Below are 184,400 nucleotides of genomic sequence, written 5' to 3'. Positions count from 1 at the left end.
GGTCGTCGCGGCGGAAGCTGCCGCCACCACGGTTCTCGTCACGGTTGAAGCCACCACCGGACGGACGGTCGTCGCGACGGAAGCCGCCACCACCACGGTTGTCGTCACGACGGTCACCACCGGCGCCACCGGAACGGAAGCCACCGGAGCCACCGGACGGGCGGTCGTCGCGGCGGAAGCTGCCGCCACCACGGTTCTCGTCACGGTTGAAGCCACCACCGGACGGACGGTCGTCGCGACGGAAGCCGCCACCACCACCGGCGCCACCGGAACGGAAGCCACCGGAACCACCGGACGGACGGTCGTCGCGGCGGAAGCCACCACGGTCGCCACCACGGTCGTCGCGGTTGAAGCCACCGGACGGACGGTCGTCGCGGCGGAAGCTGCCGCCACCACGGTTCTCGTCACGACGGTCACCACCGGAGCGGAAGCCACCCGACGGACGGTCGTCGCGGCGGAAGCCACCACGGTCGCCACCGCGGTTGTCGCGACGCTCGAAGTTGCCGCGGTCGTCGCGACGCTCGAAGGTGCGCTCCTGGGCGACCGGCTCGGCGACGGCGGCGACGGAAGCCGCAACCTCGGCCTCGGCGGCCTCCACGACCTCGGCGACGGCGGCCTCCGGGTCCTCACCGCGCTCGCGGGCGGAGCGGGCGACGAGGCGGTCGGCCTCTTCGCGCAGCTCGCCGGCACGGCGGGTCAGGCGCTCCAGCTGCTTGGTGAGGTCGGCGACCTCGCGCTCGGCCTGCTTGGCGGCGTTGTTCGCCGAGTCGGCCTGGACCTGGGTGAGCGAACGCGCACCGGTGATCTCGGCGACCTCGGGGTCGAACGCGCCGACGCCCTGGACGATGTGGCGCGAGGCGTCGACGCCCGCGTCCTCCATCAGGCGGAAGATCTGGCGACGCTGGTGCGGGAGCGCCAGCGACACGACGACACCGGACTTGCCGGCGCGGGCGGTACGGCCCGAGCGGTGCAGGTAGTCCTTGTGGTCGCCGGCCGGGTCCACGTTGAGGACCAGGTCGATGCCGTCGACGTGGATGCCGCGGGCGGCGACGTCGGTGGCGACGAGCGCGTTGACGTAGCCGTCCTTGAAGTCCGCGAGGACGCGGGTACGGGCACCCTGCGTCATGCCGCCGTGCAGCGCGTCGGCCTTCACGCCGGACTCGATGAGCTGCTCGGCGATGCGGTCGGCGCCCAGCTGGGTGCGGACGAAGATGATGGTGCGGCCCTTGCGGGCGGCGATGGCGGCCGTGACCGGCGCCTTGTCCTTCGGCTTCACGACGAGGACGTGGTGCGTCATGGTCGTGACGTTGCCCTGCGCGCTGTCGACCTCGTGCGTGACGGGGTTCGTCAGGTAGCGCTTGACCAGGGTGCCGATCTCGTTCTCCATGGTGGCGGAGAAGAGCATGCGCTGGCCGCCGCCGGGGATCTGGTCGAGCAGCTCGGTGACCTCGGGCAGGAAGCCCAGGTCGGCCATCTGGTCGGCCTCGTCGAGAACGGCGACCTCGACGTTCTCCAGGGAGCAGGCGCCGCGGTTGATGATGTCGCGCAGACGGCCCGGGGTGGCGACGAGGACGTCGACGCCGCGCTCCAAGGCGTAGATCTGGTTGCTCATCGAGGTACCGCCGCAGACGACCTTCATCTTGAGGCCGAGCACGTCGCCGTAGGGCTGGAGGGCGTCCGCGACCTGCATCGCGAGCTCACGGGTCGGCGTGAGGATGATCGCGCGGGGCTTCTTCTTGTCGGTGAAGCCGCCGGCCAGTCGGGCCAGGGCGGGCAGACCGAAGGAGAGGGTCTTGCCGGAGCCGGTGCGGCCGCGGCCGAGGATGTCCTTGCCGGCCAGGGCGTCCGGGATGGTCGCGGCCTGGATCGGGAAGGGGCTGGTGACACCGTTCTGCGCGAGCTTGCGCACGACGCCTTCGGGCAGACCGAGGTCCGAGAAGGAGAGCGTGGGCTCGGCGGGCTCGGCGTCTTCGTCGTTCTCGTCGGCCTCGATGGCCGAGTCGGAGATCTCTTCGGAGGTCACGTCGGCCTCAAGGGCCTCGATGATCTCCTCCGCCTCGATGGCCTCCATGGCCTCGGTGACCGCAAGGGTCTCGGCAGTGACGATCTCGTCGTTGGAGTCGTTCTCGGGCATGACGGAACGGTCAGAACTGGAAATGGACATGCGAAATGCGAAACCTTCCGGAGTCTCGGCACGCGCCCAAACTCCGTGAATCGCAAATCGACCGCCTCAATGCGGTCAGCCACGGCTTGGGAGAGTACGCGCCACACGGCGCTCTTCGGATTCGGCGCCGGGCAATGGGATCAAACGATCTATAACCATACGCACCCTACCCGGGGTCTGGCAAGTCGTTCCCGCAAAATCGGTTCTGACCTGCAAGAACGCCCGAGCCTGGTCGAGCCGGGTGCGCTGCGCAGCCCTCATCGGACCCGCGCATTCATCCAGCTTTACACCGGACTTGCCTCCCCGCCACTCGAACCGGCATCTCCGGGCGTGGGTTGCGTCACAGGCGGGCTCGGTTCCACCACCGGCGGGACGCTGGGCCCCCCGGATCCGCCCGTACCGGAACCGGAATTTGCCCCGCCGGCGCCCGACCCGGACCCGCCCGACCCCGAACCAGAGCCGGACCCTCCCGATCCGGATCCCCCGGAGCCCGATCCACCGGATCCCGAGGCCGCACCGGCTCCGCCCGAGCCCGACCCCCCGGACCCCGACCCGGAACCGGAGCCCCCGCCGGACGGCACCTGGCCGCCCTGCCCGCCGGCCCCGCCCCCGGGGCCGGCCGACGGCGAGGGCTGCCCCGGCTTCCCGGGCGCGCCCGGGCTCGGGGAGGCCCCGGTGGCCCCGGAGGCCTTGCCCGGCTCACCGGCCTTGCCGTCGGGGTTTCCCGTACCGTCCTTGCCGCCGTGCGCGTTGCCGTGGAGCCCGGAGCCGTGCCCGGCGGAGGCCGCACCGGCCCCGGAGACGTCCTTGCCGCCGGCGGAGGCGGCCGGTCCGGGTTTCGCCGCCTTCTCGCCGACGCTCATGCAACCGGCCGACGCAGCGACCGCGAGGGCGCAGACGGCCAATCTGAGGGAAGCGGGCAATTGGCGCACGGGGCACCTCCGGAACACTGCGGCGGGGGTCCGCGTTGGGCGGGTCAATGAGCCCAACTCCCTTTACCCCGTAAGAGACACGCCCCTTACGCGAACAGCTGCCCGGCCAGTTCCGAGCCGAGGTGGACGGCGCCCAACCCCACCAGGACGGACGTCAGGACGTTCGCGGCGGCGAGCAGGCCCTGGCCGTCCTCGGCCAGCCGCAGGGTCTCGTAGGAGAAGGTCGAGTACGTACTGAGGGCCCCGCACAGCCCCGTCCCGAGCAGCAGCGACAGCTCCGAGGAGCCCGCCCCGGCCAGCGTCGCCCCGGCGATCGCGCCCAGCAGCAGGCAGGCGGCGGCGTTCGCGGCGAGGGTGCCCCAGGGGAAGGGGGTGTCGTGACGGGACTTCAGCGCCCGGTCGGTCAGGTAGCGCAACGGCGCCCCCACGGCCGCCCCGAGCGCCACCAACAGCCAGTTCACGTACGCCCCCGCACGGCGTGCCGGGTCAGGACGGCGGCCGCCCACACCGCGCCCATCGCCCCGACCACGGTCAGGGCGGCGTACGCCAGTGCCCGTCCGGCCTCGTCCTCGTCCAGCAGTCGGGAGACGTCCAGGGCGTAGGTGGAGAAGGTGGTGAACCCGCCGAGCACTCCCACCCCTACGAAGGGCCGCACCAACGGATGCGCGCGTCGGCCCCCCTCGGCGACGAGCACCATCAGCACGCCGAGCAGCGCGCAGCCCCAGACGTTGATCCAGAAGGTGGCCCACGGAAAGGCGGTCGGGCCGTCCGCCGGCCACAGCAGGCCCACCGCGTACCGCGCCGAGCCCCCGACGACGCCGCCCGCCGCGACCGCCGCGAGCACCCGACCCTCGCCCGCCGGGGCGCCGCTCACCCGTAGCCCAGGGCGTGGAGCCGCTCGTCGTCGATGCCGAAGTGGTGGGCGATCTCGTGAACCACGGTCACCTCCGTCTCGGCGACCACGCTCTCCCGGTCCTCGCACATCCGCAACGTGGGGTTGCGGTAGATGGTGATCCGGTCGGGCAGCACCCCGGCGTACCACTCGCCGCGCTCGGTGAGCGGGGTGCCCTCGTACAGGCCGAGCAGCTCGGGATCGTCGGACGGGGGTTCGTCCTCGACGAACACCGCGACGTTGTCCATCAGCCGCGTCAGCTCCGGCGGAATGCGGTCCAGGGCCTCTGCGACGAGCTCTTCGAACTCCTCGCGCGTCATCTCCAGCACCCGGTCATTGTCCCCCGGGAGGAAACCGTTTTGGCGATAGCTCCCCCGATCCCATATGCTTCTGACGTCCCCGACGCGCTGGAAAGTGCCCGGCGGGCCTTTAGCCCTCATCGTCTAGTGGCCCAGGACGCCGCCCTTTCAAGGCGGTAGCACGGGTTCGAATCCCGTTGGGGGTACGCAACACCTTGTGCGAGACTTGTTCTCGCACAATGCAAGGACCTGTGGAGCAGTTGGTTAGCTCGCCACCCTGTCAAGGTGGAGGTCGCGGGTTCAAGTCCCGTCAGGTTCGCTGAGATCGGAAACGGTCTCGTGGCTGGGTAGCTCAGTTGGTACGAGCGATCGCCTGAAAAGCGATAGGTCGCCGGTTCGACCCCGGCCCCAGCCACATAAGGAAGGCCCCGTCCATCGGACGGGGCCTTCCGCGTTCTCACCCCTCGGGCCCTGCCGCCGCCTCCGCGCGGACCGCGCGCCGCCACCGGGACAGCCCGAAGACCACGGCGCCGGCGCCGATCAGCCCGAGCAGCGCCCAGTCCGGGACGGCGTTCGCGAAGGAGCCCACCCACCGCTCGACGGCGTACGAGTCGTCCACGTCCAGCAGCCCGGGTAGGGCGCTCGCCCCGTCGTAGGCCAGGAACAGGACGCCCAGGGTGATGAAGAACAGCCCCGACAGCAGGGAGGTCGTGTGCAGTTCGAGGCGGCCCAGCCGCAGCGGGCGACCGCGCAGCCAGCGCTTGCGGCCGAGGTCGAAGCGCTCCCAGAGCAGGGCCAGCAGGAAGAGCGGTACGGCCATCCCCAGGGCGTAGACCGCCAGCAGCAGGCCCCCGTAGACGGGGCTGCCGCTGACCGCCGCCACGGTCAGGACGCTGCCGAGGATCGGTCCGGCGCAGAAGCCGGCCAGGCCGTAGACCGCGCCGAGGGCGTAGACCGACAGGGCGGTGGTGGGGCGGATCCGGCCGGACAGCTCGGTGAGCCGCTTCGGGACGAAGCCGAGGCCGAGGATCTGGGCGAGGCCGAGCGCGATGACGAGCGCTCCGCCGAAGAGCACCAGGCCGTCGCGGTTCTCGTGGAAGAAGCGGCCCGCGTACGAGCCGGCCGCGCCCAGCGGCACGAGGGTGGAGGCCAGGCCCGCGTAGAAGATCCCGGTGCGGGCGAGGAGGCGGGAGCGGGAATCGATCGAGTAGGCGAAGAAGGCGGGCAGCAGGAGGGCGCTGCACGGGCTGAGCAGGGCGAGGAGGCCGCCCAGCAGGGCGGCCAGGTATCCGATGCCGGTCACTTCTTCGCCGCCGCCTCGGCCCGAGCGATGGCCGCGGCGAAGGCCTCCAGGGGTTGGGCGCCCGCGAGGGGCTGCCCGTTGACGAGGAAGGACGGGGTCGACCGGACCCCGATCCGGTAGCCCTCCTCCCGGTCCTCGCGCAGGGCGGCGGAGGCCGCGTCCCCGGCCAGGTCGGTCTTGAACCGCTCCAGGTCCGGGACGCCGGCCTCGCGGGCCAGCTCGGTGAGCCGCTCCTCGCCGAAGCCCTTCTCCTTGGCGTCAGCGGCGTACGCGGCCGAGTGGAAGGCGGCGAACCGGTCCTGCTGCCCGGCCGCCCAGGCGGCCTTGGCGGCGGCCTCGGACTCGGCGCCGAAGATCGGGAAGTTGCGCCACTCGATGCGCAGGGTGCCCGCGTCGACGTACTTCTTCACCAGGGCGGGTTCGGTGTCGCGGGCGAACTTGGCGCAGTAGCCGCACTTGAAGTCGGAGTACTCGATGAGGACGACGGGGGCGTCGGGGCGGCCGACGGCGAGCTTGTCGCCCGCCTCGCGGCGGGCCAGGGCGAGCAGCTCCGGCGCGACGGGCCCGGAGTCGAGGGCGGAGTCGGGCGCGGCGCTCGCGGAGGAGCCGGCGGCGTTCTCGCGGGGCTCGCCGGCGGGGGCGGTGGCCTGCCAGGACACCAGGCCGAGGGTGATCGCGGCGACGGCGACCCCGGCGGAGATCAGCAGGGGCTTGCGGCCGGCCTTGGGGGTGGTCTTCGGGGTGGCGGAAGGGGACATGCGGGTGCGCTCCAGGTGCGGGGGCAAGGTGGGCACCGGGCGGCGGCGAAGGCCACCGCCCGGCGCGGGACGTCGCGTCCGGGATCCCGCCGGGATCCGGGAGGGACGGCCTAGACCCGCAGGATCGAGAGTTCGACGGGGCCCGGTGTCGGGCGGTCGGGGCCGCGTACGGGGGCCCGTGCGGGCTCGCCCCCGCGCGGCCGTTCCCCTCCGGGCGCGGGGCGGGCCGCCGTGAGCTGCGCGTGGTCGGCGCCGGGGCGCGTCGGCAGGGCGGGCGCGCCGGGTTCCTGCCCGCTCCCGCCGGGCCGGCAGGCGGGCCCCTCCGCCGGGGCGGGGGCGAGGGCGACGGAAGCGGGGGCGGGCGCGGGCGCGGAAACGGAGGCAGCGGCAGAGACGGAGGCCACCGGGATCACGGGCTTCGCAAACGGCCCGGACGGGAAGGAGGCGGCCGACAGGGCGGGTCCCAGCAGCACCGCCAGTACCGCCAGCAGCGCCGCGGCGACCACCGACGGGCGGCTCGGGCGGCATCGGCGGGACAAGGTGGGCCGCCTCTCACTCACGGAACTGGGGGACTCGTCCCGAAATGGTACGGGGAGGGGCACAAATGCGTTCGCCACCCGGCGGCCCCAGGTGAGATCCTCGACCAGGTATGTCTACTTCCTTCGCCGCCCTGCAGACGCTTCTCGGTGAGATCAACCTCCGTGACGCGCACCGCCTCGGCCGCCGCCTCGAAGGCGCCCGCCGCATCCGTAAGCCCGAGGCCCAGCAGGCCGTACTCGACGAGATCGCCGCGGAGGCCGAAAAGGCCGCCGCGCGACTGGCCGCGCGCGCCTCGCGGATGCCGGAGGTCACATATCCCGAGAACCTGCCCGTCAGCCAGAAGAAGGACGAGATCGCCGAGGCGATACGCGACCACCAGGTCGTGATCGTCGCCGGCGAGACCGGCTCCGGCAAGACCACGCAGATCCCCAAGATCTGCATGGAGCTGGGGCGCGGCGTCCGGGGCATGATCGGGCACACCCAACCCCGCCGGATCGCGGCCCGCACGGTCGCGGAGCGGATCGCCGAGGAGCTGAAGTCCGAGATCGGGCAGACCGTCGGCTGGAAGGTCCGGTTCACCGACCAGGTGAACCAGGACGCCACCTTCGTGAAGCTGATGACGGACGGCATCCTGCTGGCCGAGATCCAGACGGACCGCGAGCTGCGCGCCTACGACACGATCATCATCGACGAGGCGCACGAGCGGTCGCTGAACATCGACTTCCTGCTCGGCTACCTGGCGACGCTGCTGCCCAAGCGCCCCGACCTCAAGGTGATCATCACCTCCGCGACCATCGACCCGCAGCGGTTCTCCCGGCACTTCGGCGAGGCCCCGGTCGTCGAGGTCAGCGGCCGTACGTATCCGGTGGAGGTGCGCTACCGCCCCCTCCTGGAAGAGGATTCCGAGGACTCCGACCGGGACCAGATCACGGCGATCTGCGAGGCCGTCGACGAGCTCCAGTCGGAGGGCCCCGGCGACGTCCTGGTCTTCCTCTCCGGCGAGCGGGAGATCCGCGACACCGCGGACGCCCTGGAGAAGCGCAAGCTGCGCCTGACCGAGGTCCTCCCCCTCTACGCGCGCCTCTCGCACGCCGAGCAGCACCGGGTGTTCCAGCAGCACACGGGTCGGCGGATCGTGCTCGCCACGAACGTCGCCGAGACCTCCCTGACCGTCCCGGGCATCAAGTACGTGATCGACCCGGGCAACGCCCGCATCTCGCGCTACAGCCACCGCACCAAGGTGCAGCGGCTGCCCATCGAGCGGGTCTCGCAGGCCAGCGCCAACCAGCGCAAGGGCCGCTGCGGACGTACGAGCGACGGCATCTGCATCCGGCTGTACTCCGAGGACGACTTCCTGTCCCGTCCGGAGTTCACGGACGCGGAGATCCTGCGCACCAACCTGGCCTCGGTCATCCTCCAGATGACGGCCGCAGGCCTCGGCGAGATCGAGAAGTTCCCCTTCATCGACCCGCCGGACCACCGCAACATCCGCGACGGCGTGCAGTTGCTCCAGGAGCTGGGCGCGCTGGACCCGTCGGAGAAGGACCACAAGAAGCGGCTGACGCCCCTGGGCCGCCAGTTGTCCCAGCTGCCGGTCGACCCGCGGCTGGCGCGCATGGTGGTGGAGGCGGACAAGAACAACTGCGTCCGCGAGGTGATGGTCATCGCGGCGGCCCTGTCGATCCAGGACCCGCGCGAGCGGCCCTCGGACAAGCAGACGCAGGCGGACCAGAACCACGCCCGGTTCAAGGACGAGACCAGCGACTTCCTCTCCTTCCTGAACATGTGGCGCTACGTCCGCGAGCAGCAGAAGGAGCGCGGCTCCTCGTCGTTCCGCCGGATGTGCAAGCAGGAGTACCTGAACTTCCTGCGGATCCGCGAGTGGCAGGACATCTACTCGCAGCTGCGCACGGTGGCGAAGTCGATGGGGATCCACGTCAACGAGGCGGACGCCCCGGAGACGAGCGTCCACATCTCCCTGCTGGCCGGTCTGCTGTCGCACATCGGTCTGAAGGACACCGACAAGAACGAGTACCTGGGCGCCCGGTCGGCCAAGTTCGCGATCTTCCCGGGCTCCTCGCTGTTCAAGAAGCAGCCGAAGTTCCTGATGTCGGCGGAGCTGGTGGAGACCTCGCGGCTGTGGGCGCGGGTCAACGCCAAGGTGGAGCCGGAGTGGGTGGAGCCGCTCGCCCAGCACCTGATCAAGCGCACGTACAGCGAGCCGCACTGGGAGAAGGACCAGGCCGCCGTGATGGCGTACGAGAAGGTGACCCTGTACGGGGTCCCGATCGTCGCCCAGCGGAAGATCAACTACGGCCGGATCGACCCCGAAGTCTCGCGCGAGCTGTTCATCCGCAACGCGCTGGTCGAGGGCGACTGGCGCACGCACCACAAGTTCTACGCCGACAACCGCAAGCTCCTGACCGAGGTCGAGGAGCTGGAGAACCGGGCCCGTCGCCGGGACATCGTGGTCGACGACGAGACCCTCTTCGACTTCTACGAGCAGCGCATCCCGGAGCACGTGGTCTCGGGGGCGCACTTCGACTCCTGGTGGAAGCAGAAGAAGCACGAGGAGCCCGAACTCCTCGACTTCGAGCGCGAGATGCTCCTGACCGAGAAGGCGGCCGGGGTCACCAAGGCCGACTACCCGGACTCCTGGCACCAGGGCGGGCTGAAGTTCCGGGTGACCTACCAGTTCGAGCCGGGCGCGGACGCCGACGGCGTGACGGTGCACATCCCGCTCCACGTGCTCAACCAGGTCACCGACGAGGGCTTCGACTGGCAGATCCCCGGTCTGCGCGAGGAGGTGGTCACGGAGCTGATCCGTTCCCTCCCGAAGCCGATCCGCCGGCACTACGTGCCCGCGCCGAACTTCGCGACCCGCTTCCTGGCCACGGCGCAGCCGTTGCAGGAGCCGGTGCACGTCACCCTCGCGCGCGAGCTGCACCGGATGGTCGGGGTGCCGGTCGCGGCCGACGACTTCGACCTGACCCGGATCCCGGACCACCTGAAGATCACCTTCCGGATCGTCGACGAGCGCCGCAAGAACCTCGCCGAGGCCAAGGACCTGGAGGCCCTGCGGCTCCAGCTCAAGCCCAAGGCCCGCCAGGCGCTCTCCCAGGCCGCGGCGGCCACCGCCGAACGCGCGGGCGGGGAGTCGTTGGAGCGCGCCGGGCTGACGGACTGGACGATCGGGACCCTGACCAAGGTCTTCGAGACCCGGCGGGCCGGCCAGCCGGTCAAGGCCTACCCGGCGTTGGTGGACGACGGAGCGAGCGTCTCCGTACGCCTCTTCGACACCGAGGTCGAGCAGCAGCGGGCGATGTGGCTCGGCACCCGGCGGCTGATCCTCCTCAACATCCCGGTGAACCCGTCCAAGTTCGCCTCGGACCACCTCGGCAACCAACAGAAGCTGGCCCTGTCCAGGAACCCGCACGGCTCCGTCCAGGCGCTGTTCGACGACTGCGCGACCGCCGCGACGGACAAGCTGATCGCCGACCACGGCGGCCCGGCCTGGGACGAGGCCGGCTTCCGCAAGCTCTACGAAGCCGTGCGGGCCGATCTGGTGGACACGACCGTACGGACCGTCACGCAGGTGCAGCAGGTGCTGGCGGCGTGGCAGGCCTGCGAACGGCGGCTCAAGGCCACCAACAGCCTGACCCTGATGGCGAACGTGGCCGACGTGAAGGCACAGCTGGCGGCCCTGGTGCCGGCCGGCTTCGTGACCCTCGCCGGACTGCGCCGCCTGCCGGACCTGATGCGCTACCTGGTGGCGGCCGACCGGCGGCTCCAGCAGATGCCCACGGGCGCCCAACGCGACACCGCGCGCATGGAGAAGGTCCACGCGATGCGGGACGAGTACCTGTGGCTCCTGGAGCAGCTTCCGAAGGGCCGGCCGGTGCCCAAGGCGGTCACCGAGATCCGCTGGATGATCGAGGAACTGCGGGTCAGCTACTTCGCGCACGCGCTGGGCACGGCCTATCCGATCTCCGACAAGCGCATCGTGAAGGCCGTCGACGCCCTCGCTCCGTGATCGGGTTCGACTGCACCCCCTGACCTGCTGTACAGTCGGTTTCGCAGCCGGGCAATCGGCCGCAAATCGAGGACCTGTGGAGCAGTTGGTTAGCTCGCCACCCTGTCAAGGTGGAGGTCGCGGGTTCAAGTCCCGTCAGGTTCGCAGTGACATCAGGGCCCGTATCCCCCAGGGGATACGGGCCCTGATGCGTTGTCCGGTGACGCGAGGTGCGTACGCCCGCACGCGCCCGCGAGGACGTACGCGGCCGGGAGCGGGCCGCCGGAACGTCGACTCGGCGGCCAACCGGGAGCGGTGGCCCGGCGGTCGGGAGCGGCGACTCGACGCTCCGGTGGGCCGGAGCGCCCCGATCATGATCATCCGCAGCGCGCGAAACGCCCTGGACGGCTCCAGGAGCGCCGAACGGGCCATCCGCGCCCTTCACCCCCCGACCCGCCCCCACCGGGGCCTCCAGGGCCCTCAGGGCGAGCCGGACGCGCCCGTCGCCCACGGCGGGGGAATCCCTCGTTCGGCCGAGTCCGCTCTGTGCCGGAGATCCCCTTACGGGGTGCATTGACGGTTGCACAAGAGTGATCAACTGTGACGGGAGTCACCACACGAGTTTTTGAGACTCGTACGTTTATCGGACTCCTACGCCAGGTCGATTTTATATGTGCAATGGCACCCACCCGTCGGGCGGTCCGCGCCTCTCGTGAAACCGGCTCTCTCCGGGCATAAAAAAAGATCGCGCTGGACCCGGCGGAGTCCAGCGCGACCGAACGACTGTGAGCCTGTTGGGGCAGGCTCGCCGTTTTGAAGCAAGGTGGGTTTCATCGGATTGGGGGACCCGATATGAACCCGTTAAAGCGGGGTGTTGCGGGGCCTAGGCCTCGCTGCGCTGCTGCGGAATTCCCGCAAGCAGTGCGCGAACCTCAGCCTCGCGGTAGCGGCGGTGTCCACCCAGGGTGCGGATGGACGTGAGCTTGCCAGCCTTGGCCCAGCGGGTGACCGTCTTCGGGTCCACGCGGAACATCGTGGCAACCTCAGCCGGGGTCAGCAGCGGCTCGGCATCAGGGGTGCGAGCGGTCATGAGCGGCCTCCTCGGGAGAACCGAACCATCTCGGTTCTTTCCTCTAAATTCTGCACCTTGGCCCACGGTGCCCGAAATGGACATACGCAGGCCGAGTCGGTTATAGGACGAACGGCTTGTCCTCGGCACTACAACTACACCATCCGTCCAGCCCCAAGGGCCAAACCGATGGAATTGCCCTCCGAGGTGTTCATCAGCGGCGGAAGCCGATGGACCGTCCCATAGCGGACAGTCACCCCACTGTGACGATCAGTCACAGAGCGATCAGGAGTCACGAGACCCCCCATAGAGTGCAATGCCGAGCATTCCGCCCATAGTTGGACGAATGGAACCCTCCCCGGACTCCTTGTCCTATTTTGGCACGAGGGTAGGGGAAGGGTGCAAGGGTGTAGATAGTGCGGTCCGTCACGCTTGAGCCAATGGCCCGTATCGGGACGTAGGTCCCGGAACTAAGACCCCAATGCGACGATCAAGGCCCTGATCTGCTGTTTATGGCCGATCAGCCGATACAGGCGATACGCACGGTACGCGTGGGGTCCCCGATCCGGGCCGTTTCATGATCCACGTCACGTTCGGATCGAAAGAGACGGCCTAGTTGGCGAACAGTCTTTCCCGCACCGCCCTCCAGCGCAGCGCCAGCTCCCCGTAGACCTCCGACGCCCCCTCGTAGTCCTCCGCCCGCAGCGCCGCGATCCCCGCCGCGAGATCGCGGGCCGAGCGGTCGCCGGCCAGCCCGTCAGCCGGCAGCGCGTGCAGCAGCCCCCCGTAGTCCAGTTCGACCATCGACCCGGGGTGGAACTCCTCCAGCCAGCTGCCGACCTCGACCAGCCCCTCCGCGAGCTGCCCGTACCCCTCCGCCTCCCGCAGGGTCCTCAGCCCGCGCGCCAGGCGTCGGCGGGCCTGGACCATCGGCGTCCGGTAGCGCAGCCGTTCGCCCGGGAGGTAGTCCCGCTCCTCGTCCGCCACCAGGACGAACCAGCGCAGCGGCACCTGCCACACCCCCGTCCGGATCCACGGCCGCGCGTCCGGGTTCCGCTCGCGCCAGACCTCGTACTCCTCCGACGCCCGCAGGCGCGCCGGCGCCGGCAGCGCCGCGTCCAGCACCGGCAGGGGGAGGTTCTCCACCAGCTCGCGCAGCGCCAGCCAGCCGCGCAGCCGCGTCCGCCACGGGCAGACCAGCAGCAGCCCGTCCAGCTCCGCTGTGAAGGCGTCCCCGCTCTCCCGCTCCGGGACCCCGACCACCGGCACCCGCACCAAATCGGTCAGGGAGCGGCGCAGTTCGTCCTGGGCGGTGGGGGTGGACCCGCGCCGGGCGTACGCCGCCCAATGGGTGCGCTCCGGCTCCGGGAAGGCCACCAGGGGCTCGTAGACGCGCAGGTAGGAGGCGTAGGGAACCACGGGCAGGGGGCGCACGGAGGGCGGCCTCGGGTCGGGGGATTCGCTCACGCTGTCGTACTGCCCCCTTTGGGGCGCTCCTTCACCTCCGGCGCGCCCGGGAACCGCTCCCGCGAGGGCCGCGTTCCGATCCCCGGACAGGGGCTTCCCGTACGCCCCGCAGGTCTTACGCTGCTCCCAGCGCGCCCTCCCCCACCCGCAGGGCGGGCGTCTTTCCGCCGCATCTCTTCCATGGGAGTCACCACCGTGACCGAAATGACCGACGGCGTCCTGCACACCCTGTTCCGCAGCGAACAGGGCGGCCACGAGCAAGTCGTGCTGTGCCAGGACCGAGCGTCAGGCCTCAAGGCCGTCATCGCCATCCACTCCACCGCCTTGGGCCCGGCCCTCGGCGGTACGCGCTTCCACGCGTACGCCTCCGACGAGGAGGCCGTCCGTGACGCGCTGAACCTCGCGCGCGGCATGTCGTACAAGAACGCCCTCGCCGGTCTCGACCTCGGCGGCGGCAAGGCCGTGATCATCGGCGACCCGGACGTGCTGAAGTCCGAGGAACTGCTGCTGGCCTACGGCCGGTTCGTGGAGTCCCTCGGCGGCCGCTACGTCACCGCCTGCGACGTCGGCACCTACGTCGCCGACATGGACGTCGTGGCCCGCGAGACCCGCTGGGCCACCGGCCGCTCCCCCGAGAACGGCGGCGCCGGCGACTCCTCGGTCCTCACCGCCTTCGGTGTCTTCCAGGGCATGCGCGCCAGCGCCCAGCACCTGTGGGGCGACCCGACCCTGCGCGGCCGCAAGGTCGGCGTCGCGGGCGTCGGCAAGGTCGGCCGGCACCTCGTGGAGCACCTCCTGGAGGACGGCGCCGAGGTCGTGATCACCGATGTGCGCACGGAGTCCGTGGACGAGATCCTCGGCCGGCACCCGGGCGGCCGGGTCTCCGCCGTCGCCGACACCGAGGCGCTGATCCGCACGGCGGGCCTGGACATCTACGCCCCCTGCGCCCTCGGCGGCGCGCTGAACGACGACTCCGTCCCGGTGCTCACCGCGACCGTCGTCTGCGGCGCGGCCAACAACCAGCTCGCCCACCCCGGTGTGGAGAAGGACCTCGCGGACCGAGGGATCCTCTACGCCCCGGACTACGTGGTCAACGCGGGCGGGGTCATCCAGGTCGCGGACGAGCTGCACGGCTTCGACTTCGACCGGTGCAAGGTCAAGGCGGCGAAGATCTTCGACACCACCCTGGCAATATTCGCACGTGCGAAGTCTGACGGCATCCCGCCGGCCGCCGCGGCCGACCGGATCGCCGAACAGCGGATGGCGGAGGCCCTCGCCACCCGCGCTGCGGCCCGTAAGGCCTAGCCGTGCGGGGCCCGCCGGGGCATGGCGAGACGGAACTCACTGTGCCTCGGCGGGTCGGCGGCCCGGAAAGCGTTAAAATCGCAGCTGACCAGCGAGTACGGGGTGTCCCGCTGGTCCTGCGGCAAGGCGTGTCATGCGGGCGGCGTACCGTATGGCCGCGGAAGCAGGTACCGTTAAACCCCTACGGACGGTCTCTCCACGGAGAGCCCGCTCCGAACCATGAACGCGTGTCAGACTCTGGGGCCGTCGAGCCCCGTCACCGAGGGGGTCGAGCCATGGGGCGCGGCCGGGCCAAGGCCAAGCAGACAAAGGTCGCCCGCCAGCTGAAGTACAACAGCGGCGGGACTGATCTCTCGCGTCTGGCCAACGAGCTGGGCGCATCGCCGACGGAGCCGCTGCCTATTAGCGTGCCGGTCGAGGTCGATGACGATCAGGATGATGACGAAGACGACCCGTACGCCAAGTACGCGGCTCTGTACAACAGCGATGACGACGACGACGAGGACGAACAGTCCGGTCCGTCGGCGCATCGTCGCGGGGCTTGACGCGCAGATCCTCCTGCACGGCGGTTCCCGGGCGAGCTGACGCCTCATCCAAACAGAAACCCGGTCCAGGGATACACCCCGGACCGGGTTTCAGTGCTGCTCAGACCGCGTAGGACCCGGTGAGGGTCGCACCCTCGGCGTGGTCGCCACGGTCCAGGATCTCGCCGGCGACCCAGGCGTCCACGCCCCGGTCGGCCAGCGCGGTGAGGGCCACGTCCACCGACTCCTGCGGGACCACGGCCATCATGCCGACGCCCATGTTCAGGGTCTTCTCCAGCTCCAGCCGCTCCACCGCGCCGGCCTTGCCGACCAGGTCGAAGATCGCGCCCGGGGTCCAGGTCGAGCGGTCGACCGTGGCGTGGAGGTGGTCCGGGATCACCCGGGCCAGATTGGCCGCGAGGCCACCGCCGGTGATGTGCGAGTACGCGTGCACCTCGGCCGTCCGGGTGAGGGCGAGGCAGTCCAGCGAGTAGATCTTGGTCGGCTCCAGCAGTTCCTCGCCGAGGGTCCGGCCCAGCTCCTCGACGTGGGCGTCCAGGGACATCCCGGCCCGGTCGAAGAGCACGTGGCGGACGAGCGAGTACCCGTTCGAGTGAAGGCCGGAGGATGCCATCGCGATGACGGCGTCCCCCGTACGGATGCGATCCGCTCCCAGGAGCCGGTCGTACTCGACGACACCCGTGCCCGCACCCGCCACATCGAAGTCGTCCGGGCCCAGCAGGCCCGGGTGCTCGGCCGTCTCGCCGCCGACCAGGGCGCAGCCGGCGAGGACACAGCCCTCGGCGATGCCCTTGACGATGGCCGCGACACGCTCGGGATGCACCTTGCCGACGCAGATGTAGTCCGTCATGAAGAGCGGCTCGGCGCCGCACACGACGATGTCGTCCATGACCATCGCGACCAGGTCGTGGCCGATCGTGTCGTAGACGCCCATCTGACGGGCGATGTCGACCTTGGTGCCCACCCCGTCGGTGGCGGAGGCCAGGAGCGGGCGCTCGTAGCGCTTGAGGGCGGAGGCGTCGAAGAGGCCGGCGAAACCGCCGAGGCCGCCGAGGACCTCGGGGCGCTGCGTCTTCTTCACCCACTCCTTCATCAGCTCGACGGCGCGGTCGCCCGCTTCGATGTCCACGCCCGCGGCTGCGTAGCTGGCACCGGTGGTCTTCTCTGTCATGACAGGGAGAGCTTTCGTGTCGTTACTGCGGGTGGTGCGGGGCCCTGGGAAAAGCCTGAAAGACAGGGCCCGGCGCAGGTGGGGCAGGGGAGCGGGGATTCAGGGGCGGCGGAGCGCGTCGGCGGCGTCGGTGCCGCCCGCGAGCTCGGTCTCCAGGAGCTGCTTGCCGAGGAGCTGCGGGTCGGGCAGCGCCATCGGGTACTCGCCGTCGAAGCAGGCACGGCAGAGGTTGGGCTTCTGGATGGTCGTCGCCTCGATCATCGCGTCGAGCGAGATGTACGAGAGCGAGTCCGCGCCCATCGACGTGGCGATCTCGTCGACCGTCATGCCGTTGGCGATCAGCTCGGCCCGGGTGGCGAAGTCGATGCCGAAGAAGCACGGCCACTTCACCGGCGGGGAGGAGATCCGGATGTGGACCTCGGCCGCACCGGCCTCGCGGAGCATCTTCACGAGCGCGCGCTGGGTGTTGCCGCGGACGATCGAGTCGTCGACGACCACCATGCGCTTGCCGCGGATGACTTCCTTGAGGGGGTTGAGCTTGAGACGGATGCCGAGCTGGCGGATCGTCTGCGAGGGCTGGATGAAGGTCCGGCCCACGTAGGCGTTCTTGACCAGGCCGACCCCGAACGGAATTCCGCTGGCCTCGGCGTACCCGACGGCGGCGGGCGTGCCCGACTCCGGAGTCGCTATGACCAGGTCGGCTTCGACCGGGGCTTCCTTGGCGAGGCGCCGACCCATCTCGACACGCGAGAGGTACACGTTCCGGCCGGCGATGTCGGTGTCCGGGCGCGCCAGGTAGACGTACTCGAAGACACAACCCTTGGGCTTCGCTTCTGCGAAGCGCGAGGTGCGCAGGCCGTTCTCGTCGATCGCGATGAGCTCGCCCGGTTCGACCTCGCGGACGAAGCTGGCGCCGCAGATGTCGAGGGCGGCGGTCTCGCTCGCGACCACCCAGCCGCGCTCAAGGCGGCCGAGGACCAGCGGGCGGATGCCCTGCGGGTCACGGGCGGTGTAGAGGGTCCCCTCGTCCATGAAGACGAGGGAGAAGGCGCCCTTGACCTTCGGGAGGACCTTGGTGGCCGACTCCTCGATGGTCAGGGGCTTGCCGTCTTCGTCGGTCTGTCCGGCGAGGAGGGCGGTGACCAGGTCGGTGTCGTTGGTGGCCGCCACCTGGGTGGCACGGCCGTCCTGACGGGGGAGGTCCGCGACCATCTCGGCGAGCTCGGCGGTGTTCACCAGGTTGCCGTTGTGACCCAGGGCGATCGAGCCGTGGGCGGTCGCGCGGAAAGTGGGCTGCGCGTTCTCCCAGACGGAGGCTCCGGTGGTCGAGTAGCGGGCGTGACCGACCGCGATATGACCTTGGAGCGAGCCGAGAGAGGTTTCGTCGAAGACCTGGGACACGAGGCCCATGTCCTTGAAGACGAGGATCTGGGAACCGTTGCTCACAGCGATTCCCGCGGACTCTTGTCCGCGGTGCTGTAGCGCATACAGTCCGAAGTAGGTGAGCTTGGCGACCTCTTCACCCGGAGCCCAGACACCGAAGACGCCGCAAGCGTCCTGGGGGCCCTTCTCACCGGGGAGCAGGTCGTGGTTGAGTCGTCCATCACCACGAGGCACGGCTCCGAGTGTAGGCGAGATCGACCACCGGTCCGAATTGGGGACCGCCGGGAAAGGTCACAGTGCGGACGGTCCGGTAGCCCGTGCGGAGGGTGACCGCAGGGTGTTGCCGGCGGGTGCGCGGCGGGTCACGGGGGGTGGCCGTCTCGATATCCGGAATGGCCTGGTTGACAGGTACCTGTGCGTTCGTACAGGCTTCCGCCCCATGCAGCCCCTCGGTGACCGCTCCGTCACCCTCGTAGAGCGCCGGCACGTGGACCTGGTCCGTGTCGCGAGCGCCATCTGTCGCTGCCCCGCGTAGTCCTCCGCCGCGCCGTGGCGCACCCCTTCCGGCCCGAGCCGGCCTCCGGGTCGGCCGTCGCGCCGTCCCCCGTCTGACTTCCTGCCCCGTCCAGCCCGCTCCGCCGTGCCGTGCGCCGTCCCGCGCCGCCCGGAGCGGGCCGGCGGGCCGTGCCTTGGAGTACCTGTGAGTACGAACGAATCCCCCCTGTCCCGGCGTGCCTTCGGCGGCGCCGTGGGTGTGACCGCGGCCGCCGCGGCGGTGGGGCTGGGTGCCGCGGCGGCGCCCGCCTCGGCCGCCGGGTCCGGGCCCTTCGAGGCCCAGTACGCCGGGCCCGACGAGCGGGAGTTCAAGGCCGCCCGGGGGCGGGGCTCCCGGCGTCCGAACATCCTGTTCATCCTGGGCGACGACCTCGGCTGGTCGGACCTCTCCTCGTACGGCGCCCCGCACATCAAGACCCCGAACCTGGACCGACTGGCCCGCCAGGGCGTGCGGTTCACCGACGCGTACTCCGGCTCGGCGACCTGCTCCCCGACCCGGTTCAGCCTGTACACGGGCCGCTACCCGGCCCGGACCAAGGGCGGTCTCGCGGAGCCGATCGCCGACAAGTCGGCGGGTCTGGAGCCCACCCACCCGACGCTGGCCTCGCTGCTGAAGGAGTCCGGCTACGCCACGGCCCTCATCGGCAAGTGGCACGCGGGGTCCCTGCCGGACTACAGCCCGACCAAGTCGGGTTGGGAGGAGTTCTTCGGGAACTTCGGCGGTGCGCTGGAGTACTACTCGAAGCTGGGCCTGGGCGGCGAGTACGACCTCTTCGAGGGCGACGCCGAGTACAAGGACCTGCGCTACTACACGAAGATCATCACCGAGCGGGCGAGCGAGTACGTCTCCCGCGACCACCACGGCAAGCCGTGGCTGCTGAACCTCAACTTCACCACCCCGCACTGGCCGTGGATAGCCGAGGGGGACACGAAGGAGAGCGCCGAGATCGTCCGCCGGATCAAGGCGGGCGACGCGCGGGCGCTGTGGCACCAGGACGGCGGCTCCGTCGAGAAGTACAAGCAGTTGGTCGAGGACCTGGACCGGTCGATCGGCGAGGTGCTGAAGGCCCTCAAGCGCTCCGGCCAGGAGGACGACACCCTCGTGGTGTTCTCCAGCGACAACGGCGGCGAGCGGTTCTCCTACAACTGGCCGCTGTCGGGCAACAAGGCCTCCCTCCAGGAGGGCGGGATCCGGGTGCCGAACATCGTGCGCTGGCCCGCGCGGCTGGACGGCGGCCAGGTCAGCCACGTGCCGGTCTTCAGCCCGGACTGGACGGCGACCCTGCTGGAGCTGGCGGGCACCCGCCCGCACCGCGCCTACCCCCTCGACGGGGTGAGCCTCGCCGGGTACCTGCTGCGGGGCGAGAAGGTCGCCGAGCGGAACCTGTTCTGGCGGGTGCGCGGGGAGCGTGCGCTGCGCCGGGGCGACTGGAAGTACTACCAGGGCAAGTCGGGCCGGGACCAGCTGTTCAACCTGGCCGGGGACGTCCGCGAGCAGGCCGACAAGGCGGCCGTGGAGCCGGCCCGGCTGGCGGAACTCCGCGCGGCCTGGGAGAAGACGAACGCCACCCTCCTGCCCTACCCGGCCTGACCCGGGGCTCGGGCCGGCGCCCCGGGCGGCTTGGGCGGCTTGGGCGGCTTGGGCGGCTTGGGCGGCTTGGGCGTACCCGGCGGCTCGGGCGGCTTGGGCGGCCTCACTCGGCGGCCGAGGCGGCCTCCGCGCGGAGGGTTCCGCCGTCGGGCGCGGTGAGGGTGAGGGTGTGGGCCTGGATCTTCCAGGTGAGCGGGCCGCTGCCGAACAGGCCGGTCAGGGCCTGTTCCACCGCGCCGGCCGAGCCCTCGCAGGCCATCCGGGTGGTGGTCAGCGGGCCGACGGTGAGGGTGGCGCCCTCCACGGTGGCCGGGGCGCTGAAGCGGTTGCAGCCGAGGTTCCCCGAGGCCTGCCCCTCGGGGGTCAGCGCGAAGCGGGCCCGGCCTTCGGGTGCTCCGGCCCCGGCGGCGGAGTCGACCACCCAGGTGGTGGCGACGAGCGGGGCGTCCGGGGTGGCCTGCGGGGAGCCGGGGCCGTCGGGGGTGAGGGCCGCCTGCGGGGTCGCGCCCTGGCAGGCGGTGAGGGCGAGCCCGGCGAGGAGGGCCAGGCCGGGGGCGAGGCGCCGGGGGGTCCTGGAGGTCCTGGGAGTACGCATGCTCCTGGGACGGGACCCGGCGCCCGCCGGTTCCGCCGTTCGCCCGTTCAGCTCATCAGGGGCAGCAGCGCGGCGAGGTCGGCCCGCTCGCCACTGGCCCGGACCCGGGCGGCGTCGAGCGCCTCCGACCAGGCGGTACGACCCGTCGCGAGGCGGAGCCAGGTCAGCGGGTCGGTCTCCACCACGTTGGGCGGCGTACCCCGGGTGTGACGGGGCCCCTCGACGCACTGGACCACCGCGAAGGGCGGGATCCGCACCTCGACCGCGCCGCCGGGGGCCTTGAGGGCGAGGCAGTCGGCGAGGAGGCGGGTACAGGCGGCGAGGGCCTGCCGGTCGACGGGGACGTCCAGACCGGGCAGGGCCCGGTTCAGGTCGTCGGTGTGCACGACCAGCTCCACGGTCCGGGTGACCAGGAAGTCGGCGAGGGTCATGTCGCCGATCCACAGGTCGAGGACCCGGCTGCCGGGGTGCGCGGCCAGCGCCCCGTCCATCCGGGCGGCGGCCCGGTCGTACAGCTCGGGCAGCGGGGCCCCGGTCAGGGTCTCGCGGGCGGCCTCGGAGATCTGCCCGGCGAGGGAGCCGGTGGCGAAGGGCCACTCGACGGCGCTCAGCTCCGCGACGGCGCCGGGCGGTCGGGCCAGGCTGCCGGCCAGGGAGTCGGCGATCCACGCGAGGTGCGCGGCGAGTTCGGCCACCGACCACTCCCCGACCCCGCTGGGCCGCTCCAGCTGCTGCGGGGTCAACGCCCGTACGGCCTCGGCGACATGCCCGAACTGGGTGGTGACGGCCGCGCGGATCTTGGCGGCGTCGTAGGTGCGCGGCTTCTTCTTGGCGGGCGGCATGGCCCGACCCTACTCGCGCGACCGACGCTCCTCGCGCGGCCGAGGCCCCTCGCGCGGCCGACCGCCCGGGTCGCGGACGTCGGACCCGTGAACGCGCGGGCCCCCGGCCGGAGGGATCCGGCCGGGGGCTCGCGAACGGGCGGGGATCAGGCCAGCAGGGCCGGGATCGTCGCCTCGTGGGCCTCGCGGAGTTCGGCCAGCGGGAGCGTGAACTCGCCCTGGACCTCGATCTCCTCGCCGTCCACCACGCCGATGCGGGCGGCCGGCAGGCCCCGCGCACCGCACATGTCGGTGAACCGCAGCTCCTCGCTGCGCGGGACGGCCACGATGGCCCGGCCCGCGGACTCGGAGAACAGGAACGTGAAGGCGTCCAGACCCTCCGGGACCACCACGCGCGCACCGTTGCCGCCGCGCAGGCAGGACTCGGTGAGCGCCTGGATCACGCCGCCGTCGGACAGGTCGTGCGCCGCGTCGACCATGCCGTCGCGGGAGGCGGAGATCAGGATCTCGCCCAGCAGCTTCTCCCGGCCGAGGTCCACCTTGGGCGGCATGCCGCCGAGGTGGTCGTGGACCACCTGGGACCAGGCCGAGCCGCCGAACTCCTCGGCCGTGTCGCCGAGCAGGTACAGCAGCTGACCGGCCTCCTTGAAGGCCATCGGCGTACGGCGGTTGACGTCGTCGATGACGCCGAGGACCGCCACGACCGGGGTCGGGTGGATCGCGACCTCGCCCGTCTGGTTGTAGAGCGAGACGTTGCCGCCGGTGACCGGGGTGCCCAGCTCCAGGCAGCCGTCGGCGAGACCGCGGGTGGCCTCGACGAACTGCCACATGACGTCCGGGTCCTCCGGCGAGCCGAAGTTCAGGCAGTCGGAGATGGCGAGGGGCTTGGCACCGGTCGCGGCGACGTTGCGGTACGCCTCGGCCAGAGCCAGCTGCGCGCCCGTGTACGGGTCGAGCTTGGCGAAGCGGCCGTTGCCGTCGGTGGCCATGGCCACGCCGAGGTTGGTCTCCTCGTCGATGCGGATCATGCCCGCGTCCTCGGGCTGCGAGAGCACCGTGTTGCCCTGGACGAAGCGGTCGTACTGGTCGGTGACCCACGCCTTCGACGCCTGGTTCGGCGACGAGACCAGCGCGAGGACCTGCGCGCGCAGCTCCTCGGAGGTCTGCGGGCGCGGCAGCAGGCCCGCGTCGTCCGCCTGGAGCGCGTCCTGCCAGGAGGGGCGCGCGTAGGGGCGGTGGTAGGTGGGGCCCTCGTGGGCGACGGTGCCCGGGGGCACGTCCACGATGAGCTCGCCGTGCCAGTAGATCTCCAGCTGCTCGCCTTCGGTCACCTCACCGATGACGGTGGCGATGACGTCCCACTTCTCGCAGATCTCCATGAAGCGCTCGACGTGCTGCGGCTCGACGATCGCGCACATGCGCTCCTGCGACTCGCTCATGAGGATCTCCTCGGGCGAGAGCGTCGCGTCGCGCAGCGGGACGGTGTCCAGCTCGACGCGCATGCCGCCGGAACCGGCCGAGGCCAGCTCGCTGGTGGCGCAGGAGAGCCCGGCGCCGCCGAGGTCCTGGATGCCGGCGACCAGCTTCTCCTTGAAGATCTCCAGGGTGCACTCGATGAGGAGCTTCTCCTGGAAGGGGTCGCCGACCTGGACCGCCGGGCGCTTGGTCGGCTTCGTGTCGTCGAAGGTCTCGGACGCGAGGACCGAGACGCCGCCGATGCCGTCGCCGCCGGTGCGGGCGCCGTAGAGGATGACCTTGTTGCCGGGGCCGGAGGCCTGGGCGAGGTGGATGTCCTCGTGCTTCATGACGCCGATGCAGCCGGCGTTGACGAGCGGGTTGCCCTGGTAGCAGGCGTCGAAGACGACCTCGCCGCCGATGTTGGGCAGGCCCAGGCAGTTGCCGTAGCCGCCGATGCCCGCGACCACGCCCGGCAGGACGCGCTTGGTGTCGGGGTGGTCGGCCGCGCCGAAGCGCAGCGGGTCCACGACGGCGACCGGGCGGGCGCCCATGGCGAGGATGTCGCGGACGATGCCGCCGATGCCGGTGGCCGCGCCCTGGTAGGGCTCGATGTACGACGGGTGGTTGTGCGACTCGACCTTGAAGGTGACCGCGTAGCCCTGGCCGACGTCGACGACGCCGGCGTTCTCGCCGATGCCGACGAGCATGGCGTCGCTCGCGGGCTTCTTCTCGCTGAACTGCTTCAGGTGGATCTTGCTGCTCTTGTACGAGCAGTGCTCGGACCACATGACGGAGTACATGGCCAGCTCGGCGCCGGTGGGACGGCGATCGAGGATCTCCCGGATCCGGGCGTACTCGTCCTCCTTGAGGCCGAGTTCCTTCCAGGGCTGCGCCGCGTCCGGGGTCTCGGTGGCGTTCTTGACGGTGTCGAGGCTCATGCGGAGACCAGCTTCTTCAGGACCGACGTGAAGAACGGGAGGCCGTCGGTGCGGCCCGTCCCGATCAGCGGCTCGACCGCGTGCTCGGGGTGCGGCATCAGGCCGACGACGTTGCCCGCGGCGTTGGTGATGCCGGCGATGTCGCGCAGCGAGCCGTTCGGGTTCCCGTCGAGGTACCGGAAGGCCACTCGGCCTTCGGCCTCCAGTTCGTCGAGCGTGTGCTCGTCGGCGGTGTAGCGGCCGTCCATGTTCTTGAGCGGGACGGAGATCTCCTCGCCGGTGGTGTAGTCACCGGTCCAGGCGGTCTCCGTGTTCTCCACCCGCAGCTTCTGGTCGCGGCAGATGAAGTGGAGGTGGTTGTTGCGGAGCATCGCCCCCGGCAGCAGGTGGGCCTCGGTGAGGACCTGGAAGCCGTTGCAGATGCCGAGGACGGGCATGCCGGCCTTGGCCTGCTCGATGATGGTCTCCATCACCGGCGAGAAGCGGGAGATGGCCCCGGCGCGCAGGTAGTCCCCGTAGGAGAAGCCGCCCGCGAGGACGACCGCGTCGACCTGGTGAAGGTCCTTGTCGCGGTGCCAGAGCGAGACCGGCTCGGCCCCCGCGAGGCGGATGGCGCGCAGCGAGTCACGGTCGTCGAGCGTTCCGGGGAACGTGACGACTCCGATGCGAGTGGTCACCGTCAGGCCTCGACCTTCACGGTGAAGTCTTCGATGACGGTGTTGGCGAGGAACGTTTCGGCCATCTTGTGGATGCGGTCGAGGGCGGCCTGGTCGACCGGTCCCTCCACCTCCAGTTCGAAACGCTTCCCCTGGCGGACGTCGGCGATCCCGTCGAAGCCCAGGCGCGGCAGTGCACGCTGCACCGCCTGGCCCTGGGGGTCGAGGATCTCCGGCTTGAGCATGACGTCGACTACGACGCGTGCCACTGGCACTCCCGATGAGGTGGTTGGTGCGAAGGCGGTTCCGCCAGCGTACCCGGCCGAAATTTCTACGCGGGTAGATATGGCCCGGGCGCGACCGGCACGCGGTTTCGGCTTCACCAACGCTTCGCAAAATCCATCGGAAAACCACGCCCCCGCCATTGCGGCGGGACACGCGGGGAGAATTAACTGGGCTTCGCAATTCAATGAGAATCACGGTACAAAGGAATCAGCCGTGATTCCTACGGTTTGATGCATTCCACCGAAACATCCACACAGGCGACATCACCGCACGTCAGCAGGCGGCGAGGGCGCACGAAGGGACCGATATCCGTGGCGCAGCGCGTAGTAGTCACGCTCTCCGACGACATCGATGGCGGAGAAGCGGCGGAAACGGTCGTGTTCGCTCTGGACGGTAAGACCTACGAGATCGACCTCAATGTGGCCAACGCAAAGAAACTGCGGAAGGGCCTGGCCCCCTTCGTGGCCGCGGGGCGCCGGCAGTCCCGCTCGGGGAAGGCGTTCAAGCTCACCTCGGTCGCACCCGATCCGGCGGTCGTCCGCGCCTGGGCGCGGGCCAACCAGCACGACGTGCCGCCGCGCGGCCGGATCCCCAAGCGGGTCTACGAGGCCTACAACGAAGCCCACTGAGAGCTGATTTGCCATGCACCCCCTCGGATCGACTAGTGTGTGGATCACGCCGAGGGGCCAGGCCGAAAAGCCACGGACCCGAAGTCGTGCGGGTGTAGTTCAGTAGCAGAACACCCCCCTTCCAGGGGGGAGGCGCAGTGTGCAATCCCTGTCACCCGCTCTGCACGCTTTACCGACCACGGTTGTGGATCAGGTAGAGTGATGCTCGCAGCTCACGACACCTGTGTCGTGGAAGCATGCGGACGTAGCTCAGTTGGTAGAGCACCACCTTGCCAAGGTGGATGTCGCGCGTTCGAGTCGCGTCGTCCGCTCAGAGAGAAAAGCCCCGATCGGTGATCCGATCGGGGCTTTCTTCGTTCCCACTCATTACCGTCCCGTCCGCCGGGCACTCGACCGCATGTGGTGCGCCTCACCTCCCGATGACAAATGTCATCGCGCGCCGTGACGGGGCGCACTGTCGACCCGGTCGGACCGCCGCGAGGCTGGAGCCGTGGCCGACGCCGTGGCCGACACCATCGACGACCGACACGGCGACGGCCCGGTCCGGCCCGGATGATGGTCCTGGTGTGTGCCGGCCGGCGGGGGTTCCGTCGGGAACCGCCATGTGGGGACGAGGAAGTCGGGGGATCGCAAGGGTGTCGAAACTGACCGGGTGGTGGAAGCACCGCGGCAGCGCGGCGAAGGTCGAGCTGTACACGCGCTGGTCCTTCCACTCCTTCGTGCTGCTGGAGATCCTCGGCTTCGGGCTGCCCGCGCTGGCCTCCTCGGGCGATCGCGGCCCCACCGGGGCCTCGGGCGGGCTCTTCCTGCTGGTGTGCGCGCACGCCGTGCTGATCGGCTTCCTGACCTCCCGGGCCCTCGACTGGATCACCGGCGGCCGGGAGCGGCCCGTACGGCTCGTGGTGGCGGTGGTGGTCACGACGGTCGCCTTCTGGCTGGTGGCCCTCTCCCTGGTGAGGGCCGGACGGATCGAGAGCCCGACCGCCCTGGTGCTCGTGTCCGGGGTGTCCTGCTTCGGCAGCGGCTCGGTGGTGCTGTCCCTGCGGAAGGTCCGGCACATGCGGTACGTCCCGCCGGCCACGGCGGTGAGCCTGGGCGCGGCGGTGTTCGCTTTCGGGCTGCCCGCCTCCGAGGTCCTCGGGTACGCCGTCGGGGTGCTGCTGTCGAGCGGGTTCATGGGGATCGCCTACGGCTTCTCCGGCTGGCTGCTCAATACCGTCCACGAACTCGACCGCGCCCGCGAGCTCCAGGCCCGGCTGGCCGTCGCCGAGGAGCGGCTGCGCTTCGGGCGGGACCTGCACGACGTGATGGGGCGCAACCTCGCAGTGATCGCCCTCAAGAGCGAGCTGGCCGTGCAGTTGGCCCGCCGGGGGCGCCCCGAGGCGGTGGACCAGATGATCGAGGTGCAGCGGATCGCGCGGGAGTCCCAGCGCGAGGTACGCGACGTGGTGCGCGGCTACCGGGAGGCCGACCTCGCGGTGGAGCTGGAGGGTGCCCGCGGGGTGCTGGCCGCCGCCGGGATGGAGTGCCGGGTCGAGGTCGCGGCGGGCGCGGGCGGTCCGTTGCCGTCCGAGGTGCAGTCGGCGCTGGGTTGGGTGGTCCGGGAGGCCACCACGAACGTCCTGCGGCACGGGGACGCGCGCAGCTGCCTGATCCGGTTGAGCCTGGACGGGGTCTCGGGCGCGGTGACCCTGCTGGTGGAGAACGACGGGGCCCCGGAGGCCCCGACCGGGCCGCCCGGCTCCGGGCTCGCCGGGCTGCGCGAGCGGCTCGCCGCGGTGGAGGGGACCCTGCTGGCCGGTCCGGCCGAGGGCGGCCGGTTCCGGCTGCGGGCCGAGGTGCCGGGACAGCGAACGCGACAGGTGGAGGTGGGGGCGTGACTCCCGTACGAGTACTGCTGGCCGACGACGAGCACCTGATCCGGGGCGCGCTGGCGGCGCTGCTGGGGCTGGAGGACGACCTGGTGGTGGTCGCCGAGGCCGCCTCGGGGCCGGAGGCCCTGGCGATGGCACGGGCGCACCGGCCGGACGTGGCGGTGCTGGACCTGCAGATGCCGGGGGCGGACGGTGTGAGCGTGGCCACATCGCTGCGGGCCGAACTTCCCGAGTGCAGAACCATGATCGTGACCAGTCACGGCCGCCCGGGACACCTCAAGCGGGCCCTGGCCGCCGGCGTACGGGCCTTCGCGCCCAAGACGGTGTCGGCGCAGCGGCTGGCCGAGCTGATCCGGACCGTGCACGCCGGAGGGCGGTACGTGGACCCGGAGTTGGCGGCCGACGCGATCAGCGCCGGGGACTCGCCGCTGACGGCCCGGGAGGCGGAGGTGTTGGAACTCGCGGCGGACGGGGCGCCGATCGCGGAGATCGCGGAGCGGGCCTCGCTGTCCCAGGGGACCGTGCGCAACTACCTGTCCTCGGCGGCGACGAAACTGGGCGCCGAGAACCGTCACACCGCGGTGCGTCTCGCGCGGTCCCGAGGTTGGGTATAGTTGGTCCCGCGCTACGGCGCACAGGCGGACATAGCTCAGTTGGTAGAGCACCACCTTGCCAAGGTGGATGTCGCGCGTTCGAGTCGCGTTGTCCGCTCAGTTGGAGAAGGCCCCGATCGGTGATCCGATCGGGGCCTTCTTCGTGTTCGCGGCCCGGTCCCCTTCGGGACGGGCGCCGCCCGGGGCCGTGGGCCCCGGGCGGGGGTGCCTCAGTTCCAGGGCAGGCCGGTGAGGCGCTCGTAGGCCTCGACGTACTTGGCGCGGGTCTGGTCGACCACGTCCTGGGGCAGCGCGGGCGGCGGGAGTTCGCCCTTGGGGTCCCAACCGGACGCCGGGGAGGACAGCCAGTCGCGGACGTACTGCTTGTCGTAGGACGGCTGGGCGTGGCCGGGCTCCCAGAGGTCGGCGGGCCAGAAGCGCGAGGAGTCCGGGGTGAGGACCTCGTCGGCGGCGACCAGCTTGCCGGCCTCGTCGAAGCCGAACTCGAACTTGGTGTCCGCGAGGATGATCCCGCGCTCGCGGGCGATGTCCCGGGCGCGCGCGTACACGTCGAGGGTGGTCCGGCGCAGCACCGCCGCCGTCTCGGCGTCGGTGGTGCGCACGACCTCCTCGTAGGAGACGTTCTCGTCGTGCTCGCCGACCGCGGCCTTGGCGGCCGGGGTGAAGATCGGGGCGGGCAGCTCGGAGCCGTCGACCAGGCCCTCGGGGAGGGCGAGTCCGCAGACGGTACGGGTCTGGCGGTACTCCGCGAGGCCGGAGCCGGTGAGGTAGCCGCGGGCCACGCACTCGACGGGGACCATGTCGAGGTTCTGGCAGATCAGGGTGCGCCCGGCCCAGTCGGCGGGGGCCCCGGCGGGCAGGTCGGTGGAGACGACGTGGTTCGGGACCAGGTCGGCGAGCTGGTCGAACCACCACAGGGAGAGCTGGGTCAGCACCCGCCCCTTGTCCGGGATCTCGGTGGGCAGGACCCAGTCGAAGGCGGACATGCGGTCACTGGCGACCATGACCAGCCGGCCGTCCTCATCCCGGTACAGGTCGCGGACCTTGCCGGTGTGGACGTGGACGAGGCCGGGCACCTGCACCGGCTCGGGCTTTTCGACGAATCCGGACACGGGGTCTCCCTGTGGTTCTGTACGAGCGCCCGCCCATTCTCCCGTACGGGGCCCCCTGCCCGCTTCACGGGGTCTCAGTCGTGTTTGCAGATCCGGTCGAGGAGATTGGCCGTGGCCCGCTGGACCCGCTCGTCCACGTGGCCGGGGCGGTCGAGCGCCGGGGACCAGGCGAAGGTGCCGGAGGCGAAGACCAGCGCCCCGCTCGGCGCCCGGTACAGGCTGGTCTCCTGGTGGCGCTTGGCGCCCTCGCTGTCCAGGTACGGGGAGTGCGCGAGGAGGATCCGGTCCTGGTGCTCGGGGAGCTGGGTGCGCGGGAAGTAGCGGTCGGCCTCGCCCGCGACGAGACCGTCGAGCTCGTCGTTCTCGGAGGCGCCGGTGGAGTCCCAGAGCCAGTGCGTGGAGTTGCGCACGATCAGGGGCGCGGGTTCGGGGACCCGCCCGGCGTACTGGATGCCGAGGAGCTGCTGTTCGGGGCGGTCGACCTCGCGCCACAGGGCCGAGCGGCCGGGGCCCCGGCGCTTGCGGCAGGTGAGGAGCCGGTCGGGGACCCCGGAGGCGGAGGGGCCCAGCTCGACCTGCCAGTACATGGTGTTGGCGGACAGGAACACCAGCGAGGTGCCGTGGGCGCGGGCGGCCTCGGCGGTGCGGCGCATGGGGGCCGACCAGTACTCGTCGTGGCCGGGGAAGACCAGGCCCCGGTAGCGGGTCGGGTCGATCCGCCCGGCGTGCAGGTCGCGGGTGTCGGCGTAGGCGAGGTCGTAGCCGTAGCGCTCGGCCCAGCGGATGAAGTCGTAGGCGTGGCCCACGTGCAGGGGGAGGCCCGCGCCCGCGTAGGGGCGGTCGAAGGAGACGGTGGTGGCGGCGTCGGCCTCGCCGAGGAGGCGGCCGTCCTCGTCCCACGCGTGGTAGAGGCTGGCGCCGGTGTGGCCGTCCTCGGGGTAGAGGTTGTAGGCCTGCCAGGTGATGTCCGGGAGCAGGAGCAGCAGGTCGGCGGGGTGGTCGTCGCGCACCGTGAAGGGGATGTGGGAGCGGTAGCCGTCGAGGGTGGTGAGGACGGCCACGTACGCGCCGACGCTCCAGTAGCTCGGCACCTGGAGCCGCCAGGACATCCACCAGTGGTGGCAGGAGACCGTGCGGTCGGCGGTGAGCGGGGCGGGCTGGACGATGCCGGACAGCCGGGGGCTGGTGGTGATCTTGGAGGCGCCGTCGCCGCCGTAGTGGCCGATCCGGTAGACGTCCACCGAGAACTGTTGGGGCGGGTCGACGGTGACGTGGAAGTCGATCGCCTCGCCGGGGGTGACGGATCCCGTGGAGGCGAACCCCTTGATCTGGCGGTGGACGTCGTCGGCGGTGAGCGGGCCCCCGCCGGAGCTGCGGGTGCGGGGGAGCTGGCCGGGGGCGAGGGAGGGGTCCACGTACCAGGGGACGACCTGGCCCGTGTCGCCGAAGTACAGCTCGCTGCCCCGGAACCACGGCAGTGGTCCCTGGCCGAAGGGGTCGGTCACCGCGTGCGCGAGCGCACCTGACTCCCACCGCCGGATCTGGTCCGCACCCATACCGCTCCCCTCCCTCGCTCCCCCGAACGCTTCTCTGTCCACTCTTCTGCTCTTCCGCGGTCTTTCCACCGGGTCGCACGGCGGGTTTCGGACACCTCCGCGCCACCGGTCCCCAGCACATCACATAACGCACGCGGTCCGTCACCGTTCGTCGCGAATTGACGAGACCGGAACCTGGAAGCGGAAGTACCGCTTCGGTGCGGTGGGTGGACCGTCGGCGCCGGGGCGCCGGTCAGACCAGGCGGACGGGCTTCTCCGGGCGGACGCCGATCTCCGCGAGCCAGTCCCGCAGGGGCTCCGGGTCCCCGTCCTCGACGAGGCAGAGCACGCGCGGTGCGAGGTCGGCCCGGCGCTCGCCGCCGACGAGCAGGACCGGGCCGTCGAGCCAGTCCAGGCCGGGGCCCGCCCCGGCCGAGTCCAGGGCCGCGCAGCAGACCAGCGCCGTTACGTGGTCGGCCAGCAGGTCCCGGCCGCTGCGCGGGGGCTGGAGGGGGAACAACGGCAGGGTGTCCGCGCCCCGGGCCTTCGCGGCGCCGGTGCCGGCTCCGGCGGTGGCCGCGCCGGTGGCGCCGGAGCGCTCCTCGCGGGCCAGGTCCCCGCTGAGCCGCCCGGCGAGGGTGTCCGCGGCCGCGCCTTCGCCGGCCGGGTCGGCGAGGTAGCCGAGGACCCGCTCCAGGGTGGGCCCGCCGAAGGCGTCGGCGGGCGCGGGGGCGGTGGGGGCGGTGGCCGTGGGGGGAGCGGTGGCCGTGGGCGGCCTGGTGGCCTTGGGCGGAGCGGTGGCCTTGGGCGGGGTGGTGGCGGCCTGGGCGGTCGGCTCGGTCGCGTTCGTCGCGGCGTCGGTCAGGGCGTCCAGGGCGGCGTGAAGCCGGGCGGCCTCGGTCCGCCACTTGCGGTCCACGACCTCCTCCGGGTACGCCGCCCAGTCCACCGGCGACCAGTCGGGGCCGGCCTCGGCCGGGCCGCCGTGGAACAGCCGGGCGGCCAACAGGGAGGCGGCCTCGTCCATCAGCCCGGGCTGCTCCAGGAGGTCGCAGGCGGGGCGCTCGCCGAGCCGGGAGGTGAACCCGTCGGCGAGGCGGTCCCGGCGGGACAGCTCGGTCAGGGCGGAGACCACCCCGGCGTCGAGGTGCGCGGGCCAGCGGCCCATCCGCCAGGCGGGCAGCGCGACCCGGGTCAGCAGCCGGTCCCAGCCCGCGTACGCCAGGCCGACCTGCTCCTGGGCGAGGATGCGCAGCGCGTAGTCCACGCCGTGGGCGCGGTCCGAGGCGGCGGCGGCGACCCCGCGCTCCATCTCGGCGGCGTCGGTCTGACACAGGCGCAGCAGCAGCCGGGCGGGGGCGCCGATCCAGCCGAGGCCGGGTCGGTCGCCGATGTCCACGGCCGCGTCGAGGCCCCGTACGAAGCCGCGCGCGTCCGCTATGTCGGGGTGGGCGGAGGGGCCCGTGCCGGCGACGACGGGCGCGAGGACGGCCCGTAGCTCGGCGACCCGCATCCACCACATGAAGGGCGAGCCGATGACCAGCACCGGCGCCGCTCCCGGGAGGGACTCCGGCCCCGGCGCCATCCCGGAACGTGCCCGACGGTGGGCGGGGTGGGTGCGGTCCTCCAGCCAGCTGTCGCAGTCCGGGGTCAGGGCTATCGCGGAGGGCGCGGGCACGTCCATCCGGTCCGCCAGGTCACGCACGAGGCGGTAGAGGTCGGGGGCGGCGGCCTCGGGCAGCGCCACCGTGGGCGTCACGGCCGGGCTCGCCCGGAGCACGACGGCGCCGAAGATCCCGCCCACGAGCAGGACGAGCGCGGCGACGGCGCAGACGACCAGGGTCACGGCGGGCCAGGGATCCCCGACCAGCCGACCCGTCATCCGGGCGGCCACGAGCACCACCGCCACGGCGGTGGGCAGCAGCACGACGGCCAGCGCCCTGCTGCGGACCCGCAGCACGGCCAAGGCCCGTGAACGCGCGGAGGGCGCACTCACTTCAGCGATCGAACCGGTTCCGGACACGGCCGGACCTCACCCCCTCTGCCCTGCGGCGGCGTAGCTCACTCCCCCACTGTGACACCCGCCACCGACATCGCAATGCCGGTGGGCCATGTGCCGGAATGCTTGCGCCGCACCCTAGTTGGGGTGGAGGCGGACGTCAGGCAGTCCGGGCGACCATCACCCGATGGAATGGCTTTGGGCAAAGGTGGGTGCGTTCGAACGCGGCCGGATGCAGTCGTACGCGGACACGCGCGCGGGCCCGGTGCGCGTGTTTCGCGCTCCGGGCCCGCCGCTTCACCGCCCTGCTGGTCAGCGGCCTTCGGCCGCCTTCTCGGCGATGTCGGTGCGGTGCTGGGAACCGTCGAGCCTGATCCGCGCGACGGCCTTATACGCCCTCTCGCGGGCCTGCGCCAGATCGGAACCGGTCGCCGTCACCGACAGCACCCGCCCGCCCGCGCTGACCACCGCGTCGCCCTCGCGCCGGGTACCGGCGTGCAGCACGTACGCGTCGGGCTCGTCCTCGGCGGCCACCTCGGCGAGGCCCTCGATGGGGTCCCCGGTGCGCGGGGTGTCGGGGTAGTTGTGGGAGGCGATGACGACGGTGACGGCCGCGTCGTCGTGCCAGGTGAGCGGCGGCCGGGTGTGCAGGGTGCCGTTGGCGGCGCCCAACAGGACGCCCGCGAGCGGGGTGCGCAGCCGGGCCAGGACGACCTGGGTCTCGGGGTCGCCGAAGCGGGCGTTGAACTCGATCACCCGGGTGCCGCGGCCGGTGATCGCCAGGCCCGCGTAGAGCAGCCCGGAGAAGGGGGTGCCGCGGTGGCGGAGCTCGTCGACGGTGGGCTGGAGGACCAGGTCCATGACCTCGTCGACCAGCTTGGGGTCGGCCCAGGGCAGCGGGGAGTAGGCGCCCATGCCGCCCGTGTTGGGGCCCGCGTCGCCGTCGAGGGCCCGCTTGAAGTCCTGGGCGGGCTGGAGCGGGAGCACGGTGACGCCGTCGGTGATGGCGAAGAGGGAGACCTCGGGGCCGTCGAGGTACTCCTCGATGACGACCCTCTGGCAGGCCAGGGCGTGGGCGCGGGCCGCGGCACGGTCCTCGGTGACCACGACGCCCTTGCCGGCGGCGAGGCCGTCGTCCTTGACCACGTAGGGGGCGCCGAAGGCGTCGAGGGCCGCGTCGACCTCGTCGGCGTCGACGCAGACGTAGCTGCGCGCGGTCGGGACCCCGGCCGCGGCCATCACGTCCTTGGCGAAGGCCTTGGAGCCCTCCAGTCGGGCGGCCTCGGCGGACGGGCCGAAGACGGGGATCCCGACGGCGCGCACGGCGTCGGCCACTCCGGCGACCAGGGGCGCCTCGGGGCCGACGACGACCAGGCCGGCGCCGAGTTCCGTGGCGAGCGCGGCGACCGCGTCACCGTCGAGGGGGTCGACCGGACGCAGCTCCGCCACCTCGGCGATACCGGCGTTGCCGGGAGCGCAGTAGAGCGCGGAGACGTCGGGGTCGAGGGACAGAGAGCGGCACAGGGCGTGTTCGCGGGCGCCGCCGCCGATGACGAGGACCTTCACGCCGCCCAGGGTAGCCCGGACCCGGTGGCGCGTTTCGTGCGGCCACCCAAGTACGGGCCCCTACTCGTTCGTGTATTCCTCCACAACGGTGGCTCCGAGCTCGCGCACGATCAGGTCGTGTCCGGTCAGGGCGCTGTCGACGAGGTCGGGGTCGTCGTCCTCCGCGAAGTCGTCCTCGGGGGCGACCGGCGGGGGCGCCTGCCGCTCCGGGGCCTGCGAGGCGGACGGCTGCTGCTGCGGCGGCTGGTACTGCTGCTGCGGAGCGGACCCCTGCGCCTGCTGGGGCTGCTGCGCCTGCTGGGCCGGCGGGTTGTAGGCCTGCGCGGGCGGGGCGGCGTACGAGGACGACTGGACGGGGGCCGGGCCGCCTCCGCCCACCACCGCCTCGATCCTCCAGTTGACCTGGAACTGCTCGGACAGCACCGCCTTGAGGACGTCCTCGCTGCCGCTGCTCGCGAAGTTGTCGCGGGCTCCGGGGTTGGGGAAGCCGAGCTGCAGGATCGTCCCGTCGAAGCCGACGACCTGGGCGTTCTGACTGAGCAGGATCCAGGTGAAGCGGCGGCGGTTCTTGACGGCCTCCAGAACGGACGGCCACATCGCCTGGACCTGCCCGGCTCCGGCGGCCATCCCGGCGGAGGGGCCGACGGCGGCCGGGGCGGCGGAGGCTCCCGGCGCCGCGGCGGGCTGTACGGGGGCCTGGGCCGGAGCCTGGGCCCCGCTGCCGGGCGCGGCGGCGCTGGGCCAGGCCCCGGCGGCGGGCTGCGCCGGGGCGGCGGCTGCGGGTGCGGCGGGTGCGGCGGCTCCCGGCCAGGCGCCGGGGGCGCCGCTGCCGGGCTGCGCGGCTCCGGGCCACGCCCCGGGCGCGGCGGCCGGCGGCGCGGACGGCGGCGCCACGGGGGCGGCGGCCGGTGCCGGGGCGGCCACCGGAGCGGGAGCCTGGGCGACGGGGGCCGCGGACGGCTGCGGGGCGGGGGTCGCCGGCGGCTGCGGGGCGGCGGCGGCCCGGGCGGCGGCGACTCCGCCCCCGGGACCGGCCGGAGCCATCCCGTGCGCCTCGGGCGCGGGCACGTACCCCAGGGCGGGAGGCGCGGCGGGCGCGGCGACGTAGGCCCCCGGGGGCGGACCGCTGCGCTCCAGCCGGTCGAGCCGGGCCTGGAAGGAGCGTTCGTCGTCGAAGGCGGCCGGGAGCAGCACCCGGGCGCAGATCAGCTCCAGCTGGAGCCGGGGCGAGGTCGCCCCGCGCATCTCGGTGAGTCCGGTGTTGACCAGGTCGGCGGCGCGCGACAGCTCGGCGGCGCCGAAGACGGCGGCCTGGGCCTGCATGCGCTCGACGACATCGGAGGGGGCGTCGATGAGCCCCTTCTCGCCGGCGTCGGGCACGGCGGCCAGGATCACCAGGTCGCGCAGCCGCTCCAGCAGGTCGGCGACGAAGCGGCGCGGGTCGTTGCCGCCCTCCACCACCCGGTCGACGACCTCGAAGGCGGCGGCCCCGTCCCCGGAGGCGAAGGCGTCGATGACGGAGTCGAGCAGGGAGGCCTCGGTGTAGCCGAGCAGGGAGGTCGCCATGGCGTACGTCACACCGTCGGCGGCGGCGCCGGCGAGCAGCTGGTCCATGACGGACATGGAGTCGCGGACGGACCCGGCGCCGGCCCGCACGACGAGCGGCAGCACGCCGTCCTCGACCGTGGCGTCCTCGCGACCGCAGACCTCGCCGAGGTAGTCGCGCAGGGTGCCGGGGGGCACGAGGCGGAAGGGGTAGTGGTGCGTACGGGAGCGGATGGTCCCGATGACCTTCTCGGGCTCCGTCGTCGCGAAGATGAACTTGAGGTGCTCCGGCGGCTCCTCGACCACCTTCAGCAGGGCGTTGAAGCCCGCCGAGGTGACCATGTGGGCCTCGTCGATGATGTAGATCTTGTACCGGCTGGAGGCGGGCCCGAAGAAGGCCTTCTCGCGCAGGTCACGAGCGTCGTCCACGCCACCGTGGGAGGCGGCGTCGATCTCGATGACGTCGATCGAGCCCGGGCCGTTCCTGGCGAGGTCCTGGCAGGACTGGCACACGCCGCAGGGCTCGGGCGTGGGGCCCTGCTCACAGTTCAGACAGCGCGCCAGGATGCGGGCGCTGGTCGTCTTTCCACATCCCCGCGGCCCGCTGAACAGGTACGCGTGATTGACCCGGTTGTTGCGCAGGGCCTGCATCAGCGGGGCAGTGACATGCTCCTGCCCGATGACCTCGGCGAACGACTCGGGGCGGTAGCGGCGGTACAGCGCAAGGGACGACACGTCTACGAGGTTATCCGGGCCCGCCGACAACAGCGGCCCGGCGACGCCCCCGGACCCGCCCCGGAACGCAAAGCGCCCCCCACGCACCCACCAGAGCCCACTTACCCTTGCTGCCTTCCGGCCCTGGGGGAATTGGGTGAGATAGCGCCACGTGAGGGGCTGGCCCCACCCTAGCGGATCCGCGGCCCCGGAATCGACCCGGTGGGACCACGGACTGCTCGCCGACTCGCACCGCGTCCCCCCGCCGACTGCTCGTCGGCCCTCCGATCGGAACCAAGATCGGATCGTGTTCGCGAGCACCCCCCGGCGTCTTGTATTGTTTGCCCCGGAGGATTCGCCTAGTGGCCTAGGGCGCACGCTTGGAAAGCGTGTTGGGGGCAACCCCTCACGAGTTCGAATCTCGTATCCTCCGCCATTGCTCTCACCGGGCAATACGTCGAAGAGCCCCGCAGCTTGCTGCGGGGCTCTTCTTCGTTCATCAGGCCGGCCCCGACCGGGACACCGGCCGGGGCCTTCCGGGTTCCGTGGTTGCCTCCGGACATCAGGGCGTGGTCGACGGCCCTTGGTCCGCTGTGATGCCGGTGGCGACGGCGAGGACGGCGAGGCGGATGCGGTTGTCCCGGCCCGTCTTCGCCATCAGGTTCGCCACATGCGTCTTGACCGTGGTGACCCCCAGGTGCAGGCGGTCGGCGATCTCCTTGTTGGACAGACCGCTGCCGACCAGGCCGAGTACCTCCCGCTCGCGCGGGGTGATGGCGGGCGCCACCGGGACATCGGCGCGGGCGCCGGGAGACGCCCCCTCGCGGGCGTCGACGGCGCGGCCGACGAGCCGGTCGAGAGCGTCCCGGCTGAACGGGGCCTCGCCGTCCGCGGCCCGGCGTACGGCGGCGATCAACTCGGCCGGTGGGGTGTCCTTGACCAGGAAGCCGCAGGCTCCGGCTGCGAGCGCCGGGTAGAGGTGATCGTCGTCGTCGAAGGTGGTGAGCGCGACGACGCGGGTGGCGGGGCGGGCGGCCAGGACGCGGCGCGTGGCGGTGATGCCGTCCATGACGGGCATCCGCAAGTCCATGAGGACGACATCCGGATGGAGTCGCTCGGCCAGCCGAACCGCCTCTGCGCCGTTCTCCGCCTCGCCCACGATGTCGATGTCCGGGGCCTGTTCGAAGAGCATGCGCAGGCCCATGCGGACAAGCTGCTGGTCGTCGGCCACGAGGATGTGGATCACGGTGTGCGCTCCGGGACTCGTGCGGAGGCGGGCGGGGCGGGGAGCGCGGCCGTGAGCCGCCAGCCCCGGGGCGTCGGGCCCGCGTCCAGGCGGCCGCCGAACAGGTCCACGCGTTCGCGCATGCCGATCAGCCCGTGCCCCAACGGGCCGGGGGCCGACGGTCCGGGACGACCCGCACCGTCGTCCTGGAGCGTCAGGTGCACGGCGTCGTCGTCGGCCACCCGTACGGTCAACTCGGCCCGTGTGCCGGGGCCGGCGTGCTTGGCCGCGTTCGCCAGGCCCTCCTGGGCCAGGCGGAGCACGGCGAGGCCGCGTACCGCGTCGAGGCGCGCGAGGGCCGGATCCACGGTCGCGGTGACGGCCAGACCCGTGCGGCGGCTGCCCTCCAGCACCGACTCCAGCGCGGCCGGCAGCGCCCCGGGCGTGACCAGGGCGGAGGCCGTCCCGGCTCCGGCGACGCTGTCCGGGTCACGCAGTACGGCCACCAGGCGGCGCAGATCGGCCAGGGCCTCGCTGCCGCTGGAGTGCAGGTCGTCGAAGACCTCGGTGACCCGCGCGTCGACGGTGGCGGGGATGACGTGCCGGGCGATACCGACGCGCAGCACCATCGACGAGACGTGGTGGGCCACCAGATCGTGCAACTCGCGCGCTATGGCGGTGCGTTCCACGGCCCGGGCCGCCAGCAGCCGCTGACCGGCTCGGGCCTCCTCCTGATCCGCGTGCGCGCGTGCGGTGCGGGCGGCGTCGCGGGTGACCCGTACGTACGCGCCCATGAGCAGCGGCAGGCCGGCCACGATGCCCATCTTGTACGACACCGAGAGGAGTTCGCCGGGCAGATCGGCGAGGCGGTTCACGGCGACCGCGAGCGCCAGTACGGTCGCCCCGGCCACCGGGCGGCGGCCGTACTCCCGTACGGCCAGCTCGAAGAGGGTGACGGCGGCCAGCACCTTCAACGCGGGGACGATGTCCGAGCCGAGCGCGTGCGCGGCGACGAGAAGGCCGGACAGCGTGAGCAGCGCGCCGAACGCCCACCGGACCGCGACCGCACACAGAGCAAGCCCGGCCGCGGCGAGGCCCCAGTCCCGGGCCCCCGAGGGCCGGTGCACCAGCAGGAGATCGCCGACGAGAACGCCGACGAGGACCAACACCCTTAAGGCGGCGAACCTTTGATCGAACACGAGCTCAATCCTTGATCGATTCACGCGCTTCACGATAGGCGGGTACCGGTGTGCTCCGGGTCCTGCCGTGGGAGGAGGACGCCTCCTCCCACCGGCCGCGATGACCGGCCCGCGGGCGGAGCCGGACACCCGTGCCGGACCGCGAGTGTGATCGTCATGGATACGAACACGAACGGGAACGTGAACGGGAAGGCCGGTTCGATGGGGCGGCGGTCCCTGCTCGGGGGCGTGGCCGCCCTCGGGGTGGCGGGCTCGGCGCTCGGCGCGGGCGCACCCACGGCGAGCGCGGCTCAGGCCGGGTCGCACGCCAAGGACGGGCGGTTCCAGGGGAAGTCGGTGCTCATCACGGGCGGTACCTCGGGTATCGGCAGGGCCACCGCCCATGCCTTCGCGGCGGCCGGTGCCCACGTCGGATTCTGTGGCAGGCGGACCGAGCTGGGGCGTCAGGTGGAACGCGAGATCCGGAACGCGGGCGGCGAAGCCACGTACATCGAGGCCGATGTGCGGGTGGCCGACCAGATGCGGAACTTCGCGGACCGGGTCGCGAGCCGGTACGGCGGCATCGACGTGGCCTTCAACAACGCGGGGATCGGCAGCGGCAGGCTGCCGCACGAGCTGAGCGTCGAGGAGTGGGACGACGTCCAGGCCACCAACGCCCGGGGCGTCTTCCTCGCCGTCAAGTACGAGATCCCCCACATGCTCAAGGCCGGGCACGGTGTCATCGTCTGCACCTCCTCCTCGGCTGCCGAACAGGCCCGGCCGACCGGCGCGGCGTACACCGCGAGCAAGCGGGCGGTGCAGGGCATCGTGAAGGCCGCCGCGCTCGCCTACGGACCACGGGGCATCAGGGTCAACGCCCTGCTGCCCGGCACCACCGACACCCCCTTCGTCCGCCCGCCCGGCATCCCGGACGAGGCCTGGGTGGCGTACAAGAAGGCGTTCGGCCCGCTCAACATCGACGGCCTGGAGCGGATGGCCGAGGCCGAGGAGATCGCGCGCGCCGTGCTGGGGCTCGCGTCCGACGACTTCCCCTACATGACGGGCGCTTCGGTCTCGGTGGACGGCGGAAGCACCGCCGGCCGGAAGATGATCCAGCCGAGCCGCGACTGAGGACGTGATGGAGCACCTGGCCCAGGTGCGGGAGTGCGGTCGGCGCACTGAGCGCCACGATCTCCGGCCGCGCCGCGGAGGAGGTGGTCGGCGCGGCGGCCGATGCCGGAACATGCGTGGACGCCGTCGATGCCGTGGATGGCGTCGATGCCGTCGGGATCGGTTTCGCCCGAGCCGTGCCCCGACCGGAGGAGCCCGATCATGGTCGTCCACACCGCCGTCCCCCTCGCGCGGTCCGTCACCGCCCCGGAGCGGGTCTGGTACGCCTCCTACGGGTCCAACATGCACCTGGACCGCCTGGCCGCCTACATCGCCGGCGGGACCCCGCCCGGTGCGGCGCGGAGCTACCCGGGGTGCCGGGACGCGCGGGCACCCGAGCGGTCGATCCCGGTCGAGCTGGAGGGCTGCCTGTACTTCGCCACGGAGTCTTCGGTGTGGGCGGGCGGCCGGGGCTTCTACGACCCCACGGCCGCGGGCCGGACGCGGGGGCGGGCGCACCTGCTGACGGCGGCCCAGGTCTCCGACATCGCCGCGCAGGAGATGTACCGGGAGCCGGGGGCGGACCTGGACCTGACGACGGCCCTGCGCGAGGGCCGGGACGAGTCGGGTCCGGGCCGGTACGAGACGCTGATCTGCCCCGGCGCGATCGAGGGCATCCCGGTGCTGACGTTCACCGCGCCGTGGACCCTGGAGGACATCGAGGTCCGGCCCCCGTCCGCCGCGTACCTGCGCCACCTGGCCGGCGGCCTCCTGGAGTCCGGGCCGTGGGAGGAAGGGGACATCGCCGAGTACCTCGCGGCGTGCCCGGGCGCGGCCGGGGTGTGGACGGCGACCCGGGTCCGGGAGCTGCTGCGGGCCGACCCCGGCGCCCCCGGCGGTCTCAGTGGATCTGGGCCGCCGCCCACTGGGCCCAGTCGCGGCGCATCGCGTTGAAGCGGAGGCCGTATTCGAGGGCGATCCTGCCGTGGGTCGAAAGGGGGTCGTCGTCCCAGGCGATCGAGGCGTCCAGCGCGCGCAGGGCCTCGTACTCCCGCGTCGAGAGGTCCGTCAGCTCGGCGAGGTAGCCCCGTGCCTGCTCCGGGGTGAGGACGCCGAGGAAGAAGACCCGGAGCAGGATGTCGCTGCGCGTGTTGCGCTGCGGCTTGGTCTCGGTGAGCCAGTGGCGCAGTTCGGCCAGGCCCTCTTCGGTGAGGGTGTACTCCTTGCGGCCGCGCGGGCCCTGCGCCGAGACGTCGATCAGTCCGGCCTCGGAGAGCTTGGACAGCTCCGAGTACATCTGGCTCTGGGTGGCGGGCCAGACGTTGGCGAGCGAGGTCTCGAAGCGCTTCAGCAGGTCGTACCCGCTGGCGGGGCGCTCTGACAGGAGTCCGAGGAGGGCGTGTCGAAGGCTCATGGCCAGCACTTTACCTTCCAGCATTGACATGTCACTAGTGGACGTTCTACTTTCGACATGTCAGAACAGGAATATTGAGCAGGCCCGGGGGTCTTCGATGTCGTACGTGCGCACCTTCCTTCCGTGGATCGTCTTCGCGGTGTTCCCCTCGGCCCAGTGGCAGTGGGCCGCGCTCGTCGCCCTCGTCGTGGCGGTGGGGGTCACCGTCCAGCAGCGCCGGGCCGGGGTCGGCGCGGACGCGCTGATCATGGAGATCGGTTCGGCCGTCTTCTTCGCGGGCTTGGCCGTCATCGCCTTCGCCGATCCGCACTCGGCCGTGCACGACTACTCGGCGGCCCTCTCCTCGGCCACCCTGGCCCTGATCGCCGGGGTCTCGCTGCTGGTGCGCAAGCCGTTCACCCTCGGCATCGCCAAGCGCACCACGCCCCGCGAGGTGTGGGGCCTCAAGCCGTTCGTGCGGGCCAACGTCGTCATCACCTCCGTGTGGACCGCCGCCTTCGCCGTCACCGCCGGCGCGCTCGCGGCCCTCGCCCACGCCGGCGAGGGCCATTCGACGGTCGCCACGCTCGTCCAGGTCGCCGGGTTCGTCGTGCCGATGGTCTTCACCGTCCGCTACGTCGCCGCCGCGCAGGCCAAGGCCGCCGACCGCTGACCACCGGCCGAGCGGGTCGGGCTCACAGGCCGCCGGTGAACAGGAGCCTGTTCGGCGTGCCGCGGCCGACGCGGGACAGGACGTCACGGGTGGCTTCCTGCCGCAGCCAGGTGTCGATCTCGGCAGGGCGGGCGCCCGGGTGGGCCTCCTTGTAGAGGGCGGCCACGCCCGTGACGTGCGGGGCGGCCATCGAAGTGCCGTCCAGGGTGACGATCCCGCCGCCGAGCCTGGCCGAGGGGATCTCCTGGCCGGGGGCGTACAGGCTCACGCACGGGCCCCAGTTGGAGAACGCGGCCTGCTCGTCCCAGCGGTCCGACGCCGCCACCGTGACGACGCGGGCGGCGGAGGCCGGGGAGACCCGGCAGGCGTCCTGCGCCTCGTTGCCCGCCGCGACCACGGGCAGGACCCCGGCGTCGGCGAGGGCGTTCGCCGCCTCGTTCAGCGCGGCGGAACGGTCCCCGCCCAGGGAGCCGTTCAGGACGGCGGGCTGACGGGCGTTGCTCGCCACCCAGTCGAAGCCGGCGATCAGGGCCGAGTACGTACCCCGGCCCTCGCAGTCGAGGACGCGCACGCTGACCAGGGCCGCCTCGTTCGCGACCCCGTACGTCCGGCCCCCCACGGTGCCGGCGACGTGCGTGCCGTGCCCGTTGCAGTCCCCGCCCTCACGGCCGTCGCCCACCGCGTCGAAGCCGAAGACGGCCCGGCCCCCGAACTCCTCGTGGGCGTACTCGATGCCGGTGTCCAGGATGTAGGCGGTCACCCCGGCGCCGTGGCCCGCGGTGGTGAACTGCCCGTCGCCGACCCCGTTGCCCGCGTCCCAGGCCCGCTGGTCGATCCGGTCCAGCCCCCAGGAGGCGGCGGGCGCGCGGCTGCCAGGCGGGGTGGCCGGCTGCGGCGGGGCCGCGACCCTGGCGTCCTCCTCGACGGACTTCACACCCGGGCTCGCCCGTACGGTGGCCAACTGGCCCGGGGTGAGCGGGACGGCGAACCCGTTGACGGCGGAGGTGTAGAGGAACGCCGGCTCCAGCCCCAGGCTCGCGGCCAGCTTCGCCGGATCCGTTCCCGCGTCCAGGATCACGATGTAGGTCCCCGGAACCGCGTCGGTCGCGGTGAACAGCGGGGCCGGGGTCGGTTCCGGCGCCGCCCAGGAGGCCGTGGCCCCCGCCGACAGCGGGGCGAGGGCGAGCAGGGCGGCGATCGTGACGCGCGTCAGCAGGCGCATGGAGGAGCACTCCGATCAGGGGGGACGGGCACGACCGGAGGGCGGGCGCGCCGAGGGGACGCCCGTACCGAAGCAGCCGGGAGCGGCCCTGGGAAGCGTCGGCCGCATGTCGCGGCCGCCTCTCACCCGCCCGTACGCAGCGGAGCGGTATGACCGCTCCGCAGTGGCGCGGCCGGCCACCGCGGAGGCGGAACCGGCGGCGCCCACCGGGCTCGATGCCGTGCGGCGCGTCGCGCGGTTAAGCTGCGCCCGTGCCGACGTACTCCATCGGGCAGGCCGCGAACCTGCTCTGCGTGAGCCCCGAGACCGTCCGTCGCTGGACCGACGCGGGGCGGCTTCCCGCGCTGCGCGGCAAGGACGGCAACCGCGCCGTGGACGGGGCCGTCTTGGCGGCCTTCGCCAAGGAACGGGCCCAGGGCCTCCATCCCGTACCGGAGACGGCCGCCGCCACCTCCGTGCGCAACGCCTTCGCCGGGATCGTCACGGCGGTACGGGTCGACGAGGTGGCGGCCCAGGTGGAGATCCAGTCGGGCCCCCACCGCATCGTGTCGGTCGTGACCCGGGAGTCGGTGGAGGAGTTGGGGATCGCGGTCGGGGTGAGCGTCACCGCCCGCGTGAAGTCGACGGAGGTCTACGTCGACGTCCCGTAGCCGCAGGGGCGGGCGGTGTTTCACGTGAAACACGGGCCGCGGCTCGGCAGGGAACCACGGCGGTGTTTCACGTGAAACACCGCCCGGCCCGCCCCTCCCGCCGCCCTAACCGCAGCGCAGCGCCGCGTACAGGTCCAGCTTGTGATCCAGGCGCGAGAGGTCTCGGCCCGTCAGGACCTCCACCCGCTCGATGCGGTAGTGCACGGTGTTCACATGCAGGTGGAGGGCCTCCGCCGTGCGGGCCCACGAGCAGTTGTTGGCCAGGAAGACCTCCAGGGTCTCCCGGAGCATCCCGTCCCCCAGCGCCCCGAGCGTCTGCGTCCCGAACACCGACCGCACCTCCGGCGGCACCCCGGACAAGAGCCCCGCGAGGGTGTCCAGTTGCTCGACCCCCTGTACGGGGCTCTCCCCGCCGGCGGCCGTGAGCGCGAACCGGGCCTGGCTGAGGGAGGCCCGCAGCCCCTCCGGGCCCACCGCCCGCGCCCCCGCGCCGAGCCGCAGGTCCACCTCGGGCCCGCCGACCGCCTGGAGCAGCGGCCACACCGCGCGCAGCCCGGCGGCGGGGTCGCCGCCCCCGCACGGGTCCTCGTAGAGGACGGCGGCCGACTGCCCGACCACCCACGGGACCCCCTCCAGGTGACCCAGCGCCTCGGCGAGGGCCTCGCCCGAGGTGGCGGCGAGGACCCGGTAGGGGCCCTCCGCCGGGAGCCCGGCCGCCGCCAGGGCCTCCTCCAGGGCGGTCGGGTCGGCTTCGCCGGAGCCGGAGCCGCCCCCGCTGAGCAGCCCGATCAGCGCCTGCCCGGCGGCCCGTTCGGCGGCGGTCCGGCGGACCTGCCCGTCGCGGTACTGGGCGAGCACCTCCGCGATCTCGTGGAGCACGCGCGGCGGGGCCGCGTCCGCGTCCGGGAGGTGCAACTGCCAGGCGTCGTACGGGGAGGAGTCGGCCTCGACCCGCAGCGAGAGCCCGCCCCGCGCGGCCACCGCCCGCCGGGCGGGCAGCGGGGGCGCGGAGGGGGTGCGGGCGACCGTGCGCCCGCTCGCGGTGAGCAGGTAACAGGCGATCCTGCCCAGGTGCGCGCACGCCCGGTCGAGCAGTTCGCCGGGGCCGGCCCCGCCCTCCAGGAGCCCGCTCAGCTCGTTGCGCACGTTCTCGGGGAGGGCGAAGCTGCGGGTCGGGCGGCGGCTGAGGTCCCCCCACTGGCGCAGGTAGACCGCCTCGGTCACGGCACGGAAGCTGGTCCTCGCCGGGACGGCGACGATCGGCACCCGGTACGCCCGGCAGGCGGCGACCAGTTCGTCGGGGACCCGGCCGTGGGTCTCCTCGCCGGCCAGCAGGGCGGTGGCTCCGGCGCCGGCGAGCGCGGAGACGAAGCGGTCCGCCTTGGCCAGGTCGCCGTCCGCCCACCACACCAGCCCGCTGAGGACGAGTTCGCCCGGACCCAGGAAGCGGCCCGGGTCCTCCAGGTCGGTGGCGGTGACCCCGCTGACCTCCTGGCCGAGAAGAGCCTCTTCACCCCAGAGCAGGGTGAGGCCGAGGTTGTCGGACTGGAGCAGGTCGAGGACGTGCATGGCAGGGACTCCTTGCGGTGGGTGGTGACCCACATTCGCCAGGCGAATACGAGAAACCACATCGTAAATGCAAGGGCATCCCAGGTATACGGGTCTTGGTTGATCCTCCAGGCAGGGATGGTGCGGACCTGTCGGTTTCCGTGTCCGGCACCAGTCGTTTCGTCCGTTCTCCGTTGCTTCACTGAGTGGAATGCCCGGGATTCGGAAAGGCTGGTGGCGCGAATTGGACCTCAACACGGTGCTCGATGTGCGCGATGCGCGCCGCCGTGAGCCCTGGCGCCCCGGTGACGCCTGGCTCGGCGGCGGCACGTACCTCTTCTCCGAGCCGCAGCCGCACATCCGTCGCCTCTTCGACCTCTCCCGGATGGGCTGGCCGCCGCTGTCCTGGCAGCCCGACGGCTCCCTGGACATCGCCGCCACCTGCACCATCACCGAGCTGTCCCGCTTCGGTCGCTCCCTGCCGGCCACCGCGGCCCCCCTGATCGAGCAGTGCTGCCGGGCGTTCCTGGCCAGCTTCAAGATCTGGAACATGGCCACCGTCGGCGGGAACCTCTGCAACGGTCTCCCGGCCGGGCCGATGGTCTCGCTGACCGCCGGTCTCGACGCCACCGTGGAGCTGCTGGGCCAGGACGGCGCCACCCGGCGCATGCCCGTCACCTCCTTCATCCGCGGGGCCGGCGTCAAGGACCTGCGCGACGGGGAGCTGCTGCGCTCCGTCCGGATCCCGGCCCGCGCGCTGGAGACCCGTACGGCCTTCCGGCAGGCCTCGCTCTACGGGCTCGGACGGTCCGGCGCCCTCGTGATCGGCGCCTACGACCCCCGGGACGGCTCCCTCGCCGTCACGGTCTCCGCCGCCACCACCCGCCCGTTCCGCTTCTGGTTCGCGCTGCCGCCCACCGCCGCCGAGCTGCGGGCGGTGATCGACGACGCCGTCCTGCCCGAGGAGTGGTTCGACGACATCCACGGGCTGCCCGAATGGCGGCGGCACATGGCGCTGCTCCTGGCGGAGGAGATCCGCCGGGAACTCACGGCCGAGGAGGTTTCCCGATGAGCTACGAGATCGAGATCAACAAGCAGCGCTTCGAAGAGGAGCCCCGCGCCGGCCAGTGCCTGCGCACCTACCTGCGCGAGCGCGGCTGGTTCGGCGTGAAGAAGGGCTGCGACCAGGGCGACTGCGGGGCCTGCACCGTCCACGTCGACGGGCAGCCGGTGCACAGTTGCCTCTACCCGGCGGTCCGGGCCGAGGGCCGCGCGGTCACCACCGTCGAGGGCCTCGCCAAGCCGGGCGGCGAACTCCACCCCGTCCAGCAGCAGTTCCTCGACGCCCAGGGCTTCCAGTGCGGCTTCTGCACGGCTGGCTTCCTGATGACCACCGCCGCCCTCCAGGCCGAGGAGGACACCGCTCACGACGACGGCAAGCTCCAGGACCTCCCGCGCGCCTTCAAGGGAAACATCTGCCGCTGTACGGGCTACCGCGCCATCGAGGACGCCGTGCGCGGGGTCAAGCACACCGAGCGCCCCGAGGCCGGTCAGGCCGTCGGCAAGTCCCTGGGCGCGCCCGCCGGCCCGCTCGTCGTCACCGGGACGGCCCGCTACACCTTCGACGTCGAGGTGCCGGGGCTGCTCCACATGAAGCTGCTGCGCTCCCCGCACCCGCACGCCCGGATCGTCGACATCGACACCCGGGACGCCCTCCAGGTCCCGGGCGTGCACGCGGTCCTCACCCACCACGACGCCCCCGACCGGCTGTACTCGTCGGCCCGGCACGAGCACCCGACCGAGGACCCGATGGACACCCGTGTCCTGGACGACGTGGTCCGCTTCGTCGGCCAGCGCGTGGCGGCCGTGGTCGCGGACAGCGAGCAGGCCGCCGAGGAGGGCTGCCGCCGGGTGGTCGTCACGTACGAGCAGCTCCCGTACGTCATCGACCCGGAGGAGGCCATGCTGCCGGGCGCCCCCGTCCTGCACCCCAAGGGCCCCGAGTCGGGGATCTTCCGCGCCGAGAACAACGTGTGCGGGGAGGTCCACAACACCATCGGCGACATGGAGCGGGGGTACGCGGAGGCGGACGTCGTCCACGAGGAGACCTTCCAGACGCAGCGCGTCCAGCACGCCAGCCTGGAGACGCACGGCAGCGTCGCGTACTTCGAACCCAAGGAGGAGGGCGACGGCGAGCGCATCACCGTCCGCTCCTCCACCCAGGCGCCGTTCCTGACCCGGCGGGCGCTGTGCGCCCTCTACGACCTCGGTGAGGACGAGGTCCGCGTCGTCGCGGGCCGCGTGGGGGGCGGGTTCGGTGGCAAGCAGGAGATGCTGACCGAGGACATCGTGGTCCTCGCGGCCCTGAAGCTGCGGCGGCCGGTGAAACTCGAATTCACCCGGGCCGAGCAGTTCTACGGTGCCACCACCCGCCACCCCTTCAAGATCACTGTCAAGATCGGCGCCAAGGCCGACGGCACCCTCACCGCGCTGCGCATCCGCGTGCTCTCCAACACCGGCGCCTACGGCAACCACGGCCCGGCGGTGATGTTCCACAGCGTCGGCGAGTCCTTCGCCGTCTACAAGGCGCCGAACAAGGAGGTCGAGGCGTACTCGGTCTACACCAACGGCGTGCCCGCGGGCGCCTTCCGCGGCTACGGCCTGGGCCAGACCCTCTTCGCCGTCGAATCGGTGATGGACGAGCTGGCCATCCGCCTCGGCATGGACCCGCTCGTGCTGCGCGAGAAGAACGTCATCGGCCCCGGCGACCACATGGTGACCCCGATCGGGCACGAGGAGGACCTGTTCATCGCCTCGTACGGGATGAAGCAGTGCATGGACGTCGTGCGCAAGGCCATCGCCGAAGACCGCAGCCACGAGGACGTCCCGGAGGGCTGGCTCACCGGGACGGGCGCGGCGGTCGCGATGATCGCGACCGGGCCGCCCGGCGGCCACTTCGCCGACGCCCGGGTCAGCCTGCTGCGCGACGGCACGTACGACATCGCGGTCGGCACGGCCGAGTTCGGCAACGGCACCACCACCGTCCACAGGCAGATCACCGCGGGCGCGCTGAACACCACGGTCGACCGGATCACGGTCCGCCAGTCGGACACGGACGTCGTCCGCCACGACACCGGCGCGTTCGGTTCGGCCGGCACGGTGGTGGCGGGCAAGGCCGTGATGCTGGCGGCCGACTCGCTCGCGGAACGGCTCAAGACCTTCGCCGCCCGGCACACGGGCGTCGCCCGGCACCTGTGCACGCTGGAGGCCGAGGCCTTCGACTGCGCGGGCCGGACCGTCACGCTGAAGGAGCTGTACGAGGCCGCGTACGTCAAGAACAAGCTCGACGAGATCGCCGCGGACGGCCACTGGGGCGGCTCCCCGCGCTCGGTGGCCTTCAACGCCCAGTGGTTCCGCCTGGCGGTGGATCCGGACACCGGCGAGATGAAGATCCTGCGCAGCGTGCACGCGGCGGACGCGGGCAAGGTCATGAACCCGATGCAGTGCCGGGGCCAGGTGGAGGGCGGCGTGGCCCAGGCGCTGGGCGCGACCCTGTTCGAGACGGTACGGGTGGACGAGCGCGGGGAGGTCACCACGGCGGCGTTCCGCCGCTACCGGCTCCCGCAGTACGCGGACGTCCCGCGCACCGAGGTCCACTTCATGGAGACCTCGGACGCGATCGGGCCGCTCGGCGCCAAGTCCATGTCCGAGAGCCCCTTCAACCCGGTGGCCCCGGCCTTCGCCAACGCCCTGCGGGACGCGACGGGGGTCCGCTTCACGGAGATGCCGGTGACCCGTGATGTGGTCTGGCGGGAAATCGACCGGAGGCTGCGAGGCGAAACCCACAAATGATCACACAGCTGCGGCTCATAGTTACCGCTCAACCTTGCAGATGAGGCCCGGGGAGGTTCTTTCGCCGGCCGAGGGGGGCATGACATACGCATGGCCACACTCCTGCTGCACGGCGACCTCGACCGCCCCGCGACCCTGACCGTCGCCGACCTGCGGGAATGGCCGCAGCACCGGGCCGAGGTCACCTTCGACTGCGCCACGAACGGCCCGCAGCACCACGTCTTCGAGGGCGTGCTGCTGCGGGACGTGATCTGCGGGGCGGGCCCGGTCTTCGACGCCCGCCGGCGCAAGGACCGCAGCCGGTACCTCCTCGCGGTCAGCGGCGGCGACGGGCACCACACCGTCCTGTCCTGGGCGGAACTGGACGCGGACTTCGCCGGCAGCCCGGTGCTGCTGGCCACCCGCCTCGACGGGGAGGACCTCGACGGGGCGGGCAGCCAACTGGTCGTCCCGTCCGACCGCTGCGGAGCCCGCTACGTCAGCGCGGTCACCCACGTCTGGTTCGGCACCCTGCCCGCCGCCGTCCCGGCCCTGACCGGCGCCACCCTGGTCGGCGCGTAGACCCTGCCGGCGAGCGGCCCGGGGTGTCGGCCGAGGACGGGGCGGGCCGTGGACGGAGCGGGGACTGAACGGGGCGAGGATTGAGCGGGGCGTGGATTGAGCGGGCCGTGGACGGAGCGGCCGAACGGCCCTGACACGCATGCCGGTTGACCCTGATTCCGTCTCGGGGGGCGGGCAGGGTCCGGCCGGGGGTTTCCCCGTGGTCGGGCCGGGGGGTCCGGCGGCAGGGTGAGGGGCATGAAGACCACCTCGCTCCGTCTGGGCGCCGCCGCCCTCGCCGTCGCCGCCGCTCTCGCCACCGTCGCCGCCGCTCCGGCGCTCGCCGCCGGAGCGACCACCGCCCGAGCACCCGCCGCCGGAGCGGCCATCGCCGAGGCGCCCGTCGCCCCGTACGACTTCTCCGGCTGCCCGGACATCCCGGCCGGGGTCGACGCGGCGCGCTGGAAGTGCGAGGTGCAGACCGCCTCCGGGTCGCTGCGCCTGGGCAGTCGCGACGTCCCCGCGCTGGCCCCGATGACCATCACCTTCGCCGAGGGCCCGATGCCGGACGGCGGCAAGGGCCAGGTGTGGGGCTCCCTGCGCGGCGGCGCCTCCACCGTCCCCGGCGGTCTCCTCGGCAACGCCTCCGCCGACCGCTCCCCGCTGCTCGGGCTCTCGCTCCAGCCGGAGTACGGCGGCCGGTCGGACTTCTACTCGGTCGGCGACAGCATGGGCCTCTTCACCCTGCGCTACCGCGCCGTGAGCCCGCTCCTGCCCCGGGGCTGCGTGATCGGCGGCGGCGACACCCCCGTCGAGATCCGCTTGAAGCGGGTGGGCGACTCCGAGTGGGTCTCCAAGAACCCGCCGGTGATCAAGTGGGCGGCGGTCGACACCGCGTTCACCGTCCCGGCCGCCACCGGTTGCGGCCCGATGACCCGGCTCGTGAACGACCGTCTCGGCCTCCCGGCGACCACCGGGAACAAGATCACCCTGTCCGGGGAGTACACCTTCAGGACGTACGACCAACTCCCCGCGCGTTGACGGTTCCGTCGCAGGTCGCACCGGCACCCGGTCCACCACGTGCCGGTGCGCTTGTACGTTTCTTTTGCTCCGCAGTACCGGGAGAAAGCACCGCTCCCAACCCCACCAGCCTCCCCCGGGGCCGCCATCACTCACACGGGTGAACAACCCCAACTCGGCTGGATTCCCGCCCGGTTGCGGGGCATATGCTCGCCCCGACAAACTCCACAAACCAAGACGGCCCCCGCCGGGACGGCAATCCCGAACGAGGGCCTGACCAAGGCAGGAAGTACCGCTTCCCCATGGCTGTTGAGCAGGTTAGCGCGCCCCCGCGCGCGCCGTACGGCGTTCACCACGCGAACGTCCGGCACACGACCCGGTACACCGTCATCGGCAACCACCTCATCCAGAACGCCAAGATGACGCTGACCGCCCGGGGCCTCGGCGCGTACATCCAGTCCCTCCCGCCCGGAACCCCCGTCGGCATCAAAGAGCTGGCCAGGCGGGTGCCGGAGGGCGAGATCCGGATCGCGGCGGCCCTGCGCGAGCTGGAGGCGCACGGATACCTGAAGCGGGTACGGGAACAGCTCCCGAACGGCCGCTTCGTCACCCGGACGGTGTCCTACAACCGCCCCCGGAAGATGACGCATTCGGCGCCCCCGCCACCGCCACCCCGGGACCTCCCGAACCCCCCGGACCTCCCGCCGGCCCCGGAGCCCGAGCCCGAGCCCGAGCCCGAACCCTTGGCCCCCGCCTGGGAACCCGCCCCGCCCGTGGAGCCCGAACCCACGTCGGCGCCGTCCCCCGAACCCCCCGAACCCCCCACGCCCCGCCGCCGGGCGGCCATGGACATCCTGGCTCGGCTGCGCCGCACCGACCCCCGGCTGCTCCTGGGTCAGCGGGACATCGACCGCCTCGCGGACGGCGTCGAGACCTGGCTCGAACGCGGCGGGACGACGGACTCGATCATCAGCGTGCTGACCGCCCGGGTCCCCGACCCGGTCACCAACCCGGCCGGCCTGATCGCACACCGCCTCAAGGCGCAGCTCCCATCGGTCATGGAGGCCGAGTTCCGACGGTCCGCCTACGTGCCCCCGGACCCCTTCCAGACGTGCCCCACCTGCGACCGCGCCTTCCGCAGCCCGTCCCCGGGCTGGTGCGACGACTGCGGCGCCCCCCCCCATAGAATTCGGCCACACATTCGATCCCGGGGGAGCCGCATGGCGAAAAACCGACGACCCGGCCGCAGACGTGGCATCACGGCCCTGATCCTGGTCGGCCTCGGCCTGCTGCTCACCGTCGCCGCGGTCGGCTGGGCCGCCCACAAAGCCCCGCGCGCATTCACCATGCGCACCGTGACGAGCGCGCACATGCTGCCGACCTACCCTGTCGGCGAACAGGTCTTCTTCGAGAGGACCCCGTCGACCGGCCCCGCCCGCGGGGACGTCGTCCTCGTCACCGTCCCCTGGATCCACGACAACGCCGCGATGTACCGAGTGGTGGCCGTCGGCGGTGACCACCTCTCCTTCACCCCGGGGTCGACCCGGCTCGTCCTCAACGGCCGGCCGCTCGAAGAGCCCTACCTCCTCGCCCCCTCCGTACCCGCCGTCGTCCCCTTCGACCTGACCGTCCCGCAAGGCCGGGTCTTCCTGATGGGGGACAACCGGGTCAACTCCCTGGACTCCTCCTTCAACCTCGCCGGCGAAGGGCGGGGGACCGTGGTGGTCAAGGCGGTGCACGTCAGGGCCGTCGAGAACCCCGTCGGCTACATGATCGCCGGCAGCCTGGGCGGCTCCGGCATGATCGTCCTCCTGCCCGCCGGAATCCTGATCGGGATCTCCTCGCTCTGGGCACGTCGCCGGGCGAGGAAGGCGACCGCGGAGACGGGCCCGCCGCCCCGAGTGGTCGGCGCGAACACCGTCGGGTGAGGGCTTCTGCGCCGGACCGGCGCCCCGCGCCCTTCCCCCGAGGGGCGCGGGGAGGCCGCTGCGCTACGCGAACTTCGGCATCTCGCCCGTCGTGTTCGACACGTCGATCACCGCGAACGCCGCGCCCTGCGGGTCCGCCACCGCCGCGAACCGGCCGAACGGGCTGTCCATGGGCCCGAAGTGCAGCTTCCCGCCCTTCGCCTGGGTCTTGCGCACCGCCTCGTCGCAGTCCGACACCGCGAAGTAGACCTGGACGTAGGACGGGACCTGCGGCGGGAACTCGTCGCCCATGCTCATCCGGCCCAGCACCGGGTTCTGCGGGCCGCCGACGCTGAAGACCTTGTAGTCCATCGCGGCCGTCTCCGGGTCGTCACCCATGTCCATCTGCTGCGCGCCGTAGGGGAACACCCCCGTCAGGAACGCGTCCGCCTTCGCCGTGTCCCGGGAGAACAGCTCCGCCCAGGCGTACGCACCGGGCTCGCCGAGCTTCTCGAAGCCCTTGTGGTCGCCCGGCTGCCAGATGCCGAAGACGGCGCCGCTCGGTTCCTTGACGATGGCCATCGTGCCGAAGGTGCCGACCCGCATCGGCTCCATCATCAGCTCGCCGCCGGCCGCCTTGGCCTTCTCCGCCGTCGCGGCGGCGTCCGACGACGCGAAGTACAGACACCACTGCGAGGGCGCGTCGGCCCCGGGCATCGGCGGGACGACGGCCGCGACGGCCTTGCCGTCGGAGTAGGCCTGCGTGTAGTTGCCGTGCTCGCTGCTGGACTCGCCGAAGGTCCAACCCAGCACGTCGGCGTAGAAGTCCTTGGCGCCTTCCACGTCGGTGAACATCGCGTCCGCCCAGCAGGGGGCACCTTCCGGAAACTCAGCCATGATCGATCGACTCCTGTGTCGTCCGCGTCCCTGTCCGGGCTCCCACCCACGCTAGGCGGGGGGTCTGACAACCGCGCGGCGACCGCGCGCGGTGCGCCCCCGCGCGGCAGGCTGGAGGCATGGACGACATCACCATCCACCTGGCCCAGCAGCCCGAGGCCGACGCCCTGCTCGGCCGCAGCCCGCTCGCCGCGCTCACCGGGATGCTGCTCGACCAGCAGGTGCCGATGGAGTGGGCCTTCTCGGGCCCGTACACGATCGCCCGACGCCTGGGCACCGACGACCTCGACGCGCACGCCATCGCCGCCCACGACCCCGAGGCCTTCGCGGCGCTGCTCTCCGAGAAGCCCGCCGTGCACCGCTACCCGGGCTCGATGGCGAAGCGCATCCAGCAGCTGTGCGCCTACCTCGTGGAGCACTACGACGGGGACGCCGCGGCCGTCTGGGCCGACGTCGACACCGGCGCCGAGCTGCTCGCGCGGCTCAAGGCACTGCCGGGCTTCGGCGAGCAGAAGGCCCAGATCTTCCTGGCCCTCCTCGGCAAGCGCTTCGGGGTCCGCCCCGAGGGCTGGCGGGAGGCGGCCGGCGGCTACGGCCCGGCCGGCGTCCACCGCTCGGCGGCCGACATCACCGGCCCGGAATCCCTGGCCAAGGTCCGAGCGTACAAGCAGGAGGTGAAGGCGGCGGCCAAGAAAAAGCCCTGACGGTGCGTCGGCGGCGCTCATAGGATCGCGACCATGATCGAAAACATCACGCGCGCCGCCACCGCCGAAGCCATCTCCGACGGACCGGGCAGCGTCATCACCCTGCTCACGGACACCCCCGAGCTGACCTGCAACACCGCGAGCTTCGAGGTCGGCGCGGCCGGAGCCCCCGTCCACTTCCACACCAAGGCGACCGAGTTCTTCCACGTCACCGACGGGGCCCTCGACGTCCTGGTCGGCGAGGAGATCCACACCCTGACCAAGGGCGACTTCATCAGCGTCCCGCCCGGTGTGAAGCACGCCTTCGCCCCGGCGGCGGGCCACACCGCCGAGGTGTTCGTCGGCTTCACCCCCGGCATGGCCCGCTTCGACTACTACCGGCTGCTCGGCCGGGTCCGCGCCGGCGAGGCCACCGTCCAGGACATCAAGGACAGCTCACCGGTCTACGACAACCACTACGCGGAGAGCGGGTCCTGGGCGGGCCGACTGCTGCGCAGCGCCGAGGCGTAGACCTCGTCGGCGTCCAGGCGCCGCAGTTCCTCCGCGAGCAGCTCGGCCGAGCTGCGGATCTTCAGGGCGACCTTGCGGTCCGGGGCCCCGGGGAGCACCAGCTCGGCCAGCACCCCGGCGGGCCGGTCCACCCGTATCTCCCCGCCGGTCGTCTCCAGGCGGACCCGGGTGATCACCGGCCCGTCGGTCGGTACCCGCCGCACCGGCACCCCGAGGCGGTCCTCCAGCCAGCGCGCCAGCAGCTCGGCGCTCGCGTTGTCGGGCTCGCTCTCCACCGCCGCGCCCGTCACCGGCAGCGGCTTCTGCTCCAGGGCGGCGGTCAGCAGCGAGCGCCACGGCGTCAGCCGGGTCCAGGCCAGGTCGGTGTCCCCGGGGGCGTACGCCCGCGCGCGGTCGACCAGTACGCCCACCGGGTCGGCGGCGGCCTGGGCGTCGGTGATCCGGCGCTGGGCCAGCACGCCCAGCTCGTCGCGGGCCGTGTCGGCGGGGGCCTCGGCGGGCCACCAGGCCACGACGGGCGCGTCCGGCACCAGCAGCGGCAGCACGACGGAACCGGTGTGCTCGGTCAGCTCCCCGTGCAGGCGCAGCAGCACGATCTCCCCGGACCCGGCGTCGGATCCGACGCGCAGCTCGGCGTCCAGGCGGGTCCGGCGGCGGCGTTCGGGGCCGCGCGCGGTCCGCTTGATCACCGCGATGATGCGGCACGGGTGCTCGCGCGAGGCTTCGGAGGCCGCGCGCACGGCGTCGTAGGCGTTCTCCTCGTCGGTGACCACGACGAGGGTCAGCACGAGCCCCATGGTGGGGCTGCCGACGGCTCGGCGGGCCGCGAGGAGGGCCCGGTCGACCTTGTTGGAGGTGGTGTCGGTGAGTTCGGTCCGCATCCCCCGAGTCTGTCAGCGCCGGCCGTGGTCCCGACAACCGGTTCGAGGGAATCCGTCCGGGATCCGCCCGCGATCCGCCCGGCATCCGTCCGGAATGCTGGACTCCACTACTTCCTGCGCCGGGCCGTGCCGAAGACGGAGCGGGAGATCTCCCGGCCGAGCTGGGTGCCGATCGAGCGGGCCAGGGAGCGGAACAGTCCGCTTCCGACCACCTGCTCGGCCAGGGACGGATCCGGCTTCGGGGCGCTCCGCGCGGCCCGTACCGCTTCCTTCTCCGCCTCCTTGGCCTGCCTCTCGGCCTCAGCCGCCGCGGCGGCGCCCTCGGCCGCGGCTTCGGCCGCGGCCTGCTCGGCGCTGATCTTCTCGTACGCCGACTCGCGGTCCACCGGCTCGGCGTAGCGCGAGTAGAGGAGGGATCCCTTCACGGCCCGGTCCAGGGCCGCCGCGTCGATCGGCCCCATCAGGGACTGCGGGGCGCGCAGCCGGGTGGCCGCCACCGGGGTGGGGGCGCCGTTCTCGCTGAGCACCGTGATGACCGCCTCGCCGGTGCCGAGCTGCGTGAGCAGCTCCTCCAGGTCGTAGACGGACTTGGGGAAGGTCCTGACGGTGGCCTTGAGCGCCCGCGCGTCGTCCGGGGTGAAGGCGCGCAGGGCGTGCTGGACCCGGTTGCCGAGCTGGGCGAGGACGTCGGCCGGCACGTCCTTGGGGGTCTGCGTCACGAAGAAGACGCCGATGCCCTTGGAACGGATGAGGCGGACGGTCTGGGTGATCGAGTCGAGGAAGGCCTTCGAGGCCCCGTTGAAGAGCAGGTGCGCCTCGTCGAAGAAGAAGACGAGCTTGGGCCGCTCCAGGTCCCCGACCTCCGGCAGGTCGGTGTAGAGGTCGGCGAGCAGCCACATCAGGAAGGTGGAGAAGAGCTGCGGCTTGTCCTGCACGGCGGGGAGTTCCAGGACGGAGACCAGCCCGCGCCCGTCGGCGGCCGTCCGCAGGAACTCGCTCGTGTCGAACTCGGGCTCGCCGAAGAACTCCGAGGCGCCCTGCTGCTCGAAGGCGGTCAGCGCGCGCAGGATCACCCCGGCGGTCACCGTGGACAGTCCGCCGATGCCCTTCAGCTCGGGTCTGCCCTGGTCGGAGACGAGGAAGGCGACGACCGCCCGCAGGTCCTTGAGGTCGATCAGCTCCAGGCCCTTGGAGTCGGCGTAGTGGAAGATCAGGCCGAGCGACTGCTCCTGCGTCTGGTTGAGCTGGAGCACTTTCGACATCAGCACCGGGCCGAAGGCCGTCACCGTGGCCCGGACCGGGATGCCGGGGCCGATGCCGCCGAGCGAGTAGAACTCGCTGGGGTAGCCCGTCGGCTCCCATTCCTGGGCGACCTCCGAGGCGCGCCCCAGGACCTTCTCGCCCGACGCGCCCGGGGCGGAGATCCCGGAGACGTCGCCCTTGATGTCGGCGAGGAAGACGGGGACGCCGTTCGCGGAGAGTTGCTCGGCGATCAGCTGGAGGGTCTTGGTCTTGCCGGTGCCGGTCGCGCCGGCGACGAGGCCGTGCCGGTTGAGCATGGACAGCGGGATGCGGATCTGCAGCTCCGGCAGCGCCTTCCCGTCCCAGAGCAGGGCGCCCAGGTCGAGGGCGGGGCCGGTGAAGGCGTACCCGGCGGCGATCTCCGCGGCGGCGGGGTCGGGACCGGCGGGAAGGGAAGGGCCCGTGCTCTGACTCATGCATCACTCCCTCATGCATCACTCCCGGAATACCACCGTCTGTCACTTTTGCACCGACGGCCCGAGGCTGCGCCCGGAGCCGCCGGCCCGGTAGGCTTTCCGTGTGATCTTCAAGCGCATCGGAAGCGGGCGGCCGTACCCCGACCACGGCAGGGAAACCACCCGGCAGTGGGCGGACGTCGCCCCGCGCCCGGTCCGACTCGATCAGTTGGTGACGACCAAGGGGCAGCTCGACCTCGAAACGCTCCTCGCCGAGGACTCGACCTTCTACGGCGACCTCTTCGCCCACGTCGTGAAGTGGCGGGGCGACCTCTACCTGGAGGACGGGCTGCACCGCGCCGTGCGCGCGGCCCTCCAACAGCGTCAGGTCCTGCACGCGCGCGTCCTTGAAATGGACTGATTGCGCCTTTCGGGTCAGTCTTGCCCGGTCAATAGATCATTTAGTAGGCATCGTCCCGACCCGGGGCTACGCTGCGCCCATGAGCATGCTCACTCCCCCCGGCATGGGCGGAAAGTACCGCGTCACGGGAGCTGCCTACCCCCGTATGAGCCGGCCCCGGCGACGCCGGAAGATCGTCTTCGCCGTCTTCGGATCGGTCCTCGCGCTGGCCCTCCTCGGTTACGGAGCGCTGCAGCTCATCGACGTGTTCCAGGGCGACGGCGGCAAGCGGAACCAGGCGGCGGCCGGCAAGGACTGTCCGACCGCACCCGCCTCCGTGAAACCGGCCAAGGCCGTCACCCACGCCGCCCCGAACGCCGATCCCGAAGCCGAAGTCGAACCGAACGCGGGCCCCGCGGCCTCCGCCTCACCGGCGGGTCTCCCCCAACCCGGCCAGATCACCGTCAACGTCTACAACGCGACCCCGCGCGCGGGCCTCGCCAAGGCCGTCGGCGACGAACTGCGCGCCCGGGGCTTCCACGTCGACAAGGTCGGCAACGCCCCGGCCGACTTCGACAAGAAGGTCACCGGGCCCGGGATACTGCTCGGTTCCCCGAAGACCGACAAGGCGGCCTACTCCGTCCTCGGCACCCAGCTCGACGGCGTCACCCTGCAGACCGACACCCGCGAGGGCGGAGACATCGACCTGATCCTGGGCGACACCTTCAAGGAGCTCAAGCCGAAGGCGGACGCCGACAAGGCCCTGGCCGTCCTGGCCAACCCCCTGCCCGCGCCCGCCAAGAAGTGCTGAACCGCTAGCGTCCGAGCCGGTCCGGATCCGCCATGGCGGGCCCGGACCGCCCGAGCGGATCCGGACCGCCCGAGCGGATCGGAACGGCCCGGTGCGTCGCCGCTATTCGGCCGAGCCGTACATGCGGTCGCCCGCGTCGCCCAGGCCCGGAACGATGTAGCCGTGCTCGTTGAGCCGCTCGTCGACCGCGGCCGTCACCACCGTCACCGGCGTGCCCGCCAGCTCGCGCTCCATGACCTCCACGCCCTCGGGCGCGGCCAGCAGCACCACGGCGGTCACGTCGTCGGCGCCGCGCTTGATCAGCTCCTGGATCGCGGCGACCAGCGTGCCGCCGGTGGCCAGCATCGGGTCCACCACGTAGACCTGGCGACCGGAGAGGTCCTCGGGCATGCGCGTCGCGTACGTGGAGGCCTCCAGGGTCTCCTCGTTGCGGACCATGCCCAGGAAGCCCACCTCGGCCGTCGGCAGCAGCCGCACCATGCCGTCGAGCATCCCGAGACCGGCGCGCAGGATCGGCACGACCAGCGGGCGCGGGTACGACAGCTTGACGCCGGTGGTCGGGCCGACCGGGGTCTCGATGTCGGACTGCTCGGTGCGCACGTCGCGCGTGGCCTCGTACGCCAGGAGGGTCACCAGCTCGTCGGCGAGCCGACGGAAGGTGGCGGAGTCGGTGCGCTTGTCGCGCAGGGCGGTCAGCTTGTGCGCCACCAAGGGGTGATCGACGACCTGCAAACGCACAACATCCTCCAAGACTCAGCCGGGTTTCGAGCTGCGATCTGCGACCGGTGACCCTGCTAGCTGCAAAACGGCCACCTGTTCGTGGCCCGCTCCCGAAAGGCTACGCGCTGCGCGGACCCCCGCGCGTCCCAAGGGCCGCACGGGCGGGGCGGGGGGTGTGCGGAGATGCGGGCCGCGGCCCCGAGCAGCACGCTGGACGGATGAGCACACCCCTCGTGATCGTGGCCGTCGACGGATCCGACCACAGCCTGCGGGCGCTGGAGTGGGCCCGTCTCGCGGCGCTGCGCCACGACGCGTCCCTCATGGTGGCGCACGTGCTCTCGGACGAGTCCCAGCTGTACGCGGGCCGCCGCGCGGCCCTGCACGACCCGAACCAGCCCGAGGCCTACTCCGACCCGGTGGGCGACCGCGTGCGCGCGCTCCTCCAGGCGGCCCCCGAGCTGCCCCAGGAGGTCCGCTACGAAGCCCTGGAGGGCTCCGTCCCCGAGGCCCTGCGGGTGGTCGGCGCCGAGGGCGAGCCGCTGATGCTGGTGATGGGCTCCCGGGGGCGCGGCGGGTTCGCCACCCTGCTCCTGGGCTCCAGCAGCCGCGCCGTCGCCACCACCGCGACCTGCCCGGTGGTGGTGGTCCCGCACGCGGAGCGCGACGCGCACGCCGCCGCCACGGAGCCGTCCGCCGGGCGGGTGGTGGTGGGGCTGCACGCCGCCGAGACCCCGGAGTCGGTGCTCGACTTCGCCTTCACGGAAGCCGCCGCACGGGGGACCACCGTCCAGGTGGTCTCGGCGTACGCGATCCCGCCCGCCCCCACCCTGGTGATCGACAGCCCCTTCGCGGTGATCCCGCCCGAGTCGCTCCTCGACGACGGGAACGCGGTGCCCGCCGAACGGGAGATGCTGCGGTCCCAGAGCGCGCGGCTGGCCCCGCTGCGGGCCCGCTACCCGGGCGTGCCCGTGGAACAGGCCGCCACGCCCGGGGACGCCGCCGGACGGCTGGTCGACGCCTCCCGCTCGGCGGCGCTGGTCGTGGTCGGCCGCCACCATCCGCGCCGGCGCTCGCTGCTGATGGGTTCCGTGGCGCACGCGGTCCTCCAGCACGCGCACGGCCCGGTGGCCGTCGTACCGGCCCTGCCCGAAGACGTTCCGGTCGGCGGGAGCTGACCTGGGTCTATCCGAGCGGGGGTGGCATCAAACGCGCCGACCGGGGGAAGGTGGTGGCGGGGGGTCTGCTTCGCGCCGGCGGAGGAGGACGACCGGACCAGCCGGGGTGGTGGCCGATGGCCGACACACAGCCGACCAGCGACAGGACCGACGGGGCGGAGAGGGTCGGGAAGGCCGAGGGGAGCGGGACCGACGACGCGTCGGAGACGACGGCCCAGCGCCGCGCCCGCCGCGCACAGTTCCTGCGCGACCTGAGCGAGGCGCGCGAACTGCGCGACCGCGTGCAACCCCGGCGCGCCCGCGCCGCCCGGATGCGCCAACAGATGCGGATGCGCACGTTCCGTTGGTGAACGCCCGGGTGAGGGCATGTGGAGACGGGCGGGAGCCGTCGGCGAAGTCGCCTCGAAGCCGCCGTGAAGTCGCCGTGAAGCGGTCGGTGAAGGCCGGGTGACGGACGCCTGTGGGGGGCGCGCCGCCCCGGGGCCCGACCGGCGACCCGCCGGGGGCGTACCGGCGCCGCGACACGGCCGCCGCGCGGAAGACCTCTCGCAAAGCCGCTGTTTCTGCCACGATGCCGATTGGGCGGGGTGGGAACAGCGAGCGTCACGGCCGTTCCCACGCCATCCTCCGGCCGGGGGGACCTCCAACCGGCACACCTATGACCAGTGGGAGAGTCACGGTGTATTTCGCCGCACTGCTCGCGCGCACCGAAGACGGGTGGGAAGCGAGCGACATGGAACTCGACGGAGTCGAGTCCCTCAGTGATCTGATCGATCTCGCCCGCGCCGCCGCTGTCGACGACGACACGGTGGTCGCCCTCATCGAGCAGGAGGACGCCTGGTTCGGCGTCGTCCGCGTGGACGGCGAGGAGGACCCCCGGTACTACGTATCGAACGCCTCCGCCGCCGACCGCAGCTCCTACGGATCGATGCTGACCAAAGAGCTGCTCGGCAGCGACGAGGAGGACGACGAACTCGACGACCTGGACCTGGACGGCACCGAGGACGGCGAGGACGAACCGGCCGCCGCGTTCACGGAGGAGGAGGACGACTCCGACGAGGAGGACGACCTGCTGAAGGAGGCCCCGCTCGGCGACCCCCGACTGCTGGACGACCTCGGGGTCGGCCACAAGGACCTGCTGAACCTGGACGGGGACGCCCTCTCGGAGATCGCCGAGGCACTCGGCGCCACCGAGGTCCTGGAGGCAGTCCGCTAGTGGCCCCCGCGCACGACACCCCGTACGCCGAGCCGTCCGGACCCCCGCACGGCTCGGCGCCCGACCCCGTACGGGACCCCTGGCGGGATTCCATGCGCCTGGCGCTCCGGGAGGCCGCCGAGGCGGTACCGGCCGGCGACGTGCCGGTCGGTGCCGTCGTGCTCGGCCCGGACGGGGAAGTCCTCGCCACCGGGCACAACGAGCGGGAGGCGAGCGGCGACCCCACGGCGCACGCCGAACTGCTGGCGCTGCGCCGGGCGGCCGTCCGACTCGGGCAGTGGCGGCTCACGGGGTGCACGCTGGTGGTGACCCTGGAGCCGTGCGTGATGTGCGCGGGCGCGCTCGTGCAGTCGCGGGTGGCCCGTGTCGTCTACGGCGCGGGGGACGAGAAGGCGGGGGCGGCGGGGTCGATGTGGGACCTCGTGCGCGACCGCAGGCTCAACCACCGTCCCGAGGTGATCCGCGGGGTGCTCGGGGACGAGTGCGCGCGGCAGCTGACGGAGTTCTTCCGCACGTTGTGAAGCCCCCGAACCCGTGGGGCGACCCGTCCGACGACCCGTGCGGGGGCGGTCCGGATACGGATTTCAGCCCAGCGTGCTCTTTGGGCTAAGCTCTCTCTCGGTAGCGTGTCCGAGCGGCCGAAGGAGCACGCCTCGAAAGCGTGTGATGGTGCAAGCTATCCGTGGGTTCAAATCCCACCGCTACCGCTCTGATCGAGAGCCCCGCCCCGCAAGGGTCGGGGCTCTCGTCGTTTCCCCGTGTTCCGCGTTCGGAGCCGTCGTGGGCGGGGTGTCGCGCGCGCGTCCGGGGGACACCGGCGTGACCGGCCGACCGCTCGGCCGTTGTCACGGCATGAACAAGACCCAGCGCATCCTCGCCGCCATCGCCCTCGCGGGGGCCGCCGCGGGCTTCGCCGCACCTGCCGCCTCCGCCTCCGGGATCGCCCCGCTGACCCTCCCCGACCTGCCGTCGCCGGCCGCGGACATGCCCGCCGGAGCCTCGCCCCGTTCCGTCCAGGAGATCGGCGGGAAGCTCAGCGAGGGCGCCAACCAGCTCAACCAGGTGATGGAGCTGCCCAACCAGCTCGCCCCCGTGATCGCGCCCATCCAGCCCATCACCGACCTCGCGGGTGGCCTCGAATAGCGCGCACGCGAAGAAGGCCCCGACCGGAGTCGGGACCTTCGTCGTTCGGGACGGGGGAAGTGGCATCGGGGGGACAAGCCACTTCCCCCGTTGAGGACGGAACCTGCCAGCCCGAGCCGCAGTCAGGGGGGAAGCTTGCGGCTCGGACCCCGCAGTGAGGTCCTGTCCCTCACCCACCGATTTCCTGCCAGAACCGGTGGGCTCGTGTTCAATCCTGCGCCTCCCGCAACCCGACACCGAGCGGCAAAGGACCTGTACTCCCGGGTCATTGGTCCTTAAAGGGCAGGTGAGTGACCAAACTTGACCGGTTAGACTCACCCGACTTTGCACGACCGGTTGGGGAGGCCGACAGCGCACATGGACACCAAGAAGCTCATCACGGGCGTCCTGACCGTGTTCGTCCTCTTTGTGATCATCACCCAGCCCAAACGGGCGGCCGAGATGGTCGGAATTGGCTTCCAAGGCATATCGGATGCCGCCTCCGGCATCGGCGAGTTCATCACCGAACTGGTGAACTGAACCCGTACGCTGAAGCGGATTCCAGACTTCCCGGCCCCCCACTCCGACGGGTGGGGGGTCTTTCGTGTTCCCCGGATTTCAGTGAATTGTCCTAGTATGCCCAACTTGCCTTCAACACGGCGTTATACGGTGCTTGCACACAGTGCACATGTCTTGTGATGCTATGACCGCTTTTGACGGATAGTTGACTGAAGGGGTGGCGTGACCGTGCCGGCCAGTACTGCGCCTCAGGTGCCACCCCAGCAGGAGTCCCAGGTGCCATCCCAGCAGGAACCCGCGGCGGAGCCCCCGGCCGGCGAGGCGCCGACCCCTTCCGCCACCTCTGCCGCCACCGCTGCCTCGGCCGTCCCGGCGGCCGGTGATGCGAGCGCCCCGTCGGCCGGTGATGCGAGCGCCCCGTCGACTCCTCCGCAGGCACCCAGGCCCCCCGTGACGCTGATGGCCACCGTCGCGCCCCGGCCCCAGAGCACCCGGGGCGCGGACACCCGGGCGCTGACCCAGGTGCTCTTCGGGCAGCTGAAGGCCCTGGAGCCGGGCACCAGCGAGCACCACCGGGTGCGCGGGGCCCTGATCGAGGCGAACCTCCCGCTCGTGCGGTATGCGGCCGCTCGCTTCCGCAGCCGCAACGAGCCGATGGAGGACGTGGTCCAGGTCGGCACCATCGGCCTGATCAACGCGATCGACCGCTTCGACCCGGAGCGCGGGGTGCAGTTCCCGACCTTCGCGATGCCGACGGTCGTGGGGGAGATCAAACGATACTTCCGCGACAACGTCCGCACCGTTCACGTCCCGCGCCGCCTCCACGAGCTGTGGGTACAGGTCAATGCCGCCACCGAGGACCTCACCACGCTCCACGGCCGCACCCCCACCACCGCCGAGATCGCCGAGCGGCTGCGCATCGGCGAGGACGAGGTGCTGTCCTGCATCGAGGCCGGCCGGAGCTACCACGCGACCTCGCTCGAAGCCGCCCAGGAGGGCGACGGCATGCCCGGGCTGCTCGACCGGCTCGGCTACGAGGACCCGGAGCTGGTCGGCGTCGAGCACCGGGACCTCGTACGGCACCTGCTCGTCCAGCTCCCCGAGCGCGAGCAGCGGATCCTCCTGCTGCGGTACTACAACAACCTGACGCAGTCGCAGATCAGCGTGGAGCTCGGCGTCTCCCAGATGCACGTGTCGCGGCTGCTCGCCCGGAGCTTCGCCCGTCTGAGATCCGCAAACAGGATCGAGGCTTAACCGGATCGGGTGGCGCTTTTCCAGCATTTCCTTGGAGAACCTGCGCATTCCACTCACGGGCAGGTCTGTCGCTGGAGATACTTGTCGACATGACGCTACAGCGTGTTGCCGACATGTGACATTCTGCTGGAACCGCGTTTGCCGCAGCCCCGCCTCCGGTATTCAGGTGGAGGCTGCGTTCCTCCGACGGGCGCGCAGAGAACGCGACCGTCCGCGACCTCAAGGGGGTGGCATGTCCGTAGACCAGGGCAGCTCCAAGGTGCTCACGCTTGTCAAGCGCGCAGCGCCGGCAGTGTCCGACCGCTCGGAAGCCATCGACACCCGCACCCTCTCCCGCTCCCTCTTCCAGCGACTCGCAACCCTGGACGCGGACAGCCCCGACCGAACGTACGTACGCGACACCCTGATCGAGCTGAACCTGCCGCTGGTGCGTTACGCGGCGGCCAGGTTCCGCAGCCGCAACGAGCCGATGGAAGACATCGTCCAGGTCGGCACCATCGGCCTGATCAAGGCGATCGACCGCTTCGACTGCGAGCGCGGCGTCGAGTTCCCGACCTTCGCGATGCCGACGGTCGTGGGCGAGATCAAACGATTCTTTCGGGACACGTCCTGGTCCGTCCGCGTCCCGCGGCGGCTCCAGGAACTGCGCCTGGCGCTGACCAAGGCCAGCGACGAGCTCGCCCAGAAGCTGGACCGGTCCCCGACCGTGCCCGAGCTGGCGGCCGTGCTCGGGGTGACCGAGGAGGAGGTCGTCGACGGCCTCGCCGTGGGCAACGCCTACACCGCCTCCTCGCTCGACTCGCCCTCCGCGGAGGACGAGGGCGGCGAGGGCTCGCTCGCCGACCGGCTCGGGTACGAGGACACCGCGCTGGAGGGTGTCGAGTACCGGGAGTCGCTCAAGCCGCTGCTGGCCAAACTCCCGCCCAGGGAACGGCAGATCATCATGCTGCGGTTCTTCGCGAACATGACCCAGTCGCAGATCGGCGAGGAGGTCGGCATCTCCCAGATGCACGTCTCCCGGCTGCTGACGCGCACGCTGGCCCAACTCCGCGTGGGCCTCATCGGGGAGTGAACGGGCGCTACAGGGTTCCTATTTGACGTAGCGTCAGGAAAACTGGCGCGATGCGAACGGGATCCCGCGCGGCGCTCGCCCTCGCCCTGTGCTGCACGGCCGCCGCAGCCCTCACCGGATGCGGCGGCACGGGCCGCGACGGCTTCGTCGCGGTGGGCGCGGCAGCCCCCGGGCCCGAACGGGGCGCGGGGGAGAAGGTCGCGCCACAGGACCCGGTGGAGTTCCAGAGCCTGCCGTCGGACGCTCCCGCGTCCTCCTCGGCCTCCGCCTCCGCGTCCTCCTCTACGTCGCCCGGCGCGACCGGGTCCCCCGTGCCCGGGGGCTCCGCCCAGGGCGGAGCGACGACCACCGGCACCGGCGGCTCCGCTGCCGACCCCGGCACCCCGCCGGACCCGGCAGCGCCACCACCACAGGGCGGCGCCGGGGGCGCGAGCGGATCGGGCGGCTCCACGGGCGGATCGGGCGGCTCCGGAGGCTCCGGCGGTACGTCCGCGACGCCCGGACCGACGGGCCCAACGGGACCGGCCGGACCGGCCGGCCCGAAACCCGGCACCACGCCCCCGGCGCCACCGCCCCCCGCGGCCACCCCGGCGGCGCTCGCCCTCGGCACCCCGGCCCGCGCGGCGGCGTCCGAGCGCTGGTGCGAGCGGGTCACGGTGACGTTCACCAACACCGGGAGCACCGCGGCCCGTTCGGGCACGGTGAGCTTCGCGACGCACATCATCGGCGCCCTCGGCGTCGACTGGGCCACGATCACGACGACCCAACCGCTGCCGACACCAATCCCGGGCAACGCGTCCCGGGCGCAGACCTACACGGTGTGCGTGGAGTCCTGGCGGGTCCCGCTCGGGATGCGCGTCGAAACCCGCAAGGTCACGGCCGCCTGGAGCTGACCCGAGCCCGCCGGTGACCTGCCCGCCGGTGGTGCCCGCCTGCCCGCCCGCCTGCCGGTGATCCCTGCCTTACGGGCGAACCCGCCCCCACCGGTGGGACGGTCAGTGGACGGCGACCCAGACCGCCGCGCCGATCGCCACCACGAGCGCGATCACGAGCGCCACCTTGACGGCGCCCCCGGAGCCCGAGGACTCCTTCGTGCGGCGTCGCGCGCCCGGCACGGTGGGCGCGCGGGTCGGCTCGACGGCCTCCTCCACGTACGCCCGGAACATCTGGGTGCTGCCCGCGGGGTCGTAGGTGCCCTCGGGTTCAGGTGAGTTGTGGTTCGCAGCCATGGGTCAGGACCCTAGCCGTTTTCCGATTCCTTTACCGCCGCACCCCCCGGATTCATTTGCCTGTAGCAACCATGCGCTTATATGGTTGCCCGAAGCAACGAGATAGAGGGGGGCGGTCCGGTGACCACCCAGGCGGCGCGGAGCACCCGGTACGAGGAGCTGGCCCGCCAGCTCACGGGCATCGGCGCCGTCAAGCGCGACCTGGCCCGGATCCTGCCCCCGGCCTGCCCTCCCGGCTCGGCCGCCGTCCTCAGCGTGCTCGACCGACACGGAGAGATGCGGCTCAGCCGCCTCTCCGAGTTCATGGCCGTCGACATCTCGGTCACCAGCCGGCACGTCGCCCACGTGGCACAGCGCGGCTGGATCGACCGGGAGACCGACCCCGGCGACGGCCGCTGCCGGATCCTGCGCCTCACCCCCGCGGGACGCGCGCTCCTGGCCGAGCTGGGCGCCCGGTACACGGACGCGCTGGAAAAGGCCCTGGCCGACTGGTCGGCCGAAGACGTCGACGTACTCAACACCCTGCTGGCCCGACTCCGATCGAGCTTCTAGACCGAAGGAAACACATGGCTACGACCACACCCCACGGTGTGCGGGGAGGCGGCCGGTCGGAGACCACGTCCGACGCACCCATGACCCACCCGCAGATCATGAAGGCCCTCTCCGGGCTGATGCTCGGCATGTTCGTCGCGATCCTGTCCTCCACGATCGTCTCCAACGCCCTGCCGGAGATCATCAGCGACCTCGGCGGCACCCAGTCCTCCTACACCTGGGTGGTGACCGCCGCCCTGCTGTCGATGACGGCCGCGACCCCCCTGTGGGGCAAGCTGTCCGACCTGTTCAGCAAGAAGCTGCTCGTCCAGATATCCCTGGTGATCTACGTCCTGGGCTCCGTGATCGCGGGCCTGTCCCAGAACACCGGCATGCTGATCGCCTGCCGCGTGGTGCAGGGCATCGGCGTCGGCGGCCTCTCCGCCCTCGCGCAGATCGTGATGGCCGCGATGATCTCCCCGCGCGAGCGCGGCCGTTACAGCGGCTACCTCGGCGCCGTCTTCGCCGTCGCCACCGTCGGCGGCCCGCTGCTCGGCGGCGTCATCACCGACACCTCCTGGCTCGGCTGGCGCTGGTGCTTCTACGTCGGCGTGCCCTTCGCGATCATCGCGCTGATCGTCCTCCAGCGGACCCTGCACCTCCCGGTGGTCCGGCGCGACGTCAAGGTCGACTGGCTGGGCGCGACGCTCATCAGCGGCGCGGTGTCGCTGCTACTGATCTGGGTGACCCAGGCCGGCAGCTCGTACGATTGGATGTCCTGGCAGACCGGGGCCATGGTCGGCGGCTCCGTGGCGCTCGGCCTGCTCTTCGTCCTCGTCGAGTCCCGCGCGAGCGACCCGATCATTCCCCTGCGGCTCTTCCGCAACAAGACCATCACCCTGGCCTCGGCGGCCTCGCTGTTCGTCGGCATCGCGATGTTCTCCGGAACGGTCTTCTTCAGCCAGTACTTCCAGCTCGCCCGGGGCGAGTCCCCGACCATGTCGGGCGTACTCACCATCCCGATGATCGCCGGGCTCTTCGTCTCCTCGACCGTCTCCGGCCAGATCATCACCAAGACCGGCCGCTGGAAGATCTGGCTGGTCGCCGGTGGCGTCCTGCTCACCGCGGGCCTGGGCCTGCTCGGCACCCTGCGCTACGACACCGCGTACTGGCACATCGCGATCTTCATGGCGCTCACCGGCCTCGGCCTCGGCATGATGATGCAGAACCTGGTCCTCGCGACCCAGAACCAGGTGGCCCCCCAGGACCTGGGCGCGGCCAGCTCGGTCGTCACCTTCTTCCGCTCGCTGGGTGGCGCCGTGGGCGTCTCCGCGCTCGGCGCGGTCATGGCCAACCGGGTCACCCACTACGTGCAGGACGGCCTGGCCGCCCTCGGCCCGAAGGCCGCGGCCATGGGCCACGGCGGCACCGGGGGCGGCGGGATCCCCGACCTCGACAAGCTGCCCGCGCCCTTCCGTACGGTGATCGAGTCCGCGTACGGACACGGCGTCGGTGACGTCTTCCTCTACGCGGCCCCGTTCGCGCTGCTCGGCCTGCTGCTGGTGCTGTTCATCAAGGAGGTCGCGCTGAAGTCGAAGCCGGCCGCGCACTCCCCGGTCGCGGAGGACGCGATCGCCGAGGCCGCGGCGGGCATCCCCTCGCCGGCCGAGGCCGACGAGCCGGCCGACGCCACTGCGGGCTCGGTCGCGGGCACGGGCACGGTCTCGGGAGTCCGGCCGGCGAAGGGCCGGCCGCACTGATCACGGCCGCCGTACCGGCCGAACGCACCTGAGGGGGCCCGCTTTCGAGCGGGCCCCCTTTGTCCTGGTCGGTGGGTGCGGGTCGCCGTGGGTCGCGATCGGAGCCGGTGGCGGCCGGAGCCGGTGGCGGCCGGGTCACCGAGGGGTGATGCCCGGGGCCCGGCCGTCGGCCTGGGCCTGGATCCCCGCGATCAGGACGTCGAGCGCCAGCCCGAAGTCCGCCTCGGGGACCTGACGGGCGGTGCCCCCGCAGCCGTTGAGGAACCGGGAGACCGCCAGGTGCGCCCCGGTGCGGCCGGCGTCACCGAGGCCGGTGCGGTCCAGCAGCCCCTGGAGGGCCGCGTCGAAGGCCCGCGCGTGCGGGCCGATGTTCGGGTAGGCCAGGCTGAGGGGCGCCACCCACGGGTGCTCCCCCACCAGCCGGCGGTAGCCGCAGGCGAGGGCCTTCAGCAGGACCGGCCAGGGTGCGTCGGCGGCCGGCTCGGCGGGCAGCCGTTGCCGGCCCAGGGCACTGTCCAGGGCGAGTTCGAGGAGATCGTGCTTGGTGTCGACGTACCAGTACAGGGACATCGCGGTGACCCCGAGCGCGGACGCCAGCCGGCGCATCGAGAACCGGGTCAGCCCCTCCGCGTCGAGCAGCCGTACGGCGGCGGCGATGATCCGGTCCCGGTCGAGCCCCGAGGGCGCCTCGGTGCGACGGCGTGCGGGTGACGCGGGCCTGACGGCCAGCCAGACGCTGGTCCTCGCCGCTCCCGGATCGGCCTCGGTCACCATGGAGGAACCCTCCTCAGCACAGGGAGATCAGTCCGGAATGCCCGGTCCGCCCTCTTGATGCTAGGCCTTGCCGCCGCCGCTTGGGCGACAGGGCCGGGGAGATCTCGCGCCGATCGGGCCGTACGAGTGGCGTCGGCCGAGAGTCCCCCCGGAATCGTCCGGGGGGACCCGTCGGGTCGGGGGGTGGATCCGGAGATGGATCAGGGGGCGGGTCAGGGGGTGGCGGACGTCGGGGTCGTCAGGTCGTAGAAGGTGCTTCCGCCGACGGTGGTGGCCTTGAAGCCGGCCTTCACCCAGCTCTCGATCGCACTGCCCGCCGCTCCGCCCGGGCCCGCGCCCGCCCCACCGGTCCGACCCGCGCCCTCGGCCGTGCCCCGGCTGTCGCTCTGCGCGATGAACCAGTGGACCTTCCCGGCCTTCACGTACTCCTGGAAGCGCTCCAGCGTCGGGGAGGGGTCGCTGCCGTTGAACCCGCCGATGGCCATCACGGGCTCACCCGAGGCCAGTTGGTAGCTCGCCGCGTTCTGGGAGCCGATGGCGGCCGCCGCCCAGGTGTAGCGGGAGGCATCGGTGCGCAGGGCCGCCTCGGCCGCGGCGGTGACCCGGGTACCGCCGAGCAGCCCACCGGGGCCTCCTCCCGCGCCACCGGCGCCGGCGGCGCCGCCCGGGCCGCCTTGGCCGCCCGGGGGTTGGAAGCCGCGTCCCGGACCGGCGCCCGTACCCGCCCCCGGACCGCCCGCCTGCCCGCCGGGCGGCGTGCCGCCCGTCGGGGCGCCCTGCGGCGGGGCCTCGCCACCGGCGGCGAAGCGGCCCGGCATCCCCCCGGGACCGCCCCGGGAGCCCGCCACCGCCGGACCGGCGGTGACGATGGAGCCGGTGTGCCCGGTGCTCACGGTGGTCAGGCAGTACGCGAACGGTCCCGCCAGCGCGGCGCCGAGTCCCGCGGCGGCCACACCGAGCAGCACCCGCCGACCCAGCCGCGCGGCGAAGGGCAGGGCGAGCGCCGCGCCGAGCCCGACCGCGAGCACCGTCCAGCGCAGCCACGGCAGGTAGCCGGTGGCGCGGCCCAGCAGGACGAACGCCCAGTACGCGGTCAGCGCGAGCGTCCCGGACAGGGTGAGCACGGCCGCCCGGCCGCCCCGCTCCTCCCACAGCACCGCGACGCCCATCCCGACGAGCGCCGCCACGAAGGGGGCCAGCGCGACGGTGTAGTACTCGTGGAAGATGCCCTGCATCCAGCTGAAGACCACGGCCGTGATCAGCAGGGACCCGCCCCAGGCGAGGAAGCCCGCACGGGCCATGCCCTCCAGCGAGTCGGTGGTCCGCCGGGCCCGCCAGGTGATCACGAGCCCGGCGACGAGCAGCACCAGCGCGGCCGGCAGCAGCCAGGAGATCTGGCCTCCGATGTTGCCGGAGAACAGCCGGTCGACGCCGGTCTCTCCCCAGCCACCCCCGCCACCGCCGCCACCGGGGCCGCCCGTACGGGCTCCACCGCCGACGCTGCCCGTCTCGTTTCCGCTGATCCGGCCCAGGCCGTTGTAGCCGAGGGTCAGCTCCAGGAAGGAGTTGTTCTGAGAGCCGCCGATATAGGGGCGGGATCCGGCGGGCCAGAGCTCCACGATCGCCACCCACCAGCCCGCGGCCACCACCATCGCCACTCCGGCGAGCAGCAGTTGACCCAGCCGTCGACGCAGCCGCGTAGGGGCGCAGACGGCGTACAGGAGGGTGAGCGGCGGCAGGATGACGAAGGCCTGGAGGGTCTTGGTCAGGAAGGCGAACCCGACCGCGACCCCTGCCCAGACCAGCCATCGGGTGCGGGCCCCTTCGAGGGCCCGCAGGACGCAGTACACGGTGACGGTCAGCAGCAGGGTGAGCAGCGCGTCCGGGTTGTTGAAGCGGAACATCAGCGCGGCGACCGGGGTCAGGGCGAAGGCGGTTCCGCTCAGCAGGGCGGCGGCCGGCCCGAACTGGCGGCGTACGGACGCGTACAGGACGGCGGTGGTGGCGACGCCCATCAGGGCCTGGGGGACGAGGATCTGCCAGGCGCCGAGCCCGAAGAGCCGCACCGACAGGGCCATGGGCCACAGGGCGGCCGGGGGTTTGTCGACGGTGATCGAGTTCCCGGCGTCGGAGGAGCCGAAGAAGAAGGCCTTCCAGCTCTCGGAGCCGGCCTGGACGGCGGCGGAGTAGAAGGAGTTGGCGTAGCCGGAGGAGCCCAGGTCCCACAGCAGGAGCACGGCGGCGCCGAGCAGCAGGACGGCGTAGGCGGGCCGTTCCCAGCGCGGGCGGGCCAGGGCCGCCCGGGTGGTGGCGGGCGTGGAGGCGGGTCCGGCGGGTGGGAAGAGCGGCAGCGCGGCCGTGGTCACGGGCCCTCCTTCGGGGTCGGTGCGGAAGTCGGGACGGTGAGGCCGGGGACGGAGGGTCCGAGAACCGGGACGGTCGGTCCGAGAACCGTGGGGCCGGGGACGGTGGGGTCGGGAGGGGTGGGGTCGGGAGCCGGGCGGGCCGCCTGTCGGTCGGGGAACACCCAGGCCCGGAAGAGCAGGAAGCGCAGGACGGTCGCGGCGAGGTTGGCGGTGACCAGTACGGCCAGCTCGGTGCCGTGGCCGGGCATGGCGCTGGCCGCTCCCAAGGCGGCGAGGGATCCGCTGGTCAGGGCCAGTCCGATGCCGAACACCACGAGCCCCTGGGCCTGGTGGCGCACCGCCCGTGCCCGCCCGCGCACCCCGAAGGTGAGCCGACGGTTCGCGGCGGTGTTGGCCACGGCGCACAGCAGGAGCGCGGCGGCGTTCGCCCCCTGGGGCCCGGCCCCGGACCGCAGGGCGGAGTAGAGGAGCAGGTAGAGCAGGGTGCTGAGCACCCCCACCACGCAGAAGCCGAGCAGTTGCCGGGCCAGCCCGCGCGGTACACCGGGCAGGGCGCCCCGGTCGCGCGGGTCGTCCCCGAAGGGCCTGGCCAGCCGGTCGAGCGGCAGCGCGCCGACGGCCAGCGCCCGCCCCACCCGCCAGACCCCCCGGAGGTCGTCGGCGGCGGTCCGGGCCAGGTGCACGGTGGAGTTCGGGTCGTCGACCCAGTCCACCGGCACCTCGTGGATCCGCAGCCCGGCCCGCTCGGCGAGGACGAGCAGCTCGGTGTCGAAGAACCATCCCGAGTCCTCCACCAGCGGCAGCAGCCGCTCGGCCACCTCGCGCCGGATGGCTTTGAACCCGCACTGGGCGTCGCTGAACCGGGCGGAGAGGGAGGAGCGCAGCAGCAGGTTGTAGGCGCGGGAGATGAACTCCCGCTTCGGGCCGCGCACCACCCGCGAGGAACGGGCGAGGCGGGTGCCGATGGCGAGGTCGGAGTGCCCGGAGATCAGCGGGGCGACCAGCGGCAGGAGCGCGTTCAGGTCGGTGGAGAGGTCCACGTCCATGTACGCGAGGACGGGCGCCTCCGACCGGGACCACACGGTGCGCAGGGCCCGGCCCCGGCCCTTCTCCTCCAGCCTGACACTGCGCACCCCGTCGACTTCGGCGGCGAGGCCGGCCGCGACCTCGGGGGTGCGGTCGGTGCTCGCGTTGTCGGCGACGGTGATGCGGAAGGGGTACGGGAAGGTGCGGGTCAGGTGGGCGTGTAGGCGGCGCACGCAGGGGGCGAGGTCCTTCTCCTCGTTGTAGACCGGGATCACCACGTCGAGTACGGGCACGCCGGGCAGGGGCGCGAGGGGTGCCCGGGCCGGAAGGGCCCCTGAGGAGGCGTCGGTTGACATGCTCCGAGCCTCACCGGGCGCCCTGTCACGGCTGTGTGGTGAGCCTGTGCCCCGTCTGTGAGTCCGCGTCCGGGCCGCCCGTGCTGTCGGGGGTGCCGGGCGCGAGCGGGAGCCGGACCTCGAAGACGGTCCGGCCGGGCCCGCTGCGTACGTCGACCCGGCCCCCGTGTGCGGAGACGACGGCCTCCACGATGGCCAGGCCGAGTCCGGTGGAGCCGGCCGCGCGGGAGCGGGAGGCGTCTCCTCGGGCGAAGCGCTCGAAGACGTGCGGCAGCAGCTCGGGCGGGATGCCCGGTCCGTCGTCCTCGATCCGGAGCAGGACGGTGGATGTTTCACGTGAAACGTCGGAGGCGGTGGACCGTGCGGGTCGTGCTGGCCCCACCGGTCGGAGGACCCCGGTCGACGCGGTGGATGTTTCACGTGAAACATGGGCGGTGACCGTGGTGCCGGGCGGGGTGTGGGTGCGGGCGTTGGCCAGGAGGTTCACCAGCACCTGCTGGATGCGGGCCGGGTCGCCCCGTACGAGCGCCGGCTCGTCGGGCAGGTCCAGCCGCCAGTGGTGGCCGGGGCCGGCCGCCCGGGCGTCGCTCACGGCGTCGACCACGAGCGGGGCCAGGTCGGTGTCGGTGTCGCCGGTGCCCAAGGGGCGGCCCGCGTCGAGCCGGGCCAGCAACAGCAGGTCTTCCACGAGGCCGGTCATCCGGGTGGCCTCGGACTCGATGCGGCCCAGCGCGTGCCGGGTGTCGGGGCCTGTCTCCTCGCGCCCCCGGCGGGTCAGCTCGGCGTAGCCCCGGATGGAGGCCAGCGGGGTGCGCAGCTCGTGGCTGGCGTCGGCGACGAACTGCCGGACCCGCATCTCGTTCTGTTGGCGGGCCGTGAGGGCGGAGGACACGTGGCCCAGCATCCGGTTGAGCGCCGCCCCGACCTGGCCGACCTCGGTACGCGGGTCCGCCTCGGCTTCGGGGACCCGCTCGTCGAGGGCGGGTTCGCCGCTGTGGAGGGGGAGTTCGGAGACCCGGGTGGCGGTGGCGGCCACCCGGCGCAGGGGCCGCAGGGCGACCCCGACCAGGGCCTGGCCGGCGAGGGAGGCCGCGATCAGCCCGGCCAGGGTGACGGAGACCTCGACCCCGACGAGGGTGTGCACCGTACGGTCCACGTCTTGGAGCGGGATGCCGAGGGCCAGGCCGCCATCGGGCGAGGTGCGCACCCGGTAGCCGCCGAGTCCGGGCAGGTCCAGCTCCACGGGCTGGGCCCGCCCCTGCGCGACCTTGCGGGCGGCTTCGGCGAGGGCGGCGGCCTGGGGCTCGGTGAGGGGGCGGACGTGGTCGAGGGCGGGGCCTTCGGCGGGCGAGCTGCGGGCCGTGCCGAGGACCTTGCCGTCGGAGTCGAGGCGGATCCCGACGGTGCCCTGGGGGTTTCCGGGTGACAGCACGAAGCCGAGGCTGTTCTCGCGGGCGGCCTTGCCCGCGCCGGGGCCCCGGGAGGCCATGTCGGTGGCGACCCGGAGTTGCTCGTCGAGCCGGTCCACGAGGTAGGAGCGCAGCGCGAGGGTGGTGACGGTACCGATGGCCGCGCCCACCACGGCGATCAGCGCCACCGCCGAGACCACGAGCCGGGTCCGCAGGGACCACGTCCGCCGCCGGAGCAGTCGGGTCGGACCGGACGCCCGACGCGGGACTGCGGAACGGGGGTGCGCAGAACGCGGGCGGGAGGGGCGCGGGCGGGAGGGGCGCGGAGCCACTACTCGGCCGGCTTGATGAGGTATCCGGCCCCGCGTCGGGTGTGGATCATCGAGGGCAGGCCGGTGCCGGCCTCCAGCTTGCGGCGCAGGTAGGAGATGTAGAGCTCCACCACGTTGGCCTGGCCACCGAAGTCGTAGGACCAGACCCGGTCCAGGATCTGCGCCTTGCTGAGCACTCGGCGAGGGTTGCGCATGAGGTAGCGCAGCAGCTCGAACTCGGTGGCGGTCAGGTGGACCTCCTGGCCGCCGCGCACCACCTCGTGGCTGTCCTCGTCGAGGCGGAGGTCGCCCACGACCAGGACGGAGCCCGCGCGGGCGGCCTGCGCCGTGCCCGAGCGGCGGACGAGTCCGCGCAGCCGGGCGACGACCTCCTCCAGGCTGAACGGCTTGGTGACGTAGTCGTCGCCGCCGGCCGTGAGCCCGGCGATCCGGTCCTCCACGGAGTCCTTCGCCGTCAGGAACAACACCGGGAGCTGCGGGATCTCGCGGCGCAGCCGGCCGAGCACCGCCAGGCCGTCCATGTCTGGGAGCATGATGTCGAGGACGACCACGTCGGGGCGGAACTCCCGCGCCGCCCGTACGGCGCCCGCCCCGTCGCCGGCGCTGCGGACCTCGCAACCCTCGTAGCGCAGGGCCATGGACAGCAGCTCGGACAGCGGGGCTTCGTCGTCGACGACGAGGACCCGGCAGGGCCCGCCGTCGGGCCGTACCAGGGCCGTCGGAGCACCGGTGGACGTGGACGCGTGGGAGGTGGTCGTCGCAGTCATGTCTTCACGTTGTCCACTGCCTCTGAGAGCGTTCTTGCCCCTACCTGTGAATCTCCTGAGAAACGCGGGAGGCGACGGATGGGGAGGAAACGGGTCAGAACGAGAGGCCGAAGAGCCGGGCTCCGTTGTCGTGGCAGACGGCGCGCAGCCAGTCGTCACCGAGTCCGAGGCGTTCGAGGGCCTCCAGTTGATGCTCGTAGGGGTAGGGGATGTTCGGGAAGTCGGTGCCGAGGAGGATCCGGTCCCCCAGGTCCGCGAGCCGTCCGAGTTCCCCGGACGGGAAGCCGCGGAACTGCTCGGAGAAGTCGGTGAAGGCCATGGTGGTGTCGAGGCGCACCTCGGCGTGGCGGTCGGCGAGGTCGAGGAAGTCGGCGTACTCGGGCATGCCCATGTGCGCGACGACCAGGGGCAGCCGGGGATGACGGGCCAGCAGCCGGGCGATGGGCTCCGGGCCGGTGTGCTTGCCGGGGACGGGACCCGAGCCGCAGTGGATCACGGTGGGGATCCCGGCCTCGGCGAGCAGTCCCCACACCGCGTCCAGCCGCTCGTGGTTGGGGTCGTAGCCGCCGACCTGGAGGTGCGCCTTGAAGACCCGGGCCCCCGCCTCCACGGCCCGCAGGACGTACGCGGGCGCGTCCTCCTCCGGGAAGAAGGTCGCGGTGTGCAGGCAGTCGGGGGTGCGGGCGGCGAACTCGGCGGCCCAGGCGTTGAGCCAGGCGGCCATCTCGGGCTTGTGCGGGTAGAGCATCGCGGTGAAGGCCCGCACCCCGAACTCGCGCAGCAGCGCCACCCGGCGCTCCTCCTCGTGCCGGTAGGTGATGGGCCACGGGACACCGGTGAGCGGGCCGACCGCGTCGAAGTAGTCCCAGACCTTGCTGAGGACCCGCTCGGGCATGAAGTGGGTGTGGACGTCGACCAAGCCGGGCAGCCCGAGCCGCTCCCGGAAGGCGTGGACCGCCTCAGGCGTCGTGGCCAAAGCCGTGACTCCGCTCCACGGTCGCGACGTGCAGGGTGTAGCTCTCGTACCAGTGCTCGCGACCCCGCTCCATGGCCGCCTGGTGCTCCAGGTCCTCCCGCCAGAGGGCCAGGGAACCGTGGTCGCGGAAGTAGGCGACCGTGATGCCGAGGCCACCGGGAGTGCGCGCCGACTCGTAGCCGAGGAAGCCGGGCTTCTCTCGGACGATCTCGGCCATCCGCGCGAGGGTCTCCGGATAATCGGCGTCCTCAAGGGTGCGGACACTGGTGAACACGGCCATCACATAAGGAGGTTCGAAGGCCCGAACGGGCTGGGTTCTCATGTGCACCACCCTCGCCGGCACGGCCTGGCGTGTCCACCACTATCCGGCCCCGCCGGCCAAAGGGATCCAAATTTTGACCTCTCGGTCAGAAGAGCCCGTCCTGCCCCGCGCCCGGATCGGATTCCCGGGGGATCTCCGCGGTCGGGGCGTCGGTCACCGCCCTCTCGTCGGCGGCGCCCAGTTCCCAGCCGGCCAGCAGTCGGGTGTCCACGACGAGCCCGTCGGCGAAGTGCAGGTCCGGTCCGGCCGCCGCGACGAGTCGGCCCGCCACGACGGCTCCGGGAGTCAGCTCCCGCAGCACGCGGGTCGGCGCCGCCGGCCCGGTGAGCGCGGCCAGTCCGTACGGTCCGGCGTGGTCGGTGATCTCGCAGCGGACCCGCTCCAGGGACTCCGGCCACCCCGCCTGTTCCCCGGCCCGCGCGTGCAGGGCGGCGACCTCCGCCGCCCGCTCGGGCTCCGGCACCAGCCGGTCCCGCACCGCGCGCTTACGGGCGTACGCGACCCGGTCGGGCACCCCGAGGGTGGCCCGCAGCAGTTCCTCGGTCCGGCGCGCGGACATCAGCGGGCCCCGCCCCAGCCAGGACCAGGTCACCGCCCCCTGCTCCAAGAGCCGGACCGGGCCGCGCTCCTCGGCGGTGATCCCCACCTTGACCAGTCCGGGCCCGAACCAGGCCAGGTAGACCCGATAGGTGCGCGGATCGTCGGCACGCGTGTCGGCGGCCACCGAGAAGGAGCGGTCCAGGCGGGCGCAGTCGGGGCACTGGGCGTTCCCGGCACGACCCGGCACGACCGCCCCGGTCGGACACGGGGTCCGCTTCCCGGCCCGTCGCACACCGGCACAGCGGCGCTCGCCCCGTGCAGTGAAGGCCAACCGCTGCCCGTAGGAGAGCGGGCTGCCGCGCTCGCCGCGCCCGTACCACCCGATGGCGGGGCCGCCCCCGCTCCACCGGATCCCGGTGCACGTCCAGCCGCCGCCGGAACTCACAGCGGCAGCGGCCGTTCGAAGAGCGTGTCCAACACCACGGTGGCCTGCGTGCCGCTGACTCCGTCGATGTTGTAGAGCCGGCGCAGGACGTCCTGGAGCTGCGCGGTGGAAGCCGTGCGCACCTTGACCATCACGGAGGCGCTGCCGGCGATGACGTGCGCCTCCTGGATCTCCGGGATCGCGGCGAAGTCGGCGCCGGAGTCACCCATCCAGGCGTTGGAGTCGACCATTACGTAGGCCAGCACCCCGCTGCCGACGGCAGCGGGGTCCACGTCGACGGTGGTCCGCAGGATGACCCCGCGCTCGCGCAGCTTGCGCACCCGCTCGTGGGTGGCCCCGGCCGACAGGCCGACGGCCGCGCCGAGGGCGGCGTAGGACTGGCCCGCGTCCTGCTGCAGGCGCAGGACGAGCGCCCGGTCGATGTCGTCCACGCCGTGTTCCTCCCGAGAGCGTCGGACCACCTCTCGGTCCTGCGGAGACAGTATCGGCTCCTGCTATCACGCCCTCGGGCCGAACGGGAATCGGTCAGCGGGCGACGAACTGGGTCAGGATCGCCTGCACCTCGTAGATGTCGACCCCCTTGGTGAAGGTCTTCTCGATCGGAGCGGCGGTGCCCGATATCCAGATCTTCAACTCGGCGTCGAGATCGAAGTGCCCGGCCGTCTCCACGGAGAAGTGCGTGATGCTCCGGTACGGGACCGAGTGGTACTCGACCTTCTTCCCGGTGATCCCCTGCTTGTCGATCAGCACCAGACGGCGGTCGGTGAACAGGATGGTGTCCCTGATCAGCAGGTACGCCGCGTGCACCTGCTCCCCGTTCCCCAGCAGCCGGGCGTAGTCGCGCTGCGCCGAGACGGGATCGACGGTGTGGGCGTTTCCGAACAGACCCATGGAGCTCCCCCTTCAAAGGTTCAAGGGCCGGTAGGGCCGGCCCCGCCTCCGCAGGCTATCCACGCCCGTGTCAAGGGAACGCAAGAGGCCCCCCGGCGAACCGGGGGGCCTCTTCGGCTGTGCACTCGGCAGGATTCGAACCTGCAACCTTCTGATCCGTAGTCAGATGCTCTATCCGTTAAGCTACGAGTGCTTGGGCTTCCCGGGGTTTTGCGCCCCGTTGGCCTTGCGAGAACAACAATACATGGACCTCGGCGGGACGCGAAATCCATTAGCCACACAGTGTCTGACCTGCGGAAACGGCCTGGAAGAAGATCGTCCGCATGGATCCGGCAGCGTCCTGGAGCCCGCCTGGCTACCCACGGCCAGGCGTTCGAAACCCTGGCGGGTGACCCCGGCCCCCCGAGCGGACGCGTCGAACCCTTGAACGCGTACCGAGGTGTGGCGAGACGCCTGGCGAAACGCGTGGAGTTAAGTCGGTGGCCCGCCCACCGCGCACCGTTCCCGCCCTGGGCGGCCCCTGGCCCCGGCCCCGGCCCCGGAACGCACAGAAGCCCCGGTCCTGGAGGACCGGGGCTTCGTCATGTGCGGAGGCGGAGGGATTTGAACCCTCGATGGGGCGTAAACCCCAAACCGCATTAGCAGTGCGGCGCCATAGACCGGACTAGGCGACGCCTCCAGCACACCCCCGCGTACGAAGGTGCGTGCAGATGATGACACAGCCTCGGGGCCGGTCACCAATCCGCCTCCACGGTACAAGGAGGCAGGGGCGCAGGGCAAAGCCTTAAGGACACGCAACGTCGGGGCGGGGCACGTCGTTGATGGGGGGTACGACGTACGGACGACCTGGAGGGCCCCATGCTGCGTCTCGCCGCCTTCGCCGTCACCTCGGCCCTGGCCGCCGTGGCGGTCGGACCGCTGCCACCCCTGCCCCTGGGCCGGCTGCTGTCCTCTCCCGACCGGCTCACCATCGCCATCTCCAGCAGCGGCAACCCGCTCCTGGACGGCGAGTACCGACTGGAGTGCCGGCCCACCGGGGGCGACCACCCGGAGGCCGCGAAGGCGTGTGCACGCCTGGACACGTTCGCCCGCGAGGGCAGGGACCCCTTCGCCCCCGAGGCCGAACGGGGCGTGTGCACCTTCCAGGACGGCGGTCCCGCCACGGCGCGGGTCACGGGAACCTGGCACGGACACAAGGTGGACGCCACGTTCCGACGCAAGGACGGCTGCGCGATCGACCGGTGGAGCAAGCTGGAACCTGTGCTTCCGAGTGCGCGTTCCTGACCAGGGCAGATGCGGCGGATGCATGGATTTCCCCCGGCATCCGCCACCTCGCCGAGGAACGGTGCCCTTAGACTCCTCCCGTGTCTTGCCGGTAGTCGTGGTCAGGGAGGAAGCTCGTCGTGAGCAGCAGGCCATCCCGAGGCGCTGCTCGCCTCGCAGCAATACTCGACGCACTTCCGGACGCGCTGTTGCTCGTCAACGCCAACGGCACGGTGGTGAACGCGAATTCGATCGCCCTTGAGGTGATGGAGAGTCCCGGAACCGGCCTCGTCGGCCGCGGGGTGCTCGACCTCCTTCCGGAGTTCGACTCCAAGTTGATCCCCGGTTCCATGCGTCGCCCCGGCGACGACGAAGAGGGGCGCGCCCGGCCCAAGCGGATGACGGCGCGCCGGACCGACGGCAGCGAGTTCCCGGTCGAGGTCACCGCCGCCCATCTCGACGGCCGTGACGCATACCGCGAGCCCCAGCCCTCCTACACCGGCGACGAACTGCTGATGCTCGTCGTACGGGACCTCTCCGAGACCGTGGACACCGAGGCCGAGCTGGCCCGTTCCCAGCGGCAGACCGAGATGATCCTGCGCGCCGCCGCCGAAGGCGTCATCGGCACCGACACCGACGGACGCGTGGTCCTGGTCAATCCGGCCGCCGCGCAGATCCTCGGCTACCGCGCCACCGACCTGGGAAACCGCGAACTGCACGGGCTGATCCAGCACTCGCGGGCCGACGGCTCCCCCTTCCCCTTCGACGAGTCCCCCCTCGCCGACACCCTGCGCAGCGGACGCAAGCACCGCGTCCGCGGCCAGGTGTTGTGGAACAAGGGCGGCCGGCCCGTCGCGGTGGACCTGACGACCTCGCCCGTACGGGACGGCGAGCTGCTCGTCGGCGCCGTCATGACCTTCACCGACCGGCGGTCCTACGACGCCCTCGCGGCGCGCCACGCCCAGTTGCTCGCCGTCCTCGGGGAATCCCTGCGCGGGCCCCTGGAGGAGTTGCGCGGGGAGCTGGCGACGCTCGCCGCCGACGACGCCGGTCAGCTGTGGCCCGAGGCCAACCAGCTGCTCCACCACCTGGCCGCCGGCTACTCCCGGATGACCACCCTGGTGGACAACGTGCTCGGCTTCCAGCGCCTGGACGCGGGCACCGACAAGCTCAAGAAGAAGAAAGTCCTGATCAACACGGTCGTCGCGGCCGGCATCGACGGCGCCGTCGAGCTGATCGGCCCCGGTCGGGCCCAGTTCGCCGTCCACGCCCCGACCATCGAGGCCGAGGTGGACGCGGCGCGGATCGCCTCGGCCCTCGCGCACCTGGTCGCGGACGTGGCCGGAGTGGACGCGACGGGCAAGACCGCGCAGGGCAGCGGCTACGGCGACTCCACGATCGTGGTCGCCGCCGCCCAGCGCGGTGACGTCGTACGGATCGAGGTGCGCGGACCCTACGAGGGCGGCGACCCGGTGCACGAGCCGATCGTGCGGGGCATCGTCGCCGCGCACGGCGGGGTCCTCCAGACGGTCGAGGTGCCGGGCGCGCCCGGTGGCGCGTACGTGCTGGAGCTGCCGCTCGGTTCGGGAGCCGGGGCGGTCACCGTGCCGGAGCCTGCCAAGGAGCCCGAGGTGGCCGACGGCGACCGGGGGGCTTCCGGCAAGGAGGCTCCGGGCGCGGGCGGTTCCGGCGGGCCGACCGGTCCCGGCGGACGACGGGCCCGACGCGGGGTCGATGCCTTCCTGGACGACGAGGCCGGGTCGGCGGGAGCCGCCGGGTCTGCTGCCGGGTCTGCCGGGTCTGCCGGGTCGACGGTCCGCGAGGGCGGGGGCGCGTTGGCGCTGCCGTCCGGGCGGCGCCGCGCGGACGGCACCCCGATCGGCCCCGAGGGTCTTTCCGGGCCGGGCGTCCGTCCCTCCGCGAGCCCCGCCGTCAGGACTTCGGGGAGTTCCGGTCCGGAGCTCGCGCAATCCCCGGTGAACCCTGCCGGGCTCGGTACCGGGCGCCGGCGCGGCCGTGACGGCGACGACGGCGGGGACTCCGGTCGACCGGGAGCCGGCCGGCCCGTGCCCCCGCAGGGCACCGCCATGCCGGCGCTGCCGCCCGTGCCGACGGTGCCCCCGGTCCCGGTGACCGAGCATCCGGCCGGACGCCGCCGGGCGCTGGGGCAGGCCGGTCCGCCCGCGCAACCCGGCGGGCCCGTGCCCCCGGCCGGCCGCGTGGCCCCCGCCGCGCCCCGACCCATCGCGCCCGAGGGTGGCTTCGCGCTCCCCGCCGGGCCGACCCCGGCCCCACCGCAGGCCCCCGCCATGGCCGGTTCGGCCCCCGCCCCCGGTGAGGGCGACGCCGACTCCGACACCCCGGGCGGGCGCCGTGGACGCCGCGTGCTCGGCGCGCCGCCGGCCCCGGCCAGTGGCCCGGCTCCCGACGCCGCGGAGGCCGACGAGGACCCCGCACAGGCGACCGGGCGGCGGCGCGCGCTGCCCGCTGCCCCCGCCTGGCCCGTTCCGGCGGCCCGGACCGCCGCCGAGGACACCGACGGCGCCGGACAGCCCGCCGTTCCCGGAGCCCGCCGGCCCGGGGACTCCCCGAGCGGCACGGCCCAGCCCATCAGCGTCCGCGCCCTCGGCACCCTGGGGCAGGGCATCTCCGTGGACCCCTCCGCGACCGACCCCGGCGGCTCCGGCCGTCGCCGTCGGCTCTCCGAACCGCTGCCCCAGGGCCGTGCCTTCGCCATAGGGGCACCCGAGGCGGGCGCCGCCGAGGGGCCGGAACCGCTGGACGGCCCCGGTGGCGCCGTCGAGGTGGTCAACCGCCCCGCGCCCCGACCCGTCGACGACGAGCTGCCCCCCGAGCCGCTGGACAACCCGCGCCGGCTGCTGGTGTGGCCCGCGCCCGACGCGCAGACACAGCAGGCCCTCAGCGACCGCGGCTACCGGCCGGTGATCGTCCACTCCCGCGAGGAGGTCGACGCCCAGATCGCGGCCTTCCCCGCCGCCCTGTTCGTGGACCCGCTGACCGGGCCCATCACCCGTACCGCCCTGCAGTCGCTGCGCCAGGCCGCGGTGGCGGCCGAGGTCCCCGTCCTGGTCACGGCCGGGCTGGGCCACGCCACGCGCGAGGCGGCGTACGGGGCCGATCCGGCCGTCCTGCTCAAGGCGCTCGCGCCGCGCGACAGCGAGCAACACCCCTCCCGGGTGCTGTTGATCGAGGAGCACGAGGAGATCGCCACCGCGCTGACCGCCGCGCTGGAGCGGCGCGGCCTCCAGGTCGCGCGGGCCGGCGCCGACACGGACGCGGTGGAGCTGGCGTCCCGGGTGCGACCGAACCTGGTGGTCATGGACCTGATGCAGGTACGCCGCCGACGGGCCGGGATCGTGGACTGGCTGGGTGCCAACGGGCTCCTCAACCGGACCCCGTTGGTCGTCTACACGACGTCCGGGATCGCCCCCGGCGACCTGCCGCGACTCGCCTCGGGGGAGAGCGTGCTCTTCCTCGCCGAGCGGGCCACGACGGCCGACGTCCAGGGCCGCATCGTGGACTTGCTGGCCAAGATCGGCACCAACTAGCCATTCTGGCCCGATGGCCATCACCCGTACGTCCGAGCAGACCGTCCCCGCCGACAACGGCGAGGTGAACCTGCTGATAGCCCGGCAGGTGGAACCCGGGCACGAGGAGACCTTCGACGCCTGGGCCCACGGGATCCTGGAGACGGCCTCGCGCTTCCCGGACCACCTGGGCTACGGCCTGTTCCGCCCAGCGGTCGAGGGCGGCCCGTGGTTCCTGGTCCACCGCTTCCGCAACCAAGAGGCGTTCCAGCGGTGGCAGGACTCCCCGGAGCGGGCCGAGTGGTTCTCGAACTGCCTGGGGCACCACCACACCGAGATAGCCCGGCGCGAACTGCAGGGGATGGAGACCTGGTTCGCCAAGCCGGGCACGACCCGGCCCGCGCCCCCCCGCTGGAAGATGGCGATCAGCTCGGGGCTGGCGATCTTCCCGATCTCGCTCGTGGGCAACGCGGTGCTCGGGCCGTTCCTGGTGGATCTGGACTTCTTCCTGCGCACGGCCGTCTTCACGGTCGTGTTCAGCACCCTGATGACCTACGTGGCCATGCCCGCGGTCAGCAGGCTGCTGCGGACATGGCTCACGCGCGGCTGACCGGACGGGCCGGGCGGGCGAGGGGGCGACCTCGACGGTCAGGCGAGGTGGGTGACGTCCAGCTCGCCGTTCGCGTACTGCTTGCGGACCACCTTCTTGTCGAACTTGCCGACGCTCGTCTTCGGAACCGCCGCGACGATCGCCCAGCGCTCCGGCAGCTGCCACTTGGCGACCGACTCGGCGAGGAAGGCCCGCAGGGCGACGTAGTCGACCGTGGCGCCCTCCTTGAGGACGACGGTGGCCAGCGGGCGCTCGCCCCACTTCTCGTCCGGCACGGCCACGACGGCGGCCTCGGCCACCTCCGGGTGGGCCATCAGCGCGTTCTCCAGCTCCACGCTGGAGATCCACTCGCCGCCCGACTTGATGACGTCCTTGGCCCGGTCGGTGAGGGTCAGGAAGCCATCGGCGCTGATCACGCCCACGTCTCCGGTCTTGAGCCAGCCGTCTGCGCTGAACTTGTCCTCGGGGCGGACCGCTACGGCGCCCACCCCTCCGTAGTAGGCGCCCGCGATCCAGTTGCCGCGCACCTCCAGCTCACCGGCGGACTCCCCGTCCCAGGGCAGGACCCCACCACCGGGACCGACCAGACGGGCCTCCACGCCCGCGGGGAAACGACCCTGGGTGATCCGGTACGGCCACTCCTCCTCGGCGCTCAGCCCGGCCGGCGGGTGCGCCATCGTGCCGAGCGGGGAGGTCTCCGTCATGCCCCAGGCGTGGCACAGCCGGACGCCGATCTTGTCGTACGCCTCCATCAGCGAGGGCGGACAGGCCGAGCCGCCGATGGTGACCTGCTTCATCGAGCTGAGGTCGCGGGGGTTCGCCGTGACCTCGGCGAGCAGCCCCTGCCAGATGGTGGGGACGGCCGCCGCGTGCGAGGGCTTCTCGCGCTCGATCATCTCGGCGAGCGGTGCGGGCTGGAGGAAGCGGTCCGGCATCAGCATGTTGATGCCGGTCATGAAGGTGGCGTGCGGCAGGCCCCAGGCGTTCACGTGGAACTGGGGAACGACCACGAGGGTGGTGTCCTTGTCCGTCAGGCCCATCGACTCGGTCATGTTGACCTGCATGGAGTGCAGGTAGATGGACCGGTGGGAGTAGACGACGCCCTTGGGGTCGCCGGTGGTGCCCGACGTGTAACACATGGCCGCGGCCTGGCGCTCGTCCAACTCGGGCCAGTCGTAGTGGTCGGAGCGGCCCTCCAGCAGCTCCTCGTACTCGTGGACCCGCACACCGAGGGCGGCGAGCGGGGCCCGGTCGCCGGGGCCCGAGACCACGACGTGCTCGATGGTGCCCATGTGCGGCAGCAGCGGTACCAGCAGGGGCAACAGGGAGCCGTTGACCAGCACCACCTTGTCGGCGGCGTGGTTGACGATGAAGGCCAGCTGCTCGGGAGGCAGTCGCAGGTTGAGCGTGTGCAGGACGGCGCCCATGGAGGGGATCGCGAAGTACGCCTCGACGTGCTCGGCGTTGTTCCACATGAGGGTCGCGACCCGGTCGTCCTGACGGACGCCGAGCTCGTCCCGCAGGGCGTTCGCGAGGCGGGTGGCGCGGGTACCGATCTCGGCGAAGCTGCGGCGGTGCGGCTCTGCCTCCCCGGTCCAGGTCGTGACCTGGGACTTCCCGTGGATCGTCATCCCGTGTCGGAGTATGCGGGTGACGAGGAGCGGTACGTCCTGCATGGTGCTCAGCAAAGCGTCCTCCCGGTGAGCGCTGCGGCGCTGCGGCGGCTATCGGATGGAGCCGATTCTGCGCACGTACCGGCCGGCATGTCACTACCCGGGAGTAGAAACGGGTCGGTCGATCACTCTCCGGGGTCGGGAGGCGTTGCTCGCCGGGCTCCGGTTGTGGCGGTGTTTCACGTGAAACACAGCAGCGGTGTTTCACGTGAAACACCGGGCGAGGTGGCGTGTTTCACGTGAAACAGGGGCCGGGTGGAGCCGTGGCGGGAGGGTCGGCCTCAGCGCACCAGGGTCAGTTCCGGGTCTTGGCGGAGCTTGACGAGCGCGCGGGAGACGGCGCTCTTGACCGTGCCCACGGAGACTTCGAGGAGTTCGGCGGTCTGCGCCTCGCTCAGGTCCTCGTAGTACCGCAGCACCACCATCGCCCGTTGCCGGTCCGGCAGCCGGGTCACGGCCCGCCACATCGCGTCCCGCAGGGCTTGGGCCTCCGCGGCGTCGACGGCCGGCGGTTCCTCGACCTCGGGGATCTCGTCGCAGACGAACTCGTCGACCTTGCGCTTGCGCCACTGGGAAGTCCGCGTGTTGACCAGGGCGCGCCGGACGTAGCCGTCGAGGGCGCGATGGTCATCGATGCGGTCCCAGGCCACGTACGTCTTGGCGAGGGCGGTCTGGAGCAGGTCCTCGGCGTCGCAGGGGTTCGCGGTGAGGGAGCGGGCGGTGCGCATCAGGACCGTGCCGCGGGTCCGTACGTACGCCGAGAACGACGGGTACGGCGTCGGGTTCGAGGCGAGCGGGCACACAGGCGTGGTCATGGCTCCACGCTAGGAGCGGGCGGCGCCCGTGGAATCGCCCGCAGGTGCCGAAGCGGGGTCCGTCTCAGGTTGTAGGTCGCCGCCGTGCCCGACCTCCTCCAGGTGGAGGAGACGGGGCGGGGTGGGACCCCGGGCCCGGGTCGGGCCGGGCCCCTCGGGGACGGCCCGACCCCTCTTGGACTGCGGGGGTCAGCCCTCGGCTCCGAGGACGAGTCCGGAGGTCGGGACGCCCGTCCCGGCCGTGACCAGCGCGTGGACGGCGCCGGGGACCTGGTTGACGGAGGTGCCGCGCAGTTGGCGGACGGCTTCGGCGATCCCGTTCATGCCGTGCAGGTAGGCCTCGCCCAGCTGGCCGCCGTGGGTGTTGAGGGGCAGTGCCCCGGCGGCGACGAAGTCGGCGGCCTCGCCGGGGCCGCAGAACCCGAACTCTTCCAACTGCATCAGGACGAAGGGGGTGAAGTGGTCGTAGAGGATGCCGACGTCGATGTCCGAGGGGCGCAGCCCGCTGGTCCGCCAGAGCTGGCGGGCGACCACGTCCATCTCGGGCAGCCCGGTGAGGTCGTCACGGTAGAAGGAGGTCATGGCCTCCTGGCGACGGCCGGCTCCCTGCGCGGCGGCGGTGATCACGGCGGGCTTGCGGCGGAGGTCCCGGGCCCGCTCGGTGGTGGTCACGACGATGGCCTGGCCTCCGTCGGTCTCCTGGCAGCAGTCGAGCAGCCGTAGCGGCTCCACGATCCAGCGGGAGGCGGCGTGGTCGGCGAGGGTGATGGGCTTGCCGTGGAAGTAGGCGGCGGGGTTGTTCGCGGCGTGCCGGCGGCCGGTGACCGCGACGTGGCCGAAGGCCTCGGGGGTCAGGTTGTAGGCGTGCAGGTAGCGCTGGGCGGTCATGGCCACCCAGGAGGCCGGGGTGAGCAACCCCCAGGGGAGCGCCCAGCCGAGCGCCGCGCCCTCCGCCGAGGCTTCGCGCTGTTGGACGCCGGAGCCGAACCTGCGTCCGGAGCGTTCGTTGAAGGCCCGGTAGCAGACCACGACCTCGGCCACCCCGGTGGCGACGGCGAGGGCCGCCTGTTGGACGGTGGCACAGGCCGCGCCGCCTCCGTAGTGGATGCGCGAGAAGAAGGACAGCTCCCCGATGCCGGCCGCCTGGGCGACGGTGATCTCGGGGCTGGTGTCCATGGTGAATGTGACCATGCCGTCGACGTCGGAGGGGGCGAGCCCGGCGTCGTCGAGGGCGGCGTGGACGGCCTCGACGGCGAGCTTGAGCTCGCTGCGGCCGGAGTCCTTGGAGAACTCCGTCGCTCCGATGCCGACGATGGCGGCGCGCCCGCCGAGGCCGTCGCGGTCGCGGACGCTCATGCCCCGGCCCCCAGGGTGACGGTCACGGTCCCCGTGACGTGGTGGCCGACGCCGTTGGCGCCGACGACCCGGATCTCGGCGGTGTCTCCGTCGAGGGCGGTGACGGTGCCCGACAGGGTCATGGTGTCGCCCGGGTGGTTGGGCGCGCCGAGCCGGATGGCCACCTTGCGCAGGACGGTGTGCGGACCGAGCCGGTCGGTGATGTACCGGCCGACCAGGCCGTTGGTGGTCAGGATGTTCATGAAGATGTCCGGGGAGCCCTTCTCGCGGGCGATCTCCGCGTCGTGGTGCACGTCCTGGTAGTCGCGTGAGGCGATGGCGCCCGCGACGATCAGGGTCCGGGTCACCGGGACCTCCAGCGGCTCCAGTGCGTCGCCGACGTTCACGTGTCGTCCCTCTCCGTCGCGGGGGTCACGGTCGCCAGTACGGCGCCCAGTTCGGCGAGCAGCTCGCTGCCGCAGCCCAGGTACGCGTCCAGTTGGCGCCCCCACAGGAAGTGCCGGTGGACGGGGTGGTCGAGATCGGCGCCCATGCCGCCGTGCAGGTGCTGGCCCGCGTGCACGACCCGTTTGCCCGCCTCGGAGGCCCACCAGGCCGCCGTGAGGGCGTGCTCGCGCGCCGGGAGCCCCGCATCGATGCGCCAGGCCGCCTCGTAGGCGGTGACCCGGATCGCCTCGGTGTCCATGTGGGCGTCGGCTGCGCGCAGCATGACGCCCTGGTTGGTGGAGAGCGGCCGGCCGAACTGCTCGCGGGTGGAGGTGTACTCGACGGCGCGGGCCAGGGAGCCCGCGCAGACACCCGCCTGGAGGCCGGCGAAGGCGGTGCGGGCGGCGGCGAGGGTGGCCTCGTACGCGGTGGTGTCGGGGGCGGGGTGGGTGTCCGGGGCGGAACCGGTGCCCGGGGCGGGTGGGGAGCCCGGGTCGCCGAGGCGCTCCGCCGGTGTATCCGTGAGGGTGAGCCGGCCCGCGGACCACGGCGCCGTGGTCTCCACCGGCCGCGTGACCACCCCGGGCGCGTCGGTCCGTACGAGCCACAGCGCCCGGTCGGCGTCCGGGACCAGGACGTGGGTGGCCTCGCGCAGCCAGGGCACGACGGGGGCGGTGCCGGTGAGGCGACCGTCGGGCGAGGCGGTGATCCGGCCGCGGTGCGGGAAGGCGCCGGTGGCCACGGCCTCTCCGGTGCCAAGGGCCGGCAGAAGTCGGGCCCGCTGTTCGGGGCTCCCGTGGGCGGCGACCGGGAGGAGACCGTAGACGCAGGTGGCGGCGTACGGGACCTGGGCGGTGGTGCGGCCCTGTTCCTCCAGGACCAGGACCAGGCCGAGCAGCCCGATGTCCTCGACGGCGGCGATCAGTCCGGCGGTGGTCAGTGCCTTCCACAGTTCGGCGTCGCTGCCGGTGCCCGCGCCGGCGAGGCGTTCGTGCGTGGCGAGGTCGCGGAAGATCCTGGCGGCGAGATCGACCGCCTCGGTCTGCTCCTCGGTGGGGTGGAAGTCCATGTCAGCCGGCCTCTCCTCGGAAGACGGGGAGTTCGAGGGAGTCGTCGACGCGCAGGAACTCCAGTCGGACCGGGAGGCCGATGCGGACCTTGTCGTAGGGAACGCCGGTGATGTTGCCGATCACCCGGACTCCCTCGGCGAGTTCGACCAGGGCCACCGCGTACGGGGGGTCGAAGGCCGGGAAGGGCGGGTGGTGCATGACGACGTACGAGAAGACCGTGCCCGCGCCGTTCGCCTCGACGGTGTCCCAGTCGGGCGAGGCGCAGGCGTTGCAGCCGGGCAGCCAGGGGAAGCGCAGGGTCCGGCAGGCGGTGCAGCGCTGGATCAGCAGCTTGTGGGCGCGGACCCCGTCCCAGAAGCCCTGGTTGTCGCGGTTGATCACGGGCCGGGGTCGCCGGGCCTTGGGCGCGGGCTCCGCCGCCCGGACCTTCCCGACCGCGGCCGGGGCGTACTTGAGGATGCGGAAGCGGTGGGTGCCGGCGAGTTCCCCTTCGGCGTGGACGTCCATCCGGGTCGTCACGAAGTACCCGGTGCCGAGCTTCGTGGTCTTGCGCGGGGAGACCGACTCGATCACGGCGTCGAAGGTGACCGTGTCTCCGGGGCGCAGCGGGCGGGCGTACTCCTGCTCGCAGTCGGTGGCGACGACGGAGGTGCAGCCCGCGCCGTCGAGGAGGGCGAGGAGTTCGTCGTAGGCGGAGGAACGCCCGGTGTGGCCGGAGAGGCCGCCCATCGTCCAGGCCTGGAGCATGGTGGGCGGGGCGATGGCGTCCGGTCCCGTGTAGGCGGGGTTGGTGTCGCCCATCGCCTCGCACCAGTGCCGGATCATCGGCTCGTTGACCTCGTCCTTGGCCCGGCCGCCGGTGGCCGCCGGCCGGCCCTCGAACTCCTTGAGGAGGGTGTGGAGGCGGTCCTCCTCCGCGGACGCGTGGGTCATCGCTTCCTGCCCTTCATCCCGAGCCGCATCATGGCGACGATCTCCCGCTGGACCTCGCTGACCCCGCCGCCGAAGGTGTTGATCTGGGCGGCCCTGTTCATCCGCTCCAGTTCTCCGCCCGCGAAGGCCTCCGGCCCCCTCAGGAGGGCCTCCTCGCCGACCGCCTCCTGGCAGATCCGGTAGACCTCGACGGTGGACTCGGTGCCGAGGAACTTGACCCCGCTGGCATCGCCGGGAGCCAGGGTGTCCGCGCCGACGTCCTGGACGAGGCGCCAGTTCAGGAGGCGTACCGCGGCCAGCCGGGCATGGGCCTCGGCGAGCCGGGCCCGCACCCAGGGCTGGTCCGCGGCTCGCTCCCCGGTGGCCGGGTCGGGGGTGCGGGCGTGGGTGAGGGCGGCCTCGTAGAAGTCCTCCGCCTGCATGCCGATGGCGGCGAGGGCGACTCGTTCGTGGTTGAGCTGGTTGGTGATCAGGCCCCAGCCGCCGTGCTCGGGACCGACGAGGTGCCCGGCGGGGACGCGGATGCCGTCGTAGTAGGTCGCGGTGGTGGTCAGTCCGCCGACGGTCTCGATCGGGGTCCACGCGAAGCCGGGGCTGTCGGTGGGCACCAGGATGATCGAGATGCCCTTGTGCTTGGGGGCCTCGGGGTCGGTGCGGCAGGCCAGCCAGATCCAGTCCGCGTTCTGTGCGTTCGACGTGAACACCTTCTGCCCGTCGACGAGCCAGTCCCCGTCGGGGCCGCCCTGGCGGACGGCTCGGGTGCGCAGCGACGCGAGGTCGGTGCCGGCCTCGGGCTCCGAGTAGCCGATCGCGAAGACGATCTCGCCCCGGAGGATGCGGGGCAGGAAGTAGTCCTTCTGCTCCTGCGTGCCGTACTTCATGAGCGTGGGGCCGACGGTGTTGAGGGTGACCATGGAGACGGGGGCGCCGGCCCGGTAGGCCTCGTCGAAGAAGACGAACTGCTCGTCCGGTCCTCGGCCTTGGCCCCCGTACTCGACGGGCCAGCCGAGACCGAGCAGCCCGTCCGCGCCGATGCGGCGCAGAAGGGCGCGCTGGGCGTCCGGGTCCTGGGGCACCCCGTCCGGCAGTAGATCGTGGAAGTACTCGCGCAGTTCGGCACGCAGCCGCAACTGGCCTTCGGACGGGGCGAGATGCACGGCGCTGGCCTCCAGCCATCACATCGGACGAGTGGACCTGACTGTCCGTCAGATTCGGTCACGATGTCAAGGTCGGGGCGGGGCGAGCACACGGAGAGGCGGACGGGTTGGGGGCGAGCGGCGAGGCGGTCCGGAAGGGCGTGGGAGCGCATGCGGCAGGGCGCCCGCACGACCGGACCCCAGCCGGTCCGGTCGTACGGGCGCCCTCAGCGATCAGCGGGGGTCAGGGAGCACTCACCACCAGGGGAGGAAGTTCACCGCGATGTTCGAGTTGGACTGATGGATCTGTGTGAAGGCCGAGCCGTTGACCTGCGCGTTGTTGTTCTGGTTCGACGCACCGGAGCCGGTGGCCACCTGCTGCGAGGTCGAGGAGTTGCCGTGGTTGTTGCCGCCCACACCACTGCCGATGATGCTCGCGACGCTCGCATTCGATCCGTCGTTCGCGAAGGAACCGTTGTCGGCCGAGGCCACGCCGCCGAAGAGGGCGACGGCGAGGGGCAGGGCGGCGACGGCGGTGATGACGCGGGCGGTACGGATGCTTGCCATGTCTTGATCCTCCATGAAACCGAAGTCGGGTATGCGTCAAGGCAGTTGGCCGACCGCCTCGATCGTTCCGTGTTGCTGCGACGTCGCGAGACCAGAGTTGCCCACCGAATCCCCGGCGAACCACCCCGGAGGCCCCCATTCCCCCGCAAGCATGAGCAACATCGAATAAACCCCGATCAAGCCCCGCCACCGCCGGTCGGCACCACGAACCCGGCCGGAACCCTTGCCACGCAAGGGGCGAATCGTTCCGCCAAACCAACCGGCACCGGACATGCCGAAGAGGGCCGCGTCGTCCGGGAACCCCACCGTCTCCCGGGCCTGCGGCCCTGTAATACCAAGCTCCACGCCCCCTGCGCGCCCCCGACGTCCGCCGGGGCGATCCCTCCGTGCCCCACTCCCGGGGGCACTGCGCGGCGCGATCCGCGGTCACGACCGACCGACCGGGCTCCAGCGCCTACGACTCGTTTCGCACTCGTGCTTGTGCTTGTGCTTGTGCTGCTTCTACCGCCTCTACCGCCTGCCATTCACGTCACCTGAGTTGCCCGCACTGCCTGAACTGCCTGAACTACCCGGACCACCTGTAATGCCTGGACCACTTGGACTGGATCCGCTGCCTACACCGCATCACCGAGTCCACACCTGCGAACTTGCGACTCCCCGCGATCCTGCGCGGGGCCCTCCAGGTCCTACCGATCCCTCAACCCCTACGCCGCGAGCGCGAGCCGTCCCTGAACCTGACCCCGACCCTGCTCCTGACCCAGCACCTGGCCCTGACCCCGACCCTGCGCCTGAACCTGATCCCGTCCCGCGGACAACGGCACCTCGCGTACGGCGTCACCGGCGAGGGCGGCAGCGGTGGTCGAGCGGCGGACGGACGGGGACTTGCCGTGCGCCTCGGCGCGGATCCGCTGCTTGATCGTGGGCGGAAGCGAACCACCCCGCATCGTCTCCCTCCACGTCCGCCGCGCCACCACCGCCGACCGGCGCACCGAGGAAGCCGCAGGAGCGGAGACGGAAGCCGCGGCGGCGACCGGGGTCGCCTTGCCGCCGAGACCGAGGGCGGTCAGGAACGCGACGAGCGCCGCGAGGACGGTGGTCCAGATCGACGTGATGCTGCTGCGGTTGGTCATGACGAATGCCTCATTTCGCGATGTTCCGACGGACGGATCTGAATACATTCGTCATGATGTGGCCGCAACCGCAGGGCCCCCACGACGCGCGCCGATCTTCCGACAAACACCACCCGAAAGGCCCAAAAGGCACTTTTCGCGGTCCGACAAGCTCACGAGCAGACCGGTGTGGAGGCACCACGGAAGGCAAGCGGCACACGGCATCCACCTCCAGCACGAAACCGCCGTCGCCGCTCGGCGGATGTTCGCGCTCCACGACTCGGTCGAGCGAGTGGAACCCACGAACCGCGACCACGAACCGCGACCACGGACTCGCCCCGCCCCACCCCGCCCCGGGCCGCCCCACCCCAGGGCACGGAAACGGCCCCTGACCGTTCGTTCCGGTCAGGGGCCGTTCACCTGCGGTGGGTGTGGGATTTGAACCCACGGTGACATCGCTGCCACGACGGTTTTCAAGACCGTTCCCTTAGGCCGCTCGGGCAACCCACCTGGCCGGTACAGAGTACCGGGATGTGGGGGTGGGTGGGGTGGGGGATTTGCGGGGTGGGGGAGGGGACGGTGGGTCAGGTGGTGAGGAGGACTCCCGCGTACGAGGCCCCCGCCACCACCACCCAGGCGCCGAGGCCGAGGAGGGCCGCCCGGGGGCCGGTGCGGGCCATGGTGGGGAGGTGGACGGCGGTGCCCAAGCCGACCAGGGCCGCGGCGAGGAGCCCCTCCTGCGCGGTGTGCGCCAGGTCGAGCAGGGCTGGGGGGAGCAGCCCCGTGGCCCGGAGCGCCGCCGTCATGAGGAACCCGGCCACGAACAGCGGGACCGGGGCCGGCCGCTTCCCCGACGGGGTGCGGAGTCCGCGCCGGCGGGCCCGGAGCGAGAAGGCCACCGCCGCCACGAGCGGGGCCAGCAGCGCCACCCGCATCAGCTTGACCAGCACCGCCTCCCCCAGGGCGGCCGGTCCCGCGGTCTGGGCCGTCGCCACCACCTGGCCGACGTCATGGACGCTCGCGCCGACCCAGCGGCCGAACGCGACGTCGGTGAGCCCCAACGGGCCCTGGAGGAGCGGGAGCAGCGCGATCGCCAAGGTCCCGCAGAGGGTGACCAGGGCCACGGAGGCGGCCACGTCCTCCTCCTCGCTCCCGGACACCTCGCTCACCGCACCGATCGCCGAGGCCCCGCAGATCGCGTACCCGGTGGCGATCAACAGGGGCTGCTCGCCCGGGAGTCCGAGGCGCCGGCCCAGCCAGAGCGTGCCGAAGAAGGTCGCCGCGACCACCCCGGTCACCATCGCCACCGTCGCCCAGCCGAGTCGGACCACCTGGTCCAGGCCCAGGCCGAAGCCCAGCAGGACGATGCCGATCCGCATGAGACGCCGCCCGGCCAGGGACAGCCCCGGGCGGGCGGGGCCGCGCACGAGGTCCCGTACGCCGGGAACGTGGGCCGCCGCGATGCCGAGCACCACCGAGGCGGTCAGCATGGGGACGGCCGGGACCACGTGGTGCGCGCACCAGGCGAGGGCCGCTCCGGCCACGGCCAGACCCAAGCCGGGCCACGGGGTGGATGTTTCACGTGAAACACGGGCCGTCCGCAGCAGGGCCATCAGCCCGTCGGCTCCGGGTAGACCCGGCGGACACTGCTGCCCAACCGGGCCACGTCGGCCCCGTAGACGTGCACCGAGATGGCTTTCGTCCCGCAGGAGTTGCGGACCTTGTGGATGTCCCCCGGCGGCGCGAAGCCGCAGACCTCGCCCTGCTCGTTGACGACCTCCTCCGTCGCCACGAGACGGGCCGCGCCGCCGGCAGCGGGCGCCGGGGCGAGCCGGTAGCGAACCTCGCGCTCGGCGCCCTCGTGCACCCCGGCCACACACCAGGAGACGTGGTCGTGGATGGCGGTCTCCTGACCGGGCAGCCAGACCAGGGCCACCACGGAGAACCCTCCGTCCGGCTCGGTGTGCAGGACGTGCTGGCGGTACCGGTCGGGGTGGCCCTCGCGCTGATCGCAAGTGAGCAGGTCGGGCGCGCCGAGGTGCGGGGCGAGCCGCTCCCCGACCAGGTACGCGGTCAGATCGGGGGCCAGCCCCCGATCGACGACCTGGCGGATCTCGTGGACGAGGGCGGCCGTCCTCGCGGTCGTACGGGCCGGCGTGGTGGTGGTCATGCCAGCAGCGTCCGCCCGGGCACCCATCACGTCCAACGCCAGTTGTGACCTGAAATCCCAAGCCGGGCTTATGGATGGGGGTCAGCAGCCCACACGGTTCGAGGCGACCCGTCGGAGGTGCTCCAGGACCACGGCCGTGGCCGGGATCCGCAGGTGGTCGTGGTGGACGTACGCGGAGATGTGGCGGCGGGCGGGCGGATCGAGCACGCGACCGCAGACCCGGGTGAGGGAGAGCGAGGGCAGCACCAACGCGGGCGTCATCGCCACGCCGAGCCCCTGCGCGACCAGGCTCTGGACCACCAGGTTGTCATCGGTGGCGAAGCGGATGTCGGGGACGAAGCCCAGCTCGGCGCACTCGTGCAGCAGGTTCGCCCGGCAGCGCGGACAGCCCGCGATCCAGCGTTCCTCGGCGAGGTCGGCGAGGTGGACGGCCCGGCGCCGGGCCAGCGGGTGGCCGGTCGGCAGCAGTACCGTCAGCTGGTCTTCCAGCAGCCTGACCTCGGTGACCCCCTCGGGGATCTCCTCGTGCAGCCCCGGGTAGGTGAAGGCGAGGGTGATGTCGCACTCGCCGCTCTGGAGTCGGCGCAGGGATGCGGGCGGCTCGCCCTCCAGGAGTTCCACCTGGATGCCGGGGTGTTCCTTGGCGAGCCCGCTGAGCGCTTCCGGGACGAGGGTGGCGTTGGCGCTGGGGAATCCGCAGACCCGTACGCGCCCGGTGCGCAGTCGCGTGTACGCCTTCATCTGGGCCTCGGCGGCCGAGAGGCTCCCCAGGATGGACTCGGCGTGCCGGGCCAGGGACTCGCCGGCTTCCGTGAGCCGCATGTTCCGGCCCACGCGCGTGAACAGCGGGGTGCCGACGGCGCGGGCGAGCGCCTTCATCTGCTGGGTGACCGCCGGCTGGGTGTAGCCGAGCGCCCGGGCCGCCGCGGAGTACGAGCCCGCCGCGACCACTTCGTGGAATGTCCGTATGTGCCGTGAATCGAACACCTGCGAAGCATAAGCGGATGTTGGGAGGGGCCGTAGGCGGATTCCCGCCTACGGCCCCTCCCAACAAGCCATCGGATCGCGCTACTTGTCGCCGACCCGCGATCCCAGGGTGATGTCGACCGTGGACGGCTTGCCACCGCGCAGGTAGGTCATCTTCACCGTGTCACCCGGCTTGTGCGTCCAGATCAGGCTGATCAGGGTCGGGCCGCTGTCGACGGGCTTGCCGCCGAACTCGGTGATGATGTCGCCGGGCTTGAGGCCCGCCTTGCCGGCCGGACCGCTGGGGTCGACCAGCTCGTTGGCGGCGGCGCCCTGCTCGGAGATCTTCGCGCCGTCCACCTTGGCCTGGAGGTCCACGGAGACCGAGATCACCGGGTAGACCGGCTTGCCGGTCTGGATGAGCGACACCGCGACGTTCTTGGCCTGGTTGATCGGGATGGCGAAGCCCAGGCCGATCGAACCGGCCTGGCCGCCTCCGAAGCCGCCGTTGCCGGCGGACTGGATCGCCGAGTTGATGCCGATGACCGCGCCGTGGCCGTCGAGCAGCGGGCCACCGGAGTTGCCCGGGTTGATGGAGGCGTCCGTCTGGAGGGCGCTCATGTACGAGTTCTTGCCGCCGGAGCCGTCGCCCGAGGCCACCGGGCGGTTCTTGGCGCTGACGATGCCGGTGGTCACCGTGTTCGACAGGCCGAAGGGGGCGCCGATCGCGATGGTCGAGTCGCCCACCGCGACCTTGTCGGAGTCCCCGAGGGCCAGCGGCTTGAGGCCCGAGGGCGGGTTCTTCAGCTTGAGGACGGCGACGTCGTAGCCCTGGGCCCGGCCGACCACCTCGGCGTCGTACTTCTTGCCGTCGGAGAACGTCGCGGAGAGCTTGCCGCCGTTCGCCGCGGAGGCCACCACGTGGTTGTTCGTGAGGATGTGGCCCTGCTGGTCGTAGACGAAGCCGGTACCGGTGCCGCCCTCGCCGTCCCCGGCCGAGGCCTCGATGGTGACGACGCTGGGGAGCGCGGAGGCGGCCAACCCGGCGACGGAGGACGCGTCCCGCTTGAGGTCCTTCGGGGTGTTGCCCGCGGTGATCGTGGTCGAGCCGGAGCCGTGGTCGGTGCGCTGGGCCGCCCAGTAGCCGACGCCGCCGCCGATGCCGCCCGCGAGGAGGGCCGCCACCAGGACGGCCGCGACCAGGCCGCCCTTGCCCTTCGGCTTGGGCTGCGGGGTGCCGAGGGGCGCGCCCCAGACGTCGTGGCCGCCTCCCTGGCCGCCGTGGCCGCCTGCCTGGCCGTACGCGGGGACCTCGGGCGGCGGCGGGGGCCAGCCCTCGGCCCCGTACGCGGCGGCCGGCGCGCCGGGGTCCTGGGCGTGAGCCTGGGCCTGGGTCTGGTCGTGGGACTGCGTGCGGGTCTGGTCGTGCGGCTGGTCATGGCCGTCGGCCGGGCCCTGACCGTATCCCTGGCCGTAGGCCGGGGGCGCGGGGGGAGCCTGCGGGGTCGGCGGCAGCTGCTGGGTGTGCTCGATGCCCGGGGCGGAGACCGGAGGAGCCTGGGGCGGGGTCGCGGGCGCCGGGGTCGGCGGTGTCGGCTCCGGGGTCGCGGCGGCCACCGGCACAGGGGGTGCGGACGGGGCCGCGGGGGGCGTCGGGGCCGCGGTGCCCTCGTTCTCGGTGCTCACAGCGCTCTCTCCTCGTCACACACGGCGTACACGGCCTCTGCGGCCCGGCTCACACAGCTATGGGAAAAATCAGTCGGTAGCGGTCAGAAGTCGCTCCGGCATCGGTCCGACTGAACGTTCGACGTGCCGTACAAGTTCCAAGGCGAAGCCTTTCCCATGACCCGTCGGAGCACTGTAAGCCGGACCTGTGCGTCTCCCCCCCATCCTTTATCTCCGACATATCGGGCGCATCCCCAGGACTCACCCCGACGCACGACACCGCCTCGATGGCACCATGACCGGGTGACCCACGCAATGCCGCGCCCCATCCAGGTCGTCGCCCACCGCGGCGCCTCGGAGGAGGCCCCCGAGCACACCCTGGCCGCCTACCGCAGGGCCATCGAGGACGGTGCCGACGCGCTCGAATGCGACGTGCGACTGACCGCCGACGGCCACCTCGTCCTGGTCCACGACCGCCGGGTGAACCGCACCTCGAACGGCCGAGGCGCCGTCTCCGCCCTGGAGCTGGCCGACCTCGCCGCGCTCGACTTCGGCTCCTGGAAGGACCGCGAGGAGTCCCCCGACTGGGACGCCGACCCCGAGCGCACCTCCGTCCTCACCCTGGAGCGGCTGCTGGAGCTGGTGTCCGACGCCGGGCGCCCCGTCCAGCTCGCCATCGAGACGAAGCACCCGACCCGCTGGGCCGGACAGGTGGAGGAGCGGCTGCTCTTCCTCCTCAAGCGCTTCGGCCTGGACGCCCCGCCCGCCGAGGGTCCGCACCCGATCCGGGTCATGAGCTTCTCGGCGCGCTCGCTCCACCGCGTACGGGCAGCCACCCCGACGGTCCCGACCGTGTACCTGATGCAGTTCGTCTCGCCCCGGATGCGCGACGGGCGACTTCCCGCCGGGGTGCGGATCGCGGGTCCGGGGATGCGGATCGTCCGCAACCACCCCGGCTTCATCCGCAAGCTTCAGGCGGCGGGCCACCCCGTACACGTATGGACGGTGAACGAGCCCGAGGACGTTCAGCTCTGCGCTGATCTGGGCGTGGAGGCGATCATCACGAACAGACCGCGTCAGGTTCTGTCACAACTGGGGCGCTGACGCCCCTTTCCTCCCACCCGACCCAGCCGTCACGAGGCTCACAGGGAGTGCCCCGGCGCATCCGCTCCGCAATCACTGGTCATGAATGCGTCAGAGGTCCCTCTCGTGGCGGTTTCCGGTCCAGGCCATTGGGGCATCCAGATCATGGCGTGGGGCTAAGGAGGTTCCGGGGGTGGCGTTGGTGATGGCACAGGAAGTGCCCACGTCGTCGTACATGGACATATGCCATGGTCCGGCGGGGGTGGGCAAGGCGAGACGTCGCATGCGCGAACAGCTGCGCATCAGCGGAGTGTCCGAATCCGTCGTGGACGATGCCGTTCTGATCCTTTCCGAACTGCTCAGCAACGCCTGCCGACACGGCCGGCCGCTGGGCTCGCGGGAGGTCGGGGACGGCGAGGTGCGCGCCGCGTGGCGCATCGACAAGGCGGGGCGACTGACGGTCGAGGTCACGGACGGCGGCGGCCCCACCCGCCCGATCCCGGCCACGCCCTCGGTCACCGCGCGCGGCGGTCGGGGGCTGAACATCATCAGCGCCCTGGCCCAGGACTGGGGTGTCCGGGACGGAGCGGCGGGCGAGGTCACCGTATGGGTGGTCGTGGCCCGGGGGCCCCGGCACGAGGATTTCGCTACGCGCGTCGCTGCCCCGGCGATCGACTTCGCATCGGCCTTCGACGACCTGGATCCGTGACCCACGACGACCTGGGTCCACGACCCTGGACGACCTGGGTCCACGACCCTCGACGGCCTGGATCCGCGACCCTCGACGGCCTGGATCCGCGACGATCCGGGTCCGTGACCCGACAGCAGGACCGGACACCCGAACAGGCGGCCGTCCGGGAGCGCACGCCGACCGTGCTCCCGGCCGCACCCCGCCGGTCGCGGCGGTACGAACGGCTAGGCTCGCGCCAGAGAAACCGCCGTACCGCCGCAACCGGGAGACACCCACGATGGCCAAGAAGCGCCCCGCCGCGAAGACCGCGAAGCCGCAGCTCACGAACGGGGAAATCCCGGTGGTGGGCGCTCGCGAGCCCTGCCCCTGCGGATCCGGGCGCCGCTACAAGGCCTGCCACGGCGCCGCCGCCGCGCACGCCGTCACCGAGCACGTGCAGCGCCCCTTCGAGGGCCTGCCGGGCGAGTGCGACTGGGTCGCGCTGCGCGAGCTGGTCCCCGCGGCCACCATCCCGCTCACCCTCAAGGGCGGTCTGCCCGAGGGCGTTCCCTCCGTCACGCTGGTGACCGTACTGCCCATGGCCTGGCCGGCCCTGCGCCGCGAGGACGGTTCCGTCCTGATCGGCCTGCAGAACGAGTCCACCACCGGGGACCTGGCCCGCGACATGGCCGACACCCTGGAGCGCGCGCTCGTCGCGGAACCGGGTACTCCGGTTCCGGCCCGCCGCGTTCCGGCCGAGGGTCCCCGACTTCAGGATCTCCTGGACCTCGACGGCGTTTTCGAGCCGGTTGTCCACAGCGGGTTCGAATTCTGGCTCCCGGAGACGGACGACGCCCAGAACGCGAGCCCGGAGATCGCCGCCTCGCTGGAGCGCGCCAACGCCGCCGCCATTCCGACCGTCAAGCTCGCCGGCGTCGACGCGTCCTACTGGTGCGAGACCCCGGACAAGAACCACCTGCGCTGGGTCATGCCGCACCCCGAGGAGAAGCTGCTCGACGCCCTCGCGCGGCTGCACGCGGCGGGCACCTCCTCGCTCGGCGAGGGCACCAAGCTCGTCGGTTCCTTCCGCGCACACGGTCTGATGGTTCCGGTCTGGGACCTGCCCACCGGGGTCTCGGCCGACGACGTGGAGAAGCCCGCCGCCGAACTGGCGGAGCGCCTCGCCGCGGCCCTGGCCACGGACGCCCCGCTGACCTCGGACGAGCGCCGCGCACGCGGTGGCCTCACGAACCGTCAGGTCACCCTGAGCTGACGCGACGGCTCCTCGCGGGGCGGCTCACGAGCCGCCTTCCGAGGCGCAGTCGCACCCGCGCGCCGGACTCCCCGCAGGTCCGGGCGGGTGCGGTGACAGGAGTCACAACTCCCTCTGATCGCCTGCAAATCGATGTCCGAATATCAGAGATCGAATTTGCGTACCGGCGATCTCTTGTTACCGTTCTTGTAGCCCGGTCGCTGGTGCATCCCCCGTCGCCAGCGACCGGGCCCTTGATTTTCAGGCGGTGCTCAACCGTCTCGCGGGGCCGGTGAGTTGCTCCCGGACCGCAGGAGCAGCCGCCCTTCATCATCCGGAACTGCAAACTCCGCTACGGCCGAGTAGCCCTCCGGAGTCCCCACCGAATCGTCCCGGGGCGTCTCGCACAGCCCCGGCTCGTCCCCCGCGCCCACCGCACAGCGGATCTGCGTGGTGCGCCCGGCCGGCCCCATCACCGTCAACACGGCGTCCAGTGCCCGCCCGCTCGTGTTGCGGTAGTAGCTGCGGGCCCAGGTCTGCCCCTCGCCCCGCAGGACGCAGGTCTGCGCCTCCAGCCCCTGCGGGGCGGACAGTTCGGGTCCGCAGCGGGAATCCGTACGGGGCTGCTCGGCCGGACCGGGCCCCTCGGGAGCGGCGGCGGGCCGCGCCTTGCCCTGCGTACGGGAGGGGTCGGACAGGCCGAGCGAGGAGAGCAACCCCCGGCCTTTTCCGTCGCCCTGACCAGCGAAATCCGGCCCGGCGATCGCTCCTGCCAGGGGGAGCGACAAGATGATCAACACACCGGCGCCGATACCGATCAGGCGGAGATTCATTCGCCGAAGATAGCGACGCGGGAAAGGGCCACGGAGGCCCCCGCGCCCAATTCCCTTGGAAACCGGCCGTACTGGCACCCGTACGAGTGACGCGCACGCAACGCCCGGGCGCGCGCGGCCCGGGACGCGCCTGAACGCGAGGCCCGGCGAACGGGCCCCGCGCCGCTCAGTACGCGAGTCTGCTGCCGCCGTCCGGCGCCCCGCTGCCGGCCTCCACCAGCGCGTCCACGACCGCCTCCACCTCGGGCAGCCAGAGCCTCTCGGGGCCTTCCTCCGGCGGCCGTTCCCAGCGGACCCGCCCGCCGGAGGAGGCCGCGGAGGGCGGCAACAGGAGGTACCCGCCCTCGCCGTGGAAGCGCAGCGAGGAGGGCACGTGGTCCTTCGCGTAGAGGAGTTCGCCCAGTCGCTCCAGGGAGTACGGGGCCACCATCAGGGACCAGCGCGTGGGCGTCGCCACGACCGGCCCCAGCCGCAGGCCCCGCGCGTCCAGCCGTACGAGGGCCCGTGCGGCCGCCTCGGCCGGCAGGCTCATCGCGCACGGCGCCGCCCCTCCCGTGGCCAGCAGCACGGGGGCGTTGGGCCGCCGGGCCCACCACCAGCCGATCATCCGGGGGTCCGTGGTGGCGGCGAGCAGCCCGGGGTCGAAGGGGTGCGCGCCGGGTACGACGCAGTCGGGGTCGGGGCACGCGCAGCGGGAACTGTCGCCGTTCGCCCGACCCACGCCGGGCAGTACGGGCCAGTTCCAGGCGGAGGCACAGGTCAGAGCCGCTTCGAGGGGGGTCCGGGGCTCACCGGGACGGGGTCGGGAATCACGCCGGGACGCGGCGCGCGAGCGGTGTCGGGGGTCGGCTCCCGTGTCGGAACCCGGGGCGGGGCCCGAGCCGGGGTCGGAGCCGGAGTCGGATCCCGGGTCGGAACCCGGTTCGGATCGGGGGTCGTTGGCGCGCAGGAGTTTCAAGCGATCGCGGAGCCGCTGGAGACGCCTTCCGAGGATCTCGCGCATGAGCGCTCGTTCCTTTCCGTTGAACGCCGAAGGGCCACATCACACCATGTGTCGGGTGTTTCACCACACGTACACGTTTCGCGTTACTGTCCGCCATAAGCAGGTTCACACGGTTCGTGCGGTTTCGTACGGGTCCATCAAACGTCCGGCGGGGGATGAACGCGACCCGCACCGGTGCCGAGACCGGCCGCCGCCCTAAGGACGACAGCCCGCTCCGGGTGGTTCCCGGACGTCCCGGGGGTGTCGGCCGAAACGCCAACTGGCCCCGGGCACTGGCGATTACGTACCCCTACTCCCCGAGGGGCCCGCCCAGTCGACCGCAAAAACCGTCTGCTTGCCGCTTTTTCCGGCCAAGTTTTGCCCCAGGCTCGACCGTGAGTCGCCGTCCCACGGACACCAGGATTCCCACCTGGACAATGCTGGACATCGCTCCTTGTGTGCGTGTAGATGTGGATCCATTGATGGCGGCGCAGCACGATCTGGGGGTTTGCGATGCTATATGGCGAATCGCACCAGGTGGAAAGGTGGACGCCATGAGCGCCCCGCATCTGCCGAAAGTGGCTGGAATCGATCCAGCAGTTACAGCGTCAGCGCACACTGCGGCGCCCACGCCCGTCTCCACGTCCAGTTCCACCTCCACCCCCGCTTCCCCACGCACCACCCCCGCCCAGGCCGTTCCGCCTGCGGCGAGCAGCGTCATCCAGGACCGGCTGGCCGGCATGGTCTCCGACCTCACCACCCTCCACGAACTCACCGAGCGCCTCGCCCGGACCGCTGACCTCCACTCCTCCCTGCGAGAATTCCTGCGTGCCGGCGCCGCGCTCGTCGGCGCCCGACGCGGCCTGATCGTCCTGGAGCCCTCCGACGGCCTCGGCCCCAGCACCACCATCGGCCTGGGCTTGGGCCGCGCCGACCTCGGCCACATCGAGACGGTGCCGCGCAGCGCCACCTCGTACGGCCGCATCCTCGACGGACTCCCCGACGCCCACGGCGGCTCCGAGGTCCTCCCCGAGCCGGGCGCCGCGCCCGCCGCGCCGGGAACCGGCGGCTACGAACCCCCCGTCGACCCCCGCCACCGCGAGGTCGCGGCCCGGCTGGGCTACGCCGCCAGCTACGCGCTGGCGCTGAGCGCCGACGCCACCGGACGACTGGGTGCGGCGGTCTGGCTCTACGACGAACAGGCCGAGCCGAACGACCGCCAGCGCGATCTGGTGGGCCTCTACGTCCGGCACGCGTCCGAGCACCTGGCGCGGATGCTGGAGGTGGATCGTTCCCGCACGCGGTTGGCCGTCGTCGCCGAGGAACTGCTGCCGAGCCGGCTCCCCCGGATCCCCGGCGTGCAGCTCGCGGCCCGGCACCACACCGGCCCGCGCGGGGGTGGCGACTGGTACGACGCCCTGCCGCTGCCCGAGGGCGCGATGGGGCTGGCCGTCGGATCCGTCACCGGATCCGGCCCGAGCGCCGTCGCCGCGATGGGACGCCTGCGGGCCTCACTGCGCGCGTACGCCGTCATGGAGGGGGAGGACCCGGTCGCGGTCCTGTCCGACCTGGAGCTGCTGCTGCGGCTGACCGAGCCCGCGCGCTCGGCGACCGCGCTGTTCGCGTACTGCGAGCCGGCCGCGCGCAAGATCATCCTGGCCGGGGCGGGGCACACCCCGCCGCTGCTCATCGGCGAGCGGCGGACCGAGTACGTGGAGACCTCCCTCTCCGCGCCGCTCGGGATGCTGGCCTGCTGGGAGGCTCCGAGCGTGGAGATCGAGCCCGCGCCCGGAGAAACGGTGCTGCTCTACACGGACGGGCTGCTGCGCCGTACCGGTGACCCCATGGACCGGGCGTACGCGCGGCTCCACGCGGCGGCGGCCGGGGTCCCCCGCGCCGTTCGGGACGACCCGGCCGCCCTCTGCGACCACATCCTGCGGACGGTGCTGCCCGACGAGGACCCGGACGCGCCCGGCAAGGACCCCGACGAGGACGTCGTCCTGCTCGCGGCACGCTTCGACTGACGGCGCGGCGACGGTCGCGCGGGTACGCGCGGATCCGTTCGGAGACGTGCGGATGGACGCGGCGACGGTCGCGCGGGCAGGAGCGGCGCCCGGTATGACTTATATGTCACAGCAGCGGTCGGGTGCCGCCCCCTCCCACCTACGATGAAGTGGGTCCGTACCCGGACCAAGCGTGTATGTCGTACCTGCGTGTCGTAGCTGAGGAGAAGACGTGGCTGACGAGCTCACCCCGGAGACCCCGGAAGAAGAGCAGCCCCAGAAGAAGCACAAGCAGCGCAAGAACGGGCTGTACCCGGGCGTCAGCGAAGAACTCGCGGAGAGCATGCGCACCGGCTGGGCCGACACCGAGCTGCACGGCCTGGAGCCCATCGCGCAGGCAGGCCACACCGCCGCCCGCCGCGCCGCGCTGTCCGCGCGCTTCCCCGGCGAGCGCCTGGTGATCCCGGCGGGCCGGCTGAAGACCCGCTCGAACGACACCGAGTACCCCTTCCGCGCGTCCACCGAGTACGCGTACCTCACCGGCGACCAGACCGAGAACGGCGTCCTGGTGCTGGAGCCCACGGGCCCGACCGGACACACCGCCACGATCTACCTGCTGCCGCGCTCCGACCGTGAGAACGGTGAGTTCTGGCTGTCCGGCCAGGGCGAACTGTGGGTCGGCCGCCGGCACTCCCTCACCGAGGCGGAGCAGCTCCTCGGCATCCCCGCGAAGGACGTGCGCAAGCTCGCCGACTCCCTGGCCGAGGCAGAGGGACCGGTCCGCGTGGTGCGCGCCCACGACGCCGTCGTGGAGAAGGCGCTGGCCGACAAGGTCACCGCCGAGCGCGACGCGGAGCTGCGCGTCCACCTCTCCGAAGCCCGCCTGGTGAAGGACGCCTTCGAGATCGGCGAGCTCCAGAAGGCCGTCGACTCGACCGTGCGCGGCTTCGAGGACGTCGTGAAGGTCATGGACAAGGCCGAGGCCACCTCCGAGCGCTACCTGGAGGGCACCTTCTTCCTGCGCGCGCGGGTCGAGGGCAACGACGTCGGCTACGGCTCCATCTGCGCCGCCGGCCCGCACGCCTGCACCCTGCACTGGGTCCGCAACGACGGCGCCGTGCGCTCGGGCGACCTGCTGCTGCTCGACGCCGGCGTGGAGACCCACACCCTCTACACCGCCGACGTCACCCGCACGCTGCCGATCAACGGCACGTACACCGACATCCAGCGCAAGATCTACGACGCGGTGTACGAGGCCCAGGAAGCCGGCATCGCCGCGGTGAAGCCGGGCGCCAAGTTCCGCGACTTCCACGACGCCTCGCAGCACGTGCTCGCCGAGAAGCTCGTCGAGTGGGGCCTCGTCGAGGGTCCGGTCGACCGCGTCCTGGAGCTGGGCCTCCAGCGCCGCTGGACCCTCCACGGCACCGGGCACATGCTCGGCATGGACGTCCACGACTGCGCGGCCGCGCGCACCGAGGCGTACGTCGCCGGCACGCTGGAGCCGGGCGTCTGCCTGACCGTCGAGCCGGGTCTGTACTTCCAGGCCGACGACCTGACCGTGCCCGAGGAGTACCGCGGCATCGGCGTCCGGATCGAGGACGACATCCTCGTCACCGAGGACGGCAACCGGAACCTGTCGGCCGGGCTGCCCCGCACCTCGGTCGAGGTCGAGGCCTGGATGGCGCGGCTCAAGGGCTGACCCGCACGATCGCCGAAGGGCGGTGTTCCGACGTCGGAACACCGCCCTTCGGCGTGGCTCCACCAGGCCCGGCGGGACGGTGACGACAGGATCTAGCAGACCCTCAGCAGCGCTCCGTCGCGGGACTTCAGCATCTTGTCGAAGCTCACCACGGCTCCCCGGCCGGGCCGGTTGCGGAAGCGGACGTGGTCGACGAGTTCCTCGATCAGGTGCAGTCCCCGGCCGCCCTCGGCGAGAGAGGGTCTGCGGCGGGCCACCGTCGCGGGCGGGAATCCGGGCCCGGAATCCGTCACCTCGATGCGGCAACGGTCCCCGTCCAGATAGGCCGTGACGTGGTACGCCTCGGTCCCGTCCGGGGTCCGGCCGACGGGCGGGACAGGACCCTCGTCAAGGCCGCCGTGTTCCACCGCGTTCGCACACGCCTCGGTCAGCGCCACCGACAGGTCGTAGGAGATGTCCGGGTCGACCCCCGCGGTCTCCATCGTCCCGAGCAGCAGCCGCCGTGCGAGCGGCACGCTCGCGGCTTCGCGCCTCAAGTGGAGAGACCACCAGATGCTCATACGGTTACCTATTGCCGCCCACGGGGGGTCATAAGCCCCCCGGAGCCGGCAGAGCCCTCGTTCGGCCGATGCGGCCCACGGGACGGCCGTGTATGCGACCGGCGGCGCCGGGCCCAACCGCCCCTTCGGTACCTGCCGTATGCAGGGCCTAAGCGCAGTGCGATGATGGCCCGGCCATGACTGCCCCCCACACGACGCGCGCCGGAGCCGGCCTCCGGTGGATCCGGGCCGCGGTGTTCACCGCGGTCTGTGTCGTGCTGTCCGCGGTGGGACACGTCGTGGCCTCCTGCGCGAGCGTGCCCTGGTGGTCCCTGGCCCTGGCCTTCGCCGGGGTGCTCGCGATCGCGGTCCCCCTCGCGGGACGCCGCCGATCGCTGCCCGGGATCGCCGCCGGGCTCACCGTCGGCCAGCTCGCGCTGCACGCCCTGTTCGGCCTCGGCCAGCACGGCGCCGGGACACCGGCCGCCGACCCCGACACCTCGCTCGCGGCGCTCGCCGCCCAGCTCGTGTGCGGGGGCAACTCCGTACCGCCGAGCCCGGCCGACGCCCGACGGATCGTCGAGGCCGCCGGACTGGACCCGGCCGCCCTGGCCGGCCACGCCGCCCAGGGGCACATGACCCACGCCCACATGGGCGAGGCCGCCACGGCTCCCGCGCTCGGCCTCTTCAGCCCGGCCATGACGATCGGCCACCTGCTGGCCGCCCTCGCCGCCGGCTGGCTGCTGGGCCGGGGCGACGCCGCGCTGTTCCGGATCGTCGCGCTGTCCCGGCTCTCCGCCGAAGCCGACCCGGTACGTCCGCTGCGCGCCGCGCTGTTCCTCGTGCGCGCCCTCGCGGCCGGACTCCCGGGCACGCCCGCGCGCGGCCCCCTCGTACGCCGGACCCCGGTCGAACCGGCCGTCGCGACCGGACGGGACGCACTCCAGCACACGGTGATCAGGCGCGGGCCGCCGACGACCTTCGCCCTCGCGGCCTGACGCGGCACCTCCACTCCCCGGGACACACGACGGGAACACCGGTGCCGCGACCTCCGCGCGCGTCCGTGCGCGGAGCCACCGTCACCACTGTTTCCCTCGGAGCGTTTCTGCCATGAAGGCCTCTCGCATGTCCTCCCGCCTGTCCTTCGCCGCGGCCCTCGCCGCCGGCTCCGTGCTGGTCCTGTCCGCGCCCGCCTTCGCCCACGTCGGCGTCCAGCCGGAGGGGGCCGCCGCCAAGGGCGGCTACGCGGTCATCAACTTCAAGGTGCCCAACGAGCGCGACAACGCCTCCACCACGCAGCTGGAGGTCAACTTCCCGATCGACCAGCCGCTCACGTCCGTCATGCCCCAGGACGTCCCCGGCTGGACCGTGACGGTCGAGAAGAGCAAGCTCGACAAGCCGCTGACTGTGCACGGCAAGCAGATCAACGAGGCCGTCACCAAGGTGACCTGGGCCGGCGGCAAGATCGAGCCCGGCAAGTTCCAGCAGTTCCCGGTCTCCGTGGGCAAGCTCCCCGAGAACACCGACCAGATGGTCTTCAAGGCGATCCAGACGTACGACAACAACGAGGTCGTCCGCTGGATCGAGGAGAGCAAGGCCGGTGCGGCCGAGCCGCAGACCCCGGCGCCGGTGCTGAAGCTGACCGCCGCCGCCGCGGACGACCACCACGACGCCGATGGCGCGAAGACCGACGAGGCCAAGAACACGGACGCCCACGCCAAGGACGGCACCCACGACGAGGCCGCCGCCAAGGGCTCCGACACGACCGCGCGCGCCCTCGGCATCGCGGGCATCGTGATCGGCCTCGGTGGCGTGGCCTTCGGCGTCGCCTCGCGCCGCCGCGCCTCCTGAACCCGAACGCCTCGGCGCCCGTAGCGTCTGGCGTTCCACGACATCCGCACCATCCCCGATCCCAGGGACATCCCTTCATGCGCACCACACGTGTGACGGCCGCCGCCCTCGTGGCGGCGGCCGCCCTCGCCCTCTCCGCCTGTGTCACCTCGACCGAGAAGGACACCGGCTCGGTCACCCAGATCACGGGCACCGACAAGAAGGCCGGGGCGGCGGCGACCGTCCTCGACCGCCCCTTCGCCAAGCCCGAGCTGGTCCTGACCGACACCACGGGCAAGCCGTGGAACCTGCGCGAGCAGACCAAGGGCCGGCCGACGCTGATCTATTTCGGCTACACCAACTGCCCCGACGTGTGCCCTCTGACGATGAGCAACATCGCCGTCGCCAAGAAGGCGCTCCCCAAGGAGGACCAGGACAAGCTCCGGGTCGTCTTCGTCACCACCGACCCCGAACGGGACACTCCCGAGTCCCTCGGCGCGTGGCTCAAGTCCCAGGACCCGTCCTTCGTCGGGCTGACCGGGGACTTCGCCACCATCCAGGCCGCCGCACGCTCGCTCGGCATCGGTATCGAGGCCGCCAAGAAGGAGGCCAACGGCGACGTCGTCTCCATGCACGGCGCCCAGGTCATCGCGTTCTCGCCCAAGACCGACGAGGGCTACGTCCTCTACGGCGAGAGCGCGGGCGTCGACGACTACACCAAGGACCTGCCGAAGCTCGTCAAGGGAGAGAACCCGTGAACACCCGCGCCACCCGCATCCTCGCCGTCACCCTCTCCCTGACGGCGGCGCTCGCCATATCCGGCTGCTCGTCCGACGCGGACGGTGCCGGTTCCGGCTCGGCCAAGCCGAAGATGACCGTCTCCGGGGGCTACATGCCCGAACCGGTCAACGACAAGATGGCCGGCGCCTTCATGATCGTCAAGAACGACTCGGGCACCGCCGACAAACTGACCGGCATCACCAGTCCGCTCTCGGACGATCTCCAGATCCACGAGACCAAGGACCAGACGATGCGGCAGGTCCAGTCCCTGGACGTGCCGGCCAACGGTGAGCTGGCCCTGGACCGCGGCGGCAACCACGTCATGTTCATGGGTCTCAAGAACCAGCCCAAGGTCGGCGACAAGGTCACCGTCGAGCTGCGCTTCGAGAAGGCCGATCCGGTCGAGGTCGAGCTGGACGTCAAGGACCGGACGTACAAAGCACCGAGCACCAACGCCCACTGACGGACGGAACTGACACGCCATGACGGCCATCGCCCCCGCTCCTTCCCCGGCCCGCGCCCGCGCCACGGCGGTACTGCCCCGGCTGGCGCTGGTGCTCGCCGCCCTGCTCGCGGCGCTGTTCGCCGCGGCCGCACCGGCCACGGCGCACGCCGCGCTCACCGCGAGCGACCCCAAGGACGGGGCGGTGGTCGCCACGGCACCCGCCCAGGTGACCCTCTCGTTCTCCGAGCAGGTCGCCATGGGGGACGACTCCATCCGCGTCATGGACCCCCAGGGGAAGCGGGTGGACACCGGTGAACTGCGGGACATGTGCAGCGGATCGACCATCCGCTACGGCACCGCCCTGCACTCCGGCTTGCCCGACGGTACGTACACCGTCGCCTGGCAGGCCATATCCGCCGACAGCCATCCGGTCTCCGGCGCGTTCACCTTCTCCGTCGGTGCTCCCTCCGCGACCGCCGTCTCGCTGCCCACCCAACAGGTGGGCGGCGGGCCCGTCGGCATCGCCTACGGGATCGCCCGTTACGCCGCCTACGCCGGGTTCACCGTGCTCGTCGGCGGAGCCGCCTTCGTCCTGCTGTGCTGGAGGCGCGGCTCCTCCGAGCGGCCGCTGCAGAAGCTGGTGATGCGCGGCTGGGTCACCGTCACCGCCGCCACCCTGGCGATGCTGGTCCTGCGGAACCCGTACACGGGTTCCGGGAAGTTCGCCGACGTCTTCGACCTGAACGGCCTCAGGGCCGTGCTGGAGACCAAGGCCGGGGCATCGCTCGTCTCCCGACTGCTGCTGCTCGGTGCGGCGGCGCTGTTCGTCGCCGTGCTCTTCGGGGCCTACGCGCGCCGCCGCCAGGAGGCGGACGGCGCGGGGACGGACGGCGCGGAGGCCTCCGCCGAGCAGGCTCGGGACACGAGCGACCTGGTCTTCGGGCTCGGGATCGGCGGGACGGTCGTGGCCGCCGGCATCGCCGCCACCTGGGCCCTGGCCGAGCACGCCTCGACCGGCATCCAGACCGCCGTCGCGATGCCGGTGGACATCCTGCACCTGCTGGCCGTGGCCACCTGGCTCGGCGGCCTCGCCGCGCTCTTGGTGGCCCTGCACAAGGTGCCGGACATCGAGCGGGAGGCCGTACGGCGGTTCTCCAAGGTGGCCTTCGTCAGCGTCGTGGTCCTCGCCGTGACCGGCGTGTACCAGTCCTGGCGGCAGCTCGGAAGCTGGTCGGCGCTGACCGACACCAGTTATGGCCGCCTCCTCCTCATCAAGGTCGGTCTGGTCGCCGTACTGGTCGCCGTCGCCTTCCTCTCTCGCACATGGACCGCCCGGCTGGCGCAGGTACCGTCGGAAGCGCCGGCCGAGGTCCTCGCCGCGGTCAAGGCGGGGGGCCCGGCGGGAGGCACGGCAAGGGGCGCCGCCGGAGGGGATGTTTCACGTGAAACCGGGGCCGATGTTTCACGTGAAACATCGGCCGGTCCGGACGCCTCCATCGATCCCCGACGGGCCGCCCAGCTGGCCCGCCAGCACGCCGCACGTGACAAGGCCCGCGAGAAGCAGGTGCGCGACGCGGATCCCGAGCGCGGGGGCCTGCGTCGCTCCGTGCTCGCGGAGGCGGGGGTGGCCGTCGTCCTGCTGGCCGTCACCACCGTCCTGACCAGCACCGAGCCGGGACGGACCGCGGAGCAGGAGGCCGGCCGGAACCAGGCCTCCACCGCCGTACCCAACCGCGCGATCAAGATCACCCTGCCCTACGACACGGGCGGCCAGAACGGAAAGGGCTCCGTCCGACTGGAGCTGGACCCCGGCCGCGTCGGCGCCAACACCCTCCACCTGTGGGCGGACGATCCCGGCGGCAAGCCCGTCGACCTCCCCGAGATCAAGGTCTCCTTCACCCTTCCGGCCAAGGAGATCGGCCCGCTGCCGGTCCTCCCGGACCGGCTCACTCCCGGACACTGGAGCGCGTCCGGGGTGCAGCTGCCCCTCGCGGGTGAATGGCGCATCGACGTGATCGTCCGTACCTCCGACATCGACCAGACCACCGTGCAGAAGAACGTGAAGATCGGCTGAGCAGCGTGACCGACAGCAACGGGAGCAATCCCGACATCGAGATCTCCCGGCGCCGACTGCTGGGCACGGTCGGCGCCGCCGGCGCCGTCGGGCTCGCGCTCGGCGGAACGGGCGGCGCCCTCGTGCACTCCGCGGTCGCCGGTACCCCGGCCGGGGGCGCCCCCGGCTCGGCCGGGGCCCTCGGCTCGCTGGGTGCCACCCGCGTCTCCTTCGAGGGGAACCACCAGGCGGGCATCACCACCCCGCTCCAGGCCAAGGGGCACGTGGTCGCCTTCGACCTCGCGCCCGGCGCCGGTCGTACGGAGGCCGCCGCGCTGATGCGCCGCTGGTCCGAGACCGCCCGGCGGCTCATGGCCGGGGAGACCGCCCCGAACGACGACAGCGGGATCGCCCGTGACGCGGGGCCGTCCTCCCTCACCCTGACCTTCGGCTTCGGCCACTCCTTCTTCGAGCGCACCGGCCTGACCGCCCGTCGCCCTGCCGCCTTGGACCCGTTGCCGGACTTCTCCGCGGACCGGCTCGATCCCCAGCGCGGCAACGGCGACCTCTGGGTGCAGATCGGCGCCGACGACGGACTCGTGGCCTTCCACGCCCTGCGCGCCGTACAGAAGGGCGCCGGGCAGGCGGCCCGCGTGCGCTGGCAGATGAACGGCTTCAACCGGTCGCCCGGCGCCACCGCCGCCCCCATGACCGCGCGGAACCTGATGGGGCAGGTCGACGGCACGGCCAACCCGAAGCCCGCCGACGCCGACTTCGACAAGCGGATCTTCGTCCCGGGCGCGGGGCCGGGCCCGGCCGAACACGCCTGGATGGCCGGCGGTTCGTACGCCGTCGTGCGCCGGATCCGCATGCTGCTCGACGACTGGGACAAGCAGTCGTTGGCCCAGCAGGAGCAGGTCATCGGCCGGACGAAGGCCACCGGAGCCCCGCTGACCGGTGGCACCGAGACCACCAAGATGGCGCTGGACAAGATCGGCCCGGACGGGAAGCCGGTCGTCGCCTCCAACGCCCACGCCCGCATCTCCGCCCCGGAACAGAACGGCGGGGCCGCCATGCTCCGGCGGCCCTTCTCCTTCCACGACGGGATCGCCGCCGACGGCACACCCGACGCCGGATTGCTCTTCATCTGCTGGCAGGCCGACCCGCTGCGCGGATTCGTACCGGTCCAGCGGAAGCTCGACCGGGGTGACGCGCTGTCGGAGTTCATCCGTCACGAGTCCAGCGGCCTGTACGCGGTACCGCCCGGCCCCGGGGCCGGGGAGTACGTCGGGCAGCGCCTGCTCGAAGGGTGAACAGCACGGCGGTGGGCCACTGCCCGGCATTAGGCTGACCGCATGTCGGCCACCCGCTTCACCTACCTCGGTCCCGAGGGCACCTTCACCGAAGCCGCCCTCCGCACTCTGCCGGAAGCCGCCACTCGGGAGCTCGTCCCGATGGTGTCGGTCCCCGCCGCCCTGGACGCCGTCCGCAACGGCGAGGCCGCGGCCGCGCTCGTGCCGATCGAGAACTCGGTGGAAGGCGGGGTCACCGCCACCCTGGACGAGTTGGCCTCCGGCGAACCCCTGATGATCTACCGCGAGGTGCTGCTGCCCATCGCGTTCGCACTGCTCGTGCGCCCCGGGACCAAGCTGTCGGACGTCAAGACCGTCACCGGGCACCCGGTCGCGCAGCCCCAGGTGCGCAACTGGCTGCGGACTCACCTGCCGGAGGCCGTGTGGGAATCGGCCGCGTCCAACGCCGACGGCGCCCGGCTGGTCCAGGAGGGACGCTTCGACGCCGCCTTCGCCGGCGAGTTCGCCGCCGTCACCTACGGGCTGGAGGCGCTGGTCACCGAGATCCACGACGCGCAGAACGCCGAGACCCGCTTCGTGCTCGTCGGTCGGCCCGCCCGACCGGCCGCGCCGACCGGTGCCGACAAGACCTCCGTCGTGCTGTGGCTCGGCGACGACCACCCCGGCGCCCTGCTGGAACTCCTCCAGGAGTTCGCGGTCCGAGGGGTGAACCTGATGCTGATCCAGTCCCGTCCCACGGGCGAGGGCATCGGCAACTACTGCTTCGCCGTGGACGCCGAAGGCCACATCTCCGACCGACGGGTCAGCGAGGCCCTGATGGGCCTCAAGCGGACCTGTCCGCAGGTCCGCTTCCTCGGCTCCTACCCCCGTGCGGGTGTCGCTCTGAGTGAGGTCCGCGCCGCACGAGCGGGTACGTCCGACTCCGCTTTCACCGAGGCGTCCGACTGGCTGGCACGCTGTCTCGACGGTCGGGCGTAGCCCCGGAGGGGCCGAGCCCGGGCTGCGGCCCGGGTCTCCCGCGGGAGTTATCCACTGTCCACAGAGTTATCCACAGGACGAGATGGGGACCTGGGGACAAGTCGACAGTGCAACCCCACAAGGTCGACAAATCGGCCGGGTGACTCAGGTTTCGCGCTGGGGAGCGACAGGTGAACAGCGTCACCCCTCTATCACCGATCAACTCTTTGGGGCGAGCCATTCCCACCCGAATGAGCGTGTGAGGGTGGTTTGAACCCTGTTCGGCCGTAGCGACTCACGGATCGCTATTGATCTCAATACATGTCCACAGATGCGGCACACAGCCTGTGGATAAGCTGCCTTCCCAGCGAATTCCTGTGGACAAAGGACGACCTCCGGCCCTGCTCAAGGCCCACCGGCGGGTGCGGATGTGCCCCTTTTCGGAGAATGGACCCGCTTTTATCGAGCGTGCCGGCAGACCCGGGAACGACCCTCGCCGGGGCGCCGATCCGACCTTCATCCGGTCGCCGGACAACTGGTTTACATTCACAGCAATTCGGACATAGCGACACGCAGCGTGATATCGGTGTGATCCGACGAAGCCCGGCCCGGTAGCCTGGAGGGGTGATTGACCTCCGGCTGCTCCGTGAAGACCCTGACCGTGTCCGCGCCTCGCAGCGCGCCCGTGGAGAGGACGTCGGCCTCGTCGACGCGCTGCTCTCCGCCGACGAGCGCCGCAGGTCCTCCGGCATGCGCTTCGACGAACTGCGCAGTGAGCAGAAGACGCTCGGCAAGCTCATCCCCAAGGCCTCTCCCGAGGAGCGGGCCGAGCTGCTGACCAAGGCCGAGCAGCTCAAGCAGGACGTCCGGGCCGCCGAGGCCGAGCAGAACGAGGCCGACGAAGCCGCGAAGTCCCTCCTGCTCCAGCTCGGCAACGTCGTCCACGTCGACGTCCCGGTCGGCGGCGAAGAGGACTTCACCGTCCTGGAGACGCACGGCACGATCCGCGACTTCGCGGCGGAGGGCTTCGAGCCCAAGGACCACCTGGAACTGGGCGAGTCGCTCGGCGCCATCGACGTGGAACGCGGGGCCAAGGTCTCCGGCTCGCGCTTCTACTACCTCACCGGCGTCGGCGCCCTGCTGGAGCTGGCCCTGGTGAACGCCTCCATCGCGCAGGCCACCGAGGCCGGCTTCATCCCGATGCTCACCCCCGCGCTGGTCCGCCCGCGCGCCATGGAGGGCACCGGCTTCCTCGGCCAGGCCGCGGAGAACGTGTACCACCTGGAGAAGGACGACTTCTATCTGGTCGGCACCTCAGAGGTCCCGCTCGCCGCGTACCACATGGACGAGATCATCGACGCCGACAAGCTGCCCCTGCGGTACGCCGGCTTCTCCCCGTGCTTCCGCCGCGAGGCCGGTACGTACGGCAAGGACACCCGCGGCATCTTCCGCGTGCACCAGTTCGACAAGGTCGAGATGTTCTCGTACGTCGCGCCGGAGGAGGCCGAGGCGGAGCACCAGCGGCTCCTGGAGTGGGAGAAGCAGTGGCTGACCAGCCTGGAGCTGCCGTTCCAGGTCATCGACGTGGCCACCGGGGACCTCGGTTCGTCCGCCTCGCGCAAGTTCGACTGCGAGGCCTGGATCCCCACCCAGGGCAAGTTCCGCGAGCTGACCTCCGCCTCGAACTGTGACGGCTTCCAGGCCCGCCGCCTGTCGATCCGCTACCGCGAGGGCAAGAAGACCGCCCCGCTGTCGACGCTGAACGGCACCCTGTGCGCCGTCCCGCGCACCATCGTGGCGATCCTGGAGAACCACCAGCAGGCCGACGGCACGGTCCGCGTTCCCCCGGTGCTCCGTCCGTACCTGGGCGGCCGCGAGTTCCTGGAGCCGATCGCCAAGTGACCCCGGCCCCGTTCCCGTACAAGCTCGTCGCGACGGACCTCGACGGCACGCTCCTGCGCGACGACGACACCGTCTCCGAACGCACCCGTGAGGCGCTCGTCGCCGCCACCGCGGCGGGCGCGGCGCACATCATCGTCACCGGCCGAGCCGTGCCCTGGACCCGGCACGTCCTCGACGACCTCGGCTACAAGGGCATCGCCGTGTGCGGGCAGGGCGCGCAGCTCTACGACGCGGGATCGCACCGGCTGCTGACCTCGGTGACGCTGGACCGGCAACTGGCCGGCCTGGCGCTGTCGAAGATGGAGGCCGAGGTGGGCCCGCTGGCGATCGCGGCCAGCCGGGACGGGGTGGACGGCGAGGTGCTGTTCGGGCCCGGATACCAGGTGCAGGAGGGCCTGCCGGCCCTCTACCTGGAGGACACGGCGGCCGTCTGGACCGCACCGCTGAACAAGCTGTACATCCAGCATCCGGGGATGGGCGACGACGAGCTCGTCAAGGCGGGGCGCGCGATCGTGGGCAGCCTCGTCGACATCGTCATGGCCGGTCCGGGCGTCGTGGAGATCCTGCCCCTGGGGCTGAGCAAGGCGACCGGTCTCTCCCTGGCCGCCCGTCGGCTCGGGGTGAAGGCGGCGGAGACCATCGCCTTCGGGGACATGCCCAACGACATCCCGATGTTCGGCTGGGCGGCGCACGGCGTCGCGATGGCCAACGCCCACTCGGAGCTGAAGGCCGTGGCCGACGAGGTGACGACCTCCAACCAGGAGGACGGCATCGCCGTGGTCCTGGAGCGTCTGCTGGGCGCCGCGTAGCCCGCGGGACGACGAGTACGGGAAGTCCGGGACGGCCCGCGCCGCGAGGCGCGCTCGAAGTGGCCGCCCCGGACTTTTTGTTGCTCCCCGCACAACCCACTCTGCCCCCGCCGCACGCCCCGTACCAGCGAATTTCGTCCCGCCCCGGGCGCACGCCCGGCCCCTCTGCCGAACGACGGATGGTTCGGGACGGGGGCCGCTCGTAGGGTCGCCCCGTAACCGTGGATCCGCGCGCCCCGTACGCCCCGTCATTGGCCGTCGCCTCCGCGCTGTCCCTGGGCGGCTCCCTCGCACGGGTGCCCGAGCTGTGGACGCTGTCCGGCATGGCGTTGCTGCTGCCGCTCCTCGCCCTGGTGGCCCGTTGGTCGCCGCCGCGGACCGCTCTGGGCATCGCGGCGGTGGCCCTGTGGCCGGTCCCCCTGGTGTGGGGGGCCGGGTCGTGGCTGGAGGCCTGTGGGGCGGCTGCCTTCTGGTCGCTGCCCGCCTTCGCCGCGGTGGCCGGAGCCCATCTGCGCCGCCAGGCGGACCGGACCCGAAAGGCCCGTGGGGACGCGCGGCGCGACCAGCGGCTCGAACTGGCCCACGATCTCCATGACTTCGTCGCGCACGACGTGAGCGCCATCGTCGTACAGGCGCAGGCGGCCCGGTTCGTCGCGGACAGCGATCCGGGCCAGGCCGTCCGGGCGTTGGAGCGCATCGAGGCGGCCGGGCTGAGCGCGCCGGCCTCGATGGACCGGACGGTGCACGCGCTGCGCGAGGCCGGTGGGGGACCGACCGGCCCGACCCCCGGGATCGCCGAACTGCCCGCGTTGGTGGGGCGGTTCGAGGGTGGCGTGTGGGAGGCCGAGGAACAGGCGCTCGCCGCGCTGTCCCGGGAGGCGGGCACCACCGCGTACCGGGTGGCCGTGGAGGCGTTGACGAACGTACGGCGACACGCGCCCGGAGCGGACGCGGTACGCGTGGTCGTGCGTCGGGCCCCGGCCGGGACAGAGCTGAGCGTGGCCAACACCGCCCCGCCCCGCGGCTCCCGGGCGCGCCTCGGCCTGCGGCGGCGCGGCGGCACCGGACTCGTGGGCCTGCGGGAGCGGGTGGCGGCAGCGGGCGGCACGTTCGGCGCCGGACCGGACGCGGAGGGCGGGTGGCGGGTTTCGGCGGTCTTCCCGACCGTCGGGCCCCCTCAGCGGTGATCATGAGGGCGGGACCACACGCATCCTGATAGCCGACGACCAAGAGGACATCCGCAGCGGATTCCGGCTGATCCTCGATTCTCAGCCGGACATGACCGTCGTGGGGGAGGCGGCGGACGGGGAGAGCGCGGTGGCCTTGGCCGGACATCCGCATGCCGAAGCTGGACGGGCTGGAGGTGACCCGCCTGCTGTCCCCCGGACCCGGGTCGTGGTGGTCACCACCTTCGACCTGGACGAATACGTGCACACCGCTCTGCGCAACGGCGCATGCGGCTTCCGGCTGAAGCGGGAGCCGGCCCCGCCACCCTGACCGGGCGTGAGCTGGAGAGCGTACGGCTGATGGCCCGAGGGCTGACGAACGCGGAGATCGGTGCGGAGCTGTGCATCACCGCCGGGACGGCGAAGACCAGGATCGCGAACGTGCAGGCCAAGCTGGGGGCTCGGAACAGGGTCGGGATCGCGGCGTGGGCCTGGGCGCACGGGGTACTGGGGCCGGCGGACCCCGGACGGTCGTGAGGACCTCGCTCGATGTTTCACGTGAAACATCGGCAGCCGTTTCACGTGAAACATCGGCTCGGGCTCCGTGTGAAACAAGGTCCGCGTTTCACGTGAAACAACGACCGGCGTGAGCCGTCAGCGAGCGGCTACCCCGTCGTGCGGGTCTCGGTCGGGGCGGGCGTTGAGCGTGAGCGGCCAGGCCAGGAGTCCGACGGCGAGCGAGATGGCGTGCCCCAGATCGGTGAAGGTGCCACCGCTGAGCAGGGGTACTCCGAAGAAGACCACGGCGCCCACCAGGTACAGCCACCTCAAAGGGCCGGGCAGCCGGTAGGTCAGGACGCCGACGGAGGCCGCGATCCCGTAGCTCACCCCGATGTCGACGACGTGGGTCATGCTGTGCGGCGCCCGATTGTCCTGGATGGCCATCAGGATGACCTTCTGGGTGGCGAGCGTGGCGACGATGTGGGCGGTCGCGACGATCAAGAGCCACCGCAGGGTGCCGAGCCAGCGTTCGACGGTGGCATGGAAGACCTCGAAGAGCACGGCGTAGAGCGCGAGCGAGGACGGGTTCTCGATCCAGAAGGCGCTGCTGAACAGGGCCCGTACGGGGTACTGGACGAGCTGGTGGATGTTGCTGCTGTTGCGGTGGAGCAGCACGTGTTCGACCCGGTCGGGTGCGATCACGACGATCAGGCTGGTCACGGCGATGATCAGGAGCCAGATGTGCGTACCGGGCGAGGAACGTATCCAGGACCGCAAGGGCCTGGACGGCTCAGGCTCGGTGTGCTCGATCATGCCTAGATGATCCCGCGCGAAGCTGTGCCCCGCCCGGCCGGGTGGGCCGGGCGGGGCACGGTGTCGAGCGGGGACGACGGGCTCGCGTCGGGGCCTACTCCTCGCCGGCGAGGGTGAGGCGGCGCAGCTTCTGGCCCGCGTAGACGGTGGCGCCGACGGTGACCACGACGAGCAGGATCACGGCGGTGGGCAGACCGACGGTGGCGTCGACGTATCCCGGTCCGGCGACCTTCTCTGCCAGGGCCAGCGCCCACTGCTGGACGCTGAGGGTCTTGGCTCCGGAGACCAGGCTCCCGAAGAGGGACTCCCAGATCAGGGCGTAGACCAGACCGAAGACGACGGCGTGCCGGCTGACGGTGCCCAGCAGCAGGAACAGCGCGCTGTAGGCGACGGAGGCCACGAGGGCGGCGACGGTGTAGGCGACGGCGATCTGCTGGCCGTTGCCGTTGAGGATGAAGCCCGCGATCAGGGTGGGGATGGCCGAGAAGGCCATCGTGACCGCGATGGCGACGATCAGCTTGGTCATGATGATCGTCGGCCGCTTCACCGGCTTGGAGAGCAGGTAGACGATCGAGCCGTCGTCGATCTCGGGGCCGATGGCGCCGGTGCCGGCGATGACGCCGATCAGCGGGACCATCGTCGCGAGGGCGAAGCCTCCGAGGAGGTCCGCTGCCACCTTGTCGTCCACTCCGGTGAAGAGGCGGACGGCGATGGAAATGACGATCAGCAGGGCGGGCAGCGCGAAGAGGATCAGCGCGCGACGGCGGCCGAGCAGGGCCCGGTAGGTGAGCCGGGCAACGGTGGGGTTGTACATGGGTGCCAGCTCCTTCAGGCCGCGACGAGGTAGGAGAAGACCGACTCGAGCGACTCGTCGGAGGGCGAGACCGTCAGCAGCCGGATGCCGTGCGCGCGGGCGACCCGCGGCAGGAGTTCGGTGAAGCGTCCGAAGTCGACGGCCTGGACGCGCAGCGCGCCTTCCTTGAGGTCGACCTCGATGCCGGCGGTGGACGGGTCGGCGATCAGGGCCGCGGCGAGGGCCCGGTCGTCGGAGGAGCGGATGAGGTAGCGGTGCGGGCGGTCCGTCATCAGACGGCGGATCTTGCGGAAGTCACCGGACGCGGCGTGCCGGCCGGCGACGACGACCTCGATGTGGGAGGCGAGCTGCTCGACCTCCTCCAGGATGTGGGAGGAGAACAGCACGGTGCGGCCCTCGTCGCCCATCCGCCGCAGCAGTTCCATGAGCTGCATGCGCTGGCGCGGGTCCATGCCGTTGAACGGCTCGTCGAGGAGCAGTACGGACGGTTCGTGGACGAGCGCGGAGGCCATTTTGACGCGCTGGCGCATGCCCTTGGAGTAGGTGGAGATCTTGCGGTCCTGCGCGTACTCCATCTCGACGGTGGCCAGGGCCCGCTGGGCGGCCGCGTCGTCGAGTCCGTGGAGTTCTGCGTTGGCGACGACGAACTCCCGGCCGGTGAGGAAGTCGTACATCGCCTCGCGCTCGGGCACGACGCCGACCTGCTTGTAGACCTGTTCGTTGCGCCAGATCTGCGCGCCGTCGAGGGTGACGGTGCCGGTGGAGGGGGCGAGGAAGCCGCCCATCATGTTGATGAGGGTGGACTTGCCCGCGCCGTTGGGGCCGAGGAGACCGGTGACACCGGGGCCGATGCGCATGGTCACGTCGTTGACGGCGACGACGTTCCCGAACCAACGGGAGGTGTGGTCGATGTCGATGGTGGTCACAGCCCGGCCTTCCGGTAGCGGGCCATCAGGGCGGCGTAGGAGCCGACGATGAGGCCGAGGGCGACGAGCAGGTAGACGACACCGACGCCGGCCGAGGGGCCGTCACCGCCGGGGAACGCGGAGGTGGCTCCGAGGAACGCGGTCTGCACGCCGTCGATCAGGGTGATCGGGGAGAAGAGACCCATCCACTCGATGGCCCCGGTGTTCCCGGTCGAGTAGGCGACCGCCTGGATGGTGGAGACGGCGCCGTAGGGGATGAGCAGGAGGCCGATGACGGCGGCGACGCCGAACCCGCGGCGCGGGGTGAGCGCGGCCATGACCAGGCCGAGACCCCCGAAGAGCAGCGACAGCAGGAATACCGACACCAGTCCCTGTCCGAATCCCTTGGTCTGGTCGACGAAGTCGAACTTCGCCAGGAGCGAGCCGATCCACATGATCAGCAGCGGTGTGGCGGTGAGGATGAACAGGGCCGAGGCCATGGCCGCGTACTTGGCCAGGACGTAGTCGACCCGCTCGATGGGCCGCGAGAAGTAGAGCGGCACCGTCTTGAACCGCAGGTCGCGCGAGACCGACTGGGGTGCCTGTGACGCGAGGTAGAGGCCGATGATCACCTGGGTGGTCAGGGCGTACGTCGTGTACTTGATCGGCAGGTCGGTGGAGCCGGGGACCGCGATGGCCACCGCGACGATGATCAGCGCGGGAACGCACATCACCGCGAAGAGGATCATCGGCAGCACCTTGGACTTGGCCGAGCGACCGAGTCCGTACGCGCCCCGCAGCGACTGCGAGAACAGGGAGGTGCGGGCGTAGGCACGGCCGAGCCGGGGCCCCGCGTAGGACCGGTAGCCGATGTTGTGGATCTGGGTCGAGGTGTCAGGCGCCATCGGAACCGGCTCCCTTCTGCTGGGTCTGGGACTGGAAGTGGGGCTGCTGGGACTGGGGCACGGCCTGGTGGTCGGCCGCCTGGGCGGCTCGGGCCGCTTGGGCGGCCTGGTCGGCGGCCCGGTCGCTGTCCCGGAAGACCTCGGCGATGTGGTGTCGGCGCTGTTCCATGCGGACCAGGCCGAGGCCGAGGTCGGCGACGGTGTCGCGGACCGTGTCGTAGGTGTCCTCGCCCGCGGCCTCGACCAGGAGGATGTGACCGGCGCCGGGCAGGCCCTGCTCCTCGCCGACGTGGAGGGTGATGCCCACCTCGGTGAGCGCCTTGCGCAGGGCGGCCGTGCCGTCCGGGTGCGCGTCGGAGTCGGTGACCTCGACGGCGAGGGTGGTCGTGGTCTGGGTGAAGTCGCTGGTGGAGCTGGACCGCAGCAGCTTGCCGCCGTCGACGACGACCACGTGGTCGCAGGTCCGCTCCAGCTCTCCGAGGAGGTGGGAGGTGACCAGCACCGAGATCCCGAAGTCGGTGTAGACCCGGCGGATCAGGCCGAGCATCTCGTCGCGACCGACCGGGTCGAGGCCGTTGGTGGGCTCGTCGAGGAGGACCAGCTGCGGGTCGTGGACCAGTGCCTGGGCCAACTTGACGCGCTGTTTCATGCCGGTGGAGTAGCCGCCGATCGGGCGGTACCGCTCCTCGTACAGCCCGACGTGGCGCAGCGTGTCGGCGGTCCGCTCGCGGGCCGCGGTCGGGGGCAGGCCGGACATGCGGGCCATGTGCACGACGAACTCGGTGGCCGAGACGTCGGGCGGCAGGCAGTCGTGTTCGGGCATGTAGCCGACGCGTTCGCGGATGGCGCTGCCGTGCGTGGCGACGTCCAGTCCGAGCACGGCGGCGCGGCCCTCGGTGGCGGGGGACAGTCCGAGCAGAATCTTGATCAGCGTGGACTTGCCGGCTCCGTTGGCACCCACGAGGCCGGTAACGCCGGGCCCGATGTCCAGGGAGAGCCGGTCGAGCGCGGTCACTCGGGGGTACCGCTTGCTCAGGCTTTCGGTCGCGATGACAGTCACGTGCTCGACGTTAGTGCGGCGAGGAGCCCGAATCGTCAGACCTGGAGCGGGATCCCGTCTCAGCCTTGAGGACTACGGACCCTGACACGAAGGCTGATGCGACGTAAGGGTCGACGCGTCCGCACAACTTTGTCCACAGGTCGGTGCACGGCCCTTGACGTGACCCCCGGTCATTGTCACATTCATCAGTGTCAAGTTACGGGCGCGTACGGCTACAGGGACGGACGGCTGGCATGGCTGGGCACACCGAGCAACGCACCGCGCACGACTCCGGGCGGCTCTCCGCCGAGCTGCGCGGCTTCAGAGAGGTCCAGCGGCTCGCGTACGAGTGCGCCGAGGCCGTGGCGGCGCAGTTGCGGCCCGGTGTGACCGAGCGGGAGGCCGCGCGGATGCAGCGGGACTGGCTGCGCGAGCGCGGGGTGCGCGACTGGTTCCACCTGCCGTTCGCCTGGTTCGGGGACCGGACCGCCTTCGCGGGCTTCAAGATCCCCCTGCAGTTCTTCCCGACCGGCCGGCGGCTGGAGCCGGGCATGCCGTTCATCCTCGACATGGCCCCCGTCCACAACGGGTACGCGGCCGACGTCGGCTATTCCGGCAGCCTCGGGCCGCACCCGGTGCAGGACCGGCTGATGTCGGACCTGCAACCGCACCGCGAACTGATCCTGGAGCAGGTGCGCGAGCGCCGCTCCCTGCGCGAGATCTACGAGAACGTCGAACGGCTGATGACCCGCCAGGGCTACGCCAACCGGCACCGGGCCTATCCCTTCGGGGTCATCGCGCACAAGATAGACCGGGTCAAGGAGCGCCGCTGGTCACCGACCGCCTTCGGGTTCGGCACCGGATCCCTCAGGGGGCTGGCCTCCGACGCCCTGCACGGGCACCGCGAGGGCTGGTCGCCGCTGTGGAGTCCGTACCACTTCTCCGACCACCCGCCGCAGCCCGGTCTGTGGGCGGTGGAGCCGCACCTGGGCTTCCGGGGCACGGGGGCGAAGTTCGAGGAGATCCTGGTGGTCACCGATTCCCGGGATCCGCAGGAGAGCGCGTTCTGGCTGGACGACGACCTGCCGCACGTGCGGCGCTGGGCTGAGGAGAAGGCGGCATGAGCGGCATGAGCGGGACGACTGCGCCGACCGGTGGGCGCGAGCGCCGGGTGAGCACCGGCGGGATCGAGCTGTGCGTCGTCGAACTCGGCGAGGCCGACCGGCCCACCGTGGTCCTGGTGCACGGCTACCCGGACAGCAAGGAGGTGTGGTCGGAGGTCGCCGAGCGGCTCGCCACCCGCTTCCACGTGGTGCTGTACGACGTACGCGGGCACGGACGCTCCTCCGCCCCGGTGCCGCTGCGGGGCGGCTTCACCCTGGAGAAGCTGACCGACGACTTCCTGGCCGTGGCGGACGCGGTCAGCCCGGACCGGCCGGTGCACCTGGTCGGGCACGACTGGGGCTCCGTGCAGGGCTGGGAGTTCGCGACGGTCGCCCGGACCGAGGGCCGGATCGCCTCCTTCACCTCCATCTCGGGCCCGTCCCTGGACCACTTCGGGCACTGGATCAACCGGCGCATGAAGCGGCCCACCCCGCGCGCGGCGGCCCAACTGCTCGGCCAGGGCGCGAAGTCCTGGTACGTGGGCATGCTGCACACGCCGGTGCTGCCGGAGCTGGCCTGGCGCGGGCCGCTCGGCAAGCAGTGGCCCAGGATCCTCCAGCGCCTGGAGAGGATCCCCGCCGGCTCGTACCCCACGGACTCGCTGCCGTCGGACGCGGCGCACGGGGCCTGGCTCTACCGGGACAACGTGCGGGCGCGCCTGCGTCGGCCGCGCGCCGACGCGTACGCGCACGTACCGGTGCAGCTGGTGATCCCGACCGGGGACGCCTTCCTCTCCGAGCGGCTCTACGACGACCTCGACCGGTGGGCCCCCGACCTGCTCCGGCGGACCCTGCCGGCGAAGCACTGGGTGGTGCGGACCCGGCCGGACCAGTTGGCCGCGTGGATCGACGAGTTCGTCACGGCCCGGGAAGAGCCCGTCGGGCGGGCTCCGGAGCGGAAGGCCCCGGGCCGGTACGCCGAGCGGTTCGGCGGGCAGCTGGTGCTGGTCACCGGCGCCGCCAGCGGCATCGGGCGGGCGACCGCGTTCGCCTTCGCCGAGGCCGGGGCCCGCGTGGTGGCCGTGGACCGGGACGCCGAGGGGGCGGCCCGCACCGCGGAGATGGCCCGGTTGGTGGGCGCCCCGCAGGCCTGGGGCGAGTGCGTGGACGTCAGCGACGAACAGGCGATGGAGAAGCTCGCGGCGAAGGTCGCCGCCGAGTACGGAATCGTCGACGTGCTGGTGAACAACGCCGGGATCGGACTCTCGGGCCCCTTCCTGGAGACCACCTCGGAGGACTGGAAGAAGGTCCTCGACGTGAACCTGTGGGGCGTCATCCACGGCTGCCGGATCTTCGGCAGGCAGATGGCCGACCGCGGGCAGGGCGGCCACATCGTCAACACCGCCTCGGCCGCCGCGTACCTGCCCTCCAAGACCCTGCCCGCGTACAGCACCTCGAAGGCCGCGGTGTTGATGCTGAGCGAGTGCCTGCGCGCGGAGCTGGCCTCCCGATCGATCGGGGTCTCGGCGATCTGCCCCGGCATCGTCAACACCAACATCACGGCCACCTCCAGGTTCGCGGGAGTGGACGAGGCCGAGGAGAAGCGCCGCCAGGAACGCTCCTCGCGCCTGTACGGACTGCGCAACTTCCCGCCGGAGAAGGTGGCGGAGGCCATCCTGCGGGCCGTGGTGCGCAACGAGGCCGTGGTGCCCGTGACCCCCGAGTCCAAGGGCGCGCTGTGGATGTCCCGCTTCGCCCCGAAGACGCTGCGGAGGTTCGCGAAGCTGGAGCCCAGGCTGTGAGTCGGGCGGGCGCGGAGACCGGCCGCGCGCGGCATTCGCCGCGCGGGCACGGCCGGAGCGCGGCCGAGGGAACGCCGTCGACCGGGGAAGAGCGCGGCACGGCCATACCCCGCTCTTCGCGGCGGTCGTACCATCCCTCGCAGGAGGGCTCGCCGCGCACGGCGCGCGAGTACCCGGCGGCGCCTCTCGCCGCCCGGACCGCGGCGGGCGCGGTCGGCCGAGCCGCCATGTCGTAGGGAGCCCGGATTGACCAATCAGGCGGTGGCCGAGTATCGGATCGAGGATCTGGCCCACCACAGCGGAGCGACGGTACGCACCATCCGGGCGTACCAGGACCGGGGTCTGCTCCCGAAGCCGGAGCGCCGGGGCCGGTCCAACGTGTACCGCGACACCCACCTGGCCCGGCTGCGCCAGATCGCCGACCTGCTGGACCGCGGCTACACCCTGGCCTCCATCAAGGAGTTGCTGGAGGCCTGGGACGCGGGGCGCGGGCTGGGCGGCGTACTGGGTCTGGTCGCCGAGGTGCACGGACCGTGGACCGACGAGGAGGCGGCCCGGATCAGTCGGGCCGACCTCAACGAGCGCTTCGGTGGCCGACCCGACGACGACGCGGTCGGCGAGGCCTGCGAACTGGGCGTCCTGGAGCGGATTCCGGGGCGTCCGGACGAGTTCCTGGTGCCGTCCCCGCAGGAACTGGCGGTGGCGGCCGAGCTGTACGCGGCGGGCGTGCCCCTGGTGGCGATCACCGGGCACCTGCGCGAGCTGCGCGGACAGGTGGAGCACATCGCCTCGCGCTTCCTGGAGTTCACCACCGAGCACGTCTTCGCCCGCTACCTCGGGCACGTTCCCCCGACGGACGCGGACGCGGCCGAGGCAGCGACGATGGTCCGCCGGCTGCGGCCCCTTGCACAGCAGACGGTGGACGCGGAGCTGGCCCGGGCGATGCGGCTGTTCGCGACCCGGCACCTCCAGCAGCACCTGGGGGCTCCGGGTACAGCGCAGCCCGCGGGGCCCGCTCCGGTGGCGCTGCCCGCCGAGACGGTACGGGCGGTGCAGGAGCTGGTGGGGCCGGACCACGTCGCCGCGTTCGTCCGGGCCGCGACGGAACGGGAGCTCCAGGCCCGGACGATGAACGACCTGGCCCGTTGGGGCGACGGCGGCCGGTAATGCTCGATCAGTAGTCCACAGGGCGAATCACACGCATGTCGGCGAAACCCGCCGAAACAGCTGTGGACAACTCCGTTATTCCTGTGGGGAACCCGGTGGACAACTCACACCGCGGTCTCGAAATCCGTTTCGGGCTGAGGCATATCGGCCACCGGCCCCGGCTCCCCGGCCCGACCGGTTGCACCGGTCTGTCCGTTCTGTGCTGCCAACGGGACGGGCGACGGGAGGGGCGACGGGAGGGGCAGCGACAGGGGCTCGACGTCCGGGACGTGTCGTTCGCGGCCGTAGAGGAGGGCGGCCAGGGCGAGCCCGAGCACTCCACCGAGCAACTGCGCCGCGACGAAGCCGGGCAGCGACTGCGGGGCGATACCGGTGAAGGAGTCGCTGAAGGCGCGTCCGATGGTGCCCGCCGGGTTGGCGAAGGAGCCGGAGGAGGTGAACCAGATCGCGGCGGCGATGTACGCGGCGACGGCGCCCGGTATCAGCTTCGACCGGCCGATGCGGCCGAGCCCCTGGATGACCAGGACCAGGCCGGCGGTGGCGACGACCTCGCCGATCAGGAGGTGCCCGCCGTCGCGGACCCGGGTGGAGAGCGTCCCCGGAATCCGGCCGAACATGGCCTCGGCGAGGAGGGCGCCGCCGATCGCCCCGACGACCTGGGCGGCGGCGTAGGCGAGGGTCTCCCGTCCGCCGAGCCCGTCGCCGCCCGTGCGTCGGGACCACCAGGCGGTGAGGGTGACGACCGGGTTGAGGTGCGCCCCGGACAGCGGTCCGAGCAGCGTGATGATCAGCCCGAGCCCGATGGCGGAGGCGAGCGAGTTGGCGACGAGGGCGACACCGGTGTCGCGACTGAGGGCGGCCGCCTGGATTCCGGAGCCCACCACCACCACGAGCAGGCCCGCGGTGCCGATGAGCTCGGCAGACGCACGCCGGAGCAGTGAAGCACTATTTTTCATGATTTCTCCCTCCAGACAGCAATACAGCGGAAAATGTATTCCGTATCTTGGAAACGCGATAGAGGGTGTCCGTGGGCGTACGGGCCCCCGAGCGGGCCCAAAAATCCCCGCCGGAGCCCCGCCCGACGCGTCAAGCTGGGGCCATGGAAGAAAGACGCACCGTGAAGGTGTCCAAGTACGTCTCGAAACACCTGCGCCATCAGCCGGAACGGATCGGACTGGTGCTCGACCCGAACGGCTGGGTGGAGATCGACGATCTCCTGAACGCCGCCGCGGCCCACGGATTCGCCTTCAGCCGGACCGAGCTGGACCACGTGGTCACGACCAACGACAAGCGGCGCTTCGCCGTCGACGACACCCGGATCCGGGCCAACCAGGGCCACACCGTCACCGTGGACCTGGGACTGCCGGAGGCCGAGCCGCCCGCGTACCTCTACCACGGCACCGTCGCCGCGGCCCTCGACGCCATCCGCGCCGAGGGACTGCGCCCGATGGCCCGCCACCACGTCCACCTCTCGCCCGACCGCGAGACCGCCACCCGCGTGGGCGCGCGCCGGGGCCGGCCGGTGGTGCTCGCCGTGGACGCCGGCGCGATGCGGGCGGCCGGACACGTGTTCAGGATCAGCGCCAACGGCGTATGGCTGGCGGACCGGGTACCTCCGGAATTCCTTCGCCTCCCCTAGCGAGAACACGGCGGAATTCACAGGAGGATCGTCGGATCATCCACCTACTCTGTTCCTCATTCCGGGATCAGTGAGGGGGGAACCTCGCGATCGCCGACAGCTCCTGCGAACACGCGAGGTGACGCCTCATGACTTCCCTCTCCCCGCCCCACAACGGCGATTTCGAGACCAACAACTTCCAGGTGGACCTGCGCGGCCTGGTCGACCTGCTCTCCCACCACCTCTACTCCAGCCCCCGCGTCTACGTGCGCGAGCTGCTCCAGAACGCCGTCGACGCCATCACCGCCCGGCACGCGCACGAGCCCGGCTCCCAGGTCCGCATCCGCCTCGCCGCCTCGGCCGGCCGGGTCACCATCGAGGACTCCGGCATCGGCCTCACCGCCGCCGAGGCCCACTCCCTCCTCGCCACCATCGGCCGCAGCTCCAAGCGCGGCCCCGCCGTGGACGGCGACCGCGACCACGACCGGCTCCAAGGTCTGGAGAACACCCGCCAGGAGTTCCTCGGACAGTTCGGCATCGGCCTGCTCGCCTGCTTCGTCGTCGCCCGCCAGATCCGGGTGGTCACCCGGTCCGCCCGCGACCCCCTGGCCGCCCCGGTGGAGTGGCTCGCCACCGACGACGGCTCCTACACCGTCCGCGAACTCCCGCACGAGGCGCGCCCGGAGCCCGGCACCACCGTCCACCTGGAGGCCCGGCCCGGTACCGAGGAGTGGACCGAGCCCGCCACCGTCGAGCGCCTGGCCCGCGACTACGGGGCCCTGCTGCCCTACGAGGTCACCTTCGACGACGGTCGGGGCGGCGAGCCGCGCCCCGTCACCGACCGCCCCGCCGTCTGGGAGCGCCCCCACCCCACCCCCGCCGCCCGCCGCGTCGCCCTCGCCGGCCACTGCGCCGGGCTCTTCGGCTTCACCCCGCTCGACAGCATCGACCTCGACCTGCCGGTCGCCGGGATCCGCGGCGTCGCGTACGTCCTGCCCGAGGCCACCAGCCCCGCCCACCGCGCCGGACACCGCGTCCACCTCAAGGGCATGCTGCTCACCGACCGGGCCGACAACCTACTGCCCGACTGGGCGTTCTTCGTCCGTGCCGTCCTCGACACCGACACCCTGCGACCCACGGCCTCCCGAGAGAACCTCTACGACGACGAGACCCTCGCCGCCGTACGCGAAGCCCTCGGCGCCCGGATCCGGGCCTGGCTGGCCGAACTCGCCGCGAGCGACCCGGAGCGCCTCGCCGCCTTCCTGAGCGTCCACCACCTCGGGGTGAAGTCCCTGGCCCGCCACGACGCGGACCTCCTCGGGCTGATGCTGCCGTGGCTGCCGTTCGAGACGAGCGACGGCTCGATGAGCCTGGAGGAGTTCGCGGCCGCCCACACCGACATCCACTTCACCCGCACCGTCGAGGAGTTCCGCCAGATAGCCCCGATCGCGGCCGCCCACGGCCTGGGCGTCATCAACGCCGGCTACACCTACGACGCGGACCTGCTGGCGCTGCTTCCCTCCGTACGCCCGGAACTGAAGGTCACCGAACTCGACGCCGGATCCGTCACCGAACGGCTCGACGCGGTCCCCACCCATGTGGAACTCTCCCTCGCCGCCTTCCTCGCCACCGCGCGCACCCGCCTGGAGCCCCAGAGCTGCGACGTGATCCTTCGCGCCTTCCAGCCCGTGTCCGTGCCCGCGCTCTACCTCGACGACCGCCAGGCCCGCCAGGAACGCGACCGCACCACGGCCCTGGAGAGCGCCGACTCCCTGTGGAGCGGCATCCTCGGCTCCCTGCGCGGATCCGGGCCGCGTGCCCGACTGGTCCTGAACCACAACAACCCGCTGATCCGACGCATCGCGAGCCTGCCCGACCCCACCCTGACCGGCACCGCCGTCGAATCCCTCTACGGACAGGCACTGTTGATGTCCCAACGACCGCTGCGACCGGCCGACTCCACCCTGCTCAACCGGGCCTTCCTCGGGCTCCTGGAATGGGCGACCCACTCCGTCGAGGCCCGGGAGGGCGACCAGTGAGCGCCATGACCACCGACGAGATCCGCGCGGCCATCCACGACAACGGTCGGCTTCCCAGCGGCCCCGTGCGCAACGCGCAGGCCGAGGCGCTGACCGCCGCCGCGGAGGTGAGCGCAGACCCCTCCCTCTTCCGCCAGGCTCTGATCAACCAGATCGACGCCTACGAGTACAGCGCCGAACGCACCCGCATGCTGGTGCCCTTCGCCCGCCTGCTCCAGGACTACGACCGCGACCCGGGCGCCTTCAGCTCCAACGAGGCTCACCACCTTTTCTGGCGGTTCAAGTGGGTGTCCGGACGCATCGTCGAATCCCCCGAGATCCCCCTCGAAACGGTCTCCCACTGGCTGGACGACATGGAGCGCCGCTACCGGATCGCCGGCTACAGCGAACGCGCCGTTCGGCAGGCCGAGTTCTACCTGGCCCACGCCACCGGCGACCACGAACGCGCCGAACGGGCCGTCAACCGCTGGCGGTCGGCGGACCGCGACTCGATGAGCGACTGCCACGCCTGCGAGACCAACAGCCAGGGCTGGCACTGGGCGGAGCGGGGCGAGGACGCCAAGGCCGTGGAGATCTGGCAGCCGGTCCTCTCCGGAGACCAGACCTGCATGGAGGAGCCGCACCGGGCCCTCGCCCACTCCCTGATGCCCCTGCTGCGCCTGGGCCGCACCACCGAAGCCCGAGACAACCACCTGCGCGGATACCGGCTCGCGCGCGGCAACGAGAGCCTGCTGCGCGCCATCGGCCGGCACGTCGAGTTCTGCGCCCTGACCGGAAACGAGGCGCGCGGGCTGGAGATCCTCTCCGAGCACAGCGCCCTCCTCGGCCCCCTCGCGGACGTCGACGCGCAGATGGAGTTCTTCGGCGGGGTCCTGGTCCTGCTGGGTCGGCTGCGTCTCCTCGGGCACGGCGACGACCTCTCCGTGCCCTACGCGGGCACCGCGCGGAGCGTCGACGAGCTGTACGGGATCCTGCGCACCGAGGCCCTGGCGATCGCGCGGCGCTTCGACGTGCGCAACGGCGACAGCCGGGTCTCGGACGAGTTGGTCGAGCGGATCGAGCGGGAACCCCTGGTCGGCGTACTGCCCCTGGGCGTACGCAGCGCCGCGCTGCCGAAGACCGCACCGGTCCTGACGGCGCCGGTCCCGACGCCGTCCGCACCGGTGCCGTCCGGGGCCAACGCCTCCGCCGAACCCTCCGCCGGGCCCGCCACCGCCCTCGCGGCCTTCGCGGCCCTCGTGGAACGGGCCCGGACCGCGCGCGACCGGGGTCACCCCGCCGCCGGCGCCCTGTGGGACGAGGTGGGCGTACGGATCACCGCGCGCGGGGCCTCCGCCGACCCCTTGGTCTCCGCCGAGGTGGCCGAGCACCGTGCCCTGACCGCGGCGCGGGCCGGCGCACCGGGAGCGGCCGAACTGATGACGGCCGTCCGGGATTCCTTCCGCGCGCTCGGGCAGGCGGAGCGCGCGGCGCTGGCGGAGCTGCGGCTGGCGAGCGTGGCCGCGCAGGACGGGGCCGAGCCCGACCGGGTCCGCGCGTTGCTGGCGGTGGGACTCCGGGCCGCCGAGGCCCTGAACCCGGCCCACCCCCGGCGGAGCCGCCGGATCGCCCTCGCCGAACTCTCCGCGATCCGGCTGGAGTCGCACCTGCGCTCCGTCGAGGCCGCCCGCGAACACGACCACGACCCCCACGGGCACGAGCACGGCCATGACCACCACGGACCCGGTCAGGCCCAGGGCCAGGCCCACGGCCAAGAGGAACTGACGGCCGAGCTGGCCGCGTTCCTCGACTCCTACCGCGACGGCATGCCCGACGTCGCCGCCGAGGCCGAGGAGATGCTGGGCCGGATCGCCCTCTCCCGGGGCGACACCGAACGGGCCCTGCCGCTGCTGGCCGCTTCCGCCGAGCGGTCGGTCACGGCCGGATTCCCTTGGCAGGCGGTGGACGCCCTCGTCCTGCGGGCCGGGGTGCTCGCACAGCTGGGCCGGCCCGAAGAGGCCGAGGAAGCCGCACGGGCGGCGCTCGCGCACAGCTCCGACCTCACCGACGCCGAAGAGCAGGGCGTCGTACGCCTCACCCTCGCGGACATCCTGCTGCGCCGCCGGGACGCGGAGGAGGAAGCCGCCGAGCAGGCCCTCGCCGCGACGCACTGGTTCGACCAGGCCGGTCTGTCGGGCGACGGCGGGGCGCAGGCCCGGCTGTTGCTGGCCCGGGCCTACGCCCGCGCCGATCGGACCGCCGACGCGGCCGAAGTCCTGCGCTCCGCCCTGCCGGACCTGCTGGAGCACGGCGAGGGCCAGGCCGTCGCGGCGAGGGAGTTCCTGGGCAACCTCCTCGGCGAACTCGGGGAGTCGCGGGAGGCGGCCGAGCAGTTCCTACTGGCCGCGGAACTGACGAAGGACTGGGAGGACCCGGGGCCGCAGGCGAACTTCGCCCAGGCCGCCGCCGACTGCCTCTCGACGGCGGGACTGGTCCGGGAGGCGGTCGCCGCGTACGAGCGCGCCCTGGAACTGCGCCGGTCGACGGGTGGGGACGTGATCGCCGAGGTCCGCATCCTGCGCGCGTTGGCCTGGCTGGGTGTCCGCGAGGAGTACTCGGACGACACCGTGGCGGCGGCCCGGACAAGGATGGACGAGGCGGCCGGGGCCCTGGCACCCGCTCTGGAAACCGATCCGAAGGATCCCGAGCCGCGCGCCGAACTGGCACGGACCTGGCAGCAGCTGGCCCAGCTCCTCGACCAGCGGGTCACGGACGGAGAGGACACGGAAGGCGGCGCCGGGCACGCGGGGAACGCCCTGGGAGCGGCCGTGGTCGAAGCCCTCCGACTGGAGGAGATCCTCCTCCTGGAGCGGGCCGCCGGCGTCTACGCCGAGCTGGGACCGGAATACCTCCGGGACCGCTTCCAGTGCCTGAACAACGCGGCCTGGACCGATCAGGAACTGGGTCGCCCGAGGGCCGGCGCCGCCCGGATCTCCGCCCTGATCGAGGAGGTCCGGGCACTGCCCGAGGGCGCCGCCCCCGAGTGGCTGCTGTCCAACGCCGAGCGGATCGTGGAACGCCTGCTGTCCGAGGCCTCCTGACGCCGCGGCCCCGACCCCCGCCGAGGCGCGGGGGTCAGGGCCGGGAGCGGGCGGGGGCCCGGAAAACCTGCCGTTCAGCTGGTTCAGCCGTTCAGCTGGGCCAGGGCCTCGGTGGCGATCCGTTCGAAGACCGCCTCGTCGGCCGCGAAGTCCGAGTCGGGGATCGGGGCGTGGACGACCAGCTCGGTGAAGCCCAGTTCCTGGTGGCGGCCCGCGAAATCGACGAACGCGTCCACCGACTCCAGCATCGTGGCGCGCTCCGGGGTGAAGCCGGTCAGCAGCACCTTCTCGATGGTGCCGGAATCCCGCCCGATCTCCACGAGCGCCTTCTCCAGCTTGCCCATCTGCCCGCGCAGGGCCTCCAGGGACTGCTCGGGCGTGCCCTCGAAGACCTTGGGGTCACCGGCGGTCACCCAGGCCTGGCCGTGGCGCGCCGCGAGCTTCACACCGCGCGGGCCGGTCGCCGCCACCGCGAAGGGCAGCCGAGGGCGCTGCACGCAGCCGGGGACGTTGCGGGCCTCCACGGCGGAGTAGAAGGTGCCGTGGTGGGTGACGGCGCTTTCGGTCAGCAGCCGGTCCAGCAGCGGGACGAACTCGGCGAAGCGGTCGGCCCGCTCACGCGGGGTCCACTGCTCCTGTCCGAGGGCGACCGCGTCGAAGCCGTTGCCCCCCGCGCCGATACCGAGGGTGATCCGCCCGCCGGAGATGTCGTCCAGGGACATGAGCTCCTTGGCCAGGGTCACCGGGTGCCGGAAGTTCGGCGAGGTGACCAGGGTGCCCAGCCGGACCCGCTCGGTGACGGAGGCGGCGGCGGTGAGGGTGGGGACCGCCGCGTACCAGGGGCCGTCGCGGAAGGTTCGCCAGGTCAGGTGGTCGTAGGTGTAGGCGGTGTGGAATCCGAGCCGGTCGGCCCGTTCCCACTGATCGCGGCCGCCTTCGTGCCACGGACGGACCGGCAGGATCACAGTGCTCAGACGCAGACTCATGCGTTCGAGCCTACGGCGACCCTTGCAGCGACCACGTATCCCGCACCGCGGAGTCGCTCCGGGGCACCACCCTCGGGCGCCGCGTGGCACCCGTGTCCGGCCCGCACACTGCCCGCACCCCGCCCGGCCGCAGCCCCTTGGACCGATGTTTCACGTGAAACACGCCGGCCGGGCACTGTTTCACGTGAAACATCGGCCTGCCGCCCGGTCGGCCGTGCGGAAGCCATGGGCGAAGATGGAGCCGTGACCTCGGCTTCTGCTCCTCAGCGACCTGGCGGGCCAACCCCCGCACCCCGGCTCATCGCCACCGATCTCGACGGCACCCTGCTGCACGACGACAAAACCGTCTCGCCCCGCACGGTCGCCGCACTCGCCGCCGCGGAAGAGGCCGGGATCGAGGTCTTCTTCGTCACCGGCCGTCCCGCGCGCTGGATGGACGTGGTCAGCGATCACGTCCACGGCCACGGACTGGCCATCTGCGCCAACGGGGCCGCCGTGGTCGATCTCCACGCCGGTCGGGAATTCGTCCAGGTCCGCGATCTTGCCCGGGCCACGGCCCTCCAGGTCGTGGAGACCCTGCGTGCGGCCGCCCCCGGGACCTCCTTCGCCGTCGAGATGACCACCGGCATCAACTACGAACCGGCCTACCCGCCGTTCTTCCAGGACCCGGGCGCCACCGTGGCCACCGCCGAGAAGCTCCTGCGCGAGGACCCGGTCGACGGTGCCGCTCCGCCGGTGCTCAAGCTGCTCGCCCACCACGCCGAGCTGTCACCCGACGACTTCCTCGCCCTCGCCCGCTCGGCCGCCGGCGCCTACGCATCGATCACCCGCTCCAGCCCGACCGCCTTGCTGGAGGTCAGCGGACTCGGTGTGTCCAAGGCCAGCACGCTGGCCTTGTGCTGCGCCGAGCGCGGGATCTCCGCGGCCGAGGTGGTGGCGTTCGGGGACATGCCGAACGACGTGGAGATGCTCCGCTGGGCCGGTACCTCGTACGCGATGGGCAACGCCCACCCGGATGTGGTCGCGGCCGCGTCCGGCCGTACGGTCGCCAACAACGAAGACGGGGTCGCCCTCGTCATCGAGCGCATCCTCGCCGAACGCGCCGACCGACCCTAGATCCTGCCGCCCGACCCCGGCTCCGGGTCCGGCAAGATCAGCAAGAGACCGCCTAGAGCGGGGCCTCCCACACGAGGGTGGTGCCGCCGCCGTCCTCGCCGATCCCGGGACCGTACGAACTAGACCCGCCCAGCGACTCCGCCCGGCGCCGCAGGTTCCGCAGGCCACTGCGCCTGCCGCCCTCGGGGATGCCCACCCCGTCGTCGGCAACCTCCAGCCTCACCCCGGACCGCCCGTCGGCCAGGCTGATGGTGGAGTCGAGCACCACCTCGATCCGGGAGGCCTCGGCGTGCCGGAACGCGTTCGACAGGGCCTCGCGCAGGGCGGCGATCAGGTTCTTGCCGACCAGCTCGCCCACGACGGCGTCGATCGGGCCGAGGAAGCGGTGGGCGGGCTTGAAGCCCAGGGGCACGGCCGCCATGTTGATCTCCCTCAACACCCGGGTCCGCAGCCCCGACGGAGCCTCCGCCGGACCCTGCTGGAGGGCGAAGATCGCCGTGCGGATCTCCTGGATCGTCACGTCCAACTCGTCGACGGCCTTGCCCACCCCGTCCCTGACCTCCGGAACGACGGACCTGCGCTGCGCGCCCTCCAGCATCATCCCCGTGGCGAACAGCCGCTGGATGACCAGGTCGTGCAGGTCGCGAGCGATGCGGTCGCGGTCCTCGAAGACCGCGAGCCGCTCCCGGTCCCGCTGGGCCTCGGCCATCATCAGCGCGAGGGCGGCCTGGGAGGCGAACTGCGTGGCAAGGGTCCGCTCCGCCTCGGTGAACTGCCTCTTGCCCCGGGCACGGGGGGTGACCAGCGCTCCCAGCACCCGGCCCCCGCTGTGCAGCGGGAGCATCATGCAGGGCCCGTACTGACTGGTCAGCCTGCTGATCATGCGGGGGTCGCCCGCCGCGTCCTCGACGAAGACCGGCTCCCCCTCCAGCAGCCGGGCCACCACCGGGCTCTCGGCGGGGATGACCACGCCCAGCGAGGTGGCCGGATTCTCGGCGGAGACGGCGACGATCTCCATCCCGCCGTCCTCGGCCGGCAACATCACGATCCCGGCGGCGGAGTCGGCCAGCCGACGGGCCTGCTCGGCCACCACGGCGAGTGCGTCGTCCGCGTCCCCGCCCGAGAGCAGGGCCGTGGTGACGGCCACCGACCCGTCGATCCAGCGCTCCCGCTGGGTGGCGGCCTCGTACAGGCGGGCGTTGCCGATGGCGATGCCCGCCTCCGTCGCCAGCACCCGGACCATGTGGACGTCGTAATCGTTGAACTCGACGCCGCCGTTCTTCTCGGCGAGGTAGAGGTTGCCGAAGATCTCTCCCTGGACCCGGATCGGGACTCCGAGGAAGGTCTTCATCGGCGGGTGGTGGGCCGGGAAACCCGAAGTGCGGGGGTCCTCGGTCAGGTCGGCGAGATGCACGGTGTCGGGGTGGGAGATGAGGGCCCCGAGCAGGCCCTGCTTGCCGTCCGGGCGGTGACCGATCCTGCGTGCCGTTTCGTCGCTGACGCCGAAGGTGACGAAGTCCGAGAGCCCCCGCCCCTCGGTGTCGACGACCCCGATCGCCGCGTAGCGGGCGTCGGCCAGCTCGGCGGCGGTCTCGCAGATGCGGTCGAGCGTGGAGTGCAGTTCGAGTCCGGTACCGACCGAGCGCATCGCCTCCAGCAGTTGCGGCACCCGAGCGGTCAGCTCGGTGGAGAGCCCCTGCAGACTCCGGGTGGCCTGGGTGGCGGCCTCCAACGGGTCCGGTGATACCCCTGTGGGTTCCGGCGATTCCTGAGACTCCTGCACTGACATGCCCTTGAGCCTAGTTAGTCCGCTTTAGGAGGGAAAGTCAGCCTGTCGAAGACCGGCCACCACCCTGTCGGTCTCCCGCTCCCTCTCCAGCAGCTTCCGCAGCGGCCCGTCGACGGCCGCCAGGTCCGCGTAGGCCCCGCGTTGGACCACCGCGCCCCGGTCCAGGACGACGACCTCGTCCACCGCTTCCAGTCCGGCGAGCCGGTGGGTGATCAGTACGGTGGTTCGTCCCTCGGTCGCGGCCAGCAGGTCCGCGGTCAGGGCGTCCGCGGTCGCCAGGTCCAGGTGCTCGGCCGGCTCGTCCAGGACCAGGACCGGGAAGTCCGCGAGCAGGGCCCGGGCCAGGGCGAGCCGCTGGCGCTGACCCCCCGAGATCCTTGCCCCGTGTTCGCCGACCAGGGTGTCCAGCCCGTCCGGCAGGCCGTCGGCCCACTCCAGGAGGCGGGCCCCGTCCAGCGCCCGGCGCAGTTCCGCGTCGCCCGCTCCGGGGAGGGCCAGCCTCAGGTTCTCCCGTACCGAGCTGTCGAAGACGTGGGCGTCCTGGGCACACAGCCCCACGACGCGGCGGACCGCGTCGCCGTCCAGGGTGCGGGCGTCGGCCCCGCCCAGGGTGTAATCGCCGGCGGTCGGGTCGAGGAACCTCAGCAGCACCTGGGCCAGGGTCGTCTTGCCCGAGCCCGAGGGCCCGACCACCGCGATGCGCCGGCCCGGCTCCAAGGTCAGGTCCACGGCGTGCAGGGCGTCCCGCTCCTGCCCCGGGTGGCGAGCGGCGAGGCCCGTGAGCCTCAGCGGGAACGCCGAGCCCGGCATGGACCGGGGCTCGGCCGGCTCGGAGACGGGCGCCGGGGCGTCGATGACCTCGTAGACCCGTTCCGCGCTACGGCGCACCCGCTGGCGGTACTGAACGGCGAGCGGAAGCCCGCTGACGGCCTCGAAAGCGGCGAGCGGGGTCAGCACGACCACCGCCATGGCCACCCCGGACAGCCGTCCGGCGGCCACCGCCCCCGCACCGGCGAACGCGGCCAGCACCACCGTGAGCCCGCAGACCAGGGCGGACAGTCCGCTGCCCAGCCCGGTGGCGGCGGCCCCGCGCGAGGCGATCCGGGTCAGTACGCCGTCGCTCGCGCGGGCCCGGCCCTTGCGGTCGGCCAGGGCCCCCGCGACGGTCAGCTCGGCGGTACCGGTCAGCAGATCCGCCACCCGGGTGGCCAGCTCCCCGCGCGCCGGCGCGAGCCGCCGCTCCGCACGCCGTGAGGAGGCCCCGCTGACCAGCGGCACCCCGACCCCGGCGAGCAGCAGACCCACCCCGAGGATCACCCCGGCCTCGGGCAGCAGCCAGGCGGTGAACGCCACCGATCCGCTACCGACGAGCACGGCGGTACCGACCGGCAGCAGCCAGCGCAGCCAGTAGTCCTGGAGCGCGTCCGCGTCGGCCACGAGCCGGGACAGCAGGTCACCGCGCCGGTGCTCGCGCAGTCCGGCGGGCGCGATCCGCTCCAGCCGCCCGTACACCGCGACCCGCAGGTCGGCGAGCATCCGCAGCACGGCGTCGTGCGACACGAGACGTTCGGCGTAGCGGAACACCGCCCGCCCGATGCCGAAGGCACGCGTCGCGGTGACGGCCACCATCAGGTACATCACGGGCGGTTGTTCGGAGGCCCGCGAGATCAGCCAGCCGGACACGGCCATCAGGCCCACCCCGCACCCCACCGCGAGCGCCCCGAGCAGCAGCCCGAGCCGGAAGCGGCCCCGCCAGGCCGCCGCGACGGACCGCACCCGGCGCAGCGGATCCCCGGCGCCCGCGTCCGCGCCCCCGCCGACGGCGTCCCGCTCGGGTGTCGTCCCGAGGATCCACTCACCGGGATCGGCCACGGCCGCCGCTCCGCGCGGGGCCACGACCGCTGCCCCTGGCTCCGGGGGCGCGGACACGGAGGGGACCGGAGTCCCCTCACCCACGGCCACCACCCGGTCGGCGACCGCCAGCAGCGCCGGCCGGTGCACCACGAGCAGGACGGTCCGGCCGGCCGCGAGCCGTCGTACGGCGTCCACGACGGCCGCTTCGGTCTCTCCGTCCAGAGCGGCCGTGGGCTCGTCGAGCAGCAGCACCGGCCGGTCCGCGAGGAACGCCCGGGCCAGGGCCAGCCGCTGGCGCTGGCCCGCCGACAGGCCGACCCCGCCCTCGCCGAGCGCGGTGCGGGCGCCGAGCGGCAGGGCCGACACGAACTCCCAGGCCCCGGCGTCGCGCAGCGCGCTCTCCACCGCCGCGTCGTCGGCCTCGGGCCGGGCCAGTCGGACGTTCTCGGCGATGGTCCCGGCGAACAGGTGCGGTCGCTGCGGCACCCAGGCGATCCGCTCCCGCCATTGCTCCAGGGAGAGTGCGGACAGATCGGTGCCCGCGACCAAGACCCGGCCGGCCGTCGGGGTCACGAACCCCAGCAGGACGCCGAGCAGCGTGGACTTCCCCGCCCCGCTCGGCCCGGTGAGCGCCACGCACTCCCCGGCCCCGACGGTGAGGGACACCGGACCGGGCGAGCTCGCGCTCCGGCCCTCGTGGCGGACCTCGACCCCGTCGAGTTCGATCCGCAGTTCGCCGGTCGGGAAAGCGCCGGCGCCGCCCGCCGCCGGAGCCGGTGTCTCCAGGACTTCGAAGATCTCCTCCGCGGCGGCCAGCCCCTCGGCGGCCGCGTGGTACTGCGCCCCGACCTGCCGCAACGGGAGGTAGGCCTCCGGGGCGAGGATCAGGATGACCAGTCCGGTGTAGAGGTCCAGCTCCCCGTGCACGAGCCGCATGCCGATGGTCACCGCGACCAGCGCCACCGAGAGGGTGGCGAGCAGCTCCAGTGCGAACGAGGACAGGAAGGCGATGCGCAGCGTACGCATCGTGGCCTGGCGGTAGTCGTCGGTGATCTTCCGGATCGACTCGGCCTGTGCCTTGGCCCGGCCGAACACCTTCAGGGTCGGCAGGCCCTCCACGACGTCCAGGAAGTGCCCCGACAGCCGGGACAGCATCCGCCACTGGCGGTCCATGCGGGACTGGGTGGCCATGCCGATGAGGATCATGAAGAGCGGGATCAGGGGGAGGGTGACCACGATGATGGCCGCCGACACCCAGTCCTCGGTGACGATCCGGGCGAGCACCGCCACCGGAACGACGACCGCGAGCCCCAGTTGGGGAAGGTAGCGGGAGAAGTAGTCGTCGAGCGCGTCCACGCCACGGGTGGCCAAGGACACCAGCGAGCCCGTGCGCTGTCCGCCGAGCCACCCCGGGCCCAGGTCCGCGGCCCGGTCCAGCAACCGCCCCCGCAGCTCCGACTTCACGGCCGCACTGGCCCGGTGCGCGGCCAGTTCGGTGAGCCAGGCGACGAGTCCGCGCCCCAGCGCCACCGCGGCGAGCAGCAGGAGCGGTGTCCGGAGCGCTCCTGCGCCCTGCCCCTCCTCGAAGGCCCCGACCACGATCTCGGCGATGAGCATCGCCTGCCCGACGACCAGCCCCGCCCCGACCAGTCCGAGGGCCACCACCGCTCCCAGGAAGAGGCGGGTGGAACGGGCGTACCGCAGCAGGCGCGGGTCGATCGGTTTCACGTGAAACATCCCCTCGGCAGGGTCTGGCAGGAGGTTCCGGGTGCCCGCGCCGGCCGCGTACGGGACGCGAAGCCGGCGCGGGCGCGCGCCCTAGTGGGCGTCGGCGATGTGCTGCGTACCGATCCGCTTGCGGAACACCCAGTAGGTCCACCCCTGGTAGAGCATGACGAGCGGAGTGGCCACCGCGGCGCACCAGGTCATGATCTTGAGGGTGTACGGGGTGGACGAGGCGTTGGTGACCGTGAGGCTCCAGGCATCGTTCAGCGAGGACGGCATGACGTTCGGAAACAGGCTCAGGAAGAGCATCGCGACGGCCGCCGCGATGGTGACCCCGGAGAACGCGAACGACCAGCCCTCGCGACCCGCGACGTTGAACCCGAGGGCCGCGACCAACGCCACCACGGCGACGATCATCGCGATCAGGCTCCAGCCGTCACCGCGCGAGAGCTGGGTCCAGATCAGGAAGGTCAGGGCCAGCACCGCCGTGACCACGCCCAGCCGGGTCGCCAGCTTGCGCGAGCGGTCCCGGATGTCGCCGACCGTCTTGAGCGAGGTGAAGACCGCTCCGTGGAAGGTGAACAGGGTGAGCGTGACCAGGCCGCCCAGGATCGAGTAGACGTTGAGCAGGTCGAGGAAGTTGCCGACGTACTCCATGTCCTGATCGATCTTGACGCCGCGGACGATGTTGGCGAAGGCCACGCCCCACAGGAAGGCCGGAATGAGCGAGGTCCAGAAGATCGCGTGTTCCCAGTTGCTCTGCCACTTGTCCTCGGGCCGCTTGTGCCGGTACTCGAAGGCGACGCCGCGGATGATGAGGCAGATCAGGATGAGGAGCAGCGGGAGGTAGAACCCGGAGAAGAGGGTGGCGTACCACTCCGGGAAGGCGGCGAAGGTCGCGCCGCCCGCCGTGAGCAGCCAGACCTCGTTGCCGTCCCAGACGGGTCCGATCGTGTTGATCAAGACCCGCTTCTCGCGGCGGTCACGCGCGAGCAGCTTGGTGAGGACGCCGACTCCGAAGTCGAAGCCCTCCAGGAAGAAGTAGCCGGTCCACAGGACCGCGATGAGTACGAACCAGACGTCGTGGAGTTGCATGATGTGGTCTCCTCAGCCTCAGTACGAGAAGGCCATCGGCCGGTCGGAGGTCTTGTCGTCCCCGCCGATCCTCGTCGGCGGATTGAGATCGTCCTCGGTGAGTTCGGGCGGCCCGGCCTTCACGTACTTCACCAGAAGCCGGACCTCGATCACGGCAAGCACGGCGTAGAGCAGCGTGAAGCCGATCATTGAGGTGAGCACCTCGCCCTGGGAGACGCCCGGCGAGACCGCGTCCCTGGTGCGCAGGACCCCGTAGACCACCCAGGGCTGGCGGCCCATCTCGGTGAAGATCCAGCCCCAGGAGTTGGCGATCAGCGGGAAGCCCATGGTCCAGAGGGCGACGATCCAGTAGAGGTGCGAGAAGCGGGGGCTCAGGGCCTTCTTGAAGAGGACCAGGTGCGGGACCTCGTCCTCGCCGGTCCTGAGGGCCGACGGCAGCAGGAAGCGCTTGCGGGTCAGCCAGAGGCCGAGCATGCCCACCCCCAGGGAGGCCATGCCGAAGCCGATCATCCAGCGGAAGCCCCAGTAGGCGACGGGAATGTTCGGGCGGTAGTCGCCGGGACCGAACTTCTCCTGCTCGGCCTTGTTGACGTCGTTGATGCCCGGGACGAAGGAGGTGAAGTCGTTGTTCGCCAGGAAGGACAGCACGCCGGGGATCTCGACGGCCACCTTGTTGTGGCCCTTGTCCACGTCTCCGTAGGCGAAGACGGAGAACGGCGCGGGCGCCTCGCCGTCCCAGAGTGCCTCGGCGGCGGCCATCTTCATGGGCTGCTGCTTGAACATCACCTTGCCGAGGAAGTCACCGCTGATGGCGGTGCCGAGCCCGGCGATGATCATGACGACGAGTCCGAGCCTCAGCGAGGTGCGCATCACGGGGATGTGCTTCTTGCGGACGAGGTGGAAGGCCGCGACGCCCACCATGAACGCGCCGCCGACCAGGAAGGCGGCCGTGATGGTGTGGAAGAACTGGGTGAGCGCGGTGTCCTGGGTGAGGACGAGCCAGAAGTCGGTGAGCTCCGCCCGGCCGCGCTCTTCGTTGATGCGGTACCCGACCGGGTGCTGCATCCAGGAGTTCGCCGCCAGGATGAAGTAGGCGGACAGGACCGTGCCGATCGAGACCATCCATATGCAGGCCAGGTGGATCTTCTTGGGGAGCTTGTCCCAGCCGAAGATCCACAGGCCGATGAAGGTCGATTCGAAGAAGAAGGCGATCAGGGCTTCGAATGCCAGCGGGGCCCCGAAGATGTCGCCGACGAATCGCGAGTAGTCGGACCAGTTCATGCCGAACTGGAACTCCTGGACGATGCCGGTGACCACGCCCATCGCGATATTGATCAGGAAGAGCTTGCCCCAGAACTTGGTGGCCTTGAGGTACTTCTCCTTCTCGGAACGGACCCAGGCGGTCTGCAAGATCGCCACCAGCGCGGCGAGCGAGATCGTCAGCGGCACGAACAAGAAGTGGTAGACGGTGGTGATGCCGAACTGCCAGCGCGCCAATGTCTCCGGCGCCAAAGCTAGGTCCACGTCCTCGTCTCCTTCTGGTCGCCATGGTCACACAGCGGCGATTTGCCGGTTGTGTCCCACTCGTTTCAGGAGGAAGCGGGACACGCTTGTGAACGCGTTCACATTCACAAGCATTATGGCGTACCGACTTCGAGAGCGTTCGAGCGGGGTCCCCCCTAGCCAATACATTCAACAGATTGTTGAATGCGGCTCATGAAGATTCGAATCTCCTGGCCTGCCGGCCAGCTCGTCGCCACGCTCGAAGACACTCCGACCGCCAAGGCCCTCCTGGAGGCCCTCCCGATCTCGGCGTCCGCGAACACCTGGGGCGAAGAGGTCTACTTCGACACCGGCGTCCGCGTCGCGCTGGAGGAGGACGCCCGGCAGGTGGTCGACCCGGGCACGGTCGCGTTCTGGACCGAGGGCGACGCCCTCGCTCTGCCCTACGGCCCCACGCCCATCTCGCGCGGAGGCGAGAGCCGCCTGGCGAGCCCGTGCAACGTGCTCGGCTCCTTCGACGGCGACCCCCGCCTGCTGGCCACCGTCCGCGACGGCGACCCCATCCGCGTGGAATCGGCCTGACTCCCACCGCTCCCGGAAGCCCGACCTCCACAACTCCCGGAAGCCGGACCCCTGCGGCTCCCTGAAGCCCGACCCCCTACAGCTCCTTGAAGAAGGCCTCCGCCGTGTGCAGGAAGAGGTCGTTCGCCTCGGTCTCACCGATCGTGACCCGCAGGCCCTCGCCCGCGAAGGGCCGGACCACCACACCGGCCTTCTCGCAGGCCTGAGCGAACTCGGTGGTCCGCTCCCCCAGCCGCATCCACACGAAGTTGGCCTGCGTCGGCGGGACCACGGTCCAGCCCTGCGCGATCAGGGTGTCGTAGACCCTCGTACGCTCGCCCACCAGCGATCCGACCCGGCCCATCAGCTCGTCCTCGGCCCTCAGCGAGGCGACGGCCGCGTCCTGGGCGAGCTGGCTGACGCCGAAGGGCACGGCCGTCTTGCGCAGCGCGGCGGCCACCGGCTCGTGCGCGACGGCGAAGCCCACCCGCAGGCCGGCCAGCCCGTACGCCTTGGAGAAGGTGCGCAGCACGGCGACGTTCGGACGGTTGCGGTAGAGCTCGATCCCGTCCGGCACGTCGGTGTCGCGGACGAACTCGCGGTACGCCTCGTCCAGCACCACCAGGATGTCCGAGGGCACTCGGTCGAGGAAGCGCTCCAGCTCGGCCCGGCGCACCGCCGTACCGGTCGGGTTATTGGGGTTGCAGACGAAAATCAGACGGGTCCGGTCCGTGATGGCGGCGGCCATCGCGTCCAGGTCGTGCACGTCCCCGTCGGTCAGCGGGACCTGGACCGACGTCGCGCCCGAGATCTGCGTGATGATCGGGTACGCCTCGAAGGAGCGCCAGGCGTAGATGACCTCGTCGCCCGGACCGGCCGTCGACTGGATCAGCGACTGGGCCACACCCACCGAGCCTGTGCCCGTGGCGACGTGCTCGACCGGCACCCCGAAGCGCTCGGCCAGCTCGTTCACCAGCTCCGTGCACGCCATGTCCGGGTAGCGGTTGAACCGGCCCGCGGCCGCGACGGCGGTCTCCAGCACCCCCCGCAGCGGCGGGTAGGGGTTCTCGTTCGAGGACAGCTTGAACGCCACGGGCCCACCCTCGGCAGCCGGCTTGCCGGGCTTGTAGGTGGGAATGCCGTCCAGCTCGGCGCGCAGCTTCGGGCTCTTCTCGCTCACCGCAGGTCCTCCTCGACCATCCTGTCGACGACCCCGTCGACTCAATGCTGCTCACCTTATGAGGATTCGGCCGATCGGAGAATGGCGGGCGCCAGGATCACGGGGGGAGCGCGCGCATATATGCGCGCGCCGGTGGCCTGCGCCGTGGCGCGCGTCCCTCGTGCAGGTGAGTTGAGGTGGGTCCCCGAGCGCGCCGTTTTGGCATGCTCGTACCCGTCGACAAGCCCCACTCTTACCCACGGCACCCAAATACCTTCATTTCCAAGGTCATTTGGGGTGGCGAACCGTGCAGAATCGTGCCTGTCAACGGGTGCATATGCACCCGGACCAGCCTCCCCACCGAGCCCTACTATCGGCTCGCCATGACAGCAGCAGGGAAGCATCAGGTGAGCCGGACCGAGACCACCCGGCGGGCCGGCGGCCGACAGGTCCGGGCCGGCATCAGGGATGTCGCCGCCGCGGCCGGCGTCTCCATCACGACCGTCTCCGACGCGCTCAATGGCAAGGGACGGCTGCCGGACGCCACACGCCGCCACGTTCGCGAGGTCGCGGACCGACTGGGCTACCGCCCGTCGGCCGCCGCCCGCACCCTCCGTACCGGCAAGTCGGGCCTCATCGGCCTGACCGTGACCACGTACGGGGATGAACCTTTCACCTTCACCGAATTCGCGTACTTCGCGGAGATGGCACGGGCCGCCACCTCCGCCGCGCTCGCTCGCGGGTACGCCCTCGTCATCCTCCCCGCCACCTCACGACACGACGTCTGGTCCAACGTGGCCCTCGACGGCACCGTCGTCATCGACCCCTCCGACCACGACCCCGTGGTCACCGAGCTGGTCCGTCAGGGACTTCCCGTGGTCTCCGACGGCCGACCCGCAGGAACCCTCCCCGTCACCGCCTGGGTCGACAACGACCACGAGGCGGCCGTACTCAACCTGCTCGACCACCTCGCCGCCGCCGGCGCCCGTCGCATCGGGCTGCTGACCGGCACCACCACCGACACCTACACGCGCCTCTCCACCACCGCCTACCTCAGTTGGTGCGAGCGCGTCGGCCAAGACCCCGTCTACGAGTCCTACCCCGCACACGACCCGTGCGCGGGCGCCGTCGCCGCCGACCGACTGCTCGCCCGACCCGACCGGCCCGACGCCGTCTACGGGCTCTTCGACCCCAACGGCACCGATCTGCTCGCCGCCGCCCGGCGCTACGGGCTGCGCGTTCCCGAGGACCTGCTGCTCGTGTGCTGCAGCGAATCCACCGTCTACGCGAACACCGAACCGCCCATCACCACCCTCTCCCTCAAACCGCGCCGCATCGGCACCGCCGTCGTGCAACTGCTCATCGACGCCATCGAGGGAGTGGACACGGGACGACCCCTCGAACAGGTCGTCCCGACCGAGCTGATCATCCGTACCTCCTCACAGCGCAGGACCCCCCGCACCACGGTCAGCCCGCCCCGTTCACCGGCCAAGGACTGAGGCCACCACGGCCCTTGGCGGGGCCCCCGACAGCACTCGCGGCCCCGCCGAGGGGATGCCGATAGCCCCGCCAAGGATTTCGGCAACACCCATTTCGGGAGAAACCAGCAGAAAGGAACGGCTCCGGCCAGGATTCACCACCCCTGGTGCGTCACAGAGCGCGAGCCGCATTCCTATGATGGGCGCACGACATCACGGACCCTCCGCCCCGGAGGTCAGGAAGGTCCGCAGGTGTACGGCAGCGCGACGGTGGTGGAGGGGTCGATGACTCAGGGGGCCGGTCAGGGACCCGCGGTGCGGACGGACACGCTGCGGGACTTCCGCGTGCCGGTCCTCGAACCCGCGCCGTACGCCGTAACGGCCGCGCCGCCCGGCGCGGCCCCCGTGTACGGGGAGTACCCCGAGTACTACGAGCAGAGCGCGCCCCCGGCCCCCGTGCCCGGGTACGCGGAACTGCCCGGCGGGGAACCGGAAGAGGATCCCGACTACACCCCGACCCAGCGCGACCTCCCGATCATCGGGCGCGGCGCACCGGTCGGCGGTCCCGGTGACACCGTCCAGGTCCAGTACGTCCCCCAGGAGACGGTGGCCGGCGGCCCCGGCCCGCTCTACGTCGTCGGGGACGTCCACGGCTACCTGGACGAACTCATCACCGAACTGCGGGCGCAGGACCTCATCGACGACGAGTGCCACTGGTCCGCGGGCAACGCCCGGCTCTGGTTCCTCGGTGACTTCACCGACCGCGGCCCCGACGGCATCGGCGTCATCGACCTCGTGATGCGGCTGTCCGCCGAGGCGGCCGCGTCCGGCGGCTACTGCAAGGCCCTGATGGGCAATCACGAACTGCTGCTCATCGGCGCCAAGCGCTTCGGCGACACCCCCATCCACTCGGGAGCCGGCACCGCCACCTTCCAGGCCGCCTGGTTGCTCAACGGCGGCCAGCGCACGGACATGGACCGCCTGGAAGACGTACACCTGCAGTGGATGTCGCGGCTGGACGCGACCACCCTGGAGGACGGGCACCTGCTGCTGCACTCCGACACCACCGCGTACCTCGACTACGGCGGCTCCATCGAGGACGTCAACGACACCATCCACGAACTGCTGAACCGCAACGACGCCGACATCACGTGGGACCTGTTCCGCAAGTTCACCAAGCGGTTCGCCTTCCGGGACGAGGGCACGGGGCCGCAGGCCGTACGGGAACTCCTGGACACCTACGGGGGCGGCCGCGTCGTCCACGGGCACAGCCCCATCCCCTACCTGCTCGGCGAAGTCGGCGGCGAGGACGGCGACGCCGCCCACGGGCCCGAGGCCGTGGACGGCCCGCACGTGTACGCGGACGGTCTGGCCATCGCCATGGACGGCGGGGTCACCATGGCCGGCAAGTTGCTGGTCGTGCAACTGCCTCTGAACGACTGAGCCTTCCCCCAGCGGGGTATTTCCCGAAAGCCCCTGTCACGCCGTGGCCGGGGCGCTCTACCATCGCTCTATCCGTAGCAGGCTCTCCTCCGTTTGTGCCGGTGCCCGGTTCCGCACGGGCGAACCGGCTCGTACGGAGCATCGGGGGATGCACATGACCAGCGCTCCGCACCTGCTCATCGAAGACCGACCGGAATTCGATCGGCTCCTCGACGAGGCACTGCGCGCGGCCGGAGAACGGCCCGAGCTCGCCACCCTGGGCGAACGACTGAACGCCGAACAACTGCGCACGATGGCCATGGGTGCCATCGCGCTGCTGACCGCCGCGGCCGCCGCCGAGTACGACCACTACGTGAAGCTCCGGGCAGATCTGCGTGACGTGGCCCTGGCGGGCATGGGCGGCGCGGGGTCCTCGGGCGAGGACGGCGCCGGTGGGCAAGGAGACGGCGGCGCCGGCGTGAGCGCCGTGGTCGGGGTCCTCGCACCCGTCCTGGCGGGCACCGCCATGCTGATCTTCCTGCTGGTGGGCTACAGCCTCAAGGCGCTCGACCCCGAACCCGCCTTCGCCCGCACCATGCTGACGGCGGGCTGGCTCTTCGGCGCCCTCACCGTCGCAGCGCTGCTGTTCGCGGTGATCGGACTGCTGGTGACGGCCCTGCGCAACAGCTCGACCGAGGTGGGCGCCGAGGAGGCCGTGTCGGTACCCGACGAACTCTCGCGGGCCCGGGAGGCGTGGCGCAACGCCCTGGTGGAGCGGGGCATCATCCCGTTCCTGCGCGACGCCCTGGCCGACCCGAGCACGACTCCGGGCTCGCCGGTCCGACGGCGGCCGCCGGGGCGGATCCCCAACCTGGGCTACACCGCACCCGACTTCACCAGTCCGGGGACCTCCCAGGGGGCACGGCCCGGCTACTCACCACCGGACTTCACGAGCCCTGACTTCGGCGGCCCGGAACACGACTCGAACTGACGGCCGTGTCCCGGGACGTCCGAGGACTGCTGTGACGACCGGGCCTAGCGTGCCGTGTCGGCCTTCTTGTCGCGCAGCAGACCGGGCGTGGGGCCCGGGGCGAGCAGGGTCCATGCCTCGTCCCACACGAAGTTCATGCCGTTGGTGTCCCCGTGGGTCTGGTACACCTTGCTGTCAGTGGTCAGGACCTTGATCCAGGTGTCGTTGCCCTGGTTCTGGATCGAGATGCCACAGGCCGTTCCGAACGGGAATCCGGGGTTGTCGGCGTTCGTCAGGTCCTGCCAGACCGGCGTTCCCCCGGGGGTGGAGGCCCGCCCCGCGTAGGCGAGCCCGCCGACGAGTGCGGCGCTGAACGACTCCGTGTTGTTCGGGTTGAGGCTGTCGATGTCCACGCAGGGACCCGTGGCACCGGTGGCGCCCGTCGCACCGGTGGCACCCGTGGCCCCCGTCGCACCCGTGGCCCCCGTGGCGCCCGTGGGCCCCGTCGGGCCCGTCGGGCCGGTCGGGCCGGTCGGGCCGGTCGGGCCGGTCGCACCGGTGGCGCCCGTCGCACCTGTGGGCCCGGTCGGGCCCGTCGGGCCGGTCGGGCCGGTCGGGCCGGTCGGGCCGGTCGGGCCGGTCGGGCCGGTGGCGCCCGTCGCACCCTTGTGGCCCTTGTGTCCGCGGGGACCTCGCGGGCCGGTCGGGCCGGTCGGCCCCACCTTGCAGTCGTCGTCGTGCGGATGCGCTTTCTGCGGCCTCCCGTCCTCGCAGTCGCCCCCGTCTTCGCCCCCACCGCCACCGCCGGCCCGCACCACCGGGGACGCCGTGCCCGCCGGAAGCGCCGACGCGGTCGGCGCCGCGATGCCCGCCAAGACCAAGGCCACGGAGACGAAGGTGCCGCCGGTCAGCCAAGCGGCCCTGCGGGGCAACGGCCCCAGGAACGTCGGGGACTTTTCCTCAGCGCTCATCCACTACTCCTCACACCCACGGGAATCGAACATGACACCGGAATTCGGATTCAGGACCGGACTCCGCGGGCCATCCTGCGGACACCGCTACCGCCCACAGCTCCAGCTCGCTCGACCGTCAGCGGAACGGCCCAGCGCGGAGGGCCACTTGGCGGCGCCCGTGGCGGCCACCCGGGTCCGCCGCGCGGCGTGCCGCCCGATCGGCGGCCGCTCCCGCCCTAGGGTCGGCGGCCGTGAAGCCGACCATTTGCCTCTGCATGATCGTGAAGAACGAATCCGCCGTCATCGAGCGCTGCCTGAAATCCGTACGGGGCCTCATCGACACCTGGGTCATCTCCGACACCGGGTCCACGGACGGCACCCAGCAGCTGATCCGCTCCGCCCTCAAGGGGATCCCCGGGGAACTCCACGAGGAGCCCTGGCAGGACTTCGGACACAACCGCAGCCTCAACCTCGGCCACGCCCTCGGGAAGGCGGACTACCTCCTCCTCCTCGACGCGGACCTCGTCCTGCTCCGCACGGGCCCGTTGCCCCCGCTCAGCGCGGACTCGTACATGCTTCGCCACGAGGGGGCCACCGAGTACCGCATCAAGCGGCTGGTCCGGGCCGATCTCCCCTGGCGGTACGAGGGGGTCACCCACGAGTACCTCACCTGTGACCGCCGCGACGAGAACGACCGACAGCCCGGCCTCCAAGAGAACCTCGACGCGCTCTCCATCGAGGACTACGCCGACGGCGGCTCGCGCCACGACAAGTTCGAGCGGGACGCCCGTCTGCTCGGGGCGGAACTCCAGCGGGACCCGTCGAACGCGCGGACCGTGTTCTATCTGGCCCAGACGATGAGGGACCTGGGTGACGCGGCGGCGTCGATCAAGCTCTACGAACGCCGCGCGACCATGGGCGGGTGGGAGGAGGAGGTCTACTACGCGCTGCTCCAGGCCGGAATCCTGTACGGAGAGTCCGGGAACTGGCCGGCCGCCATGGACGCGTTCTCCCGGGCCTGGGACGCTCGGCCCGACCGCTTGGAGGCCTGCTACGAACTGGCATCCCGGCTCCGGCTCTTGGGCCGCCACCACTCGGCACACGCGGTCACCGCGGCGGTCCTGGGCCGCCCCGCCCCGGAGGACCTGCTCTTCGTCCAGCCCTGGGTGTACCGGTGGGGGCTGCTCTTCGAGCACTCGATCACCGCGTACTGGACCGGGAACATGGCCACCTCGATCAAGGCGTGCGACCGCTTGCTGGCCATGCCGGAGTTGCCGGAGTCCTACCGTCGCCAGACGGAGGCCAACCGCGGCTTCGCCATCGCGGCACTCCGACCCACCGTCCCTGTTTCACGTGAAACAACCACCGGTGTTTCACGTGAAACATCGCGCACGGCTTCGGCCTAGGTCGCCCTTTCGGAGACCTGACCCGCTGCCCGTTCATCCAGGGGCCGGCGTCGCTGGGCGACGTCGGTCAGGGTCGGTGGGCGCCAGGCACCGTCCGGCTGGTAGAGGTTCACACCGGGCGGCACGATCTCGTCGATGCGATCGAGCACCCCGTCATCGAGGACCAGTCCCGCCCCGTCGACCAGCGACTCCATCTGCTCCATCGTGCGGGGACCGATGATCACCGAAGTGACCGCCGGGTGCGCGACGGTGAAGGCCACGGCCAGTTCGGGCAGGGTGCAGCCGATCTCCTGGGCCAGCTCGATCAGCCGTTCCACCGCCTCCAGCTTGGCGACGTTGCCGGGGATCGTCGGATCGAAGCGCGCCGGCGTGAGCGCCGCCCGGCCCGTGGTCAGGTCGATGGGGCCGTCGAGCCGGTACTTCCCACTCAGGAAGCCTGATGCCAGCGGACTCCAGGTCAGCACGCCCATCCCGTACCTGCGGGCCACCGGCAGCACATCGGTCTCGATGCCTCGCGCGAGGATCGAGTACGGCGGCTGCTCGGTCCGGAACCGAGGAAGCGCCCGCCGCTCGGCCACGTGATGGGCCTCCACCAGGTCCCCCGCCGGGAAGGTCGAGCATCCGAAGGACCGGATCTTCCCCGCCCGCACCAGGTCACCGAGGACGGAGAGGGTCTCCTCCACATCGGTCGTGTGGTCCGGCCGGTGCACCTGGTAGAGGTCGATCCAGTCGGTGCCGAGCCGGCGCAGACTGTCCTCCACCGCCTGGACGATCCAGCGGCGCGAGTTCCCGCTGCGGTTGCGGCCCTCGCCCATCTGGAAGTGGACCTTGGTGGCCAGCACCACGTCGTCACGGCGTCCTTTGAGCGCCTTGCCGACGATCTCCTCGGACTCCCCGGCGGAGTACATGTCCGCGGTGTCCACGAAGTTGATGCCCCGGTCGAGCGCGGCACGGATGATCCGTCCGCACTCCTCGTGGTCGGGGTTCCCCACCGCCCCGAACATCATCGTGCCGAGGCAGTGGGCACTCACCTCGATGCCGGTCCCGCCCAGATTTCGATAGCGCATGGTCATGCGGCCGCACTCTAGGAGTTGGAGCGCACTCCATGGCAAGGACAACGGCGTTGCTCCCGGCCGGCGGAGATCCGCCGACCGGGAGCAGCGCTCCCCCCGTCGAACCGCGTCAGTCCGCCAGCGGCAGGTAGACGCGGTTGCCCGATGCGGCGAACTCGGCGGACTTCTCCGCCATGCCCGCCTGGATCTCGTCGGCCTTCAGGTCGCCACCGTGCTCACGGCGAATGTCCTGGGAGATCTTCATGGAGCAGAACTTGGGACCGCACATCGAGCAGAAGTGCGCGGTCTTGGCCGGCTCGGCAGGAAGGGTCTCGTCGTGGAACGAGCGCGCCGTGTCGGGGTCGAGGGCCAGGTTGAACTGGTCCTCCCAGCGGAACTCGAAGCGGGCGTCCGACAGGGCGTCGTCCCACTCCTGGGCGCCGGGGTGCCCCTTGGCCAGGTCGGCCGCGTGCGCGGAGATCTTGTAGGTGATGACGCCGGTCTTCACGTCGTCCCGGTTGGGCAGGCCCAGGTGCTCCTTGGGCGTGACGTAGCAGAGCATCGCGGTGCCCCACCAGGCGATCATCGCGGCGCCGATGCCCGAGGTGATGTGGTCGTAGGCGGGCGCGATGTCCGTGGTCAGCGGGCCGAGCGTGTAGAACGGCGCCTCCTCGCAGATCTCCTGCTGGAGGTCGATGTTCTCCTTGATCTTGTGCATCGGGACGTGGCCCGGGCCCTCGATCATCGTCTGGACGTTGTGGCGCTTGGCGATCGTGTTCAGCTCGCCCAGCGTCTTCAACTCCGCGAACTGGGCCGCGTCGTTGGCGTCCGCGATGGAGCCGGGGCGCAGGCCGTCCCCGAGGGAGTAGGTGACGTCGTAGGCCGCGAGGACCTCGCAGAGCTCCTCGAAGTTCGTGTAGAGGAAGTTCTCCTTGTGGTGCGCGAGGCACCAGGCGGCCATGATCGAGCCGCCGCGCGAGACGATGCCGGTCTTGCGGCGGGCGGTCAGCGGGACGTAGGGCAGCAGCACGCCGGCGTGGACCGTCATGTAGTCGACGCCCTGCTCGGCCTGCTCGATGACCGTGTCCTTGTAGATCTCCCAGGTCAGGTCCTCGGCACGGCCGTCGACCTTCTCCAGCGCCTGGTAGAGCGGCACGGTGCCGATCGGGACGGGGGAGTTGCGCAGCACCCACTCACGGGTGGTGTGGATGTTGCGACCGGTCGACAGGTCCATGACCGTGTCGGCGCCCCACTTGGTCGCCCAGGTCATCTTGTCGACCTCCTCCTCGATGGAGGAGGTGACCGCGGAGTTGCCGATGTTGGCGTTGACCTTCACCAGGAACCGCTTGCCGATGATCATCGGCTCGATCTCGGGGTGGTTCACGTTGGCCGGGAGGACCGCCCGACCTGCGGCGATCTCCTCCCGGACGACCTCGGGAGAGACGTTCTCGCGGATCGCGACGTACTCCATCTCCGGGGTGATCTCGCCCCGGCGGGCGTACGCGAGCTGCGTGACGGCGACGCCGTCACGGCCCCTGCGGGGCTGACGGGGGCGGCCCGGGAAGACCGCGTCGAGGTTCTTGAGGCCACCGCGCGGCGAGGTGTGCTTGATGCCGTCGTCCTCGGGGCGTGCGGGGCGACCCGCGTACTCCTCGGTGTCCCCGCGGCTGATGATCCAGTTTTCGCGCAGCGGCGCCAGGCCGCGGCGCACGTCGGTCTCGATCTGCGGGTCGGTGTACGGACCGGACGTGTCGTAGAGCGTCACGTCCTTGCCGTTGGTGAGGTGGACCTGGCGGACCGGCACCCGGAGGTCCGGGCGGGAGCCCGCCAGGTACCCCTTGTGCCAGCCGGGCTGGCGCTCGGTCTGGCCGTCGGCTTCCTGGCTGACGGCAGGCGTGCGTGCGTCCTGAATGGTCATGAGACCTGATCTCCCTACGCCGGCATTACCCGGTAACAGGTTCGGCGGTCGACGCAGCCTCTTCCCGAGCGCATTTTCATGCGCGTACGGTGATCAGCGTCCTCTCAGCCCGGTGCTCCGAGCTCCCGCGTTGTGCAAAGGTGCCCCCACGCTAGCGTCATCTGTGGCGTGCTGAACAGTGGGCCCCCTCATCTCTTGCGATGATCTGCCGGTGACGTCCTCGCCGCAGCCCCCCCACCACCCCACCGAACCCATGGGCCACACCGGCCACGAGCACGCGTCCCACGGACACGAGACCGACTCCTCGCACGGCTCTTCCCATGGCTCCTCCCACGGGTCTTCCCGGCCCGCGTCCCACGATCACGCGCCCGGTCACTCCCACGGCCACGGTCATGGCCACGGCCCGGCGGCCCCGGTCTCCAAGCACCTGCGCAAGGTCATCGCCGCGGTGCTGATCCCCTTCGCCGTCGCCGTCTTCGTCGGCATGGCCGTGCTCTGGCCCGGAGGCGCCCCCGACCACGAGCGGACCGGCGTCGGCTTCGACCGCCAGACCCAGCAGGCCTCGGTGGTCGCCTTGGCAAAGGTCGACTGCAAATCCGTCAACGCCTCGCAGGTACCGCCCACCGGCGACACCTCCACCCCCGAGGGCCGGGAGGCGCAGGCCGCGCAGACCGGCGCGTGCAAGAAGGCCACCGTCGAGGTGACCAGCGGGCCGGACAAGGGGCGCGCCTTCTTCGAGATCGTCCAGCCGGGCGCGCCACGGCAGTTGGAGAAGGGCCAGGAGGTGGTGGTCGCGTACGCGCCCGACGCCCCCCGCGACCTCCAGTACTCCGTGATCGACGTGCACCGGAAGCTGCCGATGGCCCTGCTGGCGGCCATCTTCGCCATCGCGGTCGTCGTGGTCGGCCGGATCCGCGGGCTCTTCGCTCTCATCGCCCTCGTGGTCAGCTTCGGAGTGCTGACCCTCTTCATCCTCCCCGCGATCCTCCAGGGCTCGAACCCCCTCCTGGTCGCGGTGATCGGGGCCAGCGCGATCATGCTGATCGCGCTCTACATGTGCCACGGCCTGACCGCCCGCACCTCGGTCGCGGTCCTCGGCACCCTGGCCTCATTGCTGCTGATCGGACTGCTGGGCTCGCTGTTCATCGACTGGGCGTTCCTGAGCGGCAACACGGACGACAACACCGGGCTGATCCACGGGCTCTACCCGGAGATCGACATGAGCGGTTTGCTGCTCGCGGGCGTGATCATCGGCTCGCTCGGCGTCCTGGACGACGTCACCGTCACCCAGACCTCGGCTGTGTGGGAACTGCACCAGGCGGACCCGGACATGGGCCCGCGCGCCCTGTACCGGGCGGCCATCCGCATCGGCCGGGACCACATCGCCTCAGTGGTCAACACCCTGGTACTGGCCTACGCGGGCGCCGCGCTCCCGCTGCTCCTGCTGTTCTCCATCGCGAACAGCAGCATGGGTTCGGTGGCCAACAGCGAGCTGGTCGCGGAGGAGATCGTACGGACCCTCGTGGGCTCGATCGGGCTCGTGGCCTCGGTCCCCATGACCACCGCGCTGGCCGCCCTGGTCGTGTCCGCCGACCGACCCGGATCCGTTGCCGCCGTACCGGCCCAGGGTCCGGCCCGCGGCGGTCGGGGCCGACGGCGCAAGCGCTGACGGCGGGCCGCCGCGGCGGCGGTCCATCGGTCCCACCGGGGCGGCGCCCCGTCAGCCCGCGTTCTGCTCGTTCTGGTGGGCTTCGGCGAGGATCTTGCCCAGCGCCTCGTCCAAGTGCTCCTCGAAGTCACCCAGGTTGCGCTCCTGGCCGAGCGGGACGATCCGGTCGGTGCGGTCGAGGAACGCGACGAGCGGCGCCGCCCCGGCGCGGAACAACGCGCGGTCGCCGCCGACCTGGAGACGGATGTGGACGTCGCACAGCTCGTCCGGATCGGTGGGGGCGATGTGTACGTCCCCGTCGCCACAGGGCTTGTTGATGCCGTCGAGGAGCAGCTCCCGACCGAACGCCCAGGTGACGGGCGCGTCTCCGGGAAGGTGGAACGTCAGGCGCACCGCATAGGGATCACGGGCGTCGTACCGGAGTTCCACCGGGATCCGGAACGACAGCTCCTCGGAAACGAGGAAGCTCATCATGACCTCTGCCTGTACCGACTCGCGCATTGCCTACCCCGCTGTAGTGGAAGTGGCCAGGAATGATCCCCGGGGGCCATCTTGACAAGAGTGGTGGAAGCGCGGGGAGATCACAAGGAGTGAGTTTTCAGATACTGATAGAGAACGAGAGGGTGCTCAGCAGCGCGCCTACTTCACTCCGTAGTCGATCGACTACGGAGGGCAACCGATTCTCGTGGTGCACAGGGAGAGAAATGGCCATGGTCGCGGCGGTGTCCCCAGCCGTGATCGGGATGGCCGCGCACACCGTTCCCAGGGCGTACTCCTGCCGCTCCGTCACGGGTTGCATCCGCTCCAGACAGGCCATGCGCTGCTCCAGGGACCGTTTGTCCCGCACGGTGTACGGCGTGATGGCCTCGACCGGGTGACGGTCGTAGTGGTCCTCGCGCGTCTTCTCGTCGAGCTGTCCGAGCAGGCACTGCCCGATGGCGTGCGCGTGCCCGGTCGCCCGGAAGTCTGCCCACTCCTCGCAGGCGGGATGGGTCGGGGTGTCGGAAACTCCGACGACCTCGATCTCACCCTCTCGGTACACCGCGAAGTAGACGGGGGCCCCGATCGCGTCGCGGAAGTGCGCGAGCGAGTCGAGGATCATGCTGCGACGTTTCTGCTGAAGCCCGCCACCGGCGAGCCGGCCGGCGGCGTCCCCCAGGACGAACACCCCGCACTCCCGGCGCAGGTATCCCTCGTGTGTGAGCGTGCGCAGCAGGTGGTACGCGGTGGGGAGCGGGAGCCCGGCTTCACGCGCCAGCTGCTTCGCCGGGGCTCCGTCGCTGTGCGAGCCCACCGCCTCCAGCAGCCGCAGCGCCCGTTGCACCGAGCCGATCAGCGTCGGCACACCGGCGTTGTGGACCGAAGACAAAGCTCACCCCCAGGCCTGGCGGCGAGCCCCGGGAGGCCCGCCCTGCGGGGGCCGCCCCCGCGGGTGCCGCGACTCCTGGGGGTCGTGCGCGGCGGCTGCGTGACTGCCCGTCCGCTCAAGCGGAGTTGCCGGCTGTGGGTGCCCAGGGCGGCACGGATTGCGACTCTATCCACCGGTTCCCGAGGTGTGAGCGGTTTGGCCGCTCACGTTCCCCCGCCTGGGTCAATCCCACCGCCACCGGGCGGGGCGTCCTACCAGTCGCCGGCGGAGGACTTGGAACCGCCGCCCGAGAACTTCTTGACCACGAAGATCAGGCCGCCGACGAGTGCGACGAAGAGCAGCACCTTGAAGACGATCGCGATCAGCGTGCCGAGGATCGCGCCGATGACCCCACCGAAGACGAAGAGCGCCAGCAGCGGAACGGCGACCCACTTCACCCACCAGGGCATTCCCGCGAATATCGCTCGGATCCCGTCCATGTCCCTACCTCTTCCTCGTCCGTGTCGTCCTGCTGTCGATGCTAGGAGACCACGACCGCGACCGGGGGCCCGCGAGCCCCCGGAACCCCCTGAGCCGCCCCCTAGGGGGATCAGGGGGACGACCCTCAGTCAGACCCGACTCGACCCGGCCGGCCTGGACGGACCCGGACCCGGCCAGGCGCGAACTCGGCTCAGCTCTCCGCCGGAGCGAACACCACCATCACCTTCAGCGGCTCGGTGATGTGGTGGAACCTGTGCGGCACCCCGGCCGGCACGTAGACGACGCTGCCGTTCGCCACCGTCGTCGTCTCCTCCCCGACCGTGATCGAGGCGCGGCCGCTCACCACGAAGTACACCTCGTCCTGGCCGTGCGGCCGCTGCGGGTCGCTCTGCCCGGCGTCGAGGGCGTACAGCCCGACCGACATGTTCCGCTCCCGCAGGAACTGCAGGTAGGCGCCGTCGTTGGCCGCCCGTTCCGCTTCGAGTTCATCCAGCCGGAAGGCCTTCATCTTGTCCTGCCCCTTGCCCTTGCCCGCGGGTGTCACGGGATCCGCTGATCTGCCGATGTCAGGCCCGATCTTCTCTGCCACGATCAGACACATGAGGAATTTCGTAGTCAAGACGCTCGCCAACGCCGCGGCCCTCGCCGTCGCCGTCTGGCTGCTTTCCGGCATCACGCTCGACGATTCGAGCAGCACGGGTCGCCGCGCCCTCTCGCTGATCCTGGTCGCCCTGGTCTTCGGCCTGGTCAACCTCTTCGTCAAGCCCCTCGTGAAGTTGCTCTCGTTCCCGCTGTTCATCCTGACGCTCGGCCTGTTCACCCTCGTCGTGAACGCCCTGATGCTGATGCTGACCTCGTGGCTGGCCAAGCAGTTCGACCTCAGCTTCCACGTCGACGGCTTCTGGACCGCCGTCCTCGGCGGCCTGATCATCTCCGTCGTCTCCTGGGCCGTGAACCTGGCCCTGCCCGACAAGAACTGAGCGGACCGCCCATGTACCGCGTGTGCTTCGTCTGCACCGGCAACATCTGCCGGTCCCCCATGGCCGAGTCCGTGTTCCGCTCCCAGGTCTCCGACGCCGGTCTCGACGACGTGGTCGAGGTGGACAGCGCCGGCACCGGCGGGTGGCACGAGGGCGACGGAGCGGACCCCCGCACCGTGTCCGTCCTGGAGGCCGCAGGCTATGAGCAGGACCACCGGGCCCGGCAGTTCCGGGCCTCGTGGTTCGACCGTCTGGACCTCGTCATCGCCCTCGACGCCGGACACCTCCGGGACCTGCGCACCCTCGCACCCACCCCCGAGGCCGCCGCCAAGGTCCGGCTGCTGCGCGCGTACGACCCGGCCGCCGACGCCCCACTCGACGTACCCGACCCGTACTACGGCTCCTACGAGGGGTTCGAGGAGTGCCTGGAACTGGTCCGCGCGGCCGGCCCCGGCCTGCTGGAAGCCGTACGGACCGCCCTGCGGGAACAGAAGGAGCCCACACCGTGAACGACCACGACCCCGCTGAGGCGGCACCCGGACGGCGCCGGCACGGCGACGGCACCCGCGCCGTCCGCGCCGGACTGCCCGAGCCCGTCAAGAACGAACCGACCCTTCCGGGGCCGGTCTTCGCCGCGCACTTCCACCTCCCCGGCGATGTGACGGGCCCGTACACCTACGGCCGCGACACCAACCCGACGTGGACCCTCCTGGAGCGGGCGATCGGCGAGTTGGAGGCACCCGGTCTCGCCGGCGTCGACACCGTCGTCTTCGCCTCCGGCATGGCCGCGGTCTCCGCCGTCCTGCTCTCCCAGGCCCGCACCGGCGACACCGTCGTCCTGCCCGACGACGGCTACCAGGCCCTTCCCCTGCTCCGCGAGCAGATGGAGGCGTACGGGATCCACGTGCGCACCGCGCCGACCGCGGACGAGGCGCAGCTCGCCGTCCTCGACGGGGCGCGGCTGCTGTGGATCGAGACCCCCTCCAACCCGGGGCTCGACGTGTGCGACGTGCGCCGTCTCGTGGGGGCCGCGCACGCCGGCGACACCCTGGTCGCCGTCGACAACACCCTCGCCACCCCGCTCGGGCAGCGCCCCCTGGAGCTCGGCGCGGACTTCTCCGTCGCCAGTGGGACGAAGGGGCTCACCGGCCACGGCGACCTGCTGCTCGGCTACGTGGTCTGCCGCGACCCGGAGCTCGCCGCGGGGATCCGCCGCTGGCGCAAGATCATCGGCGCCGTCCCGGGGCCCATGGAGGCCTGGCTCGCCCACCGCTCCCTGGCCACCATCCAACTGCGCGCCGAGCGCCAGTGGCACAACGCGCTCGCGCTCGCCGAAGCCCTGACGGACCGCGTCGAGGTGACCGGGCTGCGCTACCCGGGCCTGCCGTCGGACCCGTCCCACAAGACGGCCGGCCGGCAGATGAGCGGCTTCGGATCGGTGGTGTCCTTCACCCTTCCCGACCGGGCGCACGCGGAGCGGTTCATGGAGGCCCTGCACCTGGTCGAGGACGCCACGAGTTTCGGCGGCGTACGGTCCACCGCCGAGCGGCGCGGGCGTTGGGGCGGCGACGCCGTGTCGGAGGGGTTCATCCGCTTCTCCGCCGGGGCCGAGGACACCGAGGACCTGGTCGCGGACGTCCTACGGGCCTTGGACGCGGCGGGCGGCCCTGCGGGCTCCCCTGCCTGACGGGCACGGAGTACGACGGTCCGAGCCTCCCCCCAGGTGGCTCGGACCGTCCGGTTCCACCCGAAGGAAGAACCCTGCCGACAAGGCTAGTTGACTAAGCGTCAGAGTCCAATCACGGTAACGACAGGGGCCTATCCGCATATTTATAGTTGAAGGCCCCAACGAGAGGGGCCGTCATGGACCTGGCCCTGCTGCGCACCTTCGTCGCCGTGCACCGGGCGGGCTCGTTCACCCGGGCCGCCACACTCCTCGGGCTGTCACAGCCCGCCGTCACATCCCAGATCCGCACGCTCGAACGCCAGATCGGCCGCCCCCTGTTCCACCGCCGGGCCCGTGGAGTCACGCCCACGGCCGTCGGTGACGAGCTGGCCCACAAGGCCGCCCCGCACCTCGACGCGCTGCTACGGATCACCGAGACCGAACGGGAGGCCGCCGGCGCCTCGCGCACCCTCCACGTCGCCGGACCCCCCGAGTTCCTGGCCCTACGGGTGCTGCCCGCCCTCGCGCCCCTCGTCGGCCAGGGTCAGACCCTGCGCTCCGCCCTCCTGCCCGACGCGGAGGAGGCCCTGGAGGGGCTGGCCTCCGGGCAGCACGACCTCATCGTCACCACGGCCCGACCGCGCGGCGGCCTCTTCAGCGTCCGCACCCTCTGCGACGAGGAACAGGTCCTGGTCGCCGCGCCCTACTGGGCGGCCTTGGTCGACCCGGCCGAGTTGAGCGAGAAGGGTCCCGTCGCCCTGGACGGGATCCCGGTCGTCGAGGTGCACGAGACCCTGCCCCTGGTCACCCGATACTGGGCCGCCGTCTTCGACGCGACGCCGGAGTGCGCCGCCACCGTGGTGAGCCCCGACCTGCGGGCCGTGCTCGCGTGCGTGGGGGCCGGCGCCGGAATGGCGGTCGTACCGCGCTACCTCTGCCAGGACGCCCTCGACCGCGGCCAGATCGTCGCCCTGCTGGATCCCGCGTTACCCCCGCTGCGGACCTGGTTCCTGGCCGTACGGGCCGGCAGCCTCGCCCTGGCCCACCTCGCCCGCGCGCACGAGCGGCTGCTGAGCGCCGCCGTGCACTGGTGAGCCCCCGTCTTTCGGGCCGTGGCGCGTTTCAGAAGGGGTGTACCGGGCCACTCTTCTCCCATGACCGAACGTCCCGTGGTCAAACGCACCGCCCGCGCGATCCTGCTCGACGGTGACGACCTGATCCTCATCAAGCGCACCAAGCCCGGCATCGATCCGTACTGGCTCACCCCCGGCGGGGGGGTGGAAGCCTCGGACGCCACTGTCGTCGACGCCCTCCACCGCGAGATCCACGAGGAACTCGGCGCCAAGATCACCGACGTGGTGCCCTGCTTCGTCGACACCGTCGAACACATCGCGTCCGGTGGTGTGACCGGGGTCAAGGTGCAGCACTTCTTCGTCTGCCACCTCGAATCGATGGACCCCGCCCAGCGGCACGGCCCCGAGATCGACGAGCCCGAAGGCGAGTACGAGATCGTCCGTGTCCCGTTCAGCCGGGTCGGCATCGCCGCCGTCCACCTCGTCCCGCTGTCCCTGCGCCACTACCTCGACGGCAACATCGAGGGGGTACGCGCCATGCACGCACCCGACCTGGGCTGAGCGCCACGGGGAGCGGGCAGGCCGGGGCAGGCCCGACGGCGTCAGCCGGCCACGCCTGCCAGCTCCTCGACCGCGTCGTGCCGGATCCGGTCCCCGGGGATCCCGATCCGCTTGAGCGCGTCCACACCGCTGCGGATCATCGCCGCCGGCCCCGAGATGAAGGCGTCGTACGAGCTCCAAGGCCCGTGCTCGCCGACCGCCTGGGGCAGCTGCCCGGCCAGCCCCTCGCCGATCACCGGGCGTACCGACAGCCACGGGTGGGAGCGCTGGAGACCCAGCAGCGTGTCCTTGTCGTAGAGGTCGTGGTCGCTGCGCGCCCCGAAGAAGACCTCCATCGGACGGCGTTCGCCGTGCTCGGCCACGTCCTCGATCAGTGCCTTGATCGGCGCGATGCCGGTGCCACCGCCCAGGCACAGCATCCCGTTGTCGGTGGAGTGGTCGACCACCATCGATCCGGCGGGCGGCCCCAACCTCAGGACGTCACCCGGCTGTGCGTGCCGGACCAGGGCGTTGGAGACCCATCCGGCGGGAACGGCCTTGACGTGGAAGGAGAGGAGCCCGTCCGCGCGGGGTGCGGAGGCGAAGGAGTAGTGCCTCCAGACCCGTGGCCACCAGGGGGTCTCCAGGCTCGTGTACTGGCCCGCGAGGAACGGATAGGGCTGGTCGGGGCGGACGGTCAGCACCGCGATGTCAGAGGTGCGCAGATCGTGCGAGACCACCTCCGCGTGCCACCAGGCGGGGGCCTTCACCTCGTCCTCGGACGCGGCGTCGATCATGATCTGTGAGATGGCGGTGTAGGCGCGCACCCAGGCCGCCTCGGCCTCGGCGCCCCAGGTGAGGCTCGCGTACCGGGCCAACGCGCCGATCAGGGCCTCTCCCACCACCGGGTAGTGCCCGGCCATCGTGCCGTACTTGCGGTGTCCGGTACCGAGCCGGCGTAGGTAGGGGACGAGCACGTCCGGGCGGTCGATGTGTTCGGCGGCGGTCAGCAGGGCCTTCAGCAGCCGGTCCCGCTGCGCGTCCATGGCGGCCGGGAACATCCCCCGGACTTCGGGGTGCCCCGTGAAGACCAAGGCGTAGAAGTACGAGGTCATCTTGTCGGCGACGGGTTCGATCTCCGCGAGGGTGCGGCGGATGAGCACGGCATCGGGGGAGGGACCGGTGGTACCGCCCCCGGCGGGTATCCCCGTCGGTCTTGCCGATCTGGTGGGCGGAGCGTCCATGCGGTGCCTCGCTTCGAGCATCTCGGTCGGGTCTGCGCACTCCACGGCCTTGAATCCGTGGTTCCGGGATTCACAGCGTGCCGGCCGACCGGGAGCACGGCGGGGGAATGGGAAAAACAGCGTTTCGAACCCCCTTTCCCCCTAAGATGCCTCGACATTCGTCCGAGCCGCCCCCAGAAGCCGAAACGCCTCGCGCAAGTCACGACCTTCATAGACATGGGTCGCCCGCTCGACCAGATAGGGCCGCGCGTTCACGGCCACCGACGTGGCGACGGCTTCGAAGAGCACCGCGTCGGTCAAGGAGTCCCCGTACGCGACACAGTCGCCCAGGCCCACCCCGAACCGGGCGCACAGCTGGTCCGCGATCCCCACCTTGCCCTCGGGCGTGAGGATGCCCGCGATGTCCACAGGGCGGGTGAAGGGGACCTCCGGGAAGATCGAGCCGTGCGCCGCGTGCGCTCCCCACTCCATCAGGAGCTCCACGAAGAACGAGGGAGACAGCGAGATGACCGCGCAGTAGTCCCCCCGGTCCCGGATCTCCTGCCAGACCTCCCGGATGCCCGCCAGCCACGGAGCCCCGTCGAACGCCGCCCGGACCTGCGCGGTGGTCAGGTCCGCCCACAGCTCGCGCATCGCCAGCGAGAACGCCTGCGGTCCGATCTCACACGCCGCGAAGGCCCGCTCCAACTCCGCGATCTCCACTCCGACACCGAGCTGACGGGAGATCTCGACCGGAGCCGCCGAGCCGTACATCAGGGTTCCGTCGAGGTCGAAAAGGTGCAGCGTCGTCATGAACATCGAGGTTAATGCCTGTGTTTCACGTGAAACAGAGGGCGCGGCCCAGCCGTGTCCGATGAGTGTTTCACGTGAAACATCCGGCCTTCCCAGCCGCACCGGACGTCGATGTTTCACGTGAAACATCGACGTCCGGGAAGTCCAAACCCTCTGGACTCACACCCGGCCGATGATCCACTCTGGGCCGGTGACACCACCACCGCTCACCGAACTGCCGATCCGCACCCTCGCCCCGGACGACCTCCGGCACTGCGCGGACCTCTCCGAAGACCGCGGCTGGCCGCGCGAGGACCACAAGTGGGGCCTCCTCCTGGCTGCCGGAAACGGCTACGGCATCGACGCACCGGACGGCCGAGGACTGGCCGCGGTCTGCGTCGTCACCCGCTACGGGAACCCGGCCAAGCCCGATCTCGCGGCCATCGGAATGGTCCTCGTCGCCGACCGGTACGCACGCAGAGGTCTGGGGCGCCACCTCATGAAACACGTGTGCGACGGGGTCCTCGCCGGCATCCCGCTCACCCTGCACGCCACCCCGTACGGCCGCCCGCTCTACGAGGAACTCGGCTTCGACACCACGGGGCGCGCGGAAATGCTCCGGGGCACCTTCCGGCCCGAGGACGCCGAGGACGCCGAGGTCGCCAAGACCGTCCCGGCCACGGCAGCCACGGTCCGGCCCGCCACCGGCGAGGACATCCGGGCCATCGTCGTGCTGGACACGGAGGTGTTCGGCACGGACCGGACCCACCTGCTCACACGGCTGCCCGCCTTCGCCGACAAGGTGCTCGTGGCCGTGGACGCCTCCGGAGCCCTCACCGGCTACGCGGCCCTGTGGCCCAACATGGACACGCACGTCATCGGGCCCCTCATCGCCCGGGACCAGGCAACGGCCCGAGCACTGGTGACCTCCCTCGCCACCACCACCGAACGCCCCCTGCGCACCGATGTGGACGTGAGGCACGAGGAACTCCTGAGCTGGCTCAAGGGCCGCGGACTGGAGTCCCTCGCCTTCAACGCCGTCATGACCCGGGGCGTCCCGGGCCTCCCCGGAGACTGGACGCGCCGCTGGGCGCCGCTCACCGTCGCCGCCGGCTGAACAGACAGGAACCCCAAGTGACCGATGTGACCGATGCGACCGAACTTCCCGAACTGACCATCCGGCCCGCCGTCGAGGCCGATCTGCCCGCGATCGTCGCCATGCTGGCCGACGATCCGCTCGGCGCGACCCGTGAGTCCCCGGACGACCTCTCCCCCTACGTCACCGCCCTCAAGAGGCTGACCGAGGACCCCCACCAGCACCTCGTCGTCGCGGTACGGAGCGAACGGGTCGTGGGCACCCTCCAGCTCACGATCATCCCCGGACTGTCCCGCAAGGGCGCCACCCGCTCCCTCATCGAAGGCGTGCGCGTCCACGCCGACGAACGCGGCAGCGGCCTCGGCACCCGGTTCATCGAATGGGCGATCGACCAATCCCGGCGGGAGGACTGCCAACTGGTCCAGCTCACCTCGGACGTCACCCGCACCGACGCCCACCGCTTCTACGAGCGGCTCGGCTTCACCGCCTCGCACGTCGGGTTCAAGCTCGCCCTCTGAGGCGGCCTACCGCGTGGGCCGGGCCCTGTCACAGGCCCGGCCCTACGACCGGGAGGACCCGGGGACCCGCGACGGGCCTCAGCCGATGCCCCGCCACCCCTGCGGGTCCACCCCGCCGGGCACCGGAGCCTCGGGGTCGTAGGGCTCACGGGTGAAGACGAAGGACCCGAGGTCGAGGTGGCTCACCGAGCCGTCCGCGCGCCGGACCGCCTGCAGCGTCTCCCCCGCGTAGTAGCCCGTCAGGCCCGTCCACGAACCGTCGGGCTCCGCGCGGAACCGGGCCGCGCGGCCGCTCACCCCCACCGGGCCCAGTTCCAGGGAGCCGTCCGCCTTCAGGCGCACCACGTGGGCGGCGGTGCCCCAGTACCAGGGCCCGCACACCTCCAACGGCACCCGGTCGGCCTCCCGGAAGGGCCGCCACGGCTCGGGGAAGCGCGGCTCCGCCTCCGCCACGATCCCGATGAGATCCGCCGCCACGGTCGAAGCGGGCACCCCCGACGTGCAGTTCGCGAGGACGATCGCCGCCACGTCGTCGGCCTCGCTCAGCCACAGGCCCGCGACGAACCCGGGCAGCGAGCCGCCGTGCCCGGCCAGCCGGCGCCCGCCCCGGACGCTCAGCTGCGTCCCGAGTCCGTATCCCGCGTCCTCGGAGCCCGTCTCCGCGGGCGCCTCGGCGGTCCGCATCTCCCGTACGCTCGCCACGCTCAGCACCCGCTCGTCCCCGTGGGTCAGGAAGGCGGCGAACCGCGCGAGGTCCCGCGCCGTGGACCAGAGTTGGCCCGCCGCGGCCATGATGCCCAGGTCCTCCGACGGTTCGGGCATCATCACGTCCGCCCACGGATGCACGGCCCAGCCGCCGGCGTGCGGTGCCCGCGGCTGCCCGCTCGTCCGCTCCAACCCCAGCGGCTCCAGCACCTCGGCCCGCAACGCGTCCTCCCACGGCTTGCCGCGGAGAGCCTCGACGAGCGAACCCAGCAGGGTGTAGCCCGGGTTGGAGTAGTGGTGCCTTCGCCCCGGCACCTGCTTGAACGGCTCTTCGCCCAGCACCTCGGCGAGCCCGGGCCGCAGTTCGGCGGACGAACGTTCCCACCACGCGCCCGGGGTCTCGGCGGCCAGACCTCCGGTGTGCGCGAGCAGTTGGGCGATCGTCACCTCGTCGGCGCCGGTTCCGGGCAGGTGCCTGCCCAGCGGATCCGACAGTTCCAGGAGCCCCTCGTCGCGCAGCCGCATCACCAGAACGGCCGTGAAGGTCTTGGTGATCGACCCGATCCGGTACTGGACGTCCCCGTCGGGCCCGTGCCCCTCGACGCAGGTCCGCGAACCCTCCCAGATCACCTCTCCGCCACGGACGACCGCCGCCACCACCGAAGGGGCGCGTCCCTCGCTCTGCGCGAGGGCGATCCGGCGGCTGAGCGCACGCCGGGTGACAGGGAGCAGTTCCAGGTCTTCAGAGAGTGCGTCCATGATCGGATGCTACGTGTTGGCCATGTCCACGAACCGCGAATAATGGCCCTGGAAGGCCACGGTGATGGTGGCCGTCGGACCGTTACGGTGCTTGGCCACGATCAGGTCCGCCTCGCCGGCGCGGGGGGACTCCTTCTCGTAGGCGTCCTCGCGGTGCAACAGGATCACCATGTCCGCGTCCTGCTCGATCGAGCCCGATTCACGCAGGTCGGAGACCATCGGCTTCTTGTCGGTTCGCTGTTCGGGACCACGGTTCAGCTGGGAGAGCGCGATCACCGGCACCTCCAGCTCCTTGGCGAGGAGCTTGAGGTTTCGCGACATGTCGGAGACCTCTTGCTGACGGCTCTCGGGCCGGCGCGAGCCACCCGACTGCATCAGCTGGAGGTAGTCGATGACGACGAGGGAGAGGTCGCTGCGCTGCTTGAGCCGGCGGCACTTGGCCCGGATCTCCATCATCGACAGGTTCGGGGAGTCGTCGATGTACAGCGGCGCGGCCGAGACGTCGGGCATCCGGCGCGCGAGCCGGGTCCAGTCGTCGTCGGTCATCGTGCCCGAGCGCATGTGGTGCAGCGCCACCCGGGCCTCCGCCGAGAGCAGGCGCATCGCGATCTCGTTGCGGCCCATTTCGAGGGAGAAGATGACGCTGGGCAGGTTGGCCTTGATCGAACACGCCCGGGCGAAGTCCAGGGCGAGGGTCGACTTGCCCATGGCGGGACGGGCGGCGATGACGATCATCTGGCCCGGGTGTAGGCCGTTGGTCAGGGAGTCGAGGTCGGTGAACCCGGTCGGGACGCCGGACATCTGGCCGCTGCGCGAACCGATGGCCTCGATCTCGTCGAGCGCGCCCTCCATGATGTCGCCCAGCGGCAGGTAGTCCTCGGAGGTCCGCTGCTCGGTGACGGCGTAGATCTCGGCCTGGGCGCTGTTGACGATCTCGTCCACGTCACCGTCGGCCGCGTATCCCATCTGCGTGATCTTCGTACCGGCGGCGACCAGGCGCCGCAGGACGGCCCTCTCGTGGACGATCTCCGCGTAGTACTCGGCGTTCGCCGCGGTCGGCACGGACTGCACCAGGGTGTGCAGGTACGAGGCCCCGCCGACCTTGCTGATCTCTCCGCGTCGGGTCAGCTCCGCACCGACCGTGATCGGGTCGGCGGGCTCTCCCTTGGCGTACAGGTCCAGGATGGCCTGGAAGATCGTCTCGTGCGAGGGGCGGTAGAAGTCGTGGCCCTTGATGACCTCGATCACGTCCGCGATGGCGTCCTTGGAGAGCAGCATGCCGCCGAGCACGGACTGCTCGGCGTCCAGGTCCTGCGGCGGGACGCGCTCGAAGCCGCCTCCGCCGCCGTCCCAGGAGCCGCCCTCGCGACCCCGGTCGGACTGGTCGTCCCCGCGACCGCGGCCTTCGCCACCGCGGCGCGAACGGGCGGGCAGACGGTCACTGGGACCGCTGTCGGCCCAGGGGTCGTCCATGGGCTCGGGCATGCTCACCGGGCCGCCTCCTCCCGTCCGCAACGCGGACCTCGCCGTGTCACTCTTTCTACGACACGGCTCTGACATTTGGGGCACCCGGACCGGCTGTCGGCGCGTCGGGCAACGCACCACGGTAGGCCCGCGAGCGACGTCAGCCAATCTTGTTATCCACAGGCTGTGTGGATGAGATGTGGACGACGGACCCAATGCTGTGGGTAACTCCCCCGAAGCTGTGCACGGAGCGGGGGACGACGCTGTGGACAAAATCACCCGACCCACCCTCTCACCACACCTGACCTGCGGATTCTCCGCCTGATGGCTGTGGGCGAGAAATTTCTTGGCCACTGTCTCAAGATCGCCTCCAATGGGGTGTCAAGAACGCCCAAGTCAGCGCAGTGGTAAGGGCCACAAAGCCATTGCATCCATTACCTGTGGAAGATTAGGTTGGCCACATGACACAGGCCCCCCTCGCGCTGAAGGACGCCCCGGGACGACACGACCGCGAGATCCTCGCCCTCGCCGTCCCGGCCTTCGGCGCACTCGTCGCCGAGCCCCTCTTCGTGATGGCGGACAGCGCCATCGTGGGCCATCTCGGCACCCCCCAACTGGCGGGCCTCGGGATCGCCGCCGCACTGTTGACCACCGCCGTGAGCATCTTCGTCTTCCTCGCCTACGCCACCACCGCCGCGGTCTCCCGACGGGTCGGCGCGGGCGATCTCCCGGCGGCCATCCGTCAGGGCATGGACGGCATCTGGCTCGCGCTGCTGCTCGGCGTCGCCGTGGTCGCGGCCGCGCTGTCGAGCGCGCCCTCCCTGATCGACCTCTTCGGCGCCTCGGACTCCGCCACCCCGTACGCGATCACCTACCTACGGATCTCCGTCCTCGGCATCCCCGCCATGCTCGTGGTCCTCGCGGCCACCGGGGTCATCCGAGGCCTCCAGGACACCCGTACGCCGCTCTACGTGGCCATCGGGGGCTTCGCCCTCAACGGCATCCTCAACGTCGGCCTGGTCTACGGCGCGGGCCTCGGCATCACCGGATCCGCCTGGGGCACCGTCATCGCCCAGTGGGCCATGGCCGCCGTCTACCTCGTCGTGGTCGTCCGGGGCGCCCGGCGCCACGGTGCGTCCCTCCGGCCGGACACCGCCGGCATCCGGGCCTGCGCGCAGGCCGGCGCCCCCCTGCTGGTCCGCACCCTCTCCCTGCGCGCCATCCTGATGCTCGCCACCGCCGTGGCCGCCCGGCTCGGCGACGCCGACATCGCCGCCCACCAGATCCTGCTGTCGCTGTGGAGCCTGCTCGCCTTCGCCCTGGACGCCATCGCCATCGCCGGTCAGGCCATCGTCGGCCGCTACCTGGGCGCCGGGGACAGCGAGGGCGCCAAGGCGGTCTGCCGCCGCGTGGTGCGCTGGGGCATCGTGGCCGGCCTGGTGCTCGGGCTTCTGGTGGCCTTGGCCCGCCCGGTCTTCATCCCGCTGTTCACCAGTGACCCCGTGGTGGAGGACGCCCTGCTGCCCGGCCTGCTGGTGGTGGCTCTGACCCAGCCCGTCAGCGGGATCGTCTTCGTCCTGGACGGGGTGCTCATGGGGGCGGGCGACGGCCCGTACCTCGCCAAGGCCATGGTGCTGACCCTCGCGGTGTTCGCTCCGGCGGCACTGCTGGTGCCCGCTCTCGGCGGCGGTCTGACGGCCCTGTGGTGGGCCATGACCCTGATGATGCTGGTCCGAATGGTCACCCTCCAGCTCCGGGCCCGCTCGGGCCGCTGGCTGGTCACGGGCGCCTCCCGCTGACCCCCGTCGGTGATGTTTCACGTGAAACATCACCGACCGCACGACCCGGGAACGACGAAGGGCCGCACTCCGGAGGAGTGCGGCCCTTCATGCGCTGCCCTTAGGCGGCGACGACCTCGATGCCCACGTTCGCGGCGACCTCGGCGTGCAGACGCACGGAGACCTGGTACGAACCGAGGGTCTTGATCGGGGTGCCCAGCTCGACGCGGCGCTTGTCGACCTTCGGGCCACCGGACGCCTCGATCGCCGAAGCGATGTCGGACGGCGTCACGGAACCGAAGAGACGACCGGCGTCACCCGCGCGGGTGGCCAGACGGACCTTCACGCCTTCGAGCTTGGCCTTGAACTCGTTGGCCTGCTCGATGGTCGCGATCTCGTGGATCTTGCGGGCGCGGCGGATCTGCGCCACGTCCTTCTCGCCACCCTTGGTCCAGCGGATCGCGAAACCACGCGGGACCAGGTAGTTGCGAGCGTAACCGTCCTTGACGTCGACGACATCGCCGGCGGTGCCGAGGCCAGATACCTCGTGGGTCAGGATGATCTTCATTTTTCGGTCACCCTTTCCTTATCGCGCGGTGGACGTGTAGGGCAGCAGCGCCATCTCACGGCTGTTCTTGACGGCCGTGGCGACGTCACGCTGGTGCTGCGTGCAGTTGCCGGTAACGCGGCGGGCACGGATCTTGCCGCGGTCGGAAATGAACTTCCGCAGCATGTTCGTGTCCTTGTAGTCCACGTACACGGTCTTGTCCTTGCAGAACGCGCAGACCTTCTTCTTAGGCTTGCGCACAGGCGGCTTCGCCATTGTGTCTCTCCTGTGTGATCAAGAAGTGTGGATACGAGCTGCCCTAGAAGGGCGGCTCGTCCGAGTAGCCACCGCCGGAGCCGCCGGAACCGCCGGAGCTTCCGCCCCAGCCGCCCCCGCCGCCACCCTGCTGCTGCTGGCCGCCGGCCGGCGCGCTGGACGCCCACGGGTCGTCGGAGGGAGCTCCGCCGCCCTGAGGGGCGCCGCCGCCGCTGGGGGCTCCGCCCCAGCCACCGCCGCCGCCACCCTGCTGCTGACCGCCACCGGCACCGCCGCCGTATCCACCCTGGCCACCGCGACCGGTGGTCTTGGCGACCTTGGCCGTGGCGGTCTTCAGGCTGGGGCCGACTTCCTCGACGTCCAGCTCGTAGACCGTGCGCTTGACACCCTCGCGGTCCTCGTACGACCGCTGCTTCAGCCGGCCCTGCACGATGACGCGCATGCCCCGCTGAAGGGACTCGGCGACGTTCTCGGCCGCCTGACGCCAGACCGAGCAGGTGAGGAACAGGCCTTCGCCGTCCTTCCACTCATTGGTCTGCTTGTCGAAGATGCGGGGAGTGGACGCGACACGGAACTTCGCGACCGCCGCACCCGAGGGGGTGAAGCGCAGCTCGGGGTCGTCGACGAGATTGCCGACGACCGTGATGACGGTCTCGCCTGCCATGGATGAACCTCTCGGCGGGGATGTGCTGCTGGGCTGCTGTGCTACTCGTTCCCGACTACCGCTGAACCGAAGTTCAGTGGGTCTCGGGGCGAAGGACCTTGGTCCGGAGAACCGACTCGTTCAGGTTCATCTGTCGGTCAAGCTCCTTGACGACCGCAGGCTCGGCCTGAAGGTCGATGACCGAGTAGATGCCCTCGGGCTTCTTCTTGATCTCGTAAGCGAGACGACGACGGCCCCAGGTGTCGACCTTCTCGACCTTTCCATTGCCCTCACGGACGACGGAAAGGAAGTTCTCGATCAACGGGGAGACAGCGCGCTCCTCGAGATCGGGGTCGAGGATGACCATCACTTCGTAGTGACGCATGTGGAACCCACCTCCTTTGGACTCAGCGGCCACGGTCGTTCCGTGGCAGGAGGGTCGTGATGCGTGCGCACGGTGCCTGGATCAGACACCGCGCAGTCCTACAGACTACCCGCTCGACTCCTTCCGGTTGAAATCCGGCGGGGAGGGGACACAATCTGTATCCATCGGGTGTGCTCGGTGCTATGCCCCCGGCCCCAGCCGGAGGAGGCCCGCAGCACCGCTCTGCTTCAGCCAGGAGGTGCCTTCCGATGGCACAGGCAATGCGACCCCAGTCCTCCATCTCGCTCTTCGCGACGGACGGCAAGTCCCACCCCCTGCAGGACACCCTGCTGGCGGTCACCCTGATCCTCGGCGCCGTGGCGTTCGTCACTGGCTTCTTCGACCATCTGCACCTGATCAGCTCGTGGGCCGGGCTGATCGGGATCGTGACCGGGGCCTACGGCCAGTTCGTCTCGATCACGACACGCGAACGCTTCGCACTGATCATCGGCCTTGGCGCGTCTGCCGTCGGCTTCTACCTCGGAATGGCGCACGGCGGCCTCTTCGGCGGCTGGCTGGGCTGACCGGGGGACCTCCGCGACAGGGCGCCGGCCTCCCACCGGCCCGGGCTCCGGCCCGTCCCCCAGATGGGTGGCGCCCCCGTCGCAGTAGGCTTCGCGCCATAGCCAGCGAAGCCGCCGAGGAGACACCCCGCATGAGCCTGTCCCTGAGGACCATCAGCCGAGAGCAGCACCTGGGTTACCTCCAGAGCCTGCCGTCGGCGAGCCACTGCCAGGTGCCGGCGTGGGCCGACGTCAAGAACGAGTGGCGTTCGGAGAACCTCGGTTGGTTCGACGCCCACGGTGAACTCGTCGGCGCCGCGCTCGTGTTGTACCGGCAGTTGCCCAAGGTGAAGCGCTACCTCGCGTACCTCCCCGAGGGCCCCGTCATCAACTGGTACGCCCCCAATCTGGAGGAATGGCTCCAGCCGATGCTGGCCCACCTCAAGCAGCAGGGCGCCTTCACCGTGAAGATGGGCCCGCCCGTCGTCATCCGGCGCTGGAACTCCACCGCGATCAAGGCCGGGATCCAGGACCCGGACGTCAAGCGCCTGCGCGACGTCGAGGCATCCGTGATCGAGCCCCGCGCCTTCGAGGTGTCCGACAAGCTGCGCCGCATGGGCTGGCAGCAGGCCGAGGACGGCGGCGCCGGCTTCGGCGACGTCCAGCCCCGGTACGTCTTCCAGGTGCCGCTCGCGAACCGCTCGCTGGACGACGTCCTCAAGGGCTTCAACCAGCTGTGGCGCCGCAACATCAAGAAGGCCGAGAAGGCCGGCGTCGAGGTCGTCCAGGGCGGTTACGAGGACCTGGCCACCTGGCAGCACCTGTACGAGATCACCGCTGAGCGCGACAAGTTCCGCCCGCGCCCGCTCAGTTACTTCCAGCGCCAGTGGACGGCCCTCAACTCCGAGGACCCCAACCGCATGCGCCTGTACATCGCCAAGCACGAGGGGGAGCCGCTGGCCGCCGCCACGATGCTCACCGTCGGCCAGCACGTCTGGTACTCGTACGGCGCTTCCGCCAACCACAAGCGCGAGGTCCGTCCCTCGAACGCCATGCAGTGGCGCATGCTGCGCGACTCGTACGCGCTCGGCGCCAGCGTCTACGACCTGCGCGGCATCAGTGACACCCTGGACGAGAACGATCACCTGTTCGGTCTGATCCAGTTCAAGGTGGGTACGGGCGGCGAGGCCGTGGAGTACGTCGGCGAGTGGGACTTCCCGCTCAACAAGGTGCTGCACAAGGCGCTCGACATCTACATGTCGCGTCGCTGACCTCCCCACCGCCCCACCACACACCGCTGCACCAGGCAGCTTTTCCAGAGAGGCTCCGGACGGGCATGGCGCTCACGCTCTACGTCGACACCGCGCGCTGGCGTGCGCACCAGAAGCAGATCACCGACCAGTTCCCGGGACTGATCCCGGTCTGCAAGGGCAACGGCTACGGCTTCGGCCACGAGCGGTTGTGCGAGGAGGCGACCCGGATGGGCGCCGACATCCTCGCGGTCGGCACCACCTATGAGGCCGCCAAGATCAAGGACTGGTTCGGCGGCGACCTGCTCGTCCTCACGCCGTTCCGGCGCGGTGAGGAGCCCGTTCCGCTGCCTGACCGGGTGATCCGGTCGGTGTCCTCGGTGGACGGGGTGCGCGGTCTCGTCGGCGCCCGGGTGGTCATCGAGTGCATGAGCTCGATGCGTCGCCACGGGGTGTCCGAGCAGGACCTGGGCCTGCTCCAGTCCGCGATCGAGGACGTCCGGCTGGAGGGCTTCGCCCTGCACCTGCCGCTCGACCGCCCCGACGGCTCGGACGCCGTCGAGGAGGTCATCGGCTGGATGGACCGGCTGCGCGCGGCCCGGCTGCCGCTGCACACCATGTTCGTCAGCCACCTGCGGGCCGAGGAGCTGATCCGGCTCCAGCAGCAGTTCCCGCAGACCCGCTTCCGGGCCAGGATCGGAACCCGCCTGTGGCTGGGCGACCACGAGGCGACCCAGTACCGGGGCGCCGTCCTGGACGTCACCCGCGTGTCCAAGGGGGACCGGTTCGGCTACCGCCAGCAGAAGGCCGCCTCCGACGGCTGGCTGGTCGTGGTCGCGGGCGGCACCTCGCACGGTGTGGGCCTGGAGGCCCCCAAGGCCCTGCACGGGGTGATGCCCCGCGCCAAGGGCGTCGCCAGGGCGGGCCTGGCCACCGTCAACCGCAACCTGTCGCCCTTCGTCTGGGCCGGCAAGCAGCGCTGGTTCGCGGAGCCCCCGCACATGCAGGTGTCGATCCTGTTCGTGCCCTCGGACTCCACCGAGCCGAGGGTGGGCGACGAACTGGTGGCGCACCTGCGGCACACCACCACCCAGTTCGACCGCGTCCTGGACTCCTGACCGGTCCGACCGGTCCGCCCGGTCAGGCCCCGGGGCCCGTGCCCCAGTCGACCCGCTGTCCCTCCGAAGGCGCCGCGTACCGCGGCGCCTTCGGCGCGTTCGACAGCGTGAAGACGTCCTCGGTCCCGTCCAGCACGCCGCCGGAGGGGTCGTCGGAACCGTCGCGCCGTACGACGTCCCGCTCCGGCATCAGGATGTCGCGCACCACGACGGCGCACAGGTAGAGCGTCGTCAGCAGGTGGGCGGCGATCGCCAGCTGGTAGCCCTCGACGGGCAGTCCCTGGTGCTTGTCCCCGCTGGTCGTGTAGGCGAGGTAGAACCAGATCCCGAAGAAGTAGACGACCTCGCCGGCCTGCCAGATCAGGAAGTCGCGCCAGCGGGGCCGGGCGAGCGCGGCCAGCGGGATGAGCCACAGCACGTACTGCGGCGAGTAGACCTTGTTGGCCAGGATGAAGGCGGCGACGACCAGGAAGGCCAACTGCGCGAATCGGGGGCGCCGGGGCGCCGTCAGGGTGAGCAGACCGATGCCGAGGCAGAGCAGCAGGGTCAGGCCGGTCGCGTAGGAGTTGGCACCCTCCAAGGGGTTGCCGGTGCGCTGGGAGATCAGCAGCCAGACGGAGCCGAAGTCGATGGGCCGCTCCTGGCTGAACACGTAGAAGCGCTTCCAGCCGTCCCAGGCGAACCACATCACCGGCAGGTTCACCACGAGCCAGGCGACCACGGCGCCGAGGGCCGCCGCGGCGAAGGCCCGCCATTTGCCGGCCCGCCAGCAGAGCACGAACAGCACACCGAGCAGCAGCGCGGGGTAGAGCTTCGCCGCGGTGGCCAGGCCGATGAAGACACCGGCGAGCAGGGGCCGACCGCGTGACCACATCAGCATCGCGACGGCGGCGAGGGCGACGGCCGGCAGGTCCCAGTTGATGGTGGCGTTCAGGGCGAAGGCGGGCGCCAGCGCGAGGAGCAGGGCGTCCCAGGGCCTGCGGCGGTGGGTGCGGGCGACACAGACGGCGAGGACCGCCGCACAGGCCATCAGCATCCCGGCGTTGACCATCCAGTACATCTGCTCGCGGTGCTGGACGGTGCCGCCGGTGGGCGTCAGCCAGGCCGCGACCTGCATGAACGCGCCGGTGAGCACCGGGTACTCCAGGTACTGCATGCCCCCGAACTTGGGGTCCACGGCGGCGTCGGGGAACTTGTCGAAGTAGGGCGTGAGGCCTTCGGCGAAGCCGCGGGCCGAGTACAGGTGCGGGATGTCGGAGTAGCAGGCGTGGGTGTACTGGGAGCCCGCTCCCCGGAACCAGGCCCAGTCGTAGCAGGGCACCTTCTGCACCATGCCGAGCGCGAACAGGCCGAGGACCACCAAGACCACCACGCGGACCGGCCCCAGCCAGTGGGCCCCCAGCCGGGCGTAGCGGCCCATGGGGCCGCCGATGAACTCGCTGCCGGCCGCGGCGACCTCGTCCTGCTGGGTGGGCAGTACCGGCCGGTCCTCGTGCACCTTGGTCATGCGCTCATCCTGCCGTACCGCACCGGGCACGGGGGAGGGCCGCCGCACGGGGTGCGACGGCCCTCCTGTTCACGGGTGGGGCGGGTGGGGCCGGGATCAGCCGCCCGCGCCCATGACACTGCCCCAGTTGGTCCCGCCGGGCCTGCCCGGCCTGCCGGTGGACGGGGAGGGGTTGCCGGTGGTGCCGCCGGCCGGGAGGCCGCCGTCGCCGCCGTTCGCGTCGCCGCCGTTGGCGTTGCCGCCGTTGCCGGTGCCCGCGATGGTCGCCGGGTCGCACTTGTCCAGCTTCCACGGCCGGCAGGACGGCTTGCCGCCGTCGGACGGGGACGGGGAGACCAGCGAGGGCGAGGGGGAGGGAGGGGTCGAGGGAGAGACGGACGGCGACGGGGGGGCCGCCGGGGTGGGGGTCGGCGCGCCGGCCGCGTCCGCGGTGACCCCGATGTCCTCCGCCTCGGGGAAGCGCTCGACGGCGGTTCCCTTGAGCGCCTCGCGCATGTACTCGGTCCAGATCGCCGCGGGGATGTCACCACCGTGGATGGAGTCGACTCCACCCACGTGGTTCATGGAGAGCAGCTTGCGCTCGGTGCCCTTGGCGTTCGGGTCGCTGCGGAACAGGGTCACCGACGTGGACAGCTGCGGGGTGTAGCCGACGAACCAGGCCGACTTGTTCTGGTCGGTGGTGCCGGTCTTGCCCGCCGCGGGCCGGCCGAGCTTCTTGGCCTTGGTGCCGGTGCCGTTCTGAACGACGTTCTCCAGGACCTTGGTGATGTTGTCCGCGACGGAGTCGTCCATGGCCCGGGACTCCTTGGGCTTCTCGAACCCGGGCACCGGGTTGCCGTTCTTCTCGACGCTCGTGACCGAGTACGGCTCGCGGTGGGTGCCGGAGGCGGCGAAGGTGGCGTAGGAGTCGGCCATGCGGATGGCACTGGGGGTCGAGGTGCCGAGCGCGAACGAGGCGTTGTTGGACCCGTCCATGGACTCGTCCAGGATCCCGGTGGACTTCGCCACCGCGCGGACCTTGCTGTGGCCGACGTCGAAGATGAGCTGGGCGAAGGGAACGTTGATCGACTGTCGCATCGCCTCGTCGAGCGTCACGTAGCCGTGGGCCTCGGGGCTCTCGTTCTTCTGCCGGAAGGGGGTGCCATCGCTCGCGAGCAGGGGCTTGCCGTCCCGGTTCTTGATCACCGTGAGGTCGTCGGCGTTGTACTTGCTGTCGACGGAGATGCCCCGGCCGTTGGAGTTCTGGGTGCCGTACTGCATGGCCGCGGCCAGGACGTACGGCTTCCAGGTGGAGCCGACGGGGACGCCGGAGGTGTTGGCGTTGTTGTTGAAGTACTTGTGATCGAAGCCGGGGCCGCCGTACAGGGCCACGAGGGCGCCGGTCTTGACGTCGACCGAGGCGGCGCCGAACTGCACGAAGGTGTCGAACTCGGGGCGCTTCTTCTCGTCGAGGAAGTCGTCCCGGGTGTCCTCCACCGCCTTCACCAGGGCGTCCACCTTGGGCTTCTGGAAGGTGGTCTTGATCGTGTAGCCGCCCAGGGCCAGCTTCTCGGCGGTGATCCCCTCGTTCTTCGTGACGTACGTCTTGGCCACGTCGACCAGGTAGCCGATCTGGCCCGACAGGCCCTTGGCCTGCGCGAAGTCGACCCGCTCGGGGAATCCGGCGCTCTTGTACCGGTCGCGTTCGGCCGGATCCATGCGCCCCACCTGGACCTCACGGTCGAGCACCCATGCCCAGCGCTCCCGGGCACGGCCCTCGTTCAGAAGGGGGGTGGCTGCCGTGCCGAGGCCGCCGTCCGGGTTGTAGAGGTTGGGTCCCTTGAGGACCGAGGCGAGGAAGGCGCACTGGGAAGGGTCGAGTTCCTTGGCGTCCTTGTCGAAGTAGGCGCGGGCGGCCGCCTGGATGCCGTAGGCGTCACGACCGTAGTAGGCGGTGTTGAGGTACCCCGCCATGACGGTGTCCTTCTTGACCGTCGTGCCGAGCTTGATCGCGATGAACAGCTCGGTGACCTTGCGCTTGAGCGTCTGCTCGGAGTCCAGGTAGGTGTTCTTCACGTACTGCTGGGTGATCGTCGAGCCGCCCTGGGTGGAACCTCCGGTGGCCATGTTCACCACGGCGCGGGCGATGCCCTTCGGGTCGACGCCCTTGTCCGAGTCGAAGGACTCGTTCTCCGCCGCGATCACGGCGTTCCGCATACCGAGCGGAATCTTGTCGATCGGGATGATCTGGCGGTTCGTGCTGCCGCCCGTCGCGACCATCTGCGAACCGTCGGCCCACTGGAACACGTTGTTCTGGGCCACGGCCGCCTTGTTCTCGTCAGGCGTGCCGACGCTCGCGATGCCGATGCCGGCGCCCGCGACGATGACGGAGAAGAAGCCGAGGGTCGTGCCGCCGACCAGCTTCCAGGAGGGCACGAAGCGCTTCCAGCCGTCCTTGCCGGCGCGGGGGTAGTCGATGAGGCGTCTGCCTCCCTTGGCCCCCTTGTCCCCCTTCCCACCTGCGCGTCCCCGGGGCGGGGTGCCTCGTGGGGAGGCCCGGCGGGCGTCGGCGCGGTTGCCGTGGGAGGACGGTTCTCCGTACGGGCCGGCAGGCGACGAGGTGGGTACGTCACGTCCGGGGCCGGAACCTCGGCCGGGGTGCTGCTGGGCAGCCCGGCGGGACGCGGCGCGGCCGCCGCCCTGGGACTGCGGCGGTTTGCGGCGGTGCTCGCTCATCGAACGACTACTCCTCGGGCAGGCGAGTGGCCTGGAAGCGGCAGACGGTTCCGGTTCGCCCGGCGTCTTGCCGCACAGACTACGCACGGTCAAAACCCAACCAGTGCCGAAGTTCACCCCAAATCAGGCAACTTGCGTCGTACGAATTGGTGATGTGACGCCGGTCACCACGTCACCGCTTGTCGTCCGGGGCCTCCCGTTCTATCGTCTGGATGTATCGAGCCGATACATCAGCTCGGCATAAAACTCAGGGACAGTGACTCAGAGGTGGGGAGGCAGGCGGATGAGCAGACGCTCCGGCATCCTCGAATTCGCCGTCCTCGGCCTGCTTCGCGAGTCCCCCATGCACGGTTACGAGCTCCGCAAGAGGCTCAACACCTCGCTGGGAGTCTTCCGAGCGTTCAGCTACGGGACCCTCTATCCCTGCCTCAAGACGCTGGTCGCCAACGGCTGGTTGATCGAGGAGCCGGGCCATGCCCCGGAGGACGCTGTCGCCGCTTCACTCGCAGGGCGCCGCGCCAAGATCGTCTATCGGTTGACGGCCGCCGGCAAGGAGCACTTCGAAGAGCTCCTGTCACACACCGGCCCCGACACCTGGGAAGACGAGTCCTTCGCCGCCCGCTTCGCCTTCTTCGGTCAGACCGAGCGGGAAGTGCGGATGCGCGTACTGGAGGGCCGCCGCAGCCGGCTGGAGGAGCGCCTCGAGAAGATGCGCGCCTCATTGGCCCGCACCCGGGAGCGCCTCGACGACTACACGCTCGAGCTGCAACGCCACGGAATGGAATCCGTGGAGCGTGAAGTCCGCTGGCTGAACGAGCTCATCGAGAGTGAGCGGGCGGGACGGGATCAGAGACGACCCGGACCGTCCGACGAAACTGCAAAGTGAGACCTGCATCTCGCAGGCCTCGTCCGAGAACAAACAGGGAGCAACCGGAATGGGTTCGGTTCGCGTAGCCATCGTCGGCGTGGGCAACTGCGCCGCCTCGCTGGTGCAGGGCGTCGAGTACTACAAGGACGCCGACCCGGCGGCCAAGGTCCCCGGTCTGATGCACGTCCAGTTCGGCGACTACCACGTGCGTGACATCGAGTTCGTCGCGGCGTTCGACGTCGACGCGAAGAAGGTCGGCCTCGACCTCTCGGACGCCATCGGCGCCAGCGAGAACAACACCATCAAGATCTGCGACGTCCCGAACGCGGGCGTGACCGTGCAGCGCGGCCACACCCTGGACGGCCTGGGCAAGTACTACCGCCTGACGATCGAAGAGTCCGCCGAGGCTCCGGTCGACATCGTCCAGATCCTCAAGGACCGTCAGGTCGACGTCCTGATCTGCTACCTGCCCGTCGGTTCCGAGCAGGCGGCGAAGTTCTACGCCCAGGCTGCCATCGACGCCAAGGTCGCCTTCGTCAACGCCCTCCCGGTCTTCATCGCCGGCACCAAGGAGTGGGCTGACAAGTTCACCGAGGCCGGTGTCCCGATCGTCGGCGACGACATCAAGTCCCAGGTCGGCGCCACCATCACGCACCGCGTGATGGCGAAGCTCTTCGAAGACCGCGGTGTCCGCCTTGAGCGCACCATGCAGCTGAACGTCGGCGGCAACATGGACTTCAAGAACATGCTGGAGCGCGACCGTCTGGAGTCGAAGAAGATCTCCAAGACGCAGGCCGTCACCTCGCAGATCCCGGACCGCGACATGGGCGAGAACAACGTCCACATCGGCCCGTCCGACTACGTCGCGTGGCTCGACGACCGCAAGTGGGCCTACGTCCGCCTCGAAGGCCGTGCCTTCGGTGACGTCCCGCTCAACCTCGAGTACAAGCTCGAGGTCTGGGACTCCCCGAACTCCGCCGGTGTCATCATCGACGCCCTGCGCGCCGCGAAGATCGCCAAGGACCGCGGTATCGGTGGCCCGATCCTGTCGGCCTCCAGCTACTTCATGAAGTCCCCGCCGGTGCAGTACTTCGACGACGAGGCCTTCGCGAACGTCGAGAAGTTCATCAAGGGCGAGGTCGAGCGCTAGTCGCTCCACCGGTCGGACCGGAGGTCTCCGGACACCTGGTCGTCGACTGTTCTTATGCCGAGGGTCCCCGGGCAAATCTGCCCGGGGACCCTCGGCATGTGTGACCCTTGCCCTCATGCCCGTCGTACGTGATCTGCGCGTACTCCTGCGCCTGAGGGATTTCCGCAACCTGCTCGCCGTACGTCTGCTGTCCCAGGCCGCCGACGGTGTCTACCAGGTCGCGCTCGCGACCTATGTGGTCTTCTCCCCGGAAAAGCAGACCTCCCCCGCCGCCATCGCCTCGGCCATGGCCGTGCTGCTCCTGCCCTATTCGGTCGTCGGGCCCTTCGCCGGGGTACTGCTGGACCGATGGCCACGCCGCCAGGTCCTGCTCTACGGCAACCTGTTGCGGGCCTTCCTCGCCTGCCTCACCGGGGTGTTGATCGTCGCCCACGTACCGGACTGGCTGTTCTACGCCTCGGCCCTGTCGGTGACCGGCGTGAACCGCTTCGTCCTGGCCGGTCTCTCCGCCTCCCTGCCCCATGTGGTCGGATCCGCCGAGCTGGTCACCGCGAACTCCCTCTCGCCCACCGCGGGAACCCTGGCGGCGACGGCCGGCGGCGGACTGGCCTTCCTCGTCCAGGTGCTCGCCTCCGATTCCAACGCCGTCGTCGTGCTGCTCGGCGCCGGTCTCTACCTCTGTGCCGCTCTGGCCTCGCTGCGCCTGGCCTCCGACCTGCTCGGCCCCGACCACCCATCCCACCGCGTCGCCCCGTCCGTGCTCGAAGGGGCGGCCCTGGCCGTACGGGGCATGGCCGACGGGCTCAGGCACCTGGCCCGGCGACGCGAGGCCGCCCGGGCGCTCGCCGCGATCACCATGATGCGGTTCTGCTACGGCGCGCTCTTCGTCATGCTGCTGATGCTCTGCCGCTACTCCTGGTCGGACAACGAGTCCGACGGTCTGGCGCTGCTGGGCATGGCGATCGGGTTCTCCGGCGCCGGCTTCTTCGCGGCCGCCGTCATCACGCCCTGGTTCGTGGGCCGGCTGGGAACGCGGGGTTGGATGACCGCCTGCGCGGCCGGCGCGGCCGTCCTGGTCCCGGCGCTCGGACTGCCCTTCTCACCCGGCCCGATGTTCGTCGCCGCGTTCGTCCTCGGAATCGCGACCCAGGGCACCAAGATCTCCGCCGACACGGTCGTGCAGTCCCAGGTGGACGACGAGTTCCGCGGCCGGGTCTTCTCCGTCTACGACGTGCTGGTGAACGTGGCCTTCGTCGGCGCGGCCGCCGTCGCGGCACTCATGCTCCCCGCCGACGGCGAATCGGTGGCACTGATCGTGTGCGTCGCCCTGCTCTACGCCGTGACGGCGCTGCTCCTGCGACGCCGAGGGCGGGAAAGCGCGACCTCGGGGTAGTCGGGACCCGTGGATGTTTCACGTGAAACATCCAGTACCCGAGCACGGTACGAGGGGGCGGGGGGGGGGGGGTGGGGTGGTGCTAACAAACCCCCCCCCGGCCGCCCCCCCCCCGCAGCGGGGGGGCGCC

General features: G+C 71.6%; 162 protein-coding genes, 12 tRNA genes, 1 other RNA gene, 2 pseudogenes and 1 riboswitch. Of the genes and pseudogenes, 87 read left to right on the top strand and 90 right to left on the bottom strand.

Annotated features, from left to right (window positions below; translation table 11 throughout):
• The 4 genes from ACIOD1_RS19450 to ACIOD1_RS19435 form a co-directional block, all read right to left on the bottom strand.
• Positions 1-2,164 (bottom strand): DEAD/DEAH box helicase (locus ACIOD1_RS19450; protein WP_401903529.1); only part of this gene is annotated, 2,164 nt, incomplete at its 3' end.
• Positions 2,165-3,182: 1,018 nt separating this feature from the next.
• Entirely contained in the window at positions 3,183-3,557 is a 375-nt protein-coding gene (gene crcB, locus ACIOD1_RS19445; protein WP_365622254.1) for a fluoride efflux transporter CrcB, read from the bottom strand.
• Positions 3,554-3,970, bottom strand: coding sequence for a fluoride efflux transporter CrcB (crcB, locus tag ACIOD1_RS19440; protein ID WP_365622251.1), 417 nt, complete (start codon positions 3,968-3,970; stop codon positions 3,554-3,556). Before crcB (ACIOD1_RS19440) ends, crcB (ACIOD1_RS19445) begins: the two co-directional genes overlap by 4 nt.
• Positions 3,967-4,317, bottom strand: a complete 351-nt coding sequence (locus ACIOD1_RS19435) for a metallopeptidase family protein (RefSeq protein WP_365622248.1) — start codon at positions 4,315-4,317, stop codon at positions 3,967-3,969. Before ACIOD1_RS19435 ends, crcB (ACIOD1_RS19440) begins: the two co-directional genes overlap by 4 nt.
• Before the next feature lie 103 nt (positions 4,318-4,420).
• Here ACIOD1_RS19435 and ACIOD1_RS19430 point away from each other — a divergent pair.
• From ACIOD1_RS19430 to ACIOD1_RS19420, 3 genes are all read left to right on the top strand, one after another.
• Positions 4,421-4,493 (top strand) — tRNA-Glu (locus ACIOD1_RS19430).
• Between the two features lie 39 nt (positions 4,494-4,532).
• Positions 4,533-4,606: transfer RNA gene (locus ACIOD1_RS19425), tRNA-Asp, on the top strand.
• A 22-nt stretch (positions 4,607-4,628) separates the two neighbouring features.
• A tRNA-Phe gene (locus ACIOD1_RS19420) sits at positions 4,629-4,702 on the top strand.
• A 42-nt stretch (positions 4,703-4,744) separates the two neighbouring features.
• Here the strand turns inward: ACIOD1_RS19420 and ACIOD1_RS19415 are convergent.
• From ACIOD1_RS19415 to ACIOD1_RS19405, 3 genes are all read right to left on the bottom strand, one after another.
• Positions 4,745-5,590: a cytochrome c biogenesis CcdA family protein gene (locus ACIOD1_RS19415; protein WP_401903528.1), complete on the bottom strand. Its 846-nt coding sequence runs from the start codon at positions 5,588-5,590 to the stop codon at positions 4,745-4,747.
• On the bottom strand, positions 5,587-6,348 hold the full coding sequence (locus ACIOD1_RS19410; RefSeq protein WP_365622242.1) for a thioredoxin domain-containing protein: 762 nt from the start codon (positions 6,346-6,348) through the stop codon (positions 5,587-5,589). Before ACIOD1_RS19410 ends, ACIOD1_RS19415 begins: the two co-directional genes overlap by 4 nt.
• A gap of 110 nt (positions 6,349-6,458) precedes the next feature.
• On the bottom strand, positions 6,459-6,887 hold the full coding sequence (locus tag ACIOD1_RS19405) for a hypothetical protein (RefSeq protein WP_401903526.1): 429 nt from the start codon (positions 6,885-6,887) through the stop codon (positions 6,459-6,461).
• A 110-nt stretch (positions 6,888-6,997) separates the two neighbouring features.
• Here ACIOD1_RS19405 and hrpA point away from each other — a divergent pair, with 110 nt between their 5' ends.
• Together hrpA and ACIOD1_RS19395 are read left to right on the top strand one after the other, a co-directional pair.
• A complete protein-coding gene (gene hrpA / locus ACIOD1_RS19400) occupies positions 6,998-10,921 on the top strand; it encodes an ATP-dependent RNA helicase HrpA (protein WP_401903524.1) in 3,924 nt (1,307 codons plus the stop codon).
• A gap of 70 nt (positions 10,922-10,991) precedes the next feature.
• Positions 10,992-11,065 (top strand) — tRNA-Asp (locus ACIOD1_RS19395).
• 718 nt (positions 11,066-11,783) lie between these two features.
• Here ACIOD1_RS19395 and bldC read toward each other — a convergent pair.
• Both bldC and ACIOD1_RS19385 read right to left on the bottom strand, forming a co-directional pair.
• Positions 11,784-11,990, bottom strand: a complete 207-nt coding sequence (gene bldC, locus ACIOD1_RS19390) for a developmental transcriptional regulator BldC (protein WP_003949541.1) — start codon at positions 11,988-11,990, stop codon at positions 11,784-11,786.
• Positions 11,991-12,581: 591 nt separating this feature from the next.
• Positions 12,582-13,436 (bottom strand): hypothetical protein, encoded by an 855-nt coding sequence (locus ACIOD1_RS19385; RefSeq protein ID WP_365622234.1) that lies wholly within the window; start codon positions 13,434-13,436, stop codon positions 12,582-12,584.
• 180 nt (positions 13,437-13,616) lie between these two features.
• Between ACIOD1_RS19385 and ACIOD1_RS19380 the strand changes: the two genes are divergently transcribed.
• On the top strand, positions 13,617-14,741 hold the full coding sequence (locus ACIOD1_RS19380) for a Glu/Leu/Phe/Val dehydrogenase dimerization domain-containing protein (protein WP_365622231.1): 1,125 nt from the start codon (positions 13,617-13,619) through the stop codon (positions 14,739-14,741).
• 275 nt (positions 14,742-15,016) lie between these two features.
• The gene (locus ACIOD1_RS19375) at positions 15,017-15,286 is read left to right on the top strand and encodes a DUF3073 domain-containing protein (RefSeq protein WP_365622228.1); all 270 of its coding nucleotides are present in this window, start codon (positions 15,017-15,019) and stop codon (positions 15,284-15,286) included.
• Between the two features lie 100 nt (positions 15,287-15,386).
• Here ACIOD1_RS19375 and purM read toward each other — a convergent pair whose 3' ends face one another.
• Positions 15,387-16,457 (bottom strand): phosphoribosylformylglycinamidine cyclo-ligase, encoded by a 1,071-nt coding sequence (purM, locus tag ACIOD1_RS19370; RefSeq protein ID WP_365622225.1) that lies wholly within the window; start codon positions 16,455-16,457, stop codon positions 15,387-15,389.
• A 99-nt stretch (positions 16,458-16,556) separates the two neighbouring features.
• A complete protein-coding gene (purF, locus tag ACIOD1_RS19365) occupies positions 16,557-18,074 on the bottom strand; it encodes an amidophosphoribosyltransferase (protein ID WP_365622222.1) in 1,518 nt (505 codons plus the stop codon).
• Positions 18,075-18,279: 205 nt separating this feature from the next.
• Here purF and ACIOD1_RS19360 point away from each other — a divergent pair, with 205 nt between their 5' ends.
• Entirely contained in the window at positions 18,280-18,375 is a 96-nt protein-coding gene (locus ACIOD1_RS19360; RefSeq protein ID WP_350877587.1) for a putative leader peptide, read from the top strand.
• A 165-nt stretch (positions 18,376-18,540) separates the two neighbouring features.
• Positions 18,541-19,986 (top strand): sulfatase, encoded by a 1,446-nt coding sequence (locus ACIOD1_RS19355; RefSeq protein ID WP_401903519.1) that lies wholly within the window; start codon positions 18,541-18,543, stop codon positions 19,984-19,986.
• A 103-nt stretch (positions 19,987-20,089) separates the two neighbouring features.
• Here ACIOD1_RS19355 and ACIOD1_RS19350 read toward each other — a convergent pair whose 3' ends face one another.
• The 5 genes from ACIOD1_RS19350 to purS all read right to left on the bottom strand — a co-directional run bounded on the left by ACIOD1_RS19350 (position 20,090) and on the right by purS (position 24,744).
• Positions 20,090-20,581, bottom strand: a complete 492-nt coding sequence (locus ACIOD1_RS19350; protein WP_365622216.1) for an META domain-containing protein — start codon at positions 20,579-20,581, stop codon at positions 20,090-20,092.
• Between the two features lie 47 nt (positions 20,582-20,628).
• Complete coding sequence (locus tag ACIOD1_RS19345) at positions 20,629-21,423, bottom strand: sterol carrier family protein (protein WP_365622213.1); 795 nt, start codon at positions 21,421-21,423, stop codon at positions 20,629-20,631.
• 146 nt (positions 21,424-21,569) lie between these two features.
• Positions 21,570-23,819, bottom strand: coding sequence for a phosphoribosylformylglycinamidine synthase subunit PurL (gene purL, locus ACIOD1_RS19340; RefSeq protein WP_401903516.1), 2,250 nt, complete (start codon positions 23,817-23,819; stop codon positions 21,570-21,572).
• Complete coding sequence (gene purQ / locus ACIOD1_RS19335; RefSeq protein WP_365622207.1) at positions 23,816-24,496, bottom strand: phosphoribosylformylglycinamidine synthase subunit PurQ; 681 nt, start codon at positions 24,494-24,496, stop codon at positions 23,816-23,818. The genes purL and purQ overlap by 4 nt, the downstream gene beginning before the upstream one ends.
• A gap of 2 nt (positions 24,497-24,498) precedes the next feature.
• Positions 24,499-24,744 carry a phosphoribosylformylglycinamidine synthase subunit PurS gene (purS, locus tag ACIOD1_RS19330; RefSeq protein WP_042801325.1) on the bottom strand — a complete coding sequence of 82 codons (246 nt, stop codon included), beginning with the start codon at positions 24,742-24,744 and terminating at the stop codon, positions 24,499-24,501.
• Positions 24,745-25,071: 327 nt separating this feature from the next.
• Here purS and ACIOD1_RS19325 point away from each other — a divergent pair, with 327 nt between their 5' ends.
• The 6 genes from ACIOD1_RS19325 (at position 25,072) to ACIOD1_RS19300 (ending at position 27,974) form a co-directional block, all read left to right on the top strand.
• A complete protein-coding gene (locus ACIOD1_RS19325; RefSeq protein WP_365622204.1) occupies positions 25,072-25,389 on the top strand; it encodes an Lsr2 family protein in 318 nt (105 codons plus the stop codon).
• Positions 25,390-25,477: 88 nt separating this feature from the next.
• A tRNA-Gly gene (locus tag ACIOD1_RS19320) sits at positions 25,478-25,549 on the top strand.
• 78 nt (positions 25,550-25,627) lie between these two features.
• Positions 25,628-25,700, top strand: a tRNA-Gly gene (locus ACIOD1_RS19315).
• Positions 25,701-26,024: 324 nt separating this feature from the next.
• A complete protein-coding gene (locus tag ACIOD1_RS19310) occupies positions 26,025-27,269 on the top strand; it encodes a sensor histidine kinase (protein WP_401903513.1) in 1,245 nt (414 codons plus the stop codon).
• Positions 27,266-27,877, top strand: a complete 612-nt coding sequence (locus tag ACIOD1_RS19305; protein WP_365622198.1) for a response regulator transcription factor — start codon at positions 27,266-27,268, stop codon at positions 27,875-27,877. The genes ACIOD1_RS19310 and ACIOD1_RS19305 overlap by 4 nt, the downstream gene beginning before the upstream one ends.
• Before the next feature lie 24 nt (positions 27,878-27,901).
• Positions 27,902-27,974 (top strand) — tRNA-Gly (locus ACIOD1_RS19300).
• 112 nt (positions 27,975-28,086) lie between these two features.
• Here ACIOD1_RS19300 and ACIOD1_RS19295 read toward each other — a convergent pair.
• The 6 genes from ACIOD1_RS19295 to ffs form a co-directional block, all read right to left on the bottom strand.
• Complete coding sequence (locus ACIOD1_RS19295) at positions 28,087-28,989, bottom strand: phosphoribosylaminoimidazolesuccinocarboxamide synthase (RefSeq protein ID WP_365622195.1); 903 nt, start codon at positions 28,987-28,989, stop codon at positions 28,087-28,089.
• A gap of 74 nt (positions 28,990-29,063) precedes the next feature.
• Positions 29,064-30,545, bottom strand: a complete 1,482-nt coding sequence (locus ACIOD1_RS19290) for a N,N-dimethylformamidase beta subunit family domain-containing protein (protein WP_365622192.1) — start codon at positions 30,543-30,545, stop codon at positions 29,064-29,066.
• Positions 30,546-30,777: 232 nt separating this feature from the next.
• On the bottom strand, positions 30,778-32,547 hold the full coding sequence (locus tag ACIOD1_RS19285; protein ID WP_365622189.1) for a hypothetical protein: 1,770 nt from the start codon (positions 32,545-32,547) through the stop codon (positions 30,778-30,780).
• A gap of 288 nt (positions 32,548-32,835) precedes the next feature.
• Positions 32,836-34,089: a phosphoribosylamine--glycine ligase gene (gene purD / locus ACIOD1_RS19280; protein ID WP_365622186.1), complete on the bottom strand. Its 1,254-nt coding sequence runs from the start codon at positions 34,087-34,089 to the stop codon at positions 32,836-32,838.
• A gap of 60 nt (positions 34,090-34,149) precedes the next feature.
• Positions 34,150-36,369: a DNA polymerase III subunit gamma and tau gene (locus ACIOD1_RS19275; RefSeq protein WP_401903510.1), complete on the bottom strand. Its 2,220-nt coding sequence runs from the start codon at positions 36,367-36,369 to the stop codon at positions 34,150-34,152.
• Between the two features lie 65 nt (positions 36,370-36,434).
• An RNA gene (gene ffs, locus ACIOD1_RS19270) (signal recognition particle sRNA small type) lies at positions 36,435-36,533 on the bottom strand.
• A gap of 163 nt (positions 36,534-36,696) precedes the next feature.
• Between ffs and ACIOD1_RS19265 the strand changes: the two genes are divergently transcribed.
• Positions 36,697-36,784: transfer RNA gene (locus ACIOD1_RS19265), tRNA-Ser, on the top strand.
• A gap of 126 nt (positions 36,785-36,910) precedes the next feature.
• Here the strand turns inward: ACIOD1_RS19265 and ACIOD1_RS19260 are convergent.
• Positions 36,911-37,594, bottom strand: coding sequence for a response regulator transcription factor (locus ACIOD1_RS19260; protein ID WP_365622180.1), 684 nt, complete (start codon positions 37,592-37,594; stop codon positions 36,911-36,913).
• Positions 37,591-38,772, bottom strand: coding sequence for a histidine kinase (locus tag ACIOD1_RS19255; RefSeq protein WP_365622177.1), 1,182 nt, complete (start codon positions 38,770-38,772; stop codon positions 37,591-37,593). The genes ACIOD1_RS19260 and ACIOD1_RS19255 overlap by 4 nt, the downstream gene beginning before the upstream one ends.
• A gap of 156 nt (positions 38,773-38,928) precedes the next feature.
• On the opposite strand from ACIOD1_RS19255, the gene ACIOD1_RS19250 reads away from it, so the two are divergent.
• Positions 38,929-39,882, top strand: a complete 954-nt coding sequence (locus ACIOD1_RS19250; protein ID WP_401903507.1) for an SDR family NAD(P)-dependent oxidoreductase — start codon at positions 38,929-38,931, stop codon at positions 39,880-39,882.
• Positions 39,883-40,083: 201 nt separating this feature from the next.
• Entirely contained in the window at positions 40,084-40,815 is a 732-nt protein-coding gene (locus ACIOD1_RS19245) for a histone deacetylase (protein WP_365622171.1), read from the top strand.
• Here the strand turns inward: ACIOD1_RS19245 and ACIOD1_RS19240 are convergent.
• Positions 40,763-41,275, bottom strand: coding sequence for a PadR family transcriptional regulator (locus tag ACIOD1_RS19240; RefSeq protein WP_365622168.1), 513 nt, complete (start codon positions 41,273-41,275; stop codon positions 40,763-40,765). The genes ACIOD1_RS19245 and ACIOD1_RS19240 overlap by 53 nt on opposite strands.
• Positions 41,276-41,372: 97 nt before the next feature.
• Between ACIOD1_RS19240 and ACIOD1_RS19235 the strand changes: the two genes are divergently transcribed.
• The gene (locus tag ACIOD1_RS19235; protein ID WP_401903504.1) at positions 41,373-41,927 is read left to right on the top strand and encodes a hypothetical protein; all 555 of its coding nucleotides are present in this window, start codon (positions 41,373-41,375) and stop codon (positions 41,925-41,927) included.
• Between the two features lie 22 nt (positions 41,928-41,949).
• Here the strand turns inward: ACIOD1_RS19235 and ACIOD1_RS19230 are convergent, their stop codons facing one another.
• Positions 41,950-43,149: a S8 family peptidase gene (locus ACIOD1_RS19230; RefSeq protein ID WP_365622162.1), complete on the bottom strand. Its 1,200-nt coding sequence runs from the start codon at positions 43,147-43,149 to the stop codon at positions 41,950-41,952.
• A 251-nt stretch (positions 43,150-43,400) separates the two neighbouring features.
• Between ACIOD1_RS19230 and ACIOD1_RS19225 the strand changes: the two genes are divergently transcribed.
• Entirely contained in the window at positions 43,401-43,799 is a 399-nt protein-coding gene (locus ACIOD1_RS19225) for a TOBE domain-containing protein (RefSeq protein WP_365622159.1), read from the top strand.
• A gap of 105 nt (positions 43,800-43,904) precedes the next feature.
• On the opposite strand, the gene ACIOD1_RS19220 is transcribed toward ACIOD1_RS19225, so the two are convergent.
• Positions 43,905-45,368, bottom strand: a complete 1,464-nt coding sequence (locus ACIOD1_RS19220; RefSeq protein ID WP_365622156.1) for a helix-turn-helix domain-containing protein — start codon at positions 45,366-45,368, stop codon at positions 43,905-43,907.
• A 223-nt stretch (positions 45,369-45,591) separates the two neighbouring features.
• Here ACIOD1_RS19220 and ACIOD1_RS19215 point away from each other — a divergent pair, with 223 nt between their 5' ends.
• From ACIOD1_RS19215 to lepB, 5 genes are all read left to right on the top strand, one after another.
• Positions 45,592-46,419: an FAD binding domain-containing protein gene (locus ACIOD1_RS19215; RefSeq protein ID WP_401903567.1), complete on the top strand. Its 828-nt coding sequence runs from the start codon at positions 45,592-45,594 to the stop codon at positions 46,417-46,419.
• Entirely contained in the window at positions 46,416-49,199 is a 2,784-nt protein-coding gene (locus ACIOD1_RS19210) for a molybdopterin-dependent oxidoreductase (protein ID WP_365622153.1), read from the top strand. Before ACIOD1_RS19215 ends, ACIOD1_RS19210 begins: the two co-directional genes overlap by 4 nt.
• 90 nt (positions 49,200-49,289) lie before the next feature.
• Positions 49,290-49,760, top strand: a complete 471-nt coding sequence (locus tag ACIOD1_RS19205) for a molybdopterin-dependent oxidoreductase (protein ID WP_365622150.1) — start codon at positions 49,290-49,292, stop codon at positions 49,758-49,760.
• A gap of 237 nt (positions 49,761-49,997) precedes the next feature.
• Entirely contained in the window at positions 49,998-50,780 is a 783-nt protein-coding gene (locus ACIOD1_RS19200) for a hypothetical protein (protein ID WP_401903501.1), read from the top strand.
• A 281-nt stretch (positions 50,781-51,061) separates the two neighbouring features.
• Positions 51,062-52,687 carry a signal peptidase I gene (gene lepB, locus ACIOD1_RS19195; protein WP_401903499.1) on the top strand — a complete coding sequence of 542 codons (1,626 nt, stop codon included), beginning with the start codon at positions 51,062-51,064 and terminating at the stop codon, positions 52,685-52,687.
• A 63-nt stretch (positions 52,688-52,750) separates the two neighbouring features.
• Here the strand turns inward: lepB and ACIOD1_RS19190 are convergent, their stop codons facing one another.
• Entirely contained in the window at positions 52,751-53,563 is an 813-nt protein-coding gene (locus ACIOD1_RS19190; RefSeq protein WP_365622140.1) for a VOC family protein, read from the bottom strand.
• 119 nt (positions 53,564-53,682) lie between these two features.
• On the opposite strand from ACIOD1_RS19190, the gene ACIOD1_RS19185 reads away from it, so the two are divergent.
• On the top strand, positions 53,683-54,267 hold the full coding sequence (locus ACIOD1_RS19185) for an HhH-GPD-type base excision DNA repair protein (RefSeq protein ID WP_401903496.1): 585 nt from the start codon (positions 53,683-53,685) through the stop codon (positions 54,265-54,267).
• 33 nt (positions 54,268-54,300) lie between these two features.
• Positions 54,301-54,777 (top strand): cupin domain-containing protein, encoded by a 477-nt coding sequence (locus tag ACIOD1_RS19180; protein ID WP_365622134.1) that lies wholly within the window; start codon positions 54,301-54,303, stop codon positions 54,775-54,777.
• On the opposite strand, the gene opcA is transcribed toward ACIOD1_RS19180, so the two are convergent.
• Positions 54,723-55,658 (bottom strand): glucose-6-phosphate dehydrogenase assembly protein OpcA, encoded by a 936-nt coding sequence (gene opcA / locus ACIOD1_RS19175; protein ID WP_365622131.1) that lies wholly within the window; start codon positions 55,656-55,658, stop codon positions 54,723-54,725. The genes ACIOD1_RS19180 and opcA overlap by 55 nt on opposite strands.
• 107 nt (positions 55,659-55,765) lie before the next feature.
• Entirely contained in the window at positions 55,766-57,376 is a 1,611-nt protein-coding gene (locus ACIOD1_RS19170) for a helicase HerA-like domain-containing protein (protein WP_365622129.1), read from the bottom strand.
• Positions 57,377-57,479: 103 nt separating this feature from the next.
• Here ACIOD1_RS19170 and ACIOD1_RS19165 point away from each other — a divergent pair, with 103 nt between their 5' ends.
• Both ACIOD1_RS19165 and ACIOD1_RS19160 read left to right on the top strand, forming a co-directional pair.
• Positions 57,480-57,776 (top strand): type II toxin-antitoxin system VapB family antitoxin, encoded by a 297-nt coding sequence (locus ACIOD1_RS19165; RefSeq protein ID WP_030010424.1) that lies wholly within the window; start codon positions 57,480-57,482, stop codon positions 57,774-57,776.
• Between the two features lie 79 nt (positions 57,777-57,855).
• Positions 57,856-58,566, top strand: a complete 711-nt coding sequence (locus tag ACIOD1_RS19160) for a LytR C-terminal domain-containing protein (RefSeq protein WP_401903492.1) — start codon at positions 57,856-57,858, stop codon at positions 58,564-58,566.
• A 102-nt stretch (positions 58,567-58,668) separates the two neighbouring features.
• Here ACIOD1_RS19160 and upp read toward each other — a convergent pair whose 3' ends face one another.
• Positions 58,669-59,304 carry a uracil phosphoribosyltransferase gene (gene upp, locus ACIOD1_RS19155; protein ID WP_365622124.1) on the bottom strand — a complete coding sequence of 212 codons (636 nt, stop codon included), beginning with the start codon at positions 59,302-59,304 and terminating at the stop codon, positions 58,669-58,671.
• A gap of 200 nt (positions 59,305-59,504) precedes the next feature.
• Between upp and ACIOD1_RS19150 the strand changes: the two genes are divergently transcribed.
• From ACIOD1_RS19150 to ACIOD1_RS19105, 10 genes are all read left to right on the top strand, one after another.
• On the top strand, positions 59,505-60,461 hold the full coding sequence (locus ACIOD1_RS19150) for a universal stress protein (RefSeq protein ID WP_401903489.1): 957 nt from the start codon (positions 59,505-59,507) through the stop codon (positions 60,459-60,461).
• Positions 60,462-60,577: 116 nt separating this feature from the next.
• Complete coding sequence (locus tag ACIOD1_RS19145) at positions 60,578-60,811, top strand: hypothetical protein (RefSeq protein WP_365622118.1); 234 nt, start codon at positions 60,578-60,580, stop codon at positions 60,809-60,811.
• A gap of 329 nt (positions 60,812-61,140) precedes the next feature.
• A complete protein-coding gene (locus tag ACIOD1_RS19140; protein WP_365622115.1) occupies positions 61,141-61,677 on the top strand; it encodes a hypothetical protein in 537 nt (178 codons plus the stop codon).
• Positions 61,678-61,769: 92 nt separating this feature from the next.
• The gene (gene tadA / locus ACIOD1_RS19135) at positions 61,770-62,198 is read left to right on the top strand and encodes a tRNA adenosine(34) deaminase TadA (protein WP_365622321.1); all 429 of its coding nucleotides are present in this window, start codon (positions 61,770-61,772) and stop codon (positions 62,196-62,198) included.
• 99 nt (positions 62,199-62,297) lie between these two features.
• A tRNA-Ser gene (locus tag ACIOD1_RS19130) sits at positions 62,298-62,384 on the top strand.
• A gap of 145 nt (positions 62,385-62,529) precedes the next feature.
• On the top strand, positions 62,530-62,820 hold the full coding sequence (locus tag ACIOD1_RS19125; RefSeq protein WP_365622113.1) for a hypothetical protein: 291 nt from the start codon (positions 62,530-62,532) through the stop codon (positions 62,818-62,820).
• Between the two features lie 357 nt (positions 62,821-63,177).
• Positions 63,178-63,339, top strand: coding sequence for a hypothetical protein (locus tag ACIOD1_RS19120; RefSeq protein WP_164720920.1), 162 nt, complete (start codon positions 63,178-63,180; stop codon positions 63,337-63,339).
• 438 nt (positions 63,340-63,777) lie between these two features.
• On the top strand, positions 63,778-64,572 hold the full coding sequence (locus tag ACIOD1_RS19115; protein ID WP_365622318.1) for an RNA polymerase sigma factor SigF: 795 nt from the start codon (positions 63,778-63,780) through the stop codon (positions 64,570-64,572).
• A gap of 232 nt (positions 64,573-64,804) precedes the next feature.
• Positions 64,805-65,644 carry an RNA polymerase sigma factor SigF gene (locus tag ACIOD1_RS19110; RefSeq protein ID WP_365622109.1) on the top strand — a complete coding sequence of 280 codons (840 nt, stop codon included), beginning with the start codon at positions 64,805-64,807 and terminating at the stop codon, positions 65,642-65,644.
• Between the two features lie 50 nt (positions 65,645-65,694).
• Positions 65,695-66,537 (top strand): hypothetical protein, encoded by an 843-nt coding sequence (locus tag ACIOD1_RS19105; protein WP_401903486.1) that lies wholly within the window; start codon positions 65,695-65,697, stop codon positions 66,535-66,537.
• A gap of 102 nt (positions 66,538-66,639) precedes the next feature.
• On the opposite strand, the gene ACIOD1_RS19100 is transcribed toward ACIOD1_RS19105, so the two are convergent.
• Positions 66,640-66,873: a hypothetical protein gene (locus ACIOD1_RS19100; protein WP_401903484.1), complete on the bottom strand. Its 234-nt coding sequence runs from the start codon at positions 66,871-66,873 to the stop codon at positions 66,640-66,642.
• 81 nt (positions 66,874-66,954) lie between these two features.
• On the opposite strand from ACIOD1_RS19100, the gene ACIOD1_RS19095 reads away from it, so the two are divergent.
• Both ACIOD1_RS19095 and ACIOD1_RS19090 read left to right on the top strand, forming a co-directional pair.
• A complete protein-coding gene (locus ACIOD1_RS19095; RefSeq protein WP_401903483.1) occupies positions 66,955-67,425 on the top strand; it encodes a MarR family winged helix-turn-helix transcriptional regulator in 471 nt (156 codons plus the stop codon).
• Between the two features lie 14 nt (positions 67,426-67,439).
• Positions 67,440-69,158, top strand: a pseudogene (locus ACIOD1_RS19090) (DHA2 family efflux MFS transporter permease subunit); the annotation flags it as partial.
• Between the two features lie 141 nt (positions 69,159-69,299).
• Here the strand turns inward: ACIOD1_RS19090 and ACIOD1_RS19085 are convergent.
• The 12 genes from ACIOD1_RS19085 to ACIOD1_RS19030 form a co-directional block, all read right to left on the bottom strand.
• Positions 69,300-69,938 carry a TetR/AcrR family transcriptional regulator gene (locus tag ACIOD1_RS19085; RefSeq protein WP_401903480.1) on the bottom strand — a complete coding sequence of 213 codons (639 nt, stop codon included), beginning with the start codon at positions 69,936-69,938 and terminating at the stop codon, positions 69,300-69,302.
• A gap of 212 nt (positions 69,939-70,150) precedes the next feature.
• The gene (locus ACIOD1_RS19080; RefSeq protein WP_401903479.1) at positions 70,151-72,304 is read right to left on the bottom strand and encodes an ArnT family glycosyltransferase; all 2,154 of its coding nucleotides are present in this window, start codon (positions 72,302-72,304) and stop codon (positions 70,151-70,153) included.
• The gene (locus ACIOD1_RS19075) at positions 72,301-73,686 is read right to left on the bottom strand and encodes a glycosyltransferase (RefSeq protein WP_401903477.1); all 1,386 of its coding nucleotides are present in this window, start codon (positions 73,684-73,686) and stop codon (positions 72,301-72,303) included. The genes ACIOD1_RS19080 and ACIOD1_RS19075 overlap by 4 nt, the downstream gene beginning before the upstream one ends.
• Before the next feature lie 25 nt (positions 73,687-73,711).
• Entirely contained in the window at positions 73,712-75,334 is a 1,623-nt protein-coding gene (locus ACIOD1_RS19070; protein WP_401903565.1) for a sensor histidine kinase, read from the bottom strand.
• A gap of 92 nt (positions 75,335-75,426) precedes the next feature.
• A complete protein-coding gene (locus ACIOD1_RS19065) occupies positions 75,427-76,194 on the bottom strand; it encodes a response regulator transcription factor (protein WP_365622086.1) in 768 nt (255 codons plus the stop codon).
• Positions 76,195-76,288: 94 nt separating this feature from the next.
• On the bottom strand, positions 76,289-77,170 hold the full coding sequence (locus ACIOD1_RS19060) for an amidohydrolase family protein (RefSeq protein WP_401903475.1): 882 nt from the start codon (positions 77,168-77,170) through the stop codon (positions 76,289-76,291).
• The gene (locus ACIOD1_RS19055; RefSeq protein ID WP_365622080.1) at positions 77,154-77,492 is read right to left on the bottom strand and encodes an antibiotic biosynthesis monooxygenase; all 339 of its coding nucleotides are present in this window, start codon (positions 77,490-77,492) and stop codon (positions 77,154-77,156) included. Before ACIOD1_RS19055 ends, ACIOD1_RS19060 begins: the two co-directional genes overlap by 17 nt.
• A gap of 85 nt (positions 77,493-77,577) precedes the next feature.
• Positions 77,578-78,477: a DUF2797 domain-containing protein gene (locus ACIOD1_RS19050; protein ID WP_401903473.1), complete on the bottom strand. Its 900-nt coding sequence runs from the start codon at positions 78,475-78,477 to the stop codon at positions 77,578-77,580.
• Positions 78,474-78,908, bottom strand: coding sequence for an Lrp/AsnC family transcriptional regulator (locus ACIOD1_RS19045; RefSeq protein ID WP_365622074.1), 435 nt, complete (start codon positions 78,906-78,908; stop codon positions 78,474-78,476). The genes ACIOD1_RS19050 and ACIOD1_RS19045 overlap by 4 nt, the downstream gene beginning before the upstream one ends.
• Before the next feature lie 94 nt (positions 78,909-79,002).
• On the bottom strand, positions 79,003-79,368 hold the full coding sequence (locus ACIOD1_RS19040) for a PH domain-containing protein (protein ID WP_365622072.1): 366 nt from the start codon (positions 79,366-79,368) through the stop codon (positions 79,003-79,005).
• Positions 79,369-79,488: 120 nt separating this feature from the next.
• Positions 79,489-79,561: transfer RNA gene (locus tag ACIOD1_RS19035), tRNA-Arg, on the bottom strand.
• A 395-nt stretch (positions 79,562-79,956) separates the two neighbouring features.
• Positions 79,957-80,047 (bottom strand) — tRNA-Ser (locus ACIOD1_RS19030).
• 179 nt (positions 80,048-80,226) lie between these two features.
• Between ACIOD1_RS19030 and ACIOD1_RS19025 the strand changes: the two genes are divergently transcribed.
• The 3 genes from ACIOD1_RS19025 (at position 80,227) to ACIOD1_RS19015 (ending at position 84,789) form a co-directional block, all read left to right on the top strand.
• Positions 80,227-80,652, top strand: coding sequence for an SSI family serine proteinase inhibitor (locus ACIOD1_RS19025; protein ID WP_365622069.1), 426 nt, complete (start codon positions 80,227-80,229; stop codon positions 80,650-80,652).
• A gap of 119 nt (positions 80,653-80,771) precedes the next feature.
• Entirely contained in the window at positions 80,772-84,200 is a 3,429-nt protein-coding gene (locus ACIOD1_RS19020; protein WP_401903471.1) for a PAS domain-containing protein, read from the top strand.
• 13 nt (positions 84,201-84,213) lie between these two features.
• Positions 84,214-84,789: an antibiotic biosynthesis monooxygenase gene (locus tag ACIOD1_RS19015; protein ID WP_365622063.1), complete on the top strand. Its 576-nt coding sequence runs from the start codon at positions 84,214-84,216 to the stop codon at positions 84,787-84,789.
• Positions 84,790-84,827: 38 nt separating this feature from the next.
• Here the strand turns inward: ACIOD1_RS19015 and ACIOD1_RS19010 are convergent, their stop codons facing one another.
• The 14 genes from ACIOD1_RS19010 to ACIOD1_RS18945 all read right to left on the bottom strand — a co-directional run bounded on the left by ACIOD1_RS19010 (position 84,828) and on the right by ACIOD1_RS18945 (position 98,696).
• A complete protein-coding gene (locus tag ACIOD1_RS19010; protein WP_365622060.1) occupies positions 84,828-86,477 on the bottom strand; it encodes a long-chain fatty acid--CoA ligase in 1,650 nt (549 codons plus the stop codon).
• A gap of 266 nt (positions 86,478-86,743) precedes the next feature.
• A complete protein-coding gene (locus ACIOD1_RS19005; RefSeq protein ID WP_401903467.1) occupies positions 86,744-87,277 on the bottom strand; it encodes a SigE family RNA polymerase sigma factor in 534 nt (177 codons plus the stop codon).
• Positions 87,278-87,466: 189 nt separating this feature from the next.
• A complete protein-coding gene (locus ACIOD1_RS19000; protein ID WP_401903465.1) occupies positions 87,467-88,633 on the bottom strand; it encodes a lipid-transfer protein in 1,167 nt (388 codons plus the stop codon).
• Positions 88,630-89,019, bottom strand: coding sequence for an acyl dehydratase (locus tag ACIOD1_RS18995; RefSeq protein ID WP_365622051.1), 390 nt, complete (start codon positions 89,017-89,019; stop codon positions 88,630-88,632). Before ACIOD1_RS18995 ends, ACIOD1_RS19000 begins: the two co-directional genes overlap by 4 nt.
• On the bottom strand, positions 89,016-90,128 hold the full coding sequence (locus ACIOD1_RS18990; RefSeq protein WP_401903463.1) for an acyl-CoA dehydrogenase family protein: 1,113 nt from the start codon (positions 90,126-90,128) through the stop codon (positions 89,016-89,018). The genes ACIOD1_RS18995 and ACIOD1_RS18990 overlap by 4 nt, the downstream gene beginning before the upstream one ends.
• A gap of 1 nt (position 90,129) precedes the next feature.
• Positions 90,130-91,062, bottom strand: a complete 933-nt coding sequence (locus ACIOD1_RS18985; RefSeq protein ID WP_401903461.1) for a bifunctional MaoC family dehydratase N-terminal/OB-fold nucleic acid binding domain-containing protein — start codon at positions 91,060-91,062, stop codon at positions 90,130-90,132.
• Positions 91,059-92,219 (bottom strand): acyl-CoA dehydrogenase family protein, encoded by a 1,161-nt coding sequence (locus ACIOD1_RS18980; protein WP_365622042.1) that lies wholly within the window; start codon positions 92,217-92,219, stop codon positions 91,059-91,061. Before ACIOD1_RS18980 ends, ACIOD1_RS18985 begins: the two co-directional genes overlap by 4 nt.
• A 234-nt stretch (positions 92,220-92,453) precedes the next feature.
• Positions 92,454-92,765 (bottom strand): hypothetical protein, encoded by a 312-nt coding sequence (locus ACIOD1_RS18975; protein WP_365622039.1) that lies wholly within the window; start codon positions 92,763-92,765, stop codon positions 92,454-92,456.
• A gap of 704 nt (positions 92,766-93,469) precedes the next feature.
• On the bottom strand, positions 93,470-93,895 hold the full coding sequence (locus ACIOD1_RS18970) for a DUF6344 domain-containing protein (RefSeq protein ID WP_365622036.1): 426 nt from the start codon (positions 93,893-93,895) through the stop codon (positions 93,470-93,472).
• 402 nt (positions 93,896-94,297) lie between these two features.
• Positions 94,298-94,384 (bottom strand) — tRNA-Ser (locus tag ACIOD1_RS18965).
• 74 nt (positions 94,385-94,458) lie between these two features.
• Positions 94,459-95,487: a YeiH family protein gene (locus ACIOD1_RS18960; protein ID WP_401903457.1), complete on the bottom strand. Its 1,029-nt coding sequence runs from the start codon at positions 95,485-95,487 to the stop codon at positions 94,459-94,461.
• On the bottom strand, positions 95,487-96,044 hold the full coding sequence (locus ACIOD1_RS18955; protein WP_401903454.1) for a cysteine dioxygenase: 558 nt from the start codon (positions 96,042-96,044) through the stop codon (positions 95,487-95,489). The genes ACIOD1_RS18960 and ACIOD1_RS18955 overlap by 1 nt, the downstream gene beginning before the upstream one ends.
• Positions 96,045-96,125: 81 nt before the next feature.
• Positions 96,126-97,031, bottom strand: a complete 906-nt coding sequence (locus ACIOD1_RS18950) for a LysR family transcriptional regulator (RefSeq protein ID WP_365622027.1) — start codon at positions 97,029-97,031, stop codon at positions 96,126-96,128.
• Positions 97,032-97,112: 81 nt separating this feature from the next.
• Positions 97,113-98,696, bottom strand: coding sequence for a S1C family serine protease (locus tag ACIOD1_RS18945; protein WP_401903452.1), 1,584 nt, complete (start codon positions 98,694-98,696; stop codon positions 97,113-97,115).
• A gap of 294 nt (positions 98,697-98,990) precedes the next feature.
• Between ACIOD1_RS18945 and ACIOD1_RS18940 the strand changes: the two genes are divergently transcribed.
• From ACIOD1_RS18940 to ACIOD1_RS18930, 3 genes are all read left to right on the top strand, one after another.
• The gene (locus tag ACIOD1_RS18940; RefSeq protein WP_365622315.1) at positions 98,991-99,779 is read left to right on the top strand and encodes a glycerophosphodiester phosphodiesterase; all 789 of its coding nucleotides are present in this window, start codon (positions 98,991-98,993) and stop codon (positions 99,777-99,779) included.
• An 85-nt stretch (positions 99,780-99,864) separates the two neighbouring features.
• Positions 99,865-100,467: an ATP-binding protein gene (locus ACIOD1_RS18935; protein ID WP_401903450.1), complete on the top strand. Its 603-nt coding sequence runs from the start codon at positions 99,865-99,867 to the stop codon at positions 100,465-100,467.
• Positions 100,468-100,726: 259 nt separating this feature from the next.
• Positions 100,727-101,701 (top strand): DUF5926 family protein, encoded by a 975-nt coding sequence (locus ACIOD1_RS18930; protein ID WP_365622018.1) that lies wholly within the window; start codon positions 100,727-100,729, stop codon positions 101,699-101,701.
• Positions 101,702-101,952: 251 nt separating this feature from the next.
• Here the strand turns inward: ACIOD1_RS18930 and ACIOD1_RS18925 are convergent, their stop codons facing one another.
• Together ACIOD1_RS18925 and ACIOD1_RS18920 are read right to left on the bottom strand one after the other, a co-directional pair.
• A complete protein-coding gene (locus tag ACIOD1_RS18925) occupies positions 101,953-102,513 on the bottom strand; it encodes a hypothetical protein (RefSeq protein ID WP_365622015.1) in 561 nt (186 codons plus the stop codon).
• A gap of 166 nt (positions 102,514-102,679) precedes the next feature.
• Positions 102,680-103,276 carry a bifunctional DNA primase/polymerase gene (locus ACIOD1_RS18920; RefSeq protein WP_401903563.1) on the bottom strand — a complete coding sequence of 199 codons (597 nt, stop codon included), beginning with the start codon at positions 103,274-103,276 and terminating at the stop codon, positions 102,680-102,682.
• Between the two features lie 656 nt (positions 103,277-103,932).
• Here ACIOD1_RS18920 and ACIOD1_RS18915 point away from each other — a divergent pair.
• Complete coding sequence (locus ACIOD1_RS18915; protein ID WP_401903446.1) at positions 103,933-105,519, top strand: PP2C family protein-serine/threonine phosphatase; 1,587 nt, start codon at positions 103,933-103,935, stop codon at positions 105,517-105,519.
• A gap of 211 nt (positions 105,520-105,730) precedes the next feature.
• Positions 105,731-107,197, top strand: coding sequence for an aminopeptidase P family protein (locus ACIOD1_RS18910; protein ID WP_401903443.1), 1,467 nt, complete (start codon positions 105,731-105,733; stop codon positions 107,195-107,197).
• A 92-nt stretch (positions 107,198-107,289) separates the two neighbouring features.
• On the opposite strand, the gene ACIOD1_RS18905 is transcribed toward ACIOD1_RS18910, so the two are convergent.
• The gene (locus tag ACIOD1_RS18905) at positions 107,290-107,757 is read right to left on the bottom strand and encodes an ATP-binding protein (protein ID WP_365622006.1); all 468 of its coding nucleotides are present in this window, start codon (positions 107,755-107,757) and stop codon (positions 107,290-107,292) included.
• Positions 107,758-107,933: 176 nt separating this feature from the next.
• Between ACIOD1_RS18905 and ACIOD1_RS18900 the strand changes: the two genes are divergently transcribed.
• The 11 genes and pseudogenes from ACIOD1_RS18900 to ACIOD1_RS18850 all read left to right on the top strand — a co-directional run bounded on the left by ACIOD1_RS18900 (position 107,934) and on the right by ACIOD1_RS18850 (position 119,528).
• Positions 107,934-108,734, top strand: coding sequence for a hypothetical protein (locus ACIOD1_RS18900; protein ID WP_401903441.1), 801 nt, complete (start codon positions 107,934-107,936; stop codon positions 108,732-108,734).
• A gap of 112 nt (positions 108,735-108,846) precedes the next feature.
• On the top strand, positions 108,847-109,587 hold the full coding sequence (locus ACIOD1_RS18895; protein ID WP_401903438.1) for a YcnI family protein: 741 nt from the start codon (positions 108,847-108,849) through the stop codon (positions 109,585-109,587).
• Positions 109,588-109,664: 77 nt separating this feature from the next.
• The gene (locus tag ACIOD1_RS18890; protein ID WP_365621997.1) at positions 109,665-110,324 is read left to right on the top strand and encodes an SCO family protein; all 660 of its coding nucleotides are present in this window, start codon (positions 109,665-109,667) and stop codon (positions 110,322-110,324) included.
• Positions 110,321-110,809 carry a copper chaperone PCu(A)C gene (locus tag ACIOD1_RS18885; RefSeq protein ID WP_365621994.1) on the top strand — a complete coding sequence of 163 codons (489 nt, stop codon included), beginning with the start codon at positions 110,321-110,323 and terminating at the stop codon, positions 110,807-110,809. The genes ACIOD1_RS18890 and ACIOD1_RS18885 overlap by 4 nt, the downstream gene beginning before the upstream one ends.
• 19 nt (positions 110,810-110,828) lie before the next feature.
• Complete coding sequence (locus tag ACIOD1_RS18880; protein WP_401903435.1) at positions 110,829-112,865, top strand: copper resistance protein CopC; 2,037 nt, start codon at positions 110,829-110,831, stop codon at positions 112,863-112,865.
• Between the two features lie 5 nt (positions 112,866-112,870).
• Positions 112,871-114,157: an iron uptake transporter deferrochelatase/peroxidase subunit gene (efeB, locus tag ACIOD1_RS18875; protein WP_401903433.1), complete on the top strand. Its 1,287-nt coding sequence runs from the start codon at positions 112,871-112,873 to the stop codon at positions 114,155-114,157.
• Positions 114,158-114,199: 42 nt separating this feature from the next.
• Complete coding sequence (gene pheA / locus ACIOD1_RS18870; protein WP_365621986.1) at positions 114,200-115,135, top strand: prephenate dehydratase; 936 nt, start codon at positions 114,200-114,202, stop codon at positions 115,133-115,135.
• Between the two features lie 603 nt (positions 115,136-115,738).
• Positions 115,739-117,016, top strand: a complete 1,278-nt coding sequence (gene serS, locus ACIOD1_RS18865) for a serine--tRNA ligase (protein ID WP_401903431.1) — start codon at positions 115,739-115,741, stop codon at positions 117,014-117,016.
• Positions 117,013-117,825 (top strand): HAD family hydrolase, encoded by an 813-nt coding sequence (locus tag ACIOD1_RS18860; RefSeq protein WP_365621980.1) that lies wholly within the window; start codon positions 117,013-117,015, stop codon positions 117,823-117,825. The genes serS and ACIOD1_RS18860 overlap by 4 nt, the downstream gene beginning before the upstream one ends.
• A 221-nt stretch (positions 117,826-118,046) precedes the next feature.
• Positions 118,047-119,012 carry a sensor histidine kinase gene (locus ACIOD1_RS18855; RefSeq protein WP_401903428.1) on the top strand — a complete coding sequence of 322 codons (966 nt, stop codon included), beginning with the start codon at positions 118,047-118,049 and terminating at the stop codon, positions 119,010-119,012.
• Between the two features lie 22 nt (positions 119,013-119,034).
• Positions 119,035-119,528: pseudogene (locus ACIOD1_RS18850) on the top strand (response regulator transcription factor).
• 117 nt (positions 119,529-119,645) lie between these two features.
• Here ACIOD1_RS18850 and ACIOD1_RS18845 read toward each other — a convergent pair.
• The 5 genes from ACIOD1_RS18845 to ACIOD1_RS18825 form a co-directional block, all read right to left on the bottom strand.
• Positions 119,646-120,305 carry a rhomboid-like protein gene (locus tag ACIOD1_RS18845; RefSeq protein WP_365621974.1) on the bottom strand — a complete coding sequence of 220 codons (660 nt, stop codon included), beginning with the start codon at positions 120,303-120,305 and terminating at the stop codon, positions 119,646-119,648.
• 94 nt (positions 120,306-120,399) lie between these two features.
• Complete coding sequence (locus ACIOD1_RS18840) at positions 120,400-121,119, bottom strand: ABC transporter permease subunit (protein ID WP_365621971.1); 720 nt, start codon at positions 121,117-121,119, stop codon at positions 120,400-120,402.
• Between the two features lie 14 nt (positions 121,120-121,133).
• A complete protein-coding gene (locus tag ACIOD1_RS18835; RefSeq protein ID WP_365621968.1) occupies positions 121,134-122,045 on the bottom strand; it encodes an ABC transporter ATP-binding protein in 912 nt (303 codons plus the stop codon).
• Entirely contained in the window at positions 122,042-122,929 is an 888-nt protein-coding gene (locus ACIOD1_RS18830) for an ABC transporter permease subunit (protein WP_365621965.1), read from the bottom strand. The genes ACIOD1_RS18835 and ACIOD1_RS18830 overlap by 4 nt, the downstream gene beginning before the upstream one ends.
• A complete protein-coding gene (locus ACIOD1_RS18825; RefSeq protein ID WP_365621962.1) occupies positions 122,919-123,989 on the bottom strand; it encodes an ABC transporter ATP-binding protein in 1,071 nt (356 codons plus the stop codon). Before ACIOD1_RS18825 ends, ACIOD1_RS18830 begins: the two co-directional genes overlap by 11 nt.
• Before the next feature lie 233 nt (positions 123,990-124,222).
• On the opposite strand from ACIOD1_RS18825, the gene ACIOD1_RS18820 reads away from it, so the two are divergent.
• The 3 genes from ACIOD1_RS18820 (at position 124,223) to ACIOD1_RS18810 (ending at position 128,040) form a co-directional block, all read left to right on the top strand.
• Positions 124,223-125,092 carry a M24 family metallopeptidase gene (locus ACIOD1_RS18820; protein WP_365621959.1) on the top strand — a complete coding sequence of 290 codons (870 nt, stop codon included), beginning with the start codon at positions 124,223-124,225 and terminating at the stop codon, positions 125,090-125,092.
• Between the two features lie 5 nt (positions 125,093-125,097).
• Positions 125,098-126,873 (top strand): SDR family oxidoreductase, encoded by a 1,776-nt coding sequence (locus tag ACIOD1_RS18815; RefSeq protein ID WP_365622309.1) that lies wholly within the window; start codon positions 125,098-125,100, stop codon positions 126,871-126,873.
• Between the two features lie 246 nt (positions 126,874-127,119).
• Positions 127,120-128,040: a MerR family transcriptional regulator gene (locus ACIOD1_RS18810; RefSeq protein ID WP_365621956.1), complete on the top strand. Its 921-nt coding sequence runs from the start codon at positions 127,120-127,122 to the stop codon at positions 128,038-128,040.
• A gap of 104 nt (positions 128,041-128,144) precedes the next feature.
• Here the strand turns inward: ACIOD1_RS18810 and ACIOD1_RS18805 are convergent, their stop codons facing one another.
• Positions 128,145-128,996: an aquaporin gene (locus ACIOD1_RS18805; protein ID WP_365621954.1), complete on the bottom strand. Its 852-nt coding sequence runs from the start codon at positions 128,994-128,996 to the stop codon at positions 128,145-128,147.
• Positions 128,997-129,139: 143 nt separating this feature from the next.
• Between ACIOD1_RS18805 and ACIOD1_RS18800 the strand changes: the two genes are divergently transcribed.
• The 3 genes from ACIOD1_RS18800 to ACIOD1_RS18790 all read left to right on the top strand — a co-directional run bounded on the left by ACIOD1_RS18800 (position 129,140) and on the right by ACIOD1_RS18790 (position 134,777).
• Positions 129,140-129,679 carry an RNA 2'-phosphotransferase gene (locus tag ACIOD1_RS18800; RefSeq protein WP_365621951.1) on the top strand — a complete coding sequence of 180 codons (540 nt, stop codon included), beginning with the start codon at positions 129,140-129,142 and terminating at the stop codon, positions 129,677-129,679.
• A 128-nt stretch (positions 129,680-129,807) separates the two neighbouring features.
• The gene (locus tag ACIOD1_RS18795; RefSeq protein WP_401903421.1) at positions 129,808-131,697 is read left to right on the top strand and encodes an HSP90 family protein; all 1,890 of its coding nucleotides are present in this window, start codon (positions 129,808-129,810) and stop codon (positions 131,695-131,697) included.
• Positions 131,694-134,777: a tetratricopeptide repeat protein gene (locus ACIOD1_RS18790; protein ID WP_401903418.1), complete on the top strand. Its 3,084-nt coding sequence runs from the start codon at positions 131,694-131,696 to the stop codon at positions 134,775-134,777. The genes ACIOD1_RS18795 and ACIOD1_RS18790 overlap by 4 nt, the downstream gene beginning before the upstream one ends.
• 83 nt (positions 134,778-134,860) lie before the next feature.
• On the opposite strand, the gene ACIOD1_RS18785 is transcribed toward ACIOD1_RS18790, so the two are convergent.
• Complete coding sequence (locus ACIOD1_RS18785) at positions 134,861-135,763, bottom strand: LLM class flavin-dependent oxidoreductase (protein ID WP_365621942.1); 903 nt, start codon at positions 135,761-135,763, stop codon at positions 134,861-134,863.
• Between the two features lie 225 nt (positions 135,764-135,988).
• On the opposite strand from ACIOD1_RS18785, the gene ACIOD1_RS18780 reads away from it, so the two are divergent.
• Positions 135,989-136,879: a Cof-type HAD-IIB family hydrolase gene (locus ACIOD1_RS18780; RefSeq protein WP_365621939.1), complete on the top strand. Its 891-nt coding sequence runs from the start codon at positions 135,989-135,991 to the stop codon at positions 136,877-136,879.
• A 52-nt stretch (positions 136,880-136,931) separates the two neighbouring features.
• On the opposite strand, the gene ACIOD1_RS18775 is transcribed toward ACIOD1_RS18780, so the two are convergent.
• The 4 genes from ACIOD1_RS18775 to ACIOD1_RS18760 form a co-directional block, all read right to left on the bottom strand.
• Positions 136,932-138,668, bottom strand: coding sequence for a GAF domain-containing sensor histidine kinase (locus tag ACIOD1_RS18775; RefSeq protein WP_401903415.1), 1,737 nt, complete (start codon positions 138,666-138,668; stop codon positions 136,932-136,934).
• A gap of 24 nt (positions 138,669-138,692) precedes the next feature.
• Positions 138,693-142,250, bottom strand: a complete 3,558-nt coding sequence (cydD, locus tag ACIOD1_RS18770) for a thiol reductant ABC exporter subunit CydD (RefSeq protein WP_365621932.1) — start codon at positions 142,248-142,250, stop codon at positions 138,693-138,695.
• Positions 142,251-142,340: 90 nt separating this feature from the next.
• Entirely contained in the window at positions 142,341-143,342 is a 1,002-nt protein-coding gene (gene cydB, locus ACIOD1_RS18765) for a cytochrome d ubiquinol oxidase subunit II (RefSeq protein ID WP_401903413.1), read from the bottom strand.
• Between the two features lie 18 nt (positions 143,343-143,360).
• Positions 143,361-144,866: a cytochrome ubiquinol oxidase subunit I gene (locus ACIOD1_RS18760; protein ID WP_365621926.1), complete on the bottom strand. Its 1,506-nt coding sequence runs from the start codon at positions 144,864-144,866 to the stop codon at positions 143,361-143,363.
• 192 nt (positions 144,867-145,058) lie between these two features.
• Between ACIOD1_RS18760 and ACIOD1_RS18755 the strand changes: the two genes are divergently transcribed.
• Positions 145,059-145,427 (top strand): cyclophilin-like fold protein, encoded by a 369-nt coding sequence (locus ACIOD1_RS18755; protein ID WP_365621923.1) that lies wholly within the window; start codon positions 145,059-145,061, stop codon positions 145,425-145,427.
• A 76-nt stretch (positions 145,428-145,503) separates the two neighbouring features.
• Here the strand turns inward: ACIOD1_RS18755 and hisC are convergent, their stop codons facing one another.
• A complete protein-coding gene (gene hisC / locus ACIOD1_RS18750; protein WP_365621920.1) occupies positions 145,504-146,586 on the bottom strand; it encodes a histidinol-phosphate transaminase in 1,083 nt (360 codons plus the stop codon).
• A gap of 362 nt (positions 146,587-146,948) precedes the next feature.
• Between hisC and ACIOD1_RS18745 the strand changes: the two genes are divergently transcribed.
• The 3 genes from ACIOD1_RS18745 (at position 146,949) to ACIOD1_RS18735 (ending at position 150,456) form a co-directional block, all read left to right on the top strand.
• Positions 146,949-148,064 (top strand): LacI family DNA-binding transcriptional regulator, encoded by a 1,116-nt coding sequence (locus ACIOD1_RS18745; protein ID WP_365621917.1) that lies wholly within the window; start codon positions 146,949-146,951, stop codon positions 148,062-148,064.
• A gap of 249 nt (positions 148,065-148,313) precedes the next feature.
• On the top strand, positions 148,314-149,486 hold the full coding sequence (locus tag ACIOD1_RS18740; protein ID WP_365622306.1) for a metallophosphoesterase: 1,173 nt from the start codon (positions 148,314-148,316) through the stop codon (positions 149,484-149,486).
• 148 nt (positions 149,487-149,634) lie between these two features.
• The gene (locus tag ACIOD1_RS18735; RefSeq protein WP_365621914.1) at positions 149,635-150,456 is read left to right on the top strand and encodes a hypothetical protein; all 822 of its coding nucleotides are present in this window, start codon (positions 149,635-149,637) and stop codon (positions 150,454-150,456) included.
• A gap of 44 nt (positions 150,457-150,500) precedes the next feature.
• On the opposite strand, the gene ACIOD1_RS18730 is transcribed toward ACIOD1_RS18735, so the two are convergent.
• Complete coding sequence (locus ACIOD1_RS18730; RefSeq protein WP_401903408.1) at positions 150,501-151,406, bottom strand: hypothetical protein; 906 nt, start codon at positions 151,404-151,406, stop codon at positions 150,501-150,503.
• A gap of 233 nt (positions 151,407-151,639) precedes the next feature.
• On the opposite strand from ACIOD1_RS18730, the gene ACIOD1_RS18725 reads away from it, so the two are divergent.
• Complete coding sequence (locus ACIOD1_RS18725) at positions 151,640-152,794, top strand: glycosyltransferase (protein ID WP_401903405.1); 1,155 nt, start codon at positions 151,640-151,642, stop codon at positions 152,792-152,794.
• Here ACIOD1_RS18725 and ACIOD1_RS18720 read toward each other — a convergent pair.
• Positions 152,791-153,861 (bottom strand): aldo/keto reductase, encoded by a 1,071-nt coding sequence (locus tag ACIOD1_RS18720; RefSeq protein ID WP_401903561.1) that lies wholly within the window; start codon positions 153,859-153,861, stop codon positions 152,791-152,793. The two genes, ACIOD1_RS18725 and ACIOD1_RS18720, sit on opposite strands and share 4 nt — an antisense overlap.
• Positions 153,862-153,976: 115 nt before the next feature.
• Positions 153,977-155,764, bottom strand: coding sequence for a phosphomethylpyrimidine synthase ThiC (gene thiC / locus ACIOD1_RS18715; protein WP_365621905.1), 1,788 nt, complete (start codon positions 155,762-155,764; stop codon positions 153,977-153,979).
• Positions 155,759-155,903: riboswitch (TPP riboswitch) on the bottom strand. (Overlaps the previous gene by 6 nt.)
• Before the next feature lie 39 nt (positions 155,904-155,942).
• Between thiC and ACIOD1_RS18710 the strand changes: the two genes are divergently transcribed.
• Positions 155,943-157,433 carry a YibE/F family protein gene (locus ACIOD1_RS18710; protein ID WP_401903402.1) on the top strand — a complete coding sequence of 497 codons (1,491 nt, stop codon included), beginning with the start codon at positions 155,943-155,945 and terminating at the stop codon, positions 157,431-157,433.
• A gap of 51 nt (positions 157,434-157,484) precedes the next feature.
• Here ACIOD1_RS18710 and ACIOD1_RS18705 read toward each other — a convergent pair whose 3' ends face one another.
• From ACIOD1_RS18705 to ACIOD1_RS18690, 4 genes are all read right to left on the bottom strand, one after another.
• Positions 157,485-157,934, bottom strand: coding sequence for an SsgA family sporulation/cell division regulator (locus ACIOD1_RS18705; RefSeq protein WP_365621899.1), 450 nt, complete (start codon positions 157,932-157,934; stop codon positions 157,485-157,487).
• A 97-nt stretch (positions 157,935-158,031) separates the two neighbouring features.
• Positions 158,032-158,778, bottom strand: coding sequence for an IclR family transcriptional regulator (locus tag ACIOD1_RS18700; RefSeq protein ID WP_401903398.1), 747 nt, complete (start codon positions 158,776-158,778; stop codon positions 158,032-158,034).
• A gap of 275 nt (positions 158,779-159,053) precedes the next feature.
• A complete protein-coding gene (locus ACIOD1_RS18695; protein ID WP_365621893.1) occupies positions 159,054-159,281 on the bottom strand; it encodes a DUF5326 family protein in 228 nt (75 codons plus the stop codon).
• Positions 159,282-159,472: 191 nt separating this feature from the next.
• The gene (locus tag ACIOD1_RS18690; RefSeq protein ID WP_365622300.1) at positions 159,473-159,790 is read right to left on the bottom strand and encodes a cupin domain-containing protein; all 318 of its coding nucleotides are present in this window, start codon (positions 159,788-159,790) and stop codon (positions 159,473-159,475) included.
• A 91-nt stretch (positions 159,791-159,881) separates the two neighbouring features.
• Between ACIOD1_RS18690 and ACIOD1_RS18685 the strand changes: the two genes are divergently transcribed.
• The 5 genes from ACIOD1_RS18685 (at position 159,882) to ACIOD1_RS18665 (ending at position 163,562) form a co-directional block, all read left to right on the top strand.
• Positions 159,882-160,262 (top strand): phage holin family protein, encoded by a 381-nt coding sequence (locus ACIOD1_RS18685; RefSeq protein WP_401903395.1) that lies wholly within the window; start codon positions 159,882-159,884, stop codon positions 160,260-160,262.
• An 11-nt stretch (positions 160,263-160,273) separates the two neighbouring features.
• Entirely contained in the window at positions 160,274-160,771 is a 498-nt protein-coding gene (locus ACIOD1_RS18680; RefSeq protein ID WP_401903393.1) for a low molecular weight protein-tyrosine-phosphatase, read from the top strand.
• Positions 160,768-161,949, top strand: coding sequence for a cystathionine gamma-lyase (locus ACIOD1_RS18675; RefSeq protein ID WP_401903390.1), 1,182 nt, complete (start codon positions 160,768-160,770; stop codon positions 161,947-161,949). Before ACIOD1_RS18680 ends, ACIOD1_RS18675 begins: the two co-directional genes overlap by 4 nt.
• A gap of 176 nt (positions 161,950-162,125) precedes the next feature.
• Positions 162,126-163,022 carry a LysR family transcriptional regulator gene (locus ACIOD1_RS18670; RefSeq protein WP_365621881.1) on the top strand — a complete coding sequence of 299 codons (897 nt, stop codon included), beginning with the start codon at positions 162,126-162,128 and terminating at the stop codon, positions 163,020-163,022.
• A gap of 60 nt (positions 163,023-163,082) precedes the next feature.
• Positions 163,083-163,562, top strand: a complete 480-nt coding sequence (locus ACIOD1_RS18665) for an NUDIX hydrolase (RefSeq protein WP_365621878.1) — start codon at positions 163,083-163,085, stop codon at positions 163,560-163,562.
• Between the two features lie 41 nt (positions 163,563-163,603).
• On the opposite strand, the gene ACIOD1_RS18660 is transcribed toward ACIOD1_RS18665, so the two are convergent.
• Positions 163,604-164,905: a globin domain-containing protein gene (locus tag ACIOD1_RS18660; protein WP_401903559.1), complete on the bottom strand. Its 1,302-nt coding sequence runs from the start codon at positions 164,903-164,905 to the stop codon at positions 163,604-163,606.
• Positions 164,906-164,926: 21 nt separating this feature from the next.
• On the bottom strand, positions 164,927-165,577 hold the full coding sequence (locus ACIOD1_RS18655) for an HAD family phosphatase (RefSeq protein ID WP_365621875.1): 651 nt from the start codon (positions 165,575-165,577) through the stop codon (positions 164,927-164,929).
• A gap of 190 nt (positions 165,578-165,767) precedes the next feature.
• Here ACIOD1_RS18655 and ACIOD1_RS18650 point away from each other — a divergent pair, with 190 nt between their 5' ends.
• Together ACIOD1_RS18650 and ACIOD1_RS18645 are read left to right on the top strand one after the other, a co-directional pair.
• On the top strand, positions 165,768-166,673 hold the full coding sequence (locus ACIOD1_RS18650; RefSeq protein ID WP_365621872.1) for a GNAT family N-acetyltransferase: 906 nt from the start codon (positions 165,768-165,770) through the stop codon (positions 166,671-166,673).
• A gap of 101 nt (positions 166,674-166,774) precedes the next feature.
• Positions 166,775-167,170, top strand: coding sequence for a GNAT family N-acetyltransferase (locus tag ACIOD1_RS18645; protein ID WP_365622294.1), 396 nt, complete (start codon positions 166,775-166,777; stop codon positions 167,168-167,170).
• A gap of 78 nt (positions 167,171-167,248) precedes the next feature.
• Here the strand turns inward: ACIOD1_RS18645 and ACIOD1_RS18640 are convergent, their stop codons facing one another.
• Positions 167,249-168,634: a serine hydrolase domain-containing protein gene (locus ACIOD1_RS18640; RefSeq protein ID WP_401903385.1), complete on the bottom strand. Its 1,386-nt coding sequence runs from the start codon at positions 168,632-168,634 to the stop codon at positions 167,249-167,251.
• 9 nt (positions 168,635-168,643) lie between these two features.
• The gene (gene dnaB / locus ACIOD1_RS18635) at positions 168,644-170,107 is read right to left on the bottom strand and encodes a replicative DNA helicase (protein WP_365622291.1); all 1,464 of its coding nucleotides are present in this window, start codon (positions 170,105-170,107) and stop codon (positions 168,644-168,646) included.
• Positions 170,108-170,559: 452 nt separating this feature from the next.
• Between dnaB and ACIOD1_RS18630 the strand changes: the two genes are divergently transcribed.
• Positions 170,560-171,897, top strand: coding sequence for an MATE family efflux transporter (locus ACIOD1_RS18630; protein ID WP_401903382.1), 1,338 nt, complete (start codon positions 170,560-170,562; stop codon positions 171,895-171,897).
• Positions 171,898-171,997: 100 nt separating this feature from the next.
• Here ACIOD1_RS18630 and rplI read toward each other — a convergent pair whose 3' ends face one another.
• The 4 genes from rplI to rpsF form a co-directional block, all read right to left on the bottom strand.
• Positions 171,998-172,444 carry a 50S ribosomal protein L9 gene (rplI, locus tag ACIOD1_RS18625; RefSeq protein WP_365616173.1) on the bottom strand — a complete coding sequence of 149 codons (447 nt, stop codon included), beginning with the start codon at positions 172,442-172,444 and terminating at the stop codon, positions 171,998-172,000.
• 18 nt (positions 172,445-172,462) lie between these two features.
• A complete protein-coding gene (gene rpsR / locus ACIOD1_RS18620) occupies positions 172,463-172,699 on the bottom strand; it encodes a 30S ribosomal protein S18 (protein ID WP_003956534.1) in 237 nt (78 codons plus the stop codon).
• 43 nt (positions 172,700-172,742) lie between these two features.
• Positions 172,743-173,363, bottom strand: a complete 621-nt coding sequence (locus tag ACIOD1_RS18615) for a single-stranded DNA-binding protein (protein WP_365616170.1) — start codon at positions 173,361-173,363, stop codon at positions 172,743-172,745.
• Between the two features lie 73 nt (positions 173,364-173,436).
• Positions 173,437-173,727: a 30S ribosomal protein S6 gene (gene rpsF, locus ACIOD1_RS18610; RefSeq protein WP_004950685.1), complete on the bottom strand. Its 291-nt coding sequence runs from the start codon at positions 173,725-173,727 to the stop codon at positions 173,437-173,439.
• Positions 173,728-173,975: 248 nt separating this feature from the next.
• On the opposite strand from rpsF, the gene ACIOD1_RS18605 reads away from it, so the two are divergent.
• From ACIOD1_RS18605 to ACIOD1_RS18595, 3 genes are all read left to right on the top strand, one after another.
• Entirely contained in the window at positions 173,976-174,290 is a 315-nt protein-coding gene (locus tag ACIOD1_RS18605; RefSeq protein ID WP_365616168.1) for a hypothetical protein, read from the top strand.
• 131 nt (positions 174,291-174,421) lie between these two features.
• A complete protein-coding gene (locus ACIOD1_RS18600; RefSeq protein ID WP_365616166.1) occupies positions 174,422-175,540 on the top strand; it encodes a peptidoglycan bridge formation glycyltransferase FemA/FemB family protein in 1,119 nt (372 codons plus the stop codon).
• Positions 175,541-175,605: 65 nt separating this feature from the next.
• The gene (locus ACIOD1_RS18595; RefSeq protein ID WP_365616164.1) at positions 175,606-176,637 is read left to right on the top strand and encodes an alanine racemase; all 1,032 of its coding nucleotides are present in this window, start codon (positions 175,606-175,608) and stop codon (positions 176,635-176,637) included.
• A 22-nt stretch (positions 176,638-176,659) separates the two neighbouring features.
• On the opposite strand, the gene ACIOD1_RS18590 is transcribed toward ACIOD1_RS18595, so the two are convergent.
• Both ACIOD1_RS18590 and ACIOD1_RS18585 read right to left on the bottom strand, forming a co-directional pair.
• A complete protein-coding gene (locus ACIOD1_RS18590; protein ID WP_365616163.1) occupies positions 176,660-178,144 on the bottom strand; it encodes a glycosyltransferase 87 family protein in 1,485 nt (494 codons plus the stop codon).
• Between the two features lie 96 nt (positions 178,145-178,240).
• Positions 178,241-180,859 (bottom strand): transglycosylase domain-containing protein, encoded by a 2,619-nt coding sequence (locus ACIOD1_RS18585; protein ID WP_401903375.1) that lies wholly within the window; start codon positions 180,857-180,859, stop codon positions 178,241-178,243.
• A 283-nt stretch (positions 180,860-181,142) separates the two neighbouring features.
• Here ACIOD1_RS18585 and ACIOD1_RS18580 point away from each other — a divergent pair, with 283 nt between their 5' ends.
• The 3 genes from ACIOD1_RS18580 (at position 181,143) to ACIOD1_RS18570 (ending at position 184,270) form a co-directional block, all read left to right on the top strand.
• Positions 181,143-181,745 (top strand): helix-turn-helix transcriptional regulator, encoded by a 603-nt coding sequence (locus ACIOD1_RS18580; protein WP_365616159.1) that lies wholly within the window; start codon positions 181,143-181,145, stop codon positions 181,743-181,745.
• A gap of 49 nt (positions 181,746-181,794) precedes the next feature.
• On the top strand, positions 181,795-182,877 hold the full coding sequence (locus ACIOD1_RS18575) for an inositol-3-phosphate synthase (RefSeq protein WP_365616157.1): 1,083 nt from the start codon (positions 181,795-181,797) through the stop codon (positions 182,875-182,877).
• Positions 182,878-182,992: 115 nt separating this feature from the next.
• On the top strand, positions 182,993-184,270 hold the full coding sequence (locus tag ACIOD1_RS18570; protein ID WP_365616155.1) for an MFS transporter: 1,278 nt from the start codon (positions 182,993-182,995) through the stop codon (positions 184,268-184,270).
• Positions 184,271-184,400 lie beyond the last annotated feature (130 nt).

The organism is Streptomyces sp. NPDC088097, from assembly GCF_044741845.1.
Taxonomy (GTDB): Bacteria; Actinomycetota; Actinomycetes; order Streptomycetales; family Streptomycetaceae; genus Streptomyces.
This window is presented reverse-complemented; position numbering and strand designations above follow the sequence as displayed.

Bases quoted from the DNA above. Each gene is read 5' to 3' on its own strand.
- ACIOD1_RS19015 (WP_365622063.1), top strand. From the start codon at position 84,214: ATGGCCATCACCCGTACGTCCGAGCAGACCGTCCCCGCCGACAACGGC.
- ACIOD1_RS18985 (WP_401903461.1), bottom strand. From the start codon at position 91,062: ATGACCCACGCGTCCGCGGAGGAGGACCGCCTCCACACCCTCCTCAAG.
- ACIOD1_RS18955 (WP_401903454.1), bottom strand. From the start codon at position 96,044: ATGACCACCACCACGCCGGCCCGTACGACCGCGAGGACGGCCGCCCTC.
- ACIOD1_RS18605 (WP_365616168.1), top strand. From the start codon at position 173,976: ATGGCACAGGCAATGCGACCCCAGTCCTCCATCTCGCTCTTCGCGACG.
- ACIOD1_RS18880 (WP_401903435.1), top strand. From the start codon at position 110,829: ATGACGGCCATCGCCCCCGCTCCTTCCCCGGCCCGCGCCCGCGCCACG.
- ACIOD1_RS18990 (WP_401903463.1), bottom strand. From the start codon at position 90,128: ATGGACTTCCACCCCACCGAGGAGCAGACCGAGGCGGTCGATCTCGCC.
- opcA (WP_365622131.1), bottom strand. From the start codon at position 55,658: ATGCGGACCGAACTCACCGACACCACCTCCAACAAGGTCGACCGGGCC.
- thiC (WP_365621905.1), bottom strand. From the start codon at position 155,764: ATGACCATTCAGGACGCACGCACGCCTGCCGTCAGCCAGGAAGCCGAC.
- ACIOD1_RS18595 (WP_365616164.1), top strand. From the start codon at position 175,606: ATGGCGCTCACGCTCTACGTCGACACCGCGCGCTGGCGTGCGCACCAG.
- ACIOD1_RS19345 (WP_365622213.1), bottom strand. From the start codon at position 21,423: ATGCCGCCCGCCAAGAAGAAGCCGCGCACCTACGACGCCGCCAAGATC.
- ACIOD1_RS18585 (WP_401903375.1), bottom strand. From the start codon at position 180,859: ATGAGCGAGCACCGCCGCAAACCGCCGCAGTCCCAGGGCGGCGGCCGC.
- purM (WP_365622225.1), bottom strand. From the start codon at position 16,457: ATGACAGAGAAGACCACCGGTGCCAGCTACGCAGCCGCGGGCGTGGAC.
- ACIOD1_RS18590 (WP_365616163.1), bottom strand. From the start codon at position 178,144: ATGACCAAGGTGCACGAGGACCGGCCGGTACTGCCCACCCAGCAGGAC.
- ACIOD1_RS18805 (WP_365621954.1), bottom strand. From the start codon at position 128,996: ATGAAAAATAGTGCTTCACTGCTCCGGCGTGCGTCTGCCGAGCTCATC.
- ACIOD1_RS19160 (WP_401903492.1), top strand. From the start codon at position 57,856: ATGAGCATGCTCACTCCCCCCGGCATGGGCGGAAAGTACCGCGTCACG.
- ACIOD1_RS18680 (WP_401903393.1), top strand. From the start codon at position 160,274: ATGTACCGCGTGTGCTTCGTCTGCACCGGCAACATCTGCCGGTCCCCC.
- ACIOD1_RS18785 (WP_365621942.1), bottom strand. From the start codon at position 135,763: ATGAGTCTGCGTCTGAGCACTGTGATCCTGCCGGTCCGTCCGTGGCAC.
- ACIOD1_RS19380 (WP_365622231.1), top strand. From the start codon at position 13,617: ATGGGAGTCACCACCGTGACCGAAATGACCGACGGCGTCCTGCACACC.
- ACIOD1_RS19200 (WP_401903501.1), top strand. From the start codon at position 49,998: ATGAAGACCACCTCGCTCCGTCTGGGCGCCGCCGCCCTCGCCGTCGCC.
- ACIOD1_RS18935 (WP_401903450.1), top strand. From the start codon at position 99,865: ATGCGTCAGAGGTCCCTCTCGTGGCGGTTTCCGGTCCAGGCCATTGGG.
- ACIOD1_RS18845 (WP_365621974.1), bottom strand. From the start codon at position 120,305: ATGATCGAGCACACCGAGCCTGAGCCGTCCAGGCCCTTGCGGTCCTGG.
- ACIOD1_RS19005 (WP_401903467.1), bottom strand. From the start codon at position 87,277: ATGACCACGCCTGTGTGCCCGCTCGCCTCGAACCCGACGCCGTACCCG.
- ACIOD1_RS18930 (WP_365622018.1), top strand. From the start codon at position 100,727: ATGGCCAAGAAGCGCCCCGCCGCGAAGACCGCGAAGCCGCAGCTCACG.
- ACIOD1_RS19240 (WP_365622168.1), bottom strand. From the start codon at position 41,275: ATGAGCCTTCGACACGCCCTCCTCGGACTCCTGTCAGAGCGCCCCGCC.
- ACIOD1_RS18940 (WP_365622315.1), top strand. From the start codon at position 98,991: ATGCCGCGCCCCATCCAGGTCGTCGCCCACCGCGGCGCCTCGGAGGAG.
- lepB (WP_401903499.1), top strand. From the start codon at position 51,062: ATGGCTGTTGAGCAGGTTAGCGCGCCCCCGCGCGCGCCGTACGGCGTT.
- ACIOD1_RS18730 (WP_401903408.1), bottom strand. From the start codon at position 151,406: ATGAGCGCTGAGGAAAAGTCCCCGACGTTCCTGGGGCCGTTGCCCCGC.
- ACIOD1_RS19360 (WP_350877587.1), top strand. From the start codon at position 18,280: ATGCAGCCCCTCGGTGACCGCTCCGTCACCCTCGTAGAGCGCCGGCAC.
- ACIOD1_RS19025 (WP_365622069.1), top strand. From the start codon at position 80,227: ATGCTGCGTCTCGCCGCCTTCGCCGTCACCTCGGCCCTGGCCGCCGTG.
- ACIOD1_RS19105 (WP_401903486.1), top strand. From the start codon at position 65,695: ATGCGAACGGGATCCCGCGCGGCGCTCGCCCTCGCCCTGTGCTGCACG.
- ACIOD1_RS18755 (WP_365621923.1), top strand. From the start codon at position 145,059: ATGAAGATTCGAATCTCCTGGCCTGCCGGCCAGCTCGTCGCCACGCTC.
- ACIOD1_RS19220 (WP_365622156.1), bottom strand. From the start codon at position 45,368: ATGCACGTCCTCGACCTGCTCCAGTCCGACAACCTCGGCCTCACCCTG.
- ACIOD1_RS19040 (WP_365622072.1), bottom strand. From the start codon at position 79,368: ATGGGTCTGTTCGGAAACGCCCACACCGTCGATCCCGTCTCGGCGCAG.
- ACIOD1_RS18795 (WP_401903421.1), top strand. From the start codon at position 129,808: ATGACTTCCCTCTCCCCGCCCCACAACGGCGATTTCGAGACCAACAAC.
- ACIOD1_RS18970 (WP_365622036.1), bottom strand. From the start codon at position 93,895: ATGACCAACCGCAGCAGCATCACGTCGATCTGGACCACCGTCCTCGCG.
- ACIOD1_RS18915 (WP_401903446.1), top strand. From the start codon at position 103,933: ATGCTGGACATCGCTCCTTGTGTGCGTGTAGATGTGGATCCATTGATG.
- ACIOD1_RS18690 (WP_365622300.1), bottom strand. From the start codon at position 159,790: ATGAAGGCCTTCCGGCTGGATGAACTCGAAGCGGAACGGGCGGCCAAC.
- ACIOD1_RS18820 (WP_365621959.1), top strand. From the start codon at position 124,223: ATGGCTGGGCACACCGAGCAACGCACCGCGCACGACTCCGGGCGGCTC.
- ACIOD1_RS19095 (WP_401903483.1), top strand. From the start codon at position 66,955: ATGGTTGCCCGAAGCAACGAGATAGAGGGGGGCGGTCCGGTGACCACC.
- ACIOD1_RS19210 (WP_365622153.1), top strand. From the start codon at position 46,416: ATGAGCTACGAGATCGAGATCAACAAGCAGCGCTTCGAAGAGGAGCCC.
- ACIOD1_RS18800 (WP_365621951.1), top strand. From the start codon at position 129,140: ATGGAAGAAAGACGCACCGTGAAGGTGTCCAAGTACGTCTCGAAACAC.
- ACIOD1_RS19185 (WP_401903496.1), top strand. From the start codon at position 53,683: ATGGACGACATCACCATCCACCTGGCCCAGCAGCCCGAGGCCGACGCC.
- ACIOD1_RS18975 (WP_365622039.1), bottom strand. From the start codon at position 92,765: ATGGCAAGCATCCGTACCGCCCGCGTCATCACCGCCGTCGCCGCCCTG.
- ACIOD1_RS19125 (WP_365622113.1), top strand. From the start codon at position 62,530: ATGAACAAGACCCAGCGCATCCTCGCCGCCATCGCCCTCGCGGGGGCC.
- ACIOD1_RS18720 (WP_401903561.1), bottom strand. From the start codon at position 153,861: ATGCGCTATCGAAATCTGGGCGGGACCGGCATCGAGGTGAGTGCCCAC.
- ACIOD1_RS18900 (WP_401903441.1), top strand. From the start codon at position 107,934: ATGACTGCCCCCCACACGACGCGCGCCGGAGCCGGCCTCCGGTGGATC.
- rplI (WP_365616173.1), bottom strand. From the start codon at position 172,444: ATGAAGATCATCCTGACCCACGAGGTATCTGGCCTCGGCACCGCCGGC.
- rpsR (WP_003956534.1), bottom strand. From the start codon at position 172,699: ATGGCGAAGCCGCCTGTGCGCAAGCCTAAGAAGAAGGTCTGCGCGTTC.
- ACIOD1_RS19205 (WP_365622150.1), top strand. From the start codon at position 49,290: ATGGCCACACTCCTGCTGCACGGCGACCTCGACCGCCCCGCGACCCTG.
- ACIOD1_RS19180 (WP_365622134.1), top strand. From the start codon at position 54,301: ATGATCGAAAACATCACGCGCGCCGCCACCGCCGAAGCCATCTCCGAC.
- ACIOD1_RS18685 (WP_401903395.1), top strand. From the start codon at position 159,882: ATGAGGAATTTCGTAGTCAAGACGCTCGCCAACGCCGCGGCCCTCGCC.
- ACIOD1_RS18925 (WP_365622015.1), bottom strand. From the start codon at position 102,513: ATGAATCTCCGCCTGATCGGTATCGGCGCCGGTGTGTTGATCATCTTG.
- ACIOD1_RS18780 (WP_365621939.1), top strand. From the start codon at position 135,989: ATGGGCGAAGATGGAGCCGTGACCTCGGCTTCTGCTCCTCAGCGACCT.
- ACIOD1_RS18640 (WP_401903385.1), bottom strand. From the start codon at position 168,634: ATGGACGCACTCTCTGAAGACCTGGAACTGCTCCCTGTCACCCGGCGT.
- ACIOD1_RS19170 (WP_365622129.1), bottom strand. From the start codon at position 57,376: ATGAGTCAGAGCACGGGCCCTTCCCTTCCCGCCGGTCCCGACCCCGCC.
- ACIOD1_RS18735 (WP_365621914.1), top strand. From the start codon at position 149,635: ATGCACATGACCAGCGCTCCGCACCTGCTCATCGAAGACCGACCGGAA.
- ACIOD1_RS18840 (WP_365621971.1), bottom strand. From the start codon at position 121,119: ATGTACAACCCCACCGTTGCCCGGCTCACCTACCGGGCCCTGCTCGGC.
- rpsF (WP_004950685.1), bottom strand. From the start codon at position 173,727: ATGCGTCACTACGAAGTGATGGTCATCCTCGACCCCGATCTCGAGGAG.
- ACIOD1_RS19115 (WP_365622318.1), top strand. From the start codon at position 63,778: ATGGCCACCGTCGCGCCCCGGCCCCAGAGCACCCGGGGCGCGGACACC.
- ACIOD1_RS18580 (WP_365616159.1), top strand. From the start codon at position 181,143: ATGAGCAGACGCTCCGGCATCCTCGAATTCGCCGTCCTCGGCCTGCTT.
- ACIOD1_RS18895 (WP_401903438.1), top strand. From the start codon at position 108,847: ATGAAGGCCTCTCGCATGTCCTCCCGCCTGTCCTTCGCCGCGGCCCTC.
- ACIOD1_RS19085 (WP_401903480.1), bottom strand. From the start codon at position 69,938: ATGGTGACCGAGGCCGATCCGGGAGCGGCGAGGACCAGCGTCTGGCTG.
- ACIOD1_RS19250 (WP_401903507.1), top strand. From the start codon at position 38,929: ATGGATACGAACACGAACGGGAACGTGAACGGGAAGGCCGGTTCGATG.
- cydB (WP_401903413.1), bottom strand. From the start codon at position 143,342: ATGCAACTCCACGACGTCTGGTTCGTACTCATCGCGGTCCTGTGGACC.
- ACIOD1_RS19190 (WP_365622140.1), bottom strand. From the start codon at position 53,563: ATGGCTGAGTTTCCGGAAGGTGCCCCCTGCTGGGCGGACGCGATGTTC.
- ACIOD1_RS18570 (WP_365616155.1), top strand. From the start codon at position 182,993: ATGCCCGTCGTACGTGATCTGCGCGTACTCCTGCGCCTGAGGGATTTC.
- ACIOD1_RS19110 (WP_365622109.1), top strand. From the start codon at position 64,805: ATGTCCGTAGACCAGGGCAGCTCCAAGGTGCTCACGCTTGTCAAGCGC.
- ACIOD1_RS18670 (WP_365621881.1), top strand. From the start codon at position 162,126: ATGGACCTGGCCCTGCTGCGCACCTTCGTCGCCGTGCACCGGGCGGGC.
- dnaB (WP_365622291.1), bottom strand. From the start codon at position 170,107: ATGGACGACCCCTGGGCCGACAGCGGTCCCAGTGACCGTCTGCCCGCC.
- ACIOD1_RS19410 (WP_365622242.1), bottom strand. From the start codon at position 6,348: ATGTCCCCTTCCGCCACCCCGAAGACCACCCCCAAGGCCGGCCGCAAG.
- ACIOD1_RS18830 (WP_365621965.1), bottom strand. From the start codon at position 122,929: ATGGCGCCTGACACCTCGACCCAGATCCACAACATCGGCTACCGGTCC.
- ACIOD1_RS19100 (WP_401903484.1), bottom strand. From the start codon at position 66,873: ATGGCTGCGAACCACAACTCACCTGAACCCGAGGGCACCTACGACCCC.
- ACIOD1_RS18645 (WP_365622294.1), top strand. From the start codon at position 166,775: ATGCTGGCCGACGATCCGCTCGGCGCGACCCGTGAGTCCCCGGACGAC.
- ACIOD1_RS19235 (WP_401903504.1), top strand. From the start codon at position 41,373: ATGTCGTACGTGCGCACCTTCCTTCCGTGGATCGTCTTCGCGGTGTTC.
- ACIOD1_RS18815 (WP_365622309.1), top strand. From the start codon at position 125,098: ATGAGCGGGACGACTGCGCCGACCGGTGGGCGCGAGCGCCGGGTGAGC.
- ACIOD1_RS19245 (WP_365622171.1), top strand. From the start codon at position 40,084: ATGGTCGTCCACACCGCCGTCCCCCTCGCGCGGTCCGTCACCGCCCCG.
- ACIOD1_RS18630 (WP_401903382.1), top strand. From the start codon at position 170,560: ATGACACAGGCCCCCCTCGCGCTGAAGGACGCCCCGGGACGACACGAC.
- ACIOD1_RS19145 (WP_365622118.1), top strand. From the start codon at position 60,578: ATGGCCGACACACAGCCGACCAGCGACAGGACCGACGGGGCGGAGAGG.
- ACIOD1_RS18615 (WP_365616170.1), bottom strand. From the start codon at position 173,363: ATGGCAGGCGAGACCGTCATCACGGTCGTCGGCAATCTCGTCGACGAC.
- hrpA (WP_401903524.1), top strand. From the start codon at position 6,998: ATGTCTACTTCCTTCGCCGCCCTGCAGACGCTTCTCGGTGAGATCAAC.
- purL (WP_401903516.1), bottom strand. From the start codon at position 23,819: ATGAGCCTCGACACCGTCAAGAACGCCACCGAGACCCCGGACGCGGCG.
- ACIOD1_RS19120 (WP_164720920.1), top strand. From the start codon at position 63,178: ATGGACACCAAGAAGCTCATCACGGGCGTCCTGACCGTGTTCGTCCTC.
- ACIOD1_RS18655 (WP_365621875.1), bottom strand. From the start codon at position 165,577: ATGACGACGCTGCACCTTTTCGACCTCGACGGAACCCTGATGTACGGC.
- ACIOD1_RS19230 (WP_365622162.1), bottom strand. From the start codon at position 43,149: ATGCGCCTGCTGACGCGCGTCACGATCGCCGCCCTGCTCGCCCTCGCC.
- ACIOD1_RS18665 (WP_365621878.1), top strand. From the start codon at position 163,083: ATGACCGAACGTCCCGTGGTCAAACGCACCGCCCGCGCGATCCTGCTC.
- pheA (WP_365621986.1), top strand. From the start codon at position 114,200: ATGTCGGCCACCCGCTTCACCTACCTCGGTCCCGAGGGCACCTTCACC.
- ACIOD1_RS18600 (WP_365616166.1), top strand. From the start codon at position 174,422: ATGAGCCTGTCCCTGAGGACCATCAGCCGAGAGCAGCACCTGGGTTAC.
- ACIOD1_RS18745 (WP_365621917.1), top strand. From the start codon at position 146,949: ATGACAGCAGCAGGGAAGCATCAGGTGAGCCGGACCGAGACCACCCGG.
- ACIOD1_RS18890 (WP_365621997.1), top strand. From the start codon at position 109,665: ATGCGCACCACACGTGTGACGGCCGCCGCCCTCGTGGCGGCGGCCGCC.
- ACIOD1_RS18695 (WP_365621893.1), bottom strand. From the start codon at position 159,281: ATGGACGGGATCCGAGCGATATTCGCGGGAATGCCCTGGTGGGTGAAG.
- ACIOD1_RS18960 (WP_401903457.1), bottom strand. From the start codon at position 95,487: ATGGCCCTGCTGCGGACGGCCCGTGTTTCACGTGAAACATCCACCCCG.
- ACIOD1_RS19000 (WP_401903465.1), bottom strand. From the start codon at position 88,633: ATGAGCGTCCGCGACCGCGACGGCCTCGGCGGGCGCGCCGCCATCGTC.
- ACIOD1_RS19290 (WP_365622192.1), bottom strand. From the start codon at position 30,545: ATGGGTGCGGACCAGATCCGGCGGTGGGAGTCAGGTGCGCTCGCGCAC.
- ACIOD1_RS18775 (WP_401903415.1), bottom strand. From the start codon at position 138,668: ATGTCAGTGCAGGAGTCTCAGGAATCGCCGGAACCCACAGGGGTATCA.
- ACIOD1_RS19350 (WP_365622216.1), bottom strand. From the start codon at position 20,581: ATGCGTACTCCCAGGACCTCCAGGACCCCCCGGCGCCTCGCCCCCGGC.
- tadA (WP_365622321.1), top strand. From the start codon at position 61,770: ATGCGCCTGGCGCTCCGGGAGGCCGCCGAGGCGGTACCGGCCGGCGAC.
- ACIOD1_RS19375 (WP_365622228.1), top strand. From the start codon at position 15,017: ATGGGGCGCGGCCGGGCCAAGGCCAAGCAGACAAAGGTCGCCCGCCAG.
- ACIOD1_RS19075 (WP_401903477.1), bottom strand. From the start codon at position 73,686: ATGTCAACCGACGCCTCCTCAGGGGCCCTTCCGGCCCGGGCACCCCTC.
- ACIOD1_RS18705 (WP_365621899.1), bottom strand. From the start codon at position 157,934: ATGCGCGAGTCGGTACAGGCAGAGGTCATGATGAGCTTCCTCGTTTCC.
- bldC (WP_003949541.1), bottom strand. From the start codon at position 11,990: ATGACCGCTCGCACCCCTGATGCCGAGCCGCTGCTGACCCCGGCTGAG.
- ACIOD1_RS18905 (WP_365622006.1), bottom strand. From the start codon at position 107,757: ATGAGCATCTGGTGGTCTCTCCACTTGAGGCGCGAAGCCGCGAGCGTG.
- ACIOD1_RS19065 (WP_365622086.1), bottom strand. From the start codon at position 76,194: ATGACTGCGACGACCACCTCCCACGCGTCCACGTCCACCGGTGCTCCG.
- ACIOD1_RS18575 (WP_365616157.1), top strand. From the start codon at position 181,795: ATGGGTTCGGTTCGCGTAGCCATCGTCGGCGTGGGCAACTGCGCCGCC.
- ACIOD1_RS19150 (WP_401903489.1), top strand. From the start codon at position 59,505: ATGAGCACACCCCTCGTGATCGTGGCCGTCGACGGATCCGACCACAGC.
- ACIOD1_RS19055 (WP_365622080.1), bottom strand. From the start codon at position 77,492: ATGAGAACCCAGCCCGTTCGGGCCTTCGAACCTCCTTATGTGATGGCC.